The 230,686-nt window shown below is 47.0% G+C and carries 180 protein-coding genes, 1 pseudogene and 2 riboswitches (1 of these 183 running past the window's edge); of the genes and pseudogenes, 85 read left to right on the top strand and 96 right to left on the bottom strand.

What is annotated here, in order from left to right:
* Window positions 1–167: 167 nt before the first annotated feature.
* The gene (locus KO518_RS06070) at window positions 168–1,955 is read right to left on the bottom strand and encodes a PQQ-dependent methanol/ethanol family dehydrogenase (protein WP_216024940.1); all 1,788 of its coding nucleotides are present in this window, start codon (window positions 1,953–1,955) and stop codon (window positions 168–170) included.
* 157 nt (window positions 1,956–2,112) lie between these two features.
* Window positions 2,113–3,000, bottom strand: a complete 888-nt coding sequence (locus KO518_RS06065; protein ID WP_216024939.1) for an ABC transporter substrate-binding protein — start codon at window positions 2,998–3,000, stop codon at window positions 2,113–2,115.
* A 238-nt stretch (window positions 3,001–3,238) separates the two neighbouring features.
* Between KO518_RS06065 and KO518_RS06060 the strand changes: the two genes are divergently transcribed.
* The 14 genes from KO518_RS06060 (at window position 3,239) to KO518_RS05995 (ending at window position 17,846) form a co-directional block, all read left to right on the top strand.
* On the top strand, window positions 3,239–4,537 hold the full coding sequence (locus KO518_RS06060; protein ID WP_252735995.1) for a hypothetical protein: 1,299 nt from the start codon (window positions 3,239–3,241) through the stop codon (window positions 4,535–4,537).
* Window positions 4,534–5,502, top strand: a complete 969-nt coding sequence (locus KO518_RS06055) for a PQQ-dependent catabolism-associated beta-propeller protein (protein ID WP_216024938.1) — start codon at window positions 4,534–4,536, stop codon at window positions 5,500–5,502. Before KO518_RS06060 ends, KO518_RS06055 begins: the two co-directional genes overlap by 4 nt.
* Complete coding sequence (locus tag KO518_RS06050) at window positions 5,493–6,215, top strand: ATP-binding cassette domain-containing protein (protein WP_216024937.1); 723 nt, start codon at window positions 5,493–5,495, stop codon at window positions 6,213–6,215. The genes KO518_RS06055 and KO518_RS06050 overlap by 10 nt, the downstream gene beginning before the upstream one ends.
* On the top strand, window positions 6,215–6,997 hold the full coding sequence (locus tag KO518_RS06045; RefSeq protein WP_216024936.1) for an ABC transporter permease: 783 nt from the start codon (window positions 6,215–6,217) through the stop codon (window positions 6,995–6,997). The genes KO518_RS06050 and KO518_RS06045 overlap by 1 nt, the downstream gene beginning before the upstream one ends.
* A gap of 167 nt (window positions 6,998–7,164) precedes the next feature.
* On the top strand, window positions 7,165–7,236 hold the full coding sequence (pqqA, locus tag KO518_RS20200; protein WP_071953288.1) for a pyrroloquinoline quinone precursor peptide PqqA: 72 nt from the start codon (window positions 7,165–7,167) through the stop codon (window positions 7,234–7,236).
* Between the two features lie 73 nt (window positions 7,237–7,309).
* A complete protein-coding gene (gene pqqB, locus KO518_RS06035; protein ID WP_216024935.1) occupies window positions 7,310–8,230 on the top strand; it encodes a pyrroloquinoline quinone biosynthesis protein PqqB in 921 nt (306 codons plus the stop codon).
* Between the two features lie 2 nt (window positions 8,231–8,232).
* Complete coding sequence (gene pqqC / locus KO518_RS06030; RefSeq protein WP_216024934.1) at window positions 8,233–8,988, top strand: pyrroloquinoline-quinone synthase PqqC; 756 nt, start codon at window positions 8,233–8,235, stop codon at window positions 8,986–8,988.
* Window positions 8,988–9,305: a pyrroloquinoline quinone biosynthesis peptide chaperone PqqD gene (gene pqqD / locus KO518_RS06025; RefSeq protein WP_216024933.1), complete on the top strand. Its 318-nt coding sequence runs from the start codon at window positions 8,988–8,990 to the stop codon at window positions 9,303–9,305. The genes pqqC and pqqD overlap by 1 nt, the downstream gene beginning before the upstream one ends.
* Complete coding sequence (gene pqqE / locus KO518_RS06020) at window positions 9,292–10,437, top strand: pyrroloquinoline quinone biosynthesis protein PqqE (protein ID WP_216024932.1); 1,146 nt, start codon at window positions 9,292–9,294, stop codon at window positions 10,435–10,437. Before pqqD ends, pqqE begins: the two co-directional genes overlap by 14 nt.
* A 12-nt stretch (window positions 10,438–10,449) precedes the next feature.
* Window positions 10,450–12,009, top strand: a complete 1,560-nt coding sequence (locus KO518_RS06015) for an insulinase family protein (RefSeq protein WP_216024931.1) — start codon at window positions 10,450–10,452, stop codon at window positions 12,007–12,009.
* 120 nt (window positions 12,010–12,129) lie between these two features.
* Entirely contained in the window at window positions 12,130–14,577 is a 2,448-nt protein-coding gene (locus KO518_RS06010; protein WP_216024930.1) for a TonB-dependent receptor, read from the top strand.
* Between the two features lie 263 nt (window positions 14,578–14,840).
* Window positions 14,841–16,070 carry a porin gene (locus tag KO518_RS06005; RefSeq protein WP_216024929.1) on the top strand — a complete coding sequence of 410 codons (1,230 nt, stop codon included), beginning with the start codon at window positions 14,841–14,843 and terminating at the stop codon, window positions 16,068–16,070.
* 111 nt (window positions 16,071–16,181) lie between these two features.
* Window positions 16,182–17,015 (top strand): hypothetical protein, encoded by an 834-nt coding sequence (locus KO518_RS06000; protein ID WP_216024928.1) that lies wholly within the window; start codon window positions 16,182–16,184, stop codon window positions 17,013–17,015.
* 171 nt (window positions 17,016–17,186) lie between these two features.
* On the top strand, window positions 17,187–17,846 hold the full coding sequence (locus tag KO518_RS05995; RefSeq protein WP_216024927.1) for a response regulator transcription factor: 660 nt from the start codon (window positions 17,187–17,189) through the stop codon (window positions 17,844–17,846).
* 37 nt (window positions 17,847–17,883) lie between these two features.
* Here KO518_RS05995 and KO518_RS05990 read toward each other — a convergent pair whose 3' ends face one another.
* The 7 genes from KO518_RS05990 to KO518_RS05960 all read right to left on the bottom strand — a co-directional run bounded on the left by KO518_RS05990 (window position 17,884) and on the right by KO518_RS05960 (window position 29,956).
* A complete protein-coding gene (locus KO518_RS05990) occupies window positions 17,884–20,397 on the bottom strand; it encodes an ATP-binding protein (protein WP_216024926.1) in 2,514 nt (837 codons plus the stop codon).
* Window positions 20,384–21,559 (bottom strand): nitric oxide-sensing protein NosP, encoded by a 1,176-nt coding sequence (gene nosP / locus KO518_RS05985; RefSeq protein ID WP_216024925.1) that lies wholly within the window; start codon window positions 21,557–21,559, stop codon window positions 20,384–20,386. Before nosP ends, KO518_RS05990 begins: the two co-directional genes overlap by 14 nt.
* Window positions 21,528–23,624, bottom strand: a complete 2,097-nt coding sequence (locus KO518_RS05980) for a 4Fe-4S binding protein (protein ID WP_216025463.1) — start codon at window positions 23,622–23,624, stop codon at window positions 21,528–21,530. The genes nosP and KO518_RS05980 overlap by 32 nt, the downstream gene beginning before the upstream one ends.
* A 38-nt stretch (window positions 23,625–23,662) precedes the next feature.
* Complete coding sequence (locus KO518_RS05975; RefSeq protein ID WP_216024924.1) at window positions 23,663–25,180, bottom strand: aldehyde dehydrogenase family protein; 1,518 nt, start codon at window positions 25,178–25,180, stop codon at window positions 23,663–23,665.
* Window positions 25,181–25,322: 142 nt separating this feature from the next.
* Window positions 25,323–26,000, bottom strand: coding sequence for a response regulator transcription factor (locus tag KO518_RS05970; RefSeq protein ID WP_216024923.1), 678 nt, complete (start codon window positions 25,998–26,000; stop codon window positions 25,323–25,325).
* Window positions 25,997–27,256 (bottom strand): histidine kinase, encoded by a 1,260-nt coding sequence (locus KO518_RS05965; RefSeq protein WP_216024922.1) that lies wholly within the window; start codon window positions 27,254–27,256, stop codon window positions 25,997–25,999. Before KO518_RS05965 ends, KO518_RS05970 begins: the two co-directional genes overlap by 4 nt.
* A 240-nt stretch (window positions 27,257–27,496) precedes the next feature.
* Entirely contained in the window at window positions 27,497–29,956 is a 2,460-nt protein-coding gene (locus KO518_RS05960; protein WP_216024921.1) for a TonB-dependent receptor, read from the bottom strand.
* A gap of 425 nt (window positions 29,957–30,381) precedes the next feature.
* Between KO518_RS05960 and KO518_RS05955 the strand changes: the two genes are divergently transcribed.
* The 3 genes from KO518_RS05955 to KO518_RS05945 all read left to right on the top strand — a co-directional run bounded on the left by KO518_RS05955 (window position 30,382) and on the right by KO518_RS05945 (window position 33,251).
* Complete coding sequence (locus tag KO518_RS05955) at window positions 30,382–31,770, top strand: N-acetylmuramidase domain-containing protein (RefSeq protein ID WP_216024920.1); 1,389 nt, start codon at window positions 30,382–30,384, stop codon at window positions 31,768–31,770.
* Window position 31,771: 1 nt separating this feature from the next.
* Complete coding sequence (locus KO518_RS05950; RefSeq protein ID WP_216024919.1) at window positions 31,772–32,203, top strand: 3TM-type holin; 432 nt, start codon at window positions 31,772–31,774, stop codon at window positions 32,201–32,203.
* Between the two features lie 88 nt (window positions 32,204–32,291).
* Window positions 32,292–33,251 (top strand): YihY/virulence factor BrkB family protein, encoded by a 960-nt coding sequence (locus tag KO518_RS05945; RefSeq protein ID WP_216024918.1) that lies wholly within the window; start codon window positions 32,292–32,294, stop codon window positions 33,249–33,251.
* Here the strand turns inward: KO518_RS05945 and KO518_RS05940 are convergent.
* Together KO518_RS05940 and KO518_RS05935 are read right to left on the bottom strand one after the other, a co-directional pair.
* On the bottom strand, window positions 33,248–35,746 hold the full coding sequence (locus tag KO518_RS05940) for a bifunctional diguanylate cyclase/phosphodiesterase (protein WP_216024917.1): 2,499 nt from the start codon (window positions 35,744–35,746) through the stop codon (window positions 33,248–33,250). The two genes, KO518_RS05945 and KO518_RS05940, sit on opposite strands and share 4 nt — an antisense overlap.
* A gap of 292 nt (window positions 35,747–36,038) precedes the next feature.
* Window positions 36,039–37,922 carry a CRTAC1 family protein gene (locus tag KO518_RS05935; RefSeq protein WP_216024916.1) on the bottom strand — a complete coding sequence of 628 codons (1,884 nt, stop codon included), beginning with the start codon at window positions 37,920–37,922 and terminating at the stop codon, window positions 36,039–36,041.
* Between the two features lie 328 nt (window positions 37,923–38,250).
* Between KO518_RS05935 and KO518_RS05930 the strand changes: the two genes are divergently transcribed.
* Entirely contained in the window at window positions 38,251–40,278 is a 2,028-nt protein-coding gene (locus KO518_RS05930; protein ID WP_216024915.1) for an NADPH-dependent 2,4-dienoyl-CoA reductase, read from the top strand.
* Window positions 40,279–40,543: 265 nt separating this feature from the next.
* A complete protein-coding gene (locus KO518_RS05925) occupies window positions 40,544–41,647 on the top strand; it encodes a family 16 glycosylhydrolase (protein ID WP_216024914.1) in 1,104 nt (367 codons plus the stop codon).
* A gap of 206 nt (window positions 41,648–41,853) precedes the next feature.
* Here KO518_RS05925 and KO518_RS05920 read toward each other — a convergent pair whose 3' ends face one another.
* Window positions 41,854–43,008 (bottom strand): aldose epimerase family protein, encoded by a 1,155-nt coding sequence (locus tag KO518_RS05920; RefSeq protein WP_216024913.1) that lies wholly within the window; start codon window positions 43,006–43,008, stop codon window positions 41,854–41,856.
* A 126-nt stretch (window positions 43,009–43,134) separates the two neighbouring features.
* Here KO518_RS05920 and KO518_RS05915 point away from each other — a divergent pair, with 126 nt between their 5' ends.
* Entirely contained in the window at window positions 43,135–44,226 is a 1,092-nt protein-coding gene (locus KO518_RS05915; protein ID WP_216024912.1) for a family 43 glycosylhydrolase, read from the top strand.
* 255 nt (window positions 44,227–44,481) lie between these two features.
* Here the strand turns inward: KO518_RS05915 and KO518_RS05910 are convergent, their stop codons facing one another.
* The 10 genes from KO518_RS05910 to KO518_RS05865 form a co-directional block, all read right to left on the bottom strand.
* The gene (locus KO518_RS05910; protein ID WP_216024911.1) at window positions 44,482–46,611 is read right to left on the bottom strand and encodes a TonB-dependent receptor; all 2,130 of its coding nucleotides are present in this window, start codon (window positions 46,609–46,611) and stop codon (window positions 44,482–44,484) included.
* An 80-nt stretch (window positions 46,612–46,691) separates the two neighbouring features.
* Window positions 46,692–47,837, bottom strand: coding sequence for a HupE/UreJ family protein (locus tag KO518_RS05905; RefSeq protein ID WP_216024910.1), 1,146 nt, complete (start codon window positions 47,835–47,837; stop codon window positions 46,692–46,694).
* Between the two features lie 74 nt (window positions 47,838–47,911).
* Window positions 47,912–50,590 carry a CBM35 domain-containing protein gene (locus KO518_RS05900; protein WP_216024909.1) on the bottom strand — a complete coding sequence of 893 codons (2,679 nt, stop codon included), beginning with the start codon at window positions 50,588–50,590 and terminating at the stop codon, window positions 47,912–47,914.
* A gap of 344 nt (window positions 50,591–50,934) precedes the next feature.
* Window positions 50,935–52,386, bottom strand: a complete 1,452-nt coding sequence (locus tag KO518_RS05895) for a sodium:solute symporter family protein (RefSeq protein WP_216024908.1) — start codon at window positions 52,384–52,386, stop codon at window positions 50,935–50,937.
* A 37-nt stretch (window positions 52,387–52,423) separates the two neighbouring features.
* Window positions 52,424–52,810, bottom strand: a complete 387-nt coding sequence (locus KO518_RS05890; RefSeq protein WP_216024907.1) for a RidA family protein — start codon at window positions 52,808–52,810, stop codon at window positions 52,424–52,426.
* Entirely contained in the window at window positions 52,807–54,282 is a 1,476-nt protein-coding gene (locus tag KO518_RS05885) for an amidohydrolase family protein (protein ID WP_216024906.1), read from the bottom strand. The genes KO518_RS05890 and KO518_RS05885 overlap by 4 nt, the downstream gene beginning before the upstream one ends.
* 1 nt (window position 54,283) lies before the next feature.
* On the bottom strand, window positions 54,284–55,135 hold the full coding sequence (locus tag KO518_RS20195; RefSeq protein WP_216024905.1) for a MurR/RpiR family transcriptional regulator: 852 nt from the start codon (window positions 55,133–55,135) through the stop codon (window positions 54,284–54,286).
* Window positions 55,136–55,155: 20 nt separating this feature from the next.
* Complete coding sequence (locus tag KO518_RS05875; RefSeq protein WP_216024904.1) at window positions 55,156–56,424, bottom strand: amino acid deaminase; 1,269 nt, start codon at window positions 56,422–56,424, stop codon at window positions 55,156–55,158.
* A 323-nt stretch (window positions 56,425–56,747) separates the two neighbouring features.
* Window positions 56,748–57,512, bottom strand: a complete 765-nt coding sequence (locus KO518_RS05870) for an SDR family NAD(P)-dependent oxidoreductase (protein WP_216024903.1) — start codon at window positions 57,510–57,512, stop codon at window positions 56,748–56,750.
* A 13-nt stretch (window positions 57,513–57,525) separates the two neighbouring features.
* Entirely contained in the window at window positions 57,526–59,298 is a 1,773-nt protein-coding gene (locus KO518_RS05865) for an SMP-30/gluconolactonase/LRE family protein (RefSeq protein ID WP_216024902.1), read from the bottom strand.
* A 119-nt stretch (window positions 59,299–59,417) separates the two neighbouring features.
* Between KO518_RS05865 and KO518_RS05860 the strand changes: the two genes are divergently transcribed.
* The 9 genes from KO518_RS05860 (at window position 59,418) to KO518_RS05820 (ending at window position 73,473) form a co-directional block, all read left to right on the top strand.
* Entirely contained in the window at window positions 59,418–60,575 is a 1,158-nt protein-coding gene (locus KO518_RS05860; protein ID WP_216024901.1) for a mandelate racemase/muconate lactonizing enzyme family protein, read from the top strand.
* Window positions 60,576–60,716: 141 nt separating this feature from the next.
* On the top strand, window positions 60,717–63,362 hold the full coding sequence (locus tag KO518_RS05855; protein ID WP_216024900.1) for a TonB-dependent receptor: 2,646 nt from the start codon (window positions 60,717–60,719) through the stop codon (window positions 63,360–63,362).
* A 63-nt stretch (window positions 63,363–63,425) separates the two neighbouring features.
* Window positions 63,426–64,334, top strand: coding sequence for a 2-dehydro-3-deoxygalactonokinase (locus KO518_RS05850; protein ID WP_216024899.1), 909 nt, complete (start codon window positions 63,426–63,428; stop codon window positions 64,332–64,334).
* On the top strand, window positions 64,327–64,965 hold the full coding sequence (locus tag KO518_RS05845) for a 2-dehydro-3-deoxy-6-phosphogalactonate aldolase (RefSeq protein ID WP_216024898.1): 639 nt from the start codon (window positions 64,327–64,329) through the stop codon (window positions 64,963–64,965). The genes KO518_RS05850 and KO518_RS05845 overlap by 8 nt, the downstream gene beginning before the upstream one ends.
* The gene (locus tag KO518_RS05840) at window positions 64,962–66,665 is read left to right on the top strand and encodes a hypothetical protein (protein ID WP_216024897.1); all 1,704 of its coding nucleotides are present in this window, start codon (window positions 64,962–64,964) and stop codon (window positions 66,663–66,665) included. Before KO518_RS05845 ends, KO518_RS05840 begins: the two co-directional genes overlap by 4 nt.
* Window positions 66,662–68,077: a sulfatase-like hydrolase/transferase gene (locus KO518_RS05835; RefSeq protein WP_216024896.1), complete on the top strand. Its 1,416-nt coding sequence runs from the start codon at window positions 66,662–66,664 to the stop codon at window positions 68,075–68,077. The genes KO518_RS05840 and KO518_RS05835 overlap by 4 nt, the downstream gene beginning before the upstream one ends.
* A gap of 24 nt (window positions 68,078–68,101) precedes the next feature.
* The gene (locus tag KO518_RS05830; protein ID WP_216024895.1) at window positions 68,102–71,035 is read left to right on the top strand and encodes a Calx-beta domain-containing protein; all 2,934 of its coding nucleotides are present in this window, start codon (window positions 68,102–68,104) and stop codon (window positions 71,033–71,035) included.
* Window positions 71,036–71,087: 52 nt separating this feature from the next.
* Window positions 71,088–71,570, top strand: coding sequence for a PEP-CTERM sorting domain-containing protein (locus KO518_RS05825; RefSeq protein WP_216024894.1), 483 nt, complete (start codon window positions 71,088–71,090; stop codon window positions 71,568–71,570).
* A 199-nt stretch (window positions 71,571–71,769) separates the two neighbouring features.
* Complete coding sequence (locus KO518_RS05820; RefSeq protein ID WP_216024893.1) at window positions 71,770–73,473, top strand: YdiU family protein; 1,704 nt, start codon at window positions 71,770–71,772, stop codon at window positions 73,471–73,473.
* An 18-nt stretch (window positions 73,474–73,491) separates the two neighbouring features.
* Here KO518_RS05820 and KO518_RS05815 read toward each other — a convergent pair whose 3' ends face one another.
* The gene (locus KO518_RS05815; RefSeq protein ID WP_216024892.1) at window positions 73,492–75,282 is read right to left on the bottom strand and encodes a glycoside hydrolase family 9 protein; all 1,791 of its coding nucleotides are present in this window, start codon (window positions 75,280–75,282) and stop codon (window positions 73,492–73,494) included.
* A gap of 245 nt (window positions 75,283–75,527) precedes the next feature.
* Here KO518_RS05815 and KO518_RS05810 point away from each other — a divergent pair, with 245 nt between their 5' ends.
* The gene (locus KO518_RS05810; protein WP_216024891.1) at window positions 75,528–76,688 is read left to right on the top strand and encodes a helix-turn-helix domain-containing protein; all 1,161 of its coding nucleotides are present in this window, start codon (window positions 75,528–75,530) and stop codon (window positions 76,686–76,688) included.
* A gap of 7 nt (window positions 76,689–76,695) precedes the next feature.
* Here KO518_RS05810 and KO518_RS05805 read toward each other — a convergent pair whose 3' ends face one another.
* Together KO518_RS05805 and KO518_RS05800 are read right to left on the bottom strand one after the other, a co-directional pair.
* The gene (locus KO518_RS05805; protein WP_216024890.1) at window positions 76,696–78,219 is read right to left on the bottom strand and encodes a tryptophan halogenase family protein; all 1,524 of its coding nucleotides are present in this window, start codon (window positions 78,217–78,219) and stop codon (window positions 76,696–76,698) included.
* Between the two features lie 63 nt (window positions 78,220–78,282).
* Window positions 78,283–81,339, bottom strand: coding sequence for a TonB-dependent receptor (locus KO518_RS05800; protein ID WP_216024889.1), 3,057 nt, complete (start codon window positions 81,337–81,339; stop codon window positions 78,283–78,285).
* Window positions 81,340–81,837: 498 nt separating this feature from the next.
* On the opposite strand from KO518_RS05800, the gene KO518_RS05795 reads away from it, so the two are divergent.
* The 5 genes from KO518_RS05795 (at window position 81,838) to KO518_RS05775 (ending at window position 90,474) form a co-directional block, all read left to right on the top strand.
* Complete coding sequence (locus KO518_RS05795; protein ID WP_252735991.1) at window positions 81,838–84,423, top strand: glycoside hydrolase family 3 C-terminal domain-containing protein; 2,586 nt, start codon at window positions 81,838–81,840, stop codon at window positions 84,421–84,423.
* A 267-nt stretch (window positions 84,424–84,690) separates the two neighbouring features.
* Window positions 84,691–86,607 (top strand): TonB-dependent siderophore receptor, encoded by a 1,917-nt coding sequence (locus KO518_RS05790; RefSeq protein WP_216024887.1) that lies wholly within the window; start codon window positions 84,691–84,693, stop codon window positions 86,605–86,607.
* Between the two features lie 12 nt (window positions 86,608–86,619).
* On the top strand, window positions 86,620–88,023 hold the full coding sequence (locus tag KO518_RS05785) for a cytochrome c (protein ID WP_216024886.1): 1,404 nt from the start codon (window positions 86,620–86,622) through the stop codon (window positions 88,021–88,023).
* A gap of 29 nt (window positions 88,024–88,052) precedes the next feature.
* Window positions 88,053–89,525, top strand: a complete 1,473-nt coding sequence (locus KO518_RS05780) for a PQQ-dependent sugar dehydrogenase (RefSeq protein WP_216024885.1) — start codon at window positions 88,053–88,055, stop codon at window positions 89,523–89,525.
* Window positions 89,526–89,544: 19 nt separating this feature from the next.
* The gene (locus KO518_RS05775; protein ID WP_252735983.1) at window positions 89,545–90,474 is read left to right on the top strand and encodes a ThuA domain-containing protein; all 930 of its coding nucleotides are present in this window, start codon (window positions 89,545–89,547) and stop codon (window positions 90,472–90,474) included.
* On the opposite strand, the gene KO518_RS20190 is transcribed toward KO518_RS05775, so the two are convergent.
* Window positions 90,465–90,797 (bottom strand): sulfatase-like hydrolase/transferase, encoded by a 333-nt coding sequence (locus tag KO518_RS20190; protein ID WP_371742255.1) that lies wholly within the window; start codon window positions 90,795–90,797, stop codon window positions 90,465–90,467. The genes KO518_RS05775 and KO518_RS20190 overlap by 10 nt on opposite strands.
* Before the next feature lie 217 nt (window positions 90,798–91,014).
* Here KO518_RS20190 and KO518_RS05765 point away from each other — a divergent pair, with 217 nt between their 5' ends.
* Genes KO518_RS05765 through KO518_RS05755 form a run of 3 tightly spaced genes read left to right on the top strand, consistent with a single transcriptional unit; the run spans window position 91,015 to window position 93,731 of the window.
* Window positions 91,015–91,950: a sialic acid TRAP transporter substrate-binding protein SiaP gene (locus tag KO518_RS05765; RefSeq protein WP_216024884.1), complete on the top strand. Its 936-nt coding sequence runs from the start codon at window positions 91,015–91,017 to the stop codon at window positions 91,948–91,950.
* Window positions 91,931–92,440, top strand: coding sequence for a TRAP transporter small permease (locus KO518_RS05760; protein WP_216024883.1), 510 nt, complete (start codon window positions 91,931–91,933; stop codon window positions 92,438–92,440). Before KO518_RS05765 ends, KO518_RS05760 begins: the two co-directional genes overlap by 20 nt.
* A 4-nt stretch (window positions 92,441–92,444) precedes the next feature.
* Window positions 92,445–93,731, top strand: coding sequence for a TRAP transporter large permease (locus KO518_RS05755; protein WP_216024882.1), 1,287 nt, complete (start codon window positions 92,445–92,447; stop codon window positions 93,729–93,731).
* Window positions 93,732–93,751: 20 nt separating this feature from the next.
* Here KO518_RS05755 and KO518_RS05750 read toward each other — a convergent pair whose 3' ends face one another.
* From KO518_RS05750 to KO518_RS05740, 3 genes are all read right to left on the bottom strand, one after another.
* On the bottom strand, window positions 93,752–95,398 hold the full coding sequence (locus KO518_RS05750) for an amidohydrolase family protein (protein ID WP_216024881.1): 1,647 nt from the start codon (window positions 95,396–95,398) through the stop codon (window positions 93,752–93,754).
* 180 nt (window positions 95,399–95,578) lie between these two features.
* Window positions 95,579–95,839, bottom strand: coding sequence for a hypothetical protein (locus tag KO518_RS05745; RefSeq protein ID WP_216024880.1), 261 nt, complete (start codon window positions 95,837–95,839; stop codon window positions 95,579–95,581).
* 128 nt (window positions 95,840–95,967) lie between these two features.
* Window positions 95,968–96,423 carry a DUF2798 domain-containing protein gene (locus KO518_RS05740; RefSeq protein WP_216024879.1) on the bottom strand — a complete coding sequence of 152 codons (456 nt, stop codon included), beginning with the start codon at window positions 96,421–96,423 and terminating at the stop codon, window positions 95,968–95,970.
* 79 nt (window positions 96,424–96,502) lie between these two features.
* Between KO518_RS05740 and KO518_RS05735 the strand changes: the two genes are divergently transcribed.
* Window positions 96,503–96,931 carry a MarR family winged helix-turn-helix transcriptional regulator gene (locus KO518_RS05735; RefSeq protein ID WP_216024878.1) on the top strand — a complete coding sequence of 143 codons (429 nt, stop codon included), beginning with the start codon at window positions 96,503–96,505 and terminating at the stop codon, window positions 96,929–96,931.
* A gap of 44 nt (window positions 96,932–96,975) precedes the next feature.
* On the opposite strand, the gene KO518_RS20185 is transcribed toward KO518_RS05735, so the two are convergent.
* The 4 genes from KO518_RS20185 to KO518_RS05715 are packed head-to-tail and all read right to left on the bottom strand — an operon-like array spanning window position 96,976 to window position 100,105.
* Window positions 96,976–97,239: an acyloxyacyl hydrolase gene (locus tag KO518_RS20185; protein ID WP_216024877.1), complete on the bottom strand. Its 264-nt coding sequence runs from the start codon at window positions 97,237–97,239 to the stop codon at window positions 96,976–96,978.
* Between the two features lie 9 nt (window positions 97,240–97,248).
* Window positions 97,249–97,479, bottom strand: coding sequence for a hypothetical protein (locus KO518_RS05725; RefSeq protein ID WP_216024876.1), 231 nt, complete (start codon window positions 97,477–97,479; stop codon window positions 97,249–97,251).
* Window positions 97,480–97,498: 19 nt separating this feature from the next.
* Entirely contained in the window at window positions 97,499–98,578 is a 1,080-nt protein-coding gene (locus KO518_RS05720) for an HlyD family secretion protein (RefSeq protein ID WP_216024875.1), read from the bottom strand.
* A 30-nt stretch (window positions 98,579–98,608) separates the two neighbouring features.
* The gene (locus KO518_RS05715) at window positions 98,609–100,105 is read right to left on the bottom strand and encodes an MFS transporter (RefSeq protein WP_252735981.1); all 1,497 of its coding nucleotides are present in this window, start codon (window positions 100,103–100,105) and stop codon (window positions 98,609–98,611) included.
* Window positions 100,106–100,354: 249 nt separating this feature from the next.
* Between KO518_RS05715 and KO518_RS05710 the strand changes: the two genes are divergently transcribed.
* Entirely contained in the window at window positions 100,355–101,008 is a 654-nt protein-coding gene (locus KO518_RS05710) for a TetR/AcrR family transcriptional regulator (protein WP_216024873.1), read from the top strand.
* Between the two features lie 7 nt (window positions 101,009–101,015).
* Here the strand turns inward: KO518_RS05710 and KO518_RS05705 are convergent, their stop codons facing one another.
* The 5 genes from KO518_RS05705 to KO518_RS05685 form a co-directional block, all read right to left on the bottom strand.
* Complete coding sequence (locus KO518_RS05705) at window positions 101,016–103,730, bottom strand: CRTAC1 family protein (protein ID WP_216024872.1); 2,715 nt, start codon at window positions 103,728–103,730, stop codon at window positions 101,016–101,018.
* A complete protein-coding gene (locus KO518_RS05700; protein ID WP_216024871.1) occupies window positions 103,727–105,658 on the bottom strand; it encodes a CRTAC1 family protein in 1,932 nt (643 codons plus the stop codon). Before KO518_RS05700 ends, KO518_RS05705 begins: the two co-directional genes overlap by 4 nt.
* 228 nt (window positions 105,659–105,886) lie before the next feature.
* Window positions 105,887–107,221 carry an NAD(P)/FAD-dependent oxidoreductase gene (locus KO518_RS05695; RefSeq protein ID WP_216024870.1) on the bottom strand — a complete coding sequence of 445 codons (1,335 nt, stop codon included), beginning with the start codon at window positions 107,219–107,221 and terminating at the stop codon, window positions 105,887–105,889.
* A 4-nt stretch (window positions 107,222–107,225) separates the two neighbouring features.
* Window positions 107,226–107,537: a 2Fe-2S iron-sulfur cluster-binding protein gene (locus KO518_RS05690; protein WP_216024869.1), complete on the bottom strand. Its 312-nt coding sequence runs from the start codon at window positions 107,535–107,537 to the stop codon at window positions 107,226–107,228.
* Window positions 107,538–107,649: 112 nt separating this feature from the next.
* Entirely contained in the window at window positions 107,650–108,909 is a 1,260-nt protein-coding gene (locus KO518_RS05685) for a cytochrome P450 (protein ID WP_216024868.1), read from the bottom strand.
* A 432-nt stretch (window positions 108,910–109,341) separates the two neighbouring features.
* On the opposite strand from KO518_RS05685, the gene KO518_RS05680 reads away from it, so the two are divergent.
* The 5 genes from KO518_RS05680 to KO518_RS05660 all read left to right on the top strand — a co-directional run bounded on the left by KO518_RS05680 (window position 109,342) and on the right by KO518_RS05660 (window position 112,312).
* On the top strand, window positions 109,342–109,935 hold the full coding sequence (locus KO518_RS05680) for a Crp/Fnr family transcriptional regulator (protein ID WP_252735979.1): 594 nt from the start codon (window positions 109,342–109,344) through the stop codon (window positions 109,933–109,935).
* A 111-nt stretch (window positions 109,936–110,046) separates the two neighbouring features.
* The gene (locus tag KO518_RS05675) at window positions 110,047–110,673 is read left to right on the top strand and encodes an NAD(P)H-dependent oxidoreductase (RefSeq protein ID WP_216024867.1); all 627 of its coding nucleotides are present in this window, start codon (window positions 110,047–110,049) and stop codon (window positions 110,671–110,673) included.
* Between the two features lies 1 nt (window position 110,674).
* A complete protein-coding gene (locus KO518_RS05670; protein ID WP_216024866.1) occupies window positions 110,675–111,130 on the top strand; it encodes a DMT family transporter in 456 nt (151 codons plus the stop codon).
* Window positions 111,120–111,860 carry a GNAT family N-acetyltransferase gene (locus KO518_RS05665; RefSeq protein ID WP_216024865.1) on the top strand — a complete coding sequence of 247 codons (741 nt, stop codon included), beginning with the start codon at window positions 111,120–111,122 and terminating at the stop codon, window positions 111,858–111,860. Before KO518_RS05670 ends, KO518_RS05665 begins: the two co-directional genes overlap by 11 nt.
* A gap of 137 nt (window positions 111,861–111,997) precedes the next feature.
* A complete protein-coding gene (locus KO518_RS05660) occupies window positions 111,998–112,312 on the top strand; it encodes a hypothetical protein (RefSeq protein WP_216024864.1) in 315 nt (104 codons plus the stop codon).
* Between the two features lie 79 nt (window positions 112,313–112,391).
* On the opposite strand, the gene KO518_RS05655 is transcribed toward KO518_RS05660, so the two are convergent.
* Complete coding sequence (locus KO518_RS05655; RefSeq protein ID WP_216024863.1) at window positions 112,392–113,240, bottom strand: helix-turn-helix transcriptional regulator; 849 nt, start codon at window positions 113,238–113,240, stop codon at window positions 112,392–112,394.
* 220 nt (window positions 113,241–113,460) lie between these two features.
* Between KO518_RS05655 and KO518_RS05650 the strand changes: the two genes are divergently transcribed.
* The 3 genes from KO518_RS05650 (at window position 113,461) to folE2 (ending at window position 116,454) form a co-directional block, all read left to right on the top strand.
* Window positions 113,461–114,588, top strand: a complete 1,128-nt coding sequence (locus tag KO518_RS05650) for an alcohol dehydrogenase catalytic domain-containing protein (RefSeq protein WP_216024862.1) — start codon at window positions 113,461–113,463, stop codon at window positions 114,586–114,588.
* Window positions 114,588–115,385: an alpha/beta hydrolase family protein gene (locus KO518_RS05645; RefSeq protein ID WP_216024861.1), complete on the top strand. Its 798-nt coding sequence runs from the start codon at window positions 114,588–114,590 to the stop codon at window positions 115,383–115,385. The genes KO518_RS05650 and KO518_RS05645 overlap by 1 nt, the downstream gene beginning before the upstream one ends.
* Before the next feature lie 163 nt (window positions 115,386–115,548).
* Window positions 115,549–116,454, top strand: coding sequence for a GTP cyclohydrolase FolE2 (gene folE2, locus KO518_RS05640; protein WP_216024860.1), 906 nt, complete (start codon window positions 115,549–115,551; stop codon window positions 116,452–116,454).
* Between the two features lie 74 nt (window positions 116,455–116,528).
* Here folE2 and KO518_RS05635 read toward each other — a convergent pair whose 3' ends face one another.
* Window positions 116,529–116,744 carry a hypothetical protein gene (locus tag KO518_RS05635; RefSeq protein ID WP_252735977.1) on the bottom strand — a complete coding sequence of 72 codons (216 nt, stop codon included), beginning with the start codon at window positions 116,742–116,744 and terminating at the stop codon, window positions 116,529–116,531.
* Window positions 116,737–117,093: a hypothetical protein gene (locus tag KO518_RS05630; RefSeq protein WP_216024859.1), complete on the bottom strand. Its 357-nt coding sequence runs from the start codon at window positions 117,091–117,093 to the stop codon at window positions 116,737–116,739. Before KO518_RS05630 ends, KO518_RS05635 begins: the two co-directional genes overlap by 8 nt.
* A 79-nt stretch (window positions 117,094–117,172) precedes the next feature.
* Between KO518_RS05630 and KO518_RS05625 the strand changes: the two genes are divergently transcribed.
* Window positions 117,173–117,694, top strand: coding sequence for a DUF2975 domain-containing protein (locus KO518_RS05625; RefSeq protein WP_216024858.1), 522 nt, complete (start codon window positions 117,173–117,175; stop codon window positions 117,692–117,694).
* A gap of 9 nt (window positions 117,695–117,703) precedes the next feature.
* Window positions 117,704–117,913 carry a helix-turn-helix transcriptional regulator gene (locus KO518_RS05620; protein WP_216024857.1) on the top strand — a complete coding sequence of 70 codons (210 nt, stop codon included), beginning with the start codon at window positions 117,704–117,706 and terminating at the stop codon, window positions 117,911–117,913.
* A gap of 267 nt (window positions 117,914–118,180) precedes the next feature.
* Here the strand turns inward: KO518_RS05620 and KO518_RS05615 are convergent, their stop codons facing one another.
* The 9 genes from KO518_RS05615 to KO518_RS05575 all read right to left on the bottom strand — a co-directional run bounded on the left by KO518_RS05615 (window position 118,181) and on the right by KO518_RS05575 (window position 124,402).
* Window positions 118,181–118,699 (bottom strand): PEP-CTERM sorting domain-containing protein, encoded by a 519-nt coding sequence (locus KO518_RS05615; protein WP_216024856.1) that lies wholly within the window; start codon window positions 118,697–118,699, stop codon window positions 118,181–118,183.
* 327 nt (window positions 118,700–119,026) lie between these two features.
* Window positions 119,027–119,617: a bifunctional 2-polyprenyl-6-hydroxyphenol methylase/3-demethylubiquinol 3-O-methyltransferase UbiG gene (locus tag KO518_RS05610; protein WP_216024855.1), complete on the bottom strand. Its 591-nt coding sequence runs from the start codon at window positions 119,615–119,617 to the stop codon at window positions 119,027–119,029.
* A gap of 114 nt (window positions 119,618–119,731) precedes the next feature.
* On the bottom strand, window positions 119,732–120,211 hold the full coding sequence (locus tag KO518_RS05605) for a cold shock domain-containing protein (protein ID WP_216024854.1): 480 nt from the start codon (window positions 120,209–120,211) through the stop codon (window positions 119,732–119,734).
* A 128-nt stretch (window positions 120,212–120,339) separates the two neighbouring features.
* A complete protein-coding gene (locus tag KO518_RS05600; protein ID WP_216024853.1) occupies window positions 120,340–120,591 on the bottom strand; it encodes a superinfection immunity protein in 252 nt (83 codons plus the stop codon).
* Between the two features lie 426 nt (window positions 120,592–121,017).
* Window positions 121,018–122,391 (bottom strand): TrkH family potassium uptake protein, encoded by a 1,374-nt coding sequence (locus KO518_RS05595; protein WP_252735974.1) that lies wholly within the window; start codon window positions 122,389–122,391, stop codon window positions 121,018–121,020.
* The gene (locus tag KO518_RS05590; RefSeq protein WP_216025499.1) at window positions 122,382–122,615 is read right to left on the bottom strand and encodes a hypothetical protein; all 234 of its coding nucleotides are present in this window, start codon (window positions 122,613–122,615) and stop codon (window positions 122,382–122,384) included. The genes KO518_RS05595 and KO518_RS05590 overlap by 10 nt, the downstream gene beginning before the upstream one ends.
* The gene (locus KO518_RS05585; protein WP_216024851.1) at window positions 122,608–123,054 is read right to left on the bottom strand and encodes a hypothetical protein; all 447 of its coding nucleotides are present in this window, start codon (window positions 123,052–123,054) and stop codon (window positions 122,608–122,610) included. Before KO518_RS05585 ends, KO518_RS05590 begins: the two co-directional genes overlap by 8 nt.
* Before the next feature lie 264 nt (window positions 123,055–123,318).
* Window positions 123,319–124,272, bottom strand: coding sequence for a LysR family transcriptional regulator (locus tag KO518_RS05580; RefSeq protein ID WP_216024850.1), 954 nt, complete (start codon window positions 124,270–124,272; stop codon window positions 123,319–123,321).
* Window positions 124,232–124,402 (bottom strand): hypothetical protein, encoded by a 171-nt coding sequence (locus KO518_RS05575; RefSeq protein ID WP_216024849.1) that lies wholly within the window; start codon window positions 124,400–124,402, stop codon window positions 124,232–124,234. The genes KO518_RS05580 and KO518_RS05575 overlap by 41 nt, the downstream gene beginning before the upstream one ends.
* Window positions 124,403–124,427: 25 nt before the next feature.
* On the opposite strand from KO518_RS05575, the gene KO518_RS05570 reads away from it, so the two are divergent.
* The 5 genes from KO518_RS05570 to KO518_RS05550 all read left to right on the top strand — a co-directional run bounded on the left by KO518_RS05570 (window position 124,428) and on the right by KO518_RS05550 (window position 131,104).
* A complete protein-coding gene (locus KO518_RS05570) occupies window positions 124,428–125,255 on the top strand; it encodes a DUF4437 domain-containing protein (protein WP_216024848.1) in 828 nt (275 codons plus the stop codon).
* 117 nt (window positions 125,256–125,372) lie between these two features.
* Window positions 125,373–125,945, top strand: a complete 573-nt coding sequence (locus KO518_RS05565; protein ID WP_216024847.1) for an RNA polymerase sigma factor — start codon at window positions 125,373–125,375, stop codon at window positions 125,943–125,945.
* Window positions 125,932–126,855, top strand: a complete 924-nt coding sequence (locus tag KO518_RS05560) for a FecR domain-containing protein (protein ID WP_252736028.1) — start codon at window positions 125,932–125,934, stop codon at window positions 126,853–126,855. The genes KO518_RS05565 and KO518_RS05560 overlap by 14 nt, the downstream gene beginning before the upstream one ends.
* A gap of 100 nt (window positions 126,856–126,955) precedes the next feature.
* Window positions 126,956–129,559 carry a TonB-dependent receptor gene (locus KO518_RS05555; RefSeq protein ID WP_216024845.1) on the top strand — a complete coding sequence of 868 codons (2,604 nt, stop codon included), beginning with the start codon at window positions 126,956–126,958 and terminating at the stop codon, window positions 129,557–129,559.
* Between the two features lie 9 nt (window positions 129,560–129,568).
* Window positions 129,569–131,104, top strand: coding sequence for an alkaline phosphatase D family protein (locus KO518_RS05550; RefSeq protein WP_216024844.1), 1,536 nt, complete (start codon window positions 129,569–129,571; stop codon window positions 131,102–131,104).
* Window positions 131,105–131,266: 162 nt separating this feature from the next.
* Here the strand turns inward: KO518_RS05550 and KO518_RS05545 are convergent, their stop codons facing one another.
* Together KO518_RS05545 and KO518_RS05540 are read right to left on the bottom strand one after the other, a co-directional pair.
* Window positions 131,267–133,633, bottom strand: coding sequence for an alkaline phosphatase D family protein (locus KO518_RS05545; protein WP_216024843.1), 2,367 nt, complete (start codon window positions 133,631–133,633; stop codon window positions 131,267–131,269).
* Window positions 133,634–133,722: 89 nt separating this feature from the next.
* Window positions 133,723–136,053 carry a beta-galactosidase gene (locus tag KO518_RS05540; RefSeq protein WP_216024842.1) on the bottom strand — a complete coding sequence of 777 codons (2,331 nt, stop codon included), beginning with the start codon at window positions 136,051–136,053 and terminating at the stop codon, window positions 133,723–133,725.
* A gap of 209 nt (window positions 136,054–136,262) precedes the next feature.
* Here KO518_RS05540 and KO518_RS05535 point away from each other — a divergent pair, with 209 nt between their 5' ends.
* The 3 genes from KO518_RS05535 to KO518_RS05525 all read left to right on the top strand — a co-directional run bounded on the left by KO518_RS05535 (window position 136,263) and on the right by KO518_RS05525 (window position 139,737).
* Window positions 136,263–136,874 (top strand): GntR family transcriptional regulator, encoded by a 612-nt coding sequence (locus KO518_RS05535; RefSeq protein WP_371742254.1) that lies wholly within the window; start codon window positions 136,263–136,265, stop codon window positions 136,872–136,874.
* Window positions 136,875–137,115: 241 nt separating this feature from the next.
* Entirely contained in the window at window positions 137,116–138,828 is a 1,713-nt protein-coding gene (locus KO518_RS05530; RefSeq protein ID WP_216024840.1) for a sulfatase-like hydrolase/transferase, read from the top strand.
* Window positions 138,829–138,858: 30 nt separating this feature from the next.
* The gene (locus KO518_RS05525; RefSeq protein WP_216024839.1) at window positions 138,859–139,737 is read left to right on the top strand and encodes a family 16 glycosylhydrolase; all 879 of its coding nucleotides are present in this window, start codon (window positions 138,859–138,861) and stop codon (window positions 139,735–139,737) included.
* 26 nt (window positions 139,738–139,763) lie between these two features.
* Here the strand turns inward: KO518_RS05525 and KO518_RS05520 are convergent, their stop codons facing one another.
* Window positions 139,764–140,414: a putative glycoside hydrolase gene (locus KO518_RS05520; protein ID WP_216024838.1), complete on the bottom strand. Its 651-nt coding sequence runs from the start codon at window positions 140,412–140,414 to the stop codon at window positions 139,764–139,766.
* Between the two features lie 185 nt (window positions 140,415–140,599).
* On the opposite strand from KO518_RS05520, the gene KO518_RS05515 reads away from it, so the two are divergent.
* Entirely contained in the window at window positions 140,600–142,075 is a 1,476-nt protein-coding gene (locus KO518_RS05515) for a tryptophan halogenase family protein (RefSeq protein ID WP_252735973.1), read from the top strand.
* Between the two features lie 65 nt (window positions 142,076–142,140).
* On the opposite strand, the gene KO518_RS05510 is transcribed toward KO518_RS05515, so the two are convergent.
* Window positions 142,141–143,964: a glycoside hydrolase family 2 TIM barrel-domain containing protein gene (locus KO518_RS05510; protein WP_371742278.1), complete on the bottom strand. Its 1,824-nt coding sequence runs from the start codon at window positions 143,962–143,964 to the stop codon at window positions 142,141–142,143.
* Window positions 143,958–144,587 (bottom strand): sugar-binding domain-containing protein, encoded by a 630-nt coding sequence (locus tag KO518_RS19835; RefSeq protein WP_252735970.1) that lies wholly within the window; start codon window positions 144,585–144,587, stop codon window positions 143,958–143,960. Before KO518_RS19835 ends, KO518_RS05510 begins: the two co-directional genes overlap by 7 nt.
* A gap of 238 nt (window positions 144,588–144,825) precedes the next feature.
* Here KO518_RS19835 and KO518_RS05505 point away from each other — a divergent pair, with 238 nt between their 5' ends.
* On the top strand, window positions 144,826–147,150 hold the full coding sequence (locus KO518_RS05505) for an FdhF/YdeP family oxidoreductase (protein WP_216024837.1): 2,325 nt from the start codon (window positions 144,826–144,828) through the stop codon (window positions 147,148–147,150).
* A 19-nt stretch (window positions 147,151–147,169) separates the two neighbouring features.
* On the opposite strand, the gene fdhD is transcribed toward KO518_RS05505, so the two are convergent.
* From fdhD to KO518_RS05460, 9 genes are all read right to left on the bottom strand, one after another.
* Complete coding sequence (gene fdhD, locus KO518_RS05500) at window positions 147,170–147,976, bottom strand: formate dehydrogenase accessory sulfurtransferase FdhD (RefSeq protein WP_216024836.1); 807 nt, start codon at window positions 147,974–147,976, stop codon at window positions 147,170–147,172.
* Complete coding sequence (locus tag KO518_RS05495; RefSeq protein ID WP_252735967.1) at window positions 147,966–148,499, bottom strand: molybdenum cofactor guanylyltransferase; 534 nt, start codon at window positions 148,497–148,499, stop codon at window positions 147,966–147,968. The genes fdhD and KO518_RS05495 overlap by 11 nt, the downstream gene beginning before the upstream one ends.
* On the bottom strand, window positions 148,492–149,403 hold the full coding sequence (locus KO518_RS05490) for a LysR family transcriptional regulator (protein ID WP_252735966.1): 912 nt from the start codon (window positions 149,401–149,403) through the stop codon (window positions 148,492–148,494). Before KO518_RS05490 ends, KO518_RS05495 begins: the two co-directional genes overlap by 8 nt.
* A 150-nt stretch (window positions 149,404–149,553) precedes the next feature.
* The gene (locus tag KO518_RS05485) at window positions 149,554–150,954 is read right to left on the bottom strand and encodes a sulfatase-like hydrolase/transferase (RefSeq protein WP_216024835.1); all 1,401 of its coding nucleotides are present in this window, start codon (window positions 150,952–150,954) and stop codon (window positions 149,554–149,556) included.
* 17 nt (window positions 150,955–150,971) lie between these two features.
* Complete coding sequence (locus KO518_RS05480; RefSeq protein ID WP_216024834.1) at window positions 150,972–151,694, bottom strand: SapC family protein; 723 nt, start codon at window positions 151,692–151,694, stop codon at window positions 150,972–150,974.
* Between the two features lie 77 nt (window positions 151,695–151,771).
* A complete protein-coding gene (locus KO518_RS05475; protein ID WP_216024833.1) occupies window positions 151,772–153,940 on the bottom strand; it encodes a hypothetical protein in 2,169 nt (722 codons plus the stop codon).
* Between the two features lie 86 nt (window positions 153,941–154,026).
* On the bottom strand, window positions 154,027–157,704 hold the full coding sequence (locus tag KO518_RS05470) for a TonB-dependent receptor (protein ID WP_216024832.1): 3,678 nt from the start codon (window positions 157,702–157,704) through the stop codon (window positions 154,027–154,029).
* Between the two features lie 313 nt (window positions 157,705–158,017).
* Window positions 158,018–160,405: an agarase gene (locus KO518_RS05465; RefSeq protein ID WP_252735965.1), complete on the bottom strand. Its 2,388-nt coding sequence runs from the start codon at window positions 160,403–160,405 to the stop codon at window positions 158,018–158,020.
* Between the two features lie 73 nt (window positions 160,406–160,478).
* On the bottom strand, window positions 160,479–161,234 hold the full coding sequence (locus tag KO518_RS05460) for an IclR family transcriptional regulator (RefSeq protein ID WP_216024831.1): 756 nt from the start codon (window positions 161,232–161,234) through the stop codon (window positions 160,479–160,481).
* Window positions 161,235–161,412: 178 nt separating this feature from the next.
* Between KO518_RS05460 and KO518_RS05455 the strand changes: the two genes are divergently transcribed.
* Window positions 161,413–162,177: a phytanoyl-CoA dioxygenase family protein gene (locus KO518_RS05455; RefSeq protein WP_216024830.1), complete on the top strand. Its 765-nt coding sequence runs from the start codon at window positions 161,413–161,415 to the stop codon at window positions 162,175–162,177.
* Window positions 162,178–162,241: 64 nt separating this feature from the next.
* Here KO518_RS05455 and KO518_RS05450 read toward each other — a convergent pair whose 3' ends face one another.
* Window positions 162,242–163,246: a 6-bladed beta-propeller gene (locus tag KO518_RS05450; RefSeq protein WP_216024829.1), complete on the bottom strand. Its 1,005-nt coding sequence runs from the start codon at window positions 163,244–163,246 to the stop codon at window positions 162,242–162,244.
* An 83-nt stretch (window positions 163,247–163,329) separates the two neighbouring features.
* Between KO518_RS05450 and KO518_RS05445 the strand changes: the two genes are divergently transcribed.
* The 6 genes from KO518_RS05445 to KO518_RS05420 all read left to right on the top strand — a co-directional run bounded on the left by KO518_RS05445 (window position 163,330) and on the right by KO518_RS05420 (window position 171,558).
* The gene (locus KO518_RS05445; RefSeq protein ID WP_216024828.1) at window positions 163,330–164,484 is read left to right on the top strand and encodes a mandelate racemase/muconate lactonizing enzyme family protein; all 1,155 of its coding nucleotides are present in this window, start codon (window positions 163,330–163,332) and stop codon (window positions 164,482–164,484) included.
* A gap of 5 nt (window positions 164,485–164,489) precedes the next feature.
* Complete coding sequence (locus KO518_RS05440; protein ID WP_216024827.1) at window positions 164,490–165,764, top strand: MFS transporter; 1,275 nt, start codon at window positions 164,490–164,492, stop codon at window positions 165,762–165,764.
* Window positions 165,765–165,772: 8 nt separating this feature from the next.
* Window positions 165,773–166,399: a bifunctional 4-hydroxy-2-oxoglutarate aldolase/2-dehydro-3-deoxy-phosphogluconate aldolase gene (locus KO518_RS05435; RefSeq protein ID WP_216024826.1), complete on the top strand. Its 627-nt coding sequence runs from the start codon at window positions 165,773–165,775 to the stop codon at window positions 166,397–166,399.
* 99 nt (window positions 166,400–166,498) lie between these two features.
* On the top strand, window positions 166,499–169,249 hold the full coding sequence (locus tag KO518_RS05430; protein ID WP_216024825.1) for a TonB-dependent receptor: 2,751 nt from the start codon (window positions 166,499–166,501) through the stop codon (window positions 169,247–169,249).
* 20 nt (window positions 169,250–169,269) lie between these two features.
* The gene (locus tag KO518_RS05425) at window positions 169,270–170,859 is read left to right on the top strand and encodes a tryptophan halogenase family protein (protein WP_252735964.1); all 1,590 of its coding nucleotides are present in this window, start codon (window positions 169,270–169,272) and stop codon (window positions 170,857–170,859) included.
* Between the two features lie 9 nt (window positions 170,860–170,868).
* The gene (locus KO518_RS05420) at window positions 170,869–171,558 is read left to right on the top strand and encodes a SapC family protein (RefSeq protein ID WP_216024824.1); all 690 of its coding nucleotides are present in this window, start codon (window positions 170,869–170,871) and stop codon (window positions 171,556–171,558) included.
* Window positions 171,559–171,730: 172 nt separating this feature from the next.
* Here the strand turns inward: KO518_RS05420 and KO518_RS05415 are convergent, their stop codons facing one another.
* The 5 genes from KO518_RS05415 to KO518_RS05395 all read right to left on the bottom strand — a co-directional run bounded on the left by KO518_RS05415 (window position 171,731) and on the right by KO518_RS05395 (window position 178,792).
* Window positions 171,731–172,807: a family 43 glycosylhydrolase gene (locus KO518_RS05415; RefSeq protein WP_216024823.1), complete on the bottom strand. Its 1,077-nt coding sequence runs from the start codon at window positions 172,805–172,807 to the stop codon at window positions 171,731–171,733.
* A 3-nt stretch (window positions 172,808–172,810) separates the two neighbouring features.
* Window positions 172,811–173,776 carry a sugar kinase gene (locus tag KO518_RS05410; protein WP_216024822.1) on the bottom strand — a complete coding sequence of 322 codons (966 nt, stop codon included), beginning with the start codon at window positions 173,774–173,776 and terminating at the stop codon, window positions 172,811–172,813.
* Window positions 173,777–173,781: 5 nt separating this feature from the next.
* Entirely contained in the window at window positions 173,782–175,359 is a 1,578-nt protein-coding gene (locus KO518_RS05405; RefSeq protein WP_252735962.1) for an MFS transporter, read from the bottom strand.
* A 115-nt stretch (window positions 175,360–175,474) separates the two neighbouring features.
* Window positions 175,475–176,452 (bottom strand): SMP-30/gluconolactonase/LRE family protein, encoded by a 978-nt coding sequence (locus tag KO518_RS05400; RefSeq protein WP_216024820.1) that lies wholly within the window; start codon window positions 176,450–176,452, stop codon window positions 175,475–175,477.
* Window positions 176,453–178,792, bottom strand: coding sequence for a beta-galactosidase (locus KO518_RS05395; protein WP_216024819.1), 2,340 nt, complete (start codon window positions 178,790–178,792; stop codon window positions 176,453–176,455).
* A gap of 354 nt (window positions 178,793–179,146) precedes the next feature.
* Between KO518_RS05395 and KO518_RS05390 the strand changes: the two genes are divergently transcribed.
* The 4 genes from KO518_RS05390 to aldA are packed head-to-tail and all read left to right on the top strand — an operon-like array spanning window position 179,147 to window position 183,537.
* Window positions 179,147–180,280 carry a mandelate racemase/muconate lactonizing enzyme family protein gene (locus KO518_RS05390; RefSeq protein WP_371742253.1) on the top strand — a complete coding sequence of 378 codons (1,134 nt, stop codon included), beginning with the start codon at window positions 179,147–179,149 and terminating at the stop codon, window positions 180,278–180,280.
* Window positions 180,281–180,290: 10 nt separating this feature from the next.
* Window positions 180,291–181,316 (top strand): zinc-binding dehydrogenase, encoded by a 1,026-nt coding sequence (locus KO518_RS05385; RefSeq protein WP_216024818.1) that lies wholly within the window; start codon window positions 180,291–180,293, stop codon window positions 181,314–181,316.
* Window position 181,317: 1 nt separating this feature from the next.
* Window positions 181,318–182,082 (top strand): SDR family NAD(P)-dependent oxidoreductase, encoded by a 765-nt coding sequence (locus KO518_RS05380; protein ID WP_216024817.1) that lies wholly within the window; start codon window positions 181,318–181,320, stop codon window positions 182,080–182,082.
* Between the two features lie 3 nt (window positions 182,083–182,085).
* Window positions 182,086–183,537 carry an aldehyde dehydrogenase gene (aldA, locus tag KO518_RS05375; protein WP_216024816.1) on the top strand — a complete coding sequence of 484 codons (1,452 nt, stop codon included), beginning with the start codon at window positions 182,086–182,088 and terminating at the stop codon, window positions 183,535–183,537.
* A 72-nt stretch (window positions 183,538–183,609) separates the two neighbouring features.
* Here the strand turns inward: aldA and KO518_RS05370 are convergent, their stop codons facing one another.
* Complete coding sequence (locus KO518_RS05370; protein ID WP_216024815.1) at window positions 183,610–186,873, bottom strand: glycosyl hydrolase; 3,264 nt, start codon at window positions 186,871–186,873, stop codon at window positions 183,610–183,612.
* A 198-nt stretch (window positions 186,874–187,071) separates the two neighbouring features.
* On the opposite strand from KO518_RS05370, the gene KO518_RS05365 reads away from it, so the two are divergent.
* The 3 genes from KO518_RS05365 to KO518_RS05355 all read left to right on the top strand — a co-directional run bounded on the left by KO518_RS05365 (window position 187,072) and on the right by KO518_RS05355 (window position 190,767).
* Window positions 187,072–188,949, top strand: coding sequence for a TonB-dependent receptor domain-containing protein (locus KO518_RS05365; protein WP_216024814.1), 1,878 nt, complete (start codon window positions 187,072–187,074; stop codon window positions 188,947–188,949).
* A 72-nt stretch (window positions 188,950–189,021) separates the two neighbouring features.
* Window positions 189,022–189,552, top strand: a complete 531-nt coding sequence (locus KO518_RS05360) for a PepSY domain-containing protein (protein WP_216024813.1) — start codon at window positions 189,022–189,024, stop codon at window positions 189,550–189,552.
* Window positions 189,553–189,687: 135 nt separating this feature from the next.
* A complete protein-coding gene (locus KO518_RS05355; RefSeq protein ID WP_216024812.1) occupies window positions 189,688–190,767 on the top strand; it encodes a GTP-binding protein in 1,080 nt (359 codons plus the stop codon).
* Window positions 190,768–190,869: 102 nt separating this feature from the next.
* On the opposite strand, the gene KO518_RS05350 is transcribed toward KO518_RS05355, so the two are convergent.
* Entirely contained in the window at window positions 190,870–191,559 is a 690-nt protein-coding gene (locus KO518_RS05350; RefSeq protein ID WP_216024811.1) for a hypothetical protein, read from the bottom strand.
* A 453-nt stretch (window positions 191,560–192,012) separates the two neighbouring features.
* Here KO518_RS05350 and KO518_RS05345 point away from each other — a divergent pair, with 453 nt between their 5' ends.
* The 6 genes from KO518_RS05345 (at window position 192,013) to KO518_RS05320 (ending at window position 198,153) form a co-directional block, all read left to right on the top strand.
* Complete coding sequence (locus KO518_RS05345; RefSeq protein ID WP_216024810.1) at window positions 192,013–192,756, top strand: CPBP family intramembrane glutamic endopeptidase; 744 nt, start codon at window positions 192,013–192,015, stop codon at window positions 192,754–192,756.
* Between the two features lie 115 nt (window positions 192,757–192,871).
* The gene (locus tag KO518_RS05340) at window positions 192,872–193,801 is read left to right on the top strand and encodes an ABC transporter ATP-binding protein (protein WP_216024809.1); all 930 of its coding nucleotides are present in this window, start codon (window positions 192,872–192,874) and stop codon (window positions 193,799–193,801) included.
* On the top strand, window positions 193,798–194,586 hold the full coding sequence (locus tag KO518_RS05335; RefSeq protein WP_216024808.1) for an ABC transporter permease: 789 nt from the start codon (window positions 193,798–193,800) through the stop codon (window positions 194,584–194,586). The genes KO518_RS05340 and KO518_RS05335 overlap by 4 nt, the downstream gene beginning before the upstream one ends.
* A gap of 14 nt (window positions 194,587–194,600) precedes the next feature.
* Window positions 194,601–196,442, top strand: a complete 1,842-nt coding sequence (locus KO518_RS05330; RefSeq protein ID WP_216024807.1) for an amidohydrolase family protein — start codon at window positions 194,601–194,603, stop codon at window positions 196,440–196,442.
* Between the two features lie 2 nt (window positions 196,443–196,444).
* The gene (locus KO518_RS05325) at window positions 196,445–197,545 is read left to right on the top strand and encodes a sensor histidine kinase (protein ID WP_216024806.1); all 1,101 of its coding nucleotides are present in this window, start codon (window positions 196,445–196,447) and stop codon (window positions 197,543–197,545) included.
* A complete protein-coding gene (locus KO518_RS05320) occupies window positions 197,542–198,153 on the top strand; it encodes a response regulator transcription factor (protein ID WP_216024805.1) in 612 nt (203 codons plus the stop codon). Before KO518_RS05325 ends, KO518_RS05320 begins: the two co-directional genes overlap by 4 nt.
* Before the next feature lie 3 nt (window positions 198,154–198,156).
* Here KO518_RS05320 and KO518_RS05315 read toward each other — a convergent pair whose 3' ends face one another.
* The 15 genes and pseudogenes from KO518_RS05315 to KO518_RS05245 all read right to left on the bottom strand — a co-directional run bounded on the left by KO518_RS05315 (window position 198,157) and on the right by KO518_RS05245 (window position 214,748).
* Window positions 198,157–199,170, bottom strand: coding sequence for a threonine-phosphate decarboxylase (locus KO518_RS05315; protein WP_216024804.1), 1,014 nt, complete (start codon window positions 199,168–199,170; stop codon window positions 198,157–198,159).
* A complete protein-coding gene (cbiB, locus tag KO518_RS05310; RefSeq protein ID WP_252735960.1) occupies window positions 199,151–200,071 on the bottom strand; it encodes an adenosylcobinamide-phosphate synthase CbiB in 921 nt (306 codons plus the stop codon). Before cbiB ends, KO518_RS05315 begins: the two co-directional genes overlap by 20 nt.
* 107 nt (window positions 200,072–200,178) lie before the next feature.
* Window positions 200,179–201,972 carry a TonB-dependent receptor domain-containing protein gene (locus tag KO518_RS05305; RefSeq protein WP_216024803.1) on the bottom strand — a complete coding sequence of 598 codons (1,794 nt, stop codon included), beginning with the start codon at window positions 201,970–201,972 and terminating at the stop codon, window positions 200,179–200,181.
* Window positions 201,973–202,113: 141 nt separating this feature from the next.
* Window positions 202,114–202,287, bottom strand: a riboswitch (cobalamin riboswitch).
* A 31-nt stretch (window positions 202,288–202,318) separates the two neighbouring features.
* A complete protein-coding gene (locus KO518_RS05300) occupies window positions 202,319–203,176 on the bottom strand; it encodes a cobalamin-binding protein (RefSeq protein WP_371742251.1) in 858 nt (285 codons plus the stop codon).
* The gene (cobO, locus tag KO518_RS05295; RefSeq protein WP_216024802.1) at window positions 203,173–203,775 is read right to left on the bottom strand and encodes a cob(I)yrinic acid a,c-diamide adenosyltransferase; all 603 of its coding nucleotides are present in this window, start codon (window positions 203,773–203,775) and stop codon (window positions 203,173–203,175) included. The genes KO518_RS05300 and cobO overlap by 4 nt, the downstream gene beginning before the upstream one ends.
* 1 nt (window position 203,776) lies before the next feature.
* Window positions 203,777–205,249, bottom strand: coding sequence for a cobyric acid synthase (locus tag KO518_RS05290; RefSeq protein ID WP_216025450.1), 1,473 nt, complete (start codon window positions 205,247–205,249; stop codon window positions 203,777–203,779).
* Between the two features lie 29 nt (window positions 205,250–205,278).
* Window positions 205,279–205,989 carry a histidine phosphatase family protein gene (locus KO518_RS05285; protein WP_216024801.1) on the bottom strand — a complete coding sequence of 237 codons (711 nt, stop codon included), beginning with the start codon at window positions 205,987–205,989 and terminating at the stop codon, window positions 205,279–205,281.
* A complete protein-coding gene (gene cobU, locus KO518_RS05280) occupies window positions 205,926–206,471 on the bottom strand; it encodes a bifunctional adenosylcobinamide kinase/adenosylcobinamide-phosphate guanylyltransferase (RefSeq protein ID WP_216024800.1) in 546 nt (181 codons plus the stop codon). The genes KO518_RS05285 and cobU overlap by 64 nt, the downstream gene beginning before the upstream one ends.
* The gene (gene cobS / locus KO518_RS05275) at window positions 206,468–207,274 is read right to left on the bottom strand and encodes an adenosylcobinamide-GDP ribazoletransferase (protein WP_216025449.1); all 807 of its coding nucleotides are present in this window, start codon (window positions 207,272–207,274) and stop codon (window positions 206,468–206,470) included. Before cobS ends, cobU begins: the two co-directional genes overlap by 4 nt.
* Entirely contained in the window at window positions 207,267–208,337 is a 1,071-nt protein-coding gene (cobT, locus tag KO518_RS05270; RefSeq protein WP_216024799.1) for a nicotinate-nucleotide--dimethylbenzimidazole phosphoribosyltransferase, read from the bottom strand. The genes cobS and cobT overlap by 8 nt, the downstream gene beginning before the upstream one ends.
* Before the next feature lie 4 nt (window positions 208,338–208,341).
* Complete coding sequence (locus KO518_RS05265; protein ID WP_216024798.1) at window positions 208,342–209,370, bottom strand: iron ABC transporter permease; 1,029 nt, start codon at window positions 209,368–209,370, stop codon at window positions 208,342–208,344.
* A pseudogene (locus KO518_RS05260) lies at window positions 209,367–210,107 on the bottom strand (ABC transporter ATP-binding protein); the annotation flags it as partial. The pseudogene KO518_RS05260 and the gene KO518_RS05265, both read right to left, overlap by 4 nt.
* Before the next feature lie 167 nt (window positions 210,108–210,274).
* Window positions 210,275–210,419, bottom strand: a riboswitch (cobalamin riboswitch).
* A gap of 67 nt (window positions 210,420–210,486) precedes the next feature.
* Complete coding sequence (locus KO518_RS05255) at window positions 210,487–211,653, bottom strand: APC family permease (RefSeq protein WP_216024796.1); 1,167 nt, start codon at window positions 211,651–211,653, stop codon at window positions 210,487–210,489.
* A 21-nt stretch (window positions 211,654–211,674) separates the two neighbouring features.
* The gene (locus tag KO518_RS05250; RefSeq protein WP_216024795.1) at window positions 211,675–213,723 is read right to left on the bottom strand and encodes a S9 family peptidase; all 2,049 of its coding nucleotides are present in this window, start codon (window positions 213,721–213,723) and stop codon (window positions 211,675–211,677) included.
* A gap of 128 nt (window positions 213,724–213,851) precedes the next feature.
* Window positions 213,852–214,748, bottom strand: a complete 897-nt coding sequence (locus tag KO518_RS05245; protein WP_216024794.1) for a LysR family transcriptional regulator — start codon at window positions 214,746–214,748, stop codon at window positions 213,852–213,854.
* Window positions 214,749–214,849: 101 nt separating this feature from the next.
* Here KO518_RS05245 and KO518_RS05240 point away from each other — a divergent pair, with 101 nt between their 5' ends.
* From KO518_RS05240 to mmsB, 3 genes are read left to right on the top strand one after another with little or no spacing between them, the layout of a single operon-like run.
* Window positions 214,850–216,349, top strand: a complete 1,500-nt coding sequence (locus KO518_RS05240; protein WP_216024793.1) for a CoA-acylating methylmalonate-semialdehyde dehydrogenase — start codon at window positions 214,850–214,852, stop codon at window positions 216,347–216,349.
* A gap of 7 nt (window positions 216,350–216,356) precedes the next feature.
* Window positions 216,357–217,493 (top strand): acyl-CoA dehydrogenase family protein, encoded by a 1,137-nt coding sequence (locus tag KO518_RS05235; RefSeq protein WP_216024792.1) that lies wholly within the window; start codon window positions 216,357–216,359, stop codon window positions 217,491–217,493.
* Complete coding sequence (gene mmsB, locus KO518_RS05230) at window positions 217,409–218,404, top strand: 3-hydroxyisobutyrate dehydrogenase (protein WP_256444408.1); 996 nt, start codon at window positions 217,409–217,411, stop codon at window positions 218,402–218,404. The genes KO518_RS05235 and mmsB overlap by 85 nt, the downstream gene beginning before the upstream one ends.
* A gap of 58 nt (window positions 218,405–218,462) precedes the next feature.
* On the opposite strand, the gene KO518_RS05225 is transcribed toward mmsB, so the two are convergent.
* From KO518_RS05225 to KO518_RS05210, 4 genes are all read right to left on the bottom strand, one after another.
* Window positions 218,463–219,362, bottom strand: coding sequence for a MipA/OmpV family protein (locus tag KO518_RS05225; RefSeq protein ID WP_252735958.1), 900 nt, complete (start codon window positions 219,360–219,362; stop codon window positions 218,463–218,465).
* A 130-nt stretch (window positions 219,363–219,492) separates the two neighbouring features.
* Window positions 219,493–220,149: a hypothetical protein gene (locus tag KO518_RS05220; RefSeq protein ID WP_216024790.1), complete on the bottom strand. Its 657-nt coding sequence runs from the start codon at window positions 220,147–220,149 to the stop codon at window positions 219,493–219,495.
* A 256-nt stretch (window positions 220,150–220,405) separates the two neighbouring features.
* Window positions 220,406–221,413: an inositol oxygenase gene (locus KO518_RS05215; protein WP_216024789.1), complete on the bottom strand. Its 1,008-nt coding sequence runs from the start codon at window positions 221,411–221,413 to the stop codon at window positions 220,406–220,408.
* Window positions 221,410–222,807: a sugar porter family MFS transporter gene (locus KO518_RS05210; RefSeq protein WP_216024788.1), complete on the bottom strand. Its 1,398-nt coding sequence runs from the start codon at window positions 222,805–222,807 to the stop codon at window positions 221,410–221,412. The genes KO518_RS05215 and KO518_RS05210 overlap by 4 nt, the downstream gene beginning before the upstream one ends.
* Window positions 222,808–223,238: 431 nt before the next feature.
* Here KO518_RS05210 and KO518_RS05205 point away from each other — a divergent pair, with 431 nt between their 5' ends.
* Window positions 223,239–223,820, top strand: a complete 582-nt coding sequence (locus tag KO518_RS05205; protein ID WP_216024787.1) for a DUF2780 domain-containing protein — start codon at window positions 223,239–223,241, stop codon at window positions 223,818–223,820.
* A gap of 103 nt (window positions 223,821–223,923) precedes the next feature.
* Here the strand turns inward: KO518_RS05205 and dld are convergent, their stop codons facing one another.
* The 3 genes from dld to KO518_RS05190 form a co-directional block, all read right to left on the bottom strand.
* Complete coding sequence (dld, locus tag KO518_RS05200; protein ID WP_216024786.1) at window positions 223,924–225,657, bottom strand: D-lactate dehydrogenase; 1,734 nt, start codon at window positions 225,655–225,657, stop codon at window positions 223,924–223,926.
* A 99-nt stretch (window positions 225,658–225,756) separates the two neighbouring features.
* Window positions 225,757–227,013, bottom strand: coding sequence for a DEAD/DEAH box helicase (locus KO518_RS05195; RefSeq protein ID WP_216024785.1), 1,257 nt, complete (start codon window positions 227,011–227,013; stop codon window positions 225,757–225,759).
* A gap of 85 nt (window positions 227,014–227,098) precedes the next feature.
* Window positions 227,099–227,308, bottom strand: a complete 210-nt coding sequence (locus KO518_RS05190; protein ID WP_216024784.1) for a cold-shock protein — start codon at window positions 227,306–227,308, stop codon at window positions 227,099–227,101.
* A 369-nt stretch (window positions 227,309–227,677) separates the two neighbouring features.
* Here KO518_RS05190 and KO518_RS05185 point away from each other — a divergent pair, with 369 nt between their 5' ends.
* Window positions 227,678–229,741: a bifunctional diguanylate cyclase/phosphodiesterase gene (locus KO518_RS05185; RefSeq protein WP_252735956.1), complete on the top strand. Its 2,064-nt coding sequence runs from the start codon at window positions 227,678–227,680 to the stop codon at window positions 229,739–229,741.
* A gap of 15 nt (window positions 229,742–229,756) precedes the next feature.
* On the opposite strand, the gene KO518_RS05180 is transcribed toward KO518_RS05185, so the two are convergent.
* Together KO518_RS05180 and KO518_RS05175 are read right to left on the bottom strand one after the other, a co-directional pair.
* Entirely contained in the window at window positions 229,757–230,182 is a 426-nt protein-coding gene (locus tag KO518_RS05180; protein WP_216024783.1) for a hypothetical protein, read from the bottom strand.
* Window positions 230,182–230,686, bottom strand: the 3' end of a protein-coding gene (locus KO518_RS05175; RefSeq protein WP_216024782.1) for a hypothetical protein. It continues 632 nt past the right edge of the window; only the last 505 of its 1,137 coding nucleotides appear in the window; its start codon lies off the right edge, out of view; its stop codon occupies window positions 230,182–230,184. Before KO518_RS05175 ends, KO518_RS05180 begins: the two co-directional genes overlap by 1 nt.

Raw genomic sequence — 230,686 nt, 5'->3', positions numbered from 1 at the left:
ACGGGTAATTGGGCGGTAACTCTACTTTGGTTTTGAAAGGCTCCTCCTTTGGAAGGAGGCCTCGTAAGTCAATAGGGATCTGGTACACAAGGTATGTTTGGAGAAAAAAGTGCCGGCGAACAATGCCGCCGGCCTGGGTAAGTTTACTGGTATTCTTGCCCTTTGCGTTAGTGTTTAGCCATTTGCTGATAGCGTTTTGGCAGTTTAAATGTCCAGACTGTACCGCCTTGATTGAAGTGTTTTACCCGCTTAGCCACTTCTCCACCCCACAATGGTACGGCGCCACCCCAGCCAGATAAAACCGATATGTATTGCTCACCGTCCATCTCCCAGGTAACTGGTGAGCCAACAATGCCCGAGCCAGTTTGGAATTTGTAAACCATTTCACCGGTTTTATCGTCAAACGCCATCAAATAACCTTCCGGGTTTCCGGTCCAGACCAGGCCTCCTCCAGTGGTCAGTACGCCCCCCCACAAGGGAGAAAAGTTATTGTAACGCCACACGGTTTCGCCCGTCCGAGGGTTAATGGCTTTAAGCACACCGATAAAATCTTCATTGACCGATTTAATGGTAAAACCCGCACCTAAATAAGCCGCACCTTTTTTATACGCTGTAGGTTCGTTCCATATATCCATTTCCCATTCATTAGACGGCACATAGAACAACCCCGTATCTTGAGAATACGCCATAGGCATCCAGTTTTTCCCCCCTAGAAAGGCGGGGCGTGCAACAACCTGCTCGCCTTTTTTGCCATCATTTGAACTCGCCGGGCTACCTGGGCGATTGCTATCGACATAAATTGGACGGCCATTTTCATCTAAACCTTCCGCCCAATTAAGCTTGTCAACAAACGGGAAGCCGCGAATGAAATCACCATTTTCACGATTCAGCACGTAGAAGAAGCCATTTCTGTCCGCCGTTGCCGCCGCTTTTACTGTTTTACCGTTTTCCTGATAATCAAAGGAAATCAGCTCGTTTACCCCGTCGAAGTCCCAGCCATCGTGAGGCGTCGTCTGAAAGTGCCAAACGATTTTTCCAGTGTCCGGATCAATGGCAAGTCGCGAAGAAGAGAAGTAGTTGTCACCAGGGCGCAGGTGTGAGTTCCAGGGAGCAGGGTTACCAGTGCCAAAAAACAGCAATCCGGTATCGGAATCATATGTGCCACCCAGCCAGGTTGCAGCACCACCGGTTTTCCACAAATCGGCTGGCCAGGTTTTACCCGGTGCGCCACCTGAGATACCGTTTTCTGTTTTCTTACCGTCTTTCCAAATATACCCCATGTGGCCTTCAACGGTAGGGCGAACCCACAGTTGCTTACCTGATTTGGCATCATAAGCATACACTTTCCCCACAATGCCGAACTCACCACCTGAGATCCCCGTTATCACTTTTCCGTTTACAACAATGGGGGCCGCTGTAATAGCATATCCGGCGCGATAGTCTTCCACTTTTTTCTTCCATACGGTTTTCCCCGTATCTTTATCCAGCGCGACCAATTTCGCATCGAGGGTACCAAAGATCACCAAGTTGTCGTAAAGCGCCACGCCGCGGTTTATTACATCGCAACAGGGCATAATTCCGTCAGGCAAACGCGCTTCGTATTGCCACAACTCTTCCCCTGTTCTGGCGTCAATTGCCCATACACGAGAATATGATCCGGTGACATACATCACTCCATCTTTCACCATGGGCTGAGACTCTTGACCACGCTGCTTCTCACCACCTAATGAAAATGCCCACACGGGACGAACTTCTTCTACCGTGTCCCGATTTATCGCAGTGAGCGGACTGTATCGCTGAGCCTTTAACCCCATACCATAAGTAACAACGTCGTCCGTTGTCGCTTGGTCATTTTGAATATCTTTGTCAGTAACAACAGCATGGACAGGCGTAAGTACACTTGCACAAATCAGCATCGACAAGGCAAGTTTTTTAATTGGCATATTATTATTCATCGCGGTTCCTAGTTGCATGTAGGCCATAAACGGTCTGTTTTCAGACTATTCGTTAGGGTTAGCATAGCCACAGAGAAAGTCGGTGCCTATGCAACAGCGGTGTGATTTGACTCCTCCTTTGGGAGGAGGAATGAAGGGGAATATTCCCCTTCGTTAATTATTGGGCGCTGTAGTACGGCGGTTTTTCATAGGTGGTGTTGTAGTTGTCAAAAATTTTCGCCATTTCACCTTCCTCCACCAAACGGGTAATAACGTCACCTATTTCATACCCTAGAGCACGGAAATTAGTATGAATAGCCAACCCTATATCCCATTTTTGTTTTCCGATAAGGGGAAAGGCATTGCTTGCGAGCTGGAATTTATTTCCATCCACAAACTGGCTAAGGTAGGACATTTGCGAACGCAGCCCCATCACCGCTTCAACCTTGCCCGCTTCCAGCGCTTCAATGGCCTTGCCATTAGACGCGTAGTGCGAAGTGTTGTTTCGCAACCGCCCACCAAACGCCGAGATCAAGTAAAAGTGAGGAATGCTGTCTATCTCTGCGCCTATAGTGTGATATTGAAACATCCCCATAGTTTCCACTTCCGGTAACGTTTCAGTGTTGTGAAGAATTTGCCAGCTTTCACGGTGATAAGGCGCGAACATATGTACCAGTTCATTTACTAGTAACCCTACGTCGTCCCTTTTTTGTGAAAAGGAAGGGTCATAGGGAGCACGCATCATAACGTCGGCTTTTATCCGGTGAATAATATGGCCTTTCCAAAGATAGTTTCTAAAGTCGTCTTCTGCAGTTTCTCCTGGCGTCATCCAGATAAGGGCCAGTTTCACATTCAGTGACTTTGCAATGGCATTGGCGATATCGACATCAATTCCCCTGGGGACTCCATTGTCCACAAACGAAAAAGGGGCGTAATCGTTGTAAACCGCAATTCGGATCGCGCCGCTGTCTTTAATATCATCCAGCGACCGCGCAACCCCATTGCTCACCACCAAAAACAGACACATTACACCCATAAAGCGTCGATACAATTTCACTATTTGCACAATACAGGCACCTATCCCAACAACGTTTCAAGCATAGTAAGGGGTTAGTGTGATTTTACTAATGCTACTTTAGCGCCATAGCTTTCCTCCTTTAGGAGGATGTTATTCGGGAAAAATGCCATATACCCTTTATCCATCAATGTGCGACGCCTTCTTTTCAAGGCGTACTCACAGTTTACATACCCCGTACTGACGGCACTAACCCGAGCGGGACTAAGGAGCAGGCTGCAGGTGGTTTATGGCAATGTGTGTGAGTAAAACGAGCAACACATGGCGAGTAAGTGCGACACTTACATCAATGGTCATGGTGGTGCTGCTTTTCATTTCAGCGAATGTGAATGCATGTAGCTCGGGTGGCCTCAATATCAATAGTGACACCCGTGTCCAACCAGCCGATAAAACGGCGCAAACCATTGTTCCCGTAACCTACATTCGCTTAGAAGAACCCGTATCTGCCGGAACACCTGATTACCTAAAGCCACCTTCAGACAACGGCTATGCCGGAGCGATAGTGGCGGTAAAAGATGCCAATATCACCGGTAAATTCCTTGGCTACCAGTTTGAGGTATCAGAAATCAAAGCTAACACCTTACGCGAGCTAGGGAATGTGTTGGAAGACCAACACAAGCGACATAGTGCCAATCAGGCAAACAACACAGCACCGGTTATTTTACTGGATGTAAAGAGTAGCCAGCTTCTCGCTGTTGTTGACCTAATTCAAAATAGCCTGCCTGCCGCGATATTCTTCAACGTGGCTAACAGCGATGATGAATTGAGGCTTACAACCTGCCAGTTGCCCTTGATTCACACTGCGGTCAGCTATCAAATGAAAGCCGATGCACTGGCCCAGTGGTTTCGCAGCAAACGCATGCAACATGTTCTTGCCATCTACGGCAAAACCCCTGACGACCAAGCATATCTCACCGCTTTTACGCGCAGCGCTAGAAAATTCAAACTAACTATTGTGGAATCCAAGCTGTGGCAGGACAGTTTCGATTTACGCAGGGCCGCCTTTTCAGAGATCCCCCAGTTCACCAGAACCAGTAAGAGATACGAGGCCGTTTTTACTGCCGACAGTGCCGCCCAGTTCGCATATAGTTTGCCATTTAACACATATTTACAGGTACCAGTGGTCGGCGCCGCAGGCCTTAAGGCCCTTGGCTGGCACTTTACCCATGAACAGTGGGGCGCACGACAGCTTCAAAACCGTTTTTACCACAGCGTCAACCGGCATATGAATGAGGTGGATTACGCTTCCTATGTGGCGGTGACCTCAGTGGCAAGTGCTGCTCAGCACGGCAGTCAGCTCAACCACGACGCGCTGTGGGACACCTTACTTAGTGACAACTTCTCTCTTGCCGCATACAAAGGCCGGTCACTTTCCATTCGCAGAAGCACACACCAACTGCGCCAACCCGTTACTCTGGCGCACGAAGATGCATTGGTTACCCATGCGCCACTCCCTGGGTTTCTTCATCAATCCAATGAACTGGATACATTGGGCACCATTAACGCCACTTGTAAGGAGGTGTTATGACATCTCGCAATTTATTACTGCTGTTGACGAGTTTGATTTCAAGCTTCGCCGCCGCCCTGCCACAAGCCTACGTGACTAACGAAAAAGACAATACTCTATCTGTTATTGATATGAACACATTTGAAGTCGTCGATACTATAGACGTTGGAGAAAGGCCAAGGGGGTTTATTTTAAGCACCGATCAAACCCGCGGCTATATTTGCGCCTCAGATTCCGATCGCATTCAAATCATAGATTTATCCACCCACTCCATTGTGGGCGACTTACCCTCTGGTGCAGATCCGGAAACCATTGCCCTACACCCAAATGGCACCACAATTTATACCGCCAACGAAGACGACGCACTGTTGACCGTTATCGACATTCCGAGTGCTCAGGTAATATCACAGATTGACGTTGGCGTGGAGCCAGAAGGGCTGGCGGTAAGTCACGATGGCAGCATGATGGTTGTGACCTCTGAAACCACGAATATGGTGCATTGGATTGATACCAAAAGCCATGACAATATTGCCAACAGTCTGGTGGATGCCCGTCCCCGGGATGCTCACTTCACAAAGGACGATAAGTTTTTGTGGGTGAGCTCAGAAATTGGCGGTACGGTAACCATCTTCAATACGCAGACAAAGCAGAAGGTAAAAACCCTTTCTTTTGCGATTAAGGGCGTGTATCGGGATAAAATTCAACCTGTCGGAATCGTACTTATGAAGTCAAAGCCCTACGCCTTCGTTGCACTCGGGCCGGCAAACCGCATTGCGGTAATTAATACCGACACCTACGAGGTTGAGGATTATATTCTGGTTGGTCGCCGGGTCTGGCAACTCGCGTTTAATGAAGATCAATCTTTGCTGCTTACCACAAATGGCGTGAGCGGTGACGTATCGGTTATTAATACCCACAGCTTTGATGTCCAACACACCATTAAAGTGGGCCGTTACCCTTGGGGAGTGGCAGTTAAGTGGAAGTAGTCGTTCGTGAGGTTTCTCATCACTATGGCGCTAATTGTGCGCTGAATTGTGTGGATCTCGCCCTGAAACCAGGTGTAACCATGCTACTCGGATCAAACGGCGCGGGTAAAAGTACCTTGTTTTCTCTGCTAACGGGGCTGCAAAAGCTAACCCGTGGCTCCATTGCCTTTAATGGTAGCTATCTGTCCACAGCGCGCAGCAAAATCATGGCTACGATGGGGGTTGTGTTTCAACAAAGTACGTTGGACATGGACTTAACCGTAAAACAAAATTTGTCTTATTTTGCTGCCCTTCATGGCATAGCCCCGCACAACGCGCTATCTCATATCAACGGTCTGCTTGAACAACTCGACCTCACTGCAAAATTAAACACCAAGATTCGCAATTTAAACGGCGGCCACAGACGGCGCGTTGAACTGGCGCGCTGCCTGATCCACAAACCCAAGTTGTTATTACTCGACGAGCCCACCGTAGGCTTAGACATCGCTTCGCGCCAGTTAATATCGGAGGTGGTGCAAACGCTGGCTCATTCCCAAGGCGTCACTGTCCTTTGGGCTACACACTTATTTGAAGAAGTGAAACCGCAAAACGCCCTGATTGTGTTATCCAAAGGACACGTTGTTGCCCAAGGGCAATGCAGCGCACTGTTAAAACAGTACCAACAACGCGATATTGAGCACCTTTGGCAACGCGTCATGCAGGAGGCCCGTTAATGTACTGGCGCTGCTTTACAGGTGTACTCAGTCGCGAAATACTGAAGTTCTGGCAACAGCGTACACGGCTGCTCAGTGCTCTTATTCGCCCGCTATTGTGGCTGTTCGTGTTTGCGGCTGGTTTTCGTTCAACACTTGGGTTATCGATGACTGAGCCCTACGAAAGTTACATTTTGTATGAAGAATATATTGTGCCCGGTCTTGCCGCCATGATTGTGCTGTTCAACAGCATGCAAAGTTCCTTGTCTATGGTATATGACAGAGAAATGGGAAGCATGAAGGTGTTGCTGCTGAGCCCTGTCTCCCGGCCTTTTTTGATGGGCAGTAAACTCATTGCAAACACCATGGTTTCAGCCATTCAAGTATACATTTTTTTCGCATTTTCGCTTCTGGTAGACGTGCGCCTGCCCTTGCTTGGTTACCTGTATGCACTTCCTGTGATAGCCCTGCTCTCTTTGTTTCTCGGTTCTCTTGGCTTATTGCTTGCGAACTATATCAAGCAATTGGAGAACTTCGCCGGTGTCATGAACTTTGTGATCTTTCCGCTTTTTTTCTTATCAAGCGCCCTCTATCCGCTGTGGAAAATGCGAGAAGCAAACGAGTGGCTGTATCAGCTTTGCGCCTTCAACCCCTTTAGCAGTGGGGTAGAATTATTGCGTTTCGCCCTCTATGAAAAACTCGCCACCGTTCCCCTCATTGTTATTGTTAGCCTCACAGTTGCTACCTTTGCATTGGCGGTAAGAAGCTTTCGCCCCAAGGCATCTAAAGGGCACTTTGGATAAGCGCCATTCATTTGAGCCCGGGTTTACACTACTGCGCCGTAAAATAGAACTGAAAGGGCAAAATTCATCAATATTCATGACACTTCTCCTCCCTTAGGAGGATATCTGTTAGCACATAATCAACCTATACTCAGTATTGAGAATAACCAGAGAGAAGAGGAACAATTATGTGGACTAAACCCCAATACACAGAAATGCGCCTTGGTTTTGAAGTAACACTTTACATCAACAACCGCTAGGCCCTGACCTTTGAAATGATGGATAAAAAAGGCTGCTTGCGCAGCCTTTTTTTACTTGTAGTTTGGAGTTCCTATGCACGTACTCATACTTGGCGCTGCCGCGGGAGGCGGGTTTCCTCAATGGAATTGTCACTGCCCTAATTGCAAGGGGTTGAGAGAAGGTAAAATTAACGCACAAGCCAGAACACAATCGAGCATCGCCGTCAGTAGTGATGGCGAAAACTGGGTACTCATTAATGCCTCCCCCGATTTGCGGGAGCAAATTAACAGCCGCCCACAGCTCTGGCCTGACGCCTCTATTTCCCGTGGCACGCGCATCGCCTCTATCGTACTCACCGACAGTCAAATAGACCACACAACAGGGCTTCTGACTCTACGGGAGGGTTTGCCCCTTCCGGTTTATTGCACCGACGTTGTACAGGAGGATTTAACCACCAGCTTTCCCCTGTTTACTGTATTGAAACACTGGCATGGTGGTCTAGTGCAACACACTATAGATATCGACTTTCACCAACCCTTTGTGCCCGAAGGTGCCCAGGGTCTGACCTTTCAACCCGTTGTACTGGAATCAAATGCACCGCCGTATTCTAGCTATCGCGACAACATTGTTCCGGGTAATAACATTGGGCTGAAAATTACCGATGATCAGACAGGAAATGTGCTGTTCTACGCGCCGGGTTGTATGCAAGCGAATAAAACGGTGAGGCAAGTAATGGGCGAAGCACATTGTGTGTTGTTCGACGGTACGCTGTGGGCAAACGAAGAAATGATTGATCACGGCTTTAGCACCAAGCTTGGAACCGACATGGGGCATATGCCTGTCAATGGCGAAAACGGCGCGATTGCCCTGTTAAATGAATTCAATGTCGAACGCAAGGTGCTGATACATATCAATAATACTAACCGTGTACTTGACGAAGGGTCACAGCCTTATCACAGTTTGCGTGAGCAGGGCATCGAATTGGCCTACGACGGCATGGAACTGGAGGTATAGCAATGACAAACACGCCGTGGACAAAGCAGGAATTCGAACAGAAACTGCGAGAAAAAGGCGCTTATTATCACATTCATCACCCTTTTCACCAGCGAATGAATCAGGGTTTGTGCGGCGTTGAAGAGATCCGGGGGTGGGTGGCGAATCGCTTGTATTACCAAATGGCTATTCCAGTTAAAGACGCCGCTATATTGGCAAACTGTGAAGATCAAGAAGTGCGCAGAGCCTGGATCCAGCGCGTTATCGACCACGATGGCAGGGAGGGAGAAACTGGCGTTGGCGGAATAGAAGCGTGGCTCCGTCTAGGTGAAGCTGTTGGCTTACAACGCAGTGAATTGCTTGATGAAACCCATTTGCTTCCCGCTGTAAAATTCGCGGTGAATGCCTATGTTAACTTTGCCCGCCGCGCCACATGGCAGGAGGCGGCATGTTCATCGCTTACTGAGATGTTTGCCCCCGAAATACATCAGAGTCGATTGGATACATGGCCAACCCATTACACTTGGATCGACAACGAAGGTTTTACCTACTTTCAAATGCGTCTTAGCCAGGCTCGAAGAGATGTGGAACACGGGCTCCAAATTACTTTAGATCACTTTACCACTCGCTCTCAACAAGAACTCGCGTTAAATATTCTGCAATTTAAAATCGATGTGTTGTGGAGCATTGCTGATGCAATATGCTTTGCGTATGAATATGGAAGAAAGCCGTTTGACGGCATTGCCGACCAACGCATTTGCCACAAAGGGAGGTTTTAATGACCACATCATCAGTCTGCGACGCAGCCCCCCGTCACAATCCCCAACAAACAGCGGCAAAACTCAACCCCCTTTTTCGCATGCAATACGAAAAGGCCCAGGGCTGCTATGTTCTGCTCTTTCCAGAGGGCATGATTAAACTCAATCCATCGGCAGCGGAAATCCTCAAAAGGGTCGATGGCAGTAAAACAGAAACTACCATTTGTCAGGAACTTCGCGCTGCGTTTCCCGATGCACCAGATGACTTGGAAGACGACGTGCGCGCATTTCTCATTCACGCGGAAGAAAAGAAATGGATACGCTATGGCGACCAATGAAACCCCAAACGGCATAACGCCACCCTTGTGGTTACTTGCCGAGATTACCTATCAGTGCCCCCTGCATTGTCCGTACTGCTCTAACCCTGTGAATATGGAAGAAACCCACAACGAACTCTCTACTGAGCACTGGGAACGGGTATTGAAACAAGCTCGTGACATGGGAGCAGTGCAACTGGGTTTCTCAGGCGGTGAGCCCTTGTTGAGGCCGGATCTTGAACACCTCGTAAGCTATGCCCGTGAGCTTGGGTTCTATACCAATTTGATCACATCTGGCATTGGGATGACAGAAAAGCGTATTGCCAGACTAAAAGAAGCCGGTCTGGATCATATTCAACTGAGCTTCCAAGCCGCGAATGCCGAAGTTAACGACCTCATAGGCAACAAGCGGCACTCGTTTGAACAAAAATTGAAAATTGCAAAGTTGGTCAAGCAGTACGCGTACCCCATGGTGCTGAACTTTTGCATCACGGCCCAGAATATTCACGAAATTGAAGAGGTGATGGCACTAAGTGAACAACTCAATGCCGATTTCGTTGAATTGGCTACAGTACAATATTACGGATGGGCTTACGAAAACCGAGAGCATTTACTGCCTACCTCTGCACAATTGCAAGACGCCGAAGCCAAAGTCAACCGCTATAGAGCGCATCAAGCAGGCGAGGGGCCAACGTTTATATTTGTGACTCCCGACTACTATGAAACCCGTCCTAAAGCCTGTATGAACGGCTGGGGAACTACGTTTTTAACCATTACTCCAGATGGCAGCGCCCTCCCTTGCCACAGTGCCAAGATACTGCCCCTCACTTTTCCCAATATAAAAAACCGTTCGCTACAGGATATATGGTACAACGACTTCAGTTTTAACCATTTTCGCGGTGATAGCTGGATGCCCTTGCCCTGTAAAACCTGTGACGAAAAAGAAAAGGACTTTGGCGGGTGCCGCTGCCAGGCCTATTTGCTAACCGGGGATATGTATAAAACTGACCCCGTGTGCAGTAAATCTCCGGATCACCATGTAATGAAAAGTATTACAGATAAAGCAGGCGATAAGCCGACCAAGGCCCTTCAGTACAGAAAAGTAGAACGGGCAATTCCCGTTAAGCTGATTCCTGACACGACAAAGGCTTAGTGGTTGGGCGTCATGTGCGATATTCACTTTGTCGATACCCAGGCTCCTCCCACAAGCCACACAGTTGTGTTAGCTGTTAAAACGCCGACACTACAACACTCTGGAATATCTCACCTTGCTGAACACATGAGCTTTCGCCGTTCAGCTCACTACCCTGCAGCCCATGAGCTTTTCGCGACGAACGCATTGTTACCTGTTTCGATAAATGCCACCACCCTGGAGGAACGCACTTTTTTCTTTGCCACCTCCGAGCACCAGAGCTTGCTGCTCAATTCCTTGCACTACTTGTACAGTGGCATGCTCAATCATCATTATTCACAACAAGAGGTAGCTTGCGAGCGCGACGGGGTCATTTTTAACGAACTGGCAATGCTCGAAGCAAACAGCGACTATGCGTTAAACGCGGGTATTCGATTGGGCGACACCAGCACTCAAGCCTATCAGCATGCAGGAGGCTTTACCCAAACCATCGGTAATATTCACTATAACGCGCTCATCGCCTATAAACAAAAATGGTACCAGCCGGAGAATATCACCATTTTTGTTTATTCCGAATCAAGGCCGCTATTTGAAAAGTGTAAGCAGATTGTCGCCGACCTGAACGGTGAAGCGGCCAGAGCGTCTATTGCCACAGAAACGCAGTCCCCGCTCGGCTCAGATAGCAAGCCTCAATCTGAGCAGGCACGGCGTGATGAAATGTCACCTGTCAGGCACGTATTTAGCTGGTGGTTTCCGTCGTGCTTTGCACACGGCTTAAAAATGCGTGAAAACGCACTCCAATCGCAAACTGCCAGTGATGATGTTGTTTTTATCGACCCGGAGGTAAACCGCCATGGGAACGTGGCAATTCGCTTTGTTACTTTCGAAAATGCCCCCCAAAAACAAGCCAAGATAAAACAGCGTATTACAGCACGCCTTGCCGAACTGGACATCACACCGGCCAATATGACAAATAACTTCGATAAACTCCCGCCTTGTGTGCACCGCGCCATCCGTTACTTTCAAACAAGCACTTTGCCATTGCGAGCAGATCAGGACGCAAAAGCACTGTATTTAGCTCGTTGCAACGAGGTTTACCATTCGTTGGCTGGTTCCTTATATCCAAGGGACAACTCACTAATTGCCAGCTTCCAAAACCGTCAGAAGCTAGCAAGATCGAGCCCGCTTGATTTTCCTCCTTCCGAGGAAAAAATAGCACAGTTGGGGTTGTTGTCATCTCATCGCAATATGGTAAGCCTCGACCATTTACCCTTGCTGCCGCGGTTATTACAGCCGCTTGCCAATGAGACGTCTGAGCTGACGCTATTTCGCGCATCAGCGGTAAATCTTCACCCACGTCTGAACCCGGCTTACGGGGCTGCCCACTGGGTATGGCGAGTTCCGCTTTGCCAACAGTCGGGTCTTGCGGCTGCTTTGGCCAGCAGTAGGTTCTGGCAACCGCGCACAACTGGCGAGTGCTATGCGCTGGGCGCGGCTTCTTTTGAAAAAAATATCTACCTGTTCGGCGCAAACGACATAAATACACCACTGCGTGAAACGTGGTGTGAAGCTATTTTGCGCAATGCTTTCTAGCAGTGTCGGGAAAAATCACTGCTACCAATTTACGAGATTTCCTCACACTTAAGGAGGATATTTTTCGGGAATGAGTAAGGCAATACTAGTTTCACATACTAAAACTATACAGTGACTCAAATGGGAACACATAATTTTACCCGTCCAAGCTACACGCCCTTCTCTCTTGCCATCATTGCCAGCGCCGTTGCCTGCGCATTTCACCCCTTCGCCCATGCAAAGGATACCGCTGGTGAGTATGAAATAATTGAAGTACAAGGGGCAACTTCACTCAATACCAACGGCACTACAGCGTCGTCATTCGGGAATGTACAAACCCTCACCCAAGATGACATAGAAGGAAGTGTAAACCGTTCGTTGCCGGAGTTACTAAAATCACAGTTATCAGGTGTCAATCTCAATGATGTACAAAACAACCCGTTTCAACCGGACTTGCAATACCGGGGCTTTACTGCATCACCCTTGCTTGGCCTGCCGCAGGGTATTTCGGTATACCTGAACGGCGGACGGGTGAACGAAGTATTTGGCGATACCGTGCATTGGGATCTTATGCCCCTTGATGCCATTGATACCGTGTCTTTATATTCCGGCTCAAATCCGTTGTTCGGCCAGAATACGTTAGGCGGTGCGCTGGCGCTAAACACCAAAACAGGTTTTACATTTGACGCTAACGAGCTGGATCTTCAGGCTGGACAGTTTGGACAAAAAGCCGGCTCACTAGAATCCGGTGGTCACAGTAATAACTGGGCCTATTACGTGAACCTCAATCACTACGAAGAAGATGGCTGGCGCGACTATTCCCCCTCCGAAGTACAACAGGTATTTACGTCATTAGCTTATCGCAATGACACCATGCTTATTGATTTCAATTTGCTCATAGCCGACAACGAACTCCTGGGGAATGGTGCATCGCCTGCGGAGTTACTCGACATCGAAGGCCGGGAAGCCGTATATACCCATCCGGATCAAACCAATAACAAACTTAAACACATAAATATCACCGGGGACTTTGTATTATCTGACACCCTTTCTCTATCGGCCAACGCCTTCTACCGCAATACTCAGACCACATCCATCAATGGTGATGACAGTGACTTTGGCGCCTGCCAATTTAACGATGGTCGTATTACACTTTGCGAACTTGAAGACGATGATGACGATGATGACGATGTAGTGGCCCTGCGGGACCACGATGACGATGATCACGACTTGCCTGTTGTGGGGGATGACGATGACATTGAGGCAGTAGAATTCATTGGATATGAAGAAGGCACTGCCCTTGCTGACATTTCGGAAGTTGACGCTGACGACATCGACGGTACGTACAATACCGGTCAAACTGACGCGGACGCTCTGGGGTTGTCTTTCCAATTTGCGAAACACTACCCATTAAGCGGTTTTGAATCAGAATTCATCATTGGAGCAAGTTACGCCAAAGGCGATATAAGCTACGCAGCCGATACCACATTTGGCATCCTGGAAAACGACACCGCAGAGGACTCCCGAACGGTGTTGCCAATAGCAGGGTTAATGGCCGAAGAGGCGCGAGTAAGACTCGATGTAGACACCACAGCGTGGTCGCTGTTTTTTATGAACACCACCCATCTTAGCCAAGCAGTTTCGTTGAACGTCGGAGGCCGTTTTAATCGCGATCACATTGTCATGGAAGATTTAAGCGAAGATGGTGATGACTCTCTGGACGGCAATCATCGCTTCACCCAATTTAACCCTGCCATAGGCGTTGATGTGGCTCTGGACGAAAACAGCGTGTTGAACTTTGCAATCAGTCAATCGTCACGCACCCCAAGTCCGGCAGAATTAAGCTGTGCTGATGAAGACGACCCTTGTCGTTTGCCCAATGGATTTGTCGCCGATCCACCGCTGGCTCAGGTTGTCACCCAAACTATAGAGGCAAATTATACAACCCGTATAAGCAACGTCGATATTATGTTGAATGTATTTCACAGTAAAAGTAAAGACGACATTATTTTTCAGCAAGCAGGATCCGTTGCATCCCGAGGGTATTTTATTAATGTTGACGAAACCCAGCGCCAGGGCATTGAGTTGAGCCTGGGGTCCACCTGGGAAAAATTCTCATACCGCGTAAACTATAATTATCTGGATGCCACCTACGAGTCGAGCTTTACGTCATTTAGCCCATTTAATCCTCAGGGTCCAAACCGACTGGTTATGGCCGGGAACAGGATCCCAGGACAACCTGCCCACCTTGTGAAAGTGTATGCCGATTACGCACTGACTGACAATACCCGCATAGGCGCAGAAGTCATTTCTGCCTCAAGCCAATATTTTCGGGGCGATGAAGCAAATGAGAACGACAGCATTGACGGCTATGCGATAGTCAATGTTCACGGCACCTACCGGTTTAACGACACGTTTACAGCGCTGCTTCGTATAAACAATGTATTCAATACCGAATATGAAACCTTTGGAACCTATGGTGAGGCTGACGAAGTGCTGGAAGACATTTACCCAGATGTTGAAGGCGCGGAATTTGTCGGGCCTGCACACCCCCGAATGATTAGCGTTAGTTTGAAAGCTAAATTCTAACCCTGACTATTTTATTCATCTTTCTCTTTTTTAAAAGCGCGGTGTGAATCGCGCTTTTCATTTCTCCAACATTGTATTTTTCCCGCTACTAAAGAATGAGATTAACGCGTCTTACGACCGATGGTTCATTTATCAATTAAATTTATTATCAATTTACTGGGCACCGGAAGTATTAAACCAGTCACAAAAAAACAAAAAACACTGACACTAGCGTGAGTTGAGCAACACGCTGTATTTCACACTACCAATATTGGGACAGTAAAATGAAAATGAAAACCCTTACAAAAACATGTTTATCAATTGCTATATTAAGTGGTTTAAGCAGTCATAGCCTGGCCGATGACAAGCCCTATTCGTGGAATATTTCCGGATGGATAAACGAAGGTCTTACTTACTATGACGATGGTGTGGGTAGTGATGTCGCTCAATTGTCAGACAACGGCACAACCTTGGGTAGTCGCATTACCCTTTCTGGTAATTACAAACTGGAAGACCAAGCCATGGATGTGGGCTTTGAAGTGATTATTGAACCTCTGTCTGGCACGCCAAACTATGCTGGTGGTGGTCACCAGACGCCGCTTTTGTTTGCCAATCAGGATAATTTAGACACTTTCAACGGCGGTGATATCGGCCTTCTGGGCAGTAACCTCTACTTTGGTGGCGACTGGGGTAAAATCACTATCGGTTTACAAAGTCTGCCTACCGATAACATTGCAGTACTTGCTGATCCATCTGGCACCATTTGGTCTGGTATCTCTCCTCTCTTTAGAGCCAATGGCTTTTTTATTCGTGGTATTGATGAAGACTCTACCAATGTGGCTTGGGGGCAATTTGCACAGTGTCTGGCTACGCCTGGTTTAGGAATAGGTATCGACTGCAACGGCATTTACCGCAACGGTGTACGCTATGACTTACCTCAAATGGGAAACGTCAGTATTGCAGTAGGCTACGCCAATGACGAGATTTACGATATTGCCGTAAAGTACGGCGCTGAACACGCGGGCTTCAAAACAAATTTTCACGCTGGCTACTCGGTAAATAAAGACGGCGGCAGTAATGTCGGCGGAACAAGTTCAACGACGTTGCAAATGCAAGCCGGTGCAATGCACATTGAGTCAGGTATTTTTGGTGTAGCAACCTATCAAATGGAAGAGGCCGACGACGCTATTGCCGGCTCCGGTGACGATACCGATGCCTACTACTTTAAATTTGGCATTAGAAGACAATTTAACAATATGGGCGATTCGGCCTTTTACGCAGAGTATGCCAGTTACAACGACCAGTATGGCATGGCACATCTTGATGGCGTAACCGGCTCTGAATTAAGCCAGTGGGGCGTTGCCGCAGAGCAATATTTTGGCTCTCGCTTTTTAGTGTACGCAAAATATGAAAACCTGAGTTTAGCTATAGATGGTTCAGACGCGGCAAAGCGTATTTATACCAACGCTAAAGATCTAACGCTTATTCAACTTGGCGGCACAATTTTCTTTTAAAATAAGGCAGTCCATTTTCTTTAAACGCAATTATTTGATGAAAATCCACATCAATTCGCACATAAAAAGCGGGATAAAATCCCGCTCTCCCCTTTAAAAAAGGAGTACAAAATGAGCCTCAAAAAGCTCTTGTTTTTCCCCTTCTTTATGACCCTGGTAATATTCCTATTTCTGCCGCTACACCAAGCCCAATCTGCAGAACTATATAAGGAAGGGAAAAATAACTATATCACTCTTAAAAAAAACGAGGATGGCAAAAATCAACACCCTTTTCACCTGTCAGAGGAAGCCGTTAGTCATGTGTTAAGCGGAATATCTATTACACAAGATGATAATGATAGGGGTACCGCACCGTTGTTTTCTGGCCATCAAGTTACCCTGTTGGCGACTTATCTTCCCATCGCCTTGAAACAAGCCAAACCCGATGAAGATATTGTATTTTCACTTAGTAAAGAAGTCCGCACTTTGGGCGGTCTAAAAAAACAAACACTATACGTTACAGGTAGTGTTTTCATAGAAAATGACAGACTTAACATTCTCATTGGAGAGTTCGATAAAGCCGCTAATCGCGCATACGAAATGGCCTATGACCCAACGGCACAAGGCTTGGTAAAATACAGTTTTAGCTATGGCCACAGGGAGCAACAGGCGTTTGGCTTCAGTAAACCGCTCACATTTACCGCGACCGGTTTAGCCTTTGGCCGAGAGAACCGTTATGACTGGATAACAGCAAGCACCGATCTAACTGCTTTAGCTAAGGAATCGTTTCCTCTTGTTCAACAACCAGATTTATCCGTTGCACCAGCTTCTTCAGCTAAACACTCAGCGGCGAAACAGGAGACGCTGATCACGCGTTTTAAACGCCTGGAAACCTTAAAAAAGGCAAAGCTTATCAGCGAAGAAGAATATCAGGAGAAACGCCAGCAATTACTAGATCAGTTGTAAAAAACTAATGCTCAGCCCACTGGTCATACAAGTAGTTTTAATATAAGCCAAAGGTCTTATTACCCCCCAATTAATGTTATATTAATGTTAATGTAACGGGTGAAGTTGTGACTGCCCAACATTGTCACGAAGTCGGCGGCAAACGTCGCTTTTTTAGCTGAGGGAAAGAGTATGTACCGCATCCTGATCATTGACGACCACCCTATATTTCGTCACGCCATGACTACTATATTAGGGAAGAAGTTTCCCGATTCTGAAACACTAGAAGCAAACTCCATCTCGGAAGCGCTCGCACTGTTAGCAGAAAATGCTAAATTCGATCTGGTCATGCTTGATTTAAACATGCCGGAAACCTGTGGTCTAAACGGATTACTGGAAATCCGCAATCAATACCCGAGTGTTCCGGTAGCCATTATTTCTGCAGAAACGGAAAAGCAAAATATTTTACAAACTATCTCGTACGGTGCGGTTGGCTTCATTTCAAAGAGCAGCAAAATTGAAGAAATTGCTACGTCAATTGAGAGTATATTCGAAGGCAATGTCTGTCTGCCCTCTGAAATTCTGCGCACCTCACCATCCAAAACCCGTGTACGCAATGAGAATGGCATTTCTCCGGAGCAAATACGTTCTTTAACGCGCAAAGAGCTCGCAGTGCTAAAATACTTAACCCAAGGCTTAGCAAATAAAGTCATTGCTTACGAACTCAATATTTCTGAGACTACAGTGAAGTCTCACGTATCCTCTATCCTTAAGAAACTTGGAGCAAGCAACAGAGTAAAAGTGGTCGCTAGTGCTGCGAATATCGACTTCAATCAATACGTTTTTAACTAACGCTACCAGGGTACGCCCACGTATTCGCCGGAGGGCTCTATTTCTGTAAACTGGCCACTAAAGCCGCTTTTAACACCGAAGAATTTACCGGTTTGTGTAGTAGCTGAATATCAGTGCCCTCGAGCTTGCCAGCCAATGCTTTAGAATGGTTAGCAGTGCAGATCATAACGGGCAAGGAAGGTGCCAGTGTCCTCACCCGCATAGCGATATCCAAACCGGTTTCTTCTTCATCGAGGTGATAATCGACAATCAGCATATCGCAGTCGTTAAAGTTTCCACCTGTCACCGCGTTGCACTGATCAAAACCCGAGAAAGTCTCTATCTCCATGTCCCAGTTGCCAAACAGGGTTTGCATGGCAATACGCATATTGGTGTCGTTATCGATGTGCCAAATCTGTTTGTCGACAATATATCGGGGCAACGACGGCTGTAGTTCGTACAGGTACTCTTGATCTGAGTCTTGATTAGACACTTGTGCGAGGGGTATGGAAACGGTAAAACACGCACCCACACCTTCTTTGGAGCGAACCCGAATATCGTGTTCGAGCAATTTACTCATTTTATCGACAATATATAAGCCTAATCCCAAACTGTAGGAGTAGTTAAAATCGTTTTCCAGACGGGAAAATTCCTTAAAAATGATTTTTTGATCCGCTTCGCTAATACCCACGCCCTGGTCGTAAACACTGATCTCAAGATTGTGTTTTACTTTCCTCGCTGCCAGTAACACCTTTCCATTGGCACCGTATTTCATTGCGTTAATCAATAAATTACGCAAAATTCGAGACAACAAATTCACATCAGTACAGACATAGGCTTCTTTCAAGCGATAGCGGAAGTCGACATCGTAATCTTTACTGATGTGAGAGAACTCTTCAGCTAACTGCATGAGCAAGGGCAGTACATTTTCTTCCTGTTTATCTGGCTGTAAAACGCCGGCATCAAGTTTAGACGTTTCTATCAGTGCACGAATAAGGCCATTGAGATCAGACAGTGAATTGTCCAGGGCGTTTACAATGGTGCTTGCCTGACTATCTACCTGATCTTTTAAGGCTTCATTAAACAAAATAGCAGCGCTTAGCGGTTGCATTAGATCATGGCTAATGGCTGCCAGGAACTTGCTTTTAGAGTCTATGGCTTCCTGTAAAGCAATGTTGGCGTGATTGAGTTCACGGGTGCGCTTTTCGACATTGGTTTCTAATTGATCTTTTGCCGCTTTGAGTTGACGCTGACTTTCAACGGCCTGAGACACATCTGTAGCCAAAACAAAATGCCCTGCAATTTCTCCTGACTCATTAAAGTGGGGTAAGTATACCTTTTGCAAAAAGCCTACTTCACCATTTGCGTTTTGCTCCTCACTTTGAAAATTCACCACCTCCCCTTGTTTCACTCGACGTAAATATGGAATGAGCTTAGGGTAAACCTCTTTGAGATGGCTTTTATCCATGGGCATGTTATTTAGATCTTGCTCACTGACACCGTACCAATCGCGATAGCCCTTATTGGTGTACTGGAATTTTCTGTCTGTGCCTATGTACGCAATTAACGCCGGTACGTTATCAGTGATCATGCGTATCCAGCTTTCGTTATGTTTTAAAGTCTCGGCATAATGGTGTTGCGAAGTAACATTGGTAAAGGTACACAACGTATTGCCATCCGGTAGTTGCGTTATATTGCGCTCAACCACAAGATTGTCATGAATAATTTGCGTGCGGGGACCTTCAGGCTTAAGGTTTAAACCACTCCACTGCTGATGATTTTGTAACGCGTAAATATTTTTGCTATTGACCAAAACGTACTGAGGAACGTTGGCTTGCGTTAAAAACGTATTGTTCCAAAAGGCAATGCCCCCCTCTTTATCAATGAGTAATATGCCCACGTCGACACTATCGATAAGACTTTGAAGTAATTTGTTTTTTTCTTTAATTACTTGCTCGTAACGGTTTGACTCAACCAGCTTCACTTCGGTGATATCGTTAAACAGAATAACGTTACCCCCTTCCTGTGTTTCCCGGTTTGTAAGCTGATACCAGCGTTTATTTGACAACTGATAAATCATTCTTCCGGCTACGTCGGCAGGCAATGCGCGCCGAATAATACCAGAGTGCTTTGCTGCTTGCGTGATGTCGTAATAGTTGTCGCCAATCTTAGGGGTGATGGACAAATCATCCCATACAGTTTCAAAATGTCTGTTGAAGAAAATGATCCCCCCAAACTTATCCAACAACACCATGGCCTGATTAGTACTTTCAATGGCATCGTGCAGACGCTGTTTTACCTGGTGCGTCTCTTGATTTGCGCGCACTAAATCGGCATTCGACCGCTCCAGTTTCTGTAATACCGACTGCAACTCTTCCGTTTTTTCACTCACTTTTTCGGACAGTTGTACAGCGTGCTCGAAGGCGCGATAGCTATGGTGGTTGAAACCACCTTCCTCCATGCGATACATCAATGCGGCATTGATTTTCTCAAGCTTTTCATTCTCGCGCTTTTGCTCCTCCAGTGCTTTCTGAAGCACCTGTAGCTCTGTTACGGGGCTATCGGGTGCCAAAATACACCCCCGTGAAGGTTTGGTTAAGATGCACCGAGTGAATGTGTTCGCCATAGGCATTAAAACCAGCGACATGGTACTTTTGCTGTAATCGTCTTATTTCGTGATCGTTGTTGCCTTGCTGAATTTCCAGCCTTCGCAAAAAGCAATCGCAGGCATAAACAAACTCTGGCTCACCAAGTTGTTCGTGTAGTGCATCTAATTTACTCTCCAACGCTTCTATGCAATCGCCCAATTGAATAAAAGTGAGAATAATGCCGATATCTACCGCACAGTAGAAGGTTATTGCGTTTGTGGTTAGATCTACTTTTTGAATGGAGCGAATAAAATATTTACCGCCAACCATAACGGCAAGGGGAAACATGGAGAAAACATCGGGAGTAAGTGCTTCAGTTTTCATCCCCAACAAGCTCGCATAATACTGCGCAGCCGGCTCGCCGTTAATTTCATACACAGTGCGAGATTCAGGATCTGCATGGGTAACCACAAGTTTAGAAACCGGCGAATTGATATGATCAATGGAAAAAACGCTGAACGGATTGCAGGTACCGACCAATAGCAAAACGGCGGCGTCTCTGTGGAATGCACCATCGTAAAACACGTACGTCGCTTCGAGCTTTAAGTCATCCCCGGCACTTCCCCCCAAATGGGGAATGTTGCCAAAGGCGGTTGCAAAAGTTTCAAGAAAATGCTCTTCGTGACGCGTTAACCCATCCAGTACGGAAATAACAAAGTGTTGCTCTGTGTCATAGCGCTTTTCCCGCCCTTGCAATGTTCGTCGCAAATTACTGGCGATATCGTGTGCTTCATCAAAATTCACTTCGCCTAACTGGGGTACCAAGGCGGTTGCAATAGAAAATGCGTTTTTCAGGAACGCCACAGCGAGTAATTTCTCGGTGCCATACCCGTTTTTATTAAACTCCCCGGCACTGGTACACCCCACCACATTGACGTTTGGAAACAGTGTGGTCATCTTTGAGGCAACCACATCCAGGTCAAAAAGCGTGCTGGTGTGAAAAAGCAAAAGTTCTATTCCATCAGGTTCAACCTGCTTTAAAATTTCACTGGCCACATCACGACAGGCATGCTCTGCGGTATAACGCGCGTCGTCAACATCAGAGGCTGACTGACTAAGCGCGGACAGGATCGAGGTTTTTGACACGAGTAGGCACCTTTTTCTTTTTATACTTGTCGATTTTGCATAAGTTTGGGTTATCAAGGGTAACCACACACTCGAGGCATTGAATACACTCAGCATAATCAATGCTGCCATCGGGTTCTATAGCATCAATACCACATTTTTTCTGTTTACACAGCTGACACGGGTTGCCGCAGGCTGCTTTTCGGGTAAGCAGTTTGACCGCGGGAAAGCGGCCCAATATGGCAAGGCCCGCCCCTAAGGGACATAAGTAACGACAATACACTTTGTGTATTTTCAAACTGAGTAAAAGCAGGATCACTGCATACAGCACAAACGGCCAGTACCTTACAAAATGCAGGGTAATTGATGTTTTGAACGGCTCTATTTCCGCGAGTTTCTCTGCCAGTGTAAGAGAAAAGAACGAAGCCGCAATCAACCCTCCAAGCACCGTATATTTGAGTTTTTGTGCCAGCTTATGATGCTCTGGCTTAATGCGAATTTGCCTGATCCTGAGCTTTTCAGCAATGACGGCCATTATTTCCTGAAGTGCACCAAACGGGCACAACCAGCCACAAAACAGGCCTCGCCCCACTATAAACAGGGAAACGAACACGAAACTCCACAAAATAAAAATAACTGGGTCAAGTAAATACACTTCCAAAGAAAAGCCATCTGTGACGTCGAGAAGCAGTGTATAAATATTAACCACAGACAGTTGCCCTTGTGCATAAAAACCAATAAAAAAAAGCACGAACACAAGGGAAAACGCTCGTATTGAATGCACCAGTCGGGTGTAAGGTGTGAGCTTATGTTGCAGCGCGAAGAAGACCGAAAGCGCCAACAGGTATAGAAGCGTTACGCTAATTTCCAAGGTTCTGTCGAGCCAAATTTTCTGCCACAGTGGGATCGGTTTTTCCGCCTTTGCCAGCGGGTTTTCCATAAACAATTCACCGGGCAGGGAAACGTTCAAGGGGAAAAGGTGTTCATCGCGTTCAAAAAAACTGGGTTTGTACGGCAAGCTAATAGCAATCTGCATACGTTGGTCCAGTGACAAGCCACCCTTTGATTTTACTCTCAGCACTTTTAAGTCCTCATATTCAGGCAGAGACTGTGAGAAGGTGGGGTCGTAAAAACTATAAAAATCTATGTCGCGAACCGCCACCGGAAACCCGCCCTGAGCAACCCGCAAATGTTCTGGCGTGGTCTGAGGGATAAAGGCATCACTAATAAAGCTAAACCCTTTGGTGTTTAGCACCATAAGCGCCATTTCACCTGGCTTCAAATTGTCTTGTAGTCGCTGATATTCAACGGGGTCTAAAAGGTTCTTCCCTACTATGGGTAAACTGAGGAACGCATAGTAGTGTTCAGCGATGGTGTTATCATCCAGCCCGCGGTCTCTTTGAATTTCAGCGATGGCATCGGCAATTTCACTTGCTACCCCATGAGCGTCCTGCTGTTGAATCGTGTGCTTCTGAATAAAGCCCTTTTCAACGAGTTGAGCAAAAGACATTGGTTCGAAGAAGTCGGGGTTGATAATTTTATTGCTGGGCGCGAGAAAACCATCGAGCTTCGCCCTGGCAACGGCAAGGGCGGATGTAACAATAGTGTCGTTTATAACAAGTACTGAAACGGTTGCCTTCGTTACACCGTCAAAATATGTCGCGTCTTTCCCTACATCGCTTTTACTACCAATAATGAAACGTTCCTTAACACTGTGCCCCTTGTATTGAGCAACGAAATCGAACATCGATTTCTCACCTAACCCGTGTAAAAAAATAGGTTCACTGTGAGCTTTTACGAAGAGATCTACCACCTTGCCTTGAGGGTCTAAACCAATAACAACATTTACCGGCTTACCGGAAAAACCAATGAAATCCACAAAGTCATTGGATTCAAATACATAACCAAGGAGTTGCTGAAGCTGGTATACAGGGGTGACGTTAATATCGGTATGCATCTCACCAACCCGTGTAGCGTTGGGAAATATTTTGTGAACGTCTTCGGGAATGTCCGTTGCGTCAGATTGCGCCAATGCGCTTGCCGCAAGAAACAACGTTAGGATGAGGGTGATGAATGAGCTGCGCATAAGAATAGTGGGCAGCACGATGTGCTGCCCGCTTTGGCCTAGAAGAAACCCAATGGATTGATGTCGTAGCTTACCAGCAGGTTTTTCGTTTGCTGGTAATGATCGAGCATCATTTTATGGGTTTCCCGTCCGATCCCTGATTTCTTATAGCCGCCAAATGCAGCATGGGCCGGATACAGGTGATAACAGTTCGTCCACACCCGTCCCGCTTCAATCGCGCGGCCTACGCGGAATGCCACATTCGCATCCCGGCTCCACACGCCAGCTCCCAGGCCGAAGCTGGTGTTATTGGCAATTTCAATGGCTTCTTCTTCGGTCTTGAAGGTGGAAACCGCTATAACAGGGCCAAATATTTCCTCCTGGAACACGCGCATGTGATTTTGGCCTTTCAAAATAGTGGGCTGAATGTAATAACCACCATCAAAGCCAGGTAATTGCTCTTTCTCACCACCGGTGACCACTTCCGCACCTTCTGACTTCCCGATATCGATGTACTTCAGGATTTTTTCAAACTGTTCGTTTGACGCCTGCGCTCCCACCATGGTTTCAGTGTCCAACGGATTTCCCCGCTTGATCTTATGAATTTTTTCTATCACTTTTTCCATAAAGGCGTCATAGATGTCTTCGTGAATGATAGCCCGGGACGGACAAGTACACACTTCGCCTTGGTTGAAATAGCCCAGTACCAGGCCTTCAGCACACTTATCAATAAACTCAGGCTCGTGATCCATAATATCGGGGAAGAACAAATTCGGTGACTTGCCACCGAGCTCTACGGTAGAAGGAATAAGATTTTCTGCTGCACAGCGCAAAATATGCCCACCCACTGGGGTTGAACCGGTGAAGGCGATTTTCGCAATACGCGTACTGGTGGCGAGCGCCTGACCAGCTTCAGCGCCAAAACCATTGACGATATTAAGTACACCGGGAGGAAGCAGATCCTGAATAAGCTCCGCGAATACCAATATAGACACAGGCGTTTGCTCAGCCGGTTTCAGTACCACTACGTTCCCGGTGACAAGGGCTGGCGCTAATTTCCAGGCAGCCATGAGCAGTGGGAAGTTCCACGGAATGATTTGACCGACGACACCGTAGGGTTCATGGAAATGATACGCCACGGTATTTTTGTCAATCTCACCAATGGTGCCTTCCTGACTGCGAATACATCCTGCGTAGTAGCGGAAGTGATCGGCACAAAGAGGAATATCTGCATTTAGCGTTTCACGTACAGCTTTTCCGTTATCCCAGGTTTCAGCAACCGCCAATAGTTCCAAGTTTTCTTCGATGCGATCGGCTATTTTGAGGAGAATGTTTGAGCGCTCTGCCACTGACTTATCAGCCCAGGCCTGTTTTGCAGCGTGGGCAGCATCTAACGCCAGCTCAATGTCTTCCGAAGTAGAACGCGGTATTTGCGCAATTTCACTGCCGTCAACAGGCGAAGTTGCAGTAAAGTATTCACCTTTAACCGGTGCAACCCAACCGCCATTAATAAAATTACCGTAGCTTTTTTTAAAGCTTACGACCGAACCTTCACTTCCAGGCTTTGCATAAATCATAAGAAATACCCTATGCTAACGTTGCGTGAACCACACGCGATAACGTGGTTTGTTGTGTCATTTGATAATGGTACTTTTATGCTTTTCCCACCATGATGCGATAGACCGATTTGACTCCTACTTTAGGAGGGGAAACTAAGGTCTACTTGCCTGTTTTGTATCCGCAGGAGATGGTGTTTACCGTTGTGGGATCGGCCCCGCCGATATAACCGTGCCTGGCTGCGATGGTGCAAAACTCGGACGGCACAGCATTGAGCTTTCGCTTAATAACGGTAAGGGCGTTGGAAATGGTTTTCGCCGACAAACCGAGTTCATCGGCAATATCGAAGCGGGATTTATTCATGGCGATGGCGATGAATATTTCAAACTCTCGTTTGGTCAATTTCGTGGCGAGATCCACATTGGCATCAAGAAGTTGATTCGCCAGATTCACCGCCAGTGTGCGCTCAATGTACTTTTGCCCTCTAGCGACCACCTTAATGGCAGAAATGAGTATTTCCGGCGAACTGCTTTTGCTGATGTACCCCATAGCGCCGGTTTGCATAGCCCGCTGGAGGATTACGCTATCTTCAAACATACTAAAAAATATAATCTTTAGTTGTGCGTGTTGTTGCAAGAAGAATTTGGCGAGTACGAGGCCGCTTTCATTGGCTAGGTTTATGTCGAGGATCAAAATATCAATATCATGATTTGCCAGTATTTTTTGGGTTCGAGCACCATTGTCTGCATCAAAAACCTCACAATCAGGCATCATGGCGTTGAGAAGCGCTTTGTAGCCTTCCCTCACTACGGCATGATCATCAACCAATAAAATGTTCATGCGACATCGGCGTCAAAAGCCGGTGTTCCCGTATTGAGAACTAAAGCCAGGGACACTGTCACCCCACCTTCACTGGGAGAAGTCACGGTGCAATCTGCGCCAATGCAGCGAGCTCTGCTGCGCATGGAAGACATGCCAATATTTTCTACCACGTGATCTCCCAAACCGCGGCCGTTATCTTTCACCACCAGTGAAACGCCATGCCCATCACCGTAAATCTGAATACTGACTTTAGTGGCATTAGCGTGCTTAACCACATTGTTGATAGCTTCCTGCGCAAAGCGATAAAGATGAATGTCCCGCTCGTTGTCTTCTTTGTAGTTTTTCAGGTTTATGGACACCTCCCACCGGGTATCCGGGTGTGCAATTTCCTGTTCGTAAACCAGGCCTTCAAGAGAGCCTTGCAGTGAGACTTTATCAAGCACCAGGGGGTGAAGATGGACCGTGAGTTTTCGCACAGCATCGCTAATTTGGTGAGACATTACCTGAACTTTTTGCGCAGACTTCTCGATGACGGTACGTTCCCGGGCATTCACCAGAATATACGCATGAGCTTTTATGGTGGTGAGCAGTTGACCAACATTGTCATGTAATTCACGGGCCAGATAATTGCGCTCTTGTTCCTGAAGCAAAGCCAGTTGTTTATCAATTTTTATCAATTGCTTTTCTTTCGCGCCTAAGGCCTGTTGCAGATGCTGAAACTGCCTCACAACTTTGTTCATTTCCGGAATATCTGAGTAAGGAAGGGCTTGTGTTGCCCTCCCCTCACTCAATTGTGACAATGCGTCAGCGAGTTGATTCAGAGGCACCAAGCGTTGCTTTACGGCTACTTTGAGAGTTATCAATAGCAAAACGAATGTCGCAAAGAACAAGCCGGCCACAAGGGCGAAAAAAGTTAGGTTTTGAGTAAGTTCAGCAACTTCATAGGGCGTGACAATAAGGTACTGATTTTCCTGGATAGGAATAATGACTGGCGCAATTGGACCGGAACCATTTTGGCTCACCCCCAGTGTTTGATAGGGCTGAATTCTGCCAGTGAAGTAGCGCGCGGACAAATGGGGACTCGGAGCGACAATGGCCTCAATGTCTGAAACAGACACATTTCGCTTTACCATTTCCCGAACCTGGCTAAGTGCGCCCGTCATCTCCTCTTCAATATTGTCTCTAATGTGAAAGTACACAAGTGCGGAGAAAACCAGGAAACAGCTGATAAAAACTGCCACTATTGTTGTAGATATTTTAGTAAAACCCGACATAAGTGCCCCAGCAAGCCTTTTATTCCAGCGTTATACTAACCAGCCGCAATTGGAAAACACATCCTGCATAAGAGGCGATTTCATCCTACGAAGGTAGGATGTACGATAAGGAATAAAGCAGTAGTGACAGCATTCGTCATAGGCAGATTCATCCCCATTGAGTTTGCCTTTGCCCGACAACGGGCAGCAAGGCAGTATAAAACCAGTGTGGACGTGTGCCCCACTAACTCAAAAACGCGATTATTGGAAGTAGTAGCTAAACTCAAGACCTATCTGGCGTCCGCGACGGGCATTGCCAAAAAATGCTCGCGGACTCCCCGTATCGGCACCGTCTGGTGCTGTATTCAGCGAAGAAAAAGTGAAATAAGGTATCGCCAACCAACGCGTTGCCATCACTGGCGCATCTTCATCGGTCAGGTTTCTAACGAAAAGTGAAGCACTCCAGTTATCAGCCCTCACGCCGGTACGTAACCCTGCAATAACTGCCTCAGGTAAATACGCATAATTGTGCACCTGAACGTATTTCTTAGATTCGTAACTGACATCAGCATTAATAAACCCCTCTATGCCGCCACTTATTTCCTGCACGTATTCAGCAAAAGCACTGGCTTGATGCTTTGAACTTAATGGGAATTGATTGCCTTTAATAGAACAATCTCCTTCTCCACTTAACCCCAACAACGCATTAAAATCAGGGCTTTCGGCAATATTGTCGGGATTCATCAACCCGCCGGCACTGGTTAGCGCATACTGGAAATCGTCACAGCCACTGGTGAATTGTGAATCGGCATAAGCATAGGAAAAACGTCCATTCAGGTAGTCAGTAAATTGCACGTGCAAATCTAATTCCACGCCAAACACCTCACCTTCTCCTTGGTTGGTGGCAATGGAGTTCAACGCACCATCAGGATTGGGCACCGCGGTTGTGAGCTGAAGTTTACTGATATCGTTGTAGTAAGCGGAAATTGTTGCGTACATGTTCTCAAAAGAACGGCTTTTGATCCCCACTTCCACAGAGCTTGTTTCTTCCTGCTCATACGTTTCCTGTCCAACAGAAGCTCCTGCACTGCCGTTGAAGCCACCGGGTTTTACGCCTTTCGCTGCAATACCGTAAATAATGGTATCTTCATTAAGTTGATAATTTGCTGTAAATCGCGGCGTGAAGTTATTCCACTCCCCACCTTCGTTAAACACTAGCGAGCCGTCAGTGGTTGCATACTCGGTTACTACTTTCTTTTCTTTTGCCCAACGCGCCTCTGCTGTGATATCAAATCTTGGGTTCACGCGATAATCAACAGAAGCAAAGATGGCCTGATTCGTCACTGAACTAAAGTTTTCATAAAGACCAACCTGGGCATTGTCGAATGTTAGATCGTACGTATCTTTGCGTTGTTTGTAATAAAACGCGCCCACCATCCAGGAGAGATCAGCATCTGGAGAGCGCAACTTAAGCTCGGCGGTCTTGTCAATGACTTTGGCACGTGACGACAGAGCAAAGAAACCCTCTTGCCCGGGTGCAAAGGTGAAGTTAACCGATGAATGGTCGCTGTCCGATCCCGTGCGGCCATCTTGGTTACGGTAGCTAATATTACCATCCCATACATAGCCACCTTGGGTTTCATAATCCGCTGCCAGCGTACTGAACAACAGATCATTTTCTACACCATCAAAAGCTGTGCCGTCGTTAAGATCGTAAGGGTTACCAAAGTAGGTTACACCACCGGGTAGGAAACCACTGGTGGGAACTCCAGGAACGGCATTGGGAACACCATCTGCATCAGCTCCATCATTCAGTGCAATAGGTCTGGCCTCTATAGCACCACAATAGTATTGAAAGTTATTGTCAGAAGCGCTGGCCGGCCAATAAGCTAAAGAGCGAACGCCGGAAAAACAGTTGTTTTCCGTAGCGGGTTGCAGGAAAAACGGGCGGGTGCCATCATCGTCTTCTTGCGACTGAATACGCCAGCGAAGGTGCAAACTATCACTAGGTTGCGCATCCAGAACGAGACTGTATGATCGTGTGGACTCATCACCGACAGTTTTGCCTGTCACTTCATTCTCCCACTGCCCATCGTAATTGTAATCCCGAATGCTAACCGAAGAGTGTAACCACTCGTTAATAGGAATATCAGCATTGACGCTAAAGGTATGCTCGCCGTCCTCGGCAAAAAGAACTTTTGTTCGTGCACTGAATGCATCACTTGGGCTTTTGGTAATAAAGTTAATAGCCCCTGAGTAAGAATTGCGCCCATATAATGCACTCTGTGGCCCCTTTACGATTTCAACGCGCTGAATGTTACTCATATCAATGCTTTGGATATCGCCAGCAAAATAGTTGCCATCGACAAAATACGCTGCGCCAGATTCAACGCCAAACTGAACACCGGCGAGCACATTACTCATCCCCCGAATCACCGGACGCTCGGTTGATCGACCAAATGCTTTAGAAAAACTCAGGCCTGGTGAGAAACGCGCAATATCATCAAGAGACTGAAAACCTTGTTGTTCAATCATTTCTTCGGTGAAAGCCGATACGGCTACGGGAATTTTATTTAAAGATTCTGCGCGTTTTCGTGAAGTAACCTCTATGACTTCAAGATCACTTTTCACACCATCTTGCACTGTTTCCTGGGCCCGAACTGTTGTATTTACCAGCAGGACTGTAGAAATGAATACCGATAACTGATTGACTTTAAACATGTAAAATCACCTTTGTTTTTCTTGTTATTCCTAATATGAGACGCGTTTTTTTACTGAAGAAAAAAAGACACGCTCCGCTGATGTGTACCTGATGTACTTTCGACTATGGTGGGAAAATGAACAGTGGGAAATGACAAATATCAATACATTATGGTATTTGGTTGTGTGTATTTTGACTGATAGCCCCGGGAAAAAAGCCAGCAAACTACTGCCTTTTAAGGAGGCTACAAACGAATCACAAGCAAAAAAAGATGCGCGGAGCGGGTTTAGCTGTTACATTTTGATTTCATCCTTCGGCAGTACACATCCGTGCCAGAAAGCAGTCGGCCTCTTTGTTTATGGATAAACGAAAAGGAACAAAGATTGACTAGCTATTGTGTAAACGCAGTTAGACACGCGTCCTCGAGCAACCCGCAGAGTCGCTTATGTTAGGCGCCGTGGTTCCGCAGTTATTGAATGTCCGCAGCATGCCGATGACAAGGTCGTCGGTGCTGTCCAGACTTACGGAAAATGAAGTGGTTCGCGGTGAAGCGAATATCAATGGTTGGTGGCAAATTCGCTATGGCACTACCATTGGTTTTGTCAACGGCGCTTACCTCAAACCCGTAAACGACATGTCGCGCTTGTCCGGTGCGGTAAACACGCCGCGCTTAAACGTGCGTGCTGGCCCATCGCCGAGTGCAGCGTATGTCGCGACATTATCACAGGGCGCATCGGTTAAAACGCTTGCTATCCTCGACGGTTGGCTGGAGATTGAATTCAATCATCAAACGGCGTATGTAGCCGCACCGTATGTCGACTTAACCTACGCGTCATCGGGTTACCACGGAGTGGTAACGGCAAACCTATTGAATGTCCGCGCTGCCCCCTCACTTACAGCCAGTATTTTTGGCCAGCTCGCTCAACGCAATCGGGTCTGGGTCGAAGGCACTATTCAAGGTTGGAGTCAAATAAGATTCAACGGCAATCGCGGTTATGTGTCTGACACCTATATCGCCCGCGACGACTCACCTCCCCCCGATTCTGAAGCCCCCCTCGCCATGGCGGATCATGAAAATGACATCATTGCTCCTATTCCGAAACGAAGTGATACCAACAGTCCAATACCGCTGACCCCACCTGTGATCCTCCCTGTCACAGGTAATGCGGAACAGCGTGGGGTAGCCACTACCTGGAACCGCTTTGGTGCTCTGCTTAACCAACTGTGCCAGCAAAAACAAATTAGCACCGGAGCATTAGTGGCGGTGTTATGTGTAGAAAGTGCCGGCAAAGGGTTTGAACAAAATAACGGCGACAAAATGATCATCCGTTTTGAAAACCACAAGTTCTGGCGCTACTGGGGTAAACACAATGCCACGCAATTTAGTCAGCATTTTCGCTATCGCAGTGACAAAGTATGGCTCGGTCACGAATGGCGAAAAGACATTAACGACGAATGGCAACCTTTCCACGGACGCCAGATCACAGAATGGGAAGTATTTGAATTCGCCCGTCTACTCGACGAGGAAGCAGCCATGCTATCAATCAGCATGGGGGCACCTCAGATTATGGGCTTCAACCACGAACGAATTGGCTATCGCACAGTGACCGAAATGTTTGCGGCCTTTTCATCTCACATTCAATACCAGATAGCTGGCCTTTTTGAGTTTTTCTCACCTCAAATGTTGCAATACCTTCGCAATCACGACTTTGTAGATTTTGCCAGCATGTACAACGGCGCCGGGCAAAAAAACGTGTACGGAGAAAAAATACGAAGGCACTACAACGCCTTTATCAAACTCATGCCTAATTTAGACAATAAACAAGGAGGTTAATATGAACGTGTTCTCTTTTATCAGCAGTATCTTTGAGCCTGCGGTAAAGCTGGTGGATGAACTGCACACCAGCGATGAAGAAAAACTCCAACTGCAAAGCAAAATTAAAGCGGTGGAAAATGAACTGCTGGCGAAGGTCATCGATTATGAAACACAACTCCTGGAAAGCAAAACAGCGATCATCACGGCCGAGGCTACCGGTCAATCGTGGCTTCAACGCAATTGGCGACCGATTACTATGTTAGTGTTTCTCATTTTGGTGGTATCGGACAGTTTTGGCTGGTTACCCAACAAGCTTGCCCCCGAGGCATGGACGTTGCTGCAAATTGGTTTAGGCGGATATGTAGCCGGGCGCTCAGCAGAAAAAATGACGCAGCAATATCTCAAAGCGCGGCCAGCAGAAAACAAATCCGGGACCGTTGCCAAAGGGTAATACACCAGAGTGCAAATTACACACGTTAATGAACCCTTGCCGACAGAAAGGGAGTATCAATGGTACCGTTCATCAATTGATACCACTCATGAGCAAGACAACCTTCAACAACGCCAAATCTACGCTTACCATACCTGTGAAGGGGTGGTGGAGTATAGCTAAACGCATCACTCGCAGTGTGCAAAATGACAATATTCCCCTGATTGCCGCTGGCGTGGCTTTTTATTGCTTGCTGGCCATATTTCCTCTCCTTGCCGCCACTATCGCCTTGTATGGTTTAGTGGTGTCGTCTGCTGAGGTACAAGAACACATGGCCATGCTGGTCAACATCGTACCAGAAGAAAGCCAGTACATCATAGAAGAGCAATTAAAGCGATTGATTCAACGGTCAAACTCTGCGCTGGGCTGGAGTTTTTTTCTCACACTACTGATATCTTTGTGGAGCAGCAGTAAAGGGGCTAATGCGCTCATTACCGCCTGTAATATTACCTACCGTGAAAGCGAAGGGCGTGGATTTTTCAAAGGCATTGTGGCGCGTATTATCTGCACCATCAGCATGATAGCCACAGTCATTGTTGCACTTGTCTGTATCTCTGTCGTGCCGAAACTGGTGGAGTGGTTGAACCGCGATACACTGGGTGATGTGAAAGTCAGCTGGTTTACCTGGCCTGCCCTCCTTGCGATTTTTAACCTGGCACTTGCTTCTCTCTATCGCTACGCGCCTCATCGTCGCGCGGCCCGCTGGAGATGGGTGACACCAGGCTCCGCATTCGCGACAATTTTGTGGGTGGGAGCTTCCTATGGGTTTTCACTCTACCTGACTGAGTTTGCTTCATACAACAAAACTTATGGGTCAGTGGGTGGCATTATTATTTTACTGCTCTGGCTTTACCTAAGTGCGTATATCATTCTTATTGGCGCAGAACTAAACGCTGCAATTGAATTGCAAACCCTGACAGACAGTACCGTTGGCAAAGACAAGCCCATGGGAGAGCGCAATGCGGTAGTTGCCGACAACGCGCCCGAAGATCTACAAAAAAATAATTAACCCTGCAACCAGGTTTCAAATTCGTCTTTCGCCAGGGGTTTACTGAAATAATACCCTTGGAATAAATCACATCCGTAAGATTTCATTAGGTTTACCTGCTCCAGGGTTTCCGTGCCTTCTGCAATACTGGTAAGCCCCATAGTTTTACTGATTGCAATGATGGATTTCACCAGTTCCCGATTGCGATCATCGTACAATCCGTCAACGAAAGATTTATCAATTTTTAATACGTCCAGAGGCAGTTCACTCAAGTATGACAACGAAGAGTAACCCGTCCCAAAATCATCAATTGCAACGGTAATACCAAATCCTCTAAGTTCTGCAAGTGTGGTTATTGCTTTTAAACGGTCAGTTAACAACCCTGACTCAGTAAGCTCCAATTCAATAAGATGCGATTGTAAACCTTTTTCAATAATTGAAGACTTGAGTTGCTGTATAAAGTCGTTGTCTTCAAACTGTGAAACCGTAGCATTAATGGCTATAGGCACCAGGTGATAGTGGCACCGCTGCCAGTGAACCAGGTCATCCAGCACACGCGTCAATACCCATTGCCCCAGCAAGTGAATAACCCCGGTTTCTTCCGCAATGGGAATAAAGTCGGCCGGCGAGACAACTCCGCGTTTTTTACTAAACCAACGCACAAGAGCCTCAGCACCAACAATGTCGCCGTTTAAATCAACTTTTGGCTGATAATATACATCCAGCCCGTCATCATGATGAAGTGCGGCGACTAAGTCAGCCTCAAGTTCCCTGGCATATTCAACATCAGAAAGAAAAGCCGGGTCAAAAAAGGTATACCGTCCTCGACCGTGCTCTTTCGCGCGCATAAGTGCCTGCTCAGCAGCGCCAATAACGTCGATTTTTGAATCCAACTGTGATGGAAATAATACCGCCCCCATTGTGCAATTGACATTGATCCTGCGATTTCCAACACTACAGGTTTCATTGACAATAGCCTGAATTGCTGTCCAGTGAACATTTGTCAGGCGGGTTAAATCAGCGCGCACCTTAGGGATCATTACAGCAAATTCATCACCGCCACAGCGAAAAATATGCACGCATTCACTGGTGTAACTGCTCAACCGTTCACCAATGATTTTTATTACCCTGTCACCCACATCGTAGCCATACTTGCGATTCACCTCACCAAAATGGTCAAGGTCAAATAACATCAGTAGTGCCTGGGCATCTTCGGTTTGCAAGTCAGCACGCACTGTGTTCACACAGGTAAGTAGCTTTGTGCGGTTGGGCAAACGGGTAAGGTAGTCAATGAAAGCTGTCGCCTTGAGTTCATTTTGCAGGGCTTGCCGTCTAAACTCGGCACTCATTCGCGTTGCGAAAACATCTGTAGCGGCTCTGAGTGCGCCTTCGCCAGTTAACGGCCGTTTATACATTAATACCAATAAACCCACATTACATCGATTGCTTCCCACAATGGGGTGCCCAATATATGCCTCAATGCCTTCTTCACGCAGCATTGCATCGTCGGGAAAATCGTCTGCAACTTTTTCGCGATGTACGCATGCCTCTATTGACAGTACATTTTCACAAGGCGAACCTTTGCGTTTATACACGAAATTATCAATACGCTCGCCGTTTTTAATCACCACCTCTGTGGCAATAGTCTGTGGGTTATTTGCGTTGACTAACCCAAATAACACGTAGTCTGCTTTTGAATACCGGGCTAAAAGCGTAACGCAATTTTCATAGAATGAACTCACGTCACCTTCGTTTGATATTTTGGCCAGCGCAGAAAACACACCTTGCATTGCAATTTTATTGTTGCCCTCTTTATCTAACTCATCAGATTTTTCCTTAAAACCACGGCTTATCATACCCATCACAAGCAGCGACATAACCGTGGAAGGCACACCTCCCACGTACACCCAGTTTAAGGTTTGCTGATCAATCTCAAAGCCTACTTCACTTGCGCCAAGCTGCAGCAGTATCGTGAGCAGTAATGTGAAAAACAGATATATCTGCTTTTGTTTGAAGAAGCGAATGACGCAGTACGCCATAAACAACGAAGATAAAGCATAGCTAAGGTGAAGCAGCGGAAAATACGCACCGCTTTCGCCTTTTAAGATTGCAGCAGTATCGCCAAACACAGTGGTGTAGGTTATCAGCACTGCATGCTCGCCGTATCTTATTGAGTGTTCGGAAAACACATTGATAACCAACAGCGGGAGCGACATTAGGCAAAAGGCATAGAACAGCACTTTCACATAGCGAAACTTTGTCCATAAGCCCAGAATTAAAATCTGCAGAGGGTGAGCCAAAATGACGCAGAACAGATGATACTTACTGATTTTTATGGCTTCATCAACAGTGGTGGCACTATGCAACATCAATGAAAGCCAATGAAATAAGAACAACACTGCATTGAGGAGTGCTAACGCTATAAAATAAGGCCGTCGTCTGTCTACACCTGACAATAAAATGCTGATAGCACACAACGCATTCATGCTCATCAGCACACTGTAAAACTCTGTCATTAAATAAAATCCCTGGCAAGATTGGGTTTCACAGCCATGTAATCTTAGCTAGCCACTGTTATATCGGTCTCAATACATAGTTTTAGTATACCGACGAAGGGTTTGCCAATTCTTTGGATAAATCTCATAGAGAAAATGCATTGTTATTTTGTAAAGTAGACAAAGGGTTAGTCAAATAAAGCGAAGTAAGAGCGGGGGAAACGCATTCATTTTCGACAGTGATGTCTAACGGCTGCGCGTTTGCAGCCTCCGGTTTGATATAGACGCATTTTCCTGTATTTCATGAGCTTTGTCAGAACCGCACTAGCTGACCAGCGGCCACATTGAACTGATGCTTTTCTTCGCCATTAGCCCACCTGACATAAACGTCGTCCACATGGTCACAAATTCCGAGGCCAAAGTGCATCTCACTGTTTAGCATATGGTGGAAGCCGTCACCTGTGGCCCCCATGTGCTGGATTTGTTTTTTTCCACACGCAGACACGGTTACCCATGCTCCTGTAGGCTGAGCACCGGCAGTCGGAGATGCTGAGACATGCACTTTAACAAAATGGCCCAACATTTCTTCAGGCACCTGATTTTCAGCCATGTACCAGCGGCCCCGTTCATTTCCGAAAATAACGTCTAAGCGCCCATCTTTGTTGTAGTCAAACAATGTCACCCCCAGACCGGTGGCGCCAATTTCTTCGGAAACCAACCCACTATATGGGTGCATTGCAAAGCGCTTGCCCTGCTGATTTAGCAACACAATGTGGGTCACCGGCAAGGCCATATTTCCGTATGGGGACACAACCAAATCCACAAAGCCATCATTGTTCACGTCACCTGCCGCAACACTGGTAGTTTGCGCTTCAACGGCAATTCCCAACTCCGTAGTTACATCTACAAAACGACCATTTCGATTTTCTAACATAACCGCCGGTAAAGGATTTCGCTTGATTTCTCCCGGGTGGACCAATACGTTTTTCACCACTGCGGCCAAGCGCGACTTAACGACACCGCCAATACGCCATTTACCGTCACCCATATAGCCAATGTGCATGCCTTTTAATTCGTCGTCCTGTGGCCACCCCATGGCATCCTCGGGTTTAATCACCAGTCGCCCTCCGGTGTTATGCTCGGGTCGGGAAGCTTCCACAACCTTGCGCCTTTCGCCCAACTGAATGTCATACGTTGCCCACGTCTCCTGAATATTCTCCAGGATCAGGTTGTCTCCCCCGACGATGATATCGTCAAACATAAATGCGTCGCGGAATACAAAAAATGCAAAATTTTGGTTTTTGTCATCGTAATACGCCTCTTTTTCAAACTGGTAAGGGCTGCGCGTTAAAAACAAATCAAAATCACCATCATTGTCGTAGTCCAACTCAGCCATATTGCTGACATAACGGATGCGCGCCAATTCACCTAACACATCTTGTGTTGCATCAGAATAAGTTCCATCACCTTGTGCAAGTGACAACGTCATATCCCGTCCACCAAATGTGATAACATCCATTAAACCGTCACTGTTGACATCGGTTTGCAACACTTTTACTGACAGTGCATCGTGAGGCATTGCCAGTGTGACTGGATGTTCGAACGTAGCGCCTGTGTTGCGATACAACTGATTCGTGGTGAGCGATGCCACTTTTCTGGGCGCAAAGCCTGTGGTAAACAAATCCAACTTGCTGTCCTGATTGGCCTCTATAAACTTAATGGCACGGCCCCGACTGGCGCGAAAATGTTCAAAGGTGCCTTCCCGGGTAATATTTCGCTTTTTGTCGACGGAAAAGAACACCGGTCTTCTAGGGTTACCACCATCACCGCCACCCGGAGAAACAATAATGTCCATATTGCCATCACCGTCGTAATCAGATACGCCCAAACCATGGGTATCACCCGTGATAAGCGTAATAGGCGCGGAAAACTGCCCGCCGTCATTCCAGTAAATGAGAGCAGAGTTGCCGTGTTGTGTAGTGATGACATCGTCCCAACCGTTTTGATCTACATCAGCTACCACCGCCGCCCCCCACTTTCTGCTCAGTTTTTTGTCAAAAGGAATAACACCGTCAGTGACTCGGAATAGGGAATGGTCTGCTGGGGTTTCCATATCAGGTGATGATGTACTGCATCCCACCACAATGGTGAGCACATATAAAAAAGTGATAAAACCTGCCGATGTAGCTGTACTCATAGCGATGCCCATAGATAAAAGTGTGTCCCCTGGTGAATCTCCAACGCGTCTCAACGTTATTTACAATTTGATTACACCACTGAAAGTAATATATTAACAAACATACTATGTTTATTAATTGAATTTCAAATCGTATTTTGCGTTTCACGAGATTGCATAACGTTATGCTGTCCACAGACCGGAAATCGAAATATTGATTTATTGATCGAATTGGTTGTACCAGTTGACCAAAATTAACGTTATCATTACATTCAGCGCCGTCTTAACAGGCTGCTTTACCGCGTTTAGCCATAACAATAATCGGTTTTTTCGCCCAAAAGAGGTAACTATGGAACACCACGCATTGTACCCGCGATTGCTCTCTCCACTTGATCTTGGATTCACTCAACTGCGCAACCGCACACTTATGGGTTCCATGCACGTAGGGCTGGAAGAAGAAAAACATGGCATTGACAAACTGGCCGCTTTTTATCAAGAGCGAGCTAAAGGAGGGGTGGGATTAATTGTTACCGGCGGCATTAGCCCGAATATTGCCGGCTGGGTTGCACCTTTCAGCAGCCGCATGTCGAGCAATAAGCACGTTAAACAACACCGTAAAATCACCCAGGCAGTGCATAGTGAAAACGGCAAAATCTGCATGCAGTTGCTGCACGCAGGCCGCTACGGCTATCACCCATTTGCAGTAGCGCCGTCTGCCTTAAAGTCACCTATTTCTCCGTTTAAGCCCAGAGCACTCACCAAACGAGGCATTCAGAAAACCCTCAAGCAATTTGCTAACGCGGCCAGGCTTGCCCAGGATGCACAATACGACGGCGTGGAAATCATGGGTTCTGAAGGCTACCTTATAAATCAATTTTTCTGCGAGCGAACCAATAAGCGCACCGATGAATGGGGTGGAAGTCTGGAGAACCGAGCCAGGTTTGCCATAGAAACCGTAAAAAGTGTTCGGGCTGCCGTGGGGCCGCACTTCATTATTATTTATCGCCTGTCTATGCTGGATCTGGTGGAAGGCGGCGCGAGTTGGTCTGATGTAGTGTATCTGGCAAAAGCCATTGAAGAAGCCGGCGCAACAATGATTAATACCGGTATCGGCTGGCATGAAGCCAGAGTTCCCACTATCGCCACTTCTGTACCTCGCGCGGCATTTACATGGATAACTAAACGGATGAAAGCGGAAGTATCGCTACCGCTTATCACCACCAATCGCATTAATATGCCTGATGTGGCAGAGCAAGTACTGCAAAACGGCGATGCCGACATGGTATCTATGGCCAGGCCTTTTCTGGCCGACCCCGATCTCGTCATTAAAGCTGCTGAGGGCAGAACTAACGAAATCAATACCTGTATCGCTTGCAATCAGGCGTGCCTGGACCATGTTTTTAAGCAGCAACGTGCAAGCTGTTTAGTTAATCCACGGGCGTGCTACGAAACTGAACTCAACTTCCCCCGAGTAGACGCGCCAAAACACATTGCGGTAGTGGGGGCCGGGCCAGCGGGATGCGCCTTTGCCATCAACGCGGCCGCGAAAGGGCATGATGTTACCCTGTTCGATCAGGCTGGCGATATTGGCGGGCAGTTTAATATTGCCAAGCAAATACCTGGTAAAGAAGAGTTTTACGAAACCCTGCGCTACTTCCGTGTGCAACTACGAAAACACGGCGTTACATTAAAGCTTGGTGAGCATCTTACCGCAGCGTCTTTCGAGCAAACCAAATTTGATGACATCGTGATTGCCACTGGCATTACCCCGCGCACGTTACGAATACCCGGCAGCGACCATACCAAAGTCATGGGATATCTCGATGTGTTTGCAAACCCAGACAAAGTCGGTGGTTCCGTGGCTATTATCGGTGCCGGCGGTATCGGCTTTGATGTGGCAGAATTCCTGGTTGAGCAGGAAAGTTTAACCACACAACCCGATAAATGGCTGGTAAACTGGGGCATTGACAAAGCCTATTCCGAAGCAGCGGGATTAATGACTCCAGCCAAGCCAACCCCGGCCAGAAAAGTGTATTTACTACAACGAAAGAAGACTAAGGTAGGGGCGGGTTTAGGCAAAACCACCGGATGGATCCACAGAACCACACTTAAGAAAAACGACGTAGAATTTTTTAATAGTGTGGAATATCAGAAAGTCAGCGACGACGGGCTACATATTGTTCACAACGGAGAAGAAAAAGTGCTGGCAGTGGACAACGTGATCGTCTGCGCAGGTCAGGAACCCAACAATGGGCTGGCAGAAGCGCTTAAAACCCGAGGACATAGCGTGCACGTTATTGGTGGCGCGTTTAAGGCGGGTGAGTTAGACGCTAAATTTGCCATTCGCCAGGGCAGCGAACTGGCTTCTGTGATTTAGTCCTATCCATCTCAATCCGGCTCACTGCTTTCTACAAACTTGTGAGCCCGCTCTACTCTCGTTACCTCGTAGAAAAAACGCCGGCTCATGACTCACTGATGAGCCCTCCTTACTCAGGTACCCACTATCACATACTCACAACAAACTTAAACATCATATCTTTATACTTATGCTATATTTATGTTAGGGTAATGTTAATATGTCATGTAGGCAAAAAAGTCCTACAGCGACAGCGCTTTTTACTTTTTGCTATGGATATCAAACTATGACCAGCCCTAAACATGAGTACGTAAACAATGTAAGCACTTGTCGCATCGCCCTTCGCTATGGCCGACTACTCTCATTAGCGTGCGCATTCTTTCTTTCACAATCATGCAGTCAGAAAAGCCATGCACCACCGTTAGCCGACGAACGCACAGAATCGTTGTCATCTACCGCTGTTTTACCTCTTTCAGACCCAGCTAACCAAGGGGAGTGGGTATACAATACCGAGGTCAGCGATGAATTTAATGGTGATACCATAGATGAAGATCGCTGGTATATTGTTGGTAAGTTTGAAAATGGAAAACCCGTATACAAACACCCGGACAACCCCAAAAAGTGGGTATGGAAAGGGCGCGCTCCCTCTCAGTTTTCTGGCAGAAACTATCGCTTGGAAGAGGGTAAGTTAGTCCTGGAAACCCGCTGGGAACCTGATTTTCCTTTTAGTGATGAAGTGAGAAAACCCCACTTTGGTGATCCCCTTCCCTACGAAAACATCACTACAGCCTGCTTCATTTCCCGTAAGTTTTTCACCTACGGATATATCGAAATAAGAAGTAAAGCAGCAGATGCCGAAGTCACCAGCGCGTTTTGGTCTATGGGTAACAAGATTGAGCTGGACTTTTTCGAGCAATTTGGCGACCACCGAGACCCAGAAAAAAATCATTTGGATCGTGAACTCTGGTGGTCATTGCGTGATTGGCAAACAGGATTGCCTGACGCTGGCAAGCCCGTATTTACCCAACACAAAGATTTGGGTTTTCGCGTTGCAGACGACTTTCACGTCTATGGTTTTGAATGGGATGAGAGCGGCTTTAAATATTACGTCGATGGCAAGCTCATCTCTGAGGTAAGCAAGGATGATGTCCGTAAATGGGCTCTTGAAAATCGCAATGTACCTGAGGACTACGACGGTTGGGTTGCTGATCGCCCCATAAGCTTGTGGTTAGACCAAGAGACATTCCCGTGGCACGGCGTTCCCGATAGTTTGGAAGATCTTGAGAAAAACAGTCCGGAAGGCGAAAAAGAAGATGGCGTCGTTGATTTTGAAATTGACTATGTCAGAGTATGGCAAAAGCCCCGACACTTGGAACAGGAACCTAACTAGCCAATTGCTGCTACCTCCGAATATACACTGAACCTACTATATATTGCGATTCAGGTATTGTCTCCACAAGCATCTGATCTACGTATCAGTTGAATGATATGTAGATCTATTTTTTTTGGGATGCCTTGCCACGTGATGCACTGAAATGGATGGAGCATACATTCTGAGCTAAGTGCAATAACAGGTAAAATATGTTTTCCAAGGCACTATTTTACACTAAACTGGAATATCGTTTTAGACCGAAATTCATCACTGGCTTCAAGACGAACACTGGGAAACTGGGGATAATTTGGTGAATCTGGGAAATGCTGTGTTTCCAGTGCTAATCCGCACCGATGGCAATATGTTGCGTTTTGTTTACCTTTGATAGAACCATCTAGAAAATTCCCTGAGTAGAATTGTATGCCAGGCTCTGTGGTGAAAATAGTAAGCGTTCGCCCTGAAGCCGGATGATGTAAAACCGCAGCCGCCTCCTTTCCACTAGCAGCATTTGCAGACAAAACCCAATTGTGATCATAGCCTAATGCATTTATTAATTGTGGATCTGGTGATTCAATACGAGCTCCTATAGTTGTTTTTTCTCGAAAATCCAATGGAGTACCTTCGACCAAAGGTAATCGTCCTGTAGGAATTAGCTCGCTGTCGATCTCTGTAAATCTGTCAGCGTTGATTTCAAGCTCGTGATCCAGAATAGAGCCGCCATTGTGACCTGCTAAATTGAAGTAACTGTGTTGCGTCAGGTTTACTATCGTTGTTTTGTCCGTCGTGGCCGAGTACTCTATCGACAACTGATTTTGGTCGTTCAGGCTGTAAATCACATGGGTAACGAGTGTTCCAGGGTAACCTTCCTCTCCATCGGGGCTTTTTAATTGGAGTACTATTCTGTTATCTGAAAATGCGTCTACCTGCCATAGTTTTTTATCAAAGCCAACTTCGCCCCCGTGAAGATGGTTTTTCCCATTGTTAATAGCAAGCTGGTAGTCCACATCGTCCAGAGTGAATTTTCCCTCTTTAATTCTATTCCCATATCTTCCAACTATCGCACCAAAGTATGGGCTTTCGGTCAAATAGCTTTCCGGCGTTTCAAAACCCAAAACAATATCTTGAAAGACACCATTTCGATCTGGTGCATAAAGCGAGACAATAGTTGCTCCCAAATCAGTGATGGCGACTGCAATTCCATTTTCATTGGACAGCCAATACAACGACGCCGGTTTTCCAGACGGCAATAGGCCGAATTGAGTTTTTGGTACGGCTTTGGTTGGGTAGCTTAATTGATAGTCGTCGGCAAGTTCGCGTCCATTTGCTGCGGCCATTTGTGAAAAAGCGATCATTGCAAATAACATTACAAAAGCTCTCATCAAAACCTCTTCGTTCTAAATAGTCAATTTCCCAACAAATAATAACAAGTTTGACACCGGTGTCAAACTTGTTATTATTTGTTAAACTTATCTCTAAAATTAAAAATAAGGCGGGTACAAATCAATATGAATCTTCGATCAGATTTTTTTACTTTTCTGGATAACAGCCCCATTGTTTTTGCAATAGGAAAATTACGAGTATTCGCCTGTACGTTGTTAGCTGTATTTTTGGTTGGGGGTTGTTCAATACAAAAGGAAACACTAGCAATTAAGACATCCGAACCGCAAACTGGGGAAGTATTTTTACTACCTTATTTTTTAGGAAACGGAGAAACAGGTATCTACCTGTCTTACAGCTATGATGGTTTAAATTTTAAATGGTTAAACGAGGGTAAACTCATTTTTGAAGCACCTGATTGGCCGGATGAAAACCTGACAAGAGACCCTTCAATCCTCTTTCACGACAATATGTTTCATATGGTTTGGACCACCAGCTGGTGGTCCAAAACAATTGGCTATGCATATTCAAAAGATCTCGTCCAATGGAGTGAGCCAAAGAAAATATCTCTTTGGCAAGACGGCGATGGGGCTAAGAATAGCTGGGCTCCAGAGCTCCACTGGGATGATGAAAGCGAAGAGTACTTCATTTTGTGGAGTTCCACTTTAGAAGAGGAACTCAAAGACAATGACGGTTCGTCTAACCGTCCAGGACGAGATCACCGAACTTATATAACTAGAACTAGTGACTTTAATAGTTTTTCTCCACCTGAGTTATTCTATTCGCCACAATCTCCTGAAGTGAGTGTTATCGACCCATATATTGCAAAAGACGACAAAGGTACCTCTGATACAATTGATGACCAATTTGTGATGGTGATCAAAAATGAAATGCCTGAGAATAAGGGCGGCAAAAACTTACGCTTGGTATTTTCCGACAATATGCAAGGTCCTTATCCGACCGAAATGGGAGCGCCAATTGTTGGTGCAGGAACCAACATTGTGAATGTCATGGCCGAAGGTCCGTCTTTATTAAAGAAAGATAATCTCTGGTGGTTATACTGGGACGCTCCAGATAGCGAGTTTTCTTATTGTCTTGCTACGAGTGATGACTTAGTCACTTGGAGAAACAGGTCTGATGAAATGTCTATGCCGGCAAAGTCTATGCGCCATGGAACCGTCTTACTGGTTCCAACGACTAAAATAGGTTTCTTAAAATAGATAGTTGTTTATCGCGCCGCCAGTAAAAAGCCGGTCACAATGCGCTGGTACAGTTTAACTAGCTGTATCAGTGCATTGTGACCTTTCCATTTAGGTTTAGGTTCTCCTCAGCTTCCTACGTATCAGTTTGCTCAGAACAGTTATCTAGAACAGTGAAAACACCAACATTTTTTGTGATATGCGTGCTCTAGGACCATGGCTAACCATGGCACCACTGGTTGATACATAACCATAGTTATAGACCAACAGCTCAACTCAGAAGAAGTAAGAGACTGAAGCCCTTACACTTCTAGGTTCGAAAGGATGAAAATGGATATCGTCAATACTTTGATTAGCAGGTTCGTTTTCTAAACGGGACTCGTAAAAGTAGTCGACATCATGATCTTTGCTATCTGAGAGGTTTAACACGTCTAATGAAAAAGACAATTTATTTCCAAACCTATATCCAACGCGTAAGTTCCATATGCCGCTACTATTGCTCTCTACACTAGTATCTTCGACTAACGCGCGCTTGCCAAAGTAACGATACCTTAGGCTACCAAACCACCCCTTACCTTGATCGACACTTATACCCGTTTGCAACACGTGTTTAATTGCACCTGGAATATTGTTTTTACCCTTTGGAACATCGACCAATTTTGCATCAGTGTAGGCATACTCAAAGTCTAAGGTCCAGTCGCCAGCTATGTGATAGTAGCTGGTAAATTCAAGACCTTTACGCATGGATTTACCACTTGCCTCTGTATTACCAGCATCCCCCACAAATAATAGCTCGCTATCAAGTTCGAGTAGCCACAATGACACAGATGTACTTAACTTATCTGCTATAAAACCTCTTAACCCTGCTTCGTATCCGAACGAGCGGACCAGCGGATCTACGCTATTGATGGGCGCTCCGTCGACAGGGTCAATTTGAATAGTCGTTCCTCGTGCATCATTTGAGTGAAAACCTTGGCCAATTGAAAGGTAGCCTTCAAACTCAGTGTTCACTTGATAAATCAGGTTGCCTTTTAGTGAAACCAATTCGTCTGATTTCGTTCCTGAATTTGGAGAGAGATTAATGCTCGAACTATTGACGCCAGCCAGGTCTGACACGTCAAAATTGTATACATCATAACGAGCGCCTAGAGTAGTGCGTATTTGTTTAGTCCAGCACGTTTCGTTCTCCCAATATATCCCGGTACTAGATTGATTTACATCATCACGTCTGATAGTGCCAAAGCGAATTCTTGATTGGGTTTGGAATAAGCCAACTTCTTTAATATTGTCGAGTCTGATCTGTGCACCAAATGTATTATGACCTCCAAAACCTTGCCAGTTGTGAGGTTTAGCGAAAACAATATTCCCGCCATAAACCATACGATCGTCAGTTTGTTCAAACTGGTCACCGAGGTCTTCGTTCCCTAGAAAATACGTGAAATTTGACCAAAGATTCATCGAATAGCGGATCATATAAGCATTAGCGATCACCTTATCGCTTTGCCACTCTACATTCACGCTTAAGCGATTTGATTTTCCTCCGACAGTACTATCGATTGAGCCTAGTCTGTTAACCTCATCTTGTTCGACTGCTCTACTTGGAATTTGGTCAGCGCTATTCCAATTATTGTCGTATGCCATCAAGCTGGCTGAAAGCTCTCCAACTGAGACATTTGTAGTGTGCTTTATCCAAAAATTGGTTTTCCCAACATCTTCTTTTACATTTTCCCACGGACCATCGTATTGATTGGATTCAAGTGCGATTAATGTGCTCCCCTTTTGTGTGCCAATAGTATGTACCAGAAGGCTGCGAACAAAACCGAACTCTCCAACTGTTAGTCCCATATTGCTATTGAGTGTCTTATTTATACTTGCTAACCATGCAGAACCTGCCCCACTAAAATCACTGGCTTCTGTATAGTAGGCCCCCTTTTTGTAATCTAAGCTAATTATAGCTTCGGGAATGATAAAGTTTAGATCGGTGTACCCTTGACCGTGACCATGTGTAGGCAGATTTAACGGCATGCCATCGAGATAGGTCGCAAAATCAGTACCGTGGTCCAAATTGAAGCCTCGCAGAAAGTACTGATTCGCTTTGCCGTTGCCGCTGTGTTGCGTCACTACCATTCCCGGCACTAGTTCAAGTACTTCGCCAGTGCGAGATAAAGGGCGAATTGCAATTTCTCCTTGAGATACACTGCCAGTAGAAGCAGAAGAGCTCAAACCTACAAGATTGCGCTTCCGCCCCTTGACTTCAATCGTCTCGAAGTCTACTTCTGTGGCCCAGCACGTCGAACACAATAAAAAAATTGTGTAAACGAAAATACTGAAAAAGTGCTCTGTTTTTTTATGAAATTCAATAGTGATTTCATATCTTTTATAAAGTCTTAAAATCCGGGATAACATTAAAGTTTTTATCCTATATTGGTGCAATCAATATTCCTTTCTGCGGTAGCAAAGAGAGTGACTAATGTTTGTTTTTCTCGTCAGATAAAAGACAAAATTTCTACGTCAAATGCGCGTTCAATTAACCAAGCTATCGCGACAATTGATACTATTAATGCACCGCCTTTTAATACCACGGGTTGATAAAATGCCTGTTTGCGCAGAGTAAAAAGTAACGGGAGGGTGGCAGATACGATGATGATTTGCCCTATCTCAACTCCGGCGTTAAATGATAATAACGCGACAAAGGTTGCATTTGGCGGCATGGAAAGCTCAAGTAAAACGTTGGCAAAACCAAAGCCATGAATTAACCCAAATGCAAAAGTAAGCATCCAAAGGCTCTTGTCCATTTTTGGGAAAATACAATTAAGTGCTACAACTAAGACGGACAACGCGATCACTGATTCGGTAACTCTTGGCGGTGGCATTTCTACCCATCCCAAGGTTGCGCTAACAAGTGTGATACTGTGAGCGACTGTAAAAGCGGTGACTATTTTGAGCGATTCTCTGACAACTTCCGTCAACGATTCACGCTCGATCCAGCGGTTTTTCTTAAGTATCAAAACTGCGGGAAGAATCAAACAAACTAGAAATAAGATGTGATCGATTCCAATCCAGATATGCCAAATACCCTCGACAGTAAACTCAACTATGGTGTTTGCTAAAGTAACTTTTTGCAACACGATTGATTGGTTTCTTTGATCTTCAAAAAAACGCACCTGCACCATTGCGTTGTCTCTTGTGAGATGCAAAGAACCCATGTGTTTGGGGTTGTCTTCAAAAAGCAGGTTGTATTCAGCGCCGATTGAATACCTTGGTACGGGACAATCATGGGAGATTAGAAAACGGACATAATTTCCATTGCCATGAAGCATGAATCGATGGTTAACAATGCTGAAACTACATTCCCTTTCATCAATATTGATAAGTAAGTTGTCTGAGATATAGCGGATTAATTCTCCATGAGGGTACGCTTGCTCTTCTTCAATTGATAACTTTCCATCTTCGTCGCTATCGATCTTGAAGTGTTTATTCAGTTCACCGGTAGTCAGGTCAAACTGCATTTCAGCCGCCCCATCCGGTGCTATGTTAACAATTAGGTGGCCACCCTCCCCAAAATTGTGAGCTTCCGCACAAGGCAAAGTAAATACAAGCAATGGTAGTAAAACGAATAAAAGCTTCTGCATAACTAATGAACTCTAAAACAGACACGGACCACACCAGGTGTGGTCGGATAAAAATCGGTAAATACAAAGGGGGACTAATCTGGATTGCTGCGCCACTTTTCCAAATATGGCAAGCGGATAAGCTCATGAAGCTCTGCTTTTTGTTCGTCCGAGTAATCAGGATAGTGAGTATCACCAACGTCCGGAATACCCAGATTTTTCATCGTTTCATATGTCCAAACTGGCTGCCCTTCTTCATCGGTGCTAACGCGAACGATAAGGTGCCCTATGTCAAAGCTCATTAACATTTCCTTGTACTGACTTCCGTGGCGACGTAAATAATTTACAGCTTCCATGGCATCCTGAGTAAAGGCACCTCTTGCATATACTACTTCACTGGCAGGGACAAAAATTAAAGCAGGATCTGACTTTTTAACGTATTCAGGATTGATTGAACCGTGCCAGTGATGATTTCCATAGAACAACTCGCCTGTAATTGTGTCAGTGCCGTATTCTTTCAAGATTCTATCTTGATTGTGCGCGTATATATCGCCTTGAAACTGCACTCTGAACCCAGAGTATTCCATGCTAAAAGCCAGTGAGTTGGCATTTAAATCACAAGAATTGACAGCAATCGCGTCCTCGCTGCACGAGTCACCAAAAGTATTCAAGATTTTTACACTGGTCCCACCTAAATCAAACTCTCTACCACTCCTGAAGAATTCACGATCGCCACCGTCTTCTTCATGCATTGATCGTTGAACGATGACATTCGGAAAAGCGTTAACAAATGCTTCATGTCCCTCAGAAATAAAGCCGTCGTATACTTGGCGGCGATAGGTACCGCCAATGTGGTCACCGTGAGGATGGGTCAGCCATAGATAGTCTGGCTCAATATTATTGGCTTTAAGGAAAGGAATGACTCGGTCTAGATTGACCCACCATTGACCCAGGTCTACCACCAGGGATTTACCATCAGGCAACAAGAATAACGCAGCATTTCCATGGCTGGAATCGAAGAAAATAACGACAAAATCGTTGTCAAAATCGGCGTCTGGGGGAACAATGTTAAGTTGCGTTGTTTTCACGTCACCACTGGTGAATGTCCAAGTAAGTTCATAGTTTCCTGGAGGTAGTGAAGCGAGTTGTTGACTGTCTAGATGAGCGAAGAAACCGCCCACTATCACACTTGTATAGCGGCCCTCAATATCGTCTTTATACTCTTCAACTTCATAGTTAACGGCTATAGCTTCAAAATCAGTCTCTTCGTTTGTCGCTGATAGTATAACTGAGTCTAGCTCATTGCCGTAGGGATCAATTTTGATGGAAATTTGTTTCTGATGGTCCAGATAAAAATTTTGCTGCTTAGGACCCACTTTAGCAGACATTTTCGCGGGTACTTTTGAAACATCGAAGTAGTCAAAATCCTGGAAACCCCAACTTTTGATTATCTCAACTGTATTACTACCTTCTTTTAATTGAACAGGAAAAGTTGCTGTTTCCCAATAAGTACGAGAGGCCCTAAAACCAGCACCAGGAAGTGCAAATTCACCGTTTATCTTAATGTCCTGTACTTTGTCACTTGCTCCAGTTCTATAGCGGAAACTCATGTTGTACAACCCCGCTTCTTTAACATTCACGTAAAAAAGCATTGATCCGGTATTTTCCATGGTGACGTAGCCGCTGTTGCTACTGACATCATCGAAGCGATCCCATTCGCTATCGCCATGACTACGCACTTGCATTAACTCACCCAGGGTTACATCTTCAGCTTCATACCTGTCTCCGGCGGTCCCCGTTAAATCCCCTTCTACTACCTTGATTTCAAATGTCGTTGGTTCTAAGTAGTCAAAATTTACTTGTGCTTGGTGTGTACCGGGCTCTAACTCTGACAGCCCATCGGCTGTCAATGTTAACTCATCGCAGGTCTCGCTCAGTGCATAGCTTGCAGTCATACCATCAATAGTCACATCAACCAATTTATTCGTATTCAGACGAAGAGGCGCTGATATATCATTTTCCTCGCTGACATAGTGGACGCCTTGAGTGATAGCATACTGAGATGCAAAACGAATTGGAGCAGAACTAATTTCAATCCGATCAAATATTGTAAATCCCCATGATAGCCTGAGTTCCATAGTGTATGTTCCAGCAACTAACTCTGGACGTAGCACAAACTCATGCCATTGGTTGTCTTTATGCTCAAAAAACTCATATCCCCAATGTGAAAAGGCGGCGTTTTCATGTTGATCAGATTCCAAGTTAGTACGATCTAACTGGCTATCTTCATATAGGAAGATATGTTGCTTCTTGTAGCCAAGCTGTGTATTAGCGAATATTTTTAATTCGTACACACCATCTTCAGGGATAGTTATATTGTGGATATATACTTTGCCAGAGTTACCGTTCATTAATACATATTGCCTGTTACTCGCTGGCTCAAGTACAAAGTCTTCATTCTCTCCATCTCCATACAATGTCGGCGCGTTACCAACGACAAATCCGGATTCCAGCGTTTCATCGAAAGCTGATTCAAATTCATACAATGTATACCCATCAACTTCCCAATCAGTATCTACAACGGTTTCAGCCAAAATGGAGTTACAGTTGGCGGGAATTGATACTGTCGGCTCTGCAGGGGTTGGAGGTATTGGTTCTGGATTGGCTTTGTCATTACTCCCGCTGCTATTACAAGCCTGAAGAAACGAAACGATACCTATAACAAACACCATTTTGTAATTTTTTATAATCAAACGGTAAAAGTGAGTTCTCATGTACTTCCTCATCAATTTATGAATACTTCAACCCACAATAAATGAACCGGTTTACCAAATTATTTCAGTTTCTTTAAAAATAAAGTTTTTATTAAAAAACAACAACCTCTTGTGTAAATTAATATTTAAAACCATATGCATTCCACACAAAATATGAACCGGTTCATATTTTGTGTGGAATGCATATTAGTGAATACACTATTGTTCTCTGTATTGAACATAAGATCGAAAGCCAGATATATAATATGAGATGAGACGCAATGAAGTCTGCCCGACAGCTTACTGGGCCGCTCTGCAATCAGGTAGCTATCAACAATATCTTAGTTTTCATGCGCAGAATCCACTCACCTACTTTCTTCCATTTCAGCTCTTTCCGCGGCTAATATTGCTAATGCATGTTCGCTATCCAATCGTGATTTTCCCGTACACAGGCTTATCAATATACCGGCAAAGGTAGCGCATACGACCGAGGGAATAACAGGGTTACCCCAAAAAGTATTCCAGTCGTTATTAAGCGTAATTGCCAAAGCGCTTAGCATACCAGTAAATAACGTTGCGGCAGCACCTTGCCAGTTGTATCTGGGCCAAAATCGCCCCAGCAAACCGCACACACACATCCCTGACATCAAAATGGCGATCATTTTAGTGATGTAACTAATAATATCGTTAGATAACAAGGCGAAACCAAGCGCAGCACCGATGGTTAAGACCAGGCTTACTCTGGACAGTAAAACTACTTTACTTGGTGGCGGCATATTACCCGTAGCTAAGCGATACAGGTCTCTCATGATCACGCTCACACCAGCAATAGCATCAGAGCTTGCACTGGATAAGGTCGCTGAGATACCAGCAATAATGATAAAAACGCCTAAGGCCATTGGCATCACGTTCAAAGCAATATGTGGAAAGGCAAACGCTGAGTTCTCTAAACTTTCTGTCATCGCATAGGCACTCATACCTATTATGGCGGGAATGCTAGAAAAGGCTAAGTAGATAATGCCAGAATATATAAAAGATTGGCGAACAGATTTCACATTCTTACCGGAGTATATCCGTTGACGAAAAGAAGGTGTGGCTAAAATGCCTACCAATACAGCCAAACTCAATGAGATGGCAGGTAAAAACCCGATTTTATCCACGGCGAACCAGGTGACATTTTCCCTGGGCTGATTGGCAAGCATTGCGTCCCACCCACCCACATATTGCACAGAGAAAATAGCCATCAAAATAAAACCTGCAAACAACAGTATGGCTTGAATAGAATCGGTCCAAACTACAGCGGTATAGCCGCCGATCACCACATATATAGTAAAGCTAAGGGCAATCAGTAACTTAGCTGTTGTAGTATCCAATCCAGTCAACCAAGATAAGTACATGCCCCCGCCCAAAATATGAGCCCCTAACCAACCAATACTGGCCACATATATAATGCAGGCAACCAGGTTTTTAATGAGGGGGTGGGCGCCCACATAATAGGACAATTCCTCACTCATCGTCATAAACTTTAACTGACGCACAGGCGCAAACAACCAAGCGAGCAACAATACCCCGACGGCTCCTCCAACACCATATAGGGTGCCGGCCCAGCCATTTAAATATGCAAAGCCCACAGCGCCCATCGACGAGCCAGTACCAACCATAGTCGCAACTGTTGTTCCCAAGGTAAGTAGCAGTGGTAAACTGCGTCCACCGAGCAGAAAGTCTTCTCCCGACTTTTGATGCCGGGAAACCAAAAAACCGACGGCAATCATCGCACACATATATGCAATAAAGGCGAAAACAAACACACTTTCCATCTCAGACTCCTACGCAGACACTATGTGCTTGCCGCTATCATTGCGCTTTATAGCAAGTGACATCCACCTCAACTTTGCAGTCCACCACCAGGTCAGCCACCGCACAAATACGCGCAGGAGGATGTTGACCAAAAATTTCTTTGAAGACGTTATTAAATGATTGAAAATATCTTGCGTCAGTGAGTACTACGGTGACATGCACTACATGCTCTAAACCATAGCCCGCTTCTTTCATGATTTCTAAGCAATTCTCGATGGCAATATGAGATTGTTCAACAATCCCGCCCTCGACGACTTCGCCATTTCTCATGGGAGTTTGCCCTGATACCTTTAACCAGCCACCGGCTTCAACTGCTCTTGAAAAAGGCAAATGTTGGCCACCTGTACCTGTGCCGCCCTCAATGCCGTATCGTTTGATTGTCATTTTGCATCTCCTGCTGAATTATGTGCTAAAAATCGCCCCGCTCTAGTGGGCTGAATTGTGTTCTTATCTATTTGATAGCTTAATTGACCGTTAACCCACACAGCATGAATGCCCTGCGAGATTTCAAAAGGCGATGAAAAATCTGCTACATCTTTAATGGTTAAGGGGTCAAACAGAACCAAGTCGGCAAAATAATCGGTTTTAATAAAACCGCGGTGGCCAAGCTTAAACGTGTCGGCTGACAGCCCTGTCATTTTATGAATAGCTTGAGCCAACGGGAACAGTTGTAAGTCTCGGCTATAATGCCCCAATACCCGGGGAAATGAGCCCCATAGTCGTGGGTGAGGATGGGGATCACACGGCAAGCCATCAGAACCAATCATGCTTGATGGGAATGATAAAATGGCCTGAACATCTTTTTCGTCCATACCGTGATAGACCGCCCCCGCAGGTTGCAGTTTTAAAGCGGCGTCATACAGTGACAGCTGCCAGTGGTTGGCAATCTCTGCCAGCGTTTGGCCTGCGGCCTCTGGATGAGGATCAGACCAGGTAATAAATATCTCAAAATCTTTCGTAACCTGCGATAAATCCAGAGTACTGGAACTAGCATGGTAGGGATAGCAGTCACAGGCCACTTCTTGTGAATGCTGAGCTTGCTCAACATGCCGGATCACTTCCCTTGCTCTTCCCCAGTTGTTCTTACCAGCACACTTCAGATGTGATATCACCACCGGACTGTTGGCTTTTTTACCAATGAAAAAAGCTTCGTCCAGCGCATCAAGTATGCCATCAAATTCCGTGCGTAAGTGCGTAGTATAAATTGCGTCGAATTCTGCCAATTCTTCTGATAAAGCGAGTACTTCGCTCGTGGGGGCCCGATTGGCATTTTTATAAGCCAGACCTGAACTGAGACCTTTTGCGCCTTGTTGTAACGCTAAACGCAGTAATTTCGTCATAGCCGTTATTTCTTCAGGCGTAGCAGGACGATTAAGATCTGCCATCACCTGTGCTCTTAAGGTGGTATGCCCAACTAAAGCCACTACATTCACCGCGGAGGGTGTAGCGTTAAGCTGGTGGATATAAACGGCTAAAGTTGAAAATGAAAACTCTGTTTCCTGACCTAATAAATTAATCGGATCAGGTGGAGCGGTATGAGTGGTATAAGGGTAAGCGCTGATACCACAGTTCCCGACAACTACCGTGGTAATACCTTGGCTAATTTTGGCTAACATATCGGGATTTCTAAACACTTCAAGATCATCATGAGTATGCACGTCGATAAAACCCGGTGCTAACACTAGCCCAGTTGCGTCAACACACTGATCAGCGCTGAAAGTTTTGAGTTTACCTATCGCAATGATTTTATCTTCTTTGATAGCGACATCCTGCACTTTGCCATCTGCACCACTGCCATCGAAAACGGTGGCATTTAATATCAACGTGTCACAGTTATTACTCTGTATTGATGTCATGCTAATCCCCCAAAGGCATACGTCCATCCATATGACGATGCTCATCTAAATGGACCTTTAGGCGTCTTAGTTTTTCTCGAGATCTGCGCTGATGCTTTACGGCTAATTCACTACTTAGCATATCAATGGCCGCTAGCATCACGTAACGTGAAGCGCTAGGAGTATAAATGTAATCGAGCTCATGTGTCGCAATTGGCAAATGCACATCAGCCAAGTCAGCTAGTGGTCCGGCCGGACATATTGCTACCACCTTTGCCCCATATTCTTGGGCGATATGCGCAGAAGCTTGTACATCCGGACTAACACCGCCCAATGACAAGCAAATGACTACATCCTTAATATCTACCGTGGCTGCCGTCATTCTCATTAACATGGGGTCGGAATAGGCGTTACTCTTGATATTCAATCGAAATAGACGGTAATGGCACTCTTGCGCCATAGCTGTACTACCGCCACCCACACCAAATATTAGGATGTGTCCCGCCGCTGTTACGATCTGACTGGCCTGTTGCACAACCTCATCAGTAATCAGGCCACTGTTGATCGCAAGAATATCCTGTATGCCTTGGTATATAGCCGAAATATCTTTCTTCTCAACAGGCTGAGTGTTAGTAAACCTCTCTCCTACAGCAGCTGATTGAGCCAGCTTGATCTTAAGATCTCTAACATTTTTACAATCTAACGCCTTGGCTAAACGTGTGATACTTGCATGGCTGGTGCTTGCTTTATCGGCTAGTTCACTAATAGAGGCTTTGGCTGCGAAGTTAATATCGGCCAATATTGTTTTGGCCACTTTCCGTTCAGAGGGGCGTAAATGAGTTAAACGTTGTTTGATTGCTGAAACGATATCCACTGTATTGGTAACCTTATAATTTAAAAGTAAGTGGTTATGTGTTGTCTAATCATATAGTTGTCATCCATCACCCCAATAAATCGCCATTTATCCATCGTTAGACAGGGGTGAGAGGTTGAGAAACTCAGTAGATCACCGGGCTTCAAATCGGCCTCTGCAGAGGTGGACATCATGCAATGTTGGTCCATGATTTTTGTCACTTTCCATTCCGCAGCACTTTTTACCGGTGCGGGCATGCCAGGTCTGAAATGTAACTCAGGTGTTGGTAAACCCGCGTCAAATGCCACGTCGCGCTTTCCCATACCAACGATCACTAAGCCAGGCTCTGGCACAGATTGCACATAAGCCCACAAGGACAAACTAGATTCAAGTTGACCAGCTTCCTCCAAGCTTAACTGACAGGCTAACTCGCTGCGCTCTAGCACTGCACGTTGCGCATCCTGATAAATACCAGTATCGTGGATCAGGTAACATCCCGGTCGAATAATGGGGGTAAATTCAATCTGACGATAATGTGAATGCAGATGTTGAGAAACCAGATCATACCAGGCAGAGCCGGCTCCGGTGACAATAATGTCATCCGTCGAAAAAACACGCTTTTCATACAAGTGCTCGCATAACCGAGTGATGAGTTTCACAAAAGCTATAATTTCGCGCTCAGCATTCTCACCATGGATCACTCCTTCGTAAAAACTAATTCCACAAAGCTGTAAAGCATCATACTGGTTGATCACATCACACAGTTTCATAATATTATGAGTATCACGCCAACCACAGCGCCCTCCCACAACACCAATTTCAAGAAGTATGTTCAACCTGATATTTTTCGCTGAAAAAAACGCTCCTAAACTCTTAGCATTCTCAATGGAGTCAACAAAACAATAAAATTCCAGCCCCCCTTTTTTTAACAGGTCGGCGATGATTTCATAGTGGCGACGACCAACAAGCTGGTTGGCTAAGATGATGCGTTTTATGCCGCTGTGGTATGCAGTTACCACTTGTGGCACTGTCGCTAAACTCATTCCCCAGCATCCCTGTTGCATTTGGAGGTGGAATAGCTCTGGGGACATAGTTGTCTTACCGTGAGGGGCCAACTTTACCTTGGCCTTTTCACTAAAGGTCTGCATCCAGCGGGCATTGTTTTCTAAGGCTCTGGCGTGAATCACTGCTGCTGGAAAACTAATGTCCTCAGCCAGTAAATTCCAACCAGAAGACTGATATGTCTCCGGACATCCCGTACCTTTTTCAACAATGTCATTTGGTTCAACTTTGACAGGAAGGTTGAGCATTTCTTGTATGCCTCACTAAATATCCGGAACAGATAAATCCATCTTAATGTTAAAAAGTAACAAATTCAATATAAAAATAAGTTAGTAAATACCAATAATACACCTGAAATCATTGGGTCAGATTCTGATACGGACAAGGTGTCAGGTTGTAGATGAGACACTGAACAGTATGTTTTGCGTCCAGAGAGAAGTAGCAAAACGAGAAGACATCAGGGGCCATGGCAAATTCGAAGTGATTACTATGCTAAAAATAGCCCCAAAAGTGCAGTTAATAAAACCGCTATCGCAGGTTAAAGGCGTTGAAAAACACATTTAATATCAACTTACACTACACCTCCATCATAGATTATGGTTTGCCCGGTAAGACGGGCGCTTTGTTCGGAAGCTAGCCATAGACACAAGCGAGCAATATCGTCCGGGTTGAGATGCTCCTTAATACACTGGCGTTGCAAGTAGGCATCAAGCTTTTCAGGGTATTGACGCGCTTTTTCTAGTTGTCGCTCTGTTAATACCCATCCCGGTGCAATAGAATTCACCCTGATATTGTTGTGCCCTAGCTCCCTCGCTAGCGATTTCGTCAGCCCAACAACGGCAGATTTTAACGTCGTGTATATCGAAACCCCCTCAACCCCGAGCATCCAGGAAATCGAACCTAGATTGATGATACTTCCGCTACCTTTTTCACGCATGGATACAGCAAGTTGCTGCGCTAAAAAATACTGGTGCCTCAAGTTTACACTGACTCGATCATCAAAGTATTCTGGTGTAACTTGCTCAAAATTATGCGCCTCATCATGCCCGGCATTATTAACTAGTACATCAAATGAATTCACTTTTTCATTCAGTTTATTTACCGCTTGGCGTGTGGCTGGAATATCACGCAGATCACACACTTCAAAAAGTGGCACAATGCCGGTTTTATCAGAAACATAGTCAACGGTCGCCTGGCACCCAGCCAGACTAATGTCAACAAAAGCGACTTTCGCGCCTTGTTGGCAAAAGCGCAGCACTGTTGCCGCTCCTATTCCGCCAGCACCGCCAGAAATCAAAACGGTTTTGTTAGCCAGATCTGTATAGGTTACGTCCATAGTTAACTGCTCCTTACCCTGCAAAGGTCGATACGGGTACGCCACTAACGCCAACATCCAACGCGAATACAGAGCCTGACAGTGGCGCTTCCGCTAACATTTCAGCGGACAAACGGATTCTTGCTGATGTAACGTAAAGTGTTTTTAGATCCTTACCTCCAAAAGCACAACTAGTGGGCCTGGGCACAGGTAGATCAATTACGCGGTCAATGATGCCATCTGCGTCAAAACGGATGACTTTCCAACCATCCCAAATTGCACACCAGACACCACCTTCCGCATCGATAGCCATGCCATCAGGAGACCCATCTTCTTCGCTCAATTTAGCAAACAGTTTCTTATTCGATAAGCTACCCGCGGCCAGGTCATAGTCAAACTGATATATTTCGCGCTTACCTGAGTCGGCTAAATACATCTTGGATGCATCTGCATTCCATCCCAAACCATTGGAGATGTGGAGATTCGACAGCACCTTTCGCAATTTTCCACTAGGCTCCAGGCAATACAGGCCACCTTTGTTGGGAGCGGCATCTAACGCAAGTGTTCCTGCCCAAAACCGGCCTTTAGGATCGCATTTGCCATCGTTGAAGCGACAACCATCCATATCATCAGGCGTTGCTAATGTTGACATCTCTCCTTTTGCAAGATCTACCGCTCGATAGCCTAATTGTGTTACAGCGACATGACCACCTCGTCGACGTGGAACGATCGCTCCGATAATTTCAGGTACATGAAAGCTGCTATCTTGCCCTATTTCTGGGAGCGAGACATGCACAGACGGTTCGAGGATATCGACCCACTCAAGATGTTGCTTTTCCTCATTCCAATGTGGACCTTCACCGAGAAAAGCATCACACGATACAACACAATCCCAGCGATTCGACCCGGTAATGGACGGTCGCCGTTTATTGGCAATGGACATATAGCTCTCGCCTACATTTCCGGCAATACGGCGAGCGGACTCGATAACTTCACGACCTAAACTGTGCAGACGCTCAATGGAGAGACTGTAGCTGCCCCCCACGATTGAAACAGCACCAATTGGCTTTCCATAATAGTCCAGGATTGGTGCAGATACAGAACTCACTCCCAGAAACTGTTCTTCAACGGAAATGGCATAACCTCTGGCTTTCACCAGGTCAAGATGTCGAGTAAACTCGCTGAAGTTAGTAATGGTGTTCGCAGAAAAACGGGTCAGTTCTAATGTACTGAGGGTTTCAGCTAATTCAGTGGGTGGTAAATGAGCCAAAATCGCTTTACCCATCGCGCTGGCATGCAATTGCACTTTCTTTCCCACGCCTAATTCAAGCCGCAAAGGATTGGGCGACTCCTTTTGGTCTATAATAAGTACACCACCGTCATCAATGATGCCCAGCCGCGACGTTTCAACTGACAATCGCTGCAAACGCTGAAGTTCAGGGTCGGCAGCACCGCGCAGATCAAAACCGCTCCACACCTTGTGCGCCATCTCGAACAACCGCGTGCCGAGCTTATAAGTTTGTTCGTTCTGATCATATCTCAGCAACCGAAATTCCACTAACGCCTGTAAGATTCTATGAAGTGTTCCTTTAGGCAGCCCTGATACATCCATCAAATCGCTGAATCTTAACTCTTTGGGAGATTCTGATATCAGTTTGAGAATAGTGAGCCCTTTCCACAAAGCTTGCGTTCCCGGAATTGGAACTTTGCTGTTTTCCTCTTCATCGCTGTTTGCCAGAACTTTACCCCAAGCTTCGCGCTCATTATTCATGAGTTTACTACCGTTAATCACCTTTAATTGTTCCATTATCGCAGATTGCTCCAGGTACACAAGTGGATGACAATATATTTAACAAAAGTATTCCACATGTTGGAAATAATTTCCATTTTATTTTATGCTGAGTGAAAACTCACCAAAAGGAATAAATGAAAATGATAATAACTGAAGTAAAACACTGGCTCATTCGCATGCCATTTAACGAAGAAATACTATGGGCTTCAGGCCGTAGGATTGGTACAACACGACTCATTGTTCGAATAGTAACGGAAGATGGAACCATTGGATGGGGGGAATCGATCTGCCTCATAGATACAGTGCAAGCCGTATTTGAAAAAGTCGTCGCTCCCCTTGCGATAGGGTATCCGGTTTCAGATATTGAACGCTTCACCCGACATGTGCTAGGCGCTGGCTATTATCACCACAAGCGCGCTGCTGTTATGGCAATGTCAGCAATGGAAATGGCCATGTGGGACGCATTGGGGAAAATAACCCATCAGCCATTATATAAATTGTGGGGCGGTGCATGGCGCAAAGAAATACACGCGTCAGCTTATCTGTTCCTCCCCGACCCTGTCGCCGTAGCAGAGAAAGCAAAGTACTTTCTCGACCTTGGCTATACGTCCTTTAAGGCTAAAATTGGATTTAGTGAACGCGCAGATGTTGAAGTAACTGAAGCAGTTAGAAATGTGATCGGTAATAACGAACTGCGTGTTGATATTAATGGTGCATGGACACCTGGTACAGCGAAAAGAATGCTAGCAAAACTATCAGCTTACGATCTGTCTTATGCTGAACAACCACTGCAACTCGATGACTTAGTTGGTCATGCGAAATTGCGACAAAGCCAGTCTGTTCCGATTGCATTAGACGAGAGCGCTTATACCTTAGAAGACGTTGGAAACATCATTAGGATGGAGGCCGCTGACGTCATACTGCTAGACCCTCAAGAGGCAGGAGGTTGCTGGCAAACAATAAAAGCCGCCGGGGTTGCAGAATCAATTGGCATCCCGCTCTCACTGCATAGCGGTGGAGAAATGAGCATTGCTCAGGCTGCTTATCTGCACCTGGCTGCTTCTATCCCCAATATGTCGGTATCTATTGATACGGAACGTCACTACCTCGCAGACGACATCGTCGCCAATCCACTTCGAATCGAGAACGGATCCTATCGTGTCCCTGAATCGCCAGGCCTGGGAGTTGAGCCTCAAATAGAAAAGATCCTCCAATATCAGGTTACAGACATAGTGGGCGCATATTTAGATTCATCTAAGCCAACCTGGTTTCCAGTAAAGCCCGCATTTTGAAAAAAATGGAACTTTTTTCCATAATGTGGATTTTACATGTTGAAACTTTGTTCCAAGTGTAATAACTTTGTTAATACAATGAGAACGAGGCACTTTGGCACTCACAACTTCAGTACTTGGAAACAAATGGAGCACCAGGCAATGAAATTTACGAAAAAGAGAAACTTCACTATTAATTGCATCACGTCAGCTTTGCTACTTTGTTGTGCAACTGAAAGTTATGGGCAGGCTGTTGACAGTAATCAAGCAACTGAGCAGGACGTGGAAACGATTGAAGTCCGAGGTATCCGGGGTAGCCTCGAGAATGCCGCTGCCCGGAAGCGGGACTCCAACCGCTTCATCGATGCTATCGTAGCCGAAGACATCGGCAAGTTGCCTGACACAAACGTTGCTGAATCTTTGCAACGGGTATCAGGCGTCCAGATTCAAAGAACGGCAGGCGAAGGCTCTAGTGTAGCCATTCGCGGCATCCGCGAAAACAGAATTGAAATAAACGGCCGCACCTACGTTAGCCCCTACGGCCGTGGAGTAGACGACTCAACATCCGGAGGGGGAAACCAAGATGTGTTGCGCTTCCTGCCCGCTGAATTAATCAAAGCGCTCGTGGTTACTAAACAACTTACCGCTGACCAAATAGACGGATCACTGGGCGGTACAATTGATGTACAAACAAGAAAGCCTTTAGACAATCCAGGCTTTCAAGCGGCAGCAGGAATTGATCTCACTTATGACGAGCTGGGTGAGGACTCAACCGGCAAGCTATCATTTTTAGTCAGTAACAGCTTTATGAACGACACACTAGGCGTACAACTTAGTGGTGTTCGGAGTAATCGCAATACCACTGAAGACAAATTCTGGAATTTTGGTGGTTGGGTGCCCATGACCGGCGTCGATCCTAACAACGATGGTATTGATGCCTATCGCATGTCAGACCTGCGCTATCAGCAATCCCGTGACGAGCGCGAGGATTTGGCACTAAACCTGGTTACAGAGTTTATTCCATCAAACTCGTCCAAACTTTATTTTGAGTTATTCTACACCGACTCTGATAACCAAAATGACCGCGATTGGTTATCGGTTCCAACTTCTGGCAGTTTAGACGCCTACAATGGCACCGCAATATTTTCTGAAAATGACAGTTTAGTTGCCGGGACCTTGGCAGCGCCGATACAAGGCAATGCTGTGCACGCCCGATTTGAATCACAAACAACTCAACTTGCAATAGGCGGGGAGTTTTCTCTATCTGATGTTTTGGATTTAGAACTGGAACTGGCTCACAGCAAAGCTGAATTAGAAGAGGATCAACAATTTCTGCGCGCGCAGACAATAGAAAATTACGACGTACAGTTTGATTTTCGCGGTGGGGACTTTGCGAGCCTTGAGCTACCAACAGATGTAAACGTACTCGACCCCAGCCTGTATGTATACAACGTTGGATTCGACAGAATCTTTATGTTTGAAAATCAGGAAAATTCTGCACGGGCTGATTTTGATTATCTGATTGGAGGCGATGTATTCGATTCAGTCGAATTTGGTGTTAGATGGGCAGATATGTCATTCAGCAAAGATTACTATGAACAAGTTTTCAGACCAGGCATCAATGCTGCTGATCCTTCCGTTACCGGTTTGGCACTGACAATAGATCAGTCTGGGATTTTGGCAGGTGCAAATAATGTGAGCTTTCCTGGAGAGTTTCTGGCACCAGATACAAGCTTAGGAAGGGGATTTTGTAAACAATACCAACCCGACTGCCCTGGCCCTGTGTTAAGTGACCCCCTGTCTTACAGCGTCGACGATACCATTTTTTCAGCGTATGCCAAAGTCAACTTCTACGGAGATATGGGCCAAATCCCGTTTTCGGGTAATGTCGGTGTGCGTTACTCCGAAACTGAAACAACCGTAAACAATGTTGCAACCGTGCGTGCAGACTCGGGCACAGAGTTTGTTCCCCAATCAATAGAAAATACCTACAGCGATGCCTTGCCAAGCGCTATGCTGAAAATGGAATTAACCCCCGATTTATTTTTGCGGTTCGGGTACTCAGAAGTCGTCGCTCGTCCTAGTAGCCGGGATTTGGCTGTCGCACTAGATGTTGATCCAAAAGAGAATGCAGCAACGGCAGGAAATCCAAATCTTGAACCGTTTCGTGCTAACCAATTCGATGTCTCTCTCGAGTGGTACGGCGAAGATCAAACATCAGTTACCGCAGGTTTATTTTTCAAGGACGTGGACAGTTTCATCGTCACGGAAACCAGTCAGGAGGTACTCCCTGGTTTTGGAGACACGCCGTACTTAGTGCAGCGTCAATTCAATGGGACAGGTGGAGAAGTACAAGGATTAGAACTGAGCTATCAACAGCCATTTACCTTTCTTCCAGGGCCCTTCGATGGTTTTGGAACACTGATCAACTATAGCTATATTGACTCATCAACAGACCTGGTGAATTCAAGGACTGGGAAGGAATTACCACTTATCGGATTGTCGGAAAACAATTTCAACATCGTAGCTTATTTCGAAAACGAAACGATTAGCGCACGCTTGGCGTATAACTGGCGCGATGAATACGTGGATGGCATCGGCGCTGGTGGTGCCGCGATATTCGTTGACGACTTCGCTTCACTTGATGCGTCATTTCGCTACAACATTAGTGAGAAGCTTGCCGTCGATTTCGAGGCGGTCAATTTACTGAACAGCCCAGTTGATCAATACGTTGGAACAAAAGAAACCCAATGGGTTTGGGCTGAAACCGGAGTGCGCTTCACCGTGGGGCTTAGCTATACCTTTTAACATAGCTTATGGGCGGCTCTCCAAGTGAGCGCCGCCTGCTGAATCTTCAGAGGATACATTACCATGCAAGCTGAATTTGTCGGACTAGATTGGGGCACGAGTAAGTTACAAGCTTATGCTTTTGATAAATCTGGCTACTTGTTGGCTGTGGAGCGATTCCCGGTAGGTGTTGGACACGCAACTAAAGAAGACTATATCAACGCTATCCATGAACTCGCAGAACGGTGGCAATCCGAGCATTGGTATGCAAGTGGCATGATTGGATCTGACTTGGGATGGCAACGCGTTGATTATTTAACGTGTCCCACCAGAATAAATGAACTTGCTGAGTCGTTGACGCTAACGAAAATTGCCGATAAGTCCATCTATCTTGTGCCAGGACTTAAATGCCAATCTGTCTTTGATCAACCTGACGTTATGCGCGGGGAAGAGCTAGAAGCTTTTGGTTCGTTGATACGCAATGCCACTCAACAACAAGATTGCGTATTGTGTATACCTGGAACACATACAAAATGGGTCACTTGTTCAGGGTCCTATATCTCTCAATTCAGCACAGCGCTGAGCAGTGAATTATATGATTGCCTTTCCCGCAAGAGTGTATTGCAAGCACTATTACTCGAAAAAATAACACCAGACGATAGTTTTCTTCGGGGAGTTGAGCAAGGCGCTGCTAACGGTAGAGGACTGACGCGGTTGTTGTTTGGTGTCAGGGTACAGTATCTATTGCGTTCACATACCAAAGAGCAATGCAGCGCGTATTGCAGAGGGCTTCTTATCGGCCATGAAATATCGGATAGTATGGCTCAATTTCCCGACGTTGAAGTGGTAGTAATCGGTAATCAGGCACTGTGTGAACTCTACATTACAGCCTTAAAGCACCTGGGATATCAGGCCAGGGATATAAGCAGCAAAGATGCACTGACTACAGGCTTCTTAGCTTTACATTTATGTCGTGAGGAAATTCATGCCTAGTATTAAAAACGCATTTGGGTTATGCCCAATGATCGCCATTATTCGAGGCGCTGAAACGTCATCCATACCAAGCATTGGCAAAGCACTACTACGTGCAGGCGTAAAAATTGTTGAGGTTCCACTAAATTCTCCCTCGCCGTATGACAGTATCGCCATGCTAAAGGAGACAGTTGGCGAAGCGATGGTAGTTGGTGCGGGCACAGTATTAAACCCCAACCAAGTTATCGACGTGGCCGAAGCTGGCGGGGAGATCTGCGTTTCTCCGAATACTGACTGTGATGTCATAGAAGCCGCGCTTTCAGCAGGTATTGAACCCATACCCGGCTATCAAACCCCAACAGAAGCTTTCAAAGCAATTCACGCTGGAGCTTCGTGGTTAAAGTGTTACCCAGTGAACTGTATCGGACCAAGTGGAATTAAGGCGCTTCGGGATGTCATCGCCGATAGTGTCAAACTCATCGCCGTCGGCGGCGTATCTGCCGAAAACGTAGAAGCTTACTTACAGGCTGGATGCAATGGCGTTGGTCTGGCCGGCTCTTTATTTCGCCCGGGGGACTCTGCCGAGCAAGTAGAAATTCGCGCTCGAGCAATGGTAGAAGCAATACGACGCTCCATTGGAGTAGCAACATGACACTGTATGATTTATTCGTGTTCGGTATTTACGTCGCAGGCATGCTCGGCGTAGCTGTTGTGTTTTATAAAAAAAATAACACCTTCAAAGATATGTTTGCTGCCGGAGGCCAATCACCCTGGTGGGTATCAGGCCTTAGTAGCTACATGACGCTGTTCTCCGCTGGTACTTTCGTTGTTTGGGGCGGTATGGCCTTTAAGCACGGTCTCGTAGCTATTTCAATAAATATTGCGAGTGGTTGTGCAGCGCTGTTAGTCGGGTTTTTTATCGCTTCTAAGTGGAAAACACTGTCAATTGCGACACCAGCGGAATATATCCAACAACGGTTCGGTACCCTGGCCGTGCGCTATTACACCTGGATGCTGATGTTTGTGCGAATTGTAGGTTCAGCCGTCGCATTGTACGCGCTGTCTACAATCTTGCAGCCGTTGATGCCCGGAGCCACTGGTAGCGTAGTCAGCATCATTGTGATTTGCGGTATCGTTATAGTACTTTACACCATCATTGGTGGCCTTTGGGCAGTGCTGATGACAGATGTATTGCAATTCATTGTCCTGTCAATTTCGGTGTTTTTTACCGTGTGGCTTGCATTGACGAACGTCAACGATCTGAATGAGTTTGCCAGCAAGGTGCCCGAGGACTTTCTGAACTGGACATCTGCGGGTTACAGTTGGTATTTCTTAGTCGGTTGGATGGCTATTCACCTATTTATGTTAGGTGCTGAGTGGGCGTTTGTGCAGCGCTTTTTGTCTGTTCCCACTAAAAAGGATGCAAAAAAATCGGCGTTATTGTTCGGTGCTTTGTATATTGTCAGCCCCGGAATTTGGCTATTGCCCGCTATGTTGTTCAGAGGTGTAGATGCCACAGCAAACCCGGAACAAGCCTATATCCTGATGAGCCAAAGCCTATTGCCGCTAGGCATGCTTGGCTTGGTCGCCGCTGCCATGTTTTCGGCGACGGCCAGTATGGTCAGTTCACAAATAAACGTGTTCGCAGGTGTGCTCACTGACAATCTATATCTGCATTGGTTAAGACCTAATGCAACTGACAAAGAAGCCCTCTGGGCTGGACGCATTTTCACCGCCATTCTCGGTTGTCTTATCGTTGTTCTCGCCGTCGCTATTCCTTACCTTGGTGGAGCTGAAAATATTGTTTTTAGTATGATGAGTTTGTTTATTAGCCCGTTGTTTGCACCAGCACTTTGGGGCTTATTCAGCAAACACATTGGTCAATCCGCCGTTTGGATTACTGCACTGAGCGCGGCGCTAATTGGTTATTGTTTGAAATTTGGTCTGGCGGAAGGTGGATTGCTGACTCAAATCGAATTGCTCACACCGCTGGCTTCATGGAGCCAGGCAAATGACAGAATGATGGATATTTATGCTGGCGTAGTGACACCGCTGTTAGTTTTGTCTCTTCTTGAACTTAAAGGACGAATAGAAGGTTGGCAATCTGAAGCTTGGAAAAATCTGACAATGGCCGAGGAACAAGAGGCTGGCACTGCAGACAATTACCTTCCACTCTTTATTGTCACCCTGTCTCTGTGGGTATGCGCTGCCATTATAGCAGTTCTCACACTCCTCACTCAGATACATCGGTCAGAGATGATAGTACTGACACTAACCTTAGTCATATTTGCAGCCTTTTTGTCGCTCTACCTTCGTAGAAATAACGTTTCTCTGATAGAGGAAAGATCATGAAACTCATCACTTTCAGCGTCTTACTTTGTTTATTTCAAGGGTGCTTGCAACACTCCATGGCATCACATGCACCTCAGTTAGAAACGGCCGACTCCGGCAGACCAAATATCCTTTTCATTTTCGCAGACGATTTGCGCGAGGATACACTGGGGATCAACAACAATTTGCTCCAAACACCTCACCTCGATGCGTTGGCTAAACAAAGTTTGCTGTTTAATAAAGCGTACGCTGTACTTGCAGTTTGCAGCCCAAGTCGCGCGACTGTATTAACGGGGCGCTATCCCTCGGTACACGGCGTCACAACCTATGGTGATACACCTATCAACCAAGGCTTGCCTACCTTTGTACAGACCCTTCGGGACAAGGGTTACTTAACGGGTGTTACCGGAAAATGGCACGTTGGGAACAGCCCTCAAGATATGGGTTTTACCAGTGCTGATATTTTTCACGCCAACGGCGCTTGGTATGGACGGGAGGTGATTGAAAATGGCAAGGCTAAAATTTATCCCGGCTTCGTTGAGACATGGTCTGTCGACCGCTCAATTGATTTCTTAACTCGAGCATCTGAAACCCAGAAACCTTTTTTCTTGTGGTATAACACCCAGGTGCCTCATATGGATGATGAGTTTTCCTGGCCTGCTACTGAACAATCACTGGCAAGTTATCGCCTCGACGACATGCCTTTACCACTATCCTACCCTCCGGATCACACGGCCACGGGAAAACCACCCTATTTGAGAGAGTCTCGCAGCTATACCCGTGCTATGAATACTTATGGCTATCAAAGTCCTGATAACCTTAAGGCACATATTCGCGACTACTACGCGGCAGTGACTGACATGGACAGAGAAATTGGTCGCTTGCTAAACGCGCTGAAACGCCAGGGACTCGATAAAAATACCTATATAATTTTCATGTCAGATAATGGTTGGTTACTCGGCGAGCATGGCTTGACCAGCAAAGTGTTGGCGTATAAGCCGTCTATGCAGGTACCCTTATTTGTCAGCGGCCCCGATATCCCGGTCGGCGAAAATAATGGGTTGGTAAGTAATGTTGATCTTGCACCTTTCATTCTGGACTTAGCAGGCATTTCTCCGGATTATCGATTAGATGGCGCGTCGTTTAACAAACTATTGTCTGAACCTGCGAGTCAATGGCGGGAATACGTATACTACGAATCGCCGACACCACAATTGATTCCGAGAAGTTTCTTCGCTATTCGGGATGCAGACTACCTATATATTGAAACTTACTCTGCGGAAAACCCTTCAACCCCTGAATTCGTTGAACTTTATGCTTCAAGGGATCCTGCAGAACTCACTAATCTCGCCTTAACTGCTGAAAACACCGAGCTGTTACAAAGGTATGCAACGCAGCTTCGGCAAGCAAGAGAGCATTACGCCTCACCTTAACTACTCTACGTTGGAGATAACTAGATGAAAATAGCACTGCGAAAACAAGCAGCGGGATACCTGTACGCATTGGTTTTGTCACCAGCGGCTCTCGCTGCCGCTGAATATGAACTCAAGCCAAATGAGCATCGACAAACCATTCTGGGACTCGGCGTTGAAATTCAATCCGATAGCATTGGGTCGGGTAACAATGGACTACCAGAGCAGCAAACTGGCATACCACATGATCTAATTTGGTCTGAACGAGAGAGGCTCAACAATGAACTTCTTCAAGGATTTCGCTATGCCAGAGTGGCAATGGGGTTGTATTACAGAGGGTTGACGTACGACAACAAAAATCTGGCAGAAAGGTACCCAGGTCAGCTTGAAGAACTGCGTTCAATTATCATGGATTCAGGTATGGAGGGGGCGTCTGCAGAATATTGGTCCCCTACTCCCTTTTGGAAAGAAAACGGAGATTACATCGGCGGCACCATAGACAACGAAATTGATTATGATGCGTTCGCTGAAGCCGTCGTAACAGACATCCAACACTTCGAAAATGGCGGCATTCCGATGATTCGTTGGACGATACAAAATGAACCGTTTACCAACAACAACCGCTATTCAAATGCCTATTATGAATCTGATGGACAGCGATACTACGATGCATACAAGGCCACTGCGTCAGCTGTGCGGGCCTACAATCCGGACATATGGATTCACGCGGATAGTGGACACGGCCAACACAGTTCAAGAGTGCAATTGTTCCACGATGATCCCGAAATTCTGGAGTTGGTAGACGGCTGGAGCCATCACCGGATCGGCGCAAACTCTGACCTGCAAATTAACCAAGCTGACTACTTCAAAAGCGACGCACATGGCAAGCCCGTATACAACAATGAATACGAATACCTCGATGGTAAAACCAGTGTTTTTCGCATGTTAAACACAGCGCAATCGATCATGAATTGGATGACATTTGTAGATTCGCCTACGTGGTATTGGCTACATGCGCTAAAGCCTTCTTATAACAGTGAATCAGAAGGCTATGGCTTAGGTATCTGGCGTCCCGGTGATGACAGCAATTTTGATAAATACGGCAATATTGAACCCCACCATTGGGATTACCTCACTACCAACTACCATGCCATGGCTGGTTTTCTAAGATATATGCCCTGGAATTCCGTGAGATTTAATATATCTGAGCAAACCGTGCGCAAAGATCAACGCATTATGGGCTGGACGACGCCTAAAGGGCAACGTGTATTTGCACTTACAAACCGCAGTGAGCAGCCATTTACCTTTGAGATTGATACTTCCGGTACGTCAGGACAATTTAGCGGCCATCGCTATGATGTAGACGTCCGTGACCAATACCTGGAAGTAAAACGCGGAGAGACTATTTCGGTCACGCTCCCTCCCATGACAATAGAGTATTGGGTAGAAGAACAAAGCAGTGCTCCGTTAGTGACTATAACGTCCATGACCGACACCATTTGCGAAAATATTCGAGGTGCAAAACGAAGTACATGTGAAGGACGTCCGATGGGGTTATTTAGAGTGACAAGGACGGGCGATATCTCTACTCCTCTAACAGTACATCTTGTCAATCGAAGTTCTGCGAAAATGGGTGAGGACTTTGCAGAAATACCGTTACAAGTCGCCTTTGCCGCCAACCAAGCTACCCAAATTATTCGAGTGCTCCCTAAAGACGATGAAATCGGCGAAGTTGCTGAAACTATCGCACTTGAATTAGATATCGACCCAACATATCGCGTTGGAGAAAAAAGCTGGGCGAGCATGCTTTTAAAAGATGATGCAGATCCGGAAGCAAACTGGGTCGGCGTATTCCCAATCAGTCACCTCGCAGAGCCAAGTATGTCAGGTATTGTCGAAGTAATACGCGACGGCGACCTGACCCAGGAACTCACTGTACATTTGGAGTATGCAGGCAACTCGAGTAGCAATGAAGACTGGATTGCTGGCCCTTCTACTGTAACATTTGCTCCGGGCGAAGATGCGATTCAGGTGACTGTTACTGTACTGGATGACGCAAGAGTTGAGCCAGATGAGTTTGTTACCGTAGCGCTGCTACCAGACGACAGCTATTACGTCGGCAGCCCTGTTGTGACTATGCAAATTGATGATGATGAGAAGCCGCTAGAAATTATTGTTGACAACTTGGATGTAGCCGCAGCGGACATTGTGGGTGATTGGGCTACAAGTAGCTTTTCATCTGAGCGAATCGGCGAAAACTATTTACATGATCGCAAAAATGGCAAAGGTAGTAAATCCGTCACCTTCCGCCCTAACTTACCCTATGCCGGCGCTTGGGATGTATCCATTTACTTTGCCGATGGAAACGACAGAGCCCCAGACGTGCCAGTGTCTATTCACCACGACGATGGTACTGAGATTGTCGACGTAGACATGCAAACAGGAAAAGGTTGGGTGAGTCTTGGTCAATATAACTTTAACAATGATGGTAGTGCTGCAGTGACCATCAGCAATGACTCGTCTGCGGGGTTTGTTATCGCGGATGCCATTCGCTTTCAAGATGGAGGCGTTGTTATTGACAACAAAGACCCAACCGTTGAACTGACTGGAAATTGGCAAGCAAGTAGTTTTTCTGATGACAAAATTGGCGACGACTACCTGACTGATAGAGGACAAGTAAAAGGCGATTTAAGTATTTCGTACTCGTGGGAAGCGCCTGAAGACGGAATCTACATTGCCTATGTCTACTACAACTCAACCAACGATCGCGCGGACAACGTACCGATTTCTGTAACAACATCCAATGGCGTTGAAACCTTTTATATCGATCAGCGCCAAGGCGGAGGCGACTGGGTGTTATTGGATGGCTTCGAACTTACAGCAGGTGAGGAGCCCGTAATCACTATCAGTAATTCAGGTACCAATGACTTTGTTATTGCAGATGCCGTTCGCTGGGTAGTTTCTGCAAGCACGTACTAGTTTAAACACTAAAACGGCCTGTCACAGCAGGCCTTTATAAAAGGAATATACGATGAAAACTAATTTAAGACACTGGGTAGTTGTTGCGATATTGACGTTTGTAACTGCAAACAGCAATGCCGCATTGATCTTTCAAGATGTTACCCTGGAAGGAAATACGATAGGGCAACTACAATTCGATAGCGATGCAGTATATAGCGATTTACTTTTTGCATTTGAAGACCCCTTCTTTGATCTTAATTTCGAAATTGATGGAATGACGCAAACGGCTTCAGATGACATCAACTTCGATTTTGGCCCCGTATTCTTTTTCGACTTAGCCGATTTGAGTAAAGGCGTTATTGGAATGAGCTTTATCAGCAGCTCATTTGAAATTATCGACACTATGGTTCTGGACTCTACTGGAAATTTTCTTGGGGATATTACAATACATCGCCCTCAACAAGTCTCAGAGCCAATGAGTTTTGCACTCCTGTTTACTGGCCTTCTGTTTTTGCTGGCTAAAAATAGACGTCCGATTAAGCAATTCGCTTAAGAGGATATATTGAAATTGTAAAATCAGCGGCTGAGCTTTCCGTTCGCCGCTGTTGCCAGCCCAGCCTCAATAAAGACTCACCGCAAAATATTCGTTGTTGTTTACCAACGCGCACTGGAAAGACGACGCATTTATCTATAACGTGACTTGTGGGCAAGCGCACCACTGTTTATTTCACCGCCAATGCTACTGAGTTACTATGACGCACAACCTGTCGAACGCACAATCTGAAAAAGTAACAACCTTACGCCAGCTCGCCGAATGGGTTGACTATTCCTTGCTAAATACACTAACAGCAGACCCTCGCGGCAACCAATCCGGAGACGACCATCATCCCAGGCAAGTATTCTCTGGGCATTACGTGCCAGTAACACCCACCCCTTTGCCTGAGCCACAATATGTAGCCCACAGTCACGGCTTATTCCGTGAACTTGGCTTTGATGATGCATTCGCCTATTCAGCTGATTTCATGCGTTTCTTTTCTGGCGATATGTCCTGCGCGCCAACACCAATGCACTCGGTGGGTTGGGCCACAGGTTACGCGCTGTCTATTTATGGCACTGAGTACACCCAGCAATGCCCCTTTAGAACCGGTAATGGCTACGGAGACGGACGCGCGATTTCTGTTCTGGAAATTGTCAGTAAAGGAAAACGCTGGGAAATGCAGTTAAAAGGCGCCGGAAGAACACCGTATTGCCGGGGCGCCGATGGCAGAGCCGTATTGCGCTCCAGCGTCCGTGAATTTTTAGCGCAAGAGCACATGCACGCATTGGGAATACCCACATCCCGTTCGTTAAGTCTGTTTGTGTCTCAATCAGAAGTGATACAACGCCCTTGGTATGTGAGCGGGTCCTTATCTCAGGATCCGGAAGTGATGGTGCCAAACCCAGCAGCAATAACAACACGAGTTGCGCCATCGTTCATACGAGTAGGACAGCTGGAGTTGTTTGCGCGCCGGGCACGCTGCGGCGAGCACCCTCAAGCCGAACAGGAACTGGCAGATCTAGTGCGCCATCTTATAGAACGGGAATATGCAGATAATATCGATACCACCCTACCTTTTGAGATGCAACTCGTACCACTGGCTATCGCTTTTCGTGATCGACTTACATCCCTAATTGCCAACTGGTGCCGAGTGGGATATTGCCAGGGTAATTTTAACAGTGATAATTGTGCCGCAGGCGGCTTCACCCTTGATTACGGCCCATTCGGTTTTTGTGAACGTTTTGACCCGTACTATCAGCCCTGGACCGGAGGCGGGCAACATTTCTCCTTCCTAAATCAACCCATCGCTGCACAAAAGAACTTTGCTATGTTTTGCCGTTCCCTGTCTCCACTGCTCAGTGATGCGCCCGAACAGCAACAATTACTCGATAATGTAAGCGATGACTTTCTCGCTATCATGGAAAGGAAAATGACTGACATGTGGGCGGCTAAACTCGGACTTGCTAATGTTGAGCACCAAACGGTTATCACACTGCTTAAGCTGCTGTTTCATTCCGGGGCTGATTTCAACCTGTTCTTTCGTACGTTGTCATCGCTTCCCACCTCTGTGGATGACGTCACTGATTGCTTTTACTTAAAACCCACTGACCAGTTGCTCACAGAATGGACACAGTGGCTTTCAAACTGGCGTGAGGCCTTGGAAGAACGCGGAGATCTACAGCTCATTTCCCAAAACATGAAACGAGTAAACCCCAAATACACGTGGCGGGAATGGCAAATTGTTCCCGCTTATCAGCAAGCAGAGCAAGGCGACTTTTCCCTTATTCACACACTGCAAAACGTGTTAACCCACCCCTACGATGAGCAGTCAGCTGACACCGAAGCAACATATTGTCAAAAGCGCCCCGCTCAATATGAAAGCGCTGGCGGCATTGCCCACTATAGTTGTTCAAGTTGAGCGTGCCGCCATTTTTAATCATTGAGACATTGCATTCACCGCACCCAATACATAAACCAAGGGTGCATTCCAGTTAATCGCTATCTCATTGGTTGAGAAACTGCACCAGTCATCGAGGTAAGAGTTGGCCGGCTTGGATGACGGATACTGGCAGTTGTCTTGCCATCCGGCGTGCGGGCCACCAACGAGCATACCTGGCACTGGCGCTTCAATACCGTCGCTTGCCGATATGCGATGGTGCGGTGCCATGGGCGTTAGATGCCCGTAACCGGTAACAAAGCTATAGCCTGTGGGGTTCATGCCAAATACGTAAGAAATACTGTCGTACACACCCTGTTTGTACTTAGCGCTACCGGTTAACCCGTAGGCATTTAAAAGAACGAATGCTTTATTCAACAGCACACTGTTACTGCCCCATACAAAATCGGCGTTCTGCATAGGTACATTATAGGGTGTACTTTTCATTTGTTCTGAAATGTCATCTGCCAGAGAAATCAGTTCGTCTTGCAGTTTAGTCATTACCGGAGCGGGGAGTTTACCGGCCCCACGATGCAGTAGGGAAATTAAACCAAGTGTTTCAACATTCGCCCAACCAGGAACGCCAATACTGAGGTCGCTGTTAGTAATGTAGTTCAGGTAACCGTCGTCTTCGGTGGCAATGAACAGTTCAGCCGCGGCCCAGAAAAACTCATCGGCAAATTGCTCATCGCCATATTCACCACTTTGTACATCCTCAGGTTGAGTATACTGCACCGACGGATTTTGTACTGCCCATTGCCATGCATTTTGAGCCTGTTGTAACCACTGACGGGCTTGTTCTGGTTCCAGATGACTATAAACGCGGCTAGCCATGGCTAGGGTAGCTGCAAAATCCAGTGTAGCCGCGGTAGACACACCAATGACATAACGTTCAGCCCGATCTTCATGTGGCATTTCAATGCCTGCCCAAGCCAGAGTCGTCAGCTTGTGAAACACGGCTCCATCGTGGCGTTGCATACTTGCCATCCAATCGAGGTTCCAGCGTATCTCGTCCAGAAGATCCGCCGTCCCATTACCCGATTCAGGAATGTTCACATTCACCGTTTGATAGTAAGTTGGAAAGTGCTCGTAGGCAGCGAGCAGTGTGTAAGTCGCGATACCCGAATTCACGATATATTTGCCATAGTCACCGGCATCATACCACCCCTTTTCCGATGACAATACGGCAAGCGCATCCAGTGCCGGCGTAGTCGCAGACGCGTGCACACTGACCTGGGAATCCGGGTGACCGGCTGGTCGTTGCCAGCGGCCAGCATATTTCTCGGTTAACGCGATACCTGCCCGATTAAAGTAAAATGATTTCAAAGCGGCACGATGCGGCTCATGATAAACATGCTCACCCACAGTAAAAGGCCATGATGGAGACAGACCTGGAACTTCCAGATAAAACTCCCCTTGCTCGGTAAAATCACTGAAATCTGCATAGGTCACAAAACCGTCATCGCTCAATGCCCATGACACGGGCTCACTCAGCGTACCCTCGAAACGCACACTGTGATCGTCTACTCTCTTGATCACAAATTTTCCTGTACTTACCGCTGGCACGATTGCACGTTTGTTTCCATCAGTAAGATATCCAACCTGATTGACGCTGATGTTTGCCTCACTGTCTTTGACATCAACCGTGTTTTCTACAGGCGTTTCGTCAAATTTTTGTTTGCTATTATCTCCACTGCACCCAATGATAAAAAAACTCATCAAATAGGTAAGAAACAAAGGCAAATAATGACGCTGTGACAAAAAAGCGCCAAATTGTGGTAATTGGTACATAACAATGGCCTGATAAAACAAAGAAATAAGTTGTTATATTTTTGTCAAAAAAACACATCCAATCGTCTTATTACAGGCGCAATACGTAAAGATATACGCTTCATACCGGTATTTGAACGCTTTTTTCTAATTGCACTCAGATACAAGCTTAAACATTACATTTACACTACCCACTGTGCGTAGTGGTTGCTTCGCCTTTTTTAAAAAGTTATAAACATAAAAAAAGAAAAGGTTTCTGGTTATAAATGAAAACCGTTTTATTTAACACACACGACCTAGTATTGCTGTTCACTGTTTACCAGTGTTTGTTATTTGCACTCTTCCTGGTGACGCTGAAACGAGGAAAACGCAAAACCCATTTATTGCTGGCAGCTTTTTTGCTTTCACAGGCTGCTATTCCCATGGACAACCTGATTAATTTTGGTGAGATGTTTCGCTCTATTGCACTGGACTATTCGCCGAACCTTTTCTACTCCTTTGGCTTGGCCTACTGGATCGAAGCTCCACTATTGCTCTTTTACATTCGCAGCCTCATTTACAAAGACTACCAATTCAGGCGCTATGATTTGCTCTTTTTCATCCCTGTCATTTTGTATACGCTGTACTTTGCAAACAATTGGTGGCTGCAGGATGAGGCATCAAAAATTGCCGCCTTACAGGGAGATACCATTGCAAATACGCCCTTTGTAGAACGGGCAATATACTTGTTCAGAGAAATCTACCGGGTGGCGTGTGGAATTCTTTGTCTGGTAGAACTCAATAACTACCAAAAGCAATTAAAACAACAGGTTGCCGAAACAGAAAGTGTCGACCTGACCTGGCTAAAAATACTGGTAGTCGGCTTTTTAATTGTCAGGGTTATTGCCGTTATCACCGCTTTGGCTATTATCTCTGCCTACGAAATAGGTTTTTATATCGACCACGAGGCGATTGGTCTAAGTTCAAATTACGCGGTAATGCTTATCGTGTCCGGGCTAATCTTTTTTAGTGCCGGTTACTCTGCGATATTCCGCGGTATTGACAGTCAACTTAGCCCCGCAACAACGAAAGACAAACCTAAGATCGACCCTCGTCAGGTTGAGAAAATTACCCGCTACATGCAGCTAAACAAACCCTATCTGAATCACTTGTTAACATTGGAGAATCTGGCGAATCAGTTAGATATTTCCCCCCGGGTGCTGTCTCACATCATCAATCACCATTTTAATAAGAACTTCTTCGAGTTTATCAATCACTACAGAATTGAAGAGAGTAAATTGCTACTGGAAAGCGAGTCAAACCGCAAAACAACTATGCTGGATATCATGGATGCGGCAGGTTTTAACAGCAAGGCTACGTTTAATACGTTTTTCAAAAAACTGGTAGGGAAAACACCAACACAATATCGCAAGGATTACTGGGAATAAGCGGCACTCACGTTGCCGCGCTGCCCTCACTTGAGCAAACCTGTGAGATGAAATCTCCATGAGCGGGTAACAGCGATGCCGACTTGGCGATCACACTGGCTATATGTTCAAGACGTTCATCAATTAGCGCTGTCGGCATTCTTTCCACCAACGGGTGGTACCCTTCACTCTTCAAGCCCTGACCATGCATTACAGCCAGCCAGGAGGTTTCGTTAAACAGTTCATTATCGACCCTGAACACCCGACCAGAATCTTTATATAATTGAATTTTTTCTTGTAGCGAACCGGTGAGTGTTACACTGCGACAATAACGCCAGAACTCACTGTCATCTCGCTCCGTAAGTACGTAGTGCAACAAAATGAAGTCACGGATTTGCTCGAATTCTTTCACCGTTTGCCGGTTGTACATATCAATGTCACTTTGACAGAAACGCCTACTGGGAAATAGTGTCATTAAGCGTGCGATGGCAGATTGAATGAGGTGTAGCCCCGTAGATTCCAAGGGCTCAATGAAACCGGCTGATAGCCCAATTCCGACACAATTTTTTATCCAGCTTTGAGGTCGCATGCCAGTTTTCCAGGCTAAAAAGTTTGGCTCTGCCAAAGGCTTTCCTTCCAGTTGAGTCACCAGTTCATTGAGTGCAGCATCCCGGTTGGAGAACTGACTTGAATAGACATAACCATTGCCGATGCGATGTTGCAGTGGAATGCGCCAGGTCCATCCGGCAACTTTTGCAGTAGATTGTGTATACGGTTTGATCGCTGGATCAGCAGAGGTACAGGGAATCGCGATAGCACTGTCGCATGGCAGCACATCGCTCCAGTCGTTAAAGGTAGCTCCCATTTCCCTTTCTAGTAAAAGACTGCGAAAGCCGCTGCAATCGATATAAAACTCAGCGCTAATGCTCTGCCCGTCCTGAAGGGTCAATGACTTGATATGTCCATTGGGATGCTTCGACACCGTTTCAACTTTACCGTTAATGCGGGTAACCCCCCGGCTGGTCGCGTAATCGCGCAAAAAACCTGCGTACAGGGTGCTATCGAAATGATAGGCATAACTCATATTGGCAAGGGGAGAGTTATTCTGTGCGTTAACTCTGCCAAACCTGCATTGCTTTGCCGCCACAGCCTCTATAGAAAAGGTACTGAGATCACCGCCCGCCCCTTCATTAAAACGCTTCAGCCAAAAGTGGTGAAACGGCAATGCATCCATGTTAATTCCGAAGGTACCAAAGGGGTGGAAATACGCGTGTCCGCGCTGCTTCCAGTCTTTAAATTCAATGCCCAGTTTGTAGGTTGCTTTGGTGGCGCGAATAAAATCCCCTTCATCAATACCCAAAATACGGTTAAATAAAGTAATTTGCGGGATCGTTGCCTCGCCAACAGAAACCCCTTTGATATTGTCGCTTTCGATGAGTGTAACGCGATATTTAGTCAGATCCAGCACCTTGCTCAAAGTTGCTGCGGTCATCCAACCCGCAGATCCTCCCCCTACAATCGCAATGGATGTAATAGAAATCGATGACGACATAATTGCCCTACTTTACATGCGGCCTGCTAATCCTTTAGCAGGCCTGGGTTAAACATCAATAGCTCAGAAGGTCCCTCTGACCACCAGACTGATACGTCGGTCATTCACAAACCAGGAACGACCAACTTGATTGCCGTCAGCATCAACCTGCATGGACGTCCGGGTCACGGTATTGGTGAGATTCGTGCCTTGTAGCCCCAGCTCAACGTTTTCCGTGAACCGGTAGAAGAATGAACCGTCAAGCTGACCATTCGCCTCGTTAAAAATGGGCAGCTGTGTAATCACATCCTTTGTGGTTAACAGGTATTCCGAACGCCAGTTATAAGCCAGACGCGCGTTAAAACCGTTCTTCTCGTACATAGCAACCAAGTTGAAGTTGTCTTTTGATAACCCTTCCAATGGCAGGTTGTCGAAGGCGATGCCTTCCCCTTCAGAAGAATCAGGCTTGTCCGGCGACAGACCAGGGTTTGGAGAACCTTCATCTTCGACATACGTGTAGTTAAATTGTAGCCCTAAACCACTCCACGCGCCCGGTAGGAAGTCGAAAAACTGCTGATAGGCAATCTCCACCCCCTGTACCGTGCCTTCCTCACCATTAGTGGCACCATCAACCTGCACAATTTGCGTCACGCCATTATTCGTGTAGCTTCGGTCTGTGGAACCATTGATAAAATAATTACTCAAGTCCTTGTAAAAGAAAGAAGTCGTCAATGAACCCGTGGTTTCGGAAAAATACCACTCAAAGGCGAAATCATAGTTATTGGCCTCCATCGGCTTGAGAAATGGATTCCCAGACTTCGCCGTATAGCGCTGATATGCGGCACTGGTAATTTCTCTGTCATCGCCTTCGCCAGTGTATTCAATTTGCAGATCCTCCCCTTGGATTTCCACATAATTTCGCAGATTTCCAAGATCTGGCAATGCAATCGCCTTAGAAAAACCAAAACGCAACAACATATCGTCATTGAGGTTTAACTTTAAATTAAAGCTTGGCAATAACTTGCTGTAATCGCTAACTGCGGTTTGTTCGACTGACGCGGCGTTGCCAAAGGCCGCTTGGTCAGAGGGCAAATAGTTCTCAGGGTCATCATCTTGCACCGGCAAACTGTCGGGGAATGTGATAAATCCATCGGTTTCATTTTCAATTTTAACGTATCGCACCCCTACGTTACCGCTGTAGTCCAACCCCTTGATTTCACCCTCAAAGTTACCCTGAATATAAAAGGCGTTATTGGTTTCAGCGGTTTTATTTATTTCGTTAGGCAAGAAGTCACCGATAGCGCCTGGTCTGCTCGACAACGCCATCCATCCAGGAGACAGACTGGCAAACACAGATTCCGCATTGCGGTAATCCTGTGCTACGGATTCAGTCGGGAACAGGAAGTCATTTCCGCCGGTCGTTGTTAGCACACCACCACGGGCAAAATCATCAAAACTCACGGTTTCATACAAGCCCCCCAAATCAGCGCCCAGCTCCACACCTTCAGCATCAAACCACGCATTGCCGTTACCGGCCCAAGCTTCTGACAACCAACCCCAATTATAGGTAGACTGACGGGTGGTCTGCTGACGTTTAGCATACCTTGTGCCCACTTTTACTGAAGTGAAAAAACCGCTGTCAAAGGTGTATTTCCCATCCAAGGCAACGGCTGTTTCATCACCTTCGTTATCCGAAATGTGATCCATAGCACTGCGCCAAAAGTAATTGTGCGGATCAGTAAAGTGTGCGTCGCTGCCGGCATTTGCGGGGTCGGTAAGAAAAATATCCGGTGTATTATCGCCATTTGACGTAATACCGACAACTGCTCGCGTTGCGCCCATCACGGAGAAATCTGTAATCTTGGAAGTCGACTCCACACGCTGTAAATCGAGATTAAAGGCCCATGAGTCGTTGGGACGATAACGCACATTGAAACCTAAATCGTTGACCACGGAGTCCTGATCGCGAACCCGGGTAATCATTGCGTGTTGAGGACCGAAAATACCACCAGGCTGACGCTCTGCATCGTTGCCCCGCCAACCGGCGTTTGATGTAATAAGTCCTGATTCAAAGAGGCCCTGATCATCGATGTCGAATGTCGTGCCCTCTACCGGCACTAAATCGTTTATAACCGCATCATCTGCCATCTCAATAGCCCGCTCGGTCCAGGCCAGTGATGAATCAGAGCGAATAAACTGTGCAGTAGCCAAAATCGTATCGTCTGCATTTTCCCATTGCAGGGCCGCTGCCAGACCCTGACGCTCTCTGTCATCCTGTTTTCGGGTTAATCGGGTGGTACGGGGCACCATTACAGTTTGACCATCAACCAACTGATTTTGTGTCTCAAACCTGCCTACCTGGGTCCCGTCTGATTGTGCCTTCAGGGTGGAATCGGAAAAGTTTAACAGTACGCCCCAACGGCCTGAATCGGTCTCAAAGATGTCAGAATACAGCGCCGAATAAGTTGGTGTAGCTTCTTCGATAAAGTCGCTGTAAGTAGCGTCTGCGGAAAACGCGAGAACCCGTCCATCACTGTCAAAAGGCTTGCGAGTTAGCAAATTTACGGTACCGGCAATACCACCTTCTATCATTTCCGCTGACTGGTTTTTATACAGCTCAACCCCTCCCATTAATTCAGGCGGCACATCCTGAAAACTGAGACCCCGACCGGAGTCTGCGGTGAAGGTGTCCCGTCCGTTAAATTCACTTCTGGTATGGGTTAAGCCTCTGACGACCACACCACTGCCTTCCACGCCAAAATGGTCAGGGTCATTGGCTCCGGCAAAACGCTCAATGGAAACACCAGGCAAACGCACTATCGCTTCCAAAACACTCCTGTCAGGCAACGCGCCAATGTCCTTTGCGGAAATGGCATCTAAGAATGTGTCGCCGTAGCGCTTAATTAATTGTGCATCTGCCAGATTTTGTCTTATTCCCCTAACCTGAATTACTTCAAGATCATCTTGATTTTCGGCGTCCTTCGCTTCTTTAACATCTTCGTTTGCTGGTTCTGATTGTGCATAGGCAACATGCGGTTGGAAAGCTAGCAACGAACTCAACAGTGCGCTGGTAACCAGTGATAGTTTGAAGCTGGGCTTCCCCGCCCTGTTGAATCGTATTTGTTTATTATGCGTTTTCATTCTCTTTTCCCATGTCCTCTTCTCCAATAAACACCAGAGTGCTTAAGTTCCATTTAAAATTTAGCAACATAAAAGCAACATATCGTCCGACATGGCAGCAAGCGTTCAATTTGAACGTTCATTTTTTCGCAAAAAAAGGAAAATCAATCAAACCATTAATTTGTATACTTATTTTATCCCGTTCAACTTTACACTTAACACAAAGACGAACGCAAACTTTTACCTGAAAGCGAACAAATAAACATATTTATTACATTACTTGTTAAACCACACCGCTTTCTGCTTCTCAATCTATGCCAAAGGACGACAGCACCTCTGCATGGATCTAACAAAAGCAGCCTCCGTTGTCGAAGCGCCATTTATTCGTTTGCATATGCACATCACGCTAAGCGTTCAAATTCACAACCTTGCTGTTGAATTGACGATTTCAGCCAATCTACCCGCTAGTGTAAGGACTCATATAAAAACGAGAGTCCATTTGTCACTATGAAACAAATAATGAAAAAACTGCCTAAGCGTTGCCTCATCGCCGCATGCATATTAATTACCTCTCCCGGTCAGGCCGACACACTGCCGTTTCAAAATCCGTCTTTGCCTGTGGATACTCGGGTAAAAGATTTGCTCAATCGCATGACGCTTGAAGAAAAAGTAAGTCAATTATTTGATAAGTCCGCCGCCATAGAGCGACTTTCCATCCCGGAATACTACTGGTGGAACGAAGCGTTACACGGAGTTGCAAGAGCGGGAAAAGCAACGGTGTTTCCCCAGGCGATAGGTCTGGCAGCGACCTTTGATGAACCACTTCTTTACGATATCGCTACTGCTATTTCTGATGAAGGCAGAGCCAAACACCACGATTTCCTCCGCCATGATACGATTGCTATGTATGGCGGGCTGACATACTGGTCACCGAATATCAATATATTCCGCGATCCGCGCTGGGGCCGTGGCCAGGAAACCTATGGCGAAGATCCCTTTCTAACATCCAGGATGGCCATTAACTTTGTAAAAGGACTTGAGGGCGACGACCCCGAGTACCTAAAATCTGTTGCCACTCTCAAACATTACGCGGTACACAGTGGTCCGGAGATTTCCAGGCACAGCGATGATTACACCGCTTCACAAAAAGATCTCGCTGAAACCTACCTTAGCGCCTTTAAAGACACCATTGCTGCCACCAACGTTTCTTCGGTGATGTGCGCCTACAACAGTGTTAACGGTTTACCTGCCTGTGGCAATAGCGCCCTGCTTGAAGACACCCTAAGAGGCACCTTTGACTTTACCGGTTATGTCGTATCTGATTGTGGGGCTATCGCTGATTTTTACGACGAGAATTCTCACCATATAGTAACTAGTCCTGAACAAGCTGCTGCCCGGGCTGTAAAAGCGGGCACGGATTTAAACTGTGGTGATCATCACGGGAATACATTCAGCTATTTAACAGAAGCCGTAAAAAAAGAGCTCATCGACGAAAGTGATATAGATCAGGCCCTGTCGCGCTTACTCACGGCTCGAATGAAACTGGGCATGTTCGACAAAAATAGTCATCACCCCTACACGCAAATTCCCATGTCGGTAGTGGGCTCACAGGCTCATGTTGATCTAGCAAGGAAAGCTGCGGAAAAATCCATGGTATTGCTTAAAAACGATGGTGTACTGCCTTTAAAACCCGACAGTAAAATAGCGCTTATTGGCCCGAATGCTGACAATACTGCTATTTTGGTGGGAAATTATCACGGTAAGCCTGTACACCCCTTAACGCCAAAGCAAGCACTCATGCAAATGCTTCCGTCGGAAAAACTGCGCTACGCACCAGGAAGCAGTCTTACTGAGAATATCTATACACATTTCAGCCCGGTGCCAACCAGTGTATTCCGGCACATAGATGCTTATGGCGATACCCGTCCAGGATTGATCGCTGAATATTACCCGGCCAGTCATTTCAATCTGCAGCCAAGTAAACGGCAAATTGAAGGAAATATTGATTTGACTTCTTCAGGCATCCCCATGCAAAAGCAGCCCAATCAGGAATTTGCTGTGCGTTGGCAAGGTATTCTTGAACCCCAGAAATCCGGGCACTATGTCTTTCAAATGGAAAATGTAGATATTTATCTCGACGGCGAAACCTTAGGAGAGCGTCATTACCTGGAAGCCGGACAAGCCTATACCTTCAAGGCCGAAGCTGTTATTCAGCAATACTGGCACAGTAATGTTATTGAACCCGACATTCGTTTTAGCTGGCTATATGAAGATACCGACCTTGCAAAAGACGCCCTTAACATTGCAAAAGACGCTGATGTAGTTGTGTTTGTTGGTGGCATTACGGCGAAGCTCGAAGGTGAAGAAATGCCACTTGAAATCGATGGTTTTTCCCATGGTGACAGAACCCATATAAATTTGCCAGAGAGCCAGACCACCCTGTTAAAAGCGTTACACAAACTGGGAAAACCCATTGTATTGGTTAACATGAGCGGCAGCGCCATGGCATTGAACTGGCACGACAAAAACCTGAACGCCATCATTCAGGGCTTCTATCCCGGCGAACAAACCGGCCCGGCGCTGGCAAATATATTATATGGGAAAACAAGCCCTTCCGGACGATTACCAGTAACCTTCTATCAGTCTGTGGATGATCTGCCTGATTTTAAAGATTACAGCATGGAAAACCGCACGTACAAATACTACAAGGGAACCCCTCTCTATCCCTTTGGATACGGACTTAGCTATGCAGATTTTCGCTATGACGACTTGTCGCTGAACACATCTGAAGATGGGTTAAGTATAAAGGTAACATTAGCCAATTACAGTGACATAACGGCTGAAGAAGTGGTGCAGGTCTATCTGAGTATGCCAGAAGCGCCGGTGGCGACACCACAACGGGAGCTGGTTGCCTTCAAGCGGATAAAGCTCGGCCCAGGAGAAACAACCCCTGTACAATTTCTCGTTGATAAAGCACAGCTCACGTTTATTGATGAAAAGGGGCAAGAACAGCCTTACAAAGGTAAGTTAGGTGTTGTCGTTGGCGGTGGTCAGGGCGTAAAACGCCAGGATAATGTAGTACAACAAACTATTGCTATACCTTAAAAAGCCACAATTTCGGCAATATATAGCTCACGGTGGTCATACCGTTAACCACCGTGGGCACAGACATTCCCCTTGATTTCTACAATTTCATCATTCTTCAACGCAAGAAACTCTATTGCTGCCTAAACACAAGCATCAGCAATGTGGTAAATCACACAGCAAGCAGCTAGTTCTCATAAATACTTAGTAAAAACTTCACTAATATTTTACATTCGGTATACTTTAATTTGTTAACAATAAATAACAAACAATTTAAAGTTCACGTATATGTTCAAGGCAAACTCAAATAAAAGTCGGACGCATTTCAAGATATCGCTGAAAACCTGTATTTATCCACTCTTACTCTTCGCTATGTCGGTACAGGCTCAACAGGAAGATATTGAAAAAGTTGCGATTTATGGGCGTGTTGATGCCATTCCTGTCAATCAGCTTCACACTTCGGTGTTTGTTTTTAATCAGCAAGACATTCGCAGACTAAATGCAGTTTCCGCACTAGATATCATTAAAAACATTCCCGGCGTTGCAATAAGTCGCTCGGGTAACACACAAGATATTTACTTGCGGGGGGCGGAAACCAATTTTGTTGTCATTCAACTCGATGGCGTACAAATTAACAACCCAGTGGACACCCGTGGAGGCAGTGTTGATTTATCAGCCATCGCAAAAAGCTCAGTGCAAAGAATAGAGGTCTTTAAAGGTGCGCAATCTTCTGTTTACGGTTCAGACGCCATTGCTGGCGTCATTAACATTATTACGCTGGACAACCGCAATACCGGCTCTGAATTCCACGCAGCCGTGCTACCTGGCGGGAACAAATTAGGTGCATTGCGGCTAACCGGGGAAAAACTGTCTGTCAGGGCGAGCTTGTCAAAAAGTGATGTTCTAGCAAATACACAACAATCCCGTACAGCGGAAGTTGCCACGGCGATAGATCTGTTAGCGACAGATCGACACACTGCAACTGTCACTGCAGTATTAAATGACTATACCTTCAAAGGCTTACCTGATCAAAGTGGAGGCACGCGGTATGCCACAGATCCTGCCAAAGAACGCAAAGAAGGCAGATGGCTAAGTACCAGCATGCTCTATCAGTACAACGCCAGCGAAAATCATAAGTCTGCGGCCCGCGTAGAATACTTCAACACTGAAGAAAGTCTCACGTCTCCGGGCATTGCGCCCTATTTCAATGCGCCCCCGGGCGAATCGGACCACGACTACCAGTTTTATAAAGTCAGACTGCTGCATCAGATGCAGCCATCTGTCACTGCGCGGTCACTTCCGCAACTCTCATTTGGCGCTGATTACAAATCGGAGTCTGGCGAAAATTCAGGCCAAATGGAACTATTTGGTCAATCCATAGATACTGATTTCATCCAAGAACGGGACACCCTTTCAGTTTTCACCGACGTTTTCTTCCCCTTCGCCGAAGGCGCAGTATCGTTCAGCGCAAGGCATGACAATACGTCCCAATCCAATGCTTCAGACATTCACAAAACCACTTGGAAAGCCGGTGGAAACCTCGACATTACCAAGCACCTGACTGCCTATATCAACGCAGGTACAGCCTTTAAACTCCCCAGCCACTACGCATTGGGTAACAACCTGGTAGGCAATTCAAAATTACGATCTGAAGAAGCGCGAAATTTGGAAATGGGTGTAAACTGGCATTCGCCCACTTCGTCGATTTCTCTTTCGCTATTTCACTATCAATACACAGATCTCATCGATTTTGACGCCAGTACTTTTTCGCTGGTCAACCGTGAACGCGTGCGCAGCAAAGGCGCTGAATGGGTAGTCAGCAATACCATCGACAAGTGGATTTCTGTTGCTGGCAGCGTTACTTACGTTGATACCGAAGCGCAATCAGGTGTATTGCTGAATCATCGCCCGAACTGGCAGGCCACAGCATCGGTTCAACTAAAACTGAGCGACGCGTTTCACTCATCAGTGGCAGGCCGCTATCAGTCAAGCGTATATGCCACCAGTTTACATACCGGTGAGGTGGCACAGTTTACCCTTCCCGCCCATGCTGTCATTGATATCAGCACCACACTTGTACTGGCAGACAACCACTCGTTATCTGTTTATCTGGAAAATCTGTTCAACAAAACATACTACACTGCTGTAGGAAGTCCTGCCGAAGAAAGAAGTGTCGGAGTTCAGTACAGCTATTACTTTAGATAGAGGAACCGACCAATGATACGTTTCAATGTGCTTGTGAATGTACTGCTATTGAATGCACTGTTGTGGATTTTTCAGGCAAAACACGCAGCAAACAGTGCTGAAAATACACATACTTCAGCAACAACGACACGCTCCGATGCTATCAACGAGAAAATACAAAACGCAGAAGCCTTACAACGAGGTAAAGCACAATTTGAGCAAGTGTGCGCGGCCTGCCACGGCAAAGATTTGACAGGTGGTGTGGGTTTTAACTTAAAAGATGGGGAATGGGTACATGGCGACACACCAGAACAAATTATAAACAACATTAAAAACGGTTTCCCCAATGCCGGCATGCCCGCTTTTGGCTCCCTGTATTCAGTTGAACAACTACAGGACATTGTCGCGTACATTCTTTCTCAGCAAGAAGGTTTTAGCGATTTATACGTCGAAATTTATCAATTAAACAGTGCCGACGATACTGACATTACCGAAGATAAACTCATAAAATCAGGGCCAAGCCTTGAGCCACTCGCCGATTTCAGCCTGCCAGAAACAGAGCATTATTACATCACATTTGAAGGTGATTTCTATGCCCCAGCCAACCAAGACACTCAAGTGTGGCTTGAATGGGGTTATCCCCATGAATTTAATTTGTATATAGACGGCGAACTACAGCCACGACAAGGTTCACCCTGGTACCCCGTTTGGCCCTTAAAACGGGGAAAACAACACCTTAAAATGACCTATCGCTCAGGCAACACAAAACCCGGCCAGCGCAATTTGGTTCTGTTGGGTACCACACCAGATTTGAAGGTAAAGCTTTTTGCGCTTTCCACTCGAGCTCAGGCGGTTTTGGAAGATAAACAATTCAACGTTACCGCAAACGAAGAACCTGTGATATTGCGAAAACGGGTTCTCGATTTAACCACATATACCATTTCTGTGGGTTTCCCAGAAAAGTTAAATATTGGGTTCAATACAAAAAACTGTAGCGTGAACGGATTGTGGCAGGGCGACCTAATGAATATCGGTCCCAATATTTCCGGAAGGGGCGAAGATCCCAGTATTCCTCTTGGAGATTTCGCGTTTTCATCACCTCAGAGCCTATTTATTAAACCCGTGGGCAGTTTTTCACAGCACTGTGACTATCAGGGCTACAATCTGGTCAATGGCCTACCTGTTTTTTCCTTCGCTTATGACAGTGTCAACTACTCCCTCTCGCCCCGGGTGCTAAGCAGTAATGTTGTGGCATTTACTATTACCTCATCAGCACCAGAGCAAGAGGTTGCGTTAACATTGCCCAACGTCAAAGATCTGTCCTGGCAAGTTGCCCATAACGACGCGCCGCTAATGCCAGGCAACAGCGATCAGCGGCTGCAGTTTAACGCTGACGGCACCGTCGTCATCACTGCCACCATCAATTCATCTCACTAGTACGCACGAAGATTTTTAAGGATACCTCAATGACTCATTCCGTCCGCATCAGTAGAAAGCGCGCAGCACAAGCCGCGTTAAGTACGTTATTGCTTACTGCCCATACGCCAGTGAGCCTTGGTCAACAAGCGCCAGCACACGAATACAAACCCGATGGCTATCACATTGAAACCGTACCCACGCCTGAGGATGTGCGCTTTCATGTGACCGGGCTGGACAGCGATAAGAAAGGAGCCATTTGGGTAGCAACACGACTGGGAGAAGTATGGCGATTGCAGCATGATAAGTGGTCCTTGTTTGCAAGTGGTTTACATGAACCCACGGGTCTGCTGGTTGATGATGACGGTTCAATTGTCGTGGCACAGAAACCCGAACTCACCCGTTTAACCGACGAAGACGGAGACGGAAAGGCAGATCAGTTCTCAACCCTGGCCGATGACTGGACCTTCCATGACAACTACCACGAATTTACTTTTGGGCCGACAAAGGACAAAGCGGGCAACTATTTCGGCACTCTCAATTTGAGTCACAATCACCCGCAAGCTTTTACAATGGGGGCAATGGGCTCACCCGGTGGCTTCAGAGGCTTTGCTTTTTCCGTGTCTGACAAAGGTGAATTTACGCCCTATGCCTGGGGCCTGCGCTCTCCCGCTGGCATCGGAACCAGCCCAGAAGGCGAGGTTTTCTTTACTGATAACCAAGGCGACTGGGTTCCTACCTCAAAAATGCACTTGCTGGAAAAAAACAAGTTTTATGGACATCCAGTTTCGTTGATTGATGTGGAGGGGTACACCGAAGCCTCAATTAAGGCAAAATCCTTAGCGGAATTCGAAGCAATGAGTGAAAAACCTGTGGTGTGGATCCCCCATGTAGAAGTGGCAAATTCGCCAGGTAATCCCACATGGAATACGACTAAAGGAAAATTTGGTCCTTTTGAAGGACAAATTTTCATTGGTGATCAAACCCAATCCAATATCTTTAGAGTGATTCTTGATAAAGTAAACGGCCACTACCAAGGCGCGGTAATTAACTTTATGAACCGCTTCCAAAGCGGCAACGTCCGCACCGTATTCGATAACCAAGGGCAACTTTGGGTAGGCCAAACGGCCAGGGGCTGGGGCGCACAAGGCCCTAAGCCATTTGGCTTACAGAAGGTTGTATGGGACGGCACCACACCTTTTGAATTAAAAAATATTCAGCTGACAAAAAAAGGGTATCGACTGTCGTTTACATCGCCGCTGGCACCAGCTTCAGTGGATATTTCGAGCTTTGCCGTACAGCAGTGGCATTACCGTTACTCGGGTGACTATGGTTCACCTAAAATGGCGCTTGAATCTGTGCCAGTTACCAAAGTCTCAGCCATTGACGACTATACACTAGACATTGAAATGCCGCTTACAAAAGACAAAGTGGTGCAGATCACATTTGATGGTTTACGGGACAAAGAGAAGCGAAACCCCAGTGTGAATACTGTGTATTACACACTCAACTACACTAAATAATTGCGACGAGATTGCCCCTATGAAAAGCTTGATTAATGCATTCACGATTATCGTTGCAATTGCGGGTGTGGCATGCACCTCTAAACAGAATGCAAGCGACGAACATCAAACACACCATCACATTTCTGTACTTATTGTAGATGGCCAAAATAACCATGGGAACTGGCCCCAAACCACACAAATCATGCATGACATGCTGGAGCAAACCGGTAACTTTACTGTTGATGTGTACCGTACACGGTTCGTCTGGAATGGTGGAGAATTGGCGGCTAAGTACCCTGCAGACAATATTCTCAACCCACAAGAGCTTCCTGCGCCGAAGACCGACCCACAATTCTCGCCAGATTTTGACAAATACGATGTTGTTATCTCTAACTTTGGATGGAAGGCTGCCCCTTGGCCAGCAGACACTAAAACCCGCTTTGAACAATATATGAAGCAAGGAGGTGGACTGGTTGTGGTTCACGCGGCAAACAATGCATTTCCTCACTGGCAAGCGTTTAATGAGATGATTGGATTAGGTGGATGGGGAGGACGTAATGAACAAAGTGGCCCCTATGTTTATTACGATGAAAATAACAATATCGTCCGCGACAGTGGGCCCGGTCAAGCTGGCGGTCACGGTCATCCACACCCTTTCACCATTACCACCCGGCAAGCGGATCACCCTATCATGCACAGCTTCCCAATACAGTGGCAGCATGAAAAAGACGAGCTGTATAACCGGTTAAGAGGGCCGGCAAAGAACATGACAATTTTGGCAACAGCTTTCGACAGCCCTTCTTTCAACGGTAACGGCCGTCACGAACCGGTAGTGCTAACCATCGATTACTACAAGGGGCGGGTGTTTCACACTACTCTCGGTCATGGCACTCACGTGTATAAAGCACCATCATTTCAACAGCTGCTGACTGCTGGCACAACATGGGCTGCCGGTCATCACGATTGATTTTGGTATTTAAGCAGCGTTTTTGCTTTGCTCAATAAACCTGATGGCCCACAATAAGGGTGAGTAACGTAACCATTAGTAAATTGCACACCTTGGGCTGCAAGGTCATCAATACGAGGGGTTTTAATGTCCGTCTCGCCGGTATATCCGACATCGTTATAGCCCAAATCATCAGCCAAGATAACCACGATATTCGGTTGGCTGCTTATGTCTTTCGCCCATAACGGCTGGCTGGTAAACATAGCGGCAAAGCTCACCGAAGCTGCCACCATACATGCATGTTTAACGTGCTGAAAGCGTGGACGAGAAAACCTCTTATTCATGCATTCTTCCCTTTTTTACTAAGTGTGAAAACAACAACACTGTGGCGCAATGCTTTACAAGAGCATAACATTTGTATATTTTGTTAACAATTAACTGTATATAACTTCTATTTGGTATGGGTTTATTGTTTTGTTAAAACACTTTTGGTTCTGTCCAGGCAAGTGGGTTATCGCGTTTCTATGTATACTTGTTACCAGCGCCACAAGCGCGGGTGATTTGTCGGCTGTAAATGCCACGACAGAACACAACGCCCGCGTGATTCGCTGGGCCCATGTGTACGAAGCATCACACCCGCTGCATATCTGGGCAAAATGGGTCAGTGAACGCTTTTATGAACAAACGCAAGGCCGGTATCGTATTGTCGTTTACCCATCCTCTACGTTGGGCAAAGAAGGCGCGTTAAACCAAAGCCTTAGCCTCGGGACTGTGGATATCATCTATACAGGCATTAGCTTCGCCGCACAAACATACTCGCCACTGGGTTTGTCGGAATTGCCTTATATGTTTAACGATCTCGCCCATTGGCAACGATTTGTACAGTCGGACACGTTCCGCGACATGTCGGCCCACTACACTAGATTGGCGGATGGAAATCGCATCGTGGGTGCTACCTATTACGGTACACGACATATGACTGCCAATCGCGCTATCAATTCCATTGACGACATTAAGGGGCTTAAAATTCGGGTGCCGGGCGCTGCGGTGTATCATATATTGCCGTTGTCATTGGGCGCTAAACCCAGTCCCATTGCCTTTTCTGAAGTCTATCTCGCCTTACAACAAGGCGTGGTCGATGCGCAAGAAAACCCACTTCCCACTATTGCGGCAAAAAAGCTATATGAAGTACAAACCCACATTAACCTCACAGGCCATATTCTGGGCTCCATACTTACCATAACTAACCAGTCCTTTCTGGACAATTTGAGCGAAGCCGATCGCGGCGTACTAGTCACCCTACTTCAAAAAGCCGCCACCAATGCAACGCAAGACATCTCCGAGCAAGAGCGCGAATTAGGTAACTGGTTTAACGAAAAAGGGATTGTGGTTCATTCACTGGATCTCGCGCCGTTCAGACAAGCAGTTCACAGCTATTTGTCGCCCCGTCTTCCACAACAAAGCCAGGAATATTACGATGCCATTCGAAGCCTCTGAAGACATCGCATCTCACGTCGAGCTACGTCTCCATCGCGAGGAGATCCTCTCCATCGCTCTTTTCTGGCTGCTTGGTGCGGTATTATTGGCACAGGTATTAAGCCGGTACGTATTAAATGCACCGTTAGGCTGGACAGAAGAAGTTGCACGTTATCAGTTGATCTTGATCACCTTCACCGGTGCAGCCATGGGGTTTCGCAAGCATACGCACATTAGTTTTACCTATTTCCAACTTCGACTTCCTCCCGCCATTCGGAAATTTACGCAAAGGCTAGTGCTGCTGACCAATGTTTTGATCTTACTCTTTCTGTTTGTTTCCAGCGTTATCATCGCGATGAAGATCCGTGTGCATGAAATGAGTGCACTTAGTCTTTCGTTCAGCTATTTGTATGGGCTCATTGGTGTTACTTTGCTTATCTGCCTGTTTCGCGCTGTGCAGCAACTCCTGTCTCCCCCTTCCATTCAACCTTGTACCACCAGCGCTGATTAATACTATGGTTATCTTATTACTCTTTGTCACCCTCTTTGCTCTTATCCTTATTGGGTTCCCCATTGCTATTGCTTTGTTGGTGTCGTCTCTGGTTGCCATACTTTTTGAGGGCAACATACCGTCTGTGGTGGTGTTACACCAAATGGTAGGAGGTATGGACAGCTTCCCCTTACTTTCTATTCCATTCTTCGTACTTGCCGGAGCATTGATGAACCAAGGGGGCATCACCCAACGCATATTTGATTTTGCGCAGGCATTAGTAGGCTGGATGCGCGGTGGGTTAGGACACGTCAATGTGGGGGCATCAGTGCTTTTTTCGGGGATGTCGGGCGCTGCCGTGGCTGACGCGGGCGGCCTGGGAGCCATTGAAATCAACGCCATGAAAAAACGCGGCTACCATACTGATTTCGCAGTTGGGCTTACCGCAGCATCTTCCACCATTGGCCCAATTATACCGCCGAGTTTACCCATGATCATATACGGGGTTCTGGCGTCTCAAAGTATTGGTAAATTATTCGCTGCAGGTCTGATCCCTGGGCTGCTAATGGCAGTGGCACTGTCGGTTATGGTGTATTATATCGCCCGCAAGCGAGGCTACGGAAAAGACGCCGGTTTTGCCCTGTCGGCTATCGCCGATACGTTTAAGCGGGCCGCACTGTCACTACTTGCTCCGGTTATCATTGTCGGCGGTATTGTCAGCGGATTGTTCACCGCCACTGAAGCAGCGGTAGTAGCCTGTCTATACGCCATTCTACTTACTGGGTTTGTATACAAGACCCTTACTCTGAAACGCCTCATTCACGTGTCGTCAGAAACAGTGGAAACAACCAGTATGATCATGTTGATTATAGGGGCTGCGGCTATTTTCTCGTGGGTTCTTACGAGCCAGGGAATAGACACATGGGTTGCCACCTTTCTGGCCAAAACGGGCGCCAGTAAAGTTACGCTATTTATCAGTATTACACTGCTGCTTTTCGTGGTGGGCTGCTTTATGGAGACCATTGCTGCCATTACCATTCTTACGCCAATATTGCTGCCTATTGCCACTGCGGCGGGCATCGACCCAATTCAATTTGGTGTCATCATGTTACTCAATCTGATGATTGGCCTGTTGACGCCGCCCCTCGGCATGGTGCTTTTCGTGTTATCGCGGGTATCGGGGCTAACCGTTGAACAAAGTGCTAAGGCCACCCTGCCTTTTCTTATTCCCTTACTCATTGTGCTGATCTTGGTGATGGTTATCCCCGAACTCACACTGTGGTTACCCAATGTGATGTACCCAAATACCTGATAGAAGGATTGGTCAATTCATTAGAGTGCTGCGATACATTCCACTTCCACTTTTGCGTCCAGCGCAAGACCACTTGCGGCAAATGCGCTTCGCACAGGAAATGACTTAAAAAACGGACGATAGGCTTCATTCGCCGCAGGCCAGTCATTGATATCGGCGAGCATCAACGTACATTTGACCACGTCAGAATAGTCGAGATCGTGCTCCTGCAAAATAGCACCTACATTTTTCATTGCTTGTGTCATCTGCGTCTTGATATCATCGCCTGCCAATGTCATGGTTGACGGCAAATTGCCAAGTTGCCCTGACATCCACAGCATACCACCGGCTTTTTTCGCACTGACAAATGGCAAGCGCTCATCGTCGCCGCGATAGACAAACTCACCATTTTTAATGACATGAGCAACATCGCTAATATTGCCAATATGTGTAGTTGGGTCTGAATTAAGAACAACTAAATTCGCCACCTTACCAGGTGTTACCGACCCATGAGTACCTTCAATGCCAATCACTTCTGCCCCTGTGATTGTTGCTGCGCGAAGTGCATCCATAGGTGTAAAACCAGCCTCTTCCACCAGTAACTTCATTTCGTGGTACACAAGGGGATAAGTGACACCAACACTATCGCTGGTGCTGTCTGTTCCCACTGAAACCGGAATACCGTTTATGTGTGCAAGACGGGTAAATGTAGTTCCCCATTTATGCAACAATTCGCCACGCTCGCCGCGGGCTTGGCGATGCTTGTCAAAGACAGTAAGTGTGGCATCTACAATGGTGCCATTTGCTTTCAATGCCGCGAATAAATCGTCGTAGCGGTTGAGTTCGAATGATGCGGCTTGTTGTACTTCGCTTAAACTTACCCCTTTGCGGCGAAGGGCGTAAAAATCCTCCACGACATGAGAGGAAAAATCCGCAGCATGGGACACAGTTTCCACGCCTGCCACAGCAAGTTCTGCTGGTCTGACAGGCCCAACATATGCGTGAGACCACACTTTAAGTCCATGGCGCTTTGCTGCCTCAGCCAATTTTGTAACCACGGAAGCTGAAACGTCGGCATAAATTTTAATGCCCGTCGCCCCAGTCCCCAAAGCCTTGAGCATGATTTTATCCATATCAGACGATTCGTCCACGGCCCTCATCCAATCGGTATCGCCCGGCACTCGCCCCAGCGCTGAGGCTGCGGTTCTTGGATCTGAGAAAAACGCCTCCCCGCCGATGATCACTGAATAATACATGTCAGGTGACTGAATGACGTCGATCTCTGCTCGCCGCTTTAGTGATGCCAACGCACGGACATCTCCACCCATATCTCGCACAGAAGTCACGCCACCACGCAATAATAACCGCAGCCGTTCGCGGGTAATGTCATCACGGTCTGTGTCGTCTGGTACTGTACCGTGGTGTACGTGGGTATCGATAAGGCCTGGAATAACGTATTTGCCGTTCATGTCAATAGACGTGTATTTATCACTAACTTTAGCGTCATTAGAATTCAGGATCGCTTCAATTGTCCCATTGTTTAACAGTATTGTTTTTCGCTGATACACTTGCATTTGCTCAACATCCACAAGATTTACGTTGTTGAGCGCTATATTTAGCGCGTGCACTTGTGCGCTATAAAAGCTATGCAGAAAAAGTGCTATGCCTAACCAGTATATTTTTTTCACCGTCGCGATTTCCTTTTTTTTCTGATGTGCCGTGTTTTCCTGACGCTTAGCGCTCTCTTCGCCTCGCGAACTGATTTCTATTACCTAGCGTAATGTTAAACCATCATAGGGTACGCCATGCTCGAAACAATATATTTGTTATTATTTCTCATAAATAGGATTTTCCGAGGAAGATGCTCCTTAACCACTTCCCAGGTTCTGCAACAAGTAATCGATGAATTTTTGTAACGATGGCGCGCGATATTGTTGCTTTGGCGTAACAAGTGAAGCATCAATCAACTGCAAAGGGAAGTGTTTAAGTACTTCAACCAGCCCTGTGCTTTTTATATCAGGTGACATGGATACACTCAATGCCCTGATGGCCGACGATTTCGTCTGGGCCAACGAAGGTGACGACCATGTCCCTTGGATTGGCACATGAAAAGGAAAAAACGTGGTCATGAAGGAATTTTTACCTGCCTTTAGCTGCGGACTAAAAACCACACTATGGTCACAGACTATAGCTTTGCCATTTCACAAGCCTATGCCAGTTAATTTGCTGATTTAGCGGAGGCTGACACAAACAAAAATCATGCTGCAGACTCAGAAGCAAAGTGGCGTTCCAATCTTGGCTTAACAAACAGACTCATGGTACAGGCCATCGCAACACCTATGGGCAACGCAGCAAGTAAACTTAACGCTGCATCATTAAAAAATGAATCTAGCGAGGAAAACCCCTGGCTGTTATAGGTGGTAACCAATGCTAATACTGATTCCATCAAAAATGCCATGGTTAACCCGTGGATCACATTGCGTTGAGTAACACTGTACTCATTAAATATGCGTTTTACTGCTTTATCGACCAAATAAAACAGCAGACCTCCCATGGGTAACATGACTAAAAAAGCAAATACAAACGCTCGCCTCCAGGTTGCTAAAAACGCCTGCTCGGGCTGAATACTGATTGCCGTCATTATGCCGGTAAACAATGCGACCATAGATAGCGCAACTGGTAACAAAAGCAATATTTTTTTAAACTGATTCATTGTAACCTCACAAAGTTGACATTATCAACAATATGAAATTTAATTGACAACGTCAACCAAATGATTACCAGGCTATCCCATGATCCATGACGCACTATTCACTTTATTCAATACTATTCGACATACAATATCTTTTGAGCTCAAACGCACTTCACTCGATCTCGCCCCCATGCATTTTAAAACCCTGAAAGTTATCCACATGACCGATTCCTGTACCGGACAGAAATTGGCAGATTATTTAGGACGTGACAAAGCGCAAATTAACCGGCTAATCAAATACCTTGCAGAAGCTCATCTCATCGAAAAAAAACAATGTAAACAAGATAAACGCAGTCAATTAATTTCGCTTACCGCAGCCGGAAACAAGGCCTTGGCAGTTTTTACTGATATTGAAAAGCGGGTATTTGACGCTATGCTTGAGGGCGTTAACGAGGAAGAAAAAGCCCTGTTTAAAAAGTTGGTATTGCGCTTTACGGACAACTTGAATGATCGACGTCCCCCTTGCTAATCATCAAGAGGGGCATTGAATTAAACCTGGCTTATTGCCAGAACTCATAACTGATAGGTGGCCGAGACGATAAGTGATTCTGCCCCTGGGTTTTTGCTACCTAGCCCAGCATTGGAAATATGACCCAGTTCTACTTTTATACTCATATTTGAATTTACTCGGTACGACGTAGATATGTTCGAGTAAAATTCAACATCATTCCCCAAACGCTCGGTTAGCTTGCTAGTATCTTCGTGATAGTACCCTGCCGATGTTGATATGGCCCAACTCCACTTATTAGTAACAAAGAAATCTCGCGAGATCCCCACAGAAACGTGTTACGCCCCGGTGTCTGTCACAATAGCCTGAGCCAGTGGGCGAACGTTATAAATACGCGTTTGTGGTTTCATTTCATACCCGACTTTCAGAATAGTTACCTGATTGCTATCGAGCACACCTCCGGCACCTAACCCTACGGAAAGCCGACCCGATTCAGCGTAGGCCACACCCGACATACACAAAATCCACATAAGTGCCAACTTAACACCAACCTTTTTTACCTGATACATCTTTACATCTCCCGGGAAATTACATTCGACCTTGCAGCGTCATTAACTCACCCTTGTCAGACGACGTCTCAGCAGTGGTAATATGGGGAACCACAGACATTCCCACACGCAATTGCTTAGCAATATCACCTTGAGTCTGCAGTGCAATTCTCACAGGGATACGCTGAACCACTTTGGTGAAATTACCGGTAGCATTTACCGGAGCAATAGCGGAATAACTCACCTGGCTAGCGGGCCCTACACTAGCTACGGTACCTTTGAGCACTTTTCCGGGAAACGCGTCCACTTCGATATCGACCAATTGACCCGGTTTAATATTCTCTAGCTGTGTTTCGCGATAGTTGGCAGTGATAAACAACTGCTCACTGGGCACTAATGAGGCCAAAACAGTACCAATATTTACGTACTGACCGACTTCCACTTTTTTCTGACCGACCACGCCGTCTATAGGCGAAGTTATTTTGGTATATGACAGGTTTAATTTAGCACTTTCATTTTCCGCAAGAGCCACCTCCAGTGCAGCTTCTGCACGCTGGAGTTCTGCCTGTAGCACGGTGGTTTGCGCTTGATTAAAGTGCAGTTGCGCCCGGCTTTGCGCTAGCTTTGAACGCGCCACTTGTTCGTTCGCTTGGGCCGTTTGCTGAGCCTGAACACTGCCTGCACCATCTTTTAATAAGTTGTCAAAACGAATTTTATCCAGCGCTGCAAGGGCCAGGGTTGCCTGATCTGCATCAACCTGCGCAATACTCTGCTCAATAGTCGCTTGCTGTTGAGACAGCACGGCACTGGCACGGGCCAACTCTGCCTTAGCTTCATGGAGGTTTGCCTCACTCTGCGCTAACGCCACACGAAAGTCAGTGTCATCAATTTCGAACAACAAATCCCCTTTGTTTACCTGCTGATTTTCTTCCACTAACACTTTGCTAATGGTGCCAAATACTTTTGTCCCCAGGAAGCTAAGGTCGGCATCCACATATGCATCTGGAGTACTCTGTTCCCGCCAGGCTGATTCGGGTTGATTTAAATACACTACACTACCAGCCATCATAACCAGACAGACTGCCGCACAGCATAGTTTTAGAGATTTTGATAAAGCCATAACGACTCCTTTTTTAAGATGTTGAAATAATTAATTTGTTGTTGATGGTGCAGGAATGTAGGCCATGCGTAATACAACGACAGTCATTAGCAATGCGCAAATGCCAGCCAGAACGTAAATATCCGCAACACTCAAGGCGATGGATTCCGTAGCAATCAGTTCGGATAAATTTTCAGTAGACTGAACCGGAACCATTGCCGCATGCCCGCGCAGAGCTTCACCGTGAAATTGACCACGTACGGTCATAAGGCGCGCGACAATTGTGCTTCCGACCAAGGTACCAATTACCCTCAGGGTGTTTATGATCCCCGAGAAATAAGGACCTTCATGGGGCTGTACCACGCTTGTCATGAGAAACAACATCGACACTACTGCCATAGGCTGGCCGGCCATTTGAAGGATCTGCGCGAAATAGAACTGATCACGATGCCAGGCAGTATCGACATTTGCCGCAACAAAACACGCTGCGGCAATAAGAAGCAGCCCAACTGCAAATACTTTTCGCGCGTCGATCCACTTCTTATACAATGCAAGTGCAACTAGCGACCCCAGCACAAGTTGTGGAACCCCGATAATCAATGCTAGTGGTGCTGCCTGATAGACGCGGTAGTCCTGAACTGCAGAAAGAAAGTTCATGGGTAAGGTTGTCGCCGTCATAAGTACGACAAGCAACAACACAAATACTATCGAACCCAACCCAAGGTTACGGCGACTAAGTAAGCGCAAATCAATAAAAGGTGAAGGATGATGCCATTCAAGCCACAAAAACATCGCCAGGAACACAACACCATTAATCACACAAAGGGAAATTAAAGATGAATTAAACCAGTCGAGGCGCTCACCCTGACTCAAAGCCACTGTTAGTAGACCCAGCGACAACATACCGGCTCCCATTCCTAACCAATTAGCTTGCGCAAAACGGCCAACCTTCACTGACTCTTTCGGAGCCCCCCAACTAACCAGTGCAAACGCAAGAAAGCAAAGCGGTATCGTATGCCAATATGTCCATTGCCACGCGTGCACACCATCAGATATCTGGCCGCTTAACCACACCGCTATATTGGGTGAAAAAGTAGCCGTCATGGCATAAAGAGCCAGACCGTGAAGCCTTATATTCACTGGGAGTGCCTTTAACGCCATCATCATCAGCAACGGAACTAATGCCCCGCTAGCGACACCCTGAATAAAGCGCAATCCAACAAACAGGTTTATGTTGTGAATAAACGGCAAACACAATGCAATGAGTGATATAATGCCGACGAGATAACGGTGAAATAGCCTGATTGAAAACGTAATTGCAAACCACGAGGCGAAAGGTGTAATCAACATTTCGCCTGACAAATAGCTCGTGGTTGCCCAACTGGCCGCATCACCTGAAAAGCCCAAAGCTCCTTGCACATCGACCAAGCCCAAGGCGCCGAGACGACTATTCAGGCCAGCCATCATTGCACTAATAAAGATGCCTGCTAACCCTGCCAGAATTCGGGGAGAAGGCAAACCTGGCCGTCCTTGATTATCATCACTCATAGCCCGCTCCCATACAAAATGCATGAACTGCGTGAATTGTTAACACCGATATAGTCTCCACTGCCATTTTTCTATTCTTACTCGTATCCACCAACAGACTGTACCGAACTGAGCGGTACAGTAATGGAGTATAAAAAAATACCTCTGCGAGATATTTAAGGGAAATTACCATTGAATCGAACTAAACGGTACAGTACTATAATATTCAAAACACCGAGTGTCAATACAGTGACTAATGAAGAGGTGACAATGACTAAAATAGTTTCAGCATCGCAAGATGACCTTTTTCCACCCCCACAACTCTCTCCAAAGGCGCAAATCGTGCTGAACGCTGCGAAGAAAATCTTCCTGGCTTACGGTTTTTCAGCTGCCACAACAGATATGATCCAGCAAGAAGCTGGCGTTTCTAAGTCGACGGTATACGCCCATTTTGCCAATAAAGAAGCCCTGTTTAGTGCGGTCGTGCAGTCTGAATGCGCATCCAGCTCAAACTCTTTAAAAAGTATTCAGTTTATGCCGGGTAAAGTGAAGCAAATGCTCAGCGAAATTGCGACGGCCTATCTTGATATTGTGCTGTCAAAGTCAGGCGTAGCGCTATCACGTATTGTCATAGCAGAAGCCTTACGCTTTCCACAGCTTGGAGAAATTTTCTATAACGCCGGCCCCCGCGCTTGTATAGCGCTGGCAACACAATTACTCAAACTAGCACAAGCCAACAACGACATAAATCTAAGAGGGAATTCGCCGGAAGAGGCTGCACGATTCTTTGTTGCTTCAGTGCGTAGTGAACCGCAATTATTAACGCTAACACATTCAACGAAGACGATATCAAAAGGACAACGTCAGGCCTGGATCGCAATGGTTGTTGATAACTTTACCGAAGCGTACAGGCCTGACAAATAGATTGGGTTTAATACAACACGACTCGGTTAATACTGTCCTCGTACATGTTGCCGTCACTGGAAGTAAACACAACTCTTAGCGTGTAGTACTCACCGTTTTTCAGTTCCGCAGTGGGAGTGAGTCCTGTGGTATCTATTGTTGCCGTTGCACTCCCCTCGCTGGTATACAACACTGAGGCGTCCACTTCGATACGATCTTCAACAGGAATTAAACCAGATGAGCGATGTCGCAGCCAGAATTGCATGCCACCTTCGTCCGCCGCAACAATTTTATGCGCTGGGCCGGTATTGTAATGCACCGTAAGTGTCAGCGGCTTCGACAGGTCGATGCCATTTTCTGCTATGGCTTGCTTCCCTTCAATACGAATGAATGGTTGCTGTGAGGTACCCGCTTCTCTTTGACTTTCAGATGACGCAGCGAATACGGCGTGAGGTGAAGCCTTTTTGGTCGTGGCGTTGCCGACTTTTATCACGCGATTTATCTGCGGATTGAGAATATCCTGGGTTTCGCCATTGCGCCAGCGCACCGTGAGCTTTTTCACTGTTGCGTTTTCGCCCAGCCCAACGTGCGCCGTGTTCAAAAAGCTCTGAGAAAACACTTCGCCGGCAGAACCTATTCGTCTTTGCAGCTCACCTTTGTCGGTAAGTAGCGTAACATAGGCCCCCAACGCATCCACCTCGTGTAAGGGAGAATAGCCTACGTTAACAAGTACGTAATCACCTGTTGTATTCGCCTGATTTTCATACAAATACCAGTAACCATGCTCGCTGCCAGATAAAATGTCCAGGTGACCGTCCAAATTAAAGTCGAAGGCCTGCCCCATATCGCCATACCCCGGCCCACCATGGTCGCTGGCACCGTGCATGGTAACTGCTTCAAACGCCCCTTTCCCTGTGTTTAGCAGCATGATATCGGCAATGCGTTTATCCACTCTTCCCCAGCGATAGACAAGTAAATCCTGATGGCTATCGTTGTTGAAATCACCCGTGGTCACGCCAAGCGCATTGCCCCCGCGAGGGATTTGCCACTCGGATGATACGTCCACAAACTGACCATTTCTGTTTTCCAACAGGATGTCCTGGATGTTCCTGTTCTCAGGTTCAAATGCGGTTTGTGCAGCTGAAACGCCTTCCAGGGTGAAAAAGTAAGACCAGAAGATATTGCCATTTCTCACCAGTTCAGCATTCCACTGTCCGTTACCGACGTAACCGATATACACGCCATTTTCAGTTCTTTCTTCCGGCCAGCCATTAGCCATGGCAGCATGAAATGTGAACTCATCGCCAGATTTTACATCGTGGGCAATTTTGTTTTTACCCAGATAAACAGGGTAGGGTTTGCCGCGGAAGCCCGCCTGACCAAGAAAATAGTAATTGGTTAGCTTAATGCTGTCTTCGGCGATGAAACTAAATGTATCACGACCTTTATAACCTCTTGTTTTAATGGCAAAGGCCTTCTCAATAGGGTCGAAATCTACCGAAGGCGCTTCTCCAAAACCATGCTCAAACGCCTTACCTCTCGCCAAATACAAATCTAGATCACCGTCGTTGTCGATATCGATATCAGTAATAGCCATGAGCTGATTGCTTTTGCGCACTGAAGAGGGCAGTGTTGTGTCAGTGACGTTTGTATAAGTGAAATCGCCATTTCCCTGCCATAACGACAAAGGCCCGTACATAATAAAGTCATCGATACCGTCGCCATTAAAATCAGTTACCAACGTTCTGGAAGCAATAACGTCCTCGATACCCGCTACCCTTTTATATGCAAAACGCCCCTCACCGATGTTTTCAAAAAACACGTGCTGGGGCTTGGTTTTCGCCAGGCTAATCTCATTCATGATGAGCAAATCTAAATCCCCGTCGAGATCCATATCACTCCATCTCGCACCTCTGCCGCGACCGCCTTTGTTTATGCCTGCATCGCCAGTAAAGCGAACAAAATTGCTTTCATCATTAACGTAAAAATACGACACAGAAGGCGTGGTGCCATTTGCACCACCACGAGTTAACATTAAATCGAGATCGCCGTCTTTGTCGTAATCAGCCAGGGCAGTTCCATGTAAATCCTGCATAAACCAGCGGGCGAGGTCATTGGCGTGTTTTGTTACCGTACCGTCACCGTTGTTCCAGTAAATTTTACTCGACTCTGCATTGTGATTATTAACCACAAAATCGTAATCGCCGTCCTGGTCAATATCAGCAACTGAAGGACCGCCATATTTAATTGATGCGACCTTATCCATACCTGCTTCAGCTGCAATATCCCGGAAAAACGGCAACGCCACGGAAGTATCTTCCAGTTTCCAATCAATGAGGTCAACAGCAGCATTTAGCGATCGAAATGTAAGGTTTACCTCGCCGACTTCATCAAATAACACTAATGCCGAGACGGTTTGCCGACCAGGTTCAGATAGATTTATATTATCGATAAGTAGCACGTCGTTGTGATAGACAGAAAGCATAGCGTGGGCTGCGTGATTGTCTACTGTCAGCGCGAAACGCTTGGGCATATTGTCACTTACGTTGATACTGACCATAGTGGGCGAACCCGGTGTTATGGTGTAGACGGGTTTGTTTTCTGAGAAATACGTACACCCGACAATCGTAAATAAAAAGGCTATCAAACACCCTACGGCAGTGAAATTCGACAAACCAACTGCCGTTTTTGCTTTAGGTGAGCTACTGACTCTTGATAGTGCTCCCCCACACTTCACGTTCATATTTTATCTCCCACTTTAATAAGTTGGTCAGCCCGTTGCTGGCGAAGCACTTGTTCTTCACCACTTCGCCATCTGATTTTTATTTCGTCGATAATGTCGTACTGTGCTAAGCCCACATGTACGATATTCAGCAAACTTTGCGAGTGATTGGCGTTGGGCGAGCCAACGAGTACGTAGTGCTGCCCCCCGGCAGTTTTCACCCACACTTTTGCGCCCAGAGGATCTATACCACGTGGCGAATACCCAACGTGTAGCAACACATAATGGGCGGTTTTAAGTGGTGTCTGGTTGTGATAGAGGTGCCATTTACCGTTGTCGTCATCTCCACTTAATATGTCTACTCTTCCATCTAGGTTAAAATCTGCAGCAATACCACCATCGCCATGTGAATCTTTGCCCACCTCAGTAGTGGCGTTGTGATTGAGTGATTGGCTGAATTCGTAGTCTCCCTGATTGAGCAGCAACACATCGCGCACCCGCCGTTTAAGCTCACCAAACCGGTACACAAAGAAATCAGCAAAACCATTGTTGTCGAAATCACCGGTAGTCACGCCCCAATTGTTATCTTGGGCACCTTCGGGTAACACGTGTGAGATGTCGGTAAATACGCCAGCATCATTTCTTAGCAATACGTCTGGTACTGACAAATCCTGTGGTTCCCACGGGGTCTCAAAACGCTCAACACCGATGATGGACGCCCTGAGATCCCACGCCAAATCCGCCGCCATTACCCACTCAAACCGCCACTTGTTTTCACCTACATAACCTAGGTACCAGCCCGTTTTTTCCACTTTGTCAGGAAACCCCTGAGCGTCTTTTTGAGTCACTGTTACCGCACTTGTCGGCGTGTCGATTTGACGCTTATTTTTACCGAGGAATACCGGCACACTTCGCAATAAATTCGCACGGGGAAAATGATAAAAATCGGTTAGCGTAATGGGGCCCGACGCGAACAAATCCATGCCGTCGTGGCTCTTGCTCCCCTGGTCGCGCAGATCCAAACGTTTCGTTTGCGCATCGAAACTCACCGCGTTATTGGCAATGGTGTAATACAACTTGCCGCGGGCGAAGTAGTAATCGAGGTCACCATCATTATCGATATCAGCCTGCGCTACCGTAATCGTGCCCGGGTAGCCGTCACTGCCTGCTGGAAACACAGAGCCAGTGGTGTTGGTAAAGGTTAGATCGCCATTCCCTTTCCAAACCGTGCTTTTTCCATAACTGGTGAAGGCAATAACATCGGGAATATGATCGTTGTTGTAGTCGGTAATCAGCAAGCGTTCAGCTTCAACTTCCTCGAAGCCCGGACTTTGAAAATAGGTAAATTGTCCGTTCCCTCGGTTCTCAAATATGATGTTTCTTGGCGCAGATTCATTCACCATTTTAGCGGCATTGACTTGCAGGAAATCAAGATCGCCATCGCTATCCAGATCAACCCAGCGCACGCTGCGCCCGCGTGCCCCTAACTCTGACACACCAGCTGCTTCAGTAATGTCAGTAAACGTACCCTCGTCATTGCGCAACATTCTTTGAGGACGAGGATGCAGTCCATTACCCCCCCCCACAGACAACAGGATATCGTTGTCGCCGTCCAGGTCATAGTCACCCGCTGCAATGCCGTGTAAATCGACCTTTGAAAATACCTCGCGTTGTTCCAGATATTTGTCTTTGCCCTTTGCCATAAAAAGCTGAACGGGCGTTGTATCGTGATTCGTCAAAAGCAAGTCGTAGTAACCGTCGTTATTCAGGTCACTCACCGACGGCCCGCCGTATTTCCAATTGTCTTGGGTCTTTAAGCCCACCGTTTCTGAAACATCGGAGAAAGTCACTGTGTTGGCAACCGGGTCATTGAGTGTATTGCTGCAGCTTGCCAACAGGCATGCGGCGACAGTAAATGAAAAAATAGTACTGTGATTGTTGGTATTCATAACGTGTTCCTGAGACCATTATCGTTGCTTGTTGCGCAGTAATTCACGGATGGCAGAGTTTTCATTTCGACACCCCTCATTAATGACAATTGTTAACAATATGCAATAATTTACAATTTTACAGTTAATGTCAACAAGTTATTTACAAACAGTGGGTTAACTCTTATATAGGTGGGGGGGGTGAAAATCAGCGATGCAATGAGCTGCATCGCCGAGGGAAACGCATCTTTAAAACAAGGTTGCCAGGTTTATTTCTCCATCTTGCAACTTGGCTTTGTCAACCGGTGTATTGTTGTTGATGGCACGCCCTCCTAACACATAGGCTTTAGGAGAATTAATGGCTTCCACGCTAATCAGTTTGTCACCATTGAAATGCCACACCGACAATGCCCTGTCAGACTCAACACGTACAACCTGATTATCAGCCAGCCCGACTAATCCCACCATTTGCAGTTTCATATCGAATTGATCAGACCAGAACCAGGGGGTTGCAGCATAATCCACAAGCGCAGGCAAAAGATTTGATTGTGCGGCGGCAGACAACAGATGGATATTCTTCGCTGCGACTTTGGCTTGTTCGAGTGCATTTTGCACTGACTCAATGTGTGTATTTTCCCCGTATTCCCGTTGGGGAAAACTGGTGCAGTCACCAATGGCCCAAATACCTGGCCGGCTGGTTTGCATGTGGGCGTCTACACACACTGCACCTTTGTTCATTTCAAGTTCGGCCTGAGCAGCCAGCTCACCGTTAATACGTACCCCAACTCCTACCAGAATTGCATCAGCACGGTAGGCTATATCGTTATCACAAACAACGGTTTGTACACCCGTATCTGCATCTTGTTGAACGGCCTGCACATTTCGCTCACACAAAATGGTTACCCCTTGCTCTTCATGACGGGAGGCTACATGAGTTGACACTGCCTCACTGGCCACCCTGGCCAGGATCCGTTTTTCGCGTTCAATGACGGTTACCTTTGCACCTGCTTTACGCAGGGACGCGGCTGCCTCCAGACCAATGTAACCGGCGCCAACCACCACTACGTGAAAGTCGGGTAAAACTGGTTGTTTCTCTTCTAACAGTGATTTTAGTGCATACGCATCACTGGCATTTCTCATCACCAGACAATGTGTCGCCGTTGATAATCCGGGAATAGGCGGCACTATTGGTCTCGCCCCGGTAGCCAGCACCAGGTGAGTGTATGTGATCGCCGCAGGCAACGCATCGTGTACGGTACTACTATCAGCTGCAGCCACACTTATTGTGTTATCGTTAGCGCTAATGTCATTTACTTTAACACCAAGAACAAGCTCAATACCGGCTCTTTCATACGCCGCTTGTGCTTTTAACGGCGGCGGGGCATCGTTAAGCGGCGTATTCAAAAACGCCTTCGACAGCGGAGGACGGTGATAAGGTAAATGAGGATCAGCGTCAATAAGTAACACGCGCCCTTCAAACCCCTGCTTTCTCAGTTCAAAAGCGCAATTAACCCCAGCGTGGCTGGCCCCCACTATCACGCATACGTCCTGGTCTGTCGTTGTTTCAGGCCCTTGAAAAACCATAATATTACTCTCTGACTACCGTAACACTAATGCCGTTAATATCTTCAGACAACGCCACCTGACAACAAAGCCGACTGGTTTCACTCACGTCTTCGGCCAGCTCTAACATGTCTTTTTCAATCTCATTTGGCTCGCCTACTCGCGCAAAGTCTTCTTGCGCCACATGCACGTGACAAGTTGCACACGAGCACACGCCACCGCAATCGCCATCAATACCCGGTACGTTGTTTTCTACGGCTAATTCCATCAATGAGCCCGACTCACCCTGTGTTTCTATTTCCTGCCCATCAGCAGTTTTAAAGATGACCTTAATCATTACTCTCTCCTGTTCACATTCTCGTGAAAATAGTAGTTGCCCGCCCTGGCAAAACGTGTGCTTATCTAACAATAAACCGTCTCGTGGGCACTGAATTCTGTTAGTACTCGCACTAAAGCGCGTGCAGACGAACCTCCAGTTGGTGAAAACCAACCTTGCGCTGCACCTCGCTCCATTGCTCGATATTCTCTTCATATTCACCCACTTCAATGAGTGACACGCGTTTGGCCAGTTGCAACACCCAAATTCTTAGCAACGCTCGGGCATGGGTAGCTCCCAGGCAATTGTGAATGCCAAAACCAAAGCCCACATGAGGGTTCGCTTTGCGCGTTAAATCAACAGTGTTGGGGTTTTCAAATACGGTTTCATCGCGGTTTGCGGATGCCCAGCACAGTGAAATACGGGTATCACGGGCAACGTCATGACCATTCACTTGCCCGTCTTGTGTGGCAACTCGGCCCATATGAGTTAACGGAGAGAAATAGCGAATCAGTTCTTCCACGGCATTGTTCACCAATTCAGGTTGCTGCCTGATAAGGGCTAAATCCTCTTTGTTCTCAGAAAAATAGGCCAGCGTATTGGTGAGTGCATTGATCACTGTATCCCGCCCACCTGCGAAAGTGAGGATCATAATGCCTTTGATTTCTTCATCAGATAGTTTCTTACCGTCAACCTCCGCAGCGAGAAGCTGACTGTAAATATCACTGCCAGGCGAGCGCTTGGCATTGTCAATTTGTTTATCCAAATAATCATAGAGGACATTTGCTTTGCTGGCGTCTAACGGATTGTCATCACTTCTGAACACATGTGTTCCCCAGCTTATCCAAGTCGCCGCTTCATCCATCGACACATTCAACAGCGCTGTCAATGCTCGAGATTGAACCACCAAAGCAATATCGTTTACTGCGTCTTTGAAATCTTGCCCGTCGCTAAGCAAACTATCGAGCATATCGGTAACAATGTGGGTCAGCTTTGCTTGATATTCCGCTTCCAGCGGGCGCTTAAACCAAGGCTCTAGCAAGTTTCGAAACCCTTTGTGGGCGGGAGGATCAACTTCAAATGGTATTTGCCTGATATCCCTAATAGCAACCTCTGAAGGTACCACTATGCGCCCCGGTTTTGCACCGGATTGAAATGTTTTCCAGTTATGCGCAGCTTTGCGGACTTCTTTCAAACCCAACACCATTTTCACCGGGTCGTTTTGATCATCAATATCCAGTACTCCATCACCCTGACGCCGTGCGGCAAATGCATCATTGAATTCACCAATGCCACCTATTGCCCCGTGTGCAAACGGGCACTTCGCAGGTACAGCGGTATCTTCGGCACCTCGTGATTGAGAGGTAACTTGATTATTTGTATCGGATTGCATCGCGATGTCTCCTATCCGGCTTGTCAGCATCTGTTCATGCAGTACATTCAATATAGGCTGGATAATAGCAACATGACATTTACATTAATGACAAGCTTGTGCACAGAAATATCAAAATTTTGCGGTAATCATTCTTTAATCATCTGCACAGCAGTGTTTTTTGTCTTACTGATGCGATCGCACGACGACAACGTCGTGCTAGCTATACGGTGGTAATGAGTTGATTATCATTCATGTCTGACACAAGCGATTTGCGGACATGACAGCATCAAAGGTGACTAATCTCAATATATGAAATTTAATAGCGCTATGTGCATATGTTTACATAATCAGAGGGTTATACGCCGTTGACTACCCGTTATTGCAATGCCATAACACGCGTGTTACGTTTTTTAATATGCGCGCTGTTACAACGTAAATACAGGGGCCTTTTTGAAACAAGAAAGTTTAGCGATGCTTAAATTGGCAATGGAAGCCTACGCCCCTTTGTCCGATACGACATGGCACGAAATGACACTGCTGTGTAAAACGCATACTATTGCCAAAAACACCTACCTTTATACCGCTGGCGAAGTTCCCACCAGTTTTGCATTTGTCACAAAAGGGTTGATACGCGGCTTTACCCTTAGTGACAATGGTCACGAGTACAACAAGAACTTTTTCAGTGAGGGGCAATTCCCCGGCTCTATGACAGCACTGCTCACCTCAACACCCTCACGGTTAGCATTTGAAACTATTGAAGAAAGCCAAGTAGTAACGATAGATTTTTGCGGTTTTCGTCGTCTGTTGTTCGCCAACAAAGAGCTGATGAAATTTCAAATTCACTATTTAGAGAAGAACTGGTTGCTGCACAAAGATGCGCGGGAAATAGAGTTAGTACAAGATGATGCCACCCTGCGCTACCAACAATTTACCAAAGACTTTCCCGCGTTAGTAGATCGATTACCGCTCTATCATATCGCATCACATCTTGGCATTACGCCGACGCAACTGAGCCGAATACGCAGTAAGCTAACTCTCCGTTAATAACCTGCTAAAAATATTATTTGAAAATCAACCTATGTAAAGGAAGCCTCACTAACATCTCGATAGTCTAGTGCCAGCTTAAGGCAAAAAACGAATTATCGAGGTAGAAACATGCATGTTATCGACGCACTTAATTGGCGATATTCTGTAAAACAGTTCTCTGACCAAAAATTACAGCAGTGGCAGTTAGACAACCTGCTCGAGGCTACGCGTCTGAGCCCCTCTTCTTATGGCTTGCAGCCCTATAAAATTTTAGTGATAACCTCACGAGCCGCAAGAGAGCGCTTGAAGCCGTTTGCCTTTGGACAAGAGCAAGTATCATCAGGCTCACACCTTCTGGTTTTTGCTACACGAACCGATATTGATACCCTGCTTGTTGATGAGTATGTATCACTAGCACAAACCAAAAACGGTGCGTCACCAGACTCCTTGGCCAGATATGCCGAAATGGCCAAAGGTGCAATAAATAGCATGAACAAAACCGAACGCGCACTATGGGCCCAACAACAAACCTTTGTAGCGCTTGGTAACATGATAACCTGTGCCGCCATGATGAAAATAGACACCTGCCCTATTGGCGGGTTTGAGCCTGACGCATTTGACCACATACTTGGGCTTAACGAAAAGCAACTCACCACAACGGTTATATGCCCTATCGGTAAGCGCGACCCAAACGACAAGTACGGGCAATACGAAAAAGTTCGCTTTGATATAAACCATCTTGTGTTGGAGCAGTAGCGTGTGGGCTTTCCCGATTCTTGCCGTATTTGCGGGCGCCGCCATTTCGCTTCAAGCAGGAATGAACGCGCAGTTAGGTGTACTGTTTAAAAACCCACTGCTCGCTACTGCCATTGCGTTCTTATTAGCATGTATCTTTACGCTGGTGTTTATGGTGGCTACAAACAGGCACCTACCGGTTGCCAGCGATTTCAGAGCCATTCCCACGTATTTGTGGTTTGGTGGCATTTTAAGTGCATTTGGCGTGGGCAGTTACTATTACCTGATTCCCAAAATGGGGGTGAGCAGCCTAATGTCCTTTGCACTTTCCGGGCAATTAATACTGGCCGTTATCGCCGGGCATTTTGGTTGGTTCGAACAACCTGTCAAGCACATTACAGCGAAAACAATTGTTGGAGTAATCGCCATGATAGTGGGAATTATCTTTATTAACGGGGGAACAACCGATGCACGTTAGCCAGTTAAACATACGCAACCTAACATCATTGTGGAAAAAGTACGGTGCTTCAATAGTGGCTGAAAAATTCAGTAGTGCACTATTAACGTCAAACAGCTGGCCTTATCGCGCTTGGATAGAAGGTCAACCAGACCTAGCACTTCAGATTGCAAAGACTCCACATACCCACCGTTTATTTACGTGGCCTGATGGCTCTGAAAGCCAAATAGCACAAGACACATTGACACAACGTAACAGCAAATGGCAGTTTGAATTCAAGCAGACTGCTATGTACTTACCTATTAGTAACTATCAAACAACCGACGTCCAAGACGACAATTTTTTGCTATCGCGGGTAACGAATTACTCGCAGTTACGTGAGTGGCTCGCAATAAGCAGCGAGGCCTTTAATTACGAAATGGATGAGGACGTTTTTACGCCACTCATAGATGACTCGGATATTGAAATTTATCTTGGAAAAGTAAACCAAAAGCCTGCGGTCAGTGCTCTTCTTTTCAAAACAGACAATGTCACCGGGCTACATCAAATGGGTGTTAAACACGCTTTTCAAGGGCAAGGCCTAGCCAAAAAAGCTATGCACTTGCTACTAAGGCAAGCATTGAGGCACCAATCAGCATACATGGTGTTGCAAGCATCGGAACCGGGCCTTCCGCTTTATCGCAGCTTGGGCTTTGAGAGTATTTTTGAGCTTACGTATCTGAAAGCCAATTCGACGTCATCGAAAAGCTAAAGACGACATACTAAGGCTTGTACATCATTTTGCATTGTTTTCTATAAGCCCACCAACTCGTTTCACCGGCAACTCACCCCCGCTGTGATTACCGCAATCAATAGTGATTCGCCAGCATTGTGAAATAGAGAATCCGTGTGTCTGTATTGACCTATCGAAGCCAGTATAGAAGTCGCAACCACGGAGATAATGTCCTCCAACCCTTTCAATGCTCCGGCCATGTGAACGACCGCAAAGTGGATGTGGTGGAAGAAGGGTTTGATGTGGCCCTTCGGATCGGTCATCTAAAAGACTCGTCGCTTGTGACCACAAAAAATAGCACCAATCCGATGGAAGAGTACGAGCCTGAGCCCTTAGGTTTGTGCGCGGTATATGCTCACCGAAAATTAGTAGTGCCAAAGGTACGAGCCTTCCTCGACTTTCTCGGGCCGTATTTCGGTGATGCACCATAGTGGGATGAATTGTGATACTTGTGATAACAGGAAGTTCCCAACAAACTGCTAAAAGGCAATGAGCCACGCCTGTCAGCCTTTAGTTTGTCATTGTAGTGCGAAACTGCCTTGGGGTAACAGAGAACAGCTTTTTGAACTGCGCAATAAAATGTGAGGGACTGGAAAAATGCAGTTCATAACTAATTTGTGTTATCGATAAAGTCGACTGACTCAGCAGCCTCGCTGCGCTATAAAGCTTGTGCCGTAATACATACTCTGAGTAATTGGTGCGAAATATTTGTTTAAACACCCGGGAAAAATGAGACGGGGACAGATGGCACATCGCCGCAGCTTCATTTAACGACAACTCCACTACAGATTCACTTTTAAATTGGTTAATCACCGGCAGCATTTTGGTATATAAAGGTGAGTGTGTTATCGGTTTTGTTGCGGTATCTGTGGCCGGTTTTGCATATTCGCCGATAGTGAGTACTAACAACTGCAGTAGCGTTTGGCTGCGGGCACTTAACGGTTCGCGCCGATAGCTTTCAAACAGCCAGGCCACTTGTTGCTGTACTTCAGTAAGACGCTCTTTCGGCAAACGCAAGTGCAGACCGTGCTGGAAAAACGTGCGGACACCCGCCATGCTTTCATCATCAAAAACATGTGGCATAAATTGAATGATGAACCAGGACTTCTCCCGATTACTACAGGCAAAGTTATGGGTTTCCAATGCGGGCGTAAACACGATGTCGTAGTCGTGCAACGTCGATTCACCCTGGCTATAAAAATAATGGCCTTCTATGCGTTCGAAAATAATAAATTCATGCACTTCGTGAAAGTGCATAAAACAGTGGTACGGGTCGTTCTCTCCATACTTCACATGGTGAATTTCAAATTCGTAACCTTTTTCAATGGAGAAAGGCTCGCAATAGACTGATCTGCTCATCGGTCGTTTCTCTCAACTACCACTACATCACCACCGTCAAATGAGTATTTAATGACATTAAATACAATATAAACAGAAAACGAGCACTCATTGAAACAAAAAAATAACATTTCCCGTAATAAGGGTGGATTTTTGATACTTAATCGCGTTTATTTGACAGAAGCACGGCGAGCGCTGTGATTCAATAATTAACATCTTGTTAATATTACGAAGCATTCCCATGATCGCATCAAAATCTGTTATCTCCGATGGCAAAGGCAATATAAGTGTAGAAACGGTACAAGTGGGTCCCCCCGGTGCAGGTGAAGTGCTGGTAAAGATAGTCGCCGCAGGGCTCTGCCACACCGACTGGGATTCTATCCAAAACTGGAACAAAGCATTTATTGTGGGCCACGAGGGCGCAGGTATTGTTGAAGCCGTGGGTGAAGGCGTGACCGGCATCAATAAAGGCGATAAGGTGATTTTAAACTGGGCCATTCCCTGTGGAGAATGCTTCCAGTGCCGCGAAGGTAACTTACATATCTGCGAGGTGAATTCGCCGGTATGTGGCTGTGGTCTTGATGGTCACGCACACATCGAATCCAGCAAGCGAGCAGATAAACCCATCGAGCGGTCGTTTCACTTAGGTACGCTCAGTGAATACACTGTGGTGAAAAAAGAAGCGGTTGTGGTGATTAACTCAGACATACCCTATTCGTCAGCCTCCATTGTGGGCTGTGGCGTAATGACCGGGTGGGGATCTGCGGTAAATGCTGCGAAGGTGGATGCAGGATCATCGGCCTGCATTATCGGCTGCGGTGGTGTAGGACTCAACTGTATTCAGGGTGCGAAGCACTCCGGTGCCGCCATTATTATCGCTATTGATATTAACGATGAACGTCTGGAACAAGCAAAGCAGTTTGGTGCAACCCACGGTATCATTGCTGAAAAAGACGATGTGGACTTTGCCAATGTGGCAGAAAAAGTACGTGAAATATGTGGTGGTCGGAGCGCAGATTACGCCTTTGAGTGTACGGCCATTCCTGCGTTGGGATCTGCTCCTTTAGCACTGGTTCGCAGTGCTGGCACGGCCGTTCAGGTAAGTGGTATCGAGCAGCGCATTGATTTTAACTGCGAATTGTTCGAGTGGGATAAAATTTACATCAACCCGCTTTACGGGATGTGTAACCCTGAACGGGATTTTACCAAGTTACTGCGCCTGTACGATACAGGAGCTCTGAAGCTTGATGAACTGGTAACAAAAACCTATAGCCTGGAGGACATTGCCACCGGCTTGGACGACTTAATTAACGGCCGCGTTGCCAAAGGCGTGGTGATGATGCCCGGTTATGACAAGGCGAGCAACTAATGAGTATTCTGCGCCTGGAAGTGTCGAACCCCGCTTATACCCCTGAAAAATTGCAGCTGGTAACTGTGCATTCCGACAACCTGAATGGTCGCCAGGATATTAGTATCTACAACGCTCACGCAACGGGTACCAATTTGCCGGTAGTGATGTTGTTACACGGTGTTTACGGCAACAACTGGGTATGGATGCACTTAGGCGGCGTTCACCACGTGTACGAATCTCTGCGCCAGCAAGGGTTGACGGAGTTTGTATTAGTCATGCCTTCTGATGGAGGCTTGTGGGATGGGTCTGGCTACCTGCCTTTAGGTGAACACGGCAACTACGAAGCCTGGATAACTGATGATGTAAGAGCCGCTGTCACTGACACCGTATCTGCAGTAACCGATAAAAGTAGCTGGTATATTACCGGGTTATCCATGGGAGGTTACGGCGCTTTACGCTTAGGTGCCAAGCACCCCGCCCTTTATAAAGGTATCTCTGCCCATTCCTCCATTACCTGCCTTGATGATTTTTCTCATTTTGTCAGTTACCCCACCAGCCGCTATGAATGTTTGGAAAAAAACGAGTCCAATTTGGTTTACTGGTTTGAAAAACACTTCCAGGTGATGCCACCCTTGCGGTTAGATTGCGGAAAACAGGATGAACTCTTTACTAGCAACCAAACGCTTATTCATGAACTTAAAGAACGTGGTATAGAGGCAGACCATACTTGGCTGGACGGTGGCCATGAATGGCCATACTGGCATCGCAATATCGAGAAAACGTTGTGGTTTTTTGACCATCTGGAAAAACGTTAGCGCCTATACAATCCAAGGCAATTGGCCCCAGAACTTATACACTTAACTGAATTTCCGCTTCACGGGTATGAAAACAAAATAACGTTATGTTATAACATTTAAAAGCCAATACTGGCCCTACTGGCTATCAGAGGAAAACCGAAACCTTATTTAGGAGATCAGTTTGCTACAGCGAACGTTACCGGATATCACATCCGACATTGCAGCCGATAAGCCCGCAACTATTCAGTGGGTCGGTATGGACAACATTGCCGTCCCCCTTACACTTGAAAGTACCCATAGCGTTTCTCAAATTATCACCGCCAAAGCAAACGTATATGTGAGTTTGGACGATCCAAACGCCAAAGGTATTCACATGTCTCGGTTGTATGCACTGGTTAATAAACAACCGGCTTTACCATGCACCCGGGCACATCTGAAAAAACTCTTAACCCAAATTATTCACTCTCAGCAAAGCATAAGTAACCAAGCCAAAATAGAATTGCACTTTGACTTACTGTTAGCTAAACCGGCGTTGCTCAGTGACCAGCAGGGCTATCAAGCCTACCCCGTGAAAATAACGGCTCAGAAACTCGCTCATGGCCCCGACTTCCAGATTGCACTGACAATTCCCTATTCCAGCACCTGTCCTTGCTCGGCCTCGTTGTCTCGTCAGCTTTATGCCGAAGCCATCAATTGCACGTTTGAAGGTACGCATATTGATAAAACATCGCTATTAGCGTGGATAGAATCATCAGCGGGATCGGTTGCAACACCACACAGTCAACGCTCCTATGCGTATATCACACTTACGTTAAACGACGGGCCGTGGCCAGATTTAGCAGAACTGATATTTACCCTTGAAAACGTTATAGCAACCCCAGTTCAAACGGCGGTTAAACGGGTGGATGAGCAAGAATTTGCCAGACTAAACGCTACAAACTTAATGTTCTGTGAAGACGCGGCAAGACGCCTAAAGAGCAACCTGGAAAAACAGCCTTTTGTGAAACAATACTGGTGTAAAGTTGAACATCAGGAAAGTTTGCATGCTCACAATGCGGTGGCAATGGTTAGTGGTTTCTGTAACTAACAGAAACCATAATACTTGCAGCCCGCCCAAAATGACGCAACCAATGTGCGCAATGGCAACTACTCCACAGAAACTCAAGTAGTACTTGCTTTCTCCAGCAATGCCTTGCGCTCGCGCTCATACTCCTCATAGGTCTTTTTGGTACCCTCAATACACTCGTAATAGCCGGGAGGCGGTTCCTTAAGGCACTCGTTTCGCTGATATAACCGAATGTTGTCGTATATCGCTTTGTTGCTGCAACCTGTGGTGCTAAACATGACCATGATTATGCATAAGCGTACTTTACTCATAATCACAGCCGCCGCGCTCTTCAAAGTAGCGTACTAACACCAGCATGGCATTATCACTAGCATACTGGTCGCTCCGCTGCACCATAAAACGAATAATCGTTGGCACATCAAATAGTGCTTTTGGCTCCTTGCAATACACCTTTTCCAAATACTCTGTTCGTTCGTCGAGCGTGGCCAGTAAGTCCAGCGCACCGCCAATGTAGGCCTGAAGAACCGGATGATCACTGCATTGTTCGGCAGATGAATGGCAAATATCAGAAAACTGCTTCATCGTCAGCGCGTTGGCACTGGGCACATAGTGAAATAGTAAAAAAACAACAACGGCGACGGAGAGTAAGCGAATATTCATGGAATCAACCTCTTGACAAAATTATTGTTAAACGATAATTTATGATCGCATAACAATCATGTCAATAGAGATTTATCGTATGACTCGCCAATTTGCACAGTTGATAGCTTTCGGATGTATAGCGCTACTTATTGCAATTCCTCTAGCCGGCTTGTATTTCCTTTTCGATATCGACCTATTTGCTACCATGGCTAAAAGTAGCCTGAACCTACCAATACAATGGCAGACCGTCTCTAACATGCAGTGGTACAGTCTGTGGTTGTTAACCCTACTTTATGTAGCAACTGGCTTGGCCGGGCTCTACTTCTTACGCCGTGCCTTCGCCAATTTCGCTAGAGGAGCGCTTTTTGATCACAGCAATAGTCGCGACCTGCGACTGTTTTCAGTTTTTTTGTTTGTACAGGCGCTTGCCAAGCCATTGCACTTCTCTCTTGCTAGCATACTGCTATCCATGAATCATCCTGCCGGCCAGAAGATGCTCTCTATTTCTTTGGGCAGTGATGAAATTAAAGTAATCGCACTTGCTATGATTTTGTGGGTCATGAGTGATCTACTGGTCAGCGCCAATACGTTGGAAAAAGAAAACAAGCAGTTCATCTAGGGGGTACTAATGCCTATTGTCGTCAACCTGGATGTTATGCTTGCCAAACGCAAAATTCGCGGGAAAGATCTGGCTGCGGAAATCGGTATTACAGAACAAAACTTGTCGTTGCTGCGTACCGGTAAAGTTAAGGGAGTGCGCTTTTCAACGCTAGCGCAAATTTGCCAGGTTTTAGCATGCCAGCCAGGCGATATCTTGGAATATATTTCGGATGAATGAACGGCATTCCAATATGCGAACGCTGTGTGCAAAGGCTTATAAATTAATAATTGACACCATAGCCTCTGTGATACTGTAACTAAGAGCAGGCTTTCTAACGAACGGCGCGCAATGTTTTCAAAAACTTTACCTGCCCCAGTAAGCTTTAGGTGGGATGACCGGAAACTTTAGACTAGTCACTTTTAAGTAATATCTTAAATTACGCAATATTAGAGTATAAAAAACCAGCTAAATGCTGGTTTTTCAATGCATCACATAAGGCTCTTTCTATTTTATTTTTCTTCTTACAAGAAATAGCAACCCTGCGCTAAACAACAAAAATGCACTTGGTTCTGGTACCTCTGTAGCAACTTCCCATTTTACGGCAAAGAAATCCGAATCAGCTAAACTTCCACTTGCTCCAGTCGCTAGTGACGCGTCACCATCGAACGCTGTACCATCAAAACCATCAGGGAAAAAGGCGATGGCTGTCATACCATTGTCTGCCAGATTACCGGCACCATTGACGATTACAGGTATCGTACCGGTTGAATCAAAAATAGTGTTGTCTGTTGTTACTACGTCTGCCAATGAAAATAGCTCGCCAAACACGTCTAGGCTTAGATCAGTGAAAAAAGAATTGGAAACAAATTGCGAACTAGTTCCATCAAATAAACTGTCATCGATTTCTACAAAACCAGAAACCCCGGCCACTCCGGTTGCGTTAAATCTAATTAGAGCAGCATTTGCAACGCTAGTGACCAAAAACAAAACAATAGTCAGAGAGAAAAATCTTAGTGTTTTCATAAATATTCCAAGGTTGTTTAGTTTAACTACATACCAACTAGTTACTGATGACCAAAAAATAAGCACATATTACACCATTATTAAAACACTTAAATTTCAGCCACTTATAAATAAGGAAAATAAAACTGTAAAAATAACTGACGATAGCACATCAAATTATCCTGACCCGTTGCTGCTCTGTAGGCGTGGTGGAAGGTGACTAGCGGCGTTAAGCATGGTCGCAAAAAAAGACATCGCCTTTTGGTAGCCAATGTAAAAGAGCGCGCTGAAAGCCTTGTACGCTCAGAAATATGGCAATCTTTATAGTCAAGATGTTGAACGTTGCAGCTAGGTTTTCTTATAACCGATTGCCTGAACAACGGAAGCGAGACCCGTGTGATAAACACCTTCAATAATACGCCTTTCAACCTCTGCCAAATGACTAAATTGCAAATGTGGAAATTCTTGAATAAGCGATGCTTTCGATTGCATAGTATCAATACAATCACCCCCGCCGGTTCCGTATTTTGGCTGGTCAGGCGTATAAGATTCCGTTAAAAAGACACCGCCAGCCCTTAACCCAATTTCAACTTTCTTATGGACAGCCTTGCGAACCTCTGAGGGCAGCGGGCAAAATATTGATATAACGCCATCCCAGCAATTTTCACCAAAATCAAAATCCAAAAGATCGGCATGCACGCATTCGATTGAAACATTAGCAACTGAGGCAAGATCTAGCGCTTTTTCTAAACCAACGGCTGAGCTATCAACCGCTGTAACTGCATAGCCTTGTTTCGCCAGAAATACAGCGTTTCGCCCTTCTCCTTCAGCTAGACTTAGAATCTTACCCTTGGGTAAGGAGTCTTTGTACTCCACCAAAAAATCATTGGGTAACGTGCCATAGGCATAACCCTCAGATTTATATCTTTCATCCCACATTTGATAAGCCTTTTTATCTTTGCGTCGTTTTCGTGGGACAATGATACAACTTCAAGTTAACTTTAGGTCAAGAGTAAAGCGTCCAATTGATGGCATTTGATAAGTTAAGTTAATTTACCAACTGCTATTACATAACTGCCTTTCGCAAGGCTCGCCATCATTATCCCCATCAATTTTAACGCTTGGGCAATTAGCCAAATAAAACCTGGCTTCATCACAAGATGTCATTTGACTACAATGTGTTTTCCCCTCACATCTAAAATCCATGTTTTCATAAGCAGGATACAGTTTAGGTTTAATGACAAGCGCATAAACGCCATACCCAATAACCATTAGCAATAGGAAACACAGCAACATAAAAGGAAATGACAGCTTCTTTTGTGGATTAGGTTGCACGCCAACCAGAGAAACGGATCTGGCACTCTGCTTACCCTTCTCCACTACCACCTGAAATAGGACTGAATCACCCACTCTTGGCCGTCGATATCCCTTCTTGAATTGAGAGATATGAACAAAGACGTCACCTTTTGCATCTTTCGCGGAAATAAAACCGAATCCCCGATTATCATTCCAACGAACTATCCTTCCTTGCACTCGTTTCTCCAGAAATATCAACTTAACGCCTGCGCCCAACGCCCCATTTCTATATTAAAGGGAATTCAGTGACAGTGCGAGTAACTAATGTCCGCTGGAAAAGTGAAGTCAGGGGCTATAGTTTCCAGTTAATTCTCACTACTCGCTTTATTTGCATATTTACCAATTGCTTTACCAGTGGTAGCCCAGACCATTACGCCTCCCCATGCAATTAGAGAAAAGCCCGCGGGAATACAAGCAAGCAATATATATTTGAAGTGTTTTCTATTAAAAGCCAAGGCAAGTAACGCAGGAAGAAACCAGAGGATAAAGACCCCAACGAATACAAAACCTATAAATGCGTAGTTGTCACTTGCCAAAACGCCATCGATGTATTCCATTTTATTCTCCCCAAGATAGTAACTACTTATTTTATGAAATTGACAAAACAATCTGATTGTCAAAGCTAATAGTCATAAATCCAGGGAATTTATTACAGAACCGGTCAAGATATTTTCGGCACAGTAGCGTGATGGAATCATAGCGCACAAGCATAATTGGCAGCGTGACATTACATCCTGGGGGTTCACGTTACCGGAGTGCCTGAATTATAAGAGCTCTCCCAGTGCTTGTAGTTGCCGCTTGAGTGAACTGGCGGCTGTTTTGCAGTGCAGCTGAAAAAAGTTCGACAACAACTTTGTTATATTTAGATTTACTCAACATTCTAAAAATGCTTGCACATCGTTGCCTCTAAGGTCTTTGACAGCTGTATTTTCCATTCAAACTTCACCACTTCTGTACCAGTAAGATCTCGAGGAAACAATGGTTTATACCACAAGGTCGTCGTCGTCTTCTTCTTCCCGACTTTCATCATGCATCGCCATTGCAATACCAAAAGTGAGAATGCCAACCCTCCCCATCAACATCAGTAAAATAATGATCAACTTACCGAGAACGGTTAAATCTCCAGTTAGTCCCATGCTTAACCCAACTGTGCCTAGGGCAGATATAGCTTCAAACAAAATGATTTCAAATGTAGCGCTTTCCAAAGCTAACAAAAGTATCATCGCGCCTGTGAGCACTACCATGTAAAATGCGAAACTTGCAGTAGCAATTTGCAAACGTTCGGAAGAGAGTTCGCGCTTGTGAACGCGGACAGTCTCCCGCCGCTTTAGCGTACTTTTAATAAGCCCCAATAATGCTGCCAAAGTGGTCGACTTTAACCCTCCTCCGGTGCCAGAAGGCGATGCTCCAAAAATCATAAAAACATACATGAGCATGATGATCGAGGCAGAAAGTCCACCAATATCAATGGTATTAAATCCAACTGTGGTACTGGCTGTCATAACTTGAAAAAAAGAGGCCATTAGGCGCTGCCAAGGTGGCATCTGCTGAATAGAAGGCTCAATAATAAAAAACAAAATGGTACCTACCAAGGCGAACCATATCGTCACTTCTAAAATAATTTTTGTGGTGAAATGCAAAAATTTCTGCCTACCCGTTAATCTCTGCCATATATCAGTGGCGACGATAAAACCGATAGCGCCAGTATATGCCAAAGCCGCGACAACAAAATTCAGCATTGGATTGTCAACGAATTCCATTAGGCTATTACTGTTTAGGCTAAAGCCGGCTGTACAAAAAGCGGAGACACTATGAAAAATCGCATTCCAGATGGCATCATCAACGCCATGGCTAAGAAAAATCAAATAAAGCCCGACTGCACCTATCGCTTCGCAAACAAGAGTGAATATCACTACCATTTTGATAAATCGACCGATTTCAAAATCACTAGGCAACGAGAAAGCACTTTTGGTTAATCTTGTGCGAAAAGACGACATTTTGTGCCGTGTAGAAAGAATAACAAATGAACCAAATGTCATGTATCCAATGCCACCAATCTGAATTAGCAACAGAATAACCAGCTCCCCAAAAAAACTGTAACTTAAGCTGGGATCTACTGTGACTAGTCCTGTAGTGGATACTGCCGAAGTGGCAGTAAATAAATTGTCTATATTACTTACAGGTACATTTTGGCTAACGGGAAGACTTAAAAAGATCCACCCTAAAACAACATAACTTGCATAGCCAAGTAATAGAATTTTGGCAGGGTTTATAGTTTCTAAAACACGCAAAGACGACACTAATGTTAACTCCATAATGAAGGACTTAAAAGAAGCCAAATACCAACTCAAAGCCATACTGCTACGCAACAACATTCGTTGTGAAGGCACTGCCAACTGGTCGCAGACACACCTTTCCACGGCTTCAAATTCTGATTTTTCCAGTTTCCATATGCCTCTCGAATATTGACTACACCTTGCCGAGCCAACTCAGAAAGCACCTTCTTTATATTTTGGGCAGGCGCACAGCGGGTTGACGCCCAAGCGTTCACCGCAAGCCGATGAAGCGTATTGTTAAACATTTTTTGCGCCTAAAACTGCCCACTGCTGCCATGAACCTATGGCAAACAGACCGCCGATAAACAGACATATACTAGAACTAATAACCCAAAACGTCAGACTGTTTTCCGGGAACATTGACATTAACCCTGCGAAGGAAACGCCACGAATTAAAAAAATACTGGCAATGAGAATTAGCGCCAATTTTGTATGCGGCAAACGTTTAATTGCCCCTGCGCCCGACAGACCGTAAAACGCCCAGACCAGAAGTACCAATACGATAACAATGGTAACGATTGTTGGGTACCAAAGCCCTTGCTCCGCCATCTGGGCCATCGGCTCACCTGCACCAAAGAAACGATACCAATCGCCGCCAAAAACAATACAGCCAAGATGAGCAAGTGCAGCAGCAAAACAACATATTGCCGCAGCCAATAAATACTTGTTATTTGAGGTACGCATCTTTCCCCATTAATATCACAAACAAAGGGCAGCGGGGTGTATTCCACGCATTTCATAAAAAAGCCAAAACAAACACGTAACTGTACTTGTCGTTTGCACTCAGCGTTTTCATTCTATTTCACTCAGTGCAGCCACTCTAATTCGTGCACTTATCATGTGAAAACAAACAATCCTATTGTAGCTCACTGATATAAACTTAGACAGCCTCTCACTAACACGCTCAAAAAATACGAAAAAAACATACCGACGCTCACGTCCCCTGCCCTATTCCGGCCATTCAGTTTTATCCAATATCCCTGCGTCTATGAGTTTTTCGCGCCGCTCACTGATGGCTGAGGTTAATTCATCGCGAACAAGTCTAACGGCCGGTGTGATCAACTGCCGGCTTGGCAGCATCAACCACATTTCCGTTAACGGTATAGTATATTGCGATAGTAGTCGCTGCAGTCGCCCTGCCAGCAAATCGTCTCCCACATCAATAGCAGATTTTTTGGCGACGCCGACGCCATCAACACACCACCTGCGCACGATATCTCCGTCATTTACCGCGCGGTTACTGTTTACTTTTACTTTTACTTTGAGTGATTTTCCCTTGTGTAACAGTTCCCATACAACGTGGGTTTGGTCGTACAGTTTGTATAGCAAGGCATTGTGATGGCGTAAATCATCCGGATTGTCCGGGGCACCGTGATTGTTCAGGTAAGTGGGCGAGGCACAGATAACATGCGGAATGTTGCAAATTTTAAAGCCATACATGGGTGATTCCTTTACGGCATCTTTTGTCATGGCCCGCAAGGCCACGTCAACGCCATCGCGGTAAAAATCTACGCGGCTATCGCTCACGTGTAACCGCAGTGATAAGTCAGGGTGCGTTTCAATAACCCGGTTGAGCAATTCCCGCATTAAGTTTCGCCCCATCTCAGAAGACATGGCCATTCTGAGTTCACCGTGAATACACTGGTTTTCCTCTGTTACCATCGCCAGGCCTTGTTGTAGTGTATCCAGTGCTCGTTTTGCCATGGGCAAATAGCTTTCACCTTCTGGTGTAAGACGTATTTTCCTTGTACTTCGTACGAACAACGAAACGCCAAGCTGCGCTTCTATTCGCTTAATGGCCATACTCGCTGCCGACGAACTCATATCGAGTTTGTTCGCTGCAGTGGTAATGGAATTCACCTCAGCCACTTTCACCAATACCTGTAAATCTTCTGTTTTCATTAGCCCACCACGGAGAAAAACCTAAAAGGATCACTTCTATTATCCACGTTTTCGGGAAAGTATTTTCAGGTTTTGCCCGTTTATCGTGTTTTTCAAAACAAATAAACTGTACAACATCAAATAAAGGCAAGTTAACTATCACCTTTTAGGAGGCAATGATGAAACACAAAATCACCACATTAGCATTTGTATCGCTTGTGCTAATCAACGCGGGCGTTATCGCCAGTGCACAAGCTGAAACGAACATCGTGACTGCGGAAGAAGTTAAGTGGGGCTATTTAAACCCGGCTCGGGGAGATAAAAGCCCGGGTGCCGCAGATTTGTGGGGCGACAGAACCAAAGATACCGCAACTGGCATGTTAGTGCGTTTTAACAAAGGCTTTGAATCGCCACCTCATATCCACAACGTCACCTACCGCGGTATTGTTATTGAAGGTGAAATGCATAACGACGATCCAGATGCCGCCAAAATGTGGATGCCCACAGGCTCTTTCTGGACGCAACCTGCCGGTGAAAACCACACAACCGCAGCAAATGACAAAAACAACCTTATTTACTTGGAAATCGATAAAGGCCCCTATCTTGTGCAACCATCAAAAGAGCACTTCGACAACGGCGAGCGTCCCATTAATATCCACGCAGACAACATGGTTTGGCTACACGATAGTGATGTCGCGTCCATTTCCGCGAATGGCGTGTCAGCGACCTATTTGTGGGGCGATACCAACGCGGTATACGGTTCTATGATTAAACTGCCAGAAGGCTTTAGCGGTTCCATCGTATCTGATGCTGACGAATTCAAAGCAGTGGTCATTAGCGGCAAACTTGCCTACTTAGATGAAAATGCATCCAAACCAACCTTGTTACAAGCCGCCAGTTTCATTGAAGCCTCGGGCGACACAACTCACAACATCCGCAACGTTGCTGATGGTGAAAGCATTGTATTTATTCGCACTTCTTCGCCGTATCAGGTGAAAAACTAACATTCCCACAGGCTCCTCTGGTACGCGCCAGAGGAGTTCACTCTGCTTATCCGAATAACACAGTAGTAATAATGTCATCATTTCCCTCTATTGTGCTTCCAGGTATGAATTACAAGAATGTACGTTGTGGAAGCCGTCTTTTTCTCTGCGCTTTATCGAAGTTACTGGAAAACCCTATGCCAGAAATTAAGGGCCAACTTTGGCGAAGGGCCGCCTGATCCGGAAGATATAACCCAGCTGGCCTTCATTAAATACAGCCAGCAAGTCGCCACTAAACCAATAGAGAACCCCCAAGGATATTTGTACACTCTGGCCAAAAACCTCTACATCGACCAATATCGCTCTCAAATACGTTACGATGGCTTTATCGATGAGATATTCAGCGACCTGGCCCTTGCGCCTATTGGTGCAAATTCATCTGAAGACGTGACATTGCAAAGTGAAAAACTGGCCATCATTGATAGCGCATTGAAAACCTTAACTGACAAGCAACTGCAGATCGTTAAAGCAAACCGCATTCAGGGTGAAACCTATCAACAAATATCGCAAAGTACCGGGTACTCAATATCAGATATTTGCCGCACGCTGGAAGCGGTAAACAAGATTTTACAACAAGCCATTAGAAACTGGGAAAACGGCATTCCCAGCCCAACACCGCGAAAAAAGAAGTCCCGTGATGACAGAAATTGAACAACAAGCCAATAAATGGTTGGTTATCCTCCACAGTGGAGCGGCTTCCCATACAGACATTGATGAATTTAAACAATGGCTCAAGGTGTCTCCTCTTCATGCCCAGGCATTTCGGGAAGCAGAAACACTATGGCGCATGACCCGCTACTCGACGTCGTTGCTGTCATCTGATCAGCTCGCGCCTTCTTGTCACAAAACCACAAAGTATAAGGCGTTTGCTGCAGCCGCTGTTGTCTTGATGGCACTACTCGTCGTATTTTTACAATTTATGCCCGTTCATCAACAGCAAAACGAGTGGCTACTGACCACATCCATAGGACAAGTAAAAACCTTCGTTCTTGCCGATAATTCCTCGGTCACGTTGGGCGCAGACAGTAAGGTCAGTGTGTGGTTCGACAACGAGCAGCGAAATACTCGAATCATTAAGGGGGATGCGTTGTTTGATATCGCGCGCAACCCCCAGCGACCTTTCGTGACTCACATCGACGATGCGCGGATCACGGTTCTTGGCACCCAATTTGACGTTCAAAAAAGACCGCAACAAACCAGTATTACCGTGGGTCACGGGGAAGTAGCGGTATCAAAACAAAATCGGAATGTTAATCTCACTCCGGGCCAAAAAGTGGTACTGAGCAAGAACAAGATGAGCAAGGTTGTATCGGTCGACCCGCACTTTTTTGCCCAATGGAAACAACAGCGCTTTACCTTTTCACGAAACACGCTGGAAGATGTGGTTTCCGTCATTAACCGCTATTCCTCCACGCCAGTGCGTATTGTCACACCATCACTGAAAACCCTTGAAGTAACCGTCGCCTTTTCCGGCGAACAAAGTATGCAGTTACTGGAAAGCCTGGCTTATCAATACGGGTTTGAAGTGAGTACATACACTGCCGAAATCGTCATTTTTTAAGTGAAGTTTTTATGAAGCTTTGATGAATGATGAAAAAAACGCGCCGCAGAAACGTTAGGTAAGTAGCACTTGTTTTGACTACTTAAAAATGGAACAACCTATGTTTACTCACACTCGCTATACCCCTGTTTACCTGGCTTTGGGCCTCGCGTTAAGTTCCGGCTCACAATGCGTTTTCGCTCAGTCCGCCAACACGTTAACACTGACAGATGCCATTAGCCGCCTATCTGCTCAGTACGAGGTGGTTATTCTCACTACGGTGACAAACAGCGATGCCATCAAAGTCCCACAGGTATCTGCCGCTCTCCCCGTAGAAAAAGCGCTGGCGACCATGTTGTCTGATACGCAATTAGAAGCCGTTAAAGATGGCAAGGGCTCTTATGTTATTCAAGCCAAGCCTTCTGCGCAAACGAATATTGAATCACGGGAAACGCTGAGCAAAACGCCGTCAACTGAGCCCTCCATAACACTGGGGCAAATCGAGGAAATTGTCATCACTGCGCAAAAAACCTCACAGAACTTGCAACAGGTGGCCGCGGCAATATCGGCAGTAAATGGGGAAAACCTCGAAAAAATGAATGTGAACAGTGTGTTTGACCTGTCCGGAAAGTTGCCTGGATTGGTAATGACCAGTGTACAAGGGTATCGTCCTACTGTGTCCATACGCGGGATCGGCAACGAAATCCCGGATAACGCGGGCACTAAACAGGCTGTGGCTTTTCACGTCGATGGCGTTTTCATGGCCAATGATTACGCCCTGCTTGCAGATATGTCTGATGTGAGCAGAGTAGAGATGACACGGGGGCCAGATGGCACCCTATACGGAAACAGTTCCACCGGCGGTGCCATTAACCTTGTGTCTCACAAACCGGTACACGATGAATTGTTTGGTTCAGTGAGCGCGGCAGCCGGTTCCTATTCTCAGCAAGAAGTAAAAGGCATGATCAATGTGCCGGTAAACAACGAGCTCGCATTTCGCATTACAGCCTCACATCGTCAACGAGACGGATATACTGAAAACAAAGCTATCGAGAACTATGATCTGGACGACGTAGACAACCAAACCATTAAGGCGCAAATCAGCTGGCAACCATCGGATGACATCGACTTGCTTTTTCAGCATCAGGTGTTTTCCAGTGACACCCACGGGCCAGCACTCAAAGGTGGGTTCGATACCATCTCAGACGACCCGCGCGTGGTTTACCACGACACGCCTGAGTTTTACCGACTCAATACGCAGCTCAGTAGCTTTCACCTCAACTGGGCATTTCCGGAAAGTGCGTTGAGTATGATTTTGAGTAAGCAGCGATACCACATGCGCCGTAAATTTGATTTCGACAGATCATCACTCACCGCCAACGATCCTGCGCCACTTCCGCTGGTAGGGGAATTAGATTTACTGGGAGAAGCGCCTATACCTCAGTTTGTAGGAAACTTATCTCAACTGGATCACTCGTATACAGCCGAAATTAACCTCACCTCAGCACCGAACGCCGAAGGTCTGAAATGGGTAGTAGGTGCTTTCTTTTTGGATACAGAAATTTTCAGTAATACCAGTAATTTCTTTGATGCAGATCGGGACGGTGACCCGGTGAACGAAACCATTGCCGGGCCCAACGTATTCGCTAACAATGCCGATATCGATTTTATCAACTCAGATTATCGCAACTTTAATTCCTACGCTCTGTTTGGCCAGTTTACCTACCCGCTAACCGCGCAGCTGGCGGCAACGGCGGGCTTGCGGTTTACCAAGAATAAGTTTGAAGATGAACGCTGCAGTTTAAACTGCGTGCCTACCCGCTCGCCAATCACCAGCACCCCGGCCAATGAAACCGACAATGTTACCGGCAAGGTCGCGCTGGAATATACGTGGAACGATGATGTGATGAGTTACGTTTCTATTGCCACCGGTGTTAAGCCGGCAGGTTCAAATAGTAGCGCCGATACACGCTTTTTCCCGGAAGTCTTCGACCAGGAAGAAGTAACGGCCTATGAAGTGGGTAACAAAGCAGAACTGTTCAATAAACGCACCCGGTTAAATCTTGCCGCATTCTACTACGATTACAAAGATTATCTGTTTGAATCCAGTGGCATTGGCCGTTTTGCATCAGGCGCATCTAACTTACCGGAAGCCGAAATTTACGGCATTGAAGTAGAATCAGACACCTGGCTCACTGAATCCTTGTCACTCACCTTGTCGTTAAGTGCCATGGAATCTGAAATTACCAAGGGCCGCGATGCCATCGACCGTGCCGAAGCGGAAAACCAAAGTGTGGGACTTATTATTTCCGGCGCCAGTAGCGAAGAAATTAATGCTGCCCGCGAAGCCACGGCGATCGATCTGACAGGAAACGAGCTGCCCAAAATTCCTGATATCATGGCCAATGTGGGGCTGACTTATTACCTCACCGACAGCATGGGTGGCGAATGGGAATTTTCCGGCCAGTACACTTACCGCGGAGAGTTTTACGCACGGGCGTTTAACTCGCCACAACGCGACAGCGTTCCTTCGTACAGTATGACAAACCTCAATGTTACCTACCACACACCACAAAAAAACTGGAAGATTGATCTGAATGTGAATAATGTATTTGACGAAGATGCGGTCATTACCCGCTTTACCGATACGTATGGTCTGGGCTTTACCAGCGATCAATACCTTGCACCACAAACGGTCACTTTGCGGGCCAAATACTTTTTCTAAGGAAGCTTTGTGATAAGAAGAGACTTCATTAAATTGAGTCTGGCAACAGCGGGGTTACCCGTTGTTGCTCTTGCTCAAACTAACAACCCGCTCGTGTACCGCAATGCCATTGAGTTTGGGCCCGCGGCGGGCAGTGTTACCCAACACAGCGCCATTGTGTGGTGTCGGGCCAGTCGTGCCGGTGTCCTTGCTGTGGAAGTAAGTGAGACGGAGAGCTTTCACAAATTCGTTACGGCAACAGGCAGCCATGGGCACGCTAATAACGACTTTAATTGCAAAGCGACGCTTACATCGTTAGACCCAGGCACCCAGTATTATTACCGCTGCCACATGCGTGATAGTGAAACGGGCGCGCAAATAAGTGGTCGCGTATCAGGGCAATTTCGCACTGCAAATACTGACACTACAGATCTGCGTTTTTGCTGGTCAGGCGATACCGCAGGGCAAGGGTTTGGTATTGATCCTGCCCATGGCGGCATGAAAACCTATCAAACCATGTTGCAATATCAGCCCGATTTTCTGGTTCACTGTGGTGACCAAATATATGCAGACAACCCTATTTTACCTCAGTCAGAAGCCGCTGATGGCAGTGTGTGGCAGAATCGGCATACAGACTATGTGGATCATGTCGCGCAAACAACGCAAGATTTTAGAAATCGATTTTACTACAACTACTTTGACCCTCACTTTGCCGCATTTCATCAAAATGTTGCCAGTTACTATTTATGGGACGATCACGAGGTACGCAACAACTGGTATCCGGGGCAAACAATTGAGGATCAACGTTACACAACCAAAGACGCTAACACCCTGGCTCAGCGTGCTCGCACTGCAATGGTGGAGTGTAATCCACTTCCCGATGCCGCACACCGCCAGTTGTTTCAACATGTCCCCCGAGGCCCGCTACTGGATTTGTTTTTTGTGGATATGCGCAGCTATCGCACCGCAAACCGAACGCCTTCCCAAACAAATGATGACGTACCAGAATCCATATTGGGCGCTCAACAACTGGATTGGTTGAAAACGTCTCTGCTCAATGCAAAAGGCGTATGGAAAATTATTGCATTAGACATGCCTATTGGCGTTGTAGTCGCAGACTTTCACAATGGAACCATCGAAGGTGTTGCCAATACCGACGGACCCGCGAGCGGCCGTGAAGCAGAAATAGCAGAGCTGCTGAGTTTTATCAAAGAACACGACATTCAAAATGTGCACTTTATTACCGCCGACGTGCACTATTGCGCCTCTCACTATTATTCGCCAGAAAAAGCGCAATTCAAACATTTCAAACCGTTTTGGGAGTTTGTCAGCGGCCCCCTTCACGCCGGCACCTTTGGCCCGAATCGTCTCGATAACACATTCGGGCCTGAACTGGTGTTTAAAGGCATACCCGACGATATGCCGCCAAATCAGTCTCCGGCGGCAGGGTTTCAATTTTTTGGTGTAATGAGTATTGATGCACAAAACAAACATCTGACGGTTTCGCACGTGAATCGCACTGGTGACGTGCTGTGGAGCCAGGCTTTAACGCCTGAAGGCGCGTGACGCGCGATATGCGCCCCCGCCTCCAGAAATAAAGCACAGCGGGGGCAAAGCGATATAGCACCGAACAGTGCTGCACAAGCAACCAAGAACATCCGTGGTGTCAGTGTTGCTAAAAAGGTTGGCAGGTTTTCGCCGTATTACACCCGCCGACCTGTTTATATCCTACCCCAGATGATTCTGGCCGCGGTTTTCCTCCGCTTTTATTGTCACCGGATAACCCGGATAGGTGTGGTCTTCGGTAGGATCTGCAATATCCACGTTAAATTTAAACGCCGTCACCTTGAATGTGGAGGCCTGCGTGTCAAACTCAATGGTGCCGAAACCACTGCCTTTTTCATGAGCTTTGATATACCGGTTGTCAGATTCTCCCACCTGCGGATTCGCCGCCGCATAGACATAAATATGGTTGCCAAAGGCATCTTTGTAATTACCAGTGTTTTCCATGCCGTGTTGTGGCCGGTCTGTATGGGGAAGCCCCAATTCATCGGGTAGCCACCACCTGGGCCAGCCTGCCGCTATGGCTGGGGAGCAAAACGCCCAGTTGCTGTCACGGGGTTGTTCAACGCCGTATTGAGACAGCGTACCTAAGTGGGTATCTCCGCATATGTGCAACGCGTTTGATTCGCGCATAATGCGAATGGCTCGGTTTCGGGCAGACGCTGGCCAACCACTGCTGTCAAAATCGTATTTGAGATAACGGTCAGGTCTGGGCTGATGGGTGGATATACCGGCAAACACCGTCTGACTTAACACCGCTTTCATTCCGTGGCCTTGCCAGTCTTTTGCCCAGACTTCGAGAAAGGCTTCCTGCTTTTCACCAAGCAGTTGCAGCCTCTCGTTGTCGTAATCGGGGTTGACGTACGCAGGCGCTTCATCTTGCCCCGTTTCTCCCACGACAATGCCCATAGCATCCGGCGCACTTTTCCATTGCCGATCTGCCAGAATAGCAAAGCTCACGTCACCATAATTGAGAACGGTAAAATAGGAGCTAATACCATAGGGGCTCGCTTCGTCATCGTAAGTAGCGGGCAAATGAGAAACACAGGTGCGATGAATCGCATTTACCACATTAACAGGCTCTGCATACCCTCCCAGGATAGAAGCTGTGGCATCCTCCCCAAGATTGTCCATTGGCTTGCCACCTTCCCCCCACAAATTTCCTTGCAGTACATCGTGGTCGTCCGGCAAACAGATGGTAGGCGTACTTCGCATGGCTTCTCTGAAAGCCCAGCCAAATTGATAAAACTTGCGCAAATAATTGAGCATGGCAGGGCGTTCTGGCGTACGAATGATGCCAAAGCCACCGTGGCTTTCGTAAATTTGATCACCCGAAAAAAACAAAAGATCGGCATTGTATTTTAGTACGTTGCTGGCAACCGGCTCATAGGGAAAGGCATAGTCGTTTTGGCAAGTTAACGAGGCCATTTTAAGTGATCTGTTCTTTGGTTCTGGCTTAATTTCACCTTCAAACGTTTGTTCTACTGTGCCTTTTTTATTCGCCTGACGATACACAATGCGATAAGGCTTCGCCTTTGTGCCATCCCAAGCGTTTATTTTAAATGTTCCCGTACTCGACAAGGTATCAATGATTGTGTGGGAAATTGGCTGCCATACACCGTTTTGCTTTATCTCCAACGTCAGCTTTTTTTCATCATACTCACCCAAAGGCGCCATGATTACCGTCATACCCAGTTCATACCCGGCATTCGGATTATTGTGAAGGGCATACATTGCCCACATAATTGGGCCGAACTGCCGCCCTGAGTCATGCCCGACTCCCTGCCCTGAAAATCGCCAGTCAGAAAAACTAAACACGCTTCCCGATGGCTGATGGTCTCCGTCTGCGGCAGCAACTGGCGGAAAGTCTACATTGGCACCAAGAGCAAGGTGCCCGCGAACACGTTCAGCGGCTTCCGGCTTCTCGACAGACGCTAAAACCCGCTGGGTTGCCGCATCCCGGGCAATCAGCGTAAGTTTAATGCCCTGCCCCTGTTTCTCACTTTTAAGGGTAAGCTCAACCGCTTCAGCATGACTGATATTAATCGTTTTGGAACCAATAAATAACGCGCCCTTTCGCATGCCGGCGGCTAACCCATTATTGGCGAAACAATTGCTGCGATATTCATCAATTTCACTTTTCACACCGATGAAGAAACCTGCTCCACCGACAAACTCTGCATTGTCTTCGCATGTTACCAGTACGCTGGCAGTGAACCCTTTTTCTGGTGCTTCAATAAAATGTGTCAACGCATGCACATTTCTGCCACCTAAACGACTGGCACAATACGCCCTGCCGTTTTTTACCTGCCAATCTTCCATAGGATTGGCCCAATAGGCTTGCCCCAAAAACGGGCCATCAAAGGTGTCTTTCCAGTCGCCGTGGAACTGCGGTACGTCTGTTTTTTCATCTGCAGTTGAAGAAAGAGAACGTGAAGGGGCATTCGTGGTGCACCCCAACGTACCGGTAAGCGCTGTCGCCAAAGCCATTTTCACTGTGCGCCGTTTAACGAGATCTGGTTTGTCAGTCATAGTATCCTCGATGAAAAAAAGGCCTGCAAAGCAGGCCTTTAATAAGGTTGTGTTTTGCGGTTTCAGCTGTTGAATGCGTGCAGATGGGGCTATTCGAACCTGCGGGAGTACATAGTGCTGTTTAGCTCCCTCGCCGCCTCAACCATTGGTGCATACGGCGTATCGGTAACGTTAACAAAACCAACATTGTAATTTTCGCCATCGTATGCGCGGCCAGAAATAGGCGAATCCATATACTGGAACCAGTGCGCCCCCACAAAATACGGGTTGTCGATAACGGAGTGCATGTAGTCCTTGTACATCTCCGCGCGATCTGTTTGCGTGGCCGCCTGAATTAAGCCGGGGTGGAACAGGCCGCTATCCCTGGCTCCAAAATGGAATTCACCGATAATGCTTGGCATATCAATTTCTTCCAGGAAAGCCCACGACTTGGGGTGGATCCCCTCTTTGTAGACGTTATACGACATCACGTCCACATGCTTAGCCGCAGCTTTCACAATTTCCATGGGTTTGCCCCAATCGGGAAACCGGGCCCCCAAGTACATGTGATTGGGCATGTGCTTGTCTAACGCGTCATCCACTATGCGGAAATATTGTTCTCCATAGTGGTACAGCATCTCGCTATAGTCGGCCAGCTGAGCGTCATTTCTTATAGATGAGTCAATGCCTTTGTCAAAGGCTTCCCATGATGAAATATCCGTGCCCCATTTGTGGTTAAGCGCTGCTATATCACCGTACTTTTTCTTCATCAAGGCGGTGAATGCAGCCTTGGTAGGCACGGCTTTACCATCGCGTTTGAGGGTATGGATCACAATGCCATATCGCGCTTCATTGCTCTCGCTTCTGCCAAAGCTCTTTTCGTTGTCGATAAACACCCCCACACACCATGGGTTGTTTTGTACCTGGGCTGCTATATTTGCAGCTGTGATATCAGCTCGCCGGGCAAATTCCGGGTCGAAAACATCGGGCAGCGGTGCCCAGAAGTCGTTGCCACTGGACACGGTTTTGAAATCGCCGATAATCCAGCCGTTGGCAAAGTATGGCACCTGATTATTCTGATAAAAACGCGGGTCTGTCCAGTTCCCCAACGAGGTAAACCCCCAATACTTCATACGCTTGAGCGTCACTTGTTCCCAGGCTTCCAACGGATCTTCACTGCCGTATTTGCGTTCGAGGTTAGCCGCATAAAAGCTGAATGTTTCGCCTTTTTTCACCGGACCGGAGTGAGCACTGCCCCGATAGCCAAACCATTTACCCAAAGGTTCATCGTAAGAAGGTAGCCACTGAAACAGGTTGGCCCGAACATCTGAAACCACATGACGGCTGGGAATGGCTTCGTCATTGACTCTATTTAACCCTTTGGAATCTTCCGGAGTGACACCATCAGCTCCCAAATTAACCAATTCATCATCGAAGCCATAGCCCGTCATAGTAGAGGTGTTTGACAACCGAATGATATCCAGCCCTGTGGCAAAATACAGGTAGCCTTCTGGGTCAACCATTGCCCATTTGCCATCTACCTTTTCAGTTCTAAAGTACCCTGTGGCTTTTAGTTTTGGACCATTTTTATAGCCGCCAAATCGCGAGCGATCCGCCATCAACTGGTTGTCTAATTTTTTCGCCTCCTCTTCCCGCGTCTGTTCTAATTCCTGCTGAGAGTGGATTTTACCGGGAAATTCAACATTGGCATTCTGACCGTACTTGTCCACTATCTTTGTCAGGAAGTCTTTGTTCATTTCAGGATTTGGGCGCAGTCGCAAATTGCTAAGCACAATAGATTTGTCAAATAAATTGCTCTGAACCGACAGGCTGATTTGCGTAATGCCGGTTAAATTCAGGTTTTTCTTACCCCACATGGAAATAAACTGCACATCATCAGATTCCCATGTTTCCGGATTTGAGCGAAAGCCTGAAAGAAAATTGAGCTCTTGATTGACATCACCGCTGGGCGTGGCAAGGTCATGGCCGCGCATCTTTGCGTAGAAAGTGGTGGTATCAGCTACCGGTACGGCCACACTTCTCGTATAGGTCGCACCATCAATGTCACTGACGTTTAAAAACAATTGCACAGGATGCGGGCCCGGGTTTTTGATATCCATGGCCAGATTGAAGTCGTCCAGGTGGCTTAAATCCCAGGGTTCATCAGGCTTGATGGTAATGCCAGCATAAGGATTTTCTTTGCCCAAAAAGGTGATTTCAGCGGCCCCATCAATAATATTGACTTGGGCGCTCGCCAGTTCCACATTTTCTTTAACCGTAGATTCCGATAGGGTTATTAGCGGCATTTCTTGCTTTAATACTTGTTTTTCAAGCGTATTTTTCTTTTCAGAAACGGTGTTTTTTTCACTGCTAGCATTGTGAGCTTGCTGACATCCCAGAAGACTCATCGAAAGCGCTAAAGCGATAGCTGTTTTTTTCATTTTCTGACTCACATTTCATTAACAATAAAATTGAGTATAACCACATTTAAGACAACATTAAACTGTTAACAATACTATTTACAAATTGTTGCTATATTCCCAACACACAGGCCGCTCAAACTGAGTAAATTACCGCTGATTGTTTTAAAAATCTGGACATTGCACAAAATAAAGTTAACAATTTATCGAATATTTATTTTAATAAAACGATGAGTCCTATGAAGCCCAAGATACTTTCGGTGCGAGAGCAAATAGCTGATGTATTGCGCTCCGATATTATTTCAGGCGAGCTTGCGCCTAATACCAAGTTAAACGAAATTCAACTTGCTGAACGATTCGGCGTGTCCCGTGGCCCCATTCGCGACGTGATCCTTAAACTCACAAAAGAAGGCTTATTGATCAGCAAGAACAATGTTGGCGCCTCAGTCAACAGCCCCCTTCCTCCCGAATTACAGAAACTAAGTATCGATTTACGCAAAAAAATTGAAGAATTCGCTGTAAAAGAGTTGGTTGGCAGAATAACCAAAGAGCAAGTGGCAGAGATGGATAAACTTATTGCCACAATGCAGGAGCATTTCGAAAAGCAAGAGTTTACCGAACTAACTAAAGCAGATATCGCGTTTCACCAGTATTTTGTTGAACTCGCTGGCGGTGAAAACTTGCTCAACCTCTGGTATCCCATCGTGATAAGAATGCGCATGAATTATCAGCGTATTAAAACTTCCGATAAACTGGTAGAAGAACACCGCGATATCGTTAACGCCTTTAAAGAAGGCGATGTCAAGACCGCCGTTGCAGCTATTCGTAAAAATATCAAGTAATCGAAATACGACCCATTGTTGCTCTAAAATCGACGCCCCGAATCCGGGGCATCGTCGTTTTCCCCACCCTGACTCAATTAGCCGATGTACCTTGCACCTGCTTCACACAAAAAGCGGTTTTACATATTACGCCACCACTTTATTGTTAACATTATACTAAAAACATTGTTACTATAATGAGGAAAATGCATCGTTCATTAACACATTTGGACGCATGGCCAATGTGACGTAAGGGGAATACATGAAAAAATATAACATCGCCATTACCTTCGCACTGTTATTGATAGGTATACTCAGTGCCCACGCAACCGAAACCCGACCCAACATTGTGGTTATTTTGTCTGACGACGCAGGCTATACCGATTTGGGGAGTTTCGGTGGCGAAATAGATACTCCTAATTTAGATAACCTGGCATCGCAAGGATTAAAACTCTCACATTTTTACAGCAATGCTCGATGCAGCCCTACCCGCGCGTCATTGTTATCTGGCGTCGACGCTGCCCATGTGGGGTTTGGTGGTGGCGTTGTGGGAGATTGGGTTCGGGAGTTGCCTTTTCCTGCGCACAGAGCAAGACTCAAGTACGAGCAGCCCATAATTCCTGAATTACTTTCCGAGGCTGGTTATCACACGATGATGGCGGGTAAGTGGCATCTGGGTGGCAGCTACATTAAAGATCATCAAGAGACCATGCGAGCGCAGTGGGAAGCCACCCACCCTGAGCAGATGAAACTCACAGACGAAGAGATGCAACAGGACTATCTAGCCCTGCCGCCCCAACGGGGATTTGATGAAAGTTTTGTGTTTCACGCCGCACAGGGGAACTTGTTTTTTCGTCCGGAAGAACCACAACCCTATTACTTCAACAATGAAAAAGCACAGCTTAGCTACGATCGTAAGTATGACATGACGTGTTATGCCGAAACCGACTTTGGTAAACAGCACTACACAGCCTGTGACGGGAAAAGTGGCAATGCATTTTATGCTACGGATGGGATCACCGACGAAGCAATATCCATGATAGACGCCGCGTCAAAGAAAGCGTCGCCTTTCTTTATGTACGTGGCATATCGAGCGCCACATAAGCCTCTTCAGGCCCCGACGCCTCTGGTACAAAAATACCTTAAGCGCTACGCAAACATCCAAAAGGTAGCAGACGAGCGGCACGCGCATCTCGTTGAATTGGGAATGTTTCCTGAAAAGGCTCCTGTCAGACAATCTGGTGACACCTGGACCTCACTGCCCAAAGAAAAGATAGACGCAGTGCGAATGAAAGCGGCTGTGCACGCTGCAATGATGGAAAAACTCGACGAAAATGTAGGCAGAATTATTGCCCAGCTTAAAGCGTCTGGCGAACTGGAAAATACCCTGCTTGTCTACCTTTCTGACAATGGCGCAGCTTCCCATATAGGCGATTTGATGAATCAGCCCTATACCGGTGTGAAAGCCTTATTATGGGAAGGCGGCGCGCGCACCCACGCCATTATTCACTGGCCGAAAGTCGTTAAGGCCGGCCAAGTCACCGACGATGTGGTATGGGTAGGCGATTTTCTCCCTACATTTCTCGATGTAGCAGAAGCTGAGTTCCCCTCCCAATTCCGTGGCGATACGCCAAGACAACCAGATGGTCGCAGCATTGTGCCCCTGTTACACGGTAGCTCAATGCCCCCTCCTGAAGCGCTTTTCTTCAATGATAAAGGACAACAAAGTGTGCTGTATAAAGGCCGCTGGAAATTACTGATAGAACCGGGTTGGTATTTGCAAACCCTGGCAAAGCCTGGCATTGCTATTGAGCTATATGATTTGGAAAGCGACCCCGGTGAAGTAAATAATCTCGCCAGTGAAAAGCCCAAACTGGTCGCACAACTAGTTGAACTCGCTGAAGCGTGGAAAAAAGAGAATCAAATTGTCGATTACAAACACATTATCAAACTTAAACCTCAGGATCCGTACTAAAGCACGTTAACTTACACGAGGTAAATTGGAATGCGTATCATATTTTTTTTGACTTGTTTATTGTGTTACCCGGCAACGGCAAACGACTGGGATATTTACCCGGTTCCTGCTGATCCCGGCGAGGGCATGACATGGGTTTTGCACTCTCTTTCCGATGACTTCAACTATGAAGCACCGGCCAAGAACAAAGGAGACACGTTCTCTCAACGTTGGTATGAAGGTTTTATCAATGCATGGAAAGGGCCAGGAAGAACTGAGTGGCACCCACATCAATCTTTTGTGCAAGACGGTAAACTGCAACTCACTGCAAAGCGTAAACGTTTGTCGCAAAAAATCATGATGGGCAGTATCACCTCCCATGAAGCGCTCATTTACCCGCTGTACCTGGAGATTCGGGCAAAACTAGCCAATCAGGTATTAGCCTCTGATTTTTGGCTTCTCAGTGAAGATTCAACGCAGGAGATTGATGTACTTGAAGCCTACGGTGGCGATAGAGAAGGCAATACCTGGTTTGCAGAGCGATTGCATTTAAGTCACCATGTTTTCATTCGCGACCCTTTTACCGACTATCAACCTAAAACTGACGACACCTGGTATTACGACGGCACTGTATGGCGAGACGAATTTGTCCGGGTCGGTGTATACTGGCGCGATCCATGGCACCTTGAATACTATGTGAATGGCAAGAAGGTCCGTGAGTCGTCCGGCAAAGACGTTATTGACCGTCATAACTACACCAACGGCAGCGGTTTAAATAAGCCCATGCAGGCCATTATCAATTTAGAAGATCAAGACTGGCGAACGGCTCAGGGGCTCACACCAACCAATGAAGAGTTGCGCGATCCGTCACGCAATCCCTACCAAATTGATTGGGTGAGGTTTTATAAACCCGAGCCTGTAAACCACTAAGAAGTAAAATCCGGATGCGTCGGTGGTTAGCACCCCACATCTTCGGCAACGGCAGTAAGACGAATATCGCCGACAATCACATCCATTTTTCCTTCCGTAGATAATTGCATAATGGAAGTTATTTTAGAAAAATTAACATTGCCGTTTCCAAAGCACTTGAGCGGAATAGGCAATGTCACCCATTTTTTCTTTGGTAATTTTCTCAGTACATGCTTCAGCCCAAAGGTAGCGCGTTGCTTCCAGTTCCACTCACTTTCGATTGTCCAGTCTACCAGTTCTTTAGGTGGACTCATCACCATGATATCCACGGTAATCGCCGCGTTGTTAACAACACTGGACAAATCAATACTTCCACCTCGGTTAGTCAGCGTCGCAGTTAAGATATTTCTGTTCACGCCCCCCCACTCAGTTTTAATCCCCTTTGGTTTCCATTTGAGCTGCACCGCATCCTTGCCGTTTTTCCCGTCAACCGCCTGGAGCACCAGACTGTCACGCAGGGTTGCTGCTCTGCCGTTTTCGTCTATCTGGCTTTTCCCATATTCAAGGCTAAGCTCCCACGGAGTTACAACCAAACCATCCATAAAATAATGTATGTTGGGATCCGTATTCGCCAAAACCCGATTTGACGCCACAGCCCCCATTGAAATAACTAATACATAGCTGAGTAAAGTTTTCATTTTTCTCCCTATATGATTACAGTAAGTCAGTACAAGTAATCTCAACCCGCGTGCTACTATCCAACGGTATTAATACTTGAATATCTACATTAGTTGAGCGACTATAAAATACAACAAATTGTTAACACTTTACAATTAGCAAATTTACACAATTTAACTTCACGAACCTTACGAGAACGACAATAATGAAAAGTACCGTGAACAAAATCGTTATTCTTGGTGGTGGTACATCGGGTTGGATGGCCGCAGCAATACTCGCCAAAAGCATCTCGCGTGCCCACATAACTCTGGTGGAATCCGAGCAGATTGGCACAATAGGTGTGGGCGAATCCACTATTCCCAGTATCCATTTTTTCAATGATCTGCTGGGGATCCGTTCCACGGAGTTTGCTAAATTAACCGCCGGTAGTTTTAAACTGGGGATCCAGTTCGAAAACTGGAAACTGCCAGGCGAAAAATATTTCCACGGTTTTGGCAGTACCGGAGCAGGCATGTGGGCCGCTGGATTTCACGAATACTGGAAACGAGGTGTAGAACTGGGAATTAGCAAGCCTTTTGGCACTTACAATCTTGAAGGTATGGCCGCCAAAGCCGGTAAGTTTGCTCATGTGCAAGGCGGTTTGAATTTCGCCTATCACTTAGATGCCGCCCTTTACGCCAAACGGCTAAAAGCCGAGGCTCAGCGCCACGGTGTGATTCGTAAAGAAGGCAAGGTTTCTCAGGTTCACACCCATGAGGATAATGACTTTATCTCCCACCTGGAACTGGAAAACGGTACGCGGGTTGATGGCGATTTTTTTATCGATTGTTCAGGCTTTCGCGGGTTACTCATTAATGAAACTCTAAAAACGCCTTTCGTAGACTGGTCTCACTGGCTACCTATGAACAGGGCAATTCCCCTACAAACCAGTATCACGGCGCCACCGCCCCCCTTCACTCGTTCAATAGCACATCACGCTGGTTGGCAATGGCGCATTCCACTACAGCAAAGAATGGGCAATGGTATTGTCTATTGCAACCAGTACATGTCTGATGACGAAGCGCTGAATAAGCTACAATCAGATGTGGAAGGAGAAGTGTTAACTGAACCAAGGGTGATCAAGTTTGTCACAGGTCACAGAGAAAAATTATGGAATAAGAATTGTGTTGCACTTGGCCTTGCCGGTGGCTTCATTGAGCCTTTGGAGTCCACCGCGCTTCATCTTGTGCAGCAGGGCATTATGCAGCTAATTAAATACTTCCCTGCGTATGGCGTGAACGACCTTGAAGTTGCCCAGTATAATGACTATATGACGACAGATTATCAGGACATCAGAGATTTTATCGTCCTGCACTACTGCCAAACTCAACGGGAGGATTCCCCTTTCTGGCGCTATTGTAGAGAAATGCCACTGCCAGACTCGTTGCAAAACCGGATAGCATTATTTGCCCAAACCGGACGATTTGTGCAACGAAAAGATGAAATTTTCTCGGATTCGTGGCTGCAGGTGATGATTGGCCAAGGGCTCATACCACAGCGACATCACCCACTGGCAGATGAGTTGTCTGAAGACGCATTAGCCGAATTTCTCGAAAGCATTGAAACTGACATCCGGAAGAAAGTAAACACGCTGCCGTCTCACCAGGCGTACTTACAGCAGTATTGCCAATCTGAAAGCTGACTTGACCATACCACCTGCCCGCAGAAAATAGCGGAGCAGGTGGCAACCGCAAAGCCCCTCTTTGGCTACTTCACTTCAACTGTCACCAACGCCTTGATGCCGTTGTCTGTCACGGCCGTAATTTCATACCGCCCGGGCTGTTCGCCCTGTACAATTGCCAGAGCTCGCCCTTCGTGGGTTTGCACAGTGTTTCTCTGATAGGGCTGGACACTGTTGACCCAGCCGTTGTCAACCCCGAGGAGTTTCAGGCCTTCGGGTACATCAAAATGCACTGTTGCCTCGGTGTGAGTGACTGGCGTACCGGTCTCATCCTCCAGTTGCACCTCAATGTGCGAGGCCGATTTCTCGTCAAGGGTAAGCATGAGCTTGTCGGCAATCATATTAATTGAAGAAGGCTCACCGGCGGTGGACAAACTGTCACTTGCACCACACTCGCCTTTGGCGACAATGCTTCCTGTTGTAAAAGGCACCGCCCACTTGTAAATATGGTCAGCATGATCAGCCAAGGCTTGTTCACCGAAAGATTCACCATTGACGTATAGCGTCAGTGTTTCACAATTACTGTATGCTTCCACCACGGTCATGTCGTCGCGCTGGTAATTACAATGTCGCTCGACATCATGCCAGGTCCATACTCGTGTTTCCCAACTCCCCGGCGTTTTCTCCACCACCCGGTTGTTGTCATCCGTGGTATAAACCGACTTCTCCATGACTTGCGTTGTCAGATATACATGAGGTGTTTCATTCCAGAGCGTTTTGAACATATGAAATGATGGTTTTCTGAAACCCGCCAGATCCAACAGCCCGCTACCAACACCTTTTCGCGGCCAGCCACCGTGGGCTTCTCCCAGGTAATCTATTCCCGTCCAAAGGAATGTTCCTGCTATTGCAGGCCTTTCGATAATGGCTTTCCATTCATGCCATTGGGGAACATTTTCTGTTCCCATGATCATTTTTTCCGGGAACAAGCGACGTCCGTAGTCGTATATCACTCTTCGATAGCTATAGCCCACTATATCCAGCGCATCCGTGTAACCCGAAATATGACTAACAGACGGCAGGATCAAATTCGCAATGACGGGGCGCGAGGTATCCAGTGCTTTCACCCACGATGACAACTTTTTCGCCGTTTTTGCCAATACGTACTTCCCTTCATCACTGGTTTCAAACCTACGCTTAATTTCTTCCGGGGAAATTCGCGGCGGTGTGAAGAAGTAATTCCCGTCTGCATTCATATCAAAATAACCAGTGGCCGCCGCATATCGAGGGTACGTCCACTCTATTTCGTTGCCAATACTCCACATAATTAGCGACGGATGATTGCGATCCCGTAACACCGCCGCGCGGAGATCTTTCTCAGCGTTGGTCTGAAACCACGCTGCATAACCTCGGCTGATTTCATCATCGTGACGTTCCTGTTGATTCAGGCGCTTGTCTTTGGGGTTGTCCCATTCGTCAAAAATCTCCGCCTGAACCAACAGGCCCAGTTCGTCGCACAGTGCCATGAGCTCCGCGGAAGCCGGATTATGCGACATTCGGATGGCATTCACGCCGGCTTCTTTTAACCGCAGCAAACGCCTACGCCATACATCTTCTGGTACTGCTGCACCAACCAGCCCGCCGTCGTGATGAATGTTAACCCCCTTGATTAGCGTGTGCTCACCGTTGAGGTAGAAGCCGCTGTCGGGTTTAAACTCAATGGTGCGGAAACCCAACGGTGTAGTGATGCGATCGACCACTTTATCCCGGTTGACAAGCTCGGTAACAACCGAGTACAAGTACGGGGTTTGAATACTCCACCAGTTTGGTGATGATACCGTCAGCACCTGCGTCAACTCAGTGCGAGATTGTGCATTGACTGATACTTCACTATTTTTTGAAGCTACAATATTCCCTGAGGCGTCGAAATGTAGGTGCCCCAGACGGGAATATGCAATTTGGGTTTCTGATAAATTTGCACATTCCTATAAATCCCCGAGCCGGGATACCACCTTGAGTCAATGTAGCGTGAACGATCTACGCGAACCGCGAGCACATTTTCCTCGCCTGCCGGCTTTAGGTAATCTGTTAAATCAATGGTAAAAGGTGTGTAGCCACTCACTTCTCCGCCTACCCGCTCTCCATTGAGAAAAACCGTGGAATGATTGTATATGCCATCGAAATTAACCAACGTCACAATATTGTCGGCGTTGTCAGGAGAAATAAAGTGCTTACGGTACCAGCCGATCCCGCCTGGCAAATAAGCTGTCGCACCGTCCCACTTTTCATCAAATTCGTGTGCCACTGACCAGTCATGGGGAAGCCGAACCGGCTGCCAGGCTGAATCGTCGAAAGCGACTGTTGAGAAACGCGCGTCGTCACCTTCTGTAAATACCCAGGACTGATTGAAGTTCTGCTGGCCAAGCTGCTTTTTAATAGCGAAAGAGGATTGGGGGAATTCAGGCTCACTTGGCGGCGAGTTGTCGCAAGCCATGAGCATTGTGACGAGGGACAACACAGCAATATATTTCATTATCTTCCTACGTTAACTGTTAACAATATTTCACTTAAAATTGCAAATTGTTAACAGTGTATCAACTCTTAATTAAGTACGAGCTGTTTCATCGGTCTTGTGTAAGGGGTTTTTCTGTATCCATTGATGTTCTCTATCACATGGTCAGTGTTATCAATTGGATAACCTTGTCAAGAAACGCTATGGTGGAATATGACGCGATAACTGGCAAATCAGTTTACAGGTTGGCAAACACACAATGAGCGATAAAAGTAATATCAGGCAGTACACCAGACCCGCCGGTGGTTGGGGCGCACTGAAAAGCGTAACCAAAAGTTGGCTATCAAGTGAGAAGCCGCTGAAGAATTTGCGCGCTATGCTTAAAACCAACCAGGATAAAGGCTTTGACTGCCCAGGTTGTGCCTGGGGAGAGTCACCTGAAAGTGGCCTGGTAAAATTCTGTGAAAATGGCGCGAAAGCGGTTAATTGGGAATCCACTGGCCGTTTTGTAGATCCTGCATTTTTCGCTGCTCATAGCGTTTCTGCTCTAAAGCGTCATTCTGATTATTGGTTAGAATCTCAGGGCAGACTAACACATCCCATGCGTTACAACGCTAAAACCGACCACTATGAACCAGTAAAGTGGGAGGACGCCTTTGCCCTTATTGCCAGCCATCTCAACAGTCTCGACTCGCCACACAGGGCCGAATTTTACACTTCAGGACGGGCCAGCAACGAAGCCGCGTATCTTTATCAGTTGTTTGTGCGCGCCTATGGAACCAACAATTTTCCGGACTGCTCCAATATGTGTCACGAGGCATCGGGACAAGGAATGAAGCCCACTATAGGAGTGGGAAAAGGTACTGTAGTATTTGATGATTTCGCCAAAGCTGATGCCATTTTCGTCATTGGCCAAAACCCGGGAACCAATCACCCTCGCATGCTAGAGCCCTTGCGGGAAGCGGTACGCCGGGGCGCACAAGTGGTGTGCTTTAACCCGTTGAAAGAACGGGGGCTTGAACGCTTCCAGCACCCTCAACACCCGGTGGAAATGCTTACCAATGGTTCGGAGCCAACCAATACTGCCTACTTCCGACCAGCATTAGGTGGTGATATGGCGGTCATGCGCGGTATTGCCAAATGGTTGCTCACTTGGGAGCGGGAGGCCCAGCAAAGTCACAAACCCGCGGTCTTTGATCACGCGTTTATTGAGACTCACACCCAGGGCATTGAACAGTATCTGGCGACAATAGACGCAACGAGCTGGGAGCAAATTGAAGCCCAGTCTGGGTTATCCCGCGACGACATCCAGCATGCCGCTATCATGTATTGTCGCGCTGAACGCGTCATTATGTGTTGGGCTATGGGCATTACACAGCACCGTCATTCAGTGGCTACAGTACAAGAAATTGTGAATGTGCAACTACTCAGAGGCAACGTGGGTAAGCCTGGCGCGGGGCTTTCCCCCGTGCGAGGCCACAGCAATGTTCAGGGCGACAGAACCATGGGGATCAACGAGAATCCACCTAAAGCGCTGCTTAATGCGCTTGAAGAGCGGTTTTCTTTTTCTGTGCCGCGGGAAAACGGTCACAATACAGTGCAGGCTATTCAGGCAATGGAGCAAGGCAAGGCAAAGGTATTTATTGGCCTGGGTGGTAATTTTGCACAGGCGACCCCAGACTCGCCCCGCACCCATGCCGCCCTACAGAACTGCGACCTAACAGTACAAATCAGCACAAAACTCAACCGCTCCCATTTAACAACCGGTAAAGACGCCCTTATCTTACCCTGTTTGGGCCGCACAGAAATTGACATGCAGGCGAAAGGACAACAGGGGATAACCGTAGAAGATACATTTTCAATGGTGCATATTTCCTATGGTCAGCTTCCCCCTACTGCTCCTACTCTGCGTTCAGAACCAGCTATTATTGCTGGTATCGCCAAAGCGACCTTAGGCAATCATCCGGTAGATTGGGATACACTGGTTGCCAACTACGATACTATTCGCGACCTCATTGCTGACACCATTCCCGGCTTCGCAGACTTCAATCGCAAACTCCAGCAACCCGGTGGGTTTCACCTGGGTAACAGCGCAGCCGACAGACAATGGCAAACGCCATCGGGCAAAGCGCATTTTGCTGCAAATTCATTGCCTCTCTCGTTGGTAAACAGCGATATTCTCGCCCGGGGTGAAAAACCCGACCTCATATTGCAAACCTTGCGTTCCCACGATCAGTACAACACGACGATTTACGGTTTAGACGACAGATACCGACATGTTTTCGGCGCCCGGGACGTATTATTCGTTAACCCGGATGACATAGAAAAGCTCGGATTCAAGGACGGTGACAAGGTGGACATCACGTCGTTGTGGCACGATGGAAAGAGCCGCCGTGTGACTCAATTTATGCTGGTAGCCTACGACATCCCGCAAGGCCAGGCAGCTGCGTATTATCCGGAAACTAACCCGTTAGTGCCGCTGGAAAGTTACGGCGAAGGCACATATACCCCTACGTCTAAATTCATTGCTATTACGTTGAAAAAGTCTGCCCCTGACGGGAAAATTAACGTGCAAAACATATAGTGCAACGAACGATTACAAGCTATAGCGGTGAATACACCCGGGGAGCATCCCGTTTTGGCAGATGAACCAAGGTAAGACCATAGCGGATTGCCCATTTTACTGATAAGGCGGTAGGTGCAGACAAGGTAACTAAAACCGCAAACCTTGCCTTGACCGCCTTTTGAACCAGTTCTAAACTGCAGCGACTGGTTAATACAACCATGGCGTCACCTTGCTGTAGTTTCGATGCAACCACAGCCCCGATAAGTTTATCAAAAGCGTTGTGACGGCCAATATCCTCTCGGCAAGCCAACACCTCACCGGAGCGAGACAAATACAAAGCGGCGTGCACAGCGCCGCTCTCACGGGCCAGCGTTTGTGCATCGATAATAATATTTCTAAGTTCAGCTAGTTGGGTTGTATCTGGCTCATTTGCAGGTGTTAACGGGGTCAATTCTGGAAGCGCCATATCAATGGCTTCCACCCCACAAAGTCCGCATCCACTGGTACCCGCCAGTTGCCGTCGTTTTGTTTTTAACGCCCAGAATGCCCTGTTGGATATATCAACCTCGGCACTCACGTGTTCATTGTGTTCACTAAACGCAATACTGTACAGTTCTCGGGGATGCTCAACGACTCCGTTGGTCAGACTAAAACCAATAACAAAATCTCTGAGATTAGCAGGTGTAACCAGCATCACAGCATAATTAATACCGTTGTAACTAATACTCAGTGCGACTTCTTCGGCCAGGGTAAACACGGCAGAACCTTGGCTATTATCAAGAAGCCGGGCCGGGAGTTGAACCGCACAAGCGCGATAAATATCACAGAGAGGATCAGATTTCATTTGGCCAATCCCTCGGCGAGTTAACGTTAAGCCACAGTGCAGCATCGTCGCCTTCGCCCAGCACAATGGCGTCAATAGCACTTAAAAATCGCACCACCTTTCTTTCCTTTTCCACAGTGAGAAAATGGTGAAGCCGGTGGGTGATCTCTTCATTTACCGGTAGATAAAACGGCAGCATGCGACCGCCGACATAACAAGCCCGCCCATGTTCACGACCTGCGTCACACAGTGTTTTTAGCACTGCAGGTGTCATTTGGGGCATATCCACAGGCAAAACAAGTAACTCGCCGTTCATATCTGGTTCGCGCAAAGCGGCGTGAACACCAGCAAGAGGACCACCATCGACCACAATATCACGGATAAAACCTGGTCCATTTCGACTGATTAGAACCCTCTGGCAACCCGCCGCCTTTAGCTGGGCTTCTGCATTGGCAAGCAGTGTTTTGCCGTTTAAATACATCAACGCCTTGTCCTGGCCCATCCTTCGCGACTGTCCACCCGCAAGGATCAACCCGTTAAGCATGGGAAACCTCCGCGCCATCATAGTAGCGTTGTATTGTTTCAAAGCACGCTCCGGCCACCGGTGAACTCGGCTGACTTTTTCGCATAATCAAACCAAGGGGCGATATAATTTTAGCGTTGGTAATAGCTTTTACTTCCAAAGCGGCATTCAACCCTAATAATGACATGTCTTTTGGGACTACAGTGCAACACAACCCCTTGTTCACCGCTTGCAACAGGTGATGAACCGAATCTGATTCAATGACCGGCTCGTTGCTAATGCCCTCGCCAGCCATATTGAGCATCACGGACTGGCGAAAATGCATGCCGGCTGTCAGCAATCCCAAAGGCGTCGATGACAATGCATCCCAGGATACCTGTTTGCCAGTCCAATGAAAGTGTTCAGGGTGATATATCACTGCCATACCGGATGACTGGAAAGGGAGAATATGGAAATGTGCCGAGCTTACATTGTCGAGATAACAAAGGCCAATATCGAGTTGGTTGCTGTTAAGTGCTTCTATCACTTTGTCACTGCTAAATGTTTTTAACGAGAAGCGCAGGGCACTAAATTTGTTTTTCAGAACGTCAATAAAAACCATAGGATCGATACCCGCGAGCGGAACACACCCCACCCTTAACTGCCCAACTAATTCTCCGGCACAACTTGCTGCTTCAGCCTTTAGGCCGTTGTAGGCCGCCAAAACATTTTTAGCCCAGGCAAGTATGCGTTTACCTTCGGGTGTAAAGCCTTCAAACCGATGATTTCTCTTTACGAGCGCCAGCCCAAGTTCTTTTTCCAGTTTATTGATACGCATTGATAGCGTAGGCTGGGTAACATTACATTGTTGCGCAGCTTTTCCGAAGTGCTGCGTTTCGTCCAATGCAGTTAAAAAGCGAAGTTGTCGGATATCCATAGTAGCCATGCATTCATTGCCGTTATCTATGAATACTACAACAGTCTGCTTTTCTTTACACGGCCCTTGTTATTGCCTCCAAACCAAACATTTCCTGGCGCTATTCGACTTATTACATAGGCACAATCTATTAATAGCGCCTGCTGTACAGATGTGCAGCTACCTTTTTTCGTGGTGTCTGTAAGTATCCATACGCTCCATGGCCATGCCTTCGTATTTGCGTGACAGTTGCCACAGAGGGCGCTCCAGCGTTGTTTCCCATTGAAAGAGCTTTTTGTACATCGCTTTCACTTTGTCGGGATATTCGCTGGCCAAATCGTTTTTTTCGCCCCAGTCGTTCTTCAAATCATAGAGCTCTGCTGGACGGTCGGGAAAACGCAGTAACTTCCAGTCGCCATCGCGAATAGCGCCGCGATTTTCTTTTTTCCAAAACAGTGTTTGGTGTGGTCGTCCGCCATCTTCACCCAGTAAAAACGGCAAAAGGTTTACACCATCGAGGTTTTTTATGGCCTTACTGTCGCCTCCGCCCACTGTCACGAAGGTAGGAAGAAAATCGAGGAAGCTCACCGGATGCGCATAATCTGAATTGGCAGGTAAAACACCAGGCCAACGCATTAACATAGGAACGCGAATCCCTCCTTCAAGATGGTTTGCCTTTGTACCACTTAGCGGATAATTGTTTCCGTGATTAGTATCGGTAGGCGCGCCGTTGTCGTTGGTAAACACCACTAATGTGTTTTCCTTTATGCCTTCGCTTTCGATGACTCGCAAGACCTTGCCGATTTCCCTGTCCATGGCCAACGTCATCGCGGCTAACGTTTGGCGGTTGGCCGGCAAATGCGAGAATTGTTTCAGATCAGCCTCCTCCGCTTCCATAGGCGTGTGCACAGCAGTGAGTGAAAGCACGAGAAAAAATGGCCCCCGTTGGCGGCGAATGTATTCAACAGCATTTTCTGCAAGGGCTTTAGTCAGATACTTTTCTGGCTCCTGATAATTTTGAAACCCAAACTCCAGTTTATTTTCCGGTTGTATAGTCTGATGATAAGAATCCAGTGCAAAATAGCTTCGCGAACCACCGCGCAGCCCATAAAAATAATCGAAGCCTCGCTTTGTGGGATGATACCTGTCTGCATTGCCCTGATGCCATTTCCCAATTAGCGCGGTAGCATATCCAAGGGATTTCATATGGTCCGCTACCGTGACTTCGTTGAGTGGTAACCCCATATTTTCGCCCATTAGCGCCGAGGCGTGGCTCATATACCCTGGCACATTATTTTCTTCAAAACCAAAGCGCTGTTGGTACTTTCCTGTATACAAACCTGCTCGCGAAGGTCCGCATACGGCTGCTGTGGTGTAGGCCTGTTCAAAGCGTACCCCCTGTGCTGCGAGAGCATCCAGGTGAGGCGTTTTCATTTCTCTACTGCCCTGAAACCCGAAGTCGCCGTAACCTGCATCGTCGGCCAGAATAAACACGATGTTAGGTTTTTCTGGCGCAGGAGTGGCGTGACAATGCGCCGTTAATCCCAACAACAGCGTACTGATTAGTAACATCTTTTTCATACTCGACTCCTCAACCCCTAAATTGATTGCGTTTGCGCTTTCCATGTCATGAGTGTTTGTAAATGCGATGAGGAAGACAGTACCAGGTGGCAAATCTGTAGTAATCCACTTCGATGGCACGTTTCTAAATCGTCTTTGCTCAGTGCATCGACCTTTTTTTTATCGAAGCCATACAGCCCCTTTAACGCCACTGTTTGCTTGTTGGGTAAAGTGAGTTCAAGCGAGAACTGTTCGAGTAACGCCATATCAGCCGCCTTCTTAAGGAGCGCCGATGTCGCTCTGCTATCACTGACTAATTGATTGAAAAACCCTTCTATGCGCTGAAAATATGAGGTTGCGTCGCCATTTTTATCGTAAATAGGCTCACCAACTTCAGTGGAAACCAACGGGTGATTCACATCAAGCGCAATATGGCCCTTATCAGGTTTTGACGGGTCGGGGATGTAGGCTTGAAATGGTTTGCGAAGTACATCAATGGGAATGACATTGCATCGCCAATTCCCTTCGTGCAAATATAAGTTTTCACCTTTATCAAACCCTAACAATGCCATGAGTTGATAGTCGCCCGACTCAGGGTGAACAGCGATGAAAACCGGATAATTATGCACAATAACACTAAGTTCGTTGGCAACAACGGTAACGGCATTAACGTGATTTTCGGGAATATCAAACTGGGTGTGATTGATTTTTAACCCCTGGTGAGCTTTGGGGTTGACTAATTCAAACTGCTGTTCGGCCATATAAATTCCTCACTGCTGGGGGACAGAAAAAGAAAGAACTCCAGCAAGCTGAAGTTCTTCCTTTGTGACCATGATGATTAAGGTACGCGAACAATCTCGATGTTGTCGATGATATATTGCGCTCCCTCGCCTTTGATAACGAAATCAACAGTCACGTTGTCGCTTTCCCAGTTGGTTTCCGCGCCAAAACCAAGATAGTGAGACGCTTCATCCGCCAGGCTTTGCACCTGGCCATATTCTGGTCCATTCCAAATCGTGCTGGTAGTCATAAAGGTGTTTTCGTTGTCGGCATTGGTGAATACCACATCAAAAGAATATGCCCCCGCCTCTGTGATATTGGCATCTGACGCCGCTTCACTGTTTGCGGTGAAATTCAAATACTGAACATCGTAGGTAATTCTATACCGGCCACCGGATACAATGGCACCCTTTTGCACAGGGAAACTAACCACCACGTCATCTGTGGCATCAGTCGTATCAACGAAAAGAACGTGGTTGTCGGCGTTATTCGGATCGTCCCTCACTTCAACAACAGCACCACCTGTAGCTGTGGGAACGAACGTGTCGTCTTCAAAACTACCCGGATTGTCAGTGAGAATATCCACTCCTTCTATATCGTCGTAGCGGGAGAAGACAAAGTCATCAAACACTGGCATACCGTCGTTGCCCATCCATGCACTCATCACAAACAGGCGAAGTTGGTCGGCAATATCCATAGGCGTTTCACCGTCGCCATTCGCTGTCGCCAGATATCCCCCTTCAGTGTCATACGCGATCATTGTCGGACGCCATGTACCATCCGCTGGGTGATACGGCCGCGCTCCAACCCAGAAATTGTGCGCGCCATTGGGATCAGCGCTTAACATAATGTAAGGAGACGCGTCACCCGCACCAACGTAAACGTTATAATGGAAATAATACTTACCACCGAGTTCCATATCAGGGAATGCTGCAGAAGTGACGGCGTAATAACAGGGCGCACCTAACATTTGAAATGCACCATTCCCATTTGCCACGATAGACGATGTGATTTCAGCGCCTGGGTCACAGAACGTTGCTTCGAATCCGTCACCGCCATTTTCAAAACCCACATCCATGCCATTGGCAGCAAGCAAGTTAGACTCAACACCGTTGACGCGAATAACTAATTCACGCTCACCATCAGCCATGTTGCCCTGATCATCTGACACTTTCATGGTAAAGCGAAAATCTTTAAAGGCATCTGCGGCAATTTCGTCGAAATACGCATTGGGGTTAAAATAAAGCACATTGTCTTCAACCCGACCGGCAAAAGAGGCTGTATATTCTTCGCCATCCAGCTTGACATCACTAATAACAATGGCATCACCTTCCCGCTCGTCGATGTCTTTTTCTAAATCCACCATGAGCATACCGTCGGTTTCGTCAATATCTTCTGACAAGAAATAGTCTAGTATCAACGGCGCACCGGCGACATCCTGAACCCCTAGTACATTCACCGACATATTCCTCTGCAAATCAAAGCGGTGATCACTTACAGTAAAAGTGAAGTTAAACGTCACTTTTTGTCCATCAGGGATCCGATCTTCCACTGCAGTAATATCTACTTCTATGGTCGCGCCATCCTCGCCAATACTAACTGGAAGGTTGTACGGATTTGCCCCGTCAGCAACAATGTTACTCACCGTCAGCGCTTCGCCATCAGCATCAGTTACATCAGCCAGGCCGTCAATTACGCCTGTGCCAGCATCCCGGGTAAAGTTTGCTATAAGGTCATTAGCTATAACAGGGGCAAAATCCTCCCCTTCAAAGGTAATCGTAGCCGTTCTCGGGGTTTTGTTCTCACCGTCGGAAATATTAAACGACACAACCGCGGTATGAGTTTCACCGGTATCCAAAAGCGGGGCCACAGCAGAAGGCCGAACCCCCAGCCTATTGCCGGCTATTTCCACGCCAGCTTCCATAATCTCATCAGCCTTTGGGCCTGAAACTTCTATGGACACATCGGTCACAGTGAGGTAGTTGCCGTCTGCATCCAGGGCAACACCTTCGCCCGTAGGAGCACCACCAGGCGTACCTAACAGCTCGACAAAAAACAGCGGATCTTTTTCGTGGAAGCTCATGACTATATCGCCGCCATGGGTGGGTGCTGCCGTATTGGGCTGCGCCGGCGGCGTATAATCATCTGACGAACTTCCGCCGCAACCCGTCAATGCAGTGAGTATGGAACCCGCTAATAACATCCTGCTTTTATTATGTATTTTCATAACTCTTTACCATTAATCTGTTCTAGTCGTATGCGGACAGACAGTTTGCCCAGAGCCCGCATCGTCATGTCTGTTTACGCCCTTGCTTAAAACCGAACACGCAGTCCCAGCCGATAGGTTGAGCCTACTTTGTACTTGGTATAAGTGCGGTGTTTCGGGGCGTCTCCGTCGAGAGGGTTTCCTTCCTCAAGGGCAACAAAGTCATAGCCGGCAGCATTATCAGCAGCCTGCCGAACCACATTTAGGGTACGACTGGTGAAATAAGTGCGGAAAGGCTCGTCGGTCAGGTTAATAGCCTGGAACGTGAGCATAATGTCTTCATTCACCTGATAACTGGCAGACAAATCAAGAGAATTACGACCTTCATTCCATATAGACCCCTGGTTCCAGCTCCGACCATACTGACCAGTGGCCCAGTCTTTACCTACCAGAGAGTCACTCGTACCCTGGAAGCTCAAGCGAATTTGATGACCTTTCTGTTCCCAAAAAGCAGTAAAGTTGTAGCTGTGCTCAGGGGTATCTGCCACCGGATAAGACGGCAACAACAGATTTGGATTAATGGAGGAATATTCTGATTCGTACTCACTCTGTTGATAGGTATAGTTTGCAGATACGCCAAAACCGCCAGTCCATTCCGGCAAATCAAGGAGCTCCGGAATAAAGTCATAGGTTTGTATATAGCCAATTTCCAGACCTTCGATTTTTGCGTCCTTGGCGTTAACTGTTTTTGTCACCGTCATGTTGGCACAGCTATCACTGGGATTACCGGAAAAGGTCGTCGGGTCTGACGCTAAATAAGCAAATTCCGTTGTCGCGCGAATTGGGTGACAATTTGCCAGTGCGTCTGCGCTGCCATCATCTAACAGAATTAGATCGTCACCGCTTTCTGGCGCAGAGGCAGGATCACGTACACTATTGATGTGAGACAGAGTGGTTTCACGGTCAGTGAAGTTAGACATGTCTTTTCTAAAATAAGCAACGCTTAACATGCTCGTTTCATTGAAGTACCACTCGATAGACACATCGAGGTTGTTCGACTCCAACGGCTCAAGTTGCGTATTATACATGTCAACCCGACCAACGTTCAGATTACCACTCCCCCAATAGCTGCCTTCGGTGACTTTATAACCCGGGCGTAACAAATCGATTTCCGGACGGGTCATGGTTTTTGACACTGCCAAACGCCCTACAAATTCATCTGAAAACGCATAATTCAGATTTAAGCTAGGCAAGATGTTTTCGTAACTGTGTGTTTTGAATGCAGGCGAAGATGCCACTTCACGATTCTCTACAGAGCCCCAGGAATAATTTGTGTTCACGCCGTTTGTCGAACCATTCCATACTGGAAGCGCATCCCACCCATAGGTTCTGCTGGTGGCCACATCGGCATAGCGCCACATGCTCTGCCACAACAGGCCGTAATCATTCAGCGTTGGCATTGCGCCTTCACCCGCCCTAAAGGCATTGAGTGCGTCTGCGTAATCGGCAAATGCCGGATCGTGGCATGGTCCCGCATCAGGAATAGGTACCCAGGTGGAAGGATCAGGCCCGGCACTGGTATCCCAGCCCAGCCCGTCGACCCGCTGGTATTTCAACTCGTAATCCTGCGCCACACCGTCTTCGCCCAATTGCAAAGTGGGGCATTCGGCCAATGAGCGGTCGGCAAGTTGATTCAGGGTATGTCTGTCAATTTCGCGCTGAAGATCAGAGCCTCCCTGTTCGAAATAGCGCATACCAGAGTAGCCCAATGCCTCAACATCGGTTTCCACATAACGCACACCAATGTCACCGGTTAAACGCCCGTCGAGCAAATCAAAGTTGGCTTTTAGGTAAAAGGCTTTGGTATCGATGTCAGTTTCCCGTGAAGCCGTATTGTCGACGTTGCGAATGACATCGCCATCACCCAATACCATTTCCTTTGCCGCTTTAACATCAATGGGCGTCCATCCCACGGTGGCGCCTTCCCGGGCGTAACCCAAAGACTCCATGAAATCGTCGTAAGGAATGGGATCGCCAGCGATGAGATCACCGCGAATATCTGTCAATGAGCCACCCAGTTCAACGACGGTTTCCCCCGTTACCGGATCGGTAATAATTTCCGTTGCCTGAAGAGACTGAAAGCTGTAAGCCTGATTGTCGACCATTTTATTGCGGGATGTTACCTTAGCCCCAAATTCCAATGTGGTAACGCCAAAGGTGTCAATGTCCCAGTCGAAATCCAATTGCGCGTTGGAAATCTTATCTTCAACTCGAGTATCATTTTCGCCGATAAACCCCAAGTGAAATGAAGACACATCCTGAGGATTAAAACCTGTATATGCCACGTTATCAGCACTGCCCTGTACACGCGCACCGGTTTCATCCGTATAAGCGTACAGGTGTTCACCCAGGTCTATGAAAGAGTTGCCGTAAACCATTCTGCACGTGTCACCGCCGCCGGTACAATCCACACCAACAGGTTCAATGTCAGCACCAGCATCCCACAACAACATACCCGGAACCTGGTAAAAGTTTTGCATCACGGTATAAGCATTTGGCAGACTTTCCGACTTACTTGCTGAGTGACCTATCTGAGCTTCTAAACGCAGAGTGTCGGTTAATTCTCGTTTGTAGTTTAACGTGGCGCTAAGGTTTTCGTTTTCCGTACCACCATCGGCACGTACCATACTGCCGTTTCCATAACGATTTACGCGCTTTGTCATATCATAGGTTTCAGTGTCTACCTGAATCCAATCGATAGGATCGCTAAACGGGTTAGGCGGTCTGACAAAACTGGTAGGTATTTCACCTTCTATCCAATTGGGATTATTTGCAAAACTCTTAGTCTGAATGGCATCGTACGTGCGCACCAACTCTTGCTTGCTGTACGTTGCATCGAACATAAGTTCTGACACGTCGTCTGGTAGCCACTGTATCCCGAGCGAGCCGCCATAACGGTTACTTTCGTTTTGATGTAACTCGTAACTGGCCAAAGATGGCTCAATTGCCTTTACGCCGGAAATAACATTGCCATTTTGGTCTACTGCCTGCGCGTATTCCTGAGATTCAACAAAGTCACCTGCATTGTATTGGTCTTTTCTGTACGCATTGGTTTCATCGTATACAGTAAGAGCCACACCCAACGTATCGTCGAGGAATTTTTCAGAAAATGCTCCCTGCAACTTGTAGTTCTTTTTATCTGAAAAGTCATTATACCGACCTTGTAGAGTTAGTGAGCGCACCCCCTCTGCCTGATTGAGCGGTCTGATGGTAACCAGATTTACCGACGCCCCCAACGACCCTTCGTCGTGATCTGCACTGGGCGTTTTCACTACTTCCAGTTTTGACAAAATGTCAGCGGAGAAAGAACTTAAATCTACAGCTTGAGAGAAATCCGTTGATGTGAGTGTTTGTCCGTTTAGCGTAATGGAGTTCTGGTTAGCATCGGCCCCCCTCACTGTAATTTGCGTGCCTTCGCCATCGCTATTGACTACCGTGACGCCGGTCACCCGGCCCAGCGCATCAGCAATATTCTGATCGGTGGATTTACCAATGTCTTCTGCATTAATGGTGTCGCGGATCCCAGAGGAAAACCGCTTGTCATTGATGGATTTTTTTAGGCTTCCTTTTAACCCTTTAACCTCAATAATCTCAACTACATCTTCTGAGGTATTTTCGTCATTATCTGGAGCGGTATTTTCCTGACCGAAGGCATTGAAACTCAATGCTGTCAGTACAGCAATACTTACGCCACTTAAATGAAAACGCTGTTTGTGAACGGACATCTCCAATTTCTCCCGCTGAGTTCTCTTGACTGTGTGTTTCCGAACGTTCTAGTTATTGCATGTTACTTTTTTGTAAACGCACAGATATAGTGAATCACATCACCTTATATGTCAATAATAAATTGTTAACAATTTTACACTTATTAAATAACATAGAATTCCCGAAAAGCACTTCTTAGTTCCGCCATCCGAAAGGAAGGGTATATTTTTGATATTAAAGCAAAAAACCACCACTTAACGAGCGTGACGCGCGATTAAACAGTGGTTTACCAGGACGACAATTAGCGTTAATAAAATCTCTTATTCTCGCTAATTACTGCCTGTTGTTTTTGAATTTACGCAGATAAAGCTGACTATTAAATGCCTTCATTGCCTTAGTCAGTTCCGGATAGGGAATGTCCGCCACCGTAACCAACCCGATATTGGCATTTTCCCCGTCGTGGGCGCGCCCTGTTATGGGTTCATCGATATATTGGAACCAATGGGCTCCTACCATATAGGGTTTGCTGATTACACTTTCCATGTATTCTGTGTACATGCGCGCCCTGTCCTTTTGGTCACTGGAGTGAACAATACCCGGGTTGTACATACCGGAATCTGTTGCCGTGCCGATGTGAAACTCACCAATGACAACCGGTAAATCAATTTCTTCCAAAAACGCCCAGAAATTCGGCTGCATACCTTCTTCATAGATATTGAAGCTAAGTGCGTCTGAATATTTAAGTGACGCTTTGATAATTTCGTCCGGCATACCCCAGTTCGCCATTCTCGCTCCCATGTACAAATGATGAGGAAGAACATCTTCAAGCGTATTGTGAACCACTGAGAAATACTGTTCGCCTAACAACTCAAGTAACATGGATAAATCTTCAACTAAAGGTTCACTGAAAGTGTCAAAGGTAACACCTAGATTCAGTGCCTCCCAGTCGGCAAGTTTTGTTCCCCAGCGCGAGTTAAGCGCTGCTATAGTGCTATACTTTGCTCTTAATGCCTCGTCGAAGGCGGCTTTGGCTGGACTTTCACTACTGGCTTTGCTCAACCCGTCTAAAATAACGCCATAACGCGCTTCTACACTCCCTGTGCGCTCGCCCCAACTTTTCTCATTGTCGATGAAAATACCGGCACACCAGGGGGAGCCTTGAACTTCGTCAGCAATTTTTTCAATGGTTATACGGGCTCTTTCTGCGAATTGAGGATCGAATGGGTCCGGCATTTCACCCCAGTGATTTATATGGCCTGAAAGGGTTTTAAAATCGCCAATTATCCACCCGTTAGCAAAGAAGGGGATCCGATCTGCGTCGTAAAACATAGGGTCAACCCAGTTGCCAAACGAGGTAAACCCCCAATCGTGCATACGCTTGATGGTAATGTCTTCCCAGGTTTGCAGGTAATTTTCACCGTAGCGTCTTTCGAGATTAGCGCGGTAAAAACTGTATGTTTCACCGTGCTCAATGGGCCCTTTGTGGGATGTCCTGCGATAGCTGTAGTGTTTTGCCAGCGGGTCGTCATAGGAAGGCAACCAGGCAAACATATTATTGCGCTGTTCTGATATTACCTCTGCTGTTTGACGCACATTGTCCGGAATCGTGACAATGTCTATAGAGTCTTCCGGTGTTAATTCACCGTCGTTAATCTTGCGAATGGCACTGTTGTTGTAGTCTACGCCAGTGTACGTGGTTGTATTGGCCATGCGCACATTTGCCGGGCCGTGAGAAAAGAACAGATACCCTTGTGGATCAACCATCCACCACTGTCCATCCACTTTTTCTGTGCGAAAATACCCGGTGGCTTCCAATCTCGGGCCGTTTTTCCAACCGCCAAACTGACTTCGCTCAGTACCTACTGTAGCATCTTCCAGCCGGCTTATTTCTTGTTCTGCGAGTTCTTTCAGTTGCGTCTCGGATTCAACGGTAACATTGTTTTGTACCCGGGTACTCTGACCGAACTTATCGACCAGCTGTGTCAACCAGAACGGATCCACCGGCGGATTTTCACGCACGCGAAGGTTAGACAATGCCAGTGTTTTTGATTCAAGATTACCAATAACAAAGAAGCGAACCTGCTCCACTGGCTTCATGGGCGTCGAAACATTCTTCCACGAGCGCCAGATCATTCTCAGTTCATCGGTGTCCCATGAAGGAGGATCGCCCCAAAAACCGATATCTGCAGATGCCTCGGGGCCCGAAAAAGGGAAAAAGACCGTTCCCCTATATCCGCTGGGTATACTCACCGAATGACTTTGCAACACGTCATCACCATGCAATAAATTCACGTACAGATGAACCGATTTATCATTTTCGTTGGCAACGTCAAAAGCCAGGTTTCCATTGTCAAATGCCGTCAACCCATTCTCGTCGGCAACATCAAAAGACAAACCAGGCATGTGCTTGTCACCGGGAAACGTGAGATTTATGCCCGCAGATACCTCACCGTTTTCTCCACCGCGTTTTTCAACAATTGCACCGTCAATCTTGGGATTGAAAAACTCTGCATCAGAAAAGCGATATAAGACTTTATCTGCCTGGCCAGCCTGTGCCGATGCTGGCGGTTGCGCCTTAGACGTATTGTCCGACGCTGACATGTTGCAACCAGTGAGCGTCAAACCTATACAGCACATTCCTGCGACCGCACTAAAATATTTCAAATGGGATTTTACCCTCCAATCATCAAAGCCTGTACCGCCGCGTTTTGCCTTACTCATTATTTACTCTGGATGACATTACTCTACAATATTGTTAACAATTTACGATTTTCTTTTAACATTATCAACTTATTTATAGTCCTATCGCGTCAGTGAGTGCGGCGGCCGTACGCTGCAACTCTGGAATTACAGCTCCCTTTGATTGTCGGCTTTTACCTAACTGGCTCAACATTAACACGCCAATTTGTTTTCCTTCGTGACGACCCACCAAACTCATGGCTTCATACACACCTTCAATATGCTGACTGGGGTGCCATTGCTCACACTGCTCAGCCAGTGTTGCAATCGCTGACAAAAATCCAGTGCGTTTCTTTGCAGAGAGTCTGTCGCATTGCGCTTCATTGGCAAGAATCATTTCGCGAACTTGTGGTTTACTGTGTGCCATCAGCAGATTTCCGGGGTTTGAAAACACACTGGAAAAGCAACTTCCTTCTGCATAATTTAACGACACAGCGTCAGGGCTTCTCGCATGAACTAACACCATAGTCCGGCTCTGATAAAGTACGAACAACTGACACGACAGTTTGGTCTTCACCGCCAAATTTTCCATCAATGGCAACGCTTGCTGACGAAGAACATCAAGAGGAGAGATAGCGCGGGACAAATTATACAGCTTAAAAGACAAGCGATATTTCGATGACTCGGCATCCCGTATCAGGTAGTTTTGCGCAGTGAGATTAACCAGAATTCTAAATATCTCGTTCGTGCTACGGCTTATCCCTTTAGCAATTTCACTTTGTGTGGCCGGTTCACCGCAATTTGCCAGAAACTCCATAATCTCAAAGCACTTGTCCAATGCGGGAACCGAGTACTTTTGTTTGTCTTCCATTATTCACTCCTGTTATTCATCCATAAAAATAAAAAAAATTTTTTTATACAACGCAGCTTCATTTGCGCCCTAAGAATATTCATATATAAAACTTTATTTTTTATACAAAATTTACATTGCATTAACGCACTTTTTGCTCAATATTGTCAACATTCCACATAAAACATTTGGAGAAAAAATGAGCAAGGTTACACTTTCCGAACAACAAATCGCAGATTTTCACAGAGACGGCTACGTGATTGCCCGGGGTTACTACAACGAGCAGGAAATTGAAAAATTGCAACAAACGGCTTTCAACGACACTTCGTTGTACGAGAAAGCATGGGATAAAAAGGACGCGTCAGGCACAGTGAGTAAAGTGTGTTTGTGGCAGGATTTAGGCGATGACTTCTACTCCATGTTTTCGCGTGGTCGTCGCCTGGCAGATGCTGTTGAAGCCATTCTGCAAGAAGCTGTGTTCCACACCACCACCAAAATCATGATGAAAGAACCTTTTGTCGGTGGCGCGTGGGAATGGCATCAGGACTACGGCTACTGGGCAACGGATAACTACCACCTATACCCAAAGCTGGTAAGCTGCATGATCGCCATCAATAAAGCGACTGTTGAAAATGGCTGTCTGCAGGTACTCAAAGGCTCTCACCATATAGGCCGTATTAACCATCAGAAAACCGGCGACCAAAAGGGCGCAGATATGGAGTTCGTTGAAGAAGCCATGAAACACCTAGAACTGGTCAACGTTGAACTTGAACCAGGTGACACGCTGTTTTTTCACTGCAACTTACTACACAAATCTAACCAGAATAAATCGAAAGATCCCCGCTGGGTCATGATTGCGGCGTATTGTGCAGATTCAGCCAAACCCTTTAAAGAGAACTCTCTTGTTTACCGCCCGCTAGACAAAGTAGACGACGATGCCATTTTAAACTGGCGCCCGTCGTAAATGCCCCCGAAGAAACAGCCATCCGGGCAGCCTGTGTCAAATGACAGGCTGTCCGTTATTATTTCTACTGTCTGTACAGCTTTTGTGGATGTATGCCGCCAGCTTGCCATTGCGCCAAATACAGATTTCCCTGCCTGTCTTTTTCCAACCCATGACAGTGCTTAAACACGCCGTCGTGGTTGTGAACAGTCTGGCCTTTTGCGGGAAGCCGGCCGCCCAGCACTGACACCAGTTGATCCTTCTCATCAAAGACGCAAATAACACCAGATTCATTTTTAGGCTCTCCGGGTTTACCCGTCCAGCAAACAGGTGCAACCATATGGTCATCTACAAAGACTGGCGCGTGTATAAAGGCACCGGGCACATGTACTCTTTTTACAAACTTGCCATCAAGACTGAACCATTTTAAACAGTGGTCAGCCCGGGAACTTACCAGCAATAGAGGCTCATTGCCGCGATGATCGAGCGTTATACCATGACCATTGTAGATATTCTGTTCATCTCGCTCGCTATTTTGACCAAATTTAGCCAGAAACTGACCATGGCGATCGTAATGTAAAATGAAGTCGCTACCGTACCCGTCTACAACGAAAAAATCCCCGTCAGGCATCACCGCAACATCGGTAGGATTAAACGCCATGTCCTGGGTGTAAGCCCCCATAGTTACCGGATGACCAACGCTGAACAATACCCGTCCATCCCGTGTCGTTTTTGCAACACTACCAGCCTGTGGGATCATTTTATTGTACGGCGAGTCCCATTTATCCACACTTTTTCCGTCCCAGTTTCGATTGAGTACCCAACCACTGTCCACAAGAAACAGAGCCAGTTCGCCATCATTGTTGAGTGATTTAATACCGTGTAACCCAGGCCACTGTTTGCCCCAACTGTCTACCACCAGACCTTGCTTGTCATATTCGATAATGTTGTGTTCAGGATGATCCGTGGCCATAAGCAACCTGTCGGCAATAAAGAGCAACGCATGCCCGTTATTCGGCTTCGCAACCTGCTCTCGCTGCTTACCCCAGTCGGCGTCAATACCAAATACCCAGTCGTTCTGCCCTAACATAATATTACCTCCTAAAACAAAACATTATATTGACAACTGTTAACAATTAGATCAAATAATAGTTTTTGGCCTCGGAGGCAATTATGGTTATTGAAGATATTTCTACGTACATAAAAAAACTCGGACACCGAAACATATTGTTTGTGAAAATCACGACGGCTTGCGGGTTATACGGCTGGGGAGAATCTGGTCTTTCCGGCAGGGAACAAGCCGTTTCAGGCGCTATTTTGCACTTCAAACAATTTCTTACAGGAAGAGATCCGCTCAACACAGGCGCACTGTGGCAAGAAATGTATCGCAGTCAGTATTTTGAAGGCGGACGTGTACTTAGCGCTGCTATCGCGGCAATCGACATTGCCCTTCATGATATTAAAGGAAAACACCTGCAACTGCCGGTTTACCAATTGCTAGGCGGTAAACAGCGCAACAAAATTCCGCTTTTTGCCACTATAACTGCGCCGCTGGACAACAACCTAGCGACACATTGCAAAGCGTTAATCGACCAGGGTTGGACACACATTCGTCTTACCACCGGCCAACACGGTAGCAGCGATACCACAACCCTGTACGATACCCGGGAAGCCCTTGCCGATGCCGCTACAGCCATTATTGCAGTGCGCCAAGCCATCGGCCCGAAAGTGCAACTTGGTATAGACTTTCACCACCGGTTGTCCTTAGCGGAAGCCAAAAGTCTGCTATTGCGCCTGCCCCCAGGTACATTGGATTACATTGAAGAGCCTATTCGTGCAGAATCTCCTGACAGCTACATACAACTTCGACAGTCGTGCACCACGCCGCTGGCTATTGGCGAGGAATTCACCAGCAAATGGACTTTTTACCCTTTCCTGAAGAATCATCTTATAGATCTCGCCCGCATCGATATATGCAATGCGGGAGGCTTTACCGAATCGATGAAAATTGCTGGCATCTGTGAATTGATGTACGTGGATATGATGCCTCACAACCCGCTAAGTCCTCTGTGTACCCTTGCCTCTGCCCACTTTTGCGCTGCCATAAATAACTTAGACAGCCTTGAGTGGCTGCCATATGGCGACGACTCATCGGCCTATGAAAAAGTGTTTACACGGATGCCATGCACAGATGGACCGTTTCTCCAATTATCCGACGCTCCCGGATTAGGTGTCGATATTGACCCTGATGCCCTCGAGGCGCTGTCATTTTCGTACTGGGAACCCCCAAGATTAGCCAAGCCTGATGGCAGTTACACAAATTGGTAAATACTATGAAAAGTAAAAAACAAAAATTAGGCGTACTCGGGCTTATCTTCGTCAGCGTTGTTATTAACTACATGGACAGAACCAATCTGTCTATTGCTGCCGCTCAGATGAAAGACGATCTCGCAATATCCACCGTAGAAATGGGATTGCTATTCTCGGCGTTCGCATGGACGTACTCATTTCTGCAGATCCCTGGAGGGTTTATTGCCGACAGGCTGCGCGTAAAGTTACTTTACCCGATCATCATGATTGGGTGGAGTATCGCCACATTAATCCAAGGGCTGGTAAATGGGTTTGCCGCGTTAGTGGGGCTACGCATGCTGGTCGGCGTGTTTGAAGCACCATCTTACCCGTTGAACAACAAAATTGTCACTCAATGGTTCAAGGAGCACGAAAGGGCCAGTGCTATCGCTGTTTACACGTCCGGTCAGTTTATAGGGCTGGCTTTTGCCATGCCGGTATTGGCTATTATTTTAGAATGGGTTGGTTGGCGAGGACTGTTTATCGTTTCTGGTCTCATCGGCGTTGTATGGGGACTGGCCTGGTATTTTTTATACCCCGAAAAAAAAGCGTCCGCTACGTCAACTGAAATGCCACTCCCGACGTGTTCAACAACGCGCCAGGCACAACAACAGGTAAGTTCATCCGAACAGTTTGTGCTTGCCTTCACCAGTCGCAAATTGTGGGGTCTGTACATAGGTCAGTTTTGTCTCGGCAGTACACTTATTTTCTTTTTGACATGGTTTCCTACTTACCTTGCAGATTACCGCGGCATGAGTATTATCCAATCTGGTTTTTACGCCGCCATTCCTTTTCTATGTGCATTTGCAGGAGTATTAATTTCCGGCACGCTCAGTGATTTCTTAGCCAAGAAGAGCGTCAGTAACGAAGTGGCAAGAAAATCTCCGGTTATCCTCGGCCTCCTGCTATCCAGTAGTGTAATTGGCGCCAACTACGTTGAATCTCCCCAGTGGGTCACCTTTTTCTTGTCACTGTCTTTCTTTGGAAATGGTCTTGCATCAATCAACTGGGTATTCGTATCGCTGATTGCGCCTAAATCCATGGTGGGGCTTGTGGGTGGCTGCTTTAATTTCATTGGTGGCCTTTCTGCAGTGATCATTCCGGTGCTTATCGGTTTTCTCGTTTCGGATGGCGATTTTAAACCTGCTTTGGTCTTAATTTGCGGACTGGCGCTCACTGGTGTCGCATCGTTTTTATTCCTCGTAGGCAAGGTAGAAATGCTACCAGAGCCTTCACCGTCAGCTATCCAAAGAAAATGAGGCCGCTTATGTCTAATACACTCGCCACCATAAAAGCATCAAAAGCCGTGGCAATAATCCGCGTAACTAACCCTAATGATATTGATCCGATTGCTAAATGCTTGGTAAGCGCAGGGGTTAAGGCGCTGGAAATTACCAGCAATACGCCCGATTACATCGAGGGTATCAAAAGGCTTAAGCAGCAGCATCCGAATACATGTATCGGCGCGGGTACTATTACCAACCCACAACTGGCACGAGAAGCAATAGAAGCTGGTGCGCAGTTTCTCGTTACGCCCAATACCTCCAAAGCTGTGATTGACACAGCCAGCATTGCCAACATCCCAATTCTGGTAGGTGCATTTACACCAAGTGAAATCTACCAAGCTTATGAATGGGGCGCCGACCTCATTAAGGTTTTTCCTTCTGGTGCCGTTTGCCCGGATTATATTGCCTCGCTAACACGCGGCCCCTTCCATCACATTCCCCTGGTAGCAGTAGGCTCGGTAGATGAAAACAACGCATCCGCCTGGATGGCTGCAGGATGTGTTGGGGTAGGATTTGGAGGTAGCTTAACCCAGCCCATTTTCAGCAGGGAAGACTACAAGCACCGCAGCTCCCGGATAAGAACCCTATTGACATCACTGCAAGACTGAGCAGTAAATTAACGCAATTATTGTTGACAATTAACAGTTAATTCACAATACTGGCACCCTTATTATTGTTTACAATTAACAAACAAACAGGGCACATCTATGAAAAAACTGGGACTCAAAGCACTGTCGCTTGCTGTGGCAAGTGCCATTTACGGCTCGCCTGCAATAGCTCAGGAAGCTGGAAACGATGTTGAAGTAATCCAGGTCAAAGGTATTCGCGGTGCGTTGGCTTCAGCAATGGACACAAAAAGAAGCTCAAGTGGTGTTGTAGATGCGATATCCGCCGAAGACATTGGTAAATTCCCCGATACTAATCTCGCGGAATCGTTACAGCGCATAACCGGTGTTTCTATTGACAGAACTAACAACGAAGGCAACCAGGTTACTGTTCGTGGCTTTGGTCCCAGCTTCAACCTGGTAACGTTAAACAACCGTCAAATGCCTAACTCTTCTGCACTGGAATCGACAGGTATTAATCGTAGCTTTAACTTCAGAGAAGTGGCCGCTGAAAGCGTGTCAGGTGTGGAAGTATATAAAACAGGACGTGCCAACGTCAGTTCTGGAGGTATTGGGGCCACTATCAATATCAATACAGCCCGGCCCTTTTCCATGGACGAATTCGTCGCAGTTTGGAGTGCAAAGGCCGTTATGGACACCAGTGTAACAACGGGGGATGATATAACACCGGAACTATCTGGTATGGTGAGCAAAACCTTTGGCGACCGCAAATTCGGTATTCTGGCTTCCTTCTCTCACTCTGAGAGAGACAGTCACGTTAATCGCATAGGCGCGTTTAACTGGGCACAAGGGTACCCTGGTCAAGCAAATCCGGACACCAGTGCCATTAATACTGATCGCAATCCCACGCTGACAACATGGCGCACCCCCACGGTTGAATTAGACGACACCAATTACGAAAGAGAAAGACAGAACGGACAACTCGTACTGCAATATCAAGCAACTGATGGGCTGACCATCACCGCAGACTATGTCATGTCTCGCCTGGAAGAGTACGGGAACCAGCATCGCATGAGTTTTTGGTTTGACAATGTTGAAACTGGCACAGCCGATGCAAATGGCACCATCATCAACCCCCTTCGAACCAACGATGAACTGAACTTTTGGTCATGGGAATACAATTTCGAAACAGAAAACGATTCTTACGGCTTAAACTTCGATTGGCGGGCAACTGATGCACTGCGGTTTAAGCTTGACTATCACGACTCCACTTCTCACTCTAACCCTGGCGCATTGCCTGCAGAGCGTTTGGGCAACCTGAAAAACCCATTTGGTGATGCTGCGCCGGTTACCATTGCCGCAGATTTCAGTGGTGACATACCAACCGTTTCTTATGATGATTCTGCCTTGCCTGGCGGCGCGTATGCGCTGGAGAACATTGAAGGCGACCTCTACCAGGAAAGGGGGTTTGAAGTCGAAAACAACATAGAGCAAATACAGCTCTCTGGACGCTGGCAAAACATGAGTGACGGTGCCTTAGACGCCATCAATTTCGGGTTTGCCCATACCAAGTACACTATTGATTCTGTGAAAATATCAGGGGCAAACTTCGGCTTGGGCAACGGCGCCCTGGATATCAGTGATCTGGATCTTACTTTCATTCCCGGTGACATTGGTTTTGAATTCATTCCCGTTTACAGCGCAGATGAATTCATCTCCCTGGCCAAAGCACAGGGCCTTTATGCTGAACCGAACAAGAGCTACAACGGCATCGAGGAAGTCACTTCTGCAGCTTATGTCTCATTTGATTTCATAACTGAATTTAACGACATGGAAGTTCGGGCGAATTTTGGTGTCAGATACGAAGAAACCGACGTTGAATCCTATTCTCTCAGCAACCCGGTTATTGGCTTTAACTGGCTAACTCCCCTGGAGATGTCAAAAGTTTACGCCGACAACGAAGTAGAGGAAATTCTGGAGGGCGCCTATGAACACTTCCTTCCAAATCTGGATATTAGCCTGGACATTACCGATGACCTCGTAGCGCGTTTCGCTTACAGTCAAACTGTCGCTCGCAGTAGTATTACCGCCATGTTCCCGGCCACCAATCTGGAAAACCACTTGGCGACCGGCCCGTTCAGAGCGTCACAAGGCAACCCAAATCTACTGCCATACAGTGCTGATAACTTTGACCTCTCACTTGAGTATTACTACGACGAGGGAAGTTACGCTTCCATTGGTCACTTTAGAAAGCAAGTTGATAACTTCATTGCCATTGGTGAAGACGAGAGAGTTATTGAAGGCCCCAACGGCCCGCTCACTAACCCGGCCGCCGCAGCACGTGCAGGCTGTCCTGGCGGTGCCATCGACAACCCTAACCCGGCCTGTCTATCTCAATCTGGTGACCCAGTGATTACCTGGACGGTATCAACACCACTAAACCTGGATGAAACCCAAGTGTACGGTTGGGAGTTCAACATTCAACATTTATTTGGTGAAACAGGATTCGGCGCCATTGTGAACTACACAATGGTAGACAGCTCAGACAACTACGACGTTTACTCCCTGGAAAATGACTTTGCATTGCCGGGCTTAAGCGACTCTGCAAACCTGGTAGCGTTCTACGAACAAGACGACTACCAGGTGCGTGTGGCCTACAACTGGCGTGACGAATTTTTGTTACAAGGAGGCATAGAACCTTTGTTCACAGAAGCCTATAGTCAGATAGATATTTCTGCAAGTTATGACATTAACGATTCACTTTCTGTATTTGTAGAAGGCATAAACGTGACCGATGAAACTACCCGACGTCACCAGCGCTTCTCAAACCAAATCAGAGATTACGAAGAGTATGGTCCGCGCTACAATGTTGGTATTCGCGGTAAGTTCTAACGCCACGGAGAACACCGGTGATGACTGACATCACCGGTGTTACACAATTTATGCACCAGCCCTATCAATCTGACAGCAATAATATTACCCGTATTGTCATTCTGGGCGGAGGCACAGCTGGCTGGATCTCTGCAGGCGTGATTGCCGCCACACAACGAGCACGAGGAAAGCACAACAAGGTTCACGTTACCCTGGTGGAATCCCCCACTATTCCTATTGCGGGCGTTGGTGAAGGTACCTGGCCATCTATGCGACGAACGCTAAAACTCATGGGAATTCGGGAGACCGATTTTATCACGCGTTGTAATGCGACCTTTAAACAAGGCGCAAAATTTAGACACTGGGTAACGGGTCAACAGGAAGACGAATATTACCACCCTCTTGTTTTACCTACGCAGTTTGGCGACCGATCCCTGGCCGAAGACTTTGTAAACCAAACCACTCAAGAGGCATTTGACAAACTAGTCTGCGCTCAAGGACACATATGTGACCTCGGCTTGGCACCCAAAAATGTGTCACACCGCGAATATGAGGGCCTGCTCAATTACGCCTACCACCTCGATGCCTGTGCCTTTGCGGCTTTTCTCAAAGAGCATTGCACCAACGTATTAGGCATCAATTATCTGAGCGCAGATATTGACCGTGTCGAAGGTGACCGGGACGGCCCAATTTCAGCCCTTATTACGCGTGACGGGCAACGTATCCACGGTGACTTTTTTGTGGACTGTTCCGGCTTTAGCGCACGGCTGATTGGTCAGCACTACGGTATTGAGTACGTATCCTGCGCCGACACCCTGTTTTGTAACAAAGCTGCCACAGTGCAGCTTGGCTATTACGACGACACTATTTTGCCTTACACATTGTCAACCGCTACGGAAGCTGGCTGGATTTGGGATATCGGCCTGCCGAACCGACGTGGCGTGGGCCATGTATACGCCAACGACTACATCACTGATGACATGGCAAAAAAACAACTTGAACGTTATGCCGGGAGGGCGTTGGCCGACGACGAAGTCCGCCTGTTTGATATTGCCCCGGGCAATCGCAAAACATTTTGGAAGGCCAACTGTGTCGCTATTGGCCTTAGTGCCGGCTTCCTTGAGCCCCTCGAAGCTTCTTCGTTGGTGTTAGTAGAAATGGCAGCAAAGTTTGTCGCCGAAAACCTACCCAAAACGGCTGCTGTTTCTCCAATTATCGCCAAGCGCTTCAATGAAACTTTCAGTTATCGCTGGCAACGCATTATCGACTTTCTCAAATTACACTATGTGCTCAGTAAGCGAAGCGAGCCATTCTGGCAAAAGCACAGGGATAACACCACGTGGCCAGACTCACTCCAGGAGCAATTGGCATTGTGGCACTTTCATCCCCCGGCTCAGTGTGACTTTCCCTATGCCGAAGAGGTATTCCCCTGTGCCAGTTATCAGTATGTACTTTATGGTATGCAGCCTAATTACACACAAAAGGACCCCGATGCAGATAAGCTAAGCCACATGCAAACAGCCCGCTGTAAAGCACATACTTATCAGCAAGTCCAACTGCTAAAACAACAGCTTTACAGTCAAAGAACCCTTATAGACAACATAATACAATATGGCCTGCCACAGCGCTAAGGAATGAATATGGAACCGTTTGAGCACCTTTCAAATAAGGCGCACCAGCACCTGAAAATTTGCACGGATTACACCGGTCATTCCCTTTTTAATGAAAGCACGTTCCCAGTGCTTATCAATGAATTTCAAGAGCTGCAGCGCGAGTACCCTATTGCCTTGTTTCGTTCTGCACAGACGGGAAGGCTGTCGATACACGCGTTAACAGCTTTTGAAGAAGGCGTAAACAGTTTTATTTACGACAATAAATGGCGCGCTCAGTACATTCCCCTGTTTGTCTATTGCCACCCATTTTCCGTAACCCTGTCTGAGTCAGGCACGGCTTCACTTCTTGTCAACCCATCCCACCCGGCCTTCGAAGGGGGAACAGAACCCCTTTTACACGCTGATGGAACCCTTACTACTTTTACCCAAAGCATCATGGCCGCGCTTGAGAAAATTCACCATGGTCAACGGGAAACTGCTGACTTCATCAAGTTTCTTGAGGAGCATAACCTGGTCCGTGAAATCGCCATAGAGTTTGCGAATCAGCACACAGAAACTGTCAAAAAGAGCGGCATGCTTACGGTGGAAACCCGTGCATTTCTTTCGCTGCCTCAAGACGTTCAAATGGAAGCTGTAAAGAAAGGGTTTTACGCGGCGATGGTACTTATCGAAGCCAGTTTACATGGAATGCGCACGCTATTTAACCGCAATGCATAGCTTCCACAGTAACGACACGATAGCGCACTGAGGATCATACACATGGCCACAACGAAAGGCCTAACCAACACAAACCCGCAAATAATGTGTTAGCCATTGTCACAGGAAAGCGCACTGTTCAGGGCAGACCATGTATGTCTGCCCTAAAACCCGTTTATGCAGGAAAGAGGCTCTAAGACGCAACGTTTTGAAAGGTGCCGGCATCCAGAACCTGCTTTCTGGTCGTGAATTTACATATGTAATTCCAGTTCCAGCTGGCATCGTATTTATGGCACAAACCCCAGGTAAGGCCAGGAGGAGGCGTGTTTGCAATATCCTCGCGATAAAGGCCGATTGCCTCTGGCGCACCTTTTATATGGGCTTTAATTTCAAAATTTACCCCATCTGGGGCAAACTGAATCGTGTTCTTTTCCGGGCCATCGGTAGTCAACAAGGTGGCAATGCCGCCCTGATAATTCCATACCACGACTTCGTGACCACTATTGGAAATAGGGTTCAACTCGCATTTAACGTATGGACCAAAAGGCGAGTCAGATACGGCCACACCGTGCTTTATTTCACGCCCGCCCATGTTCATACTCTCGCCCATAGTTTCGCCTTTGTAATAAAGGTAGTACTTACCGCCAAACACCAGCAAGCACGGGTCGTGTACTTTGTGGCTGTCAAAACTACCTTTGGATTTCACCAAGAAACGGTTATCTTCCTCTCCTTCCCATTCGCCGTCTTTTGACGGTGAAAGAATTGGGCCAGTAGATTTTTCCCAAGGCCCGAAAGGACTATCCGCCACAGCAATGGCAATTTCTTCGTATTGCCTGTTCGTGTAGGGTGTTTGAACCGTTTGATAAACCAGGTAGAACTTCCCATCGTGAGCCAGCACTTCCGGCGTAAATACTGCGCGATCATCGAACTCCCCGGGTTTGCCTCTGCTAATGGCCACACCCTGCTCTTTCCAGGTTTCGCCGTCTTCTGATGTCGCATGCCAGACTTCGGTCAAATCCCAGGGAAATACTTTATCGTCGGGGTTGTCAGAATCGAACCCCACGGTTTCTCCCTGCCCCTTGGTATACCAGCAGTGAAGCACGCCATCAACATTCACAACCGAGGACGGATCCCGTCTGATGACCCCTTCTTCGAAAGCAAAATCACCTTTCAGTGGAGCGACATCAAATTCAACCATCCACTCCGGCCCCTGTTGGTCATATCCTCTTTCTAAAGCGCGTTTTGACGCCAGACTCAGGTTTGTTGTCATCAACTAAACTCCTTGGGAATCATTTGAAAATGCAGATTTAACGTCGGCAATGACGCTTTGTTCAACAATAGCACCTCTGTACTGCACCACTTCCCGGGCTACAGCGTCAGCGGCCCGGATACTCTCAGCCATACCAGTACCGGACAACCGGTTTACCAGATACACTCCGGCGAAAGAATCGCCCGCCGCCGTTGAATCAACCTGTTTAGGCGCCTGTTTGAAAGGCTGATGGTGTACCAACGCACCTTCCCTGTAGCCGTACACTCCGTCTTTCCCAGCTTTTAATACAAACTCCCGGCACGTCATGTTTAATAAGTGTGTTACCACCTGAGCACTACAACGATGCCCATAGACGGCAAAGTGATCGTCTACCCCAGGTAACGCGATATCTGCCTCCCGGTATGCTTTGTCAAACCAATATTGCGCATGTTCTGTGTCACTCCACATAGTGGCCCGGTAGTTAGGATCGAATGCAATAAGGGCCCCCTGACGACGATAGTGTTTTAACAATGCAAATAAATCTTCCTTGTCGCCATCAGACAAAATACCCAGCGCAATACCGCTGAAATAAAGCATATCTACCGCGCCTAAATCCGGCTGCTCGGTGCGGTGCAAACACATCATGGACTTCGCCGCAGACTGGTCACGCCAGTAATCAAAGCTGCGCTCGCCATTTTCGTCGGTGACTATGCTATACAGACCCACGTTTCTGCTATTGCTGTGAAATACAGCGGTTGTTTCAATGTGATTTTCTTTGAAAAAATCCAGCATTTGTTGACTAAAATGATCAGTGCCAATGGCACTAAAAAAAGAACAGGTCACCTCCGGCATCCATCGTTTGGCATAAATTAACGAGTTCAGTGTATCGCCGGCAAAACCGACTTCACACGTTTGTTTATCCCGCTGCACAAGCTCAACCATGCACTCTCCAATGGCGACAATATGCTTTTTAGCGTGAACTGATGACATGGTCTTCACCCCTTTGCTAACTGCTTAGAGGCAAAATAGGCCTCTATTTCCTCGATGCTTTTGTTCTTTGTTTCCGGCATCAATTTGAACAGCACTGCAAACCCGATAACCCCGCAAATGGTATAAAACAGGAAAATATCTGCCGCGCCCATATTGCTCAGTTGCCAGGGGAAAAACTGCTGAACAAGATAGCTCACCAAGCTGGCTATAAGCGCAAAACCAGGAATCGCAACACCGCGAATTCGCGTGGGGAAAATTTCAGAAAACAATACCCACATCACCGGCCCGATAGAAAAGTGAAACGCAGCAATAAAGCTTGAAATACCCACAAGTACCAGCAAACTGTTCATCGTGGTAGCCATTTGCAGAATCTCGCTTTCAAACTGCTTGGCAACGTCCACCCCTACTACGCCTTGTAGTGCCTGTTTAAAGGCAATATCAGATTGATAGACTACCCCTATTAACTGTTCCAGATTAGCCAGTTGAGGATACTGACTCAACTGTGCCATTGCGTTGTCAGTGATTTCATATATCGCGGAGCTGAAACCCAAATAACAGGCAAATAAACTTAATGCGGCCCATGCCAACCCCCACACAATAAGTGGTCTGCGGCCAAGTTTATCAATTAGCATAATGGCCATAGCGGTAAAAACCATACTGATGACACCCACAATAACCGCTTGAAAAAAAGCGGCGTCAGACCCTATACCTACCTGCTCGAACACGGTAGGGGCGTAAAACATAATGGCATTAATACCCGTTATTTGCTGTACGATGGCAATGGTGATACCCACCAGCGCGGCAGCGCGAACTGGGCCCGAAAGCAAAATAGACAAGGACTCTTTTACCGATGCATTACCGCCTGATTCATGGGTAAGACTGCGCTTGATATCCGCCATCTCTTGCACAGCCTGGTCATCGCTCATCATGCTTTTCATCACGTTCAGCGCTTCTTCATCACGCCCTTTCATGACCAGCCAACGAGGGCTTCTGGGGATCTTAAACAAGCAAATAAACCAGATGATGGCTGGGATGATCTCTACTGCCAGCATCCAGCGCCAGGTAGCAGTATCGATAGCGAGAGTTTGAACCCACCCAAATTCGGATTTGCTCAGTTGCACAATGCCGTAATTGGCGAAATATGCGGCAGATAAACCTACCACTATATTAATTTGGATCATTGATACCAGTTTCCCCCGCCAGGTTGGAGGAGCAACTTCTCCAATATACATGGCCGCCACAGACAAGGACGTAAATGCCAAACCGCCAATAAACCGCGCAGCCACCAGAGTTTCGAATGAGAAAGCCAGAACAGAGAAAACTGCGGAAAAGAGATATAGAAAAGAAATAAAGATAAGGGTTGTTCGCCTGCCAAAGGCGTTACACGCCATACCGGTTACCAGCAAGGCAAATAACACGCCGAATCCAGGGGCGCTAACAACAGCGCCTATTTGAAGATCGGACAGGCCAAATTCCAGCGTGATGTATTTGACAGTACCTGAAATCAGCGCGGCATCTAACCCGAATATAAAACCACCGAGGGCTACAATGATTGCGTTTGCAATAATTTGTCTGGTGTTCATCAGCATTCTTCTTTAAAGTTTGTTAAGCCAGTGTAAAAACACTGGCAATCTATAGCAAGAATACTAACTCAATAGAGCGATATTGTTAACAATAAAATGTATACTTTGAGAAGTATTATTTTAACGTTATTGACATCAACGTATTATTTGCTGTGATGTACAGGGTGCTAAACGCACTGTCGAAGGCCACGTTTGAAACAATATTATTGATAATAATCCGGCCCTGAAGCGCGCCTTCATTATCGAAAATATAAAGCCCGCCGGGCCCCGTTGCGAAAAGCAAACCGTCTTTGTGAAATGCCATACCGTCAGGAAGACCATGGATTTTATCTGCTGAGTCAGCTTTATAAACCCGTTGTTTACCAGACAGCGATAAATCGGTGTTTACGTCGTAACGATACCAAGCGCTATCGCGGTCGTCAGACACAGCAACAAACAATACCGAACCGTCATCTGACAGCGCAATGCCATTGGGATAGCTCAATGTCGAGTCCAATAGGATGAGTTCGCCCTCATGGGTAAGAACAAACACCCCTTGAAAAGGCAGTTCTTTGTTCTTGTCGTTTATTCCGTTGGGCAGCCCGTATGGAGGATCAGTAAAGAATAAATCTCCGGCCTGATTGTACACACCATCATTGGGACTGTTAAAACGCTTGCCATGATAATGTGTTGCCAATATATCAAAGGCTGAACCAGGCGCACTCACCGGAGTTTTCATTCGTCCCACTGAACGGTTTCTCGATTGCAGAAGCACGAGACGCCTGTCGTGGTCCAATACCAGGCCGTTGGAGTATTTGCTGTCAGCAAGGTATTCCGACAACTTACCATTGGCCTCGTACAAATATACTTTTGAAGCCGGAATGTCTGAAAATACAAGACCATTGAGCTCGTCTATCCATAAGGGGCCTTCTGTCCATGCAAAACCCTCTGCGAGGACGCACACTTCGCTGGACATATCCACAATAGCGGTCAACGCCTGACGGTCACTTTGAAAAGCCTCGCCCAGAGGTGCACAGGTTTTCCCCAAAACGACAGCGGGAAGCCATGCAATAGTCAGCAATACTCCATAAACTACCTTGCGCTTAGTTATCATTTACTTCGTCCCAAAACGCTCGGTATACAGTGATGTATTCACTGCTTTTACTGCTTTTACAAAAGGCTGATACGGCACATCAGCTACTGAGACGAAGCCAACGTTATAGTTTTCGCCGTCATACGCCCTACCCACCAACGGAGAATCGATATACTGGAACCAATGAGCGCCCACAAAATAAGGGTTATTGATAACCGACTGCATATAATCAGTGTACATACGCCCTCTGATTTCCTGAGTGTGGGAGCCAATTAATCCAGGGTTGAACATCCCTGAATCCAAGGCCCCCATATGAAACTCTCCGATAATAGACGGCATGTCAATCTCGTCCAGAAAATTCCAGAAGGCACCGTTTAAACCTTCCCGGTAATAATTATAACTCATAACATCTACGTGGTTTGCTGCGCCGGTGCGGATCTCTGGCGTCATGCCCCAATCTGCAAAACGCGCCCCCATGTAGAGATGGTTTGGCATATATTTATCCACAGCTTCAGAAACTATACGGAAATACGTATCGGCGTAATAAGTCAGCAACGCACTGTAATCTGCCAAAGCCAACTCACTGTCATAGCTGATGTCTACACTCCCGGAAAGGTCATCAAAGCTATGGAAAGACTGTTTCCAGGCGGCATTAAATTCATCAATAGTTGAGTAGTGCTCTTTGATCCACGCAACAAAGGCGCGTTTTGCGGGGCTCTGCGCCTCACTTAATTTCATTGTGCCTGCGACTAAACCGTATTGCCCCTGAGGACTTCCCATAATGCCCCAACTTTTTTCGTTGTCGATGAACACGCCAACACACCAAGGGCTGTTTTTCACCTCATTAGCAATTTGCTGCACAGTAATGTCTGTTCGCTCCGCAAAGGTTTTGTCGAAGGGATCAGGAATTGGCGCCCAATAGTCATTCCCGGAACTTACAGTTTTGAAATCACCGATAATCCATCCATTGGCAAAATAGGGAAAATTGTTGTTATCGTAAAAGCGCGGATCAATCCAATTTCCAAAAGAGGTAAAGCCCCAGTCGAGCATACGATCAACGGTAAGCGCTTCCCACTTATCCATGATCTCTTCCATATCAGGGGTATTGAACTTTCTCGACAGGTTAGCCAAATAAAAACTGTAGGTTTCGCCCTTAGCCAAGGTCCCCGTGTGCACTGAGCGCCGGTAACCATAAAAATTACCCAGATCCGACGCATATTCAGGCAGCGACGTAAACATACCAGCTCTTAAAGGGGAGGCAATGAAACGTTGGGCAGCCGCCTCGTCAGACACTCGGTTTAAACCCATAGAGTCTTCTGGCGTGAGGTCTGCCTCACTGCGCGAAACCACAGTGTTTTCTGGAACGTCGAACCCCGTAATGGTTGATGTATTTGCCATTCGCACATTGGCAATCCCTGCGGAGAAAAACAAATAGCCCTCAGGGTCAATTAACGTCCACTTACCCTCGTGCTTAGCAACTCGGAAGTAACCGGTCGCGTCCAATTTGGGCCCCGCTTTCCATCCTCCGAACTGACTTCTGTCAGCAGGCACTTGTCCAGACATAGACGCTAATTCCTGCTGATAGTATTCCTGTAACTGCGCATCGCTTTCTATTTTGCCAACAAACGCCTGGTTATTATTTTGGCCATATTCGTCAACGATATGTGTTAACCACTTGTCATTTAACGTGCGAGGTTCCACGGCCCGCATATTACTCACGCGGATATGTTTGTCAGTCATTATTCCCATGACCTGAAAAGTCATCGAGTTCACCCGGTTGGTATCGATAATCCTATTGCCGTTGCGCCAAATGAGCTGAGTATAATCGGTTTCCCATTGCTTTGGGTTTGAACGCATTCCGGTGTTAATACTTACATTCTCTCCTTTGATAAGAGCGTAGTAAGTTTTCTTAGAATGCGGCGGAACAGCGGTATTGCGGTTGTGCTTTTTACCACCGACGTCCCCCACTCCTACATGCAGATGTACAGGTTCAGCACTGGGGTTTTCAATATCCATAACAATCGCAACTGTATTGTACTGCTCAAAATTCCAGGGAGTCTCAGTGGTAAGCGTGAAACGCGGTTTGTTCGCCTCATCAGCTAAAAACTGCAGGTCGATAATATTAGCGCCGTCGTCGTTATTCAGTACTGACCAGCGCACCCCATCTGACGTTACCCCGTCGCGCAACGAAGCGTCGACAGATGCGAAAAGCGGCATGATTTGCGCTCCGTAACTATCGCTTTGCGATGAATTCTGCCCTTGCGCATCCCTGCCCACCGGTTGGTCTGGCGAACACCCTTGGACGCCTGTCAAGGCGCAAAACAACGAGGCGAACACTGCGACTATTCGTGAGTTATGCATATCGAAACTCCTAACTAGCTATGACTAAATAACGTGCAATTCGTTTTATTCCTGCGGCGCTTTAAGTAGTAAAACCGTTAAAGACAATACAGGCACTTCACACATTGTCAATTATTTTGTTAACAATTATCAATATACACTTTATTAGTAAAATATATCCATGAGAAAAACAAAAAAACATTAATAATAACAACTTAACTAGCCTTTCGTTATCCCTGCCCCCCTTACTTCAGCTAAACCAGATAGCAACATTAACATTTTACACAAATATAACATTTCCATATCGCATAAAAGTTTGCTATTAATTGTTAACAATGTACAATCAAGTTATTGGTAACATAGAAGGATGCGAATGTGTCAGCGATCCCTATAAGTGCAACAACAATGCTTACAGCAAGTGCGATAAAAGATGTAAGCGTTAATTACTATCTTGTTCCTCTTCCTGAAGTGTTGAGCGATGCGAAACACGGTGATCACACTCACTTCGAGCTGATTACTTGCACAATCACCTGCGCGGATGGCACTACCGGCACAGGGTATACATATACCGGAGGAAAAGGCGGTCAAGCCATATATAGCCTCATAAAACACGACCTGACCCCTTTTCTGAACCAGAAAAATGCCGACTGTATCGAAGCTATCTGGGAAGAAATGCAATATCACCTTCATTATGTAGGAAGAGGTGGCTTGGTAAGCTTTGCTATTTCTGCAGTGGATATTGCACTTTGGGATATTCGCTGCAAGCGAATTAACCAACCCCTATGGCGGCTCGCCGGAGGCTGCTCAGATCGCACCCCGTGTTATGCAGGCGGAATTGACCTCAATTTTGATCTCACCAGACTAATTGAAAATATCGAAGGCTATCTAGCTAAAGGCTTTAAGGCGGTGAAAATTAAGGTTGGCAAACCCACAATGAGCGAAGACATAGCCCGGGTAGCCGCCGTGCGCAAAGCCATCGGCGATGATATCACTTTTATGGTTGATGCGAACTATTCCATGTCACCTGAACAGGCCATTCGATTCGCCAATGCCATTGAACGCTACGACATTCACTGGTTTGAAGAGCCGACTATACCCGATGATTATCAAAGTTATGCGCGCATAGCCTGTGCCACCAGCATTCCGTTGGCCATGGGCGAAAATTTACACACAGTGTATGAATTTGGTTACGCAGTGAACCAGTCAAAACTGTCTTATTTACAACCGGATGCTTCTAATATTGGTGGAATAACCGGTTGGTTAAAGGTCGCCTCACTGGCACATATTAATAATCTGAAAGTTTGCAGTCACGGCATGCAGGAACTACACGTTTCGCTGATGTCCTCACAACCCAATGCCGGAATGATGGAGTACCACTCCTTTCCCATCGACGCGTACACCAAATACCCCGTGACCCTTGATGATCAGGGGAACGCGGTTGCACCGGACGTGGTTGGAACCGGCGTTATTTTTGACGACGCAAAACTCGCCCCACATCTCATTATGTAAGGAATCTTTTATGTTTGCAGCTCATTATGTTGGAGACAAGTCATTTGACGTTCAGGCAGGGCAAAGTATTAAGCCCAGTGCCGGCGAAGTTCGCTTAGACGTTGGTTTTGTTGGTATTTGCGGCACAGACATGCACATTTACCACGGCGTTATGGACGCCCGCGTGTCCCCTCCGCAAATCATTGGACATGAAATGTCCGGCATCGTTGCCGAAGTCGGCGACGGCGTTGACAATGTAGCTGTTGGTGACCACGTAGTTGTCAGACCGTTGGACTATTGCCTCGCATGCCCTGCTTGCGATGCCGGACACTCCCACGTTTGTCAAAATCTGAAGTTCATGGGTATTGACACGCCGGGGGCATTCCAAAGCTCGTGGACAGTGAAAGCGCGTACTTTGCATAAATTACCCGCTAATGTGTCTCTTAAAATGGGCGCACTTGTCGAACCGTTAGCCGTAGCCTGTCACGACATATCCCGCGCCAGAGTAACAGCGGGGGAAGACGTGGTTGTTATTGGTGGCGGCCCAATTGGCCAGTTAGTTGCCCTGGTAGCAAAAGCGAAAGGGGCCAACGTGATGGTATCAGAGGTCAGTGAGACACGCCGTCAGTTCGCAGAAAAAAATGGGGTAAAAACTGTCGACCCTGTTAATGAAGATATCAATGCCGTAGTTAACGAATGGACGGGCAACAAGGGCGCGGATGTCGTTTTTGAAGTATCTGGCGTACAACCTGCGGTAGATGTAATGACCGAAATTGCCGCCGTCCGTGGCCGTATTTGTATGGTTGCTATTCACTCTCAAAAACCACAGGTCGATTTATTTAAATTTTTCTGGAAAGAATTGGAGCTACTGGGTGCCCGCGTCTATGAACACCAGGACTTTGAACAGGCAATTTCTCTTATCGCCAGTGGTGAACTGGATCTCGCTCCTTTTATCAGCTCAGTAAATAGTATCGATCATATTGGCGATGCCTTTGCGTCGATGGACGGCAATCCGTCAGGTATGAAAGCACTAGTTTCACTGCATGAGGAAAAATAAGATGAGTTCAATGTTTGATTTGAGCGGTAAAACTGCGCTCGTCACTGGTTGCAGCAGGGGCATTGGTCAAGCGATGGCTGTGGGACTTGCCGAAGCCGGAGCTGATATTATTGGTGTATCGGCGTCGCTACCTAAAAGTGGTTCTGAAACTGACTCGAAAGTACGGGCCGCAGGTCGTTCCTTTCACGCCTATCAGTGTGATTTCAGCAACAGAGAAGACGTATACCGTTTTACTCATGACGTAAAAGAAGCCCACCAGAATATTGATATTTTGGTGAACAACGCTGGTACCATCTTAAGAGCGCCCGCCGCTGAACACAGCGACGATTACTGGGACACGGTAATTGAAGTAAACTTAAATGCTCAGTTCATTTTAAGTCGAGAAATTGGTAAGCAAATGCTTGCAAGAAAACAAGGCAAAATTATTTTCACGGCCTCTTTGTTGACTTTTCAGGGTGGGATTACCGTTCCCGGTTACGCCGCGAGTAAGGGCGCCATTGGACAACTGACTAAAGCACTGGCCAACGAATGGGCCGGCTCAGGCCTGAATGTAAACGCCATTGCACCCGGCTATATTGCGACAGACAATACAGAAGCACTGCGCAACGATCCGGCGCGAGCAGAATCAATTTTAGCTCGCATTCCTCAGGGTCGTTGGGGTGAACCGGAAGATTTTGTCGGTCCGACAGTATTTTTGGCTTCGAAAGCCTCTGATTATGTTAATGGCGCTACCGTATTAGTTGACGGTGGCTGGATGGGAAGGTAAGACATGTTTAAATACAACAATAAACACTTTATCAACGGCGAATACGTCGACGCAAAGACCCCGGATAGTATTGTCATTACCAATCCCAGTACCGGTGAAGCAGTCGGTGAAATTCCTGCGGGCTGTGAAGACGATGCACAATTAGCGTTGGAAACTGCTGCCGCTGCACAAAAAGGCTGGGCAAAACGCACCGCAAGAGAGCGTGCAACCTTGCTGAGAAATTTCGCACAGCTAATTCGTACACGTACCGACGAGCTGGCAACTTTATTGGTTCAGGAACAGGGCAAACTTTTATCTCTGGCTAAAATCGAGGTGGGTGCAACAGCGACTTTCATCGAATACGCCTGCGACAACGCCCTCACCATCCGTGGCGATATATTTCCGTCCGACAACGAAGACGAGAAAATATACATTCACAAAGTTCCCCGTGGTGTGGTGGTAGGTATTACGGCCTGGAATTTTCCACTGGCGCTGGCGGGCCGGAAAATTGGCCCCGCGCTTATTACCGGCAACAGTATTGTCATTAAACCTACCCAGGAAACGCCGCTGGCTACTTTGCTGCTTGGTGAAATTGCAATTGAAGCGGGATTACCTGCAGGCGTTCTGAACATCATCAATGGTACCGGTAGTACTGTGGGTAAATACTTGTGTGAAAGTCCTATTACCAAACTCATTACCATGACGGGTAGTACGCGTGCAGGTCAGCTTATTTATCAGTCTGCGGGTAAACATCTCATTCCTGTGATGCTCGAATTAGGCGGTAAAGCGCCCTTTATCGTAATGGACGATGCTGATCTCGATAAAGCGGCAAGTGACTTGGTAGATACACGTTTTGCCAACTGTGGTCAGGTCTGTACCTGTGCAGAAAGAGTGTATGTACATGAGTCTGTGTATGATGAGTTTGTTGCTAAACTGCTACCAAAAGTACAAGACATTGTGGTTGGCGATCCTATGGCCGATACCACACAAATGGGCCCAAAAGTTAACGCCAGCGAGATACAAAATATCAAAGGCATACTGGAAGAAGGCCTGAAACAGGGCGCGACACTTCTAACAGGGGGCAAAGAAGCTAAAGTAGAAGGTTTTGAAGGCGGTCATTGGTTTGAACCTACTGTGCTTGGTGATGTTCCACAGAACAACGCATTGGTGCACGAAGAAACCTTTGGCCCTATTCTGCCCATCACCAAAGTGTCCAGCCTTGAACAGGCAATTGCCTTTAGCAACGACAGCGAGTATGGCTTATCAGCTTACTTGTACACGCGTTCACTGACTAATATCAACCAGGCCATCGCGGATCTCGAAGTGGGTGAAGTGTATGTAAACCGCGGTATTGGAGAACAACACCAGGGTTTCCACAACGGCTGGAAAATGAGCGGTATGGGTGGTGAAGACGGTCTGTACGGGTTAGAGCAGTACATGGATAAGAAAACCATTTATATGAACGAAGCTTTTTAAGATATAAACTATGCAAAGAAAAACGGTGCCAATTTGGCACCGTTTTTTTGTTTAATCACTCAGGTCAGCAGTCTACAGAATCATATCTGCACCTTTGGTCCATGGACCATCAGCCTCAATGATTGCGTTTTGCAACGCAGGAACCTTGTCGTCCTGAAGCGCCTGAACGCGTTTACCCGCATCTTCTATGCCATCTAATGTGTAACCCAGCTGTTGTTTATGCTGCGCAGTAGGACCATAAGATGACCAGAACGCCGACATCGCATATCCCAAACGACTGGCTACATTGGCTGGTTTTATCCCCATGCGTTCACGAGATTCCAGACCGTACAACAGGTGTTCAATCTCATTCATCTCAGCCGTCAGGGCTGCGTACTGCGTTTCCAGTTCGCGAATATCTCCGGGCGTTCTATCAATGGCTTTACGCACCAGGCTTACACTCTCCTGCAAAGAGTCAAACACAGCTTCCAAAGAAGAGAACTGCCTGTCAGTTGCCATGAGTTTTTTCGCAAATGCTTGTGCTTCCTCAGAAGACGGCCCTGTCAGTGCCGGTTCATAAATTGCCTCAAGTGCTACATCAACTGGCGCAGCCATTTGTGTAATGACGCCGTTCTCCCGTTTAAACAGCGCGGCCTTGTAACTTCCAGCTGGTACCATGGGGCCGCGTCCACCTCGCCTTCCCTCTTCAAGTTTAGTAATGGCGCTTTGTGGTGCAAAAGTCATGTCCCAGGTAATGCGATGCAACCCTTTCGTTGTTTTACCCTCTACCCGCTTGATCACATTGCCCTGAGTGTCTGTTACCTCGATATACACAGATGGCTTAGGTTGTAAATTTTCTTCCTCAACCTGCTCCCACGATGGATATTTGGGATATTTTTTCTCTTTTACCATCTCTTTCTCAGCTTGCTGACGCTTTTCTTTGTCTGTTAACAGGCTGTCTTTAAGGTAGTAAGTAAAAGTGGCACCGTGTTCAGGATTAGCGGCAGCAAAGGCGTCATTGCCGTCACCGTCACTGTGATTAGTATCCAGACTGAACCACTTCACAGGCACACTTGGGGCAAAGAACAATACCTCTTCTTCCAACGCTTTTTCAGTCAGTGTTCGCAGGGGACTGTAGTCATCTAAAATGTAAATACCACGGCCGAATGTGCCTACGACAAGGTCATCTTCCCGGCGTTGAAGTTGCACATCTCGTGTTGAAATAGTGGGAATACCGCCATCCAGTTCCACCCATTTTTTACCGCCGTTCACGGTGAAAAACACACCAAACTCAGTCCCGATAAACATCAGGTTTTTATTTTTATGGTCTTGTACAATTCGCCACACGAGGTGTTTTTCAGGCAAGGTATCAGCCAGTGACGTCCACTTTTTGCCCAGATTTGTCGACTTAATAAGATACGGTTTAAAATCGCCTTCTTTGTGGTTATCCAGCGCCACATAAACGGTGTTAGGGTCAAATAAGTCCGCGCGAATGTCATTTACGTAGGCGTTTTCAGGAATGCCTTTGATGTCATCGAGTTCAATTTTCTTCCAGTTTTTGCCGCCGTCGGTTGTGACCTGAATTAAGCCGTCATCGGTACCCACCCACATGATATTTTCATCAACCGGGCTTTCGGCAAAATTGGCAATGGTGTGGAACTCAGTCATGGCGTATAAATCCCACCCTGCTTCCACAGACCAGGTCCGTCCCATAAGTGTTTGGTGCATTCGGTTACCATTGCGCGTTAGGTCACCGGATACCGGCGTCCAGCTGTCGCCGCGATCATCGGAGCGCCATACACGCTGAGAAGCGAAATACAAACGCTTGGGATCGTGGGCAGATACATTAATTGGCGCGTCCCAATTAAATCGCTCCGCCGGGTCGCCCGGTAGCGGCTGTGGTCTGATGTAGACAATTTCCTTGGTTTTCATATCGCGACGGGTAAGGTTCCCCTGCTGCCATTGGGAATACATGATGTCTGGGTTCCCTGGCTCTATGGCGGGTTGATGGCCGTCGCCTCCTAACGTTAAGAACCAATCTTTATTCTTGATACCTTCAGCGCGGTCGGTTTGTGAAGGTCCGCCCTGCGTGGAGTTATCCTGCGTGCCGCCGTAAATCATGTAGAACGGCTCGCTGTCGTCCACCGCTATTTTATAAAATTGGGTCAAAGGCAGATTGGCCATGAATCGCCAGGTGGCCATGCGATCATGAGACAGGTAAATACCGCCATCGGAGCCCATCAACACAAAATCGGGGTCAGTAGGATGGAACGCCATGGCGTGGTCGTCCACATGCTTGCGTTCGGTACTGATGTTAGTCCAGGTTTTACCTCCATCGTCAGATACTTTGCTGTTATTGCTGGCAATGTAGACACGGTCAAACTGGTGTTGGTCTGCAAAAATCTCCTGATAGTAATGGGGCCCTGTTCCGGCACCTACTTCATCGGACATTCTCTCCCAGCTAGCACCGCGATTTTCAGAGCGATAAAAACCACCTTTGCGATTATCAGTCTCGATAGTCGCGTAAATCACATCAGGCTTCACGGGTGAGATCGCCATACCAATTTTGCCCATGTTGCCTTCAGGCAAACCGGTTTTGAGCTCTGTCCAGGATTCTCCGCCATCGTCAGACGTATGTATCCCTGCTCCCGGACCAGTGCCCACATAGGTGCCGATTTTACGCTGTCGAGACCAGGTTGCCGCGTAGAGTTTGTCTGGGTTTCTTGGATCGATGAGTAATGATGTAACCCCGGTCCATTCGTCTGCCGGTTTGAGTACCTGCTTCCACGTTTCGCCCCCATCAGTGGTTTTGTACAAACCTCGCTCACCACCTTTAGACCATAACGCGCCTTGAACTGACACCCACACAACATCAGAGTTTTGTGGATGAATGACAATATCAGAAATGCGCTCAGACTTTTTCAAGCCCATGTTTTTCCAGGTTTTACCGCCATCTACGGACTTATAAACACCGTCGCCAAAACTGATGTGACGACCGCCGTTATTTTCTCCGGTCCCCACCCAAATAATGTCAGAGTTGCTGGGGTCTATGGTGACATCCCCGGTGGAGTAGACAGCTTGGCTATCAAACAAAGGTGTCCAGGTTGTACCAGCGTTGGTGGTTTTCCACACGCCACCTGAACCTACAGCCGTGTACCAGGTGGAGGGGTTGTTTTGATCGACAGCGATATCTGCAATACGGCCAGACATGTACGCCGGACCAATACTGCGAAATGACATAGCCTTAAATGTATTACTGTTGAAAATACCCTGTTCGTCAGCTTCTTTCGACGCAACAGCACTTATACCGGCAACAAACAGTGTTGTCACCAGCAATGATTTCTTGAAAATGTTCATTAGGTTCCCTGGGTAGTCGTTGTAATTATAGCTAATTGTTATAATGTCACTTTAAAAATTATTTATAAAATGTTAATACTGCAACAAGCACACGCTGACTGACCTTACCGTGCGTTGAACTCCGGCTATCGCGTCACTAATCTGTTTAGAATGTGTCATGGTTTTGCAATACTTCTGCGTTTTCACATCGTTTTTTCTATGCTCAGATTTCCGTTTTTCATGCTCTCCCTCTTTCCGTTTTGCGCACTCGCTGCCGATGAGTGGGAGAAAGCACTGCGCGTAGAGGTAATCGAAAAGGCGCCGGGGACGCTTAACGCCGCAGCAAAAATTCTTCCCAAATACGACATTGCTGACGACACACATTTCAGTACCGACAGTCTCACCAATCTGGTAGCAGGCGCTTCCGCCATTTCCACAAACGGACAAGGCGGCCTATTCCAAACCTACAATATTCGCGGTTTTGCTCGCTGGCGTATTCAAACCCTGGTGGAAGGCGTGCCCATTCACACCGATCGGCGAGCAGGTTCTGCAGCTGAATTTCTTGCTCCTTCTATGATGGATAAAGCCCAGCTCGTTTACGGCGCAGCCTCTACGCAACTGGGTTCCGGTGCTATCGGTGGCGGCATTGACTTTTCTTTATTCAATCCCGTCCAAACCACCATGGACATGTCTTATGGCAGTAATAACGATTACCGTGAAGTTACGCTTGCGGGAAGTGACCCTGAACACCACGTAAGCTGGGCGCTCAATCACCGTCACGCCAATAGCAGTTCAAATGGCCGCGGCGAGCCATTGTACGATGGCTTTGAAGTTCACAGCCTGATGGCGCGACAGCGAAATCAGCAAGGCATGGTGCGCGATGCGCTGGTGCTCTATTCCACCGCCAACAATGTTGCTAAAGCCAGCGCACACCCAGTTTCAGAGCAATTTACCCGCTACCCTGACAACGACCACTTATTAGCGAAAGCCGTGTTTGGATGGCAAAACCTCACCATCTATGCTCACAGCGCCCACACCACAACACTAACGCAGCGTCCCGGAGTAAGAACTAACGAGGTAGAAAATAACGCTGTCAGTTCTGGCTTCCATCTGAGTGATACCAAGGATCTCATCGGCGGTTCATTACAGTGGCGTACAGGCCTCGACAGCCGTCTTAATGTAAGCGCCGATGAACTGGAAATGGATGAGCAACATATCCTCGTGACTGAGCAGCGTACCATGGATGCCGAACAGGTGGATATGTATGTGGCTCTGGACTACTCTCGAACGACAATAAAAGGGACATGGGCAGCCGGGACACGTGTTGCCGTGACCTACCAAAGTAACCGGCTTGAAGATCAGTCGCAAAAAGACGCCAACCTCAGCGGGTTCATCGGTTATCAGTATTCCCTTTCCCAGCATTGGGCGTTAACCGGCTATTTGAGCCACGCGTATCGCGTACCCAGTTTAACCGAGCGCTATTACGCCGGTTCAACCCCCAGAGGCGAGGTATTCGGCGATGCCAACCTCCCCACCGAAAAGGCAAGAAATATTGACCTTTCTTTGCTTTATACTACCCCATCTACCCGATTCAGCCTGTCATACTTCCATCAAAATATTGTGGACTACATCGAAAGGCTTGCGGTCAGTGACACGATTCGCCAATATCAGGCTTTGGAAGCTGCCAACATCAACGGCGTTAACTATCAATTAAAACAGCGCTTTATACTGGCAGGGTTTAGCGGCGAATTATCTCTCAGCGGACAATGGATAAGTGGCGAGGATAACAACAGACAGCCGGTAGCAGATATTCCACCAAGTCAGCACCGTGCCGCCCTATCCCTTTTCTTTCCGCGTGGAAATGGTTATCTTGCGGTTATGCAACGCGCATCATCCCACGAACAAGTCGATGGCGAACTCCCCACTGAATCAGTAAATCGCATTGATGTGGGCTACAGCCATGATGTGGCTACCAATACCAAATTATCTGTCCATTTTCGCAATGTGACAGATGCGTATTATGTGGTTTCCAGAGATGATCTGGCACCTTATGCCAGAGGGCGGGAATGGGTGGCCAGTGTGAAACTGTATTTTTAACCCCTATGACTCAATCAGCGTGCCATAACTGTGACAATATCCGGCCACTATTCCAAAAAAGCGAGGACTCTTGTGCATCCTAAATTACGGCAATGGAGCCGAAAAATTCACCTCTGGTTTGCATTGCTTATCATTGTGCCTTCCCTGGTAGTAATTGGCACAGGTATTCTGTTACAAGTAAAAAAGCAATCTGACTGGATCCAGCCTCCCACACTAACAGGCATGAGTCAGGTGCCACGGCTCGCGTTTTCAGAAATTCTCGAAGTGGCTCAAGGCATTCCCCAACTTGAAGTACAAACATGGGCTGACATCGATCGTCTCGATATACGCCCTGGTAAAGGCATTGTAAAGATTCAGGCTAAAAACCATTGGGAAGTACAAATAGACGCCGCCAATAAAACTGTCCTGCACGTGGCATTTCGCCGCTCGGACATTATTGAATCGTTACACGACGGCAGTTGGTTTGCCGACGCCGCAAAACTGTGGGTATTTCTTCCTGCAGGCATTATTCTATTTTTTATTTGGTGCACGGGCGGCATATTGTTATACACCACCTTGAAGAGCAAATTAAAAAAAAGTACAGCAAGAGATGCCCGCAGGTAAACCAGACGTATAAACGTCAGCCTCTCTGCGACTTCGGCGGACATACAGGTAGACATAGATATGGTAATTCATACTCATCAAGTGTTACATTATAACAAGCAGTATTGACTGAGCTGGCAGGTACCTAACCAAACAATGAAAAATCATCAGAAATCGCGAATTACCTCTGTGCCCACCAATGTTATTACAGGTTTTCTAGGTGTTGGTAAAACCTCTGCAATTTTGCATTTATTACAGCAAAAACCGCCTCACGAGCGCTGGGCCATTTTGATAAATGAGTTTGGTGAAGTGGGCATTGACGGCGCGCTGGTGTCTGGTCTTCACAATGAAAAACAAGGGGTTTACATTCGGGAAGTCCCTGGCGGTTGTATGTGTTGCACTGCTAATTTGCCCATGCAAATAGCACTCAACCAGTTACTTGCCCACTCGAATCCTCATCGTCTGATAATAGAACCCACTGGGCTCGGCCACCCGAGAGAAGTGCTGGATATTCTGTCAGCCCCGCATTATCAGGATGTACTCACCCTGAACAAAACCCTGACATTGGTGGACGCAAGGAAACTGGCTGACAGTCGCTATACGAATCACGATACCTTTAATCAGCAAATACACATTGCCGATTGTATCGTGGGAAACAAAAGTACACTTTATAACCCTGCTGATAAAGCAGCACTTTTACAATATTGCCGTCGGCAGGGAGAGAATGACGACAATAGCCCTGGTGTGACATTCACCGATTTTGGTGAGATTCCTTTATCCTTGTTAGATGGCATCTCGACAATTGCTTATGGTTCATCACCGGTAGTTTCAGATACGACTGACCACGAACACGAACACGAACACGAACACGAACACGAACACGAACACGAACACGAACACGAACATTACGGTAGTGATGCGGGTGATTCCTGTCTACCGGAAAATGGGGTGTTGAAAAAAGAAAATCGCGGAGAAGGCTATCACGCCATTGGCTGGCGGTTAGACGCGCGCTACGTTTTCTCGCGCAAAGCGTTACTCAATTGGCTGGTTACGTTGAAAGAGGTTCGACTAAAAGCCGTGATGATTACCGATGAGGGTGTTTTCGGGTACAATCTCGATGACACCAATTTCAATGAAATGGAGTTGGACGATTGCGAAGAGACTCGTATCGAAATAATTGCATCGCTTTTACCTGATGGTTTGGAGCAACAACTTATGGGTTGCATAGAAAGCTAATTTGCCCGCTAAGCAACAAGAAGCTGGCTGCACCAGCTTCTTGTTTCACCATCATCAGTACTGTTTCAAGGGTATAACCTTCACCAACGGTAACAAAAGAAGCTAATTAAATGGACATGACGGACATGGACGAGATGCTTCACGCTCGCGATAGGCTCCAGAAAACGTCCGCATTCTCCAGATTTCACTTTTTACATACGAACCACTATTGTCGTTAAATCGAACCTTGAAGCGCTCGAAATTGCTAACACCAGCGTCCAACGCCTTCCCCGTAATGTGAAGCATCATCTCCACTGAACTTGTTTCTGGCATACCACATCCACCCGTGCATTTAACGACAACCACTTCGATATCATCATCGATTGATTGAACACCAACAATCCCCTTCTTCATGTCAACTGAATCAATGGTATTCGACGCCATAATCGATATAAACGAATCTAAAGAAGTGACTGGAATTCCGTAATAGTTCGCTTCAATTGTGCGTTGATTATTCAGCGCGATTATTTTTTCTGACTCACTGTATAAACTGGGATTTTTAAATTCGGGGAGCTCAAGCAAATTATATGCGCTTATATATGAAGAACCTTGTGAAAGTCGTGAAAACTGATCTGAAGCGTCTTTGAAAACTTGTTCGCTAACATTTAATTTATCAGCACTATCACTGATGTTCTTTTTAATTTTAGCCAGTAAAACTTTCGTGTCTAAATCTGATTTTTCATCTCCATAAGCAATGTTGATACAAAAACATGTAACTAACGATAAGAGAACCAACCTTTTTAAAATTAACATATAAATCCCTTATATTTCAACCACTTAATCGAAAATAATTTTTGTCAGCATCAAGAATAACGTATGGGATGATTTATGTCAAAATAGATGAGACGCTGACTTCGAGGCTCTGCTGATAAAGTGGCACTACAACAATATTGCCTCCTACCTGATGGTTTGGAGCAACAACTTATGGGTTGCATAGAAAGCTAATTTGCCCCCGAAGGAACATCACAACAAACCTGTAGCATGACAAGTCCGTTCATAGCGCCCGAACGCGAGTTAAAACTTGGCGATAACAAACGCTCACCGACAAGGAGCCCATAGGAAATCCACAACCAAGTCTTTGTACAAGAATTATGACATTTTTTGTTTCATTTATCAGGTTGCGACAAAACAATGGTTGCCGTAGGTTTAACGCGTTAGCTACTACTCGATAATAACCCAATTTCGACCGGCATTCGGAAAGTTACAATGGCTTTGAATCAACCTGCAACATCACTTCAGTTTCCCAAATGGAAAGCGTTTTTTTTGTTGTATCTGGCGTCAATCGCTTCACAGTTAGGCTACTTGTTTTTTCAAAGCATCAACCAGCATTTTCCCTTTTCCGACGTGGTGCTTTCCAGTCTGATTGTTGTGTCGATTGTCACCATTCCTTGTATTCTGATTGGACTCACGCTGGGAACCCGCTTTGGTCTGTCGCTTATCAATATGCCTTCCAACACAGCCTCAAATCGGTATCCCGGGCTGCGCTTTACTTTGGTGTCATCTGTGCTTTTGGGGCTATTTTTGCTCGCCATGCGCTGGCTACTGGTTGATGCACTGTCGCCCGCCCTACCGGAATACGGTTTTCGCGGCTTGGCAGGAGGCTTTCTCGCGTCGCTAAGCGCTGCTGTCACAGAAGAAATCCTATTTCGCTTTGGTGTGATGACACTGCTGCTTTGGCTCTGCTCAAAGGCATTCGGACGAGCTTGTGTCAATCAACGCACCGTGTTTCTGATTATTGTTATTACTGGTATCGGTTTTGGGTTGGCGCACGTACCTTCACTGGTTGCCCAGGGCGCAAACGACTTTACCACCGTTTTCGCGACCCTCGGCGGCAACCTTGCAGTTTCAGTACTTTACGGCTGGTGCTACTGGCGCTACGGCTTATTAATGGCCATGCTCGCTCACGTTACACTGGATATCGTATTGCATTGCTTACCCGTGTTTTTCTAGCGGGAAACACCTCTCTTGTGAAGTTGTGACAAATGTCATATCAAAGTCATGACACTTGGCAGTTATGGCGACTAAGATAAATCCGCATACTTAGCCCTAAATCAGGGAGAATATTATGCAAGCCAACCACTCACCACTCGTAAAAGTAAATGCCGTTGCTAAGCGCTTTGGCGATGTTTCAGCCGTAGATGATCTGAGTATGACAATTCACCCCAATGAAGTCGTCGCTTTGTTAGGTGAAAACGGCGCAGGTAAAACCACCACCATCAGTATATTATTGGGGCAGCAAATACCGACGTCCGGCGAAGTGAGTATTTTTGGTCACGCGCCGGGTCATTGGGCCGCCAAACAACAGTTGGGTGTGATGCTGCAATCTGCCGCCCTGCCTGACAATGTCACTGTAAAAGAACAGTTGCGCTTGTTTGCCAGTTATTATCCCAACAGTATTTCCGTAAAAGAAGCTGTCGAGACCGCTATGCTGACTCAACTGGAAAGAAGAAAAATCCAGACACTGTCTGGCGGCCAGAAGCAGCGATTGTTGTTTGCCATGGCAATTATTGGTAACCCCAAACTGGTGATCCTCGACGAACCCACTGTTGGCCTGGATGCTTCCGCCCGTCGTGAATTTTGGAAGTGTATTCGTTCGCTGGCAGAGAATGGCACGTCGGTACTGCTCACCACCCATTACCTGGAAGAAGCTGACGCATTGTCCGACCGCATTGTTGTGATGTCACATGGTAAGAAGGTAGCTGAAGGTGTACCAGCAGAAATCAAAGCCAAACTTGGGGGAAAACGCATTCGCTTCCGTACTCAGGATAGTCTTGCCATCATCGCTGCTGTAGTACCCGAATGTGAGCCACAACTGCGAGGCGACTATACAGAGATATTCTCTACCTCCCCTGAGAGTCACCTCCACGCCCTTTTCACTGCTGGAATTGGTATACAGGATCTAACCCTCACCGGCATATCACTGGAAGATGCGTTTTTACAACTGACCCACGCAAACCTCAATACTCAACCAATCAACAAGGACTTAACAGCATGAGCGCATTACCACTTACACCACTGACTCTTCAGCAACGTTGGTCTATTTTTGTCGTGGAAGCCCAAACCGAACTATTAAAAACGTTTCGGACCCCAGCGTTCGTGATCCCAAGCTTACTTTTTCCAATTATGTTTTACGTGTTTTTCGGCTTGTTGTTCAATTCTGCGGGTAGTCAGGCTGGGAACGCCGCCAAATATTTAATGGCAACCTATGCGGTTTTTGGTGCCATTGGCCCCGCGCTGTTTTCCTTTGGTGTGGATGTGGCAACTGACAAAGACAAGGGCATTTTGAGCCTGAAACTGGTAAGCCCCATGCCACTGAGCAGCTATTTTGCCGCGCGTATTTTGGTTGCCATGATATTTGCCCTTATGATTATTATGAGCCTGTTTGCCGTTGGCGCAATATTTGGTGATGTCACTATGACACGTGTCCAATGGGGCGCCACGCTCATTGCCGTACTTTTCGGTACCCTACCCTTTTGCGCAATAGGGCTTTTTATTGGCTTGAGCGTGTCGGGTAAAGCCGCACCAGCCATTGTTAATCTTATCTATTTGCCCATGGCATTTCTGTCTGGACTTTGGGTACCTATCCACTTATTTTCGTCGTCTATGGAAACGCTTGCGAATGTCTTCCCGGCCTATCACCTTGCGCAACTGGCACTGGGTATTCAGGGAAACAGTGTCGGCACGGCCTGGTATCTTCACGCTGCTGCGCTGCTCGGCTATACGATAATCTTTCTGGCATTGTCTGCCAGACAGTTTAAACGTATCGACAATCGCCGCTAATTAAGGAGTAGCTAATGCGCACATTCATCGCTGTATTGTCTTGTTTAGCTGTAATTGCGTTGTTTGTCGTCTTGCTGCCCACGCCAGATGACGCTTCACAACAACAAACTACACAGAAAACCACCTCTTTTTCATTGCCCGAAAACGGGCGCTACCGCCTGACAAACATTACCTTGTTCGATGGCACTCAATGGCAGGAAAATGCTACGCTACTCGTAGAGGCAGGACGAATCGTTGCCCCGGATGCAGGGCAAACAACCTCTGACACTGTGTTGGACATCGACGGACAGGGCGGTATTGTGATCCCCGGGCTTATTGATGCTCACACTCACTCCTGGGGAAATGCGCTGGATCAAGCCCTCTCTTTTGGGGTTACCACGTCGCTGGACATGTTTACTGATTTATCTTTCTTCGTATCAAAAAAACCACAACGCAATAATGATACCCCGGTATCTGAGGGCGACCTGTTCTCTTCCGGTATTTTGGTAACCAGCCCTGGCGGTCATGGCACTGAATACGGCTTCACTATTCCTACTATTTCGATTCCTGACGAAGCAGAAACCTTCGTGGCGAACCGCCTGTCAGAAGGTGCTGATTACATTAAAATTGTCTATGATGCCACTGCCGGGCTACCCACGAGTCGTTCACGCTATACATCTATCGATTACGCTACGCTCAGTGCCGTTGTTCAGGCTGCACATGACCAGCAGGCGCTTGCTGTGGTTCATGTGATGGATTCAACTTCTGCGGAAGATGCCGTAAAAGCGGGTGCTGACGGGCTTGTGCACACGTTTGCCAACGGCCCGGCCAGCGATGCCCTTATTGCTGCAATGAAAGCGCAGGATGTGTTCGTGGTGCCGACCTTGTCAATCTTAGCTTCAGTGGCCGGTGAAGGCAGGGGGCGTGCGATGATTGATAACTCACCTTTCAGTGGACGGCTGCCCGGCGCGATAGAAAGTGCGATTGATAATGATATCAATGTCAGGGGATTGCCCGACGACTACTTTCTCACAGCCCTAAATAACACCCGGCGTATGCATGAAGCTGGTATCACCATTCTTGCGGGCACCGATGCGCCGAACCAGGGAACTGCGCATGGGATTAGCCTGCACGATGAGTTGGCTCTGTTGGCAGAAAGCGGCCTATCACCTGCAGAAGCCCTTCAAGCCGCTACTTACGGGCCTTTTTCCCGCTTTGACATTGGCGAGCGAGGGCACCTTAAACCGGGTGCGAAAGCAGATTTTATCGTCCTGGATAAAGACCCTCGAAAAGACATCAGGCACACACAAACTATTCGCCACATCGTGAAAAATGGTGCAAAGGTGCCAGCCTATTTCGAGAGAACCAAAAATATTGGTTCAACACCAGATACTGGCGAAATCAGCAACTTCGATATTGACCTTACGCCAATCACAGGTAAGCGATTCGTGACGTCATCAGACAATATTATGGGTGGCAACTCATCAGCAACCCTTCAGCGCATTGAGAATGGCTGCAACGGCAACGGCGCATTATCCGTAAAAGGTGAGGTTGGAAATCAGTTCCCGTTTCCCTGGGCAGGGGCACTTTTAATGTTCACCGAATCACTGGACAACGGCTATAATCTTAGTCAATTCAAGCGTATAGTATTTGACGCCAGAGGCACTGAAGGCACCTTCAGGCTTATGGTGATGATGCCAGGAAACCCTCGCCCTCAGGAACGCAACTTCGCGGTATCGGCTAAGTGCGAACGGATATCCATTGAGCTGGCAGATTTTACTGGCGTCGACTGGACAAATATTACAGGTATTGGCTGGATGGCCGGGGCAACAACCACGCCTTTTACTCTTGAGCTTGACAACATTGCGTTTGAATAACGATGAACACTAGTTTACGTCACTGGCTAATTGCCCTGCACCACCGCTTGCTGCCACAAAGCAGCGAGCTGGGGATCCTACCCTACGTATGGCTTGTCTATCTCGCCACCTTTTTTATCTATTTCTTTTTTTCTTCACCACCACTATGGCATTGGATAGCCGCTCTCGGTGGCACCAGTGCATTTCTCATTTGCTATTTCCGCGCCTATTGGGTGTCTGGCACAAGCACCTTGTATTACATTGTGGCTATCTGCATCGTTGGATCAGCCATGGTAATGATTAACCCCGGTTCCGCCGTATTCTTCGTGTACGCAGCGGCATTCGCCTCCCATCTGGGCGCGCCAAAAAAAGGGGTTGCCGCTATTGCTGGTGTCGTGGCTTATGTTTTATTTCTAACCTGGTGGCAAGAACTGCCAATGTTCTTCTACGTTCCGGCGGTGTTATTTTCTATCATGATTGGCGGTGTGAATATATTCCAGCATGAAATCGCCCTTAAAAATAAAGCCCTGAAACTCTCTCAAGAGGAGGTTGAGCGACTGGCGACAACGGCGGAACGCGAACGCATTGCCCGGGACCTTCACGATCTTATCGGGCACACATTTTCTATGCTCACTATGAAAGCGCAGCTGGCTCAAAAACTGTTTGATCACGATACACAAAGAGCGCGGAGTGAAATTGCTGAGCTGGAACAAATTAGTCGTCAAGCGCTCTCTGAAGTACGCGAAGCCGTTACCGGCTACCGCCAGAAAGATCTGGCTAGTGAACTGGCCAATGCAAAAACCCTGTTGCAGTCAGTAGATGTCGTGTTTACTTATACAATGCCAAACCCAGCATTACCGCAAACCATTGACGCTACCATGGCCTATATTGTGAGAGAAGCCGTGACAAATTTGGTAAAGCACTCCACGGCTACCCGGTGCGACATTCACTGGCAGCAATCGTCTTCACAAGTGATACTGACAATCGCTGACAACGGCGACTGCGAAACCCTTACCGAGGGTAACGGTCTGAATGGCATGCGCGAGCGTGCAGAACAATTAGGCGGCAGTGTCACTATACTGCCGAAAAACGGCTTAACATTAACAGTAACGGTGCCGCTATGAAAACACCTGTAAGAATCCTTATTGCTGAAGATCAGGGCATGTTGCTCGGCGCACTGGCCGCATTGTTGGACTTAGAGCCCGACATGCAGGTGGTAGCAAAAGCCAGTAATGGCAAAGAAGCCCTGGAGATGGTTTATTCGCTCTCCCCCGACATCGTGTTAACAGACATAGAAATGCCCGTGATGACAGGATTAGAACTGGCCCAGCACATTCATAAGAGTGGCGACGGGTGCCGCGTTATTATTTTGACAACGTTTGCCCGCGCAGGCTATCTTCGCCGCGCGATGGATTGCGGTGTAAAAGGATATTTACTCAAAGACGGCCCCAGTGATGATCTGGCAAATGCCATTCGCAGAGTGATGCAAGGCAGGAAAATTATCGCGCCGGAACTCATCGTTGACGCTTGGGAAGAAGCTGACCCTCTTAGCGATAAAGAACGCAAAGCGCTAAAACTGGCCGCCGATGGCAAACAAACAGAACAAATAGCAAACGACATGCATTTATCACCTGGTACAGTGAGAAATTATCTCTCCAGTGCGTCGAGCAAACTAAACGCCACTAACCGTATCGAAGCTGCCCGTATTGCGCGCCAGAAGGGCTGGCTGTAACGCTCAACTTACTCCATCAGTATTACTGTAGGCCTCGAGTACTGCTTTTAACCTGGGCAAATCACTGTTACCTGGCACCCCAAACCTTATCGCATCTTTTTCATCGGTCAGCCGGGTATAAATCCCGTGTAAACAAAGGTAGCGGTGAATGGCCTCCGCATTGTTGAGGTACGTGGTTCTGAATAAGTACGTCCCGGTACTATCTGCACCAAGAAAAGTTTTTAACACTTGATGTAGAGAGGTGGAGCACTGCTCTAGCATCCGTCGCTGTGTCTGTTGCCAGCGCGTATCGTTGAGCGCTTCCTCCATAATAAACAACGCAGGCCCATTTACCGACCATGGCCCGATCGCTAAGATCAACGCTTGTAGATGACGCTGTTGGGCAATGACGAAACCGATGCGCAGCCCCGCCAACCCAAAAAATTTACCCGCTGAACGCAATACAAAACAATGACCTTCCCGCGCAAGGGGTATTGCAGACGTAAAAGACGCTGCGGCATCACCAAATGCTTCATCCACGACAAGCCACCCATCCCGTTCAGCAAGGCGCTGGTGTAGCGCTTCGAGCTTGCCAAAAGGTTGTACCTGTCCGCTCGGATTATTAGGATTAATGACAATCACCACATCCTGATGAGACAACGCCTCGACATCGGGTAAGGTTGTATAGTGCCTGACAGGAAACCCTGCACTTCGCCAGGCTTTTTCATGCTCTTTATAGCCCTGAAAAGGCACCCATACTGTGCCGTTGTTCTTTCCCAGATTCCGACGATAAAGAGGCAACGCCTGAATGCCCTGCTGGCTGCCTGACACAGGGTAAACGTCTGTTGCTTGATAATAGGCTCGCGCTGCTTCGATTAATGACGCACTACACAGAGGAAGTTTACGCCATACTTCCGCAGGCAAAACAGGCACGGAGTATCCCACTGGCGCAATACCTGTAGACAAATCGAGCCACAGCCCCACCGGGATACTGTACTTTTTCGCCACTTCGGCTACGTTACCACCATGATGCAGCATAGCTGATTCCTTCTGTTATCGCACAAATCAAAAGCCATAAGAAACAACTCTTTCTAACCAGTGCAAGACTTCGGGGAATGTCTTTTGCTGTGGACGGTTTACCGCCCCCCAGCGTCGGACTTATGTGTTTTTGTTCAAAATATAGGGATGCGCCACCAAGCCTCACATTCAACGCTGTAGCACCGCTGGCTATCACCCAGCCACCATTGAGACTTTTGTATTGCCGCCCCTGATGAAAAGCATTGTTTACGCACCGCCAAAAATTGCCCTGTAACGCATAAAGGCAGGCCGTTAGCTTAGCCGATGGCCACCCCATAAGATCGTCCATTTTTGCGCTAAAGAAACCAAAAACCTTATATTGCGCATTTCTGTACCCCCACATAGCATCAAGGGTATTCGCCAAACGATGTGCTACCGCAAATGGCGCACCACCTACGCAATACCAAAATAACGTAGCGACCACTGCGTCATGGCCATTCTCTAACACCGACTCTACTGTTGCCCTCGCCATGGCTGGCTCGTCAAGTGCTCCGGTATCGCGACTCACCAAATAACCAGTGTACTTTCTGGCGTCTAATATATTGCCATCAGTTAAAGGCCGAAAAACCTGCATCCCGTGTTCTTGTAAACTGCGGTAGCCCAAACACAGGTAAAGCAACAATACGTTTAAGATCGGGCCAGTGTCATCTGCCCATACAAGCAAAGCCGGCAATGGTAAAACCAAAACACACCAGGCCGTGGCCCCAAAAACCGCCCGTTGGGCGTCACCGTACACGGCACTGTTTAAATATGACTCTATCTGTTGGGCTAACCAGCCAAAACCAACCAAAGGGTGCCAGTGCTTTGGCTCACCGAATATCCTGTCCAACAACAGCGCCAAGCAAAGAGAAAAGGTAACCAAATCGGGATCCCTGGTGTCGGCGCTGGGTAAGGCATATATAAGAATACGTCAGCCTTCAGCGCTCATCTTAATTGGTCAAATCATCTTAAACATATGCTTTCAAAACGCTACATACGATAGTTAACACTTACATACACAGCGCGTTCCAGGTTTTGGTAATTCAACACTGTCTCATAAGATTCATTAAACAGGTTGTGCAATTTTAGCTTCGCAGAAAATGTATCTGTCAGGTGATGTTCCACACTCACGTCCACTATCTGATAACTATCGAGTACCGCGCCCTGGTCTTCCCTGTCACCTTTGTATTCGTAGTTTAGTAACACATCTGTATCCCGGAATGAAGCGGTGAACTGGTAGCTAAATTGATTTTTAGCCCGACGCACTAAACGGGTATTGGTTACCTTATCTATGGCGTCAAGATAACCGTAATTTAACGTATGGGTTCCCCCCCAACCGGCGTAGCTTGCCTGCACATCCACGCCGCTGATATCTGCGGTGGCGATATTGCGAGGCTGCCAAATGTTGTTGGTGTCCGGTGCCCATTCGATAAGGTTGTCGATATCGGTGTTATAGAAACTCAGCCCCAGTGTCACTGCGTTTTTATTGTATTGTAGGTTAACTGCTTCGGTATCAGACGTTTCGGAAATGAGATTGGGATTGCCACCATAAGGATAGTAAAGATCGTTGAAAGTGGGCGCTTTAAATCCTGTACCTTTCGCTACAGAAAGTTGAATGTCATCGGTGATCTTATATCCGAAGCTGGCATTGTAGGTAGTTTCACCGTCGATATTTTCTACGTCGTCATAACGCAGGGCAAGTTCGACAGTAATCTTGTCTCCAGCGTAAAGACCGTGTCCAAAATAGCCTTCGACACGGCGCCGATCCTGACTAAATGCAGTATTAGAAACCATTTTTTCATTGTACTGGTCAGTCCCCATTACAAGGGTGAGCCCTTCGTCAAAACGCGACGTATTCACCACCGACAATTGATCGCGCCGGGTTTCAAATAAATCACTGTTCGCTTTCTCACGGCCATTGCCGTAACTTTCACCCGTATCCCGACTCGAGCCAACATTCACGGTTGTTGTGTTTGTCACGCCGGCAATGGCCCAGTGATAGTCCCCTCCAAGGTTCCATTCCCGGTTTTTATTTTCAGATTCATTCAAATACGTCGAATCGAATTCGCTATCCTGCTCAACGGTTCTTAACATCCAATTCAGTGACAGCGCTTTGCTAATATTTTGCTTGCCATTTAGCACAACGCTAAAGGTGTCGTAGCCATCTTCATCGGGCTCACTGGTTTTTAGCACGTCATACCCGTCGCTGTTTTCTTTCGTAATGGCAAGGGTAGTCGCACCGTCACCATGTGAAAAACTGGTGCCAAGGTAATAAGATTGGGTGTTGTTGGTACCGTATTTTGCGTTAACTGATACACTGCCCGGAATTTGCTCCCGGGTAATGATATTAATCACACCGCCAATTGCATCCGACCCCCATATCGCGGCCCGTGGCCCCTTAACAATTTCTATGCGCTCAATCAATTCCGGAGAAAGTGTAGACCAGGTAGCGCCGCCACTACTTGCCGTATTCAATCTGAGTCCGTTGATCAATACCAAGGTTTGATCTGAGCTGGCACCTCGGGTAAAGACAGACACAGTTTGTCCACGGCCGCCGTTACTGGCCACATCAATACCGGCGTAGCGAGAGAGCAGCTCAGGTACAGATTCAACCTGGGCAAGGGCGATGTCGCTACGAGAGATAACCAGTTGTGTTGCCAGACTCGGCACTGCCTGACCACTGGCTCTGGAAGCCGTTACCGTAATAGTTTCCATCTCATTTTGCGCATACGCTGCGCCAGAGAATGACGACGATACCGCCAGTACGAGAGTAATGTGTTTCACGTGTGTTCCTCAATCTTTATCAGAAAACGATTGAAGGAGGGAAAGAGGATGTGAATGCATGAGCACACCGCGATGCGATGTTGCCATAAAAGCAGAATTTACATACCCCAATGAAGCCCTCCGCTTCATTCGCGTTAACTGTCATAGTTGTTTACTTCAGGCCGGTGTCGGGCTCACACATAGCGTGTATTACCGTTGCGGGGGCAGCCGTGGAATTGAACCATTGCTTTTGAGCATTGTTCCACCACACTTCCCGTTTACCCTGACCAGACCGAATACTTTCAGCCGTCAGGCACCTGAGACAGAGGCGTGCAAGATAGCCACGCCACCGTCGAATGTCAATGAATTACTTGCCGTTATATCGCTGCCTGGCATCGTCAATCAGTTCACACAAGTGTGACACTTCATCCAGCATACGCACTGTCATGCGATGGGTTTTGTCGGCATCAGGATGAAAAATAAATCCGTTGGCAGTGGCGGGAATATGTTCCCACTGTGCCCAATCCAAGGCATCAAGGTTAGAGGCACTGTGTGGTGTAGGCTGAATGACAACCTGGGGTAAACTGGCCAGGACATGCTCCAAGCTCACCATGGGATAGTCTTCTTTTAACGAGGCAAACGGGTTGTTCACTCCGCACAGTGTCAATTGCTTTTGCAGCCATGCATTGTTAGCAACGGTTCGAAGCGGACGGGCCCACAACTCATAAAAACCGGTCACTGGCGTTGCAGTTGCGTATCTATTGCGAAGGCTCGACAAGCGCTTTCTGTACGCCTCTGCCATCGCTTCAGCACGCTGCGTGTGACCCGTTAGCTCCCCTAACATAATCAACTCATCGGCCACACTGTCAAGCGTGGTAGGGTCGGAATACACAATGTTCATGCCGTATTTTTTTAACCGGGCAAGATCTTCCTGGGGGTTACCCGTGCGCCACGCAATAATGATATCCGGGGCTAGTTGAACAATGCGCTCGATTTGCAAACGGGCGTAATTGCCTACCCGGGGGATCTGTTTCGCCGCTGCAGGGAAATCTGAATGGTCAGTGGTAGCAATAATAGTATCACCTGCGCCAATGTCGTACAAAGATTCCACTATATGCGGAGCCAGGGCAACAATGCGCAGCGGCCTGTCTGCGGCCGTTGCCACTCCTCCACCAATCAGTAGCAGTACAACAAACGTCACAACTCCCATTGTCAATCGTTTCACCAGTCGATCCCCACCTGCGCTTTTATCCCAGCATCAAAGGCGTGTTTTACTGATTTCACCTCACTGACCGTATCAGCAATATCAATGATAGCCCTATGACATGCCCGACCGGTTACAACAACATTCTGTCCTTGCGGCCGGTTTCTCAGCGCTTCTACCACTTCACCGACGTCGAGGTATTTGTAGGTGAGCATGTAAGTGATCTCGTCCAGTAAGACCAGATTGACTGACGGATCCTGCAACCATACTTTTGATTGCTCCCAGGCTTTTTTCGCAGCCGCGATATCCGTTGCTTTGTCCTGTGTTTCCCAGGTAAAGCCAGTACCCATAACGTGAAATGGCACGCCGTGGGCCTGTAGTAAATCCCGCTCCCCACAGGGCCAGGTGCCTTTCACATATTGCACTACCGCCGCTTTTAAACCATGGCCTACGGCCCGGGTGACTGTGCCGAAGCCCGAGGTAGATTTCCCCTTACCGTTGCCGGTGATCACAATAAGAATTCCCTTTTCCTCCTGCGCATTTGCCACCCGTTCATCCACTTTGGCTTTGTGCTCCTGCATTCGCGCCTTGTGTTTTTCGTTACTGCGGTCGTTACTCATATCAGATACACCCTATTAATGAATCTATGGTTTCCCAATCGAGATGCTGCTCGGACATGTCTGCTAATCGATTGAGCTCTCTTTCCTGTAATTCGGCGTAGCTTTGTTCAACCTGAACGGTTGCTCCGGCCCACGCCAAAATGGTTTTCAGGGCACTGGTGTTATCAAATAGACCGTGTAAATACGTACCCGCAATTTGATTGTCACTGCTGATGGCTCCTTCTCGCTGTCCATCGCTGAGTATTGCAAAACAGGTCGCTTCGTTTACATCAGTTTCCCCGACGTGAATTTGATAACCTTCCACGTCTACGCTCTCTGAAACAGCTGGCTGTATGCCGTTTGCGCACAGGCACAACTGCCCCCGGCTTAGGGTAAGTTGCTTTTCACGTTGCAAAACAGTTTGGGTATCCAAATAGCCTAAACCGGGTGTGTTACCCGGCGGACCTTCCACACCATTTGGATCAGAAATTAACTTGCCCAGCATTTGATAGCCCCCACAAATACCCAGCACTTTACCGCCGTAGCGCAAATGCCGGGCAATATCCTGATGCCACCCCATTTCCCGTGTGAAAGCCAGGTCACCACGTACGTTTTTGCTACCGGGTAAAATAATAAGGTCGCATGGGGGTACGGATGTATGAGGAGGCACATAAACTAAGTTGACCTGGGGTAACACCCGCAACATATCGAAGTCAGTGTGATTGCTGATCCGGGTAAACACAGGGACCGCAATGGTTAATCGGCTATCATCAGCGACGTGATTCTGTGCGGCATTCACCGCATCCTCAGCGGCAAGTTGTAAGTTCGGCAAATACGGTAATACGCCAAGCACGGGTTTTCCAGTTCTCTTTTCCAGCCATTCCAGGCCGGATTTCAGCAACGCGATGTCGCCCCGAAACTTGTTAATAACAAAACCAACCACCCGCTTTTGTTCCGAGTCTGACAGCAACGCCAACGTCCCCACCAACTGCGCAAAGACTCCACCACGGTCGATATCAGCGATAAGTATGACAGGACAATTAACGGCTTCAGCAAACCCCATGTTGGCGATATCACCCTCCCGCAGGTTAACTTCTGCCGGGCTGCCCGCCCCTTCAACAATGACACATTGATATTGCCGGACTAAACGCGCGTGGGAAGTCAGCACTGCCTCCATCGCCACGTTTTTATAGTTGTGGTAAACGCCCGCTTGCATATTGGCGATCGCTTTACCGTGAATGATGACCTGCGCACCAGTATCTGTGCTGGGCTTTAGCAATACCGGATTCATGTCCACGGTGGGCGCAATACCAGCTGCTTGCGCCTGCACTGCCTGGGCGCGACCAATTTCACCGCCCTCCCCAGTAACAGCACTGTTTAGCGCCATGTTTTGAGGTTTAAATGGTGCAACCTTGACGCCCCGGCGGTACAAACAGCGACACAATGCCGCTACCAGCATACTTTTACCGGCATCGGAGGAGGTACCCTGAACCATGAGTGTATTTTTTATCACGGTGTTCTCATTTACCTTGCTTTACTTGCCACATCAGCAGGCAAAGCCACGTAGTTAATAATTGGTCTAGTATCACCACCTCGCAAAAGGGTTAATAGCGAGACACTGCCATAGCCAATTTGCCACTGGCTGAACAAGGCCGGATTCGCCCAATTGACGCCTAGGACGCTGGCAAGAACAAGCCGGATAACGCCACCGTGAGTCACCAACAGTACCCGTTGGGGCTGGCTCTCGTTTTGTAGCATTTGCAGTAGCGCCCCCCACGCAGCGACGACTCTTGCTTGCATCACCTGCAGTGGTTCTGCGTTGTCAAAGTGATACACCGACGGTGCATGCCAGAACTTTTCCAAATCACCCCAGCAATCGGTGGGAATATCATCAAAGGGCACGCCATCCCAACGACCAAAGTTGCATTCGCGAAAACCCGCCTCGACATGAAGCGGTATCGCCTCTCGCTCACTTACACTTTTGGCAAAATCCAGGCAGCGTTTAAGCGGTGACGACACCACTCTCGTCAAAGGGAGGACTCGGGCTAGCTGGCTGTTCAATTCATTGTGACCCGCTGCGCTTAGCGCGATATCGGTTTTGCCGTACAGCGCTGCGGGCCCGGCTACCTGACCGTGCCTCAACAGAAAAACATGGTGAGTGCCCACCACCGCTACGCCTCGCTCTTCATGGTTAACGGCAGCCCAGCTGCGACAAAAGTGACCCTGTGGGCGCATTCGGCTACCGCTTGGTTTAACCAGCCTTGCCAATCGACAAAGCGGCGAGAAACACTGCCCATTGGGATGATGCCCATGCCCACTTCGTTGCTCACAATGATAATCTGCGCCTTTGCCGCACTAAGGACGTCAATTAAAGATCGTTGCAAGCACTTAAAATCACGCTTGGGATGGTGGTACATTTCATTGTTTAGCCACAGGGTTAAACAATCGACAAGAAGTATGTGATGTGGTGTACTGGCGAGATTTTGGATAGCCGCTGGCAAATCCAAAGCGCGTTCTTCCAGTTGCCAGTGCGATGGTCTGTCATTTTGATGTTGTGCGATACGACTTGCCATTTCCGGGTCAGTGTTAATGGCAGTGGCAATGTAAAAAACACGCTTCTTAGCGCTATTTCCCGCGTTACCCTCGAGTTTGGACACAACGCTCTGTGCATAACGTGATTTACCGCTGCGCGCCCCACCTAACACTAGCTCTATCATGCCAGCCCTCCAGCTAAAGCTACTAAAAAGAGGTAGATAACTAATTCCTGAATTTGCTGGGCGGCCCCGAGCACATCCCCGGTAAACCCACCAATGTGATGGCGCATCCAGTTTCGCAATCCATAGCGCACAACAATCAACACCCCAAACAGCAGTATCATATTCACCAGAGGCAACCATAAAGCAGCGATAGCGCCAGTACCGAAGACAAAAAACAAATGCTTTGCGGACACCGGTTTTGCTAAGGGATCACTCTTATTTTTTTGCACGCTTCCCCGAGATGATACGTAGGGCAAATCCTGTACATGGCTCAACGCAAAAGCCCGGGATAACGGGTAGGCGATACACAATGCCCAAACGAGCATATTGTGCCGTGCCAGGGTGTATAACAACGCGGCTTTAAGCCCGAGTGACAGTGCCAGGGCACACGTACCGTAAGTACCAATGCGACTGTCTTTCATGATGTCAATTTTGCGCTCAGGGGTAAATCCGCCCCAAAACCCATCACAGGTATCCGCCAGGCCATCTTCGTGGAGCGCGCCGGTAAGTAAAACACTGGCCACCATCACCATCACTACAGCAACTAACGGGCCCAGTACCGTTTCTGCAACTTGCCACAACACCACGAGTAACAGTGCCAAGAGCCAGCCGACAAGGGGAAAATAGCGTGTGCAACTATGCATAAATTCAGGTTGATAATGTACCCCATTCCCCATGGGAATACGGGTAAAAAAAATCACCGCCAAGCGAAAATAATTTAGCTCCTGAACTAACTTGGATTGGGTAATCTCCTGTTCACACATGAACACTTGCACTCTCGAATGTGGCCATATCGTTGTACACAGCAGCGGCCGTGCGCAACAGGGGAATTGCCAATGCAGCTCCCGTCCCCTCGCCTAATCGAAACCCCATGTTTAACAGCGGGTCGGCGCGCAGTTCGTCTAGCACCATTTGGTGCGCGCGCTCTTCACTGGTATGGGCAAAAACCATAAATTGTCTGGCGTTAGGGGCAATATCACACGCCACTAGCGCTGCCACAGATACAATAAAGCCATCGACGACAATAAGCGCCCCATTTTCTGCGGCAGCCAACATAGCACCAACCATTTGTACGATTTCAAAACCACCCAGCGACGCAAGCAAATAGTATGGTTTGGGGAGCTGCCCGTCGTTTTCTCTTGCTGAGCGTTTCAGCGCCCGACAAATAAGTGCGGTTTTAAGGGCTAACTGTTCATCGGAAATACCCGTACCACGCCCGGCCACTTCATCGGCTTGTTTGTTACAAAACGCCGCAAACAAAGCGGCTGCCATAGTAGTGTTACCAATGCCCATTTCCCCAAAACCAATGACGTTAGAACCCTGCTTTAGGTACTGTTCGGCGATGTGCTGCCCGGATAACAGCCCCTCTTCCAGCGTATCTTCAGACATGGCTGCTGTAACGCTAATATCATTCGTACCGGCGCCAAGGCGCCGAACAATGTAATTGGAGTGAGGTTGGTCGAGCGGAGCAAGCATACCAGTGTCAATAACGCCGAGCGCCACATCGTTGGTACGACAAAAGCAATTGATCGCGGCCCCGCCTGCCAGAAAATTACTTACCATTTGCTGTGTTACTGCCGCCGGAGCAATACTCACGCCATGACTGGCAATGCCGTGATCCCCTGCAAACACCAATACAACGGGCTTGGCTACAGTCAGTTGCGATTGCTCAAACAGTCCCAGTTGGATCTGTGCCATTTGGATTGCCAGTGTTTCGAGCTTGCCCAATGAGCCAGGTGGTTTGGTTTTGTTGTCGACAACCTCTTGATAGTGCGACAGCTTGTCGCTATCTAATGCAGGTACCGGCCACGTTAACGCAGATAACATAGTATTATTGACTCCGTTGTCGAATAGCGAGGAAAAAGAACATACTGCCAATGGCTGAGGTGATGATGCCAATGGGTATTTCCTGTCCTGTAAGAGCGACCCTTGCAAAAATATCCACTATGACCATAAAGGTTCCCCCCAGTAACACACAACCCAGAATAAGCGTACGGCTGGTGACTCCGAGCCAGTTGCGCACAATGTGCGGGATCATTAACCCGACAAAACCAATACCACCGCAATAAGAGACAATACAGGCTGTTAACGCAGCGCAAATGGCAAGGGAAATCATCCGCAACAAGCGAACATTCACTCCCAGTGACCGCGCGCTTTCGTCACCCAATAGCAATGCGTCAGTTTGCCGCCCAAACAGCAACAGTATCAAAACACTCAGGGTTACCACGGGCAGCATGACCCAGGCGTACCACGTCTCTGCCCGGGCCAAACTCCCCATTAGCCAAAACACCACTTTGTTGGCCGCAAACGGCTCGGCGAGGAAAAGCAGAAAGTGGGAGAACGCCCCTAGCATGAAAGACACGGCCACGCCTGCCAACAGCAGATGCTCTGTGCGCCGCCCCAGGGCGCTTGCCACCAGTAACTGAACCAGCGCCACGGAAAAGAGTGCACCTAAAAATGCGGCGGCGGGCAGCGCAAGAGAAAAAGCAGTTTCGGGATCGGACCAGGAAATACCGAACTTCGCTGTAAAGGATTCGGTGAACAACAGAGTTGCCACACTGGCGCCCAGACCGGCCCCAGCGACGACGCCAAACAAATAAGGGTCGGTGAGGCTATTTCGCGTCACATTTTGCAATGTTGCGCCCGCCACTGCTAACCCCACACCAACGAGGAAGCCCACAGCCACCCGAGGAGCGCGGATTTGCCAAAATATCAATGTATCGGCGGGCGAAGCACAATTATCAATTAGACATTCCCACACATCTGCCGCAGAAAGCTCGGCAGCACCATACAGTAACGACGCTCCACAAGCGGCTACAGCGAAAATACATAGCGTCATCCACAACAACTGTCGGCTCATGGTTTCCAACCTGCTAGATCTAATACTGGCTTCCTCTTCGGCGAAAATGACACACTGGGCTTTCCATCCCGTTGTGTCACATGACAGTCAATATTGAAGACGGAAGAAAGTAAATCGGGCTGTAGTACCGCATTAGCCGACCCACTAGCTACCAGTTTGCCTTCGCTGATAAGGAGCAATGCGTCGCAATACTGTGCCGCCAGCGTCAGATCATGAAGGCTCATTACCACTGTCACGTCCAGTTGCGAGGCAAGATCGTGAAGCAATTGCAGGATCTGATGCTGATAATACACGTCAAGGTGATTAACCGGCTCGTCGAGGATCAGTAATGGCGCGCGCTGAACCAGTGCTCTGGCTATTAGGGTGCGTTGTTGCTCACCACCCGATAAGCTGCTGAACTGCTGCTGTGTTTTTTCTTCAAGCCCTACCGCTTTAATGGCTTGTTTAATCAGGCGGTCGTCGCTTTTGGTTTGCCGTGATAACAGACTTTTGTGGGGAAGTAGCCCCATACGCACGACCTGCTGCAATGTTACAGAGAACACTACATCGTTAATTTGGTTTACCACAGCTACCTGCCGTGCAAGGGCCTGAATAGTATAATCACCAATAGCCCGTCCATTCCAGTAGACCAGGCCCTGACTGTCTCGCTGTCCGGACAGCACTTTGAGTAAAGTGGTTTTACCGGCTCCATTGGGGCCGAGCACGCCTACCACCTCCCCCCGCCGGGCAGTAAAGCTCACTTGGTGTAAAATGGCTTTATTGAGGATGTGTAATGACACCTCTTCGGCCTGAAGTACGCATTTATCTGACAATGATTCCACCTGATTGGGTGGCGAGAATAGGCAAGTTTCCGGGTAATGCCCCGGCAATAAAGAAGACTTGCTATCGTGTATTCCCGCACGAAAACTAACGCTTAAGGTAAGGCTGGTATCTGACTTTCAATAGCCTGCTATTGATTCACAGTTGCGGGTACAGTTCTGGTCATTCACCAGATTCCCATTTACGTTTCCCATTTGTTGTATGGAAACACCTTTACCTGAATGAGCTTTGAAATATAGCAAACTTCACCCACCAAAGGCTACGTTTATCAGGCTGACCACCCGCGCTACGGCTTAGTCATTGCGCCAGCACTGCCAACACGACCAGACTGACACAGCTAAGCAGCCCCAAAACAGACACCCAGCGTGGAATGAACCGCTGCGCCTGCGACACTTTTAAGGCCGCCACATTGGTTATGCTGTAGTAAATCAAGACGGTAAATGCGCTCAGTGTCCAGGTACTTTCTATTCCCCCGAGCAGCACTATTAATGCCATGGTAAAAAATGTCGCCCAGGTTGCCATTGGCGCCGCTTTGTTGTCTTTGTCCAATGTTGCCAGCGAGGCCGGCAGATCTCCGCGGCGCCCCATGGCAAGGTAAACTCGGGATACACCCAATACTAAATTGAGGATCACACCGCCCATGGCAACTACCCCACCGCCAACCACTACCCAACGCCACGGTGAGTGGTTTACCAGATTGGCAATATTGAAGTCGCTGGTGAGTAGTAATTTATACTGCCATATGTGCACTATCGCCATCCCTACCAATATATAGATGATACTGACAACGATGAGAGTCAGCCAAACGGCTCGGGGGATATTCTTGCGTGGGTGTGCAATCTCCTCGCCCATAGTGGCAATTCGTCCGTACCCGGTAAATGCCACAAACATCAATGCTGCGCCGTGAAAAAGCGACAGGCTCCCCTCGCGGTGCAAGAGTTCGCCAGAGGGTTCAGCCTGAAAAGCCACCATAACAAACACGAGCAAACCGAGTAAGCTAATACACACCAATAGCCCGTTTAGCCAGTTTGTCCGACGCAAACCAGCCAAGACGAAAACGGTAAAAAAGAGGAGCAATGTTATCGAGGTTATGGCTTCAGCCGTGTCTCCCAAACCCATAACAGATGCTAGATAATCGGCGATGACCAATGCAGCGGTGGCGGCTGACGCGCTTTTTGCAACAATAAATAACACTCCCGCAGCAACGCCGCACGGGCGATTTAAATACTGATAGCCGTATTCGTAGGTGCCTCCGCTAACGGGGTGAGCGCTGGCCAGTTGAGCTGAAGACAGCCCGTTACACAGCGCCGTGAAAGCCGCGATAACTATTGCCCATATGAGTAAATCTCCAGCAATCGCAGCAGTAAGGCCTACGCTGACATAGGCTCCGGTACCCAAAATTGATCCCAACCCAATGATCACAGCGCCAAACAACTGCGTATTACGAGCCAGTTTGTTATTCATTGACACCCCAGTACTTTCTGCTTACTGCGCGCTGCCATCTTTTTTATAGCGCTCAAACCACGCGAGAATATTCCCCACTTTCTGTACCAAGCGTGACGGTTTACTGGCTATACCGTGGGAAGCACCAGGTAACCTCACCATCGCCGCATCCACTTTTTGCAACCTCAGAGCCTGATAGAACTGCTCAGACTCACTGATGGGCGTACGATAATCGGCCTCTCCGGTTAACAGCAATGTTGGTGTGGTCACGTTGCCTACTAACGACAACGGACTTCTGTTCCACAATTCATCTGCAATATTCCAGGGCATATCAGGCATCCAGTACTGGCTGAAAAAAGGATAGGCATCCGCAGTTAGCGCAAAACTCACCCAGTTAATCACAGGCTTCGCCACTACAGCAGCTGAAAATCTATCGGTTTTACCAATAGACCAAGCTGTAAGTACACCGCCGCCAGACCCTCCGGTAATGAACAAATTGTTTTCGTCGATGTAACCTTTCGCAATCGTGGCATCAACTACGTCCATCAGATCGTTATAGTCTTCTGATGGGTAATTGTGATGGATCAGGTTGCCAAAATCCTCGCCATACGATGCACTACCACGAGGGTTAGACCACACCACAACATAACCTTTGGCAGCCATGAGTTGAATCTCCATGGCAAAATGTGGGCCGTACGCAGCGTGGGGGCCACCGTGAATTTCCAGGATAAGTGGATATTTTTTCGTCTCATCAAAGTGTGGCGGTAATGCCACCCAGGCATCTATTTTCCTTTCGTCAATACTGGATGTAACGGCGAGATCTTTGACCTCGGCTAATGTCATATGGCCCAGCGCGTCCTGATTTAACTGGGTTAACGTAACGTCTGCTTTACCTTTTCGGTAAAGTGTTAGATCGCCAGGAGTGCTTCGCCCGGCAGATACGTACACAATATCGCCCTCGTCGCTTACCGCAAAATCCCCGGAGGTATAAGGTCGGCCCAACGACTGGCCGCCAGTAACAATATCAAGTTTGCTGATATCACCATCCAAGCTGACTTTAGCCAGTTTCGTTTCACCGTGATCGAGATAAGAAAAAGTGAGAGAGCGACTGTTATCAGCCCATACAAATTTGCCAATACTGCGATCTAAAGAAGACGTTAAACGCGTCAGTTTTCCAGATGCCAGCGTCATAACAACGATGTCGCCATTCTGGTACGACAGTTTTCTGTCATTCAGTTGGCTGAAAGCCAGATACCTACCATCTGGGCTGAGTACGGGATTCAATTCAGGGCCGGCCAAATCAGTAACCTGCTCAATATTCCCCGTCGAGACCGCAACTTTAAAAATGTCGCGGGTCAGCGGATTGAGTGCGTAATCTTCCGTCCCCGGAGAGGCAAAGAAGATGTATTTATCGTCCTGGCTAAAGCAAATGGCACCACCGCTGGGATATTTTCCATGGGTGAGTTGCCTTGGGGTTCCCCCTTCCACAGGCAACACGTAAATTTGGTCATACCCTTGCCGCAAATAGCCCCGACCATCGCCGCGATACGTGGTGCTATCAATAAACTTGGCATTTTCAGCCCACTTCGCCCCTTTGGGTTTTTTAGGCATCGCTGTAAACAACGGCTTTTGTTTTTGCTCTGTAAACAGGGTAAATGCCAACGTACGGCCATCGTGAGACCAAGTGATATTTCTCGGTTTCTCGGTCGTATTGGTTAATCGCACTTCTTGCTGGCTATCCAGGTAATATACGTGCAGTTGTGCCCGTCCATTGTAGGCTTTGGTATAGGCTAGCAGCGTCCCGTCGGGCGACAGGATGGCATTGCTGATATTGCTATCGTCGGCTAAAAACGGGCGGTGTGTTTTCGTATCGGTATTGACCTGCCACAAGCGCACAGCACGACTATCAGTCATGATATCCATACTTTGTCGTTCGTATACCACCACATCATCGTTAATGAACTGAGGGTTTGCCACAAATTCAAGGTTAAAGGTGTCACTGTAATCCAACACGCTTGCAATGGATAGCTGCGCATTGAATAGCACGCAGCCAAGTAGCACGCCGATGTGAAGCAGACTCTGTCGATTCATTGTAAAAAGCTCCCGAACTCACTGTTGTTATTTTTGCGTTTTGTTTTTTATCTATCTTGCCACAGCTAATGTTGGATTATGCCCTTTTCGTCACACCATTGCGACCAGCTGTCGGCGACAAGCCACTGCTACTGCCCCTGGTCCAGAAAACGATCTTTGTGGTGTGCTACTGCTGCGTGAAGCCATTGAATAAAGGCCTGAAACCGCGCCTGACTCCGGGTTTCTTTGTGGGTAGCCAGCCAAAACGTGCGCTTGATGGTAATAGCGTTTGCAAGAATACGTACCAACTCACTGTTCTGTGCGGCCAGAAATTTGGGTAAGATCCCCACTCCAGCACCATGGGATAACATTTGATACTGTGCATTAATACTGGTACTGCGCAAGGCGGGAAGTTGTGCGAGAGCGGTTTCCTCGAAGAACTTAAGTTGGGGGGCATAAATCAGATCAGGCACATAACTCACGAGCGTGAACGGACTTAAGTCGCCAACGTTCTCGGGTACTCCCTTCTCTTCCAGTAAGCGCCCGTGAGCGTACAAGTTAAGTTGATAGTCAGTTAACTTCTCTGTGGTCAACAACCCTTTTGTCGGACGCTCCAGGAGAATGGCAATATCAGCTTCCCTTTTGTTTAAATTGAGAAAACCACTGGTGGCCACAAGCTCAATGCAAATCGCCGGATATCGCTGTTTAAAATCAGCCAGCAGTGGCGCTAAAAAACCGCTACCAAACCCTTCTGACACGCTAACCCGAATAGTGCCGGCCAAATGTGAACGCTCATCGTTGAGCTCGTTTTGCGCTTCTATCAGAAAATGCTCAGCTTTTTCAGCATACCGTACCAATCGTTGGCCCTGATCGGTGAGAATGTAACCTCGTTTCGTCAATTCAAACAAAGAACAATTTAATGCATCCTCCAGCTTTTTTACACGCCGTATTAATGTGGTTGCATCCACACCCTCGCCCTTAGCTGCAATAGATACACGACCATTTCTGGCCACCGCGAGAAACAACCTCATATCGTCCCAGTTCACACCAACTCCTGTAAAATTACAGCACATGGCTGCAAGTATATGCCTTGATAATGAAAACACAACGTTTCAATATTGTTAAAAATTTGAACTGAGACTTGGCAATGCGACATATCCCACACTTTATTAATGGCGAAACCTATTCTTCAGCAGCCGAAAGTACAGCAGAGGTATTTGCCCCCAACACTGGCGGTGTACAGGCCAGCGTGCCCCTTGCTGATGACACAACTCTCCAGCTGGCAGTAGACAGCGCCCGTCGGGCACAATCTGCGTGGAGTACGGTCAACCCTCAACGCCGTGCACGGGTCATGTTTGCGTTTAAAGCTCTGGTTGAGCAACATAAAGATCGTTTAGCGGGACTGCTCTCCAGCGAACACGGAAAAGTACTCAGCGATGCTCATGGCGATATTCAAAGGGGCCTTGAAGTGATCGAATTCGCCTGTGGTATTCCTCACGCACAAAAAGGGGAATACACCGACAGTGCGGGGCCGGGTATTGATGTGTACTCCATGCGACAGCCCTTGGGTATAGTTGCCGGTATAACCCCTTTCAACTTTCCCGCCATGATCCCTATGTGGATGTTCGGTGTAGCTATCGCTTGCGGAAATTGCTTCATACTCAAACCGTCTGAACGCGACCCGTCCGTGCCACTGGAACTAGCGAAACTGATGATTGAAGCTGGTTTACCACCGGGCGTGCTCAACGTGGTGCACGGCAATAAATCAGCAGTTGATGGTATTTTAGATCACCCCGACATTAAAGCGGTAAGTTTTGTTGGCTCTTCTGATATTGCCAACTACGTCTACGAACGAGGAGCGCGCGCTGGCAAACGTATTCAGGCCATGGGCGGGGCTAAAAATCACGGTATTGTCATGCCAGATGCCGACCTCGATCAGGTTGTAACCGACCTGGTTGGTGCTGCATTCGGTTCTGCGGGAGAGCGTTGTATGGCCTTGCCCGTGGTTGTACCTGTAGGTGAAGAAACCGCAGAAAAATTAAAAGCAAAACTCATTCCCGCCATTAAAGCCATCACCGTAAGTACGTCAGATGACCCTGCTGCACACTATGGTCCGGTGGTGACCTCGGCCCATAAAGCCCGTGTAGAAGCATACATCGATATGGCCATTTCCGAGGGTGCGGAGTTGGTTTACGACGGCCGGACATTGCAGATTCCCAAAGAGAGTGAGGGCTACTTTATTGGCCCGACGTTCTTCGACCGGGTCAACCAATCCATGGTGTCCTATCAGGAAGAAATATTTGGCCCTGTATTACAAATGGTTCGGGCCAATGACTTTAATCACGCCGTGGAGCTGGCCAGTAACCACCAGTATGGAAATGGCGTTGCCATTTACACGCGCAATGGTCATGCCGCCCGGGAATTTGCTCAGCGGGTCAACGTCGGTATGGTGGGTATCAATGTGCCTATCCCTGTGCCTGTGGCTTACCACACTTTCGGTGGTTGGAAACGCTCTGCCTTCGGTGACACCAACCAACACGGCATGGAAGGAGTGAAGTTCTGGACCAAAATTAAAACCATTACCCAGCGCTGGCCAGACGGCGCAGATAGTAATGACAACACCTTTCTTATACCAACGATGGGGTAACCGGAACATGCAGTTTTCGCTCACCGAAGAACAACAGTTTATCGTCGACTCTGCCGCCCGGTTTACGGCTGATAAAATATCGCCCTTTGCAGCCCAATGGGACGAAACACACACATTGCCAAGAACAGTTTTAAGAGAGGCGGCAGAGCTCGGCTTCGGTGCAATATACGTAAGTGAAGCCTCTGGCGGAATTGGTATTGGCCGCTTAGAAGCCGCGCTTATTATGGAGGAAATGGCGTACGGGTGCCCATCAACTGCCGCGTTTGTATCTATTCACAATATGGCATGTAAAATGATTGACAGTTATGCCACTGAAGACGTTAAAAACGCGTACTTACCACACCTTATCACCATGGATATGTTGGCCAGCTATTGCTTAACAGAACCGGGAGCAGGATCCGACGCAGCGTCGTTGAAGACGTCGGCGAAACGTCAGGGCGATCACTACATAGTAAATGGTTCAAAGGCGTTTATCTCCGGTGCCGGCGAAAGCGAGGTGTATTTGGTCATGTGTCGTACCGGAGACGATGGTCCCAAGGGAATATCCTGTCTGCTCATTGACAAACACGCCGATGGCGTGAGTTTTGGCGCACAGGAAAAGAAACTGGGCTGGCACTCCCAGCCAACCGCACAGGTAAATTTTGATAACGTAAAGGTACCAGCATCTCATCGGTTAGGTAACGAAGGACAGGGGTTTTCCATAGCCATGGAAGGGTTAGATGGCGGCCGACTCAATATTGCAGCCTGCTCTATTGGTGGTGCCCGTCGCTGTATTGATGAAGCCGTACAATATACCACCGACCGAACCCAGTTTTCGTCCAGAATTATCGATTTCCAAAATACTCAGTTCACCCTTGCGGACATGACAACGGAACTTCACGCAGCCAAAGCGCTGTTGCATCAGGCTTGCGAAAAAGTCACCCACAATGCCCCGGACAAAACCTACTTTGCCGCGATGGCGAAACGCTTTGCCACCGATACCGGCAGCAGTATTGCCGACCGTGCACTACAGCTATTCGGAGGTTACGGTTATCTGATGGATTACCCTATAGAAAGGTTCTGGCGGGATCTTCGGGTTCATTCGATCTTGGAAGGCACAAACCAGATCATGCGCATGATAGTAGCCAGGGAACTAATGAAATAGCTTCCAGCGCCTTACAAAACACAGGAGCGACAGAAATGACATTTATCGCATTTATTGGTTTGGGAAATATGGGCTCAGGGATGGCTAAAAACCTCGTACAGAAGGGGTTCCAGGTTACGGCTTACGACCTGAGCGAACAGGCTTTGCGAAAAGCCCGTGGGTTTGGCTGTCGCACAACGTCGTCAATAGAGGAGGCAGTGAAAGGCGCAAAGGTTGTGGTGTCCATGTTACCCGCGGGTGAACACGTAGACGACGTATATATTAACCATATTATTGGAACAGTAACTAAAGACACCCTGCTTATCGACTGCTCTACCATTGATGTTGCTACGGCACAAAAGGTTGCTGGCGTTGCAGAAAACCATGGGCTGGCCATGGTAGATGCCCCCGTATCAGGCGGTACCGCGGCAGCTCAGGGAGGAACATTAACCTTTATGGTTGGCGGCCATCATACCGCCTTCGACCATGCCAAGCCGGTACTGAACGCCATGGGCAAAAAAGTCGTTCACGCCGGAGGGCACGGCGCAGGTCAAGCGGCAAAGATATGCAACAACATGCTTCTCGCTGCATCAATGATTGCCACTTGTGAGAGCTTTCAGCTTGCACAAAAACTGGGCCTTGACCCACAGGTTTTCTTTGACATCGCCTCTAACGCTTCAGGGCAAACCTGGTCAATGACCACCTACTGCCCGGTAAAAGGGGTTGGCCCGGTAAGTCCGGCAGACAGAGATTTTTCCGGCGGTTTTGCTTCGGCCCTTATGCTCAAAGATCTCGGTCTGGCAATGGCCGGAGCGGCATCGGTTAACGCCACAGTCCCCATGGGAAAAAAAGCTTTGGAGTGGTATCAGGCCCATTGCAAAGAAGGCAATAGCGGGCTTGATTTTTCATCCATTATCAACCGGTTACAGTAACGATAAGCTAGCGATCGCGCTACATCAGACATCGGGTTGCCGAGGGAATACTCGGCGCTTACCAGCTTGATTTAGTGTCACTTTTATACGCCCGCCAAACAAACCCCATACCAATGCTGTAGGTAATATCTCTTTCATATAGGGGGCTGTCCTCATTGGCAGCACCCTGATTGAACTGTACTGACGCACCAAAGAAACCTCGTACCCTGTGCAATAAAGGGAATGAAATGCCCACTGATGCCTCTGACCCAAGGTAACCCCCTTTGCCATTGTAAGCCCGCCTTGTTTCAGTTTGATATTCCGGTGCCACTTCGTAAAAGTAATCGTGGAGCTTTTCTGATGCCCAGGTCATTCTAAATGCGAGGCTAAGCCCGGTATCGGGAAATAACACACCCCTTTGCTGATAACGAAGTGTGGGTTCAAAAACGTATCCACGGGCGTGAATGTCACCCAGATCTGTGGAAAAAACCGCCCTCGCCTGCACCCTTCCCGTAAGTCGGCCTTGACCTCCCCCAGCGAATGCAAAATCTTTGAGTTTATAAATTAACTGGGGGCCGGCTTCAAACAAATAATCCAGTTCCGGCATCCCGCGGCGCACTGAATCATCGTCACTATCAGCTGAAAACGCACCACTGAAGCTCATATCAAGCTCCAACCTGTTGTTCTCCACAAATACTGCCCGTGCTCCGCCATCTCCACCTATACGAAAAATATCGCCCCGGTAAATCGCATAGGGTGCGGCCAAGGCCACGAAATTGCGTTCTTTAGAGGCTGGGTAATTAGGCACTTCAATCATGCCTCCGCCCACGCCGACTTCCCACAGAGGCTGGGCTTCATTGAGGGCTTCAAACCCTGTGAGGTTTCGATTGGGAGAATCACTGGTGTCAGTGCTCGGTACAGCCGCCAATACGGAACCAGACACGCATGCCAGAACCAAGCTTGTGCATAGTAATTTCAAAATCGAACCCTTTTTATTAATGTTGACAATAGAGATTGTAACGACGAGGGATAACGGTTAAAAGAACAAAAGAAAACGCCGACCATAAATATCGTCGGCGTCCTGAACATTGCTAAACTGCGTTACTTCTTCACAAACTCACTGCACAGGCCACTTGTGTTGCGCGTTGATGATAAGCCGTTTCAAGGGATTTCATCATAGGCTTATGGTGATTGATTGTGAGAAGATTTTTCTCAATTCTCGCGGCATCAAATGAAGTAAAAAAAGACTTGAGAAATACCTCATTGGTTTCTTCTCTGATAAGCACCCGCACCCCTGTTTGGACAATAATCTTGTCGTCGGGAAATAATCCCCACTGAGTCGACAGCGCTTTGACTCTCCCTTGGTAAGCTTTCGCCAGAGCCTCGGAACCAGCTAGAACAGAAGGCAAGTTACCCAGTTCAGACAGCGGTAATTTTTCTTTGCCGATGATATACATGTGGTCGTGACTGTAGGGCATTAATTTTTTTGACGCCGGTTCGATAATGGCGATTTGCATGTCTTTTTGCGCGGCTTGCAAATAGGCTAATCCTTCATCGGAGTAGTTGCCAAGCAGCGACAGGTTTAACCTCACCCGGGACTGATCTCGCTTCCCCGACAGAGTAAGTAATTTACTGTCACTCACACTGCTCGGCACGCCTGTATCACACGTTGCCCCTACGCGATAATAGTAATCGCCCTCAGCAGCATTTACAAAAGAAGTAGACGCAACTAATGCAAAAGCAGCGAAATACAAAACCTTTCTCACGACACATCCTTAATTTTAACTAACAAAAAAACGTTACCACAACAAAATCCGTTCCACTGTTTTTAAATAATACCTAAGGATATATTTTAGCAACTTTTGACAAGAACGCCGGTTTCATCTGGCGAGAAAAAGCCCGAACAATGGTTCGGGCTTCAGGCACAACCTACTTCATTCTAAAAGCAATAGCAACGGGCTTGTACTGCGGAGCTGTTATACCGGCATAGGCATTTCCACTTGATTCTAGCCCGGACAGCGCCTACCAGCGTATTACCGATTTGGGAATGTGTATTTCCATTAGTGAAGTGTACTTTCTTTCCAGTATATCGAGAGGTGGCAAATGAGGTGACTTAGAGTATAAATCTGCTTTTTGAAATGCTTTTAGCAAAGGAAGCAAATGCCAGTCATACTCTGATGCTAACTCAAGGTAAGCCATTTCACCGTTTTGTGGCGTGTGCCATGGATAAAATGAATGATAGCGAAGTAAATACAATCCGTAGGGGTGAATCTCGCTGCCCTTTGCCATTACTTCGTAAATATACTCATCGTGCCCCCAGGTCATATCCACAGCATCAAAACCACAGTGTTTCGAGTACATGCCAAAGTGTGTTTGCGTATCGGTCTCATACATACCATAGTCTTGCGCTTTTTTATAAAAACCTTTGCTGTAAAAGACATTCGCACTGGCAAAGGGAGCGCCGACCGGATAGGTATCTCCCACAACGGCCCATTGGGGCAAGCAACCAAATTCGGGGAGCAGCATCACTTTACCCAAATCGTGAATAAAACCAACGAGGGGAAACCATGACCAGTCTTCGACTTCCGGGTAGAAGGCTTTTAGGTTTTTTCCTTTAAACGCGGCTCGTCTTTGCTCTGGCAATGCCAGCCAGGTTTGTTTAGTAAACAACGACTCTATATCGAGATCGTCTCGCAATGTGTGTTCATCGCCCATGGCATAATCGCAAATAGACTCTGCCGACTGATAGGCGTGAATGATTTGCGGTAGATCACTGTCTGGGTCACTCTCATCAACAATACTTTCCAAACGCTTGAACACTTCATATACATGCATTTCTGCCACGTTTAGTGCAAAATATTTTTGCTTATTTTCAAGTACAAATTCCCTTGTCTGATTGATGTGCATATTTTTGTATGTCCGCTGGACCCGATCCTGATGTGCTGAATCCTCATAATTTCTGAACCCGCCAAACGATTCATCAGTATTTGAACTTTGTGGATCTACAGTCGTTGCTTCCAATACACTCATGGTGTTACCTCCCGCTTCTGCCAGTTTTCAGACGCCTGCCCCAGTTCACGACTTGGCAGACCTTTGTGAATATTTTTTTCAATAACTTCCAAAGGAACGCCTTTTGTTTCAGGCACCTTAAGATAGACGAAAACAAATACGGCCATTGCAATGACAGCATAAAGCCCAAAAGCAGCGGTAATACCCAACCCGTTTAAAATGCTTAAGAACGTAGCTGAGACCAGGAAATTTGTAGCCCACTGCACGGCAACAACAAAACTCATACAAGTTCCCCGGGCGCGCAACGGAAAAATTTCTGCAATGAGTAACCAGAATAAAGATCCCAAGCTTATGCAGTAGCCAATAATGAAAGCAGTGAGGCTTGCCAATGCAAAGTAAGCAGTTGTTGATGTGAGTTCACCGGATAACAGACCAATCAGCGATATTAGGCTACACGCCGCCATCGCCGACCCGATAAGCAAAAACTTGCGACGGCCGAGTTTATCGATAAATAGCAAGGTAACGACGGTAAATACAAAGTTAGTAACACCCAAGCCCAAGGTACCAAAAATCTGCGTCATAGCACTTGAAAAACCAATGTTCTTCATGATGTACGGGCCGTAGTACATCACAGTATTAATCCCCATTAGCTGCTGACCCATTCCCAGCACCAAGCCGATAACCAGCACGGGGCGTAACCAGGGCTGAAAGATATCCATGAATCCCATTTTCTGGGTATCAGGCGTATTCACAATCAGGCTCAGCTCGTGTTCAGCTTTAGCTTTATCCTGCCTGAGCTTTCTCAGTACCTTTCTCGCGTCATCAGTGCGGCCTTTGCTGGCAAGCCATTTAGGCGACTCAGGTAACATCATCATACCTGTAGTGAGGATGACAGCTGGCACAATGCCACTTAAAATCATCATTCGCCAGTCGCCATCAGCGGTATACGAATAATTCACCAAAAAAGCGATAACTTGGCCGCCTGTAAGAAACGCGCCGTTCCACAGCACCAACTTCCCTCTCGATGTTGCCGGTGCCATTTCCGCAATATAAAGGGGTGTTGTAAAACTTCCCATCCCTATGGCGAAACCGAGGATGAAGCGCCCGAAGATCAAAGTCATCACCGAGGGCGCATAAGCCGCAATTAAAGTCCCAACAACAAAAATACACCCAGTGATGAGCAAGACAAACCTGCGTCCTAATTTGTCTGTTGCTCTGCCGCTGCAAAGCGCACCAAATAACGCACCAAGGGCACAGGCACTAACAATGAGTTCGATGTCGCCATCCTTTGCTGCAAACTCGCTTTGCACAAAGGGGGCAGCACCGGCAATGATGGCTGTATCAAAACCAAAAAGCAGTCCGCACGTAGCGGAGATACAAATGGTGATAAGTAAGTATGGGTTAAATTTATCCATGATTTCTTCCATTATTGTCGGACCTGACGAATTGGCCTGTCCAATAATTACATTTAACAGGAAAACTTTAAACCTTTTATTAACAAAAAATCTAAAAACACATCCGCAAAACAACACAAATTACTGATAATATTTGACTTTCATTTTTTCAAAAAAATAAGTTGTTGCTGAAAAAAATGCTGGCGAAACGGAATGCACAACAACTTTGGCCTTACCTATAGATTCAAAATGACCCATAGAATATGAGAAGTTACGTTGCTGCCTTGTTTTTCTCGCGATGGCTTAATCAAGAAGTCTAAAAGCGGTGGCATACAAAACGTGATAGCCTTACCAGCAAATGTGATAGCAATATTTTGCTTACCAACGCGCATTTTTTGCGCGAGTCACCTTTATAGCCTTTTTTCAGGCTTTCATTTTTAAGGAGTTACACTATGTCGCTAAGTACTTGTATAAAAGGAGCATTTTTAGCATTTACATTGGCAGGTTCAGCGCAAGCCACGACCTCACTTCAGGATATCGCCGGCGCAATGGGCAAAAAAGGACAAACCACCGCACAGCCAACGGCTTCAGATACAGTAGATTACTCGTCAGAAATCTCCAGCCTGCTTGGCCAGGTAACGTCAAACCTCAATGTCAGTGAAAAACAAGCGGAAGGTGGACTTGCCTCCGTATTTAACTATGTTAAAAACAATGTATCGACGGATGATTTTGGCAACATAGCCAACAGCATCCCAGGCCTAGATGGTTTGCTGTCTGCCGTGCCGTCTGCTTCAGGCAGTAGCGGTCAGTCAACTGCGAATACACTGTCTGGACTGATGGACAAAGCCTCAGAATACAGCAGCTCGGTAAAGTCTGTTAACGACATAAAAAAACAATTTGAAGCCTTGGGTTTAACGCCGGATATGATTGGTCAGTTTGTCAGCCAAATTAGCACCTGGCTAAACAAAGAAGACAAACCGGAAACACAATCGCTGTTTGAATCCGGCATGGAAGGCCTGCTTTCCGCGCTGTAAATATGACTGGCGGAAAATGTGGTTCTGCTTTGCCCGCACAAAACGTATAAAAAAGGCGGTGATGTTTTTTACATACCGCCTGATACAAGGTTAAAAAGCGTCACTAATGATGACCACCACAACAACTATCGTCGTGTTCCGCCCAGTTTTTTAGCTTGCTGGTTTTACCAATTCCCGGATTAAAACTGTTTGTAGGATCAAGTTGCCGATAAAAGGATTTCAACGCGTCTTTCGCGAAATACTCGTGGCCTACATTGTGCTCAGCCGGATACTCAGCACTTCTCGCATCAAAGGTTTCAAGTATTTTATTTTTAAGCGCTTTCGCATCAGTGCCTTTTTTCAACACATAGTTCTGATGCATTACGTGGCAGAACAAATGACCGTAATACAGCTTGGTATCAATTTGACTGTCAATGTCTTCCGGCAGTACCTCGAACCAGTCCGGATCGTTGCGGCGTAGCGCCACATCAATAGTCATCATTGCGCCAACTTCTTTGCTGTGCATTACGTGGTAGCGGCCAATGGCCCCACCAGCAACAAACCGATGCAAAATCGCCTTGTCTGCTTCCTCTTCGGTGCATTCAAAAAAATCACCTTCGTTGTCTTTAAAAAACTGCGTGAGATATGCTCTGGCTTCATCCACCCCATCGTTACTCATTTCCAAAATCCAGTGATGCTGATACCTGTCGCGATACGCTTCCATTCGTGCGGGCAAATGATTGGGGAACAAATAGCTAAAATATTGCATTACACGGTCAGACATCTTATTCGGCAGAAAGCCGAGTTTATCGGTGAAAGCATCAAACTTGCGCTTAAAGGCAAACAACTTGGGAATGAACTTAGCGCCCAGTTTACTTATTACAATGAACATGTCTTTTCCGTACTTTTTCGACACGTCGTAACAATCGCGATGCAGATATTCACCTGAATCAGGCAGATTTTTAAAGGTAGATAAAATATCCCGGCGAATTTTCGTGAACATGGCAGCGTCATTGGACCCCACATAAAACACCTGCTTTTTCTCCGGAATAGGAAAGGTATCAAGACGGACGGCAAAAACTGCCAGTTTACCCGCACATCCAGAAGCTTCGTGAAGTCTGCGTCCGTCATTGTTAAACCGGGACGGCGTATCTGAATCGACATCGCGAACCCGTTGATCATACTCGTTGTCAGAGGCCCTTAATTCCGGATATTCGACATCTGCATCTGTGTATGCCTTGTTTTCGAGGTTGGACAGGATAGTTTCTGGTGTATCACCAAGCTTTATGCCCAGGTTGTTCACCAAAGTTAACTGTCCGTTCTCATCGATTTGCGCATACAATGACATTTCGGTATACGCTGGGCCCCGTTTGACCAGGGCACCACCGGAATTATTACATATGCCTCCCACAATGGATGCACCAATGCAAGAAGAGCCAATAACGGAATGGGGTTCTCGCCCGTAAGGCGCCAGGGTGTCTTCCAAACCAAACAGGGTACTGCCCGCCAGGCCAACAATTTGCTTTCCTTCATCGAGCAGTTGGATGTCATCGATGCGCATTGTACTGATGATAACCAGTGGACGGTCATAATCTTTTCCGTCTGGGGTTGAACCACCAGTTAGGCCTGTGTTTGCGGCCTGCATGATCACGGCAACATCAGCCTCAACACACAACGACAACACTCGCCAAATCTCTACTAACGTACCGGGCCTGACTACTGCCAGAGCTTCTCCGGAGCCAAAACGAAACCCTTTGCAATAAGGTTGTTTTTTCGCTGCATCGGTAAGTAAATGGGATTGCCCCACCACATCACCCAATGCAACAAGCAGAGACTGTGTACGCGTTTGTGTTGTCATTTCTCTCTCTTAGTTGATATCACCGGCAACTTGTGTTGACGGATTATACACTAATCAAAATCAGGACGACGGACAAAAAAGGACAAATTGGCTTAATAATTAATGCGCTGAACGCTGTCTCGCTGAACCTTGCCGATTCCTTGGTACGCTGCCAAATGACTTTTTCGGCTGCTTTGGCTTCTTGGGCTTTTTAGGCGCCCGCAATACCGTTTCCGGTAACGCCTGAGCTGGCTCAAAGCCTGCCAGCGTCTCTCGGGGGAGCAATTTCTGGATCAGCGTTTCAATATCTTTAAGCTGATCAACTTCATCGGCACTCACCAACGACAGCGCTTCGCCACTGGCACCGGCCCGACCTGTGCGTCCAATCCGATGCACGTAGTCTGCGGCTGTGTTTGGCAATTCCAAATTAACAACAATAGGCAGCGCCTCAATGTCAATACCTCTGGCCGCAATGTCAGTTGCCACCAACACGTTTATCTTACCTGATTTAAACTCGCTCAATGCGCGGGTACGCGCGCCCTGGCTTTTATTGCCGTGAATAGCTGCGCTGGGAATACCTGATTGTGTCAGCTTTGTCGCAATGCGATTTGCGCCGTGCTTTGTGCGACTGAACACCAGGGTTTGGTGCCAGTTGTTTTGCTTGATGAGCGCTTTTAATGCCCCCACCTTTTTCGATTTGTCCACGCTAATTAAGCGCTGTTGAATTTCTTCAACGGTTGTATTGGCCGGTGCAGTAGAAATTTTCACGGGGTTTTTGGCAACGGTTTGTGCCAATGTGGTAACGGACTCTGAAAACGTGGCAGAAAAAAGTAACGTCTGGCGTTTAACCGGCAATAGTTTCAAAATGCGTTTAATGTCGTGAATAAAGCCCATATCCAGCATACGGTCAGCCTCGTCGAGCACCAGGGTTTCAAGGGCGTCGAACTTCACAGCGTTTTGCTGATACAAGTCGAGCAATCTACCCGGAGTTGCAACGAGAATGTCTGTGCCTCCGCGCAGGCGCTTCATTTGTGGGTTAATGCCCACTCCGCCAAAGACCACGGTGGTTTTTAAATTCAAAAACTGATTAAACTGGCGAATATTTTCTTCCACCTGTGCGGCCAGCTCACGAGTTGGAGTAAGCACCAGGGCCCGCACCTGATTAGCGCCTGCACTTCGGCCTGCGCTTAATCTCTCCAACAGTGGCAGGGAAAAACCTGCGGTTTTACCAGTGCCGGTTTGCGCTGCCGCCATGACGTCTTGCCCTGACAAGATAACGGGAATAGCTTGTTCCTGAACAGGAGACGGCGACGAATAGCCTTGCGCTGACACCGCTTTTAGCAAGGGCGAACTCAGGCCCAAATGGGAAAATGACATAGCACCTCAAATAATAAGGAAAAAAATGAAGAAAGAGAGAAATACCGGATATCAGAGGGATACCCGTGAATAACGTGACTTTGCCTTAAAGTACTACCACGTCAGCAGCCTGAGGACCTTTGTTACCCTGTTCGATCGTGAACTGAACGTGCTGACCTTCAGCCAATGTCCGGAAACCTTCGGATTTAATAGCGCGGAAATGAACGAATACGTCGTTGCCACCCTCTGTTTGAGAGATAAAACCGAAACCTTTACTTTCGTCGAACCACTTTACGGTACCTGTTACTGTAGACATAGCTAACTCCTAAAAATAATACAGGGAAAAATCCCGATGTGCACAGAAGGGCTATCAGCTTTGGAACAGGCTTTTCAGTAGCGATTTGGAAGTGAAGCAAAAAGACTTACAAAGAACTTATCGAAATTAGCAATACACAAACTTTAATAGAACCTTCGAGAGGCGCAAGCATAATAACAGTCCACAAGCATAATAGCCAGCTTGTTTTTTATACACACCAAAGAATAATCCCCAAAAAAGCAAAGAATAGATTACAATTATCTTATGCGTTAGGGCGTCTGTTTTTTATCTGCGAAATGGCAACGCCTCCCTGGCGAAGGGTAAGTCTCATTCATAGAAAACAAAAGTTGCAGCGCCTGAGGTTATTTGTTGAAAAGTCTTCGTTCCGAAATCGCCGCCATAACACTTGTGTCTATCACGCTCATCAGTGCTCTGATCATGTGGGTATCGCTTAGCGTCTATGAAGATCTCTACGAGAACTTTGTGGCCAAAGAACTTCAGTCACTTTCGACAAATCTGGCGAACGATCTACTCCCATTTATGAATGAACCACCGGGTAATTTCGCCATGCTCAGTATACTCTTGCGCCTGGAAGAGTATGACAATGTGGAATTTGCCCGAGTTTATAATATTCAGGCGGATCTGGTGAGCTCCTACGCGGGCAACGCTATGCTTTCGGATGATTCAGACATCGTTCATCACGACACAATGCTCGACGAGGTCCTCAGTACACTTCCCTTTGGTTTAAAGGTAAAAAATGGCCATATCCAGGTAGTCCAACAAATCGGTGACCCGGCCTTCAGCCAGGGTAAGCTGGTTATTTCATACCGCATCGCGGAGTCGCTTTCTGCAGGCAAACGCAATTTTTTCGTTGCCGTACTTCCTTTTGTTGTTGCTCTGCTTATCTTGGCTGTGTTTATCGCGCTGGAATTACAGCGGCGGTCACTTCGCCCCTTGTTTAACCTCATTACACAAATGCGCCAAATAGAAGAAACACAGAATTATGCTGTTACCGTAGAAATTAAGGGCAAAACAGAAATTCAGGCCCTGACTCAGGGGTTTAACAGAATGATGTTCGACATTAATAAACAAACGGAATTGAACCGCCAGAAAAACCAGCTTTTGACCAAACAACAGGAACAAATGGAACAGTTAGCCAATTTTGACCCACTCACCGGCTTACCCAACCGCCAGTTCTTAATGAAAACCTTGTCTATTGAGTTGGCCAGAGCAAAACGCAATGAAAGCGACGTAATTGTATTATTTCTCGATCTGGATGGTTTTAAAGTAGTGAATGATTCCTTTGGCCACGATGTTGGCGACAAACTACTTTGTCGTATCGCCGATCTCATCAGTAAAACGCTTCGTGAAGGTGACATCGTTGGTCGCTTGGGCGGCGACGAATTTGTCGTCATTCTTAGTGAGGCCCCAAACCAGGCAGAGTTAGAAAATATTTGCCAGCGACTAGTAGATATTTTAGGCGAACCCCAAAACATAGAACAATGGAAACTGGATACCGGGGTCAGCGTGGGCGTTGCCATGGCAAAAGACTGTGACTATCAATTAAGTATACTGATGAGCAATGCTGACATCGCTATGTATCACGCTAAACGCAACGGCCGGGGACAGTTTACATTGTTTACCCGGATGATGCAGAACGACAATAAGCGCATCATCCACATAGCTTCTAGTATTACCAGTGCTATTGACAACGACGAATTTTATCTCGTTTACCAGCCTAAAGTTAATCACAATTCTGCCATTCAGGGTTTCGAAGCACTCCTGCGTTGGTACAACCCTTATTTGGGCCTCGTATCACCCGGAGAATTTATACCTATCGCAGAACAGAGCGATAAAATCGCACAGATCACAAAATGGGTAGTAAACCAGGTTTGTACCGATTTACCCCGAATTCAAAAACAGTACGGCGGACACGTTGTGGTTTCGTTAAATCTATCAGCCTCTGATCTCTCCGATGATTCGGTTACCGATTTTACGCTTCAACGGGTCGCTCAACTCGGCGATCTTGCGCAGTTCATCGAATTTGAAATTACCGAATCGGCGTATTTAAAAAGTTTTCAATCGGGGAATATCTTTTTCGAAAAAGCCAGGTCATTGGACTGTAAGATTGCCTTGGACGACTTCGGCACTGGCTATTCATCTCTCAGTTATCTAACTGAATTCAATATAGATACGCTAAAAATTGACCGTCAGTTCGTCAGTCAAATAGGCATTTCAGAACGTTCGGAACTCATCACTGATACCATCATAAATATGGCTGTGCACTTGAAGCTTGAAGTTTGTGCGGAAGGTGTGGAAACCGAGCAGCAGGCAGCATTTTTAAAGAAGCATGGCTGCCATCTGTTACAAGGTTTTTATTTTGGTAAACCTGAACCCCTGAACAAAGAAAAAACTTACCCCGCGTTGCAGTAAAAGACTTTGCGCTGTTTACCCTTGCTGTCTAGAGCTAAAGAGAACCGTAAGTTGCTCAGGAATAGTCACATCTGCCGGCAAATAGCCTACGGCGCCTTTATGTTCAAGCAAATACTGCAGCATTTGCTCAGTCGACTCCACTTCAACAGGAGCTCTATGTCTTCCACTGAATCGCATTTGTGCCCAGTACGACTGAATTCTCGCTTCAGTAAGCCCCACAACTAACGTGTTAAACACGTGCCGGGCTTCCTCACCGGGTTTCAATACAACAGGCTCAAACACATTGCTTGCGCCCCCCATAAACAGATTTCGAATTTCGTGTTTTTTCATCGGCGGTGGCTTTTCCATATTTGTAACAACAATGATTTGCTTAGCCGCCAGCGCTTTTGATACTGGCCATAGCACGAAACTGATAACAAGGAAAAAAAAGAGTGCTTTCATTAAAATACCCACTCCATCCCAACCTGATATAATGTCGCTTTGCGATTGAACGCACTATTTTCGATTTCAAAATAAGAGCTTTTCCCACTTTTACCATCGAGAAGTGTCACTTCTGCCTTGAATGCTATATCCGTAGAATAATTCCACCGGGTAGTAAATGTAACTGAGTCGAGATCATCGGAAGGCAAACTGCGGTATAGCTCGTCAACACCAAATGAAAGTGCATCTAACTGCGGATTGATACCAATCGGAATGGCATTTTCCAACAGGTTTAACGTTTGCTTGGAATGAGCAAAGGTTACCAAAAACTGAAAATCATTGTGGTAGGTGCCAATCGTTGCGTAGTAATTATCAATTCCCGCTAATACAGCAATATCAGAGGTTACTTTCATGCGTTCTGCTGAAAAAAACCAGTCGAGGCTATCGTATGATACGCCCATGATAAAAGTGTCTGCGGAGCCGTCTAACGCAAAAAAATCAGCAATATCACTAAAACCAGCCTGA

Origin of the sequence: Aestuariibacter sp. A3R04 (assembly GCF_018860805.1) — a bacterium.
Lineage (GTDB): Bacteria > Pseudomonadota > Gammaproteobacteria > Enterobacterales > Alteromonadaceae > Alteromonas.
This window is presented reverse-complemented; position numbering and strand designations above follow the sequence as displayed.

What these genes read in the sequence shown, in the direction of transcription:
- KO518_RS05345 (WP_216024810.1), top strand. Translation starts at nt 192,013, where the DNA reads ATGGCTTTGAATCAACCTGCAACATCACTTCAGTTTCCCAAATGGAAA.
- KO518_RS05195 (WP_216024785.1), bottom strand. Translation starts at nt 227,013, where the DNA reads ATGTCATTTTCCCATTTGGGCCTGAGTTCGCCCTTGCTAAAAGCGGTG.
- KO518_RS05290 (WP_216025450.1), bottom strand. Translation starts at nt 205,249, where the DNA reads ATGGTTCAGGGTACCTCCTCCGATGCCGGTAAAAGTATGCTGGTAGCG.
- KO518_RS05740 (WP_216024879.1), bottom strand. Translation starts at nt 96,423, where the DNA reads ATGAATCAGTTTAAAAAAATATTGCTTTTGTTACCAGTTGCGCTATCT.
- KO518_RS05355 (WP_216024812.1), top strand. Translation starts at nt 189,688, where the DNA reads ATGAAAAATCATCAGAAATCGCGAATTACCTCTGTGCCCACCAATGTT.
- KO518_RS05780 (WP_216024885.1), top strand. Translation starts at nt 88,053, where the DNA reads ATGACTCATTCCGTCCGCATCAGTAGAAAGCGCGCAGCACAAGCCGCG.
- KO518_RS05430 (WP_216024825.1), top strand. Translation starts at nt 166,499, where the DNA reads ATGAAAAAACTGGGACTCAAAGCACTGTCGCTTGCTGTGGCAAGTGCC.
- KO518_RS05665 (WP_216024865.1), top strand. Translation starts at nt 111,120, where the DNA reads ATGCACGTTAGCCAGTTAAACATACGCAACCTAACATCATTGTGGAAA.
- aldA (WP_216024816.1), top strand. Translation starts at nt 182,086, where the DNA reads ATGTTTAAATACAACAATAAACACTTTATCAACGGCGAATACGTCGAC.
- KO518_RS05910 (WP_216024911.1), bottom strand. Translation starts at nt 46,611, where the DNA reads ATGTTATCCCGGATTTTAAGACTTTATAAAAGATATGAAATCACTATT.
- KO518_RS05860 (WP_216024901.1), top strand. Translation starts at nt 59,418, where the DNA reads ATGAAAATGATAATAACTGAAGTAAAACACTGGCTCATTCGCATGCCA.
- KO518_RS05410 (WP_216024822.1), bottom strand. Translation starts at nt 173,776, where the DNA reads ATGTCATCAGTTCACGCTAAAAAGCATATTGTCGCCATTGGAGAGTGC.
- KO518_RS05840 (WP_216024897.1), top strand. Translation starts at nt 64,962, where the DNA reads ATGACACTGTATGATTTATTCGTGTTCGGTATTTACGTCGCAGGCATG.
- KO518_RS05775 (WP_252735983.1), top strand. Translation starts at nt 89,545, where the DNA reads ATGAAAAGCTTGATTAATGCATTCACGATTATCGTTGCAATTGCGGGT.
- KO518_RS05475 (WP_216024833.1), bottom strand. Translation starts at nt 153,940, where the DNA reads ATGAAAATACATAATAAAAGCAGGATGTTATTAGCGGGTTCCATACTC.
- KO518_RS05190 (WP_216024784.1), bottom strand. Translation starts at nt 227,308, where the DNA reads ATGTCTACAGTAACAGGTACCGTAAAGTGGTTCGACGAAAGTAAAGGT.
- KO518_RS06000 (WP_216024928.1), top strand. Translation starts at nt 16,182, where the DNA reads ATGAGCCTCAAAAAGCTCTTGTTTTTCCCCTTCTTTATGACCCTGGTA.
- KO518_RS05920 (WP_216024913.1), bottom strand. Translation starts at nt 43,008, where the DNA reads ATGAGAGCTTTTGTAATGTTATTTGCAATGATCGCTTTTTCACAAATG.
- KO518_RS05980 (WP_216025463.1), bottom strand. Translation starts at nt 23,624, where the DNA reads ATGCGCAGCTCATTCATCACCCTCATCCTAACGTTGTTTCTTGCGGCA.
- KO518_RS05525 (WP_216024839.1), top strand. Translation starts at nt 138,859, where the DNA reads ATGCGTATCATATTTTTTTTGACTTGTTTATTGTGTTACCCGGCAACG.
- KO518_RS05350 (WP_216024811.1), bottom strand. Translation starts at nt 191,559, where the DNA reads ATGTTAATTTTAAAAAGGTTGGTTCTCTTATCGTTAGTTACATGTTTT.
- KO518_RS05825 (WP_216024894.1), top strand. Translation starts at nt 71,088, where the DNA reads ATGAAAACTAATTTAAGACACTGGGTAGTTGTTGCGATATTGACGTTT.
- KO518_RS05580 (WP_216024850.1), bottom strand. Translation starts at nt 124,272, where the DNA reads ATGAAAACAGAAGATTTACAGGTATTGGTGAAAGTGGCTGAGGTGAAT.
- KO518_RS05330 (WP_216024807.1), top strand. Translation starts at nt 194,601, where the DNA reads ATGCGCACATTCATCGCTGTATTGTCTTGTTTAGCTGTAATTGCGTTG.
- KO518_RS05960 (WP_216024921.1), bottom strand. Translation starts at nt 29,956, where the DNA reads ATGTTTAAAGTCAATCAGTTATCGGTATTCATTTCTACAGTCCTGCTG.
- KO518_RS05845 (WP_216024898.1), top strand. Translation starts at nt 64,327, where the DNA reads ATGCCTAGTATTAAAAACGCATTTGGGTTATGCCCAATGATCGCCATT.
- KO518_RS05790 (WP_216024887.1), top strand. Translation starts at nt 84,691, where the DNA reads ATGTTCAAGGCAAACTCAAATAAAAGTCGGACGCATTTCAAGATATCG.
- KO518_RS05720 (WP_216024875.1), bottom strand. Translation starts at nt 98,578, where the DNA reads ATGGCTTTATCAAAATCTCTAAAACTATGCTGTGCGGCAGTCTGTCTG.
- KO518_RS05945 (WP_216024918.1), top strand. Translation starts at nt 32,292, where the DNA reads ATGAGCAAGACAACCTTCAACAACGCCAAATCTACGCTTACCATACCT.
- KO518_RS05600 (WP_216024853.1), bottom strand. Translation starts at nt 120,591, where the DNA reads ATGGAATACATCGATGGCGTTTTGGCAAGTGACAACTACGCATTTATA.
- KO518_RS05460 (WP_216024831.1), bottom strand. Translation starts at nt 161,234, where the DNA reads ATGGAAGACAAACAAAAGTACTCGGTTCCCGCATTGGACAAGTGCTTT.
- pqqB (WP_216024935.1), top strand. Translation starts at nt 7,310, where the DNA reads ATGCACGTACTCATACTTGGCGCTGCCGCGGGAGGCGGGTTTCCTCAA.
- KO518_RS05700 (WP_216024871.1), bottom strand. Translation starts at nt 105,658, where the DNA reads ATGAATACCAACAATCACAGTACTATTTTTTCATTTACTGTCGCCGCA.
- KO518_RS05820 (WP_216024893.1), top strand. Translation starts at nt 71,770, where the DNA reads ATGACGCACAACCTGTCGAACGCACAATCTGAAAAAGTAACAACCTTA.
- KO518_RS05530 (WP_216024840.1), top strand. Translation starts at nt 137,116, where the DNA reads ATGAAAAAATATAACATCGCCATTACCTTCGCACTGTTATTGATAGGT.
- KO518_RS05235 (WP_216024792.1), top strand. Translation starts at nt 216,357, where the DNA reads ATGCAGTTTTCGCTCACCGAAGAACAACAGTTTATCGTCGACTCTGCC.
- KO518_RS05450 (WP_216024829.1), bottom strand. Translation starts at nt 163,246, where the DNA reads ATGTTAGGGCAGAACGACTGGGTATTTGGTATTGACGCCGACTGGGGT.
- KO518_RS05835 (WP_216024896.1), top strand. Translation starts at nt 66,662, where the DNA reads ATGAAACTCATCACTTTCAGCGTCTTACTTTGTTTATTTCAAGGGTGC.
- KO518_RS05725 (WP_216024876.1), bottom strand. Translation starts at nt 97,479, where the DNA reads ATGTATCAGGTAAAAAAGGTTGGTGTTAAGTTGGCACTTATGTGGATT.
- KO518_RS05520 (WP_216024838.1), bottom strand. Translation starts at nt 140,414, where the DNA reads ATGAAAACTTTACTCAGCTATGTATTAGTTATTTCAATGGGGGCTGTG.
- KO518_RS05940 (WP_216024917.1), bottom strand. Translation starts at nt 35,746, where the DNA reads ATGACAGAGTTTTACAGTGTGCTGATGAGCATGAATGCGTTGTGTGCT.
- KO518_RS06070 (WP_216024940.1), bottom strand. Translation starts at nt 1,955, where the DNA reads ATGAATAATAATATGCCAATTAAAAAACTTGCCTTGTCGATGCTGATT.
- KO518_RS05690 (WP_216024869.1), bottom strand. Translation starts at nt 107,537, where the DNA reads ATGATTAAGGTCATCTTTAAAACTGCTGATGGGCAGGAAATAGAAACA.
- KO518_RS05210 (WP_216024788.1), bottom strand. Translation starts at nt 222,807, where the DNA reads ATGGATAAATTTAACCCATACTTACTTATCACCATTTGTATCTCCGCT.
- KO518_RS05870 (WP_216024903.1), bottom strand. Translation starts at nt 57,512, where the DNA reads ATGGACGTAACCTATACAGATCTGGCTAACAAAACCGTTTTGATTTCT.
- KO518_RS05535 (WP_371742254.1), top strand. Translation starts at nt 136,263, where the DNA reads ATGAGTCCTATGAAGCCCAAGATACTTTCGGTGCGAGAGCAAATAGCT.
- KO518_RS05745 (WP_216024880.1), bottom strand. Translation starts at nt 95,839, where the DNA reads ATGACCACGTTTTTTCCTTTTCATGTGCCAATCCAAGGGACATGGTCG.
- KO518_RS06055 (WP_216024938.1), top strand. Translation starts at nt 4,534, where the DNA reads ATGACATCTCGCAATTTATTACTGCTGTTGACGAGTTTGATTTCAAGC.
- KO518_RS05930 (WP_216024915.1), top strand. Translation starts at nt 38,251, where the DNA reads ATGGAACACCACGCATTGTACCCGCGATTGCTCTCTCCACTTGATCTT.
- KO518_RS05385 (WP_216024818.1), top strand. Translation starts at nt 180,291, where the DNA reads ATGTTTGCAGCTCATTATGTTGGAGACAAGTCATTTGACGTTCAGGCA.
- KO518_RS05855 (WP_216024900.1), top strand. Translation starts at nt 60,717, where the DNA reads ATGAAATTTACGAAAAAGAGAAACTTCACTATTAATTGCATCACGTCA.
- KO518_RS05830 (WP_216024895.1), top strand. Translation starts at nt 68,102, where the DNA reads ATGAAAATAGCACTGCGAAAACAAGCAGCGGGATACCTGTACGCATTG.
- pqqC (WP_216024934.1), top strand. Translation starts at nt 8,233, where the DNA reads ATGACAAACACGCCGTGGACAAAGCAGGAATTCGAACAGAAACTGCGA.
- KO518_RS05485 (WP_216024835.1), bottom strand. Translation starts at nt 150,954, where the DNA reads ATGAAAAAGATGTTACTAATCAGTACGCTGTTGTTGGGATTAACGGCG.
- KO518_RS05565 (WP_216024847.1), top strand. Translation starts at nt 125,373, where the DNA reads ATGTACGTTGTGGAAGCCGTCTTTTTCTCTGCGCTTTATCGAAGTTAC.
- pqqE (WP_216024932.1), top strand. Translation starts at nt 9,292, where the DNA reads ATGGCGACCAATGAAACCCCAAACGGCATAACGCCACCCTTGTGGTTA.
- KO518_RS05315 (WP_216024804.1), bottom strand. Translation starts at nt 199,170, where the DNA reads ATGCTGCATCATGGTGGTAACGTAGCCGAAGTGGCGAAAAAGTACAGT.
- KO518_RS05440 (WP_216024827.1), top strand. Translation starts at nt 164,490, where the DNA reads ATGAAAAGTAAAAAACAAAAATTAGGCGTACTCGGGCTTATCTTCGTC.
- KO518_RS05505 (WP_216024837.1), top strand. Translation starts at nt 144,826, where the DNA reads ATGAGCGATAAAAGTAATATCAGGCAGTACACCAGACCCGCCGGTGGT.
- KO518_RS05800 (WP_216024889.1), bottom strand. Translation starts at nt 81,339, where the DNA reads ATGAAAACGCATAATAAACAAATACGATTCAACAGGGCGGGGAAGCCC.
- dld (WP_216024786.1), bottom strand. Translation starts at nt 225,657, where the DNA reads ATGACAACACAAACGCGTACACAGTCTCTGCTTGTTGCATTGGGTGAT.
- KO518_RS05650 (WP_216024862.1), top strand. Translation starts at nt 113,461, where the DNA reads ATGATCGCATCAAAATCTGTTATCTCCGATGGCAAAGGCAATATAAGT.
- cobT (WP_216024799.1), bottom strand. Translation starts at nt 208,337, where the DNA reads ATGTTATCTGCGTTAACGTGGCCGGTACCTGCATTAGATAGCGACAAG.
- pqqD (WP_216024933.1), top strand. Translation starts at nt 8,988, where the DNA reads ATGACCACATCATCAGTCTGCGACGCAGCCCCCCGTCACAATCCCCAA.
- KO518_RS05425 (WP_252735964.1), top strand. Translation starts at nt 169,270, where the DNA reads ATGACTGACATCACCGGTGTTACACAATTTATGCACCAGCCCTATCAA.
- KO518_RS05935 (WP_216024916.1), bottom strand. Translation starts at nt 37,922, where the DNA reads ATGAGTACAGCTACATCGGCAGGTTTTATCACTTTTTTATATGTGCTC.
- KO518_RS05695 (WP_216024870.1), bottom strand. Translation starts at nt 107,221, where the DNA reads ATGGTTTTTCAAGGGCCTGAAACAACGACAGACCAGGACGTATGCGTG.
- KO518_RS05885 (WP_216024906.1), bottom strand. Translation starts at nt 54,282, where the DNA reads ATGACATCAATACAGAGTAATAACTGTGACACGTTGATATTAAATGCC.
- fdhD (WP_216024836.1), bottom strand. Translation starts at nt 147,976, where the DNA reads ATGAAATCTGATCCTCTCTGTGATATTTATCGCGCTTGTGCGGTTCAA.
- KO518_RS05995 (WP_216024927.1), top strand. Translation starts at nt 17,187, where the DNA reads ATGTACCGCATCCTGATCATTGACGACCACCCTATATTTCGTCACGCC.
- KO518_RS05890 (WP_216024907.1), bottom strand. Translation starts at nt 52,810, where the DNA reads ATGACAATCAAACGATACGGCATTGAGGGCGGCACAGGTACAGGTGGC.
- KO518_RS05805 (WP_216024890.1), bottom strand. Translation starts at nt 78,219, where the DNA reads ATGTCGTCATCGATTTCTATTACATCCATTGCGATTGTAGGGGGAGGA.
- KO518_RS05420 (WP_216024824.1), top strand. Translation starts at nt 170,869, where the DNA reads ATGGAACCGTTTGAGCACCTTTCAAATAAGGCGCACCAGCACCTGAAA.
- KO518_RS05555 (WP_216024845.1), top strand. Translation starts at nt 126,956, where the DNA reads ATGTTTACTCACACTCGCTATACCCCTGTTTACCTGGCTTTGGGCCTC.
- KO518_RS05620 (WP_216024857.1), top strand. Translation starts at nt 117,704, where the DNA reads ATGCCTATTGTCGTCAACCTGGATGTTATGCTTGCCAAACGCAAAATT.
- KO518_RS05495 (WP_252735967.1), bottom strand. Translation starts at nt 148,499, where the DNA reads ATGCTTAACGGGTTGATCCTTGCGGGTGGACAGTCGCGAAGGATGGGC.
- KO518_RS06015 (WP_216024931.1), top strand. Translation starts at nt 10,450, where the DNA reads ATGTGCGATATTCACTTTGTCGATACCCAGGCTCCTCCCACAAGCCAC.
- KO518_RS05905 (WP_216024910.1), bottom strand. Translation starts at nt 47,837, where the DNA reads ATGCAGAAGCTTTTATTCGTTTTACTACCATTGCTTGTATTTACTTTG.
- KO518_RS05570 (WP_216024848.1), top strand. Translation starts at nt 124,428, where the DNA reads ATGATGAAACACAAAATCACCACATTAGCATTTGTATCGCTTGTGCTA.
- KO518_RS05950 (WP_216024919.1), top strand. Translation starts at nt 31,772, where the DNA reads ATGAACGTGTTCTCTTTTATCAGCAGTATCTTTGAGCCTGCGGTAAAG.
- KO518_RS05205 (WP_216024787.1), top strand. Translation starts at nt 223,239, where the DNA reads ATGTCGCTAAGTACTTGTATAAAAGGAGCATTTTTAGCATTTACATTG.
- cobU (WP_216024800.1), bottom strand. Translation starts at nt 206,471, where the DNA reads ATGATAGAGCTAGTGTTAGGTGGGGCGCGCAGCGGTAAATCACGTTAT.
- KO518_RS05480 (WP_216024834.1), bottom strand. Translation starts at nt 151,694, where the DNA reads ATGGCCGAACAGCAGTTTGAATTAGTCAACCCCAAAGCTCACCAGGGG.
- KO518_RS05715 (WP_252735981.1), bottom strand. Translation starts at nt 100,105, where the DNA reads ATGAGTGATGATAATCAAGGACGGCCAGGTTTGCCTTCTCCCCGAATT.
- KO518_RS05540 (WP_216024842.1), bottom strand. Translation starts at nt 136,053, where the DNA reads ATGAAAAAAACAGCTATCGCTTTAGCGCTTTCGATGAGTCTTCTGGGA.
- KO518_RS05320 (WP_216024805.1), top strand. Translation starts at nt 197,542, where the DNA reads ATGAAAACACCTGTAAGAATCCTTATTGCTGAAGATCAGGGCATGTTG.
- KO518_RS06010 (WP_216024930.1), top strand. Translation starts at nt 12,130, where the DNA reads ATGGGAACACATAATTTTACCCGTCCAAGCTACACGCCCTTCTCTCTT.
- KO518_RS05900 (WP_216024909.1), bottom strand. Translation starts at nt 50,590, where the DNA reads ATGAGAACTCACTTTTACCGTTTGATTATAAAAAATTACAAAATGGTG.
- KO518_RS05465 (WP_252735965.1), bottom strand. Translation starts at nt 160,405, where the DNA reads ATGAGTAAGGCAAAACGCGGCGGTACAGGCTTTGATGATTGGAGGGTA.
- KO518_RS05975 (WP_216024924.1), bottom strand. Translation starts at nt 25,180, where the DNA reads ATGATTTATGCAAAGCCTGGAAGTGAAGGTTCGGTCGTAAGCTTTAAA.
- KO518_RS05760 (WP_216024883.1), top strand. Translation starts at nt 91,931, where the DNA reads ATGCCATTCGAAGCCTCTGAAGACATCGCATCTCACGTCGAGCTACGT.
- KO518_RS05415 (WP_216024823.1), bottom strand. Translation starts at nt 172,807, where the DNA reads ATGACAACAAACCTGAGTCTGGCGTCAAAACGCGCTTTAGAAAGAGGA.
- KO518_RS05335 (WP_216024808.1), top strand. Translation starts at nt 193,798, where the DNA reads ATGAGCGCATTACCACTTACACCACTGACTCTTCAGCAACGTTGGTCT.
- KO518_RS05925 (WP_216024914.1), top strand. Translation starts at nt 40,544, where the DNA reads ATGACCAGCCCTAAACATGAGTACGTAAACAATGTAAGCACTTGTCGC.
- KO518_RS05435 (WP_216024826.1), top strand. Translation starts at nt 165,773, where the DNA reads ATGTCTAATACACTCGCCACCATAAAAGCATCAAAAGCCGTGGCAATA.
- KO518_RS05645 (WP_216024861.1), top strand. Translation starts at nt 114,588, where the DNA reads ATGAGTATTCTGCGCCTGGAAGTGTCGAACCCCGCTTATACCCCTGAA.
- KO518_RS06060 (WP_252735995.1), top strand. Translation starts at nt 3,239, where the DNA reads ATGGCAATGTGTGTGAGTAAAACGAGCAACACATGGCGAGTAAGTGCG.
- KO518_RS05180 (WP_216024783.1), bottom strand. Translation starts at nt 230,182, where the DNA reads ATGAAAGCACTCTTTTTTTTCCTTGTTATCAGTTTCGTGCTATGGCCA.
- KO518_RS05610 (WP_216024855.1), bottom strand. Translation starts at nt 119,617, where the DNA reads ATGTGGGATGAAAGATATAAATCTGAGGGTTATGCCTATGGCACGTTA.
- KO518_RS05405 (WP_252735962.1), bottom strand. Translation starts at nt 175,359, where the DNA reads ATGAACACCAGACAAATTATTGCAAACGCAATCATTGTAGCCCTCGGT.
- KO518_RS05595 (WP_252735974.1), bottom strand. Translation starts at nt 122,391, where the DNA reads ATGGCTTTGAGTTGGTATTTGGCTTCTTTTAAGTCCTTCATTATGGAG.
- KO518_RS05815 (WP_216024892.1), bottom strand. Translation starts at nt 75,282, where the DNA reads ATGTACCAATTACCACAATTTGGCGCTTTTTTGTCACAGCGTCATTAT.
- KO518_RS05795 (WP_252735991.1), top strand. Translation starts at nt 81,838, where the DNA reads ATGAAAAAACTGCCTAAGCGTTGCCTCATCGCCGCATGCATATTAATT.
- cobS (WP_216025449.1), bottom strand. Translation starts at nt 207,274, where the DNA reads ATGTGTGAACAGGAGATTACCCAATCCAAGTTAGTTCAGGAGCTAAAT.
- KO518_RS05675 (WP_216024867.1), top strand. Translation starts at nt 110,047, where the DNA reads ATGCATGTTATCGACGCACTTAATTGGCGATATTCTGTAAAACAGTTC.
- KO518_RS05630 (WP_216024859.1), bottom strand. Translation starts at nt 117,093, where the DNA reads ATGAATATTCGCTTACTCTCCGTCGCCGTTGTTGTTTTTTTACTATTT.
- KO518_RS19835 (WP_252735970.1), bottom strand. Translation starts at nt 144,587, where the DNA reads ATGAAATATATTGCTGTGTTGTCCCTCGTCACAATGCTCATGGCTTGC.
- KO518_RS05735 (WP_216024878.1), top strand. Translation starts at nt 96,503, where the DNA reads ATGATCCATGACGCACTATTCACTTTATTCAATACTATTCGACATACA.
- KO518_RS05455 (WP_216024830.1), top strand. Translation starts at nt 161,413, where the DNA reads ATGAGCAAGGTTACACTTTCCGAACAACAAATCGCAGATTTTCACAGA.
- KO518_RS05810 (WP_216024891.1), top strand. Translation starts at nt 75,528, where the DNA reads ATGAAAACCGTTTTATTTAACACACACGACCTAGTATTGCTGTTCACT.
- KO518_RS05710 (WP_216024873.1), top strand. Translation starts at nt 100,355, where the DNA reads ATGACTAAAATAGTTTCAGCATCGCAAGATGACCTTTTTCCACCCCCA.
- KO518_RS05560 (WP_252736028.1), top strand. Translation starts at nt 125,932, where the DNA reads ATGACAGAAATTGAACAACAAGCCAATAAATGGTTGGTTATCCTCCAC.
- KO518_RS05240 (WP_216024793.1), top strand. Translation starts at nt 214,850, where the DNA reads ATGCGACATATCCCACACTTTATTAATGGCGAAACCTATTCTTCAGCA.
- KO518_RS05615 (WP_216024856.1), bottom strand. Translation starts at nt 118,699, where the DNA reads ATGAAAACACTAAGATTTTTCTCTCTGACTATTGTTTTGTTTTTGGTC.
- KO518_RS05755 (WP_216024882.1), top strand. Translation starts at nt 92,445, where the DNA reads ATGGTTATCTTATTACTCTTTGTCACCCTCTTTGCTCTTATCCTTATT.
- KO518_RS05370 (WP_216024815.1), bottom strand. Translation starts at nt 186,873, where the DNA reads ATGAACATTTTCAAGAAATCATTGCTGGTGACAACACTGTTTGTTGCC.
- KO518_RS05490 (WP_252735966.1), bottom strand. Translation starts at nt 149,403, where the DNA reads ATGGCTACTATGGATATCCGACAACTTCGCTTTTTAACTGCATTGGAC.
- KO518_RS06005 (WP_216024929.1), top strand. Translation starts at nt 14,841, where the DNA reads ATGAAAATGAAAACCCTTACAAAAACATGTTTATCAATTGCTATATTA.
- cobO (WP_216024802.1), bottom strand. Translation starts at nt 203,775, where the DNA reads ATGAGTAACGACCGCAGTAACGAAAAACACAAGGCGCGAATGCAGGAG.
- KO518_RS05590 (WP_216025499.1), bottom strand. Translation starts at nt 122,615, where the DNA reads ATGTTTAACAATACGCTTCATCGGCTTGCGGTGAACGCTTGGGCGTCA.
- KO518_RS05895 (WP_216024908.1), bottom strand. Translation starts at nt 52,386, where the DNA reads ATGGAAAGTGTGTTTGTTTTCGCCTTTATTGCATATATGTGTGCGATG.
- KO518_RS05265 (WP_216024798.1), bottom strand. Translation starts at nt 209,370, where the DNA reads ATGAGCCGACAGTTGTTGTGGATGACGCTATGTATTTTCGCTGTAGCC.
- KO518_RS05380 (WP_216024817.1), top strand. Translation starts at nt 181,318, where the DNA reads ATGAGTTCAATGTTTGATTTGAGCGGTAAAACTGCGCTCGTCACTGGT.
- KO518_RS05445 (WP_216024828.1), top strand. Translation starts at nt 163,330, where the DNA reads ATGGTTATTGAAGATATTTCTACGTACATAAAAAAACTCGGACACCGA.
- KO518_RS05250 (WP_216024795.1), bottom strand. Translation starts at nt 213,723, where the DNA reads ATGAATCGACAGAGTCTGCTTCACATCGGCGTGCTACTTGGCTGCGTG.
- KO518_RS05400 (WP_216024820.1), bottom strand. Translation starts at nt 176,452, where the DNA reads ATGATAACTAAGCGCAAGGTAGTTTATGGAGTATTGCTGACTATTGCA.
- KO518_RS05325 (WP_216024806.1), top strand. Translation starts at nt 196,445, where the DNA reads ATGAACACTAGTTTACGTCACTGGCTAATTGCCCTGCACCACCGCTTG.
- KO518_RS05215 (WP_216024789.1), bottom strand. Translation starts at nt 221,413, where the DNA reads ATGAGTGTATTGGAAGCAACGACTGTAGATCCACAAAGTTCAAATACT.
- KO518_RS05965 (WP_216024922.1), bottom strand. Translation starts at nt 27,256, where the DNA reads ATGTCGGGTTTTACTAAAATATCTACAACAATAGTGGCAGTTTTTATC.
- KO518_RS05865 (WP_216024902.1), bottom strand. Translation starts at nt 59,298, where the DNA reads ATGGAACAATTAAAGGTGATTAACGGTAGTAAACTCATGAATAATGAG.
- KO518_RS20190 (WP_371742255.1), bottom strand. Translation starts at nt 90,797, where the DNA reads ATGAATAAGAGGTTTTCTCGTCCACGCTTTCAGCACGTTAAACATGCA.
- KO518_RS05515 (WP_252735973.1), top strand. Translation starts at nt 140,600, where the DNA reads ATGAAAAGTACCGTGAACAAAATCGTTATTCTTGGTGGTGGTACATCG.
- KO518_RS05255 (WP_216024796.1), bottom strand. Translation starts at nt 211,653, where the DNA reads ATGAATAACAAACTGGCTCGTAATACGCAGTTGTTTGGCGCTGTGATC.
- KO518_RS06045 (WP_216024936.1), top strand. Translation starts at nt 6,215, where the DNA reads ATGTACTGGCGCTGCTTTACAGGTGTACTCAGTCGCGAAATACTGAAG.
- KO518_RS05285 (WP_216024801.1), bottom strand. Translation starts at nt 205,989, where the DNA reads ATGCGCCCACAGGGTCACTTTTGTCGCAGCTGGGCTGCCGTTAACCAT.
- KO518_RS05955 (WP_216024920.1), top strand. Translation starts at nt 30,382, where the DNA reads ATGTTAGGCGCCGTGGTTCCGCAGTTATTGAATGTCCGCAGCATGCCG.
- KO518_RS05705 (WP_216024872.1), bottom strand. Translation starts at nt 103,730, where the DNA reads ATGAACGTGAAGTGTGGGGGAGCACTATCAAGAGTCAGTAGCTCACCT.
- KO518_RS05655 (WP_216024863.1), bottom strand. Translation starts at nt 113,240, where the DNA reads ATGAGCAGATCAGTCTATTGCGAGCCTTTCTCCATTGAAAAAGGTTAC.
- KO518_RS05970 (WP_216024923.1), bottom strand. Translation starts at nt 26,000, where the DNA reads ATGAACATTTTATTGGTTGATGATCATGCCGTAGTGAGGGAAGGCTAC.
- KO518_RS05470 (WP_216024832.1), bottom strand. Translation starts at nt 157,704, where the DNA reads ATGTCCGTTCACAAACAGCGTTTTCATTTAAGTGGCGTAAGTATTGCT.
- KO518_RS05685 (WP_216024868.1), bottom strand. Translation starts at nt 108,909, where the DNA reads ATGCAATCCGATACAAATAATCAAGTTACCTCTCAATCACGAGGTGCC.
- KO518_RS05875 (WP_216024904.1), bottom strand. Translation starts at nt 56,424, where the DNA reads ATGCTCAACCTTCCTGTCAAAGTTGAACCAAATGACATTGTTGAAAAA.
- KO518_RS05365 (WP_216024814.1), top strand. Translation starts at nt 187,072, where the DNA reads ATGCTCAGATTTCCGTTTTTCATGCTCTCCCTCTTTCCGTTTTGCGCA.
- KO518_RS05545 (WP_216024843.1), bottom strand. Translation starts at nt 133,633, where the DNA reads ATGACTGACAAACCAGATCTCGTTAAACGGCGCACAGTGAAAATGGCT.
- KO518_RS05635 (WP_252735977.1), bottom strand. Translation starts at nt 116,744, where the DNA reads ATGAGTAAAGTACGCTTATGCATAATCATGGTCATGTTTAGCACCACA.
- KO518_RS05625 (WP_216024858.1), top strand. Translation starts at nt 117,173, where the DNA reads ATGACTCGCCAATTTGCACAGTTGATAGCTTTCGGATGTATAGCGCTA.
- KO518_RS05850 (WP_216024899.1), top strand. Translation starts at nt 63,426, where the DNA reads ATGCAAGCTGAATTTGTCGGACTAGATTGGGGCACGAGTAAGTTACAA.
- KO518_RS05785 (WP_216024886.1), top strand. Translation starts at nt 86,620, where the DNA reads ATGATACGTTTCAATGTGCTTGTGAATGTACTGCTATTGAATGCACTG.
- KO518_RS05915 (WP_216024912.1), top strand. Translation starts at nt 43,135, where the DNA reads ATGAATCTTCGATCAGATTTTTTTACTTTTCTGGATAACAGCCCCATT.
- KO518_RS05395 (WP_216024819.1), bottom strand. Translation starts at nt 178,792, where the DNA reads ATGCATAACTCACGAATAGTCGCAGTGTTCGCCTCGTTGTTTTGCGCC.
- KO518_RS05340 (WP_216024809.1), top strand. Translation starts at nt 192,872, where the DNA reads ATGCAAGCCAACCACTCACCACTCGTAAAAGTAAATGCCGTTGCTAAG.
- KO518_RS05585 (WP_216024851.1), bottom strand. Translation starts at nt 123,054, where the DNA reads ATGCGTACCTCAAATAACAAGTATTTATTGGCTGCGGCAATATGTTGT.